This window comes from Streptomyces sp. NPDC050564 (assembly GCF_044457265.1).
Lineage (GTDB): Bacteria > Actinomycetota > Actinomycetes > Streptomycetales > Streptomycetaceae > Streptomyces.
This window is the reverse complement of sequence record NZ_JBITGS010000009.1, coordinates 111581-315130: the sequence shown is the minus strand read 5'-3', so window position 1 is coordinate 315130 and position 203550 is coordinate 111581. Positions and strand designations below refer to the sequence as shown.

Below are 203550 nucleotides of genomic sequence, written 5' to 3'. Positions count from 1 at the left end.
GTTGATAGGCCAGATCTGGAAGGCGGGTAACCGCTGGAGGTGACTGGTACTAATAGGCCGAGGGCTTGTCCTCAGTTGCTCGCGTCCACTGTGTTGGTTCTGAAACCACGAACAACCCCATGCCCCGGGGCCACCGGGCATGGTGCGGTTGACAGTTTCATAGTGTTTCGGTGGTCATAGCGTGAGGGAAACGCCCGGTTACATTCCGAACCCGGAAGCTAAGCCTTACAGCGCCGATGGTACTGCAGGGGGGACCCTGTGGGAGAGTAGGACGCCGCCGAACTAATTGTAGAGCTCCGGCTCTTGGGCATATTGCCCAAGGGCCGGAGCTTTTTTGTTTCCCGAGGAGTTGTCCGATGGCGTCTCCACGACCCCTCCGCTCCACCGCGTATGGGCTGCGGGTAAGGTCAGGGGGCATCGTTGGCTCGTTTCCCACAGGAGGCCCCCGGGTGGAGGTCCAGGAGACCCATGTCCAGACGGACCGGGTGCTCACCATCCCGAACATCCTCAGCATGGCGCGCCTTGTCGGCGTACCCATCTTCCTGTGGCTCATCCTCAGGCCGGAGTTCGGCGGTCCCAAGAGTGACGGTTGGGCGCTGCTTGTGCTCATGCTGAGCGGTATCAGCGACTATCTGGACGGGAAGCTCGCCCGCCGCTGGAACCAGATCAGTAGCCTCGGCCGGCTGCTCGACCCTGCGGCCGACCGGCTTTACATTCTTTCGACCCTGGTGGGGCTGACCTGGCGGGAGATTCTCCCGCTCTGGTTGACCGCTGTACTTTTGGCGCGCGAGCTGGTTCTGCTGGTGATGGTGGGCATCCTCAGGCGCCACGGCTATCCGCCGCCTCAGGTCAACTTCCTTGGCAAGGCTGCCACGTTCAACCTGATGTACGCCTTCCCGTTGCTACTGCTCAGTGACGGAAGTGGATGGATCGCGTCACTCGCTGCTATTTTCGGATGGGCGTTCGCCGGATGGGGTACAACGCTGTACTGGTGGGCAGGGATCCTCTACGTGGTTCAGGTCCGCCGTCTTGTCCGGGCGGACACCATGGCCGATTGAGCTCGCCGATAGCGGGCTGTAGTGGCTCGTTGGCCCGCGGACGAAAAGTGCGGGACAATCTGGACGGGTGAAGTCGGCTAGACCGTCGTCTCTTCAAGGAGGACGCTTCCGACATGAAGGCCGTCGTGATGGCCGGAGGCGAAGGCACACGCCTTCGTCCCATGACCTCAAGCATGCCCAAGCCGCTCCTGCCGGTGGTGAACCGCCCGATCATGGAGCACGTGCTCAGGCTGCTCAAAAGGCATGGGCTCAACGAGACCGTCGTTACTGTCCAGTTCTTGGCATCACTGGTCAAGAACTACTTCGGTGATGGCGAAGAGCTCGGTATGGAGCTCACCTATGCCAATGAGGAGAAGCCACTCGGTACCGCCGGGAGTGTCAAGAACGCCGAGGAGGCGCTGAAGGACGACGCCTTCCTCGTCATCTCCGGCGATGCTCTGACCGACTTCGATCTCACCGACCTCATTAATTTCCACAAGGAAAAGGGCGCGCTCGTCACCGTCTGTCTGACGCGTGTACCGAACCCCCTCGAATTCGGCATCACCATCGTGGACGAAGAGGGCAAGGTCGAGCGCTTCCTGGAGAAGCCGACCTGGGGTCAGGTCTTCTCGGACACCGTGAACACGGGTATCTACGTCATGGAGCCCGAGGTCTTCGACTATGTCGAGGCCGATGTCTCCGTCGACTGGTCCGGCGATGTCTTCCCTCAGCTGATGAAGGAAGGCAAGCCGATCTACGGCTATGTCGCCGAGGGCTACTGGGAGGACGTCGGTACGCACGAGAGCTATGTGAAGGCGCAGGCCGATGTCCTGGAGGGCAAGGTCGACGTCGAGATCGACGGCTTCGAGATCTCCCCGGGCGTATGGGTCGCCGAGGGCGCGGAAGTACACCCCGACGCGGTACTGCGCGGACCGCTCTACATCGGGGACTACGCCAAGGTCGAGGCGAACACCGAAATCCGAGAGCACACCGTTGTGGGCTCGAATGTCGTCGTCAAGAGCGGCGCATTCCTGCACAGGGCCGTTGTGCACGACAACGTGTACATCGGTCAGCACAGCAATCTGCGCGGCTGCGTCATCGGGAAGAACACCGACATCATGCGGGCCGCGCGGATCGAGGACGGAGCCGTCATCGGCGACGAATGCCTCGTCGGCGAAGAATCGATCATCCAGGGCAACGTACGCGTCTACCCGTTCAAGACCATCGAGGCCGGCGCCTTCGTCAACACCTCGGTGATCTGGGAGTCGCGAGGCCAGGCGCATCTCTTCGGCGCCCGAGGCGTGTCCGGCATCCTGAACGTGGAGATCACCCCGGAGCTGGCCGTGCGTCTCGCGGGAGCGTACGCGACGACCTTGAAGAAGGGCTCCACCGTCACCACGGCCCGTGACCACTCCCGAGGCGCCCGCGCGCTGAAGCGGGCGGTCATCTCGGCGCTGCAGGCCAGCGCCATCGACGTACGCGACCTGGAGAACGTACCGCTGCCGGTGGCCCGGCAGCAGACTGCCAGGGGCAGTGCGGGCGGGATCATGATCCGGACGACGCCCGGTGTTCCGGACTCCGTCGACATCATGTTCTTCGACGGAGCGGGAGCGGACCTGTCGCAGGCTGGGCAGCGGAAGCTGGACCGTGTCTTCGCGCGGCAGGAGTACCGGCGTGCGTTCCCCGGTGAGATCGGGGATCTGCACTTCCCGTCCAGCGTCTTCGACTCGTACACAGGGTCGCTGCTGAGGAATGTCGACACCAGCGGTATCGCGGAATCCGGGCTCAAGGTGGTCGTGGACGCCTCGAACGGCAGCGCCGGCCTCGTCCTGCCCAGCTTGCTGGGCAAGCTCGGGGTCGACTCGCTGACCATCAACCCGGGTCTCGACGAATCGCGGCCTACGGAGACGGCGGACACCCGGCGGGCCGGTCTGGTGCGGCTGGGCGAGATCGTGGCGTCCGCGCGGGCGGCGTTCGGGGTGCGCTTCGACCCGGTGGGTGAGCGGCTCTCGCTCGTCGACGAGAAGGGGCGGATCGTCGAGGACGACCGGGCCCTGCTCGTCATGCTCGACCTGGTGGCCGCGGAGCGGCGCAGTGGGCGGGTGGCGCTGCCGGTGACCACCACGCGGATCGCCGAGCAGGTGGCGGCGTACCACGGCACGCAGGTGGAGTGGACGACCACGTCTCCCGATGATCTGACGCGGGTCGGGCGCGAAGAGTCGACGATCTTCGGGGGCGACGGGCGCGGTGGCTTCATCATTCCGGAGTTCAGCGGCGTGTTCGACGGCGCGGCCGCCTTCGTACGACTCATCGGGCTGGTGGCGCGGACGCAGCTCACCCTCAGCCAGATCGACGCGCGGATTCCGCGGGCGCACGTCCTCAAGCGCGATCTCGCGACTCCCTGGGCCGTCAAGGGACTTGTGATGCGTCGGGTCGTGGAAGAGGCCGGAGACCGCTTCGTGGACACGACCGACGGTGTACGGGTCGTGGAGACGGACGGGCGCTGGGTGATGGTGCTCCCGGACCCCGCCGAGGCCGTCACGCATCTGTGGGCCGAAGGGCCCGACGACGAGTCCGCGGAGGCACTGCTCGACGAGTGGGCGGCCGTGGTGGACAGCGCCGGTCGCTGAAACACCCAGCACGCGCGCGTGCCGGACAAGTGCCCCCAAGGGGGCCTGTCCGGCACGCCGGTGGGGCCATTCGGAGGTAGCGCCCGCGACGTGCGACGATGTGCGGCATGCCGCAGCAGCCCCCCATTCGGAGCAGCGCTCCGCGCCCCTCGCGCCCGGACGCCTCCATGTCGCTGCTCACCAACGTCATGGACCACAGCCTCGACGACGGATATGCCGAGGTCGCTGCCCGTAAGAAGGCCGAGGGCGGCGGTGGGATGCCGAAGACGGTGCGGGCGAAGTTCGGTCTGGCCGCCGGTCTGGTGCTCGCGGCCCTTGTGGTGACGGTAGGGGCGGCGAACGCACGGATCGCGGCCCCGGTCGTCGCCAAGGAGCGCCAGGAGCTCATCGACCGCATCGAGCGTGAGACCACGGCCGCCGACAAGCTCGAGGGCAATGTCGACACTCTGCGTGCCGATGTGAACGCGCGGCAGCGCGAGGCGCTGAAGAAGAGCGGCGGTGGGCAGGTCGACCTGGTGAGCATTCTGTCGGGCGCCACCGATGTGCACGGCCCCGGCGTGAAGCTCGTCGTGAACGACGCCAAGGAAGCCAGCACGGGTGGCAACGGCAATCCGCGGGAGACCTCCGGGTTCTCCGACACGGGACGCGTGCGCGACCGTGACATGCAGCGCGTCGTCAACGGGCTCTGGGAGTCGGGCGCCGAGGCCATCGCGATCAACGGACAGCGGCTGACGGCCCTGTCGGCGATCAGGGCCGCGGGTGACGCGATACTGGTCGACAACAAGCCGCTGGTGCCCCCGTACACGGTGCTCGCGGTGGGGGACGGCGAGCGGCTCAGCACCAGGTTCCAGAACAGTGCCGACGGCCTGTATCTGCACGCCCTGCAAGAGAACTTCGGCATCCGGACCAGCATCTCCGTCGAGGACGACATCCGGTTGTCCGCCGCACCAAGTGTGATCGTACGTACAGCACAGCCGAGCACAGAGAAGGGCACATCGTGATCGCCGTACTGGGCCTCGTCGTGGGAGTCGTGGCTGGATTGTTGGTCCGGCCCGAGGTTCCGGCGGTCGTCGAGCCTTACCTTCCGATCGCCGTGGTGGCGGCGTTGGACGCCGTGTTCGGAGGCCTGCGCGCGATGCTCGACGGCATCTTCGACGACAAGGTCTTCGTGGTGTCGTTCCTGTCGAACGTGGTCGTGGCCGCGTTGATCGTCTTCCTGGGCGACAAGTTGGGCGTGGGCGCCCAGCTCTCCACGGGTGTCGTGGTCGTCCTCGGTATCCGGATCTTCTCCAATGCCGCGGCGATCCGCCGGCACGTCTTCCGGGCGTGAGGCCGATGAGCAATGAGGAAGAGAGCCCTCAGCCCTCGCAGACCCCCCGGCCGGCCGAGACGCCGGAGAACCGGCTGCGCAAGGAGTTGCCCGACGAGGTGCCCGCGGCGGCTCCCGAGAGTTCCGAGCAGGGCAATGGCGAAGAGGATGCCGCACCGTCGCTGACCGGCCGGCAGCGACTTGTGAAGGGTCTGTGGCCGCCGCGTGTGACACGCGCGCAACTCATCGTCGCCGTGCTGTTGTTCGGCCTCGGCTTCGGCCTGGCCGTCCAGGTCGCCTCCAACAGTGACAGCGGCAGTGCCCTGCGCGGTGCACGTCAGGAAGATCTCGTACGCATCCTCGATGAACTCGACAACCGAACTCAGCGTCTTGAGGACGAGAAGCAGGGTCTCGAAGATCAGCGTACCGAGCTGGAGAACAGCTCGGACCAGGCCGAGGAGGCTCGCAAGCAGACGGTCGAGAAGGAGAAGCAACTCGGCATTCTGGCGGGCACCGTGGCTGCGCAGGGACCCGGCATCACCCTGACGATCGACGACACGAAGGGGACGGTCAAGGCGGACATGCTGCTCGACGCGATCCAGGAGCTGCGCGCGGCCGGCGCGGAAGCGATCCAGGTGAACGGCGTACGCGTAGTCGCCAGCACATACCTGACGGACTCCGGAAGCGGAGTGAAGGTCGACGGGAACCAGATCACCCAGCCCTATCGTTTCAAGGTCATCGGCAAACCGCAGGATCTGGAACCGGCGCTGAACATCCCCGGAGGCGTGGTGCAGACAATGGAGAAGGAGCAGGCCACCGTTACGGTGGACCGCTCGACGAAGATCGTTGTAGACGCCTTGCGACCGGCGAAGCGGCCTGACTACGCTCGGTCGTCCTCCCAGTGAGCCGCGGTCGCATGGCGGGCGTCAGGCGAGGACATGAGGTTGCGGGGGGTCGGCGCACCGAATGGGTGGTGCGTGGTGGAAACTGTCTGGTGGATACGGACGTTGTGAGGATGTCCGGGTCGACCGGTGTGTTCAATCAGGGTTCGTCCTGCCCCACGGGCGGGTCTGTTTCGGTCAAGGGGAATCGCCCGTGAAGTTGTTTGCGAAGTTGTTCGGCAAGAGCGCGCGAGAGGGCAGCGGTGACAATGCGACTGCCCGCCACCGCGCACCGCGCCATGGAGACGTGGAGGGCCAGGGCGGCGACCGCCCGCTGTTCCGGGACCAGGTCGGTGACATTTCCGGTGGTCAGGGCGCGCCGTCTGTTGACCCTGCCCAGTCCGGCCGCATAGGTTTCGGGGATCCGTCGACCTCAAGTACGGGTAGAGGGTTTACCCCGGACCCGTACGCGTCCCATGCCCCTGGTGGGCAGCCGCGGCAGGAGGATCCGTCCATGTCGGCCCTGGTGTGTACGAGGTGCGGTAACCGCAACGCGGAGAACAGCCGCTTCTGCTCCAACTGCGGTGCGCCGCTGCGGGGCGGCGCGGAGCGTCCGTCCGAGACGACGTCCACGATCTCCATTTCGGGTCTTGAGGCCTATGACGCCGAGGTGACGGGCCAGACGCCCTCGCCGATGCTCTCCCCGGAGGCGCAGGCGGCCGTCGACGCGCTGCCGCTCGGCTCGGCGCTCCTGGTGGTGCGCCGTGGCCCGAATTCGGGCAGCCGCTTCCTGCTGGACGGCGAGCTGACCACGGCCGGGCGTCATCCGCAGAGCGACATCTTCCTGGACGACGTGACGGTGTCGCGCCGCCATGTGGAGTTCCGCCGCGTCGCGGACGGCTCGTTCACGGTGGCCGACGTCGGCAGCCTGAACGGCACGTATGTCAACCGCGAGCGGATCGACCAGGTCGCTCTGTCGAACGGTGACGAGGTGCAGATCGGCAAGTACCGGCTGGTCTTCTACGCGAGCCAGCGGGGCATCTGACCGTCCCCCGGGCTCCGTCCGGGGGGACCCCCAGGAAGGTCCATGCTTCAAAGACCGAGCGGCGGTGCCGGCAGCGGTACCGCCGCCGCGGACAGTGGGCTGATGAGCATCGGCGTGGTGCTGAATGTGCTGCGCGACGAGTTCCCCGAAGTCACCATCTCCAAGATCAGGTTCCTGGAGTCGGAGGGGCTCATCGAGCCGCAGCGAACCCCCTCGGGGTATCGCAAGTTCAGCGCGAACGACGTCGAGCGCCTCGGTCACGTCCTGAGGATGCAGCGGGACCACTACCTGCCGCTGAAGGTGATTCGCGAGCACCTGGACGCTTTGGAGCGGGGTGAGCCGGTCCGGCTGCCGTCGGTGGGGCGTCAGCGCGACTCCGGCGACGGTGAGTCGCTCGGTGACCTCTTCGGAGAGCCCGAGGTGCCCACGGCGGCGCGCGTGGGCCGTGCCGAGCTGCTGGCCGCCGCGGAGATCGGCGAGCAGGAACTCGAGGAGTGGGAGTCGTACGGGCTGATCGCACCGCTGTCGGACGGTGCGTACGACGCCGAGGCGGTGACCGTTGCCGCGCTCGTCGTCGAGCTGGGGAGGTTCGGGATCGAGCCGCGCCATCTGCGCGCGATGAAGGCCGCTGCCGACCGCGATGCGGGCCTTGTGGACCAGGTGGTGGCCCCGCTGCGCCGCCATCGCAATCCGCAGACCAGGGCGCACGCGGAGGCCCGTACGAAGGAGCTGGCGGGGCTCACGGTGAAACTGCACGCGGCGCTGGTGCAGACCGCGCTCGGAGTGCGACTTCCCTGATCCGGGGCGCGCGCCCAGGCTGTGGATCGTCCACCCGTTCTGTGCCCGACTACCCAAACGTCCCGGGCACGGCCTAGGGTTGCTGTGTGAACGAGCTCGATGTCGTAGGTGTCCGGGTCGAAATGCCCTCCAACCAACCGATCGTGCTTCTGCGTGAAGTGGGAGGCGACCGCTACCTCCCCATCTGGATCGGACCGGGGGAGGCGACGGCGATCGCCTTCGCCCAGCAGGGCATGGCCCCCGCGCGACCGCTGACCCACGACCTGTTCAAGGACGTGCTGGAGGCCGTCGGCCAGGAGCTCACCGAAGTGCGCATCACGGACCTGCGTGAGGGCGTCTTCTATGCGGAATTGGTGTTCGCCAGCGGGGTCGAGGTGAGCGCGCGGCCGTCGGACGCCATAGCGCTGGCGCTGCGCACCGGGACGCCGATCTACGGCAGCGACGGGGTGCTCGACGACGCCGGCATCGCAATCCCGGACGAGCAGGAGGACGAGGTGGAGAAGTTCCGCGAGTTCCTCGACCAGATCTCGCCCGAGGACTTCGGCACCAACAGCCAGTGACGACCTGAAGCGTCAGCGCGCTCCGGGCGGCATTTGCCTGCGGCCAGTGTGGTGCGCCGCGGTCCGCTCCGAGAGCATTCGGCTAGCCTTTCCCCGCGGTGGGGCACGGGAAACCACTCCTAGGGTGATTATCACTCGGCGTGCCGAGTGTGGCGATCGTTGACGCACCCCTGGTGACTGCCTACCGTCGAGAGGGTCAAGGACGGAGGTCGGCGTGAGTAGCAGCGGCGACGGTACGGCTGGGGGTGCCCCCGGACGCGGTCCGGGGGAGAGCGGCCCGTACCCGCTTCACGGCAGCGCGGCCGATCATGTTCCGCGGCGGCCGACGGCAGTGCCCGGCGAGGCAGGGGCGGTTCCCGAGGAAATCGGCTACCGCGGTCCCACGGCGTGCGCCGCCGCGGGCATCACCTACCGGCAGCTCGACTACTGGGCGCGGACCGGTCTGGTCGAGCCGAGTGTGCGGCCCGCCTACGGGTCCGGCACGCAGCGCCTCTACAGCTTCCGGGACGTGGTCGTCCTGAAGATCGTCAAGCGGTTCCTCGATACCGGGGTGTCGCTGCAGAACATTCGCACCACCGTCCAGCACCTCAGGGAGCGCGGCTTCCGGGACCTGGAGCGGATGACGCTGATGAGCGACGGCGCGACGGTCTACGAGTGCACGTCCCCCGATGACGTCCACGCCCTGCTCCAGGGTGGCCAGGGGGTCTTCGGTATCGCCGTGGGTGTGGTGTGGCGGGACGTCGAGAGCGCGCTCTCGCAGCTGCACGGAGAGCGCGTGGACACGGGTGAGACGCTCGTCGGACACCACCCCGCGGACGAGCTGGCGCGACGGCGCAACCGGGCCGTCTGAGGCCCGGGCGTGGCGGCAGGGGAGTCGTCCGGGGCCGGGAGAGGGGCACGGGGCGCGGGCCGACCGGGGGCATTGTCAGTGGCGTAGGGCAGCATCGGAGATGTGAGAACCGCGCCCACGATCCTGCATCTCGACATGGATGCCTTCTTCGCCTCGGCGGAGCAGGCATCCAAGCCGAGCCTGCGCGGGAAAGCGGTCGTCGTGGGCGGGCTCGGGCCGCGCGGAGTCGTCGCCACCGCCTCGTACGAGGCCCGCGTCTTCGGAGTGCACTCGGCGATGCCCATGGCCCAGGCGCGCCGGCTCGCGCCGAACGCCGCGTATCTGGTGCCGCGCTTCGGGCTCTACCGCGAGGTCAGCGAGCAGGTCATGGGACTGCTGCGGGGCCTTTCGCCGCTCGTGGAACCGCTGAGCCTGGACGAGGCCTTCGTGGACCTCGAAGCGGGGGGAACGGCCTGGGACGAAGGCTCGGCGCGGCTGGCAGGGGTCAAGCTGCGCGCGGACATCCGGGCCGTCACGGGGCTCACGGGATCTGTGGGGCTCGCCGCTTCCAAGATGCTCGCGAAGATCGCCTCGGAACAGGCCAAGCCCGACGGTCTGGTCGTGATAGAGCCGGGGACCGAGCGGGCGCTGCTGGGGCCGATGTCGGTGCGTACGCTGCCGGGCGTGGGGCCCGCGACCGGGGACCATCTGCGGCGTGCCGGGATCACCACCGTCGACGAGATCGCCGAGGCGGGCGAGGACGAGCTCGTACGGCTCCTGGGGAAGGCGCATGGGCACGCGCTGTACGCGATGGCGTTGGCCCACGACGAGCGGCCCGTGGTGGCCGAGCGGGAGACCAAGTCGGTGTCGGTCGAGGACACGTACGACGTGGACATCCATGACCGGGTGCGGGTCGGCCTGGAGGTGCAGCGGCTCGCCGACCGGTGTGTGCGGCGGCTCCGTGGGGCGGGGCTGTCGGGGCGGACCATCGTCCTGAAGGTGCGCAGGTACGACTTCTCGACGCTGACCCGGTCCGAGACGCTGCGGGGGCCCACGGACGATTCGACGGTCGTGCGGGAGGCCGCCGCGCGGCTTTTGGAGGCGGTGGACACGACCGGTGGCGTACGACTGCTGGGTGTGGGCGTGACCGGGCTCGCCGACTACACGCAGGAGGACCTGTTCGCGCAGGCGCATGCGCAGGCGCAGGCCGCCGTGGGGGAGCCGGCGGTCCAGGAGCATTCCGCGGAGGAGACGCCGCAGGAGTCCTCCGAGGAGCATGTGCCACCCGCCGAGCGGAGGTGGCCTGCGGGGCACGACGTGCGGCATGCCGAGTTCGGGCACGGATGGGTGCAGGGCAGCGGCCTCGGGCGGGTCACCGTGCGGTTCGAGACGCCGTACTCCGAGCCCGGGCGCGTACGGACGTTCCGGACCGACGATCCGGAGCTGGAGCCGGCGGAACCGCTGCCTCTGGTGGAACGAAGACCGGGGGATCCGGAGCCCCGGGTTGCGGACCCCGGACCTCAGGCGTCCTCCGTGCCCGCGAGTCGGCCGAAGTCGCGGTCCGGCGGGGGCGGAGCGGGCGCCACGTCGAGACCGTAGTGGTGGTAGAGCTGGAGTTCCTGCTCGGGAGAGAGGTGGCGTCCGACGCCGAAGTCGGGGGCGTCCTTGATCAGGGCTCGGTCGAAGGGGATGCGAAGGGCGCCCTCGACGAGTTCACTGGGCTCCAGGGGCACGAAGGCGTCCCTGCTGAACAGGCCTGTGCGTATGGCCGCCCACTCCGGGATCCCGGTCGCGTCGTCGAGGTAGACCTCGTCGATCGTGCCGATCTTGGTGCCATTGCGGTCGAACGCCTTGCGGCCGATCAGGTTGCGCGGATCGATGTCGGTCTGCACGGTCCCTCCTCTTGGTCGCAACTCATCCGTAAGCACTACAAAAGAGCACATTCAGGAAGGCGGCCACTCGAAGGTTCGGCTCTTGTCCTCGCTGGTAGGCTGGCAGGCGGCTGCTGACCCCGTGCGGGAGAGTCCTCCATGCTTCATCGGAGGCGCCGAAGGAGCAAATCCTCCCCGGAATCTCTCAGGCTCACGTACCGCACGGACGAGGTCACTCTGGAAAGCAGGGCGGGCGTCGATGGCCTCCGCTCTCACCGACGGTGAAAACCGGGTCGTCAGCGGACGGTCCGGTGAAACTCTCAGGTTGAGATGACAGAGGGGGAGGCCGTCGGGGTGCCCGTGCCGGGGTGCCCCTCGAAGGTCGCGTCAGACCAGGAGGCCTCCGCAATGACCGCCCATCGCATCCCGCTCTCCGAGCTCGAACAGGGAATCCCCTTCGAGCAGCGCCACATCGGGCCCGACTCCGAGGCACGGGCCAAGATGCTCGCGCACGTCGGGTACGGCTCGCTCGACGAGCTGACGGCCGCCGCGGTCCCGGACGTCATCAAGAACGCCGACGCCCTCGACCTGCCGGGCGCGCGCACCGAGGCCGAGGTGCTGGCCGAGCTGCGCTCCCTCGCGGACCGCAACCAGGTGCTCGACTCGATGGTCGGCCTCGGCTACTACGGCACGTTCACGCCGCCGGTGATCCTGCGCAACGTCATGGAGAACCCGGCCTGGTACACCGCGTACACGCCGTACCAGCCGGAGATCTCGCAGGGCCGTCTCGAGGCGCTGCTGAACTTCCAGACCGTGGTCGCCGAGCTGACCGGGCTGCCGACCTCCGGCGCCTCGCTGCTCGACGAGGGCACCGCCGCCGCCGAGGCGATGGCACTGTCCCGGCGCATGGGCAAGAACAAGAAGGGTCTGTTCCTGGTCGACGCGGACGCCCTGCCGCAGACCATCGCCGTCATCGAGACCCGCGCCGAGCCGACCGGCGTCGAGGTCGTCGTGGCGGACCTCAGCGAGGGCATCCCCGCCGAGATCGCCGAGCGCGAGATCAACGGCGTAATGATCCAGTACCCGGGCGCCTCCGGTGCCGTACGCGACCTCAAGCCGATCATCGAGCAGGCGCACGAGCTGGGCGCGGTCGTCACCGTCGCCGCCGACCTGCTCGCCCTGACCCTGCTCACCTCGCCCGGCGAGTTCGGCGCCGACATCGCGGTCGGTACGACACAGCGCTTCGGTGTGCCGATGGGCTTCGGCGGGCCGCACGCCGGATACATGGCGGTGCGCGAGACCTTCGCGCGCAGCCTTCCGGGGCGACTGGTCGGCGTGTCCGTCGACGCGGACGGGCACAAGGCGTACCGCCTGGCCCTGCAGACGCGTGAGCAGCACATCCGCCGCGAGAAGGCGACCAGCAACATCTGTACGGCTCAGGTGCTGCTCGCGGTGATGGCCGGTATGTACGCCGTCTACCACGGTCCTGAGGGCCTGACGACCATCGCGAAGCGTACGCACCGGTACGCCACGATCCTCGCCGCGGGTCTGACGGCGGGCGGGGTCGAGGTCGTGCACGGCGCGTACTTCGACACGCTGACCGTGCGGGTGCCGGGCAAGGCCGCCGACGCCGTCGCCGCCGCGCGCGAGGGCGGTGTCAACCTCCACCTCGTGGACGCCGACCACGTGTCGATCGCCTGCGACGAGACCACCACGCGCAAGCAACTGGCCGCCGTATGGACCGCGTTCGGCGTCGAGGGCGACATCGAGGCGCTGGACGTGACGGCGCAGGACACGCTGCCGGCCGAGCTGCTGCGCACCGACGGCTACCTCGCCCACCCGGTCTTCCACCAGCACCGCTCCGAGACCGCGATGCTGCGCTACCTGCGCAAGCTCTCCGACCGCGACTACGCGCTCGACCGCGGCATGATCCCGCTGGGCTCCTGCACGATGAAGCTCAACGCGACCACGGAGATGGAGCCGGTCACCTGGCCCGAGTTCGGCCAGATGCACCCCTTCGCGCCCGCCGAGCAGGCGCAGGGCTACCTCACGCTCATCCGTGAGCTGGAGGAGCGGCTCGCCGAGGTCACGGGCTACGACAAGGTCTCGCTCCAGCCCAACGCCGGCTCGCAGGGCGAGCTGGCCGGTCTGCTGGCCGTGCGTGGCTACCACCGCGCCAACGGCGACGCGCAGCGCACCGTCTGTCTCATCCCGTCCTCCGCGCACGGCACGAACGCCGCGAGCGCCGTGATGGCCGGCATGAAGGTCGTGGTCGTCAAGACCTCGGACGACGGCGAGATCGACGTCGAGGACCTGCGCGCCAAGATCGAGCAGTACCGCGACGAGCTGGCGGTGCTGATGATCACCTACCCCTCGACGCACGGTGTGTTCGAGGAGCATGTCGCCGACATCTGCGCGCAGGTGCACGAGGCCGGCGGTCAGGTCTACGTCGACGGCGCCAACCTCAACGCGCTGGTGGGCCTCGCCAAGCCGGGCCACTTCGGCGGTGACGTCTCGCACCTCAACCTGCACAAGACGTTCTGCATCCCGCACGGCGGCGGCGGTCCGGGCGTCGGCCCGGTCGGAGTGCGCGCGCACCTGGCGCCCTATCTGCCGAACCACCCGCTGCAGCCCGCGGCGGGTCCCGACACCGGTGTCGGCCCGATCTCGGCCGCTCCCTGGGGCTCCGCGGGCATCCTGCCGATCTCGTGGGCGTACGTCCGGCTCATGGGCGGCGAGGGCCTCAAGCGGGCCACGCAGGTGGCGGTGCTGTCCGCCAACTACATCGCCAAGCGCCTGGAGCCGCACTACCCGGTGCTCTACACCGGTCCGGGCGGGCTCGTCGCGCACGAGTGCATCATCGACCTGCGCCCGCTGACCAAAGCGACCGGCGTCACTGTCGACGACATCGCCAAGCGCCTGATCGACTACGGGTTCCACGCGCCGACGATGTCGTTCCCGGTGGCCGGCACGCTGATGATCGAGCCGACCGAGTCCGAGGACCTGGGCGAGCTCGACCGGTTCTGCGACGCGATGATCGCGATCCGCGCGGAGATCGAAAAGGTCGGCTCGGGCGAGTGGGCGGCGGAGGACAACCCGCTGCGGGGTGCGCCGCACACGGCCGCCGCGCTCGGCGGGGACTGGGAGCACGCTTACACGCGTGAGGAGGCCGTCTTCCCGGCCGGCGTCTCGGCCGCGGACAAGTACTGGCCGCCGGTGCGCCGCATCGACCAGGCATACGGCGACCGGAACCTTGTCTGCTCCTGCCCGCCGCTGGACGCCTACGAGGACTGATCAGCGCTCGGAACTTGGACGCCTACGGGGAGTAATCACCCTCGGACATGCGTCGGGGCCGGTTCGGAGAATTACGTCTCCGGGCCGGCCCCTCTTATGTCTGGGTGGCTTGCTGGTGAGGCCACCCGGTTGTGCGGCTCAGGCGGCCGTCATCACGTGTTCGCTGCCCATGGGGCGGTGCGGGGCGATGATCTGGCCGTCCGGCAGGAGCTCACCGGTGTCCTCGAAGAGCAGAACGCCGTTGCACAGCAGGCTCCATCCCTGCTCCGGGTGGTGCGCCACGAGACGGGCGGACTCCCGGTCGGCTGATTCGGCTGACGGACACGGTGGCTGGTGCTGGCACATGGATGGGATCTTTCGCTGGGTTGAGATGTGAGTGATGGCTGTGGTGTCTGTCCCGCGGCTTGATGTGTTCATGGCCGCCCCCCGTTGGTGTGTGGTCTGGGACCCAGTGTTGCCCTACGGGCGTCAATCCGCAGGGATTTCGCGGCACCGCTTCTCACAGGTTGATGACGCATCACCCGTGCGGTCGGTTCATTCCAACTGCACTGTCCCTTCGGGTGGTTCGAGGTGGCCGAATGGGGCTAGTCCGGTCGGGGTGAGCGGGCGTTTTCCCTCGTACGAGCGGGGTGCAGCGCTAACGAGCAACGTGCCCCGCGGCCGAATAGAACGGCGGCGGGGCACGGATGTTTCGCTGGTGCGGGGACTTATGCGGGGACCTCCGCGGGGGGGCCCAGCAGCGGGGCGCGCGTGACCCGGAGGGTGAGGACCGGCAGCAGTTCGGCGACGCGGTGCGGGCGGTGCGCGGCGATGCCGGGCGGGGCGGGTGCCAGCGGTACCAGGAGGTCGGTGGCGGCCGGATGGCCGGTGGCGCCGTCCGCGGCGCAGTCGCCGTGCAGCCAGAGCGTGAGCATGTAGAGCTCGGGCACCGACAACAGGCGCGCCTGGTATGGCTGCTGCATGGACTCGGCCTGGCGAAGGGCACGTTCGGTGGCGGTGATGTACGGGCCCTCGAAAAAGCGCGAGAAGGCCCAGCCGTCGGGGGTCAGCATGGTGTCGGCAGCGGCCACCGAGCGGTCCCCGCTGCGGATCAGGAAACGCCACCCCGCGAGCCGGGTGGCGGAGGCGCCCGCGGGAGTGATCCGGTCCAGGACGTGCACCGGCAGCGGGAGTTCGGGCGTGACGGGTCCCTGGGCCAGGCGCAGGGACGGAGTGCGCGCCTCGCGGACAGCGGTGGGGGAACCGAGTGCCGTGAGGACGGTGCGCAGGGCGGGCGCGGGAGCCGGGGGTACGTGCAGCGGCATGGTGGGTCGCCTCTCATTCGACAGGCACAGTGGCGCGAGGGCGGGGGCGGACGGCGCTGTCAGCTCTCGGGGTCAGAAGGGCGGGCAGGTCTGGATCTGCCAACAGGGTGTCGCCTGCCGTACGCCACCTTGACGACGGGACCTAGGACCGCGAGCGCCAACTCTCTGCCTCGTTTGCGGAGTTTATACGACACGTGTTCAGACGGTGTTTCGTCTAGCCGTCCCGAATATGAAGAGCAAGGCACTATTCAGTCGGCGAAACGCGAAGTTGATCCCGATTCTGTGGAGGCGTGCCGCGATGACCTCGGAATGCTTCGCCGAAGCGGTCGGCCGATTCTCGTCGGCGTTTTTCACGAGATCATGTCGGGCTGAAACATGCACATTGCATCATGCCCGGTGAATGTGCCGCGGGTTACCCGGGTACAGGGTAGCGGGCGGAGGGTGGGTCCAGGGCGTTATCGATCGCGTTGCCTGGGCATCATCCCCCGTGACCCGGGACGCCAGAGGGCCGGAGCATCGGCCTGCCCATCCGAGGAGGGACACTTCGATGGGGGAGAAGGTCGTGGCAGGGCCGTTCGACCTGTCCGATCGGCAGCGCTACCGCGGCAAGCTCCGGCAGTGTCTGACGGGGCTGGAGCGGCTGCTGGAGGAGAAGAGGTTCGATCGTCCACAGAATCTCATGGGCCTGGAGATCGAGCTGAATCTCGCGGGACCCGACGGCATGCCGAGAATGATGAATGCGCAAGTGCTCGAAAGGATTGCGAGCCGCGATTTCCAAACAGAACTCGCCATGTTCAACCTGGAAGTCAACATAGCCCCCCATCGATTGGGTGGGCGGGTATTCGACCGGCTCGCCGAGGAACTGCGCACCTCGCTCGGGTATGCCCATCGGAAAGCGAGCGAGGTCGACGCCGGAATCGTGATGATCGGCATCCTGCCGACCCTCGGTCAGAACGACCTGGTCTCCTCGAACCTGTCGGACGTGGACCGTTACACCCTGCTCAACGACCAGATCGTGGCCGCCCGAGGCGAGGATTTCGCCCTCGACATCGACGGTGTGGAGCGCCTCGTCTGTACGTCGAGGTCCATCGCGCCCGAAGCAGCCTGTACCTCCGTGCAGTTGCACCTCCAGGTCACCCCGGGCCGTTTCGCGGACGTGTGGAACGCGGCGCAGGCGGTGGCCGCCGCTCAGATCGCGGTGGGCGCCAACTCGCCGTTCCTGTTCGGTCGTGAGCTGTGGCGCGAATCGCGGCCCCCCTTGTTCCAGCAGTCCACCGACACCCGGCCGCCAGAGCTGCAGGCGCAGGGGGTCAGGCCGCGCACCTGGTTCGGCGAGCGGTGGATCTCGTCGGCGTACGACCTCTTCGCGGAGAACCTGCGCTTCTTCCCTCCCTTGCTGCCCATCTGCGACGACGAGGACCCACTCGCCGTCCTTGACGCGGGAGACATCCCCAAGCTCGCCGAACTCGTGCTGCACAACGGCACGGTGTACCGGTGGAACCGGCCGGTGTATGGCATCGCCGACGGCGTCCCGCATCTGCGCGTCGAGAACCGGGTGCTGCCCGCGGGCCCCACCGTCACTGACGTCATCGCGAACGCGGCCTTCTACTACGGGCTCGTCCGCGCGCTGGCCGAGGAGGCACGGCCCGTGTGGACGCGGCTGTCGTTCGAGTCCGCCGCCGCCAACTTCGACGCCGCCTGCCGCCATGGCATCGAGGCGCGGCTGGAGTGGCCGCGGCGCGGCCGGTACGGCGGGACCGGGCGGGTGGACGCCGTGAACCTGGTGCGCGACGAGCTGCTGCCGCTCGCCGCCGCCGGCCTGGACGCGTGGGGTGTCGAGGCCGCCGACCGGGACTTCTACCTGGGCGTCATCGAGGACCGGTGCCGATTGCGTGTGAATGGCGCGAGCTGGCAGGCGGCCACCTTCCACCGAGCCTTGGAGAAGGGGCTCGGGCGGGATGCCGCGCTGGCCGCGACGACCCGGCGGTACGGCGAGTTGATGCACCTCGGGGAGCCCGTGCACACCTGGCCGGTGGGGCTGCCGGAGCCGGTTCCGCTCGGGTGAGGGCGTCCGCACGGGCGTCGGCCCCGGTCCGCCTCCCCGCGGCGTCAGCTCTGACTGCCCGCCTCCACGATTGCCTTGAGGATCACCGAGTGGATCTGTGACGGGTCGTTGACCTGGTGGCCCGAGCCGCCGGTGGCCTTGGCGATCTGGTCCACCTCCTCCTTGTCGGCGTCCGGGCCCACCGCGATCGCGATCAGCGGCACCGGGCGCTGCGGGTCGGTGAGTTTCTGCAGCTGGGAGACGAGGCTGGAGCGCGAGATGCTGCCCGGGTCCTGGTTGACACCGTCGGTGAGGACGACCAGCGCGTTGAACTTCCCCTTCACAAAGGAGGAGATGGCCGCCTGGTACGCGGCCAGCGTGGTGTCGTACAGGCCCGTCGCCCCTCTCGGGACGGGCTCCAAGGAGCTGAAGGCCGCCGACAGTTTGTCCTTCTGGGTGCCGGTGCCCTTGCGGTCGCCGAGGCGTTCCGTCGGCACGAGCACGCGGTAGTCCTTGTCGCCGTCGAGCTTCGTGGAGAACTTCCACAGCCCTATCTCGTCCTCGGGCGTGAAGGTGGCCAGGGCCTGGAGCAGGGATGCCTTGGTGACGTCCATACGGGACTGGTCGGTTCCCGGTACCGGCTCGGACATGGACGCGGAGGCGTCGACGACCGTGGTGATCCGGGCGCTCTGCACCGTGATCGTCCACATGCCGAGGGCCTCCTGGAGAGCCTTCGCCGAAGCGGGTTCGGCCGAGCCCTGGGCGTACGGCTGCGGGGAGCGACCGCCTGCCTCCGTGACCAGCGCGTCCGAGGCGGTCGCGGCGTCCGTGCGGAAGCCGTGCTTCCGCAGGATCTTCTGCGGCTCCGACTCGCCCAGCAGCGTCATGAAGCGCAGGGCGGCGCGACTCTGGTCGGTACTCAGCCGTGGCTCGTCGACCAGCGTGAACGGGTAGTCGAGCTGGGGCGATCCGTCCTTGGGGTAGAAGAGGTCGAGCCCGTCGCCGCCGTCGGCCGAGGCATTGTGTGTGAACGCCGCCTGCTCGGAGAGGATCAGCGCCTGGTTGCGCTTCGGGTTGCCCTGCTCGGGGCCGGAGGAGTCGCGGGGGAGTGTGTCCAGGACCTGGCTGTCGCTGTCGGAGGTGCGCTGCGAGAGGGTCTTCGCCATGGCGGCCGCCTGGGTGTCACCGCCCTTGGTCCGCGCCGCCGCACTGCTGAGCTGCGTCAGCGCGAGCAGGCCGGTCGCGCTGCGCGTCGGATCGGCCGCCCCGAGCTTCAGCCGATCGCTCGTCATCGTCGCGCCGGCCAACTCGGTCCAGGTGTAAGTCTTCTCGGGCCACCCCAGGGACTTCGCGGCCGACGGGACCATGGCGACGCCGACCGGTGAGTACGCGACGTTGCCCGCGTTGGTCACCTCGATCGCCGTGCTGTCCGCGCTCACGCGCTGCACCCACAGGTCGGAGTCCGGCACCCACACCTGAACGTCCGACGACTTGCCCGACCGCAGCGCGTCGGTGAACTTGTACGACTCGCGCGCGGTCACGCTGACGTCGAGGCAACGGCCGTCGGAGGTGATGTTGTTCTTGCGGGCGTGATCGGCGGTGGTCCTGAGGGCGGGCGCCACGTCCGGCGACGCGGCGACCTCGAGGTGCACGGCGTCGTCCTGGCAGGAGCCGCCGAAGGAGAGCAGGCCACCGCGGACGGCGGCCGCCGTGCCCGCCGCGACCGTGAGCACGAGCACCGTCGCGATGGCCACGTTGCGGCGGCGCACCCGAGGTCGGGGGTCGACTACGCCCGCCCGGTACTCGTCGGGCAAGCTGTGACGTCCCATGACGGTAGTGCCCCTCCCTGTTGAGCCTTGAGCCGTAAGACAGCCGTAAGGCAGACAAAGGGGAGGTACGCCCCGTACGGCGCCCGTCCCCCCAACGGCCTGTCGCGCACGATCTTCGTAACTTCTTTCGAGACCCTAGCGGGGCGAAGATGGGGATGAGGCGGGATTACTCAACTGGAGGCGGGAGTGCAGGTGGAGGCGGGGTCGGTGGCCGATTCATTTCCGAAGGAGCGGCTGACACGACGGATTTTCCGGGACGAGACGCTGCTCGTCCTCGGTCTCTCGCTCGGTGCGAGCGGGGTGTCCGCGCTGATCAGCTTTGTCGGATCGGTCACCAAACCGGGGGGTCTGAAGGACCAGGCGGCCACCCTGAACGCCTCGGCCGCGCCGGGTCGACCTTGGCTTGATCTGGCCTGGCAGTTGTTCGGAATCGCGTCGGCTCTGGTGCCGGTCGCACTGGTCGCGCACTTCCTGCTGCGGGAGGGGCAGGGACTACGCGTGATCGGTTTCGACCGCACGCGGCCGTGGCCGGACCTCGGGCGCGGGGCGGTGATCGCGGCGGTCATCGGCAGCACCGGCATCGCCTTCTATCTGGCTGCCCGGGGCCTCGGCTTCAACCTCACCGTGGTGCCGGAGGCGCTGCCCGACGTGTGGTGGAAGTACCCGGTGCTGATCCTGTCGGCCGTGCAGAACGCCGTGCTGGAGGAGGTCATCGTCGTCGGCTATCTGCTGCGCCGGCTCGGGCAGTTGGGCTGGACGCCGGGCACCGCCCTGGTGGCGAGCTCGGTGCTGCGCGGCTCGTACCACCTCTACCAAGGCATCGGCGGCTTCGTCGGCAACATGGCGATGGGTGTGGTCTTCGTCTTCCTGTACCGGCGTTGGGGGCGGGTGGGACCGCTCGTGGTCGCGCACTCGCTGCTCGACATCGGGGCGTTCGTGGGCTACGCGCTGTTGGCCGGGAAGGTGGGGTGGCTGCCGACGGCGTGAGCGGTGTGAGCTGCGTGAGCAGGCCTCAGGGGGCGTACGACACTCTCGTACGCCCCCTGCTGTGTGCCGCGCCGCTCGTCGCGGGCGGCGCGGCGGACGCTATGCGAGCAGCTCTCCCTCGATGACCGTGACCGCGCGGCCGGTGAGCAGGGTGCGGTCGCCGCGCTGTTGCGTGCGGACGAGGCCGGAGCGCGGGGAGGCCTGCAGGCCGGTGAGATCGGGACGGCCGAGGCGCTCGGACCAGTAGGGGGCGAGGGCCGTGTGGGCGCTGCCGGTGACGGGGTCCTCGTCGATGCCGACGTTCGGGAAGAAACAGCGGGAGACGAAGTCGTAGCCCCGGGAGGGGTCTTCGGCGCGGGCGGTAGCGATGATGCCGCGCTCGGAGTAACGCGCGAGCGCCTTGTGGTCCGGGGTGAGGCCCAGGACCGTCTTCTCGTCGGCGACTTCGATCAGCAGGTCCCCGATGTTCGGGCCGGTGTCGAAGGCGCTGAGCGGTGCGGCGCCCAGCGCCTCGGCGACCCCGTCCGGGACCTCGACCGGGGTGAGCGGCGCGGTCGGGAAGTCCAGCGTGAGGGAACCGTCCTCGTGGGGCGTGGCGATGAGGACGCCGCTGAGTGTGGCGAACCGTACGGGTCCCTCGTGGGCGCCCGTGGCGTGCAGCACGTGCGCGGTGGCCAGCGTCGCGTGCCCGCACATCGCGACCTCGGTGGCAGGCGTGAACCAGCGCAGCGCCCAGTCGGCATCGCCGCCCTGGGGAAGGCGGTGGGCGAACGCCGTTTCGGCGTGGTTGACCTCTAGGGCCACGTTCTGGAGCCAGGCCTCCTCCGGGAACGAGTCGAGGAGGACGACACCGGCAGGGTTGCCGGAGAAGGGGCGGTCGGTGAAGGCGTCGACGATTCGAATCCGCATGGCGCGACGCTAGCCGCGGCGCAAAGCCGCTGGCCAAGGCCAATTCGGGGTGGCTGGCCCTGTTGTCGGCCCGCTCGGCCCGCCGAGTCGGATCCGGAGTCTCGGCGCTGCCCAGCCCTCGGGGGTTGTCACGCGAATGCTTCCGATATATCGTTGACGCATCGCGACTGATCAACGATGGAATGGAGTGATTGCGATGCGTTCCCGTGGAGAAGACTTCGGATACGAACACGGACATGGACACCACGGCGGACCCGGCCATCGAGGTCGGGGCGGTTTCGAGGGGCGGCGTGGGGCTTTCGGGCCTTTCGGGCCGGGCGGTCCCGGCTTCGGCGGTGGCCCTGGCTTCGGCCCGGGCCCCTGGGGTGGGCGCGGCGGCCGTGGCGGGCCCCGGGGGAGGGCGCGGCGCGGCGACGTGCGCGCATCGATCCTGGCCCTGCTCAAGGACCGGCCCATGCATGGTTACGAGATGATCCAGGAGATCGCCGAGCGCAGCGGCGGGGCGTGGAAGCCCAGCCCGGGTTCGGTCTACCCGACCCTCCAGCTGCTGGAGGACGAGGGCATGATCACCAGCGAGGCCGAGGGCGGCAAGAAGCTGTTCTCGCTCACCGAGTCGGGCCGCAGCGCGGCCGACGAGGGCCCCGAGGCGCCTTGGGAAGAGGCCGGACGCGGGGTCGACTGGGAGACGCTGCACGAGATCCGGCAGGCCGGCTTCGGCCTCATGGAGGCCTTCGGTCAGGTCTGGAAGACCGGCAGCAAGGACCAGCGCGACAAGGCGGTGGCGGTCATCAACGAAGCCCGCAAGAAGCTGTACCTGATCCTCGCCGACGAGGACTGACGGCGTGCTGTGGTACCTGACGGCGCCCCGCGGAAGCGTTTCCGTGGGGCGCCTTTCCGCGTACGGGACCGCGGGGTGCCGTTCCGGGTCGGGCGGCGGCGCGCGAGGCTCAGGTGACCAGTCCGGCCAGCTTGCGCAGCGACTCGTTGAGGGCGGCCGTCGCCGAGTCCTTGAGCTTGCCCGCCATCAGCGAGACGGCGGCGCCGGTGAACTCCCCGTCGATCCGGACGGACGTGGCGTCGCCGTCGGGGGTCAGGGTGTATCGCGTGGCGACGTTCACCGCCATCGGGCCCTTGCCCCGGATGGCCAGGGTGCGGGCGGTCTCCAGCTCCTCGATGGTCCAGTTGACCTCGGCCGGGAAGCCCATCAGCTTCATGTTCTCCTCGAAGGTGCCGCCGACCTCCAGTGACGCGGGGCCGCCCTTCGGGAAGCTGGTGTGGGTCGAGTTCCACTCGCCGTACGAGGAGAAGTCCGTGAGTTGCGCCCAGACCTTCTCGGCAGGCGCCTCTATGCGAGCTTCCGCGCTGACTTCGGCCATGCGACCACCTCTTCGTGTCGGGCTACGGTGTCGCGGAACGTAGCCCCAGGGCCCGGAACATTCAATACTGATGAACTGTCAGAAATTGTGCAGGTGACGGTGGGAGGGGGCGGTGCGGGGAGGCGGTGCCGGGCGAGGTGACGGTGGGAGGGGGCGGCGGGAGGTCGTGTCAACGGGGGGTCGGCCCCTCGTCCTATCACCGCCGCGTCGCACAGGTCCCACGTCCGTGGCTGGGCCCCTCCTCGTGGCAGTGCCACGCCTCCCCGAACAAGTCGGCGAGCAGCGCGTTCTCGGGGGCGTACACCCGATACACGTACTGCCTGCCGTGCGACCGCCGGCAGGGCCACCGGCCAGCACCTGCTCTCCATGCCCCGAGGGACGAACGCCGGAGCGGCGCGGTTGCTTGCGGGGCGCAGAGCAAGAGGGCGCGCGCCCCAGGGGGAAATCAGCGCGAAGTCATCCGTAAGGAGGAGAAGTCGCCCATGGATGCCCACCCTGTGTGGGACGTCAAAATGCTGCCAGCCGGGGATGACCCGGCTAGCAGAGACTGATGGGGTAGGGGTTGTGCCATCCCGTATTCCCCAGCAGCCGGCCGCCGAGAGCGGCCCGAACCGTACGGAAGTCATAGCCGGGCTCAGTGCCGAGCTGGCCGCGGTGGTCTCCGGTGCGCGCAGGAGGGCGCTGCGGGACGGGGACCGGCAGATCGACACGGCTCATCTGTTGCACTCACTGCTGGAGTCCGACCCCGAGGTGCGTGCCGTCTTCGACGGCGGGTCGCAGGTCGCCCGGCTGCTCGGCTACCTCGTGCAGCGCAGCATCGGCTACGGGCTGCGCTGGCAGAGCACGGTCGAGGACTCCGGTGCCCTGCCGGTGGTCGCCGAGGCGGGCTGGTCCCCGGTGGCGGCCGGTGCCATGGAGGGCGCGTACGAGCGCGCGGTACTGCGGGGCGACGAGCGGGCCCGCGGTCTCGATCTGCTCGCGGCAGTCGTCGCCGATCCCCAGTCGCGGGCGGTCGAGGTCCTCGGACGCGCGGGAGTCGACGCCCGCGCGCTGTTGGGGCGTATGGAGGCCGGGTTCGAGGAGTACGCCGCGCGGGGCGACGGCGGCTGCTGAATCCAGGGCGGGCAGCGGGCGGGGCTGAGTTCGGGGGAGCGCCAGGGGCTGGGCCCGGTGGAGAGCTGCTCGCTGAGTCCGGGAGAGCTGCTCGCTGAGTCCGGGAGAGTTGCCCGCTGATCCCGGTGAGAGCCACCCGCTGAGCCCGGATGAAGGCGGCAGACCTTCACGTCGAGTCGTCGCGTCCACGTCCAGTCGTTGAGACAGGTGTCATTGTGGGTGACGCTCATGTCATCGCCTGTCATCATGTGCCGGTGCATACGTCTCAGGGCAGTCAGGACAACCGCGGAAGGGGCGTCGGCCTGGGCCTCGCGCTCGCGTCGGCGGTCGCGTTCGGCGGATCGGGTGTCGCGGCCAAGCCGCTGATCGAGGCGGGTCTCGACCCGCTCCACGTGGTGTGGTTGCGCGTCGCGGGTGCCGCGCTGGTGATGCTGCCGCTGGCCGTACGCCACCGGGCGCTGGTGCGGCAGCGTCCCGCGCTGCTCGCCGGGTTCGGACTGCTCGGTGTGGCCGGCGTCCAGGCCTGCTACTTCGCCGCGATCTCCCGTATCCCCGTCGGCGTCGCACTGCTCGTCGAGTACCTCGCGCCCGCCCTCGTGCTCGGCTGGGTGCGCTTCGTGCAGCGCCGGCCCGTGACGCGCGCCGCCGCCCTCGGGGTCGTCCTTGCGGTCGGTGGGCTCGCCTGTGTGGTCGAGGTGTGGTCGGGGCTGAGCTTCGACGCCGTCGGCCTGGTCCTCGCGCTGGGTGCCGCCTGCTGTCAGGTCGGCTACTTCGTCCTGTCCGACCAGGGCAGCGAGGCGGGCGAGGCGGCGCCGGACCCGCTCGGCGTGATCGCGTACGGGCTGCTCGTCGGCGCGCTCGTGCTGACGGTCGTCGCCCGGCCCTGGACGATGGATTGGTCCGTGCTCGGGGGCAGCGCGGACATGAACGGGACGTCCGTCCTAGCCGCGCTGCTCCTCGGCTGGATCGTGCTGATCGCCACCGTCGTCGCGTACGGCACCGGAGTGCTCTCCGTGCGCAGGCTCTCTCCACAGGTCGCGGGTGTCGTGGCCTGCCTCGAAGCGGTGATCGCGACCGTTCTCGCCTGGGTGCTGCTCGGCGAGCATCTCTCGACACCGCAGATCGTCGGCGGATCGGTGGTGCTGCTCGGCGCGTTCATCGCGCAGTCGTCGGCGCCTGCGAAGCCGTCGGACGGTCCCGTCGCGCGCGGCGGGAGTGAGCTCGAACGGGAGTTGTCGGCTCACGGAACCGCACCGTAGGGTGCAGATCATGCCTTCCACGCTCGTTCTTCCGCCTCCGGCCGCCTGAGGCGGGCCGTCCGGAATCCCCGCCCGGCCATGAGCCGGGCGGAACGGTGCTGCCCGCAGAAGAAGTCCTAGGACCTTTCCGTACGCCCCTGCCCTTCGGCATGGGCTGCGACGTGGTCCCTTCCTGAACTTCTGCGTATCTGCGGAGAGAACACGTGTCGAACACTGCATCCGGCCTGCCCATTGGGCGAGGCCTCCTTTTTCTGATCGTCGCCGGTGCCGCATGGGGTACCGCGGGCGCCGCCGCGTCACTGGTCTACCGGGCCAGCGACATGGGGCCCATCGCCCTCTCCTTCTGGCGCTGCGCGGGCGGACTCGCGCTGCTCCTCGCCATGCGGCTGCGGCGCCGAGGACAGGTCACGCCCACCGTCCGTGAGCCGCTCGGTCGCAAGGCCCTGCGGATCGGCGGCACGGGTTTGGGGCTCGCCGTCTTCCAGACCGCCTACTTCGCGGCCGTCGGGGCGACCGGTCTCGCGGTGGCGACCGTCGTCACCCTGGGCGCCGGGCCCGTGCTCATCGCGCTCGGTGCGCGGCTGACGATGGGGGAGCGGCTGGGGCGCGGCGGGGGTGCTGCCGTGGCCGGGGCGCTCGCCGGGCTCGGAGTACTGGTGCTGGGCAGCGGGGGTGCGACCGTGCGCCCCTGGGGCGTCCTGCTCGCCGTCGTGTCCGCGGCCGGGTACTGCACGATGACGCTGCTCACCCGGTGGTGGGGGCGCGACGGCCGAGCCGACGGGTCCGGCACGACGGTGTGGGCGTTCGCCGTCACCACCGGGTGCCTGCTTCCCTTCGGCCTGGCCGAGGGACTGGTACCGCACGCCGCCCAACCGGTGCACGTCCTGGCCCTGTTGGTGTACATCGCCGCCATCCCCACGGCTCTGGCCTACGCCCTGTTCTTCGCGGGCGCGGCCGCCGTCCGTTCCGCGACCGTCTCCGTGATCATGCTCCTGGAGCCGGTGAGCGCGGCCGTGCTGGCCGTCGGTCTGCTCGGTGAACGCCTGACCGCGGCCACGTTCGCGGGCACCTTGCTGATGCTGGGCTCGGTCACGGGGCTCGCATTGGCGGAGGCACGGGGCGCGGGGGCCGACGGGCATACGGCACCCGAGAAGGAAGCGGCGCTCGTGTGACACGCGGGGCGCGGGTTCGCTCAGGCCTGCGCCCCTGGGCTCACTCAGGCAGGTGGTTTTCGCTCCCTGAATCGCGCTGACGCGCTCGCCCTCGAACGCCGGACGGGCTGAATGGCATCAGCCCGTCCGGCGTGAGAGGGGCACCGGATACCGGCATCACAGAATCGCCAGATAGTCGGGAAGCCCGACGCCGGGGGCCAGGTCGTCCGACGGGATCGGGGCGCCATACCCCTTGGCCAGCGGGAGCACTCCCGTCCAGTGGGGGAGCGAGAGGTCTTCGGGCTCGTCGTTCGGGCCGCCGGTGCGCAGCTTCGCGGAGACCTCGTTCAGGTCGAGGCGGATCACGGCGGTGGCGGCGAGTTCCTTGGCATTGGCGGGGCGCGAGTCGTGCGCGCGGCCGGGGACGACATGGTCGACCAGCGCGTCCAGGGCCTCGCGCTTCTCGTCCGGGTCCGTCACCTGGTGGGCGACGCCGTGCACCACCACAGAGCGGTAGTTGATCGAGTGGTGGAAGGCCGAGCGGGCCAGGACCAGGCCGTCGACGTGGGTCACGGTCAGGCAGACCGGCAGCCCGGGGTCGGCCTGGCCGGTCATCCGCAGCGGGCGCGAGCCCGTCGAGCCGTGCACGTAGAGGCGCTCGCCGACGCGTCCGTACAGCGTGGGCAGCACGACCGGCGCGCCGTCGCGGACGAAGCCGAGGTGGCAGACATATCCCTCGTCGAGTATCGCGTGCACCATCTCGTGGTCGTACGCGGCACGGTCCTTGGAGCGGGTGGGGACGGTGCGGTCGGTCGGGGCGTAGGCAGCGGGCTGCGTCGTCCCAGGCTGGGTGCTCGTCTCCGACATTGCTTTCTCCATTGCACTAGTGCATAATCTGCTTTGTGCTAGGAGAATATCGGATCGAAGGGCGTCGCGCAGTCGAGATTGCCGCGAGCGTCGAGCGCGCGGTGGGGTCGGGAGGCCTGGAGCCGGGTCAACTGCTGCCGCCGATGCGGGAGTTGGCCGAGCGGCTCGGCGTGAATCCGAATACGGTCGCCGCCGCCTATCGCACGCTGCGTGAGCGCGGGGTGATCGAGACCGCCGGCCGACGGGGCAGTCGGGTGCGCTCCAAGCCCGCCACCACGGGGCGCGAGTACATCCGGGTCGAGGTGCCGGAGGGGGCGCGGGACGTGGCCGACGGCAACCCCGATCGCGCGCTGCTGCCCGGTCTCGCCGAGGCATTCGCGGGGGCGGCAGCGTGGTCGGACGGCGAGCCCGTCATGTACGGGGAGGCAGCCGTCGAACCGGAGTTGGAACGGCTCGCGCGCGCCGACCTCGATGCGGACGGGGTACCCGACGGACCCGTCGTCGTCACCTCGGGATCGCTCGACGCCATTGAGCGCGTCCTCGCGGTCCATCTCAAACCCGGGGATGCCGTGGCCGTCGAGGACCCCGGCTGGGGCAGCCTGCTCGACCTCGCCCCGGCGCTCGGGCTGCGCACGGTGGGCGTCGGCGTCGACGACGAGGGCCCGCTCCCCGACGACGTACGCCGTGCGCTGGAGGCCGGGGCGCGGGCCCTGGTCGTCACCGACCGGGCGCAGAACCCGACCGGCGCCGCGGTGAGCGCCACGCGCGCGCGTGCCCTGCGGTCCGTGCTCGCGGCGTACCCGGAGACCCTGCTCATCGAGGACGACCACGGGCATCGGATCGTCGACCTGCCACTGCATCCTCTGGCCGGGGTCACGCACAGCTGGGCCCTCGTGCGCTCCGTCGCCAAGGCGTACGGCCCCGACCTGCGCCTCGCCGTCCTCACTGGGGACCCCGTCACGGTGGACCATGTGCACGGCCGGCAGCGGCTGGGGCCCGGCTGGGTGAGCCGTCTGCTCCAGCGGGCCGTCGTCCACCTGTGGACGTCGGGTGCCGTGGACGCCGAAGCGGTGGCGGCTGCGTACGGGCGGCGCCGCGAGGCGCTGATCGACGCACTGAAGGAGCGTGGCATCGAGGCGTACGGGCGCAGCGGGATGAACGTGTGGATCCCCGTCCCGGACGAGACGGGGGCGGTCGCACGGCTGCTGCACTCCGGCTGGGCGGTCGCGCCCGGAGCGCGCTTCCGGATGAGTGCGCCGCCGGCCGTCCGGATCACGGTCTCGACCCTCACCCCGCACGACATCGGGCCGCTGGCGGACGCCGTCGCCTCCGCCGTCGGCCCGGCGCCCGCACGTCGTTACATGTGAGTCAGCGGCGCGTCTTCGCCTGGGTGAGCGCCGCGCCCGCGAGGACGATCACCGCGCCGACCGGAGTCGACCAGGTGAGCGACTCGCCGAGGATCGCGACGCCCGCGGCGGTGGCTATCACCGGGATGAAGTACGTGACCATCTGGGCCGTCGTCGGGCCGACCTCGGCGACGATGCCGTACTGGACGAGCATGGCCAGGCCCGTGCCGAGGGCCCCCAGGGCGGCGATCGCGAGCAGCGGCACGACCGGGAAGCGGCCCGGCAGCGTGGTGAACAGCGGGGTCACGAACGCCAGTTGTGCGGTGGCCAGCAGCAGCTGAGCGCCGGTCATCGACAGGTGCGAGTGGCCGGTGCCGGCCAGGGTGCGACGGACGTAGATCCAGCCGATCGGGTAGCTCAGCGAGGCCAGCAGGGCCATTGCCGTGCCCGTGGCGTCCAGGCCGTGGAAGCCCTGCCAGACGCCGAGGACCGTGAGCACGCCCAGGAAGCCGATGCCGAGGCCGGCGACCCTGAGGCGGGTCGGCCGGTCCTCGGAGAGAGCGACCAGGGACAGGGCCATGCCCCACAGCGGCGAGGTCGCGTTGCAGATGCCCGCGAGCGTCGACGGGATGGTCAGCTCGGAGTAGGCGAAGAGCGAGAACGGCAGTGCGTTCAGCAGGAAGGCCGCGACCGCGAGATGCCCCCAGGTGCGCGCCCCGCGCGGCAGCCGCTCCCGCTTCACCACCATCGCCGCAGCGAGCACCGCGGTCCCGAACAGCAGCCGCCCGAACGTCACTTGGAACGGTGCGTAGCCCTCCGTGCCGACCTTGATGAGCAGAAAGCTGAAGCCCCAGATCAGGGAGAGGGCGCCGAAGCGGATCCGCCAGTCGAGGGCGGTGCGGCGGTGCGGAGTCGGGGTGGTGGCCGCGGGGGCGCGGCGGCTCGTGACGGTGCTCATGGACGTAACGATGAAGCCCAGGATCTCGTAGCACAAGCGAGATTTCTCGAGCGATATCTCGTAGCATTGCTTATATGTTGAATCTGGAGCGCCTACGTACCCTCGACGCCCTGGCCCGGCACGGTTCGGTGAGCGGCGCGGCCGAGGGCTTGCACGTGACGACGTCGGCCGTCTCCCAGCAGATGTCCAAGCTGGAGCGCGAGGTCGGGCAGCAGCTGCTCGCCAAGAACGGCAGGGGTGTGCGCCTCACCGACGCCGGACGGCTGCTCGCCGACCATGCCGCGCGGATCCTGTCCCAGGTCGAGCTCGCGCAGTCCGACCTGGAGGCGCAGCGCGGTCAGGTGGTGGGTGAGTTGCGGCTCTCGGCGTTCCCGACCGCCGCGCGCGGGCTCTTTCCCGCCGCGCTCGCCGCTCTGTGCGTCGATCACCCCGGGCTGCGGGTGCGCTCCTGCGAGCTGGAGCCGGAAGCCGGCGTAGCCGGGGTGGTACGTGGCGACCTCGACCTGGCGGTCGTGCTCGACTGGTACAACAAGCCGATGCCGCTGCCCGACGGCCTGGTGAAGGTGTCGATCCTCGACGACCCGGCCGATGTGGCGATGCCCGTCGGGCACCGGCTCGCGGACCGTGACGAGGTGGACCTCGGTGATTTCGCCGACGACGAGTGGATCACCTGGGGGGAGGGCGAGTTCTGCCATGAGTGGCTGATGTTCACGCTGCGCTCCAAGGGCGTCGAACCGCGCATCGGGCACCGCGCGGCGGAGACGCACACCCAACTCGGCCTGGTCGCCGCGGGGCTCGGGGTGTGCGTGGCTCCGCTGCTCGGGCGCCATCCGATGCCCGAGGGTGTCGTCACGGTGCCGGTGCGGCAGCGCGTGCGGCGCCATGTCTATGTCGTGTGGCGGGCCGACGCCGACCGTCGGCCCTCGATCAGGGCGGCGGTGGATGCTCTGCGTAGGGCCGGGGAAGGCGTCAAGTGAACTACAGCGTCAGCTGAGTTGACGGTTCTTCCGACTCGCGGGGCCAAATGCTCTACAGAGGAGGCAGTTTCCGGAAGTCCCACGAAGCGATCGCCTCCGGAGTCAGCCGCGCCCAGGCATGGCGGCCGTCGTGCGGCATCTCCTCCAGACCGAAGTTCTTGCGCGCGAACAGGGTCTCCGGGACGTCGAGTTCGGCGCACAGCTCCCCGATGCGCGGGACCTCCCCCACGAACTCCACGGTGCCGGACAGCTCGACGCCGCGCAGTTCCCCGTACTCCTCGCCCGAGTCGATCACCACGGCGACGCGCGGGTCGCGGCGCAGCTCCGCCCAGCGCTTGCTGCGCACCACGGAGTACAGCCACAACGAGGTCCCGTCCCAGGCGAACCAGAGGGCGCTCACGTGCGGTGCACCGTCCTTCGACACGGTCGCGACGCGGCAGGTGCGCTGGGTGGTGAGGAACTCGTCGAGTTCGCCGGGAGTCATCATGATCTTCCGGCCCCTGCGCTGAGTGACAGCCATGCGGTCCCCTCTTCTTCCGCGTCGGCCCTCGTCCGAGCCGACAGAGATCCTCTGACATCACGTCAGAAAAGCATGGGCCGTCTTCCGTCCCCACGCAATGGTCGTTACGCTCGCCCGCTCCGACCTCCGACGACAAGGGGAGCCATGCCGTCGTACGAACAGCTCAGTCAACTCCTCGACCCCGCCACCACGGTGCTGCTCACCGTGGAGTGCCAGCAGGGTGTCGTGGGCCAGGACAGCGCGCTGCCCGAACTCGCCAAGGAGGCACGGTCGTCGGGGGTGCTCGCCAACGTCGCCCGGCTGGTGGCCGCCGCGCACGAGAGCGGGGTGCAGGTCGTCCACGCGATCGCCGAGCGGCGCCCGGACGGCCGGGGCGCCAACCGCAACGCCCGGCTGTTCCGCGCGGCCGAGCGGCTGCCCGTGCAGCAGCTGACGGGGACCACGGCCGTGCGGATCGTGCCGCCCATCGAGGTCGCCGAGGAGGACTTCGTCGTACGCCGGCTGCACGGCCTCTCGCCGATCGCGGGCACCGACGTCGATCCGCTGCTGCGCAACCTGGGCTGCCGCACCCTCGTGGTGACCGGTGTCTCGGCCAACGTGGCCATCCCCAATACCGTGTTCGACGCCGTGAACCGTGGCTACACCGCCGTCGTGCCCGCGGACGCCATCGCGGGGGTGCCCTCCGACTACACCCCCGCGATGATCCGCAACACGCTCGCCCTGGTCGCCACCATCACCGCGACCGACGACGTGCTGACCTGCTTCAAGCGACCACGCCGCTGAAGTCCCCAGGGGCCACGCGAACTTGACCGCTGAAGTCTCCGGAAGCAGCGCGAGCTCGACTGCTGAAGTCCCCAGGGGCCGCGCGAGCCCGACCGCTGATGTCCCCAGCGATCACGCCAACGTGATCGAGTCGCCGTCGACGGTGATCTTGGCGGCGGCCAGCGCGCTCGTCGCGGGCCCCTTCTTCACGCTGCCGTCGGTGGCGGAGAACTGGCTGCCGTGGCAGGGGCAGTTGATGACGCCGTTCGAGATGTCCTTCACCGCACAGCCCTGGTGGGTGCACTTGGAGGAGAAGGCCTTGAACGTCCCCGCGGTCGGTTGGGTGACCACCACACCCTGGTCGGCGAAGACCTTGCCGCCGCCCTCGGGGATGTCGGTGGTCTTGGCGAGGACATTGGCTCCGGCGTTCCCGGCCGCGGCGTTGTCACCGCCTCCGGAGCCGCCCCCGCTCACCTCGGTGGAACCGGACGACTTCTTGTCGTCCGACCCGCACGCGGTCAGCGCGACGGCGAGCCCCGCCGCGCCGACGGCCGCCACAACGGTGCGGCGGGCCGGAGCCGAGACGGGCTGAAGCGATTCGCTGGTCATGCTGACTTTCCCTTCAACGAACGTGAGGCTGATCCGTAAAGGAGTACGGCCTGCCCGTGCACCCTGTTCAGGGGGTTGGAGACTTCTTGGCCAAATCGACAGCAGGTCGACAGCACGTTCGCCCCCCGCCGGATCCGGGCGCGGGGGGCGGCCACGGGCAGCGTCCGTCGGCCGTGGTCGCCCCAGTAGCCTGGGGCGATGCTCAAGGAAGTCATCGCGACCCGCTACATCACGCCCCTGCGTGAGGGCGGCTCGCTGCCGGGACTCGTCGAGGCCGACGATCTCGGGACGTACGTCATGAAGTTGTCTAACGGGCAGCACTGACCTGCGGTGATGGCGTCACTATGGCCTCTGACCTGCGCGGATTATTCTTTCGCGGCCTTTCAGGATCTTGCCGTGTTGCGCAGCCGATTCTCCCCACGCGCTCCCCAGCGCCGTCTAAACTCCCCAGATTCTCCCCAGCGGAGGCCCGCCTTGAGGGTGGGGCGACGCGTGGTATTCGGTCCGTCGTGCCAGCCGCAGGGGCTACGCCGAGTGACCGTTCAATCGTAGAAGTTGATCGTCTCGTCCAGCCAGCCAACTGCCTTCAAGTCGCGGACCAGCCAGCTGTATGCGAGGTTCGTGGCCTGGCGCTCAAGGCCGGTCGAGAGCTGATGCTGGTGCACGGCCGGGAGGCGGAAAACAGATGAGTGGACGGCACGGACCTGCTGCCAGATGTCGTTCGGAACGTCCGGATCTTCGGCGAGTCCCATGTCGACTGCCGGGGTATCGCGATCGCCGGAAGAGGCGTCGCGGTGCACGGCGAATACGACGGTGGCGGACCATGATTGGGTGTCGTCCGGCCGCGGCATGATGACGATACCTTTGCCCCGGACAGGGAAGATGCCGTATAGGCCGAGTGCCGCTCCGAACCGCGGAAAGTTGGTCTCGACCAGTTCGCGGTACCCAATGAGGGCGTCCCGCAGCACGTCGGCCGTGATGGACCGGGTCAGCTGGGGCGAGTAGGTCTGCCAGAAGTAGCGCGGATTGCCGTCGGTCAGGTCAGGTGCGGGGCGGGGGGCCTCCAGAAGGTCACCATGGACGTGCTGCAGTTGTGATTCGAGCCAGCGGACATCATCCGAGTCAAAGGGCTGACTTCCACCACGCTGCCACGTCGACCGGACGGTGTTCGCCGCGTGGGCTACGAGACGGTCCACTTCAGCGCGCAGGTCGTCCAATGGGATCTGCCGGGCGGGTCTGCTGCCGTGTCGGTTCTCCATGATCAGTCGTGCGAGGAACCAGACACGCTCGGTCGCGAGGGGCGAAGCGGGTGGGACGGGCAGCGTGCGTTGGCGTAGGCGGCGGGTCAGGGGGTCGCGGAGCCGGTCGCGGGTCCATTTCCACCGCGCGAGATCCTGACGGGGCCTGTCGAAGAGGCTGATGTCGTGAAAGTGCCGACGCCACTGCCCAGTGCCGAATTCGAGGTCGCCTCGTAGGAACACGTCTTCATCCAGTACGCCGTCACGGGCGTGCCCGATGATCAGTGCTTCCTCCGTCGCCAGCCGCACGCCCCAGGGGGCGAGCTGTCCGTGATGGTGTGGTGCGAGGTGCGGCCCCAATGTGCCGAGGCCGTGGAGCCAGGCGAGCATCGCCTCCCGGAGTCGGAGCCCGAGGACTACTGCCGGTTCCTGGTCGTCTCCGCTAGTCAGGTTGGTCCTGACGGCGGGCCGACGCGCTGGCGACTGCAGGTGCGCGCGCCGCGTCGTTTGGTCTTCCGCCTCTTCCAGTACCCATGACGCGGCTGCAGGGTTCGTGCGGGCCATGCGAAGTATCAGTTCCTCGACGACCTCGTACGTCGCGCCCTCGACGGCGAATGCGAGCGCGTAGCGCCAGCGAGGAAACTGATCCGGTCCGGCGGCGGATTCGATCGATGTGTGACCGTCCTGGAGCGCCTGCGCGGCGAAGTGCTGCTCGAACAGGGGGAGTGCGAATCTCAGGAGTCCCCTGTCGTGGACGACGAGACCAGTCTCCTCCAGTTCCCAGATGACATGGCGGCGGGCGAACGAATCGGCAGCGACTGCTCCATCAGCGTCCAGGACGCATGCGGCCAGGCGGGGCAGGCTCTCCCACACCTGTGGTGAAGCCCGCGGGCGTTCACGCTGCAGGATGGACGCTGCCAGCCCTGACAGCAGCTCATGCGTGGAAACGCGGCCGTCCCGGCCCGCGCGCAGCCACGTGGCCAGGGCGTGGACTTGCAGGGGACTGGTGAGCAACTGCTGTACCTCGTACACCTCCAGGGTCCGAAAGTGGTATTCGTCGGTCACCGCTCGCAAGAGATCCAGTCCTCTTTCAGGCGACCAGGGTTCCACGTCAATGCGTTCGCCCTCGTCCACCGTGCCCGCTCCTGGGCGGGTCGTCGCGAGCACGCTCACCAGCGGCCAGGTCAGTACCAGGCGGCGGGCCTCGTCAAGGAGCCGGTCGGCCTGCTGGGGGCTGACTGCGTCGAGGTTGTCCACGACGACCCGGCACTCACGCAGCGGGTCGCCGCCCATGGCGTTCTGAAGCGCGGAGGTCAGTGTCGCCGGGATGTCCCGTGCTTCCAGCCATACCGGAATTTCGACGTCGGCATCTCTCCACGCTGCCGTCAGACCTTCGCTCCACCACTGCTCGGCCTTCTCGCTCTTGCCGGCCCCCATGGGCGCGACGAGCACCCGCAACGCCCCCTGAGGCACTTCGACTTCCGGGGTGGCTTGCCGTGCCTTCCAGGCGAGCGCAGCCTCGACGCGGTCGGCCGGAGTGCTTCGCAGGCGGACCTTGCTGCGAGCCAGGCAGCCCTTGGACGCCAGCACCAAAGCTTCCGCGCGCGACCGTGAGCGGGCCGAGAACGGCAGCACGGCGGTGAGCCGCTCTATGAGGTCGTCGGAGGTGAAGGAAGCTTCGGCGACCTCTGCCGCCTCGGCATCGGTGAGAGCCAGATGCCGCGCCTTGGAGTGCGCCTCTACCTGAACTTGCTTCCACTCGCGCAGAACCTCTGCCGGATAGTGCTCGGGCGTGATGTCGATCTCGGAGGCGTGCCGCTCGCACAGAAGGATCAAGTTGTCGAAGGCTCGGTTGGCTTCCCTGCTCATGGCTGGTGCCCACCGAGGTCCGCCTTCGCTCCGTGCATGGATGTGAGCCACCCGGCTGTTGAGTACACGCTTGCCGGTGGACGTACTGTCCCGGTACAGCGGCTCACGGCAGTCCGGAATGCCACACGCCAAAGCCGTTGCGTACAGCTCCTTGATGGTCGCATCGGTCGGTACAGGGTGATGAACGGAAGGACGGGGGACTTCAGCACTCACGTGACCAGTTTGACGGGTTGCTCAGTCATAGAGGGCTGGGAAGGGGGAGTTCTTGGCTCGATGCGTTTCCGATGACGCATCATGTGGAGTGCGTCGCCATCCTCGAACCGGCCGCGAAGGGCTCCTGACCTGCGGTTTTGCCCGTGCGCATTATGTGCGATGTGGGCGTTACGGGCGATATCTTGACGCTGAAATGACGCTCGTGACGCTCATTTGACGCTCGTTCTGATGGGGTGTCAGGGGGTTCTGGAGGCAGGTCAGGGCACGTTCTGCGGAGACCGAGGACAGTGTTGGAGAACAGCAGCAGCGCGCGGGTGCCATCCTGGGAATGGACGGGCGAGCCCAATGACCTGCCGAGATGTGCGGCCGCGATCGTGCTGCTCTGGCCAGCATGGATGATCTTTCGGTTGTTTCACGCTCGTGCCCGTTGAGGGTGCCGGAAGTTCCAGAGGAGTCCCAGGAGACTCCTGAGTCAGGCGAGCGATCTTTCCTCTCTGTGCCGGTGCCGGTCCGTGTGGTCAGCCCGGGGTCGCACAGTTGGCCGTACACGGAGAAGGCTGCCGGAGCGGTGGGGCGAGCCGCGTGGCTACACCGGCGACGAGCTGGTGGGGTCCCATCTTCGTCTGCGAGGCAGCTGAAGCGCCGATTCTGCGGTGCTGCGCCCTGACACCGGTGCCGAGAGATGAACTTCGAACCGAATCGCCACGGCGCGAGGTCCCGAGCGACCAGGGTGACGACGTATATCACCGAACCGGGTCCCATTTCGGCCAGTCGCCCTTATGATCACGCAAACGCGCGGTCGGGGCCCATGCGGTACGTGGGTGGGAGGCGTCATGTGGTCGGACAGCGAGACGGATCTGGACCTGCTCGGTTTCGATTTCCTCGTGGACGAAATGGTCGTCGCACTCACCCAGCCACGGCTGCTACCGCTGACGATGGGGGTCACTGGTGGTTGGGGATCCGGCAAGAGCAGCCTGCTGAAGATCGTTGCAGCTGAGCTCGCGGGCCTTCCGGACGATGAGACCGGACACTTTGTCGTCGTCTCCTTCAGCCCGTGGCAATACGAAGGGTACGAGGACATCAAGGCCGCTCTGACGGAGGCGGTCCTGGCGCGACTTCAGCAGGAGGTCGAGGCCGATGGCCCGCAGGCCGAGCGGGTGGGACGCCTCAGACGCATGGCCACGAGCTTGCGCCGGCCGGTCCGGATGCTGGTCGGCACGGCTCTCCCCGCCGGTGCCGCAATAGCCGCCGGCGCTGTGGAGCCTGCCCTAGCGGATACAGCGTCCATGTTCGCTCAGGGCATGGTCGGCTCGATGGAATCGTCCCAGGACTCCGCCGGGGATAGTTCGGACGAGGAACCCCAGCCCGTAGCGGCGGGCGCGTTCCGGCAGCAGTTCGCTGAACTGATGGAGTCCCTGCACGAGGTCCGGGCCGTGATTGTGATGATCGACGACTTGGACCGGTGCCTGCCGCATACCGTCGTGGACACTTTCGAAGCTATCCGACTCTTCCTGAACGTCGACAAGAGTGCGTTCGTCATCGCTGCCCACGCCGAGGTCGTCCAGGCCGCCATCGACCAGCGCTACCCAGGGCTGAGGCGTTCCGGGACATCCGGACTTGGGGCGGAGTACCTGGAGAAGATGCTTCAGGTGGAGATCAACATTCCGGCGCTCTCCGCGCCGGAGGCCGAAACCTATATGCACCTGCTCCTGTCCGAACTGCATCTGTCGCAGGATCAGTTCACAGCAGTGAAGGCGGCGGTTGACCAGCGTCGGCGCGGCAGCGCGCTCGGAGTGGCCTTGAACGTCGGCATGGCAGCGGACAGTTTGGGGCCCGAGATGCCGCCCGAGCTGTATCAGGACATGATGTGGGCCGCAGCCGTCGCGCCGGTCCTCGGAAGTGGTTTGAGGGGTAACCCCCGCCAGATCAAGCGGTTCCTGAACACCTTGAAGTTGCGTCTGGCCGGCGCCGAGCGGCGCGGTACGACGTTGGATGCAGCGGTCCTCGCCAAGCTCATGGTGTTGGAGACGCAGTACCTGAGCGATTTCCAGAGGCTCTTCGACTGGCAGTCCGCCGGGCCGGTGAGTGGCAGAGGGGACTGGCTTGCCGCAGCCGAACAGCGCTCCCGAGGTACAGGGGTGGACGAGGCCGATCCCGCCCCGAACGAGGCGCCCGAGGCGCCTTCTGCTTCCGGGGCCCGTGATGGTGGGCGAGGCGCGGCCCGGCGCCCGTCGAGCCGGGAGATGGCCCCCGCAGGCGGTTTGGATGAGGAGGTGCGTACCTGGGCCGAGCAGCTTCACATCGACGCTTGGCTCAGGATGGAGCCCGCACTAGGTGGGAAGGATCTCGGTCCGTACTTCACTTTCGCACGGGCCAAACTGACGCTCGGCGCCAACACGGCCCTCCTGTCGGCCCACATCCAGGAATTGCTCGGGCGCCTTCAGTCTGACGTGGCTTCGCGGCGTCGCGCAGCGGTGAGGCAGGCGGCGGAGAGCGTCGCTTCGGCGGACCTTCCGACGCTCGTGGACCACCTTCTGCAGGCGGTCATGCACGATCCCGCCGGTGCGGCCACGGACGGGGTGGCGGAATTGTGCGAGCGCATCCCCGCCATTGCACCGGTTGTGTGTGAACGACTCAGAGTCATCCCGTTCGAGATCCTCCGGCCGAAGATCACCACTCTGGTCCGTCGGCTTCCGGAAGCCGACCCCACCGTCAGTGCCCTTTTGGACGGGTGGGAGGCCAACCCGTCTGGGGGTTTCGTCAGGGCGGCTCGTCAGCGAGGACGGCACTGAGTGGGAACTTCCACGGACCGTACGAGTGGCTCCGGCGGGGCTTGGACGCCGCTGAAACACGCCGCAACTGCCTACACACGTGACCTCAGCAGCGGGTCCGTGCCACGAAGCCGAGCCGCAGTGGTCCTCGCTCGTCATGTGCCGGTCTTGGGTGGGGCGGCTGCCGCCTCGGCCGGCGCCATGGCCGGCCGCACCACGGCACAGCGGCTGGGCGGTCTGCTGGCAGGGGTAGCCTCGGGGGGCCTGGGTGAGGCGCTGCGGCAAGCGTCCCTGGGTGATCTGATCGGACGTGACCGGTTCGAGGTCGTGGACGAACTGGTGACACAACTGGCCGGGGCTGGGGGCGACCTGGACGGCCAAGCGGCTCGGGACGCGGTATGCGATGTGCTGGACGAGCTGTTCGGAGACGCCGATTCCTGGGACGAGCTGGAGAACGAGGCAACCACGCGGAACGACGTGGTACGACTCCTCGAACTGTTCTTGACGCACTACATCTACAACAGGGTGCCAGTGGTGGCAGAACGATTGGGCACGATCGCCGACCCCGAGGCGGCTCGCCGCGCGGACCGGCAGATGCGCCAGGTCATCGAGGACTGTGTGGCCATCAGACTGCCTGAGAACGCGTTGAGTATGGACTGGTCGGGGCCGGATGGGCGCGCAGTCGTCGAGGGTGCGCTGGAGCTGGCCTACCAAGCATTGGAAGGACTGGCATGACACAGTTCACGGTGCGTACCGAGCAGTTTGAGGACCCGGGCCCGCCGAGTGGACTCCTACTCGACTTCATGCCCGGCCTGCCGGGTTCCACGGTGCAGGCCGGTCGAGGGTTCTTCCGGTCCTTCGTGCCCACCCGGCAGGCGGCAGACCTGATGGTCATGGCGTTCGGTGCCTATGTCGCGGACCGAGTGAGCGAGCGTAGTCGAACCGACGACGCGTGGACACGGGACCTCGCCCTCGGGTTTCCAGTACATAACGCTGCCAGCTGGCCAACCGAAACCGGACAGGACATGTTGCGCTTCCTAACCGGCGACCGATGGACCCTGCACCCGCGCACCCAACACGCTCCGCCGTTGGCACCGGACTCGGACGGTCAGGGCCAGATCACCGCAGACGGTGTGTGTCTGTTCTCGGGTGGCCTTGACTCCCTGTGCGGCGTGATCGACCTTTTGGAGGAAGCTCCTGAGAGGCGCCTGTGCCTGCTCTCGCACTACGAAGGCGGGCAGACCTCTGCGGCCCAGACCCGGCTATTCCGCCGGCTGCAGGCCCATTACGGGCAGCGCGTGATCTCTCTGCGCCTGTTCCTGCGGCCCGGACCCGCCCAACCGGTCCAGGCCAGACCTTTGCCCCCTGGCCGCGAGACCACCACACGGTCACGGTCCCTGATGTTCCTGTGCACCGCCCTCGCGGTCGCCTCCTCTATTGGCCCGCACGTCCCGGTCTATCTGCCTGAGAACGGTTACATCGGCGTCAACGTGCCCCTGACCCGTGCACGGTCCGGCAGCTTCAGTACCCGTACCACCCATCCGCACTACCTAGCACTCCTCGAGCAGGCCAAGCAGGCGATTGGTGTGCCCAACCCTCTCGTCAATCCCTACCGGCTGAGGACGAAGGGCGAGATGCTCACCGGTAACCGCAACCGGGCTCTCCTGAGCGAACTCGCGCCCAGGAGCATCTCCTGCTCCCACCCCGAGGTGGCCCGCTACGCCAAGCGGGCGCAAGGCAATTGCGGCTACTGCTTTCCGTGTTTGATCCGCCGGGCATCGATGGCGCAAGCCGGATGGGACCGGGCTGAGCAGTACGCCTGGGACGCGCTCACCGACCCCGAACTGCTCGATCCTGAGTCGGGACGCAGCTCCGATTTGCGTGCCGTGCTGGCCGGCACCCGTCCCGGCCGTCCCACCACCGACATCCTGCGCAACGGGCCCTTGCCCCGCGACGAGCGCCGCGCGTACATCGAAGTCTGGCGCCGGGGCAGTACCGAGGTCCGAACCTGGATCACAGCAGGTGCTCATGGGCAGCTCGCACAGCTACTGGAGCACACTTCGTGAACCGAATGCTAGACACCCACTGCCACTTGACGGGCTACAAAGACCCCGCCGAAGTCCTGCGCGAAGCCGCCGACGCCTCGGTCGACATCGTGGCCGTCACCGAGGACCCCGGAGAGTACCGGGTGATGCGGACCCGGCTCGGCCGACGGCCGGGTGTTCACACCGCGCTGGGCATGCACCCGCTCCGAGCCCACAGCTTCACGCCAGCCGACCTGGCCCGCTTCCTGCGCATGCTGCCCGAGGCTACTTGGATTGGCGAGATCGGCCTGGACTACTCACCCGCCGGACGCACCACGCGCCGCGCCCAACTGAGGATCCTCGAGGCCATCCTGGCAGATCCCCGCGCCCTGTCGGTGCCCATGACGGTCCACAGCCGCGGTGCCGAAGTGGACACCATCACCCGCCTCGCGCAAAGCGGCGCCACCGCTGCGATCCTGCACTGGTACACAGGCCCCGCAAACCTGGTGGACGACGCCCTGGCAGCCGGACTGTGGTTTTCCGTAAATCCCGCCATGTGCCACTCGGCCAAGGCCCGCCAGGTGATCGACGCGCTCCCCGTTGACCGCGTCATGTTGGAGACCGACGGCCCGTTTGCCAGACACCGAGGGCGGCCAGCCCGCCCCTCAGACCTGTCGGCCGTCATCGCCCACCTCGCTGCGCGATGGGCCCTCGCTCCCGAAGATGTCGTCTGCCGACTCCAGGCCAACCGGCTGCAGCTCCTGGAGAGGGGTGAAGACACGTAGGTTCAGGGTGTGAAGCGGAGAGCCGGCGTGGGCTTCCGCCCCCTTCCGACAGCCCCAGCCGAGCTTCCTGGCAGAGTCTGCCCTTCCGAGCGCGATCACTCGGTTTCCGCTGGTCAGATGCGGCGTCGGCCGAAAGCCAGGTTCGATCCTCCTCCCGGTGTCAGTCCCGCCCTCTAAGATTCCTTCTGCGGGGGCAGCCCCGTGTTCCTGATCGCGGCGGCAGGGTCACGGCAGGCATAAACGTGCGCAGCAGATACAGGCGGGGAGTCGCATGCTGGAAGGTCGGTGGACGACGGTCACCGAGTCCGAGCACGAGCATGAGCGCCGCGGCCTGGAAGCGATCCGCAGGCGTATGCCGGACGAGGAGCCGTGGCGCGCCTGGTCGAACTTCACGTTCACCGCGAACAGCGGTCATGTCCGCGAGATCGATCTTCTGGTGACCGCACCGGCCGGGGTGTTCCTCCTCGAGCTGAAGGACTGGCACGGTTCGGTACACGGCGGCGGCAACGACTGGGTGCAGACCACGCCCGGCGGGACCCAGCGGCGACACGGCAACCCCCTGCACCTGGCGAATCGGAAGGCCAAGGAACTGGCCGGCCTGATCAACGACGTCTCTGGTCGGCCCGGGGACCGGCCGAAGATCTGGGTGGGCGAGGCGGTCTGCTTCACCGATGACAAGCTCCGCGTGAACCTGCCGGCCGCCGATCTGAACGGCGTATTCACGGTCAAGCAGCTCGTGGAAATGCTGGCCGAACCGCCGGGTGACGCCCGGCGCCGGATAACGGCAGAGACGTCTCGCCGCGTCGGCGGGGCCCTGAAGAAGCTCGGCATCGCACCGATCCGCCGCCAGCATGAGGTGGGCTCCTATCTCCTGGACGCGAAGGCGTTCGACTCCGGGCCCACCTGGGCCGACTACCTGGGTCGTCACTCCCAGCTGCATGATCTGGCGCGAGTGCGCGTCTTCCTCAGCGAGCGCGGTGCTTCGGACGCCGAGCGGCGTTCGGTGGAGCAGGCCGCTGCCCGCGAGGCGCTGGTGCTCAGCCGGTTCCGGCACCCGGGTGCGGTACAGCTGAAGAGTTACCTGCCGTCGGGGCATCCGGCTGGGCCGACAATCCTGTTCGACTACCACCCGGAGACTCTGCGGCTGGATGACTTTCTGGTGCAGCACGGGAAGCAGCTGGACCTGCGGGGCCGCCTCGCCCTCGTACGGCAGCTCGCGGAGACGGTGCGCTCCGCGCACTCACGCCGTGTCCATCACCGCACGCTGTCGGCGCACGCGGTGCACATCATTCCGCGTGATCGCGGCCCGCGCGGGCGGGAGCTCAGCGAGGAGCAGCGCTGGCTGAGCCCTTGGCCGCAGATCGCGGACTGGCAGATCGCTACAGGCCAGAGCGCCAGCCGTGGCCGGCCCCTGACCCTGGCTCCTACAAACGTGTCCGGGTTCCACGTCTCGGAGCAGGCTGATCCGTATCTGGCGCCGGAGTTGAGGATTCCGAAGGCCGATCCGGTGCGCCTCGATGTGTACGGGCTCGGTGTCCTCACGTATCTACTGGTCACCGGGCAGGCACCAGGCGCAAGCCAGAGCGAGGTCATGGCCCGCCTGGAAGCCGGTGAGAGCCTGCGCCCGAGTGCCTTGGTCGACGGACTTAACCCGGACATCGACGACCTGGTGGAGGCATCCACCGCGTACGAACCGGGCCGGCGCCTGTCCACGGTCGACGACTTCCTGGAGATGCTGGAGTACGTCGAGCAGGCATTCACCGAAAAGGACTCCGTCGGCCCGGCCGCAGCCGCAGCCGCAGCCGCAGCCGCAGCCGCAGCCGCAGCCGCAGGCACGGGCGGGGACGGCGGGTCGGGATCGGAAACGGACGAGGACCGGGGCGAGCCGGAGAAGGACCCGCTGGAGGCCGTGGCCGGGGATGTACTGGCCGGGCGCTGGGAGGTTGTTCGTCGGCTCGGCACGGGCTCGACCTCTCGGGCGTTCCTGGTGAGGGATCTCGCGGGCGAGCCACGGCGTAGCGGCACCCTGCCGGTGGCTGTGCTGAAGGTCGCGCTGAGCGAGGCCAAGCACGCGGCCCTGGATCGGGAGGCCCAGATCTTGGGCCGTATCCACCGGGATTCCAGCATCATCGCGCTGTACGAGCGGGAGCCGATGACTCTCGCGGGTCGTCGGGTGCTCGCTCTCGAATACGTCGGCGACAGCCGAGAGTTGAAGGACCAGGACCGTGGTGACGGGAAGGGACCGAGGCGGCGTGAGGACACCGTCGCCCGTCAGCTGCGGGACAACGGTCGCCTGGGCATGGACCAGCTGGAGGCGTACGGGAAGTACCTGTTCGGTGCGGTGGAGCACTTGGAGGCGGAAGGAATCTGGCATCGGGACCTGAAGCCGGACAACATTGCAATCCGGATCCGTCCCAACGGCACTCGACAGTTGGTGCTGATCGACTTCTCGCTCGCCGGATACCCGGCGAAGGAGATCGATGCGGGCACCGAGGGCTACCTCGACCCGTTCTTGGGCATCATCACGCGCGGCTCGTACGACGGTCATGCCGAGCGGTACGCGCTCGCGGCGACATTGCACGAGATGGCGTCGAACGAGCTGCCCCGATGGGGTGACGGTGCCGTCACAGCCCGGCAGACCGATCCGAGGGAGTGGCCGTACCCGCAGCTCGCCGCCGACGCCTTCGAACCGGCGGTTCGCGACGGTCTGGTCGCCTTCTTCCGCAAGGCTCTGGCGCGGGACGTGAAGGACCGGTTCTCGGACCTGAAGCCGATGGAGCGTGCCTGGCAGGCACTCTTCCTGGATGCGCAGCGGACAACAGCACCGAGCTCCGGGCACGGTACGGCGGAAAGCGCAGGGACCACGCAGGAAGCCGGGCCCCAGATCGGACGCGAGGACGACGACGCCTCCGCCGAGCAGGTTCGTGACCAGCAGGCGGCCAGGGCCGACCGCACGACGCCTCTGTCCGTGGCAGGTCTGACGCTCTCCGCGCAGTCCCAGCTGTTCGCCATGGGACTGAACACCGTCGGGGACGTACTGGACTACTCGGCGAGGAAGTTCCTCACTGCGCCGGGCATGGGCTCGCGCACCCGGGAGGAGATCCAGCGCCGGCAGAAGGAGTGGAACCTCCGACTCGGCAAAGCGGCCCCCGCACCACTCAGCGCGGAAGCCCGCAAAGCAGCCGGCCAGGAAATCACCGAGCTGGAACAGGCGGTCGCCGAATCGGTCGCCGTCAGCGGCGGAAATGTCACTGACCCGCAGCTGCTGGGCGCGCTGAGCCTGGACGCGCTGGCCGCTCGCCTGGTCCCGAAGCCATCCAGCGGCAGCGCCCGCTCCAACGCCAAGGAACGCGAAGCGGTCCGGCTGCTACTGCGGCTGCCCAACGAGACCGGCAAGCTGCCCGAGGGCCTGGCATGGGTTCGGCAGCGGGACGTCGCCGACGCGGTGGGCCTGACCGCGGGCCGCATCCCGCAGATCGTGAAGAAGGCGCGCGAGCGTTGGCACCACGACACCGCGCTCGGGCTGCTGCGCGAGGACGTGGTGGAACTCCTTGCCGAGCGCGGTCGGGTGGCCCCGGTGATCGAGCTCGCCGACGCGCTGATCGCCCGGCGCGGCACCCAACACGTGGAACGGCGCGACCGGCGCGCGCTCGCCCTGTCGCTGCTGCGTGCGATGGTCGAGCGAGAGAGCTACAACAACGAGGCCCCGCCGCTCTTCCGCTACTTCCACGCCCGAATGCCCAAGGGCGCCGATCCGGTGCTCGGCCTCCTCGCACTTGACGTCCGGGAGGGCGTGGACGGCCCGGACACCCCGACGCTGCCCGCTCTGCAGGAATACGCGCTCAACCTGGGAGCGCGGGCCGACCGACTCGCGGACCTGGAATCTCTGCCGACGGCCAGCACCGTCCTCACCGAGCTGGACGCGGTGCGACGGCCGCCGGGAAACCTGGGCTGGGATGAGCGGCGTACCGCCGAGATCGCGGTGGCAGCCTCCACCCGAGCTGCCCTCACCCCCCGACTGGAGATCTACCCGCGCGACCTGGACCTGGTGCGCGCGCTGAGGATCACCCAGGCCGGTGTGGTAGCCGTGCAACCCGGCGTCGAGGAGGAGCGACTGCCGGGCCTCACGGTTGACGCCCTGCACAAGCGAGTCACGACCCGCTTCCCCGACCTGGGCACAGACCCGCTGGTGCCACGTGAGTTGCCCACGGGCAGCGCACTGGTCCGCTACCTGAAGCAGGCCGGCTTCGAGCTGAAGCTGGCGACGCGCTACGACAAGGTGCTCCGCCTCATCCCGGACCGTCCGGCCGGGGACGCCACCGCCGGCCTGACCTCGGCGAGCTGGGGAGCCTCGGCGGCCCGTCGATCCGCCCCCACCCAGTACGACGCGGACGCGGCCGTCGCCGCCGCGGTCAAGGCCGAACAGCGGCTCACGCACTCGGCGCGACAGGACGGCTTCCGGGTCCTGACCGTGCCCCACCGGGGCGCTGAGAACGCGGTGCGGCACCTGGCGGATGAGCCGTACGGTGTGCGGCCGGTGTCATTGACCGGGCTCTTCGTGAACGAACTGCGCAGTGTGATCGGCGAGGCGGCCAGACCGACCTGGGAGACCGTCCTCAAGGCCGACGCTGCCAAACCCGGAAGCCGGGCTCATCAGCAGCTGCGCATCCGTACAGACAAGGCGTGGGGGCGCATCGAGCCGCAGCTGCGAGAGCGACTGCGGCAGGGGCAGGGACCGCTGCTCCTTACCGACACTGCGGTGCTCGCCCGGTACGACGCGCTGGACCTGCTCGTAAGGCTCGCGGAAGAAGCGCGGCAAGGTGGCAGCCCGCTGTGGCTGCTCGTTGCCCAGTCCGACCCGGCGAAAGCACCGAGGCTGGCCGGGCAGAGCGTGCCGTACCAGGCAGGGTTCGACGAGTGGATCGTCGTGCCTGATGCCTGGGTCGCGCGCAAACACCTCGCGCCGGACGCCTGACCCTCTGCCCCTCCTGAGCCGGCCTTCTTCCGCCCACTCCGATTTCTCCACAGGAGCCGTTCCGTGATCGACCGCAAGAGCCTCCTCGCCGACCTGCAGAAGCAGGTCAAGGCGGCAGAGATCGACCTTGAACAGCAGGTCAAAGCTGTCCCCGAGGTAGGGACCCGGCTGCGCGGTGAGTATGAGCAGGCCCGGAAGCTGGGCCGTACGGCGGCGACGTGGAACGCCTGGCTCGGGGAGCGGATCACCCAGGTTGCGGTGGCCTGGGTGCTCGGCACCGTCTTCGTCCGCTTCAGCGAGGACAACCGGCTGATCGCTGAGCCGTACATCACCGCCCCGGATGTGGCTGGGCGCGAGACCGCGCAGGCGCGGTACGAGGAGTACCTGGAGAAGGACGCCGACCCGACGTACCGAGGCTGGCTGGAGACGGCGTTCGCAGAGTTGGGTGCCGGGCAGGCTGGGCGGCTGCTCTTCGACCGCAACCACAACCCGCTCTACCAGATCCCGCTTTCGCATGACGGGGCGGGCACGCTGCTCGCGTTCTGGCGGGAGCAGCGCGTTGGTGAGGGAGTGCTCGGCGGGGACGGCGACGGCGGTGTCGGTGGCCCTGTACTCGTACACGACTTCAGCGACCAGCTGAGCGAGGACGGCACCGAGGGCTGGGACACACGGTTCCTCGGCGACCTGTACCAGGATCTGAGCGAGGCGGCCCGCAAGACGTACGCACTGTTGCAAACTCCGGAGTTCGTGGAGGAGTTCATCCTCGACCGGACTATGACCCCGGCGGTACGGGAGTTCGGCTTCGAAGAACTGAAGATGATCGATCCGACCTGTGGGTCGGGTCACTTTGTGCTCGGGGCGTTCCGGCGGCTGGTGCGGATGTGGGCGTCGCAGCGACCCGAAGTCGGCCCGTACGAACGGGTGCGGGCGGCATTGGAGTCCGTGCATGGGGTGGACCTCAACCCGTTCGCCGTTGCGGTGGCCCGCTTCCGGCTGCTGGTCGCGGCGATGGCTTCGAGCGGCATGCGGACGTTCGCAGAGGCGCGGCAGTACGAGTGGCCGATTCAGCTCGCGGTGGGTGACTCGCTGCTGCCGACGGAGCACCGGCAGGAGGGACTCTTCGGCGACGAGCAGCTGAGCCTCGGCGACAGTGCGGAATCGGGCGACGCCGAAGACCCGTACTACGCGCTGAGCACGGAGGACGTGTTCGAGTACCCGCAGATCCTGAACCGGGGCCGCTACCACGTGGTCGTGGGGAATCCTCCGTACATCACAGTCAAGGACAAAACACTTAACGAGCTGTATCGCAAGGTGTACAGCGCGTGCGCGGGTACGTACGCGCTGTCGGTCCCATTCGCGCAGCGCTTCTTCGAGCTTGCGGTTCGAGGCGAGGAGAAGTCCGGGCTCGGCTACGGCATGGTCGGCCAGATCACGGCGAACTCGTTCATGAAGAGGGAGTTCGGGGCGAGGCTGATCGAGAGCTTCTTCCGGGATCAGGTCGAACTGACTGAGGTCATCGACACCTCGGGGGCGTACATCCCGGGGCATGGGACCCCGACGGTCATCCTTGTCGGCCGCCCGCTGGATTACACGGGCGCTCGCCGGGCCACCGTCCGCACCGTCCGGAGCGTCCAGGGGGAGCCAGCGGCTCCGGAGAAGGCGGAGGATGGACTCGTCTGGCGGGCTATCACTCAACAGGTCGACTCCCCGGGCTCCGAGACCGAATGGATCAGCGTTCGCGACACGCGACGTGACGACCTGTCAAGGCATCCATGGAGTCTGACAGGCGGTGCCGCACCAGACATCCTGAAGATCGTCGAAAGCACGGGAACGCGGCTGCGAACTGCGTCACAAGAACTCGGCCTGTCTATCGTTACTGGCGAAGACAACGCGTTCGGCTCGGTGAACACTGCTGCCGCCCGCCAGCGAGGTGCTAGGCCCACCGCTGTCGTCAATGGCGATGAGGTACGGGATTGGGGACTCGCTGGCGCGACCTGGCTCACGAGCCCGTACGACCAAGATATGAAGCTCCTCGAAGGTGCAGAGAATGAGGACTTGCTGCGCTTCATGTGGCCACTGCGTCACGTACTGGAACTTCGCAAGCGCTTCAGTATCACGATGCTCGACAGGGGAATTCCTTGGATTTCATGGCGTGAGGTTTACGACTCCCGTGTCAAGGCGCAAATGTTGATCGTTTACGCAAAAATTGCGACGCACAACCACTTCTATCTCCAGGCCGGCCAGCTCCCCGTGAAGGACTCGGCGCAGGTTATCAAGCTCCGTGAGGGTGCCACAGCGGAAGAGCATCTGATGCTGCTTGGATTGCTCAACAGCTCCACGGCCGGATTCTGGCTCAAGATGGTTAGCCATGCCAAGGGAGGAAGTGGCCTAGGGCGTGGAATCCAGAGCGAAGGGTGGGAGGAACGCTACGAGTTCACGGGAACTAAGCTGGAAGAATTCCCCCTCCCTGCCGAGTACCCCACTGCTCTCGCGACTGAGCTCGATTCCCTCGCCCAGCAGCTTTCTGAGGAAATCCCTGCGGCCCTCGCAGCAAGCGTCGTCCCCACCGCTGCCGCCCTTCGCGAAGCCCAGAATCGCTACGACGCGACGCGCGCTCGCATGATCGCCCTCCAAGAGGAACTCGACTGGCAGGTCTACTCCCTCTACAACCTGCACTCCGACGACCTACGTCTGCCCGACAGTTCCGCCGTCCCAGAACTCGCCCTGGGCCAGCGCGCCTTCGAGATCGTGCTCGCACGCCGCGTCGCCGCCGCAGCAGCTGGCGACGAGTGGTTCAAGCGGCACGGGTCCACCCCCATCACCGAGATCCCCACGCACTGGCCCGCCGACTACCAGGCGCTCGTGCAGAGGCGGATCGACGTCATCGAGTCGAACCGCGCTATCGGCATGGTGGAGCGCCCGGAGTACAAGCGGCGTTGGGCCACCGAGGGCTGGGATGCGATGCGGCAGAAGGCGCTGAAGTCCTGGCTGCTCGACCGAGTCGAGGACCGCGCACACTGGTTCGACGCCAGCGGCAATCCCACCGTCACTACCCTCGCCCGTCTCGCCGAAAGCCTGTCAGCCGACGAGGACTTCACGTCCGTAGCTGAGCTGTACGCGCCGCGGCAGGACCTCGCGAAGACCGTACGCGAGCTGCTGTCCGAGGAGCACGTGCCGTTCGTCTCCGCGCTGCGGTACAAGCCGACCGGGCTGAAGAAGCGCGCCGACTGGGAGTATGTGTGGGAGAAGCAGCGTGAGGTGGACGCCGCTCCTGACGAGCCCACCAAGCGGCAGATCCGCAAGGACACGCCCGTGCCGCCGAAGTACACCTCGGCGGATTTCCTGAAGCCGGGCTACTGGCGTGCGCGCGGCAAGCTCGATGTGCCCAAGGAGCGGTTTGTTTCGTACGGCACGGTCAACGCACAGTCTCCGGAGCTTTACGGGTGGGCCGGCTGGGACCACTTGGAGCAGGCTCTCGCCCTCGCCTCCCACATCCAGCAGGCCGGGCTCGGCGACGACGAGATCATGCCGTACCTGGCCGGGCTGCTTGAGCTGCAGCCCTGGCTGGAGCAGTGGTACGGCGAATACGACCCGGAGTTTGGTGCGTCGCCGGCTGCCGAGATCCTGGCGTTCAGGCAGCAGAAGCAGGGCGAACTCGGGCTGACCGACGACGCGCTGCGGGCCTGGCGCCCGGAGGCAGCTACCCGCGGAAGCGCGAAGAAGACAGCCGCGCCCAAGAAGCGAACGGGCGCGAGGGCCGCCGTCCAGATGTCCGTCACGGACAACGTCACCGATGCCGCCACCGGCGCAGAGTCCGACCGAGCAGGGCGAGGAGCTTAACCATGGCGTTCATGAGCAGGAACAACTCTCGCTCCGAGGACCAGCCGCTTCTGCGGGAGCTGATCGACATCCCGGAGTCGGTGTCCACCTCCGACTTCGTGCTGAAGCTGAACGAGGCGGTCACCCCCGAGGGGGTTGAGGCGGCCCTGAAGGACTATGTCGTCACCGACCGGCTGCTGAGTAACTTCGACGAGGCCCTGGACCTGATCAAGTCGGCGCTCGACAGTCACTCGTCGAAGGCGGCATATCTGCACGGTTCGTTTGGTTCCGGTAAGTCGCACTTCATGGCGGTGCTTTACGCGCTGCTCTCGCGTAACCAGGCGGCTCGGAACCGTAGCGAGCTCGATCCGGTGCGGGCCCGGCACTCCTGGCTGGATGCGGACGACCGCAAGTTCCTGCTGGTGCCGTACCACATGCTCGGCTCCAAGTCTTTGGAGCAGCGGGTGCTCGGCAAGTACGTGGAGCACGTACGCGAGCTGCATGAGGATTGCCCGCTGCCGCAGGTCTACCGGACCGACGGGATCTTCGAGGATTTTGCCGAGCAGCGCCGCCGCAACGGCGACGACTGGGTGATCGCGCAGCTCGCCGATGCCGGTGGCCAGGAGGACGAGTGGGGTGATTCTTTCACCTGGACCAGTAGCCTTCTCGACGAGGCCATGGACGCGGTGGAGGAGCACGAGAACACCAAGAGCCTCGATCTAGACAATCCCTCCACGCCGAGGGAATTGCGTGCCCGCCTCGTCCAGGACCTCACAAGAACGCTGTTCCCCGCCTTCGCGCGCAATGCTTCCGAGGATGCCAGCGGTTTCATCTCTCTCGACAGGGGCCTCAGCGTCATCGCGGCGCACGCCAAGGCGCTGGGCTACGACGGGCTCATCCTGTTCATGGATGAGCTGATCCTGTGGCTGGCCACTCTCATCCACGACCAGAAGGCGCTGGGCAGGGAATCCAGCAAGGTTACGAACTTCGTGGAGGGCGGTGACGAGCGGCGTGCCATTCCGGTGGTGTCGTTCATCGCCCGTCAGCGCGATCTGCGTGAGTTGGTCGGTGAGGAGATGTCGGGTGCCGCCGAGGCGGCAGTGCAGGACACCTTGAAGCTCAACGGCGGGCGTTACGACGAGATCGTCCTGGAGGACCGCAACCTTCCTCAGATCGCGCAGGCTCGCCTGCTCAAGCCCGTGCCGGGTGCCGAGGCGAAGGTGGACGCGGCGTTCGCCGAGGCCAAGAAGCTCGGCCCGGACGTGTGGGACACCCTGCTGGGTCACGACAAGTCCACCACCGGCGCGGACGAGGACGCTTTTAGGCGGACGTACCCGTTCCCGCCGGCGTTTATGGACACCCTGGTGCACATCTCTGCCGCGCTGCAGCGCTCCCGCACCGGCCTGAAGCTGATGAGCCAGCTGCTCGTCGACCACCGTGACGACTGGCGGCTCGGACAGCTCGTGCCGCTCGGCGACTTGTATCCGGCGATCGCGGGTGGCGGCGACAAGGCGTTCAGCGGGGAGACCAACGTCCACTTCGAGGCTGCCGACAAGCTGTACCGGGACAAGCTGCGCCCGTACCTGCTGAAGACCAACCAGGTCACCGAGGACCAGGTCGAGGCGTACCGACGCTCTCCCGAGAGCCTGGGCGACCCGCAGCTCGCGGCCCGTTGCCGCGACTTCACCGGGGACAACCGGCTCCTACAGACCCTGCTGCTGTCGGCGCTCGCGCCCAGTGTGCCCGCGCTTGCCGACCTCACGTTGGCGCGGCTGCACGCCCTCAACCACGGTTCTATTACCACCCGCATCGCGGGCACCGAGGTCGGCCGGCTTGCGCAGAAGGTGAAGGAGTGGGCGGCGGCCTTCCCGGAGATCAAGGTCGCCGGTACCGGGCCGGGGTCGGTGGTTCGTCTGGAGCTCACCGGCGTCGACCTGGACGCCGTCCTCGCCAACGCACAGGTTCACAACAACCTGGGCAACCGGCGTGCCAAGATGCGCAGGCTGCTCAAGGACGCGCTCGGGGTTGGCGACGGGCCCGGCGGCTTTGACGCATACGACGTGCTCGACCTTGTGTGGAAGGGCACGGAACGACAGATTGAGGTGGTCTTTGGCCACGTCGCCGACGTCGACTCGCTGTCCGAGGCGACCTTGCGGCCCAGCCAGGACGACGCCTGGCGGCTCGTCGTCGATTTCCCGTACGACGAGGGCGAGTTCGGTCCGATGGACGACCTGCAGCGGCTGCGTGCCCTGCGGGAGAAGGCGGGCGGCGACTCGCGCACCCTGGCCTGGCTGCCCACACACCTGACGGACGCCTCGCGCAGTGACTTCGAGCGTCTCGTCGTCATCGACAAGGCCCTCGCCGACGAGGCTCGCTTCGACTCCGAATTTGCGCGCAGTCTCAACGCTGACGACAAGGCGCGCGCGAAGAGCATGCTGCAGTCGCAGCGCAACATCCTCACCGAGCGGGTCACCCAGGCGCTGCGGCAGGCGTACGGGCTCGCGCAAAAGCAGGAAGGGGTCGTCGACCTCGGCTTCGACACCCACCTGGTAGCCCAGCAGGATGTGCCCGAGCTTCGGCTTCCGCTCGGTGCACCGCTGGACGCCGCCGCCCGCGACCTGGCTGGCAAGCTGCTTGCCCACCAGTACCCCGCCCACCCCGACCTGGACCCCGACGGCACCGGCAAGCCTGTGAAACCTGCCGAGATCAGGACCGTCTTCGAGTACGTGCGCAAGGCCGCCGAGGACCGCGACGGACAGGTTGAGGTCGATGGCAAGGACCGCAAGACCATGGCGCGGATCGCGGGCGGCCTCGGCCTCGGCACCATGCGGGAGGCGTACTACCGGCAGTCCACCACCTGGCCTGACCACTTCACCAGCCAGGCCCGCCGGGACGGAACCGCCGAGCCGACTCTGGTCAAGCTCTCCGACTGGAGCGACCTTCCCGAGCCGCGCGGACTGCCCGAGCCGCTTCGCCGGCTGCTCGCCGCCGCCTACGCGGAGATGACCGACCGGGTGTGGGTACGCGGCGGTGTCCCCGTCGAACCGGCGCCCGCACCGCACGAGCTGAAGCGGGACTACGCCCTGCGCGAGCAGGCTCTGCCCAGTGAGGAAGACTGGACCGAGGCGCGCAAGCGGTACGAGACCGTGCTCGGGGACTGCGCGCCGCAACTGCGTCGCGGGCGGATCGTCAACCAGTTCGCCGGACAGATCAAGCAAGCCGCCTCCGCGCTCGCCCAGGACGCAGGACGGCTCGTCGGGGAACTGGAGAAGCACCGTTCCTTCCTGCGCCTCGACGACGACTCGCCCCGCCTCGTCCTCGCCCGGCGGGCGCAGGAGCTGGTGAAGTCGGTGACGGAGGCCGGCATAGACGCCAAGACCGTCGTTGACCGGCTCGCACGCTTCGACCTCGGCGACTTCACCGCACACCGCTACGCCATGTCCCTCAAGGGCGCGGCGAAGGTCGCGGCCGCGCTGCAGAACACCAGCTGGGACCAGCTGGGCCTGGCCGACACCCTCGGTGTGGACGGCGCGGCCGTCCTGGAGCGGGTGCGAGATGCCGCCACCGGCGATCCGGGGGACTACCCCGACCTGCCGGGCGTGTTGCAGGCCAGTGGCCGGGAGGTGCTCTCCCTGCTGAGGTCCCGACAGACCACAGGCGAGCGGCCCCAAACCCCCACCACCCCGTCGCCGAGCTCGGACGACGTGGACCTGATCGGCGGCTCCGCCCACCCACAGGTGCTGCCGGAGCCGGTGGCGCAGCCGGGGCCCCGCACGCCGTCTCGGTCCGTGGCCCGCTCCGGCGGCGGGCGGACCACCGCCGCGCGGGCCGCCGCCGAGCTGCAGGCGGAGATCGCGGCGCTCGCGGCCGAGAACCCCAACGCCACCGTCGAGGTCGTCTGGAAGGTTGTCGACTGATGACCGACACCGTCACCACAGCGCCGGCGTCCGCCGGTCTCGCCCGGCTGCCGGCGGGAACCGTCCGCCAGTATCTCGCTGCCCGCAGCCGGCTCGGCGACGGCACGGTCCGCGTCCTGTTGCTGCGGGCCGATCCGGCCTGGGACGGGCCCGCCGTGCAACAGACAGCGGGCGGGCTGCGGGCTCGCGTGGCCGTGGGGCCCTCGGTATTGGCCGTACACGAGCAGATCCTGGGCCACCTCGACGCGGCAACTCCCCCCGACCCCAAGGTCCTGGTCGTCCTCACCGACTGCGAGGACACCGACCTCGACCCCGGGCTGCTCGCCCGTGTCTACGGCGGCGGGATCCGGTCCGTCGACAACTGGGAGGTCGTGCAGGAGGCGTTCGACGCACGCGGTCTCGACGGGCGACTGCGCAGCGAGACCTGGGCGGCCGAAGCGCTCCTGGACGCGGCAGCCACCCGCGGCTGGCCATCGTTGGGTAAGGGAGTGCTCTCCCGAGACGAGGCACTCACTCGGCTGGCCAGGCGCCGTCTCAGGATCGGGCGTCACGACACGGATGCGCTGGGCGGGCCGGCCGCACACGACGACGGAGACCGCATCGACCCCGTCGCATTGTTCCGATGGACTCTCACCCCTGGCGGCCCCGACCTCCTGCGCGATCTGCGCGGACCGGAACGGGCTGGCTTGGCCCATTTCCTCGCCGAACCCGAACAGGGCGGCTCCACCGGAAAGATCATCACCGCTCTGGTGAACGCCGAACACGGGGCAGATGCAGCTGCCTACGCGGTCGTCTGCGCCGCCTTGTGGGGGCACGCGGAGGCCGATCACGACTTGTACCGGGCGCGAGGGCGCGCCGAGCGGTGGCTCGGCGAACAGCCTCCCGCCCAGGGCGACGACCTCGACAGACTTCTGGCCTCCTTCGGATCCAGCGGCGAGGCGTTCGTCCGCGGTCTTGTCGACCGAGGCGAGCACCGGCTCGCTGACCCGGTCCTGACGCGGGCCGCACAGCTCGTGGCACAGTTCGGGGCACAGGCTGCCGCGACTGCCAGCCCGCTGCTCTCGGCCGGACTCGATGCCCGCTTCACTGCGGCTGGTCGTGCCCTCGCCGACGGCGACACCGACACGATCACTGCTGCCGTCACCGCGCTGGCCGACCATGCTCTGGCTGCCGACGGCGCCACCCGGGCGCGAATCGAGCGGGTGAGGATGGCGGCGCGGTTGCGGAGCTGGCTTGCCAGCTCGCCTGAGGCCGATATCGCCTCGGTCGCTGACGGCACCGCCCGCCAGATCTACGAACTCGGCTGGGTGGACCGAGCCTTGGAACACCTCGAAGCGGGCGGCGACCCGGACAACGTACTCGCCGACGCGTACAGCCGGATCGGCGCGCAGGCGCGGGACAAGCGCCGCGAGCTGGACCGTGCATTCTCCGAGCGGCTCGCAGTGTGGACCGCGGGTGGCACCGCTCCTGGCGCCATGCTCACCGTGGAGAGCTTGCTGGACCGCGTTGTCGCACCCGTCGTGGCCAGCCCCGGCCGACGGGTCCTGCTCCTGCTCGTGGATGGGATGAGCGCGGCGATAGCTGCGGAACTTGGCGAAGAACTCCGGGGACAATGGGCGGAGTTCGACCCGCTGCCCACTGCGGCCGGAGCACCTGTCCGGCGCGCCGTGGCTGCCGCGCTGCCCACCCTGACGGCCGTATCCCGGACCTCGTTGTTCGCGGGCACCCTGATGAAGGGCGACCAGAGCGACGAGAAGCGGCTCTTCCCTCAGCACTCCTGCTGGAACGGGGCTCCGGCGGTCGTATTCCACAAGGATGACCTGCGCGGCCCCGACACCGGCTCGCCGTTCTCCACCGCCCTCACCGAAGCCCTCGCCGACGAGCGCACCCATGTCGCGGTCGTACTCAACACGGTCGACGACCGCCTCGGCAAGGAGCAGAAACTCGGCGACGGGGCGTGGCAGGCCAAGGAGATCGGCGGTCTGGAACCGTTGCTGCGGGCTGCCCGTGCGCACGGCATGACCGTGCTGCTCACCTCCGACCACGGCCATGTAGTCGAGCGGCGCGGCACCAAGCTCGACGCAGCCGGCGGCACGATCGGCTCGGCCCGCCACCGCACTCCTGGTGGACCCGTCGCCCCGGCCGAGATCGAGCTGTCCGGACCTCGGGTGGTCTGGCCGGAGCCCGGATCGCGGATCGTCGCGCTACGGGACCACGACACCCGGTACACCGCGCTCAAGGCGGGCTATCACGGCGGGGTGACCCTCGCCGAGTTCACCATCCCGCTCCTCGCCCTCCTTCCCTTCGGCGCTGAGCCGCCGATCGGGTGGCGGGAGCTGGGCGACCCGACACCCTCCTGGTGGACGGAGGACGCCGAGGGCGGTGTCGTCGTCGAGGCCGGCGCCAAGAACGAAGCGGGCACAGGTGGCGTGTCCGATGCCGCCGTGGCGAGCCCGCGCCGCAAGCAGAACAGGAAGGCTGCCCCGCCCGCGCCCGAGGGCGTCATCAGCCTGTTCGGCGAAGAGGAGGTGGCTCCCCCCGTACCGCAGGAACCCGCCGAGTCGGCGGCCGAGCCCGAGACCGCACCCACCTCCAACCAGTCCGAAGACCCTGCTGTTGCCCTGGTCGAGCGGCTCATGGCCACCGAGCTGTACCAGGCACAGCTGGAACTGCTCGCACGCAAGTCACTGGCCAAAGCCGCCCCGCAAGCCTTGGCCGCGCTCGTCGAGGCCGGCACCCTGCCTATGACCGCCCTGGCCGAACGCGCCGGCCAACCCGCCACCCGGGCCCGCGGCTTCGCCACGACCCTGGCCCAGCTCCTCAACTACGACGGGGCCCAGATCCTGGAGATCCTTCCCGACAACCGCACCCTGCGCCTACACCGCGCCAAGCTCATCGAGCAGTTCGGGCTGTGAACCGGCACACTGCGGCCGCGACGGGCGGGCCGGACTTCCGGTCCGCCCGCTCTGCGCCTCCTCGCCAACGATGGCGTGCATGTCGGCTGCAACCTGACAAGGCGACATGATGTGGAGCCCGCGCTGACGCAGCACTGGGTGACCACCGAGTCCCCGCTCGCGGTGAGCGTCGCGCTCTCCCACGGAGCCCTCTGCCACCAGGGCCGCTTCTCAGAACGCGAACTGGCACTGTGCGCCTACTGGGACAAGCATCCAGCTGAAGCATGGACGCACGGCCTTCGCAACATCAGCATCTGACCAGGCGGGGCCGCCACCGTGACACAGGTGGCCGCCCCCGCCTCTTCATACTTAGGGAGTAAGCCGGTTGGGCCCGCGGAACAAGAAGGTGGCCTCTCGGATCGAGTCGAGGCCGAGCAACACCATCAGCACCCGCCCCAGGCCCATACCCAAACCGCCGTGCGGAGGACACCCGAACCGGAAGCAGTTCAGGTAGTCCTGCATCGGTTCAGTGTTCATGCCCTTCTCTGCGGCCTGCTTGAGCAGCACGTCGTAGCGGTGCTCGCGCTGAGCTCCGGTGGTGACCTCCAACCCCTTCCACAACAGGTCGAAGCTGAGCGTCACGCTCCAGTCGTCCGCAGGCCGCATGTGGTAGAAGGGCCGGATGCCTGTCGGATAGTGGGTGATGAACACCCACTCGTGCCCGCTCTGCTCCTTGATGTGAGCGGAGATCCGACGCTCGCCCTCCGGGTCCAGGTCCTCCTTGATGCGCTCCGGGTCCCAGCCCTTGGCGCGGAGAATCTCCTGGGCCTCGGCCATCGTGATTCGCGGGAACGGTGTCGTAGGAACCGTAACCTCGACACCGAACGTTTCCCGGATTGCTCCACCGTGGGCAGCGGCGACCTTCGTGATGGCATGGGTGAGCATCTGCTCCTCGAACGCCATCACGTCCTCGACGCTGTCGATCCATGCCAGCTCCACGTCCACACCGGTGAACTCGGTGGCGTGCCGGGAAGTGAACGACGGCTCGGCCCGGAACACGGGTCCGATCTCGAAGACCCTGTCGATGCCGGCCGCGATCGCCATCTGCTTGTAGAACTGCGGCGACTGCGCCAGATAGGCGGAGCGGTCGAAGTACCCGAGCTTGAACACCTCGGCGCCGGACTCCGAGGCGGTGCCCATCAGCTTCGGGGTGTGCATCTCGGTGCAGCCCTGCGCGTACGCGTACTCGCGCATCGCCTGCTCGAGGGTGGTCTGCACGGCGAACAGCAGCTGGGCGGTCGGGCGGCGGCGGACGTCGAGGAACCGCCAGTCGAGGCGCTGCTCGACTCCGGTGTGCTCGTCAATCGGCAGAGGCGTCTCTGCTCGGTTGAGGACCTCGATCGACTCCGGGACGATCTCCAGGCCGCCGAGCTTGACGACTGGGTTGTCAACCACGCGGCCGATGATACGGACGGCGGATTCGGTGGTCAGGTCCTCCAGCTGCTGTTCCAGCTCGCTGTCGTCGCGCTTGTGAGTCACCTGGGCGGTTCCGGTGTGGTCCCTCACGAGGACGAACTGCATCTTGCGCTGAAGGCGGAGCGTGTTCACCCAGCCTGAGACCGAAACGGTTTCGCCGACGTGTTCTCGCAGGCCAGAGACCAGTACGCGGCTAGTGGTGTGGATCATCGCAGCCCTCCCAGGGGCGTCGTCATGATCCCTTGGGAGCGTGGGCGAGAAGGGTACTCGCGGTGCCACCACGCCTTTGCCACCGCCGGACAGCGGCAGCCTCATTCATGCCCGATGACGGGGGCCGGCCGGCGGGGCATAGGACCACAGGGTCGTTCCTCCCCGCGCTCAGGAGGGTCTTCACCTCGGGGCACGAGACTGCCTTCACAGCTACCGGCAGCTCTCTCGGCTCGTGTGGTCCCGCGGCTACTCGTCTCCATCAACGCGTTGCAATAGAGGCTAGAGCGGCAGATGTGATCAAGGCAATCACATTGCCGCTTTAGGGGGTCACCCGAAGAATGGGGTCGGGTGTCGTACAGCCCGCACCGCTCGTTGAAGAACGGACGGTACGGGCTCGGGAGACACGGTCAGGCTTCCGGGGTGCCGCCGAAGCGCTCGCGGTAGGACTCCAGGTCCTCCTCCGTGATCTTCGCGAAGAGCACCGGCGGCACCGTGAAGGCGGTGCCGGCCGGGATGGTGTCCAGGGACTTGGCCTGCTCCGCCCTCAACCAGGTCGCGGTGTCGTTCTCCAGCGCGAAGGCCCCGCGCATGGCGGCCGACGAGGTCGGGATGAACGGCTCGGAGACGACCGCGTACAGGTGGATCAGGTTCATCGCGGTACGGAGCGTCAGCGCGGCGCCGTCGGCGTCGGTCTTGATCTCCAGCCACGGGGCCTTCTCCTCCAGGTAGGAGTTGCCCGCGGACCACAGCGCACGCAGGGCAGCGGCGGCCTTGCGGAACTGCAGGGCCTCCATCTGCTCCTCGTACTCGCCGAGCAGCCGTGCGATCTCCTCACCCAGCTTCGCCTCCGCCTCGCCGGCGGCGTGCCCGGCCGGGACCTCGTCGCCGAACCGCTTGCGGGAGAACGACAGCACGCGGTTGACGAAGTTGCCAAGGGTGTCCGCCAGGTCCTTGTTCACCGTGGCGGTGAAGTGCTCCCACGTGAAGGAGGAGTCGTCCGACTCGGGGGCGTTGGCGATCAGGAAGTAGCGCCAGTAGTCGCCGGGCAGGATCCCCAGGGCAGCGTCGGTGAAGACGCCGCGCTTCTGGGAGGTGGAGAACTTGCCGCCGTAGTACGTCAGCCAGTTGAAGCCCTTGACGACGTCGACCTTCTTCCAGGGCTCGCGCACGCCGAGCTCGGTGGCCGGGAACATCACCGTGTGGAAGGGGACGTTGTCCTTCGCCATGAACTGGGTGTAGCGGACGGTGTCGTCGGCCTCGTACCACCACGACTTCCAGTCGCGGGCCTCCCCGTCGGTGGAGGCGTCCGCCCACTCCTTCGTCGCGCCGATGTACTCGATCGGGGCGTCGAACCAGACGTAGAAGACCTTGCCCTCGGCCGCGAGCTCCGGCCAGGTGTCAGCCGGGACGGGCACACCCCAGTCCAGATCGCGGGTGATGGCCCGGTCGTTCAGGCCCTCGGTCAGCCACTTGCGGGCGATGGACGTGGACAGGTGCGGCCACTCGGCGCTGACGGTGGCGATCCACTCCTCGACCTCGTGCTGGAGCCTGGACTGCAGCAGGAAGAGGTGCTTGGTCTCGCGGACCTCCAGGTCCGTGGAACCGCTGATCGCCGAGCGCGGGTCGATCAGGTCGGTCGGGTCCAGGACGCGCGTGCAGTTCTCACACTGGTCGCCACGGGCCTTGTCGTAGCCGCAGTGCGGGCAGGCGCCCTCGACGTACCGGTCCGGCAGGAAGCGGCCGTCGACCGGCGAGTACACCTGGCGGATCGCCCGCTCTTCGATGAAGCCGTTCTCGTTCAGCTTCCGGGCGAAGTGCTGGGTGATCTCGACGTTCTGCTGCGAGGAGCTGCGCCCGAAGTAGTCGAAGGCGAGCTCGAAGCCGTCGTACACGGCCTTCTGCGCGTCGTGCGCCTGCGCGCAGAACTCGGCGACCGTCAGACCGGCCTCCTTGGCGGCCAGCTCGGCCGGCGTGCCGTGCTCGTCGGTGGCGCAGATGTAGAGGACGTCATGGCCGCGCTGGCGGAGGTACCGGGAGTACACATCCGCCGGAAGCATCGACCCGACCATGTTGCCCAGGTGCTTGATCCCGTTGATGTAGGGAAGCGCGCTGGTTACCAGGTGTCGAGCCATCCTCGGATGCTCCATTTCGTACGTACGGCGCCGGTGGCGCTGCCACGGCGGGCCCAGGTCGGGAGGCTTGCAAACGACGCGGACCACGCAGGTCGCGGGGGAGCGTCACACGCCGTGACGGATCGTGGTTGCAGGCCGCCGCCATCGTATCGAAGGCGCTGGAACCCTTCGCGGTGATTTGAGCGCCGGCCAGAACGGCCGAAAGTGCTCGGCCGTGCGGGGCAGGCGGCCAAGCGAGTCCCGTACGGCCGAGGCACCCCTCATTCTAGGGCCGGGGGCTGCCGTGGAGTCGCCGCCGAAGCCCGACGCAATGAGACCGGCATCATCGCCGAGATCACCGGCTTCCTCAGCGTCTACACCAACCCGAACCGCATCGTCGCCCTACACCGACGGCGAGATCCGCCCGCAGTACGAGAACACCTACATTGGCCGTCCCGTCGGCGCCGCAGCACCTGCGGTGATACTGCGGGCTGTGCACAAGCGGCGGTGGAATGAGGCGGGGCCAGCCCAGCCGTTCCAGCGAATACGACTTCGCTTGCTCCCCGGTGATCCACACTGTTGGTTCAGCGAGATGCCCCGTGTGAAGGCGTAGCTACAAGCGAAGTCGCAGACGCCGCGTAACGCTATGCCTCCGGTGTTCCGTCCGCCGAGATGCGGCGGAAGCCGAGGTACGGGAAGAGTGATTCGGGCAGGACGATAGAGCCGTCCTGCTGCTGGCACTGCTCAAGGAGAGCGGCCAGGGTGCGGCCGATGGGGAGGCCGGAGCCGTTGAGGGTGGCGACGAGCTTGGGCTTGCCGTCCTGGCCGCGGGTCCGGATGTTCGCCCGGCGGGCCTGGAAGGTTCCGAAGTTGGAGACCGAGGAGATCTCGCGGTACGTGTTCTGGCTCGGGATCCAGACCTCGAGGTCGTACGTGAGCTGGGCGGAGAAGCCGGTGTCGCCGGCGGGCAGCTTGATGACCCGGTAGGCGAGGCCGAGCTCCTTGAGGCACGCCTCGGCGTGGCCGACCATCTCCTCCAGCTCGGCGTCCGCCGTCTCCTGTTCGACGATCTTGACCATCTCGACCTTGGCGAACTGGTGCTGGCGGATCAGGCCGCGGGTGTCGCGGCCGTACGAGCCGGCCTCGGACCGGAAGCACGGAGTGTGCGCCGTGAACGCGAGCGGCAGCTCGGCGGGCGGGATGATCTCGTCCGCGTAGAGGTTGGTCAGCGGAACCTCGGCCGTCGGGATGAGGAAGAGCTCCCGGTCGACGACACCGGTCTTGAACAGTTCCTCCTCGAACTTCGGCAGCTGGCCGGTGCCGGTCATGGTCTTGCGGGTGACCAGGTAGGGGACCGCGTACTCGATGTACCCGTGTCGGCGGGTGTGGAGGTCGAGGAAGAGCGTGGCCAGGGCGCGCTCCAGGGCGGCGCCGGCGCCGCGGGAGACCGCGAAGCGCGGGCCGGACAGCTTCGTCGCGCGGCCGAAGTCGAGGATGCCGGTTGCCTCTCCGAGATCGACGTGGTCCTTCGGCTCGAACGAGAACGCGGGAGGCGTGCCGACGCGCCGGACCTCAATGGCGAACTCCTCGGAGTCGCCATCAGGCGCGGAGTCGTCCGGCAGGTTCGGGATGCTCAGGAGGAGTTCGCGGAGCTGTGCCTCGATCTCTTCCTGCCCGGCTTCGATGTCGCGGACCTGCTCCTTGATCTCGCGGGCGCGCTCCTTCAGCTTGCTGATGCCACCGCCCTGCTTGGCCGTCTGCTGGACCTCGCTCGCCACTCGCTTGGACTCGGCCCGCAGCTCGTCGGCCGAGCGGATGCTCTGGTTGCGCCGAGACTGGAGGAACTCCAGCTCGGACAGGTCCAGGGAGTAACCGCGACGAGCGAGCCGACGAACCGCTTCGGCACCCAAGGCAATCAGGGCGCGGGCATCATGCATCAGGAAGATCCTTCTGATCCAGCGAGTGATGGGCTACGGGATCGACGGTAGCAACTGCAGAAGTAGCGCCGATCTGAATTTCCGTCGACCACGTAGCACTGGGCAACCGAGTGCTCGTGGCCGCTCTTGTCTTCTCTACGAGGGCCGCGGAACCCCGAGAGCACTGGTGGTCACCACTCACGAGGCAGGTATCTCAGTGTCGAGGAACTGCTGCACCGGGTAGCGGCGGACCTTGCTTCATGCGTCCAGCCAATGAGCCATTCTGGCCGTCCCTCTCAGGTCTCCCGCGAGGCTGCAGCCCCGGCTGCTGGCGGCTCAGATGTGAAAGGCAGAATCGGATCATGGACGCTGGACTCGCCGCACTGCTCGGCGCTGCCGTAGGTTCGCTCGCCACCCTCGGCGCGGCGATCGTGAACGGGCGGGCGGCGGCACGCTCGCAGTTCGGCCAGTGGCGCAGGCAGCACCGCAGGGACGCCTACGCCAACTACCTCGGCGCTCTTCATGACCGTGACATCGCCATGGACGCCATCTTCGCTGCACTGCTGCCGGACATCCCTGACCTGCAGGATATCGACGAAAAGGTGCAACGCTTCGTCGTGCTGGCGCGGGAGGTCCATCGTGCCGTCGAGATCGTCGTCCTTGAAGGACCGTCTTCCGTGGTGAAAGCAGCCGAGCAGGTGACTCACACATCCGGCAAGCTCTCTGAGGTAATGCGGCGCATGGTGCAGAACGCCCACGCAGGCGACGCCTCACTCAAGGCAACGGACGGCGCTCTGGCCGCCGAGCGACAGCACCTGCTCTACCAGGCCGTGAAGAGCTTCCGCACGGCAGCCGGCGATGTCCTCGGCAGCGCAGACTGACCATCCCGTGACGACGGCGCCGCGCAGCCGGTCAGGGGTGATCAGGCGTATACGGCCGTGCCACGTGGGGCAGTTGGGGGCAGAGGAGATCCCCGCGAGGCTCTTACGCCTTGCCCTGTGGTCCCCACCCCGAGGTGCTCATCGGGTCCACCCCCTCGGTGGTCTGCGACAGCGGATCCCTAGTTGACGGACGCGGCCGGGGCCGCCTGCTCCTTGCGCGCCTGCTCAGCGGCCTCGAAGGTGGCCGTGAACTCGGCGAGTTCCTCCTCGGCCATGAGGTGCATGCCCAGCTCATCGGCCACGGCGCCGATGCGGGCGACGGCCTCGTTCCGTGCGGTGGAGCTCGCCTCGTCGTCGAGGAGCACCTCGAACTCGGCGTGGTGCCCCCAGGCATCGCTCCATTTCACGGCGATCTCGACACCGCGGAAGCGGAAGTTGTGGCGCTGGTTGAACGCCTGGTGCATGGCGTCCTCGAAGCCGAGGGCGTTGAAGAGCCGTACGGCGGCCGGAGCGTCCTCGCGGCCGATGGCGAACTAGGTCTCCGGGAAGGCGACGCCCTAGCCGATCTTGCTGGCCTTGAGCGTGATCTTTGCAGAGCCGGCCGCCATGTTGTCCGTGACCTTGAGCAGCTGGTCGGGCAGCACGTAGAAGAAGATGCTCTTGTCGTCGCAGCCGAGGTCCTCGGCCTCCTGCGTCAGACGCGCGAGGAGTTGCTCGTGCGCACCCTTGTCGAACCGGGCGCGCATCTCGATTTCGATGGCCACAGTGGCTCCCTTACAGAAGCGGGCATGGGTGATCCGCCCGAGCCAGGCATAGCGGGGCTGGCTCAGTTCAATGCGGTGTGTGATTGATCAAGCGTCCAGGCGGTGCGGTACGCGGGCGCGTGCCGCACCGCCGCAGGGGAGGAGCGTCAGGCGAGCTCGCCGAAGCGGTCACGCACGATGCCCTCGTGCACGTAATTCGGGAGCGGTACGCCGCCGACGGACACGCGCTTGGTGGCGACCTGTTCTTCGGTCTCGTCCGGGAAGCCCTACAGCTGGAGGCACTGCTTCACCCACTCGCGGAACTTCTCCCCGTCGCCTGTGTCGCGGCTGCGGACGGCGAGCGCGAAGGCGGTCTCCGTCGGGGCCTGGCCGCAGGCCACATGATGGGGCCGATTCACAGGACGCGGGTCCATCGCAGGCCGCAGTACAGCCAGCAGAAGCCGTCGACCCAGTGGTTGGCGTCATCGGGCGTTGCCGCGGCGGACAGGCCGTCGCGAGCGAAGCTGGCGATACGTGGGATCGCCCTGTGGGCGTGGCCAGGTCCAGAATCTGCCTTTGCCCTCAGGGTCAGTTGCTCTGGACGGTCGCGGGGGTGGGGCCGCTCTCGAATGCGCCGGCGTCGGCGAAGAGGAGGGTGGGTTCGGCGAGGATGTCGCGGCCGGCCTCGCTCTTGTAGATCTCGTCGACGCTGCCGAAGCGAGCTTCGGAGTAGTCGAGTTCGAGCAGGGCGGCCGCCTGCCGGACGGACGCCTCGTCGGGTCCTTCGATCTCCAGGAAGGTGGGGAGGTCGGGCCAGGTGTCGAAGTCGAAGGCGACCTCGCCCAGGCGCCACTCCTCGCGGTAGTTCTCCTGGTAGCGGACCTCGGTGAGGCCGAGGTGGCGGAGGATGTCGGCCATGGCGTGCAGGTCGGTGACCTCGGTCTCGATCTCGGTCGTGCCGTCGATCGTGGTGGCGTCGGTGACCTGCTTGAGCGTTAGCGTCGAGCGGGTGCCCTCGTCCCGCAGGCGGAGCCACGCACCGCCGTCGAGGGCGTCGTTCTCGAAGATCTTGCGGGTGAGGAGGGTGCGCGGGAACGCCTGGACGGCGCCGAGGGTGGTGAGCTTGGCCTGAAGGTCGGCGACATCGACGGCCAGGAACTTCGCCTCGTACTCGTGCTTCATGAGTCCTTCTTTCCGTATCAGTGGGGGAGGGTGGAGGTTCGGGCCGCGAGGAGGAGGCCCATGCGGTGGGTGTGGTCCTGGAGCTGGCCGATGTGCGCTCGCTCGGTGAACTCGTTCGTGCGCAGGGTCAGCAGCACGTCCCAGTCGCCGATGAAGTGTTGCCGCAGGCGTTCGGGGGAGGTGTAGTGCTCGACCAGGTGGTGGCGTTTCTCGACGGGCATCATGAACTCCGCGCCGAACAGCCCGCCCGGACGTACCAGACGCTGCATGCGATCGACGAACTCGGCGAGTGGACGGTGGTGGTTGGCACTGTAATGCCATGAACAGCTCGTCCAGACAGCGTCGCACGGGATGTTCAGGGGCTCGCCGTGAAGGAGGTCCTCCTCTACGACCCGTACGCGGTCGTTGAGTTCTTCGAGTTTGAGTCGGTCGATCAGGCCCATCGCGTGGGCGTGATTGTCACCCGGGAGGTGGACCTCGCCACCGTGCAGGGCACGCGCGTCGCGTTCGATGGCGATGACGCGGTATCCGGCGGCGGCGAGTGGCAGTACGAACTTGCCGTCGCTCGCGCCGACGACCGCGACGGTGGCGTCAGGGGCAACCCGCTCCCTCAGCGTGGCAAGGAACTGGGGGAAGAAGGTGAGGGTGTGCTCCCACAGGCTCTGTGTCTGCACGGGAGTGTGCTCCTTGCGTGTCGGTGGCGACGATCGCCTGGAGGACCTCGTCGGGGCTGAGGTCCGTGGTGTCCACGCGGTGCATTGGGAACGGGGCGTAGGCGTCGGTCACCCGGTCCGTGACGGTCTCGACGAGGGCGTCCCAGTGGGAGACCGGCTTGTCCCGTGCGGCGAGGCGGCGCCGGCGCTCGTCCTCGGCGCAGACAAGGTGGTAGGTGACGGGTTGGGGCAGGGCGGGCGGCAGTGTGATGCCGAGGCTGGCCCCGAGGGCGCGGTGGTTGGCGAGGCAGCGGGCGAAATAGCTCTCTACGACGACCGGGACGCCGGCCGCCAGGTGGCGCCGTATCTCGTCGGCCGCGGTGAACAGCGCGGAGAGGTAGAAGCACATCCGTGCCTCGACGTTCTTCCGTCTGTCCACCTCACGCCTCAAGGGCTGGAAGACGGGTGGCACGGTGGGGATGAGGATGGCCTGGCGGGCCTCGGCCAGCATGGGCGCGATGGTCGACTTGCCGGTGCCCCGTAAGCCTTCGAGGCTCTCGAACAGCGGGCGGTCAGGCACGGGCGTACACCACGTCCGGCACCGCGAGGGCGAGCTCGTCCGTGGCGGAGGGCCGGTGGACGATGTGGTTGGCGGACTTCTCGTACCAGAACGCGTGCGAGTCCTTGCCGACGGCCTTGCAGGACATGGTGAGCGCGCCGCGCGGGTCGGCCTCGATCCGTTCGATCTCACCCGGGCCGTCGGCCGGCGCGCAGATCTCCGGGGCGCCGTGCTCGGACAGGTCCTCGTCGACGATGACCTCGATGGCCAGTTCGGCCGTCTGGAGTTCCTCGCGGAGCCTGCCGTAGGCGGTCGGGTCGGTGACGAGCAGTTCCGGGTGGTCAGCGGCGTTGCCGACCGCCCGCAGGTGGTGCAGCTTCAGCTGACGCACCCCAAGGCGCGTGAGGGTACGTGCCAGGGGCAGCACTTCGTTGATGTTCTGGGAGGTGACCGTCATGGTCACCCCGGTGGGGACACCGAGCCGTCGGGCGAGGGCGAGGGCTTCGAGCGCGCTCTGGTAGCTGCCCGCCTTGCGGATACGGTCGTTGGTCGAGCCGATTCCTTCCAAGGAGACGCGCAGTAGGTCCAGGTGGGGAGCGATCTCGGTCAGGCGGCGCTCGATCCGGTACCCGTTGGTGCAGATCTCGACCTGCTGGCCCAGTTTCTCCTTGGCGTGTCGGACGACCTCGGCGAGGCCCTTGTAGACGAACGGTTCCCCGCCGAGCAGGGTGACGGCCTCGGTGCCGTACTGCTCGCGCATCAGCGTGATGATGTTGATGGCTTGCTCGGAGGTGAAGGCGTCGGCGTGCTGGAGTCTCTTGCCGTGGAAGCAGTGGTCGCACTCGAAGTTGCAGCGGTACAGCAGCTGGAGGTAGAGCATCCGGATCTTCCGGATCCCGGTGACTTCGCCGATCACGTGGGCTCCTTGGGCTGGTTGCCTGATGGGAGCCCTGATACTGGCCGAGCGTCCGGGGACCGCATCACCGCGTCTAGGGACAGCCCAAGGACGTCCTGGGACGTTTTCCGTGCGCTGCGAAGGTTTCCAGGAACCCGAGAAGCTCTGCGGTATCCGACAGATCCGGCAGCACCACGGACGCGCCGGCGGCGGCCAGCTCCTCGGCGCTGTGGATGCCCGAGGCGACCGCGATGATCCCGGAGTCCGTGGCGAGGGCGGCCTCGACGTCCCGCGGTGTGTCCCCCACCAGCACGATGGGCACGTCGGCTGCCACGTCGTGGACCCGCCGGGCGCGCTCGCGGGCGATTGCTACCAGGTCGGGCCGGAGTTCGGCGTCAGCGCCGTAGGCGCCGGCGGACAGGTCCAGGAGGGGATCGAGGTCGAAGGCGGACAGTTTCACACGGGCGTTAGTGGCGATGTTGCCGGTGAGGACCGAAGACACCCAGTCATCATGTGCCGAGGTCGCCTTGAGTGCCTCGCGTACACCTGGCAGAGCTGCCCCCCGTAGCCGGAGATCGCCGAGGCGCTCCTCACCAGCGTGGGCGAGGGCGGCTTCGACAGCGGGCCAATCCGGCTCGGGCAGACCGTCCCGAGCGAACATGTCGCGCATGATCAGGCGATCCGTACGTCCCTCCGTGCGTGCCGGCCCAGTTGGCCGACGTCCCGAGAGTGCCGAAAAGGCAGCCGCGTAGATCTCCTTGCTCACCCCCGCGTTCTCGATGAGGGTGTGGTCGATGTCCCACAGGACGATGAGCTCCATGCCGCCAGGGTAGGCACCTCACGCGACAGAGGTCCCACGAGAACGTCCCATAACGTCCTTGCGTGATCACGCCGGGCACCGCTTCCATAACTCTGTGAACGACCGACTGCACTCCGTACTCGCCCAGCGCGGCGTCTCACCCGAATCGCTCGCGGAAGTCTGCGAGGTGGACCCCAAGACGGTAAGCCGCTGGCTCGGCGGGCGCGTTCCCCACCCACGCCACCGCTTCCGGGTCGCGCGCCACCTGCGCGTGGAGGAGACGTTCATCTGGCCCGCCCCACCACGACAGGCCGCGCGGCGCGGTGGCGGGTTAGCCACCGAGCTTGTCGGCACCTACCAGAACCGGGCGAGTGTCCCGCGGGACATGTGGATCTCCCTGCTGCGGGAGGCTCGGGAGGAGATCGGCGTCCTCGTCTTCTCCGGCACCTTCTTCGCGCAGTCCAATCCGCATGTCGCCAAGATGCTCACTGAGCGCGCTTCCGGCGGTGTCCGAGTACGGCTGTGCTTCGGCGATCCGGAGGGGGAGGCGGTCGTCATCCGGGGCCGAGAAGAGGGCATCGGCGACACCTTGGCTGCCAAGATCCGCGCCTCCTTGACGTACTACCGTCCCCTGCTGGCCGAGGCCGGATGCGAAGTGCGGCTGCACGACACCACCCTCTACACGTCCCTGTTCCGCTACGACGACAACCTGCTGGTCAACCCGCACGTGTGGGGACAGCCGGCCAGTGCCAACCCTCTGCTCCACCTCAACAAGGTTGACGACACGGGGTGGTTCGCCAACTACGCTCAGAGCTTCGAAGCAGTCTGGGCCGGCGCACGGCCCTGGACACCCGACCAGGAGGGGACCGCCGCACATGGGCAGGACTGAGTACTACAACGACCCCACCGCGCCGAAAGCGAACACCCTCATCCCCGCCAGCAACCTGCTCGTCATCGACGAAAGCGGCGCCATCCTGCTCCAGCGCCGCCGCGACACCGGCCAGTGGGCCCTCCCGGGCGGCGCCCAGGACATCGGCGAGACCGCCGCTCAGTGCGCGGTGCGGGAGTGCCTGGAGGAGACCGGCATCGTCGCCGAGATCACCGGATTCCTCGGCGTCTACACCAACCCGAACCACATCGTCGCCTACACCGACGGCGAGATCCGCCAGCAGTACGAGAACACCTACATCGGCCGCCCCGTCGGCGGCGAGCCCACCATCAACGACGAGGCCGACGGCGTCCGCTTCGTCAAGCCCGCCGACCTCGACGAGTACGACATCCACCCCAGCATGCGCCAGCAGATCGGCGACTACCTCGCCGGCACCTACCCCTACCTCGGCTGAGCCGTCAGTTCTGCACTCACCCGCGCCACGGCGGCGAAGATCTCCGGCGCCGCCCGACGAATGAACCGCCCCACGATGCTCTCGGCCCCGTAGCGGCCGAGAATCTCCGCGACCCGTTCCTGCGCGGTGGTTCGGCGGCCGTCGGGCGTGGTCGTCATGTCGCAGTACACCAGCGCGTCGACCAGCAGTGGCTCCTCCAGCAGCGGGAACTCCGCCGCCAGCTCCTCCCGCAGCCCGCGCTCCTCGGCCTCCAGCAACGCGAACGAGTGGTTCGCCACCAACCGCACCAGCCGCTCATCAGCGCCGTGTGCCTCACGGAGGAACCGAGCGCCGTCGAGCGGATGGAACCCCGTCGCGGCCAAACGGGGCGCATACCCGACGTCATGCAGCACCGCGGCGGCGATCAACAGGTCTCCATCCTTCCCTAAGATCCGCCCGATCTCGGCCGCGCGGGATGCGACTCCCTGGCTATGCGTCCACCGCCGAGGGAGCGCATCACCGAGCTCAGCCTCTGCGATCTGCCTGGCCCAGTCCACCATCCCCTCGTCCATGGCCCACTACATGCCCGAAAGGAGTGGCTTCCAGTCGTACTGGCTCTTGTCCCTGGGGCATGCCATTCCCGAATGATGAGGGCCGAGCGATAGCAGACCGAGAAATCCCTCGCACAGAGGGATGGATTCCCTCACCCTTGCAGAATGCCGCACATCGTCACGCCGCGCCTGCAGTACGCCTCCACCGCCGCACGCCCGCGCTGGGGCGACCTTCCACAGGGCATCCGCCAGCTGATCTCACGGCACCTGGGCGGTGCAGTGGAGGCAGAAGCAAGCGCAGGTAGCGGCTTCACCAGTGGCTTCGCCGCGGTGGCCCACGGGACCAGCCGCACACAGTTCATCAAGGCGGTCAATGGCGAGACGAACCCCGTGATCGCCAACTGCTACCGGCGGGAAGCGTTGATCAACAGGGCGCTCCCGCCGGAGGTTCCAGCACCGCGCCTGCAGTGGTTCGAGGAACAGGACGACTGGGTTGTCCTCGGCTTCGATGCCGTCGACGGTGGCCGCATGCCCGCCGAACCTTGGGAGCCTAACGAGCTGGACGCCACCCTTAACGCCTACGCCACGACGGCCGAGGCGCTCGCCGCCCCCTCTCCGTCGATGCTGGAACTCGCTCTCAAGCCGGTCGACGCCGAGGGCGACTTCACCGACTGGCGTGACCTCCAAGCAGGCGGCACGAAGCCGGAAGATCTGCCGGCGTGGGTTCCGCTCCAGCTCACCCCACAGCTGGCCGAACTGGAAAGCAAATGGCGGACGGCCACAGCGGGCCACGCCGTCCTGCACCACGACCTGCGCCAGGACAACGTGCTCATCGACACCAGCGATGCTGCGTGGATCTGCGACTGGAACTGGCCCTGCCTTGGAGCAAGCTGGTTCGACCTCGTTCTGCTTCTCGCCACGGCATTTGCCGACGGCCACGACGCCACCACCCTGTTTGCGGCACATCCAACCACCCACGGAGTCGCTGACGAACAGCTCGACGCAGCCCTCGCAGCGCTCTCCGGCTTCTTCCTGGCTTCCGGCGCACAGCCATCGGCGGACTGGTCACCGCATCTCCGTCAACATCAGACATGGTGTGGCGAAGTCACTCTGCGGTGGTTGGCTGACAGGCGCAGATGGATCTTCTGAGCCCGAACGATCAGCCTATGCACGGCACAGGCGACGCGCGGACCAGATGCCGATCGCCGTGCCAGGCCCGTCCCGGAGGCGCACGGCGTCCTGCTGCGCTGATCTACTGCCCGTTGCTTCCTGCGACCGTTGAACGGCTTGAGGGCGGCCATGCGGTGGCCGGCAGACCGTGTCGATTCACTCGCCACGAGAGCCGAAAGATCACCCTGATGTCTTGCTTGCGCCGGACCATGCTTGGGTGAGGGCTTTGACCGAGGTGAATCGGTCGGCCGGATCAGCCGCGGTGGCATGTTCGATGACCGCGAGCTGTGAAGGCGAGCCACGCCACTCCTGCTCCTCGTCGCCGGCATCCAGCAACAGTCGCAGTACCCGGCCCAGCACATAGACGGTCGTGCGAATGTCGATGGTCGAGCCCTTGACGAACTCTTCAGGCGCCATGAAGCGCCGTGAGCCAGGCAACCGGTCGGCCTCCAGCACGAACGGCCCAGGCCGGTACTCGTCCAGATCGCACAACACCATGCGACGCGCTTCGAAGTCGTACAAGAAGCACCCGTCATACAGATCGACAGCAACAAGACCAGCCTGCTCGACTGCCAGGTGCGCGTCGAGGATCTCGTCCAGGGCCCGTAGGATCTCAGAAACAGGAAGCGCGCGGAACCGGGCCATCGGACTCACCAGAGCCGACCGCCCACCGCGGCGGGAGGCAGTCGGGTGATACAGGACCTCACCCTCGACCCACGGGTAGACCAGCGCCAGACCGCCTCGGACCCGGAAGTGGTGACGCAGGGGCACAACCGCCCCGTGCCGTACCGCGTCATGCACCTCTACGGCGCGGCGCAACGATGCCGTTGCTGACGGAGTGGTCGCACCCTTCACGAACCACGGCTTGTCGTCGACAGCGACCCCGAACGAGACACAGCCCGAGTCCTGATCCCGGAAGGCTCGGAATACGGTGCCCACTTCTTCCAGGTACGTCTCCAGAACGCCGACGGATTCGGCACTCAGCAGCGGGTGCGGTGACATGGCACACCATCCTGTCAGCTTGGCCGCAACCACGCCCGTGAACCGACGGGGTCCTACCGGCGGGGACGAGTGCGCAGGGGGATGACGGTGAGTCGCTCCGCGCTGGCTGAGTCCAAAACGTCGGGTGCCGCGACGCTGTCGAGCTGAGCGAGGTGACGTTCGATCGCGGCGACACTGGCCGAGTTGTCGATGGTGGCGACACAGTTGACGGTGACCTTGAGCGGGTCGGCGACCAGACCAGCGCGGCGAGTCTGCGGTCCGGCGTCGGCCTCGGTGTCCGGCCAGGCTGGCAGCCGAATGGGAGACTGTTCGGGTGAATGCGTTTGGATCTTCAGCATCCGGGGCTGCCACCCCGGTCGGCGCCGTGCGACGGCGCGCCGTGGTGGACGCGCTGCGGCGCGGCGCCGTCCCCGAGAGCGGCCTTGACCTGCTCGCCACCGGTCTCGGCCGCTTCGAGCAGGCAGTCGACGAGGAGCTGGACACTGTCGCCGCCGGCGGCTCGGTGTTCAAGGCCGTGCGCGGCGAGTACGGATCCGGCAAGACCTTCTTCACCCGCTGGCTCGGCGAACGCGCCAAACGACGCACCTTCGCCGTAGCCGAAGTACAGGTGTCGGAGACCGAGACCCCGCTGCACAAGCTGGAGACCGTCTACCGGCGACTCACCGAACGCCTGACCACCGCGAGCTTCCCACCCAGCGCCCTGCGGCCGGTCGCCGACGCCTGGTTCTACGCACTGGAAGAGGACGCGCTCGCCGACGGGGCGAGCGAGAACGAGCTGCCGCAGGCCGTGGATCGGCTGCTCACCGCCCGCCTCGCCGAGGTCTCCCGACACGCCCCCGCGTTCGCCACCGCCCTACGCGGATACAAGCAGTCCCTGGAGGCCGGAGACGAGGCCACCGCCGCCGCGGTCATGGCTTGGCTCGGCGGCCAGCCACACGTCGCCGCAGCCGCCCGGCGCAGCGCAGGCGTCCGCGGCGACCTCGACCACTTCGGCGCCTTCGGCTTCCTGCAGGGCCTGCTCACCGTGCTCCGGGACGCTGGGCACGCCGGACTCGTCCTCGTCCTGGACGAAGTAGAGACCCTGCAACGGGTCCGCTCCGACGCCCGCGACAAGGCCCTCAACGCGCTCCGGCAGCTCATCGACGAGGTCCACTCCGGTCGCTTCCCGGGCCTGTACCTCGTCATCACCGGCACCCCCGCCTTTTACGACGGACAGCAGGGCGTACAGCGACTAGCGCCGCTCGCCCAGCGCCTTGCCACCGACTTCACGACCGATCCCCGCTTCGACAACCCTCGGGCTGTCCAGATCCGGCTGCCCGGATTCACCGAGGAATCACTGACCAGTCTGGGTGCCACCATCCGTGACCTGTACGCGGAAGGCTCCCAGTCTCCTGACCGGATCAAGCAGCTCGCCGACGACACGTACCTCACGGACCTGGCGCGGGCAGTGGGTGGGGCTCTCGGCGGAAAGGTCGGAGTGGCACCACGGCTGTACCTGAAGAAGCTGGTCGGGGACGTGCTCGACCGGATCGACCAGTTCGCTGACTTCGACCCGCGCACGCACTACAAGCTGACAGTGGCCAGCGGCGATCTCACCGCCACCGAACGGAACTTCGCCGCGCCCGCGCCAGCCGCCTCTGCGGACGATCTCGACCTTGAGATCTGAAGTCCCATTCTCCGAAGACCCGACTCTGACGGATCAGTGCAGGAGTTACAGACGTGCAGGAGCAGACGCGCGGCACCGACCCAGTGGAACGCCTCGACCCGGTCGTCCTGCACCACATCGTCAACACGCTCGGGTGGCCAGATCTACGCCCCCTGCAAAAGGCCGCCGTGCATCCGCTGATGGACGGGCCGAGCTGCCCTCTGGCATGGCGACACCCCCGAGTCCGTACGCCGGCGCATCCGCACCGAGTCCCCTGACTTCCTGCTCACCACTCCCGAGTCCCTCGAAGCGATGCTCATCAGCGTCAAGACCGACCACTCGCACATGCTGGGTCGGGTGCGTGCCGTCGTTGTTGACGAGGTGCACGCCTTCGCCGGGGACGACCGCGGCTGGCACCTGCTCGCCGTACTCGAACGCCTGGAGCGACTGGCCGGCCACCGGATCCAGCGCATCGGCCTCTCCGCCACCGTCGGCAATCCCGACACCCTGCTCACCTGGCTCCAGGGCGCAAGCCCCGCCGACCGCCCCGGCCGAGTCGTCGCCCCCGGCGTCACCCTGCCAGCGGCCAGCGCTGCTGCAGCCGAAACCCAAGATCTCCCGCGCCCGGCAGGAGAGGTGGAACTTGACTACGTCGGATCTCTCGCCAACGCTGCCAAGGTGATCTCTGCCCTGCACCGGGGCGAGAAGCGGCTCGTCTTCTGTGACTCCCGCAAGCAGGTCGAGGAGCTCGGCGCGGCACTACGAGCCCGCGACGTCACCGTGTTTCTCTCCCACGCCTCCCTCTCCACCGACGAACGTGCCCGCTCCGAGCAGGCATTCGCCGAAGCACGCGACTGTGTCATCGTCTCCACCTCAACCCTCGAACTCGGCATCGACGTCGGCGACCTCGACCGCGTAATCCAGATCGACTCGCCCAGCACCGTGGCCTCTTTTCTGCAGCGCATCGGCCGCACGGGTCGCCGCACCGGAACCTCCCGCAACTGCCTGTTCCTCGCCACCCGGCCCGACGCCCTCCTCCAAGCCGCCGGCCTACTCACTCTGTGGACCCGCGGTTGGGTCGAACCCGTCACACCGCCCCCCGCGCCCCGCCACCTCGTTGCACAGCAACTCCTCGCCGTCACCTTGCAGGAACACCGCCTTGGCGATCGCTTGTGGCCCGAACAATGGAACGGCCTTGCTCCTTTTGACCGCTCCGCTGCCCCTCTCCTGTCCCACCTCGTCGAAGGCGGCTTCCTCGACAGCGACGGCGGCATGCTGTTTATCGGCGCCGAAGCCGAGAAGCACTTCGGCCGACGGCACTTCATGGAGCTGACCGCCTCCTTCACTGCACCGCCCGAGTTCACCGTGCTCGCCGGACGCACCGAGATCGGCACCACCGACCCCGCCGTCCTCACCGAGGAACGCCCAGGCCCGCGCCGCCTGCTTTTGGCCGGCCGCAGCTGGCAGGTCACCTTCATCGACTGGGCCCGACGCCGCGCATTTGTCGAACCCGTCGAAGACGGTGGCATCGCCAAATGGCAGGGAAGTGAAGCCCGCGGCCTCTCCTACGCCCTCACCCGGGCCATGCGCGATGTTCTCCTCGGTTCCGACCCGGACGTCCGCCTCACCCGCCGCGCAACCGCCGCCATCGCCGAACTTCGCATGGACCGCGCACCCCACGAAGTACACCCGGCAGGTACGCTCCTGGTCCGCGACGCGGACGCCACACGCTGGTGGACCTGGGCCGGCTACCGCGCCAATGCCACTCTTGCAGCCTCCCTCGGCAACTTCGCAGACCCCATTCAGCGCCCGACCGACACCCACGTCCGGCTGCGCCAAGACCTCGCGCCCGACGACTGGAAGGCCGCCCGCGTTGAACTCCCTGACTCCCTCACCCTGCCCACCGTCGACCCGCGTGCCGTTCGCGGCCTCAAGTTCTCGGCCGCCCTCCCTCTCCGACTGGCTACCACCACCCTCGCCGAACGACTCGCCGACCTAGAGGGGGCCCTCACCGCTGCCCGAGAACCCGTGCGCCTGGAATGGGGCGGCTGAACAACCCAGATCAGGGCCCGCCGCCCGCTGGCAGTGGTTCCGCTCGGGCAACTTGGCGAGCCTCCCGGTTCGCGCTCCTGCTTGAGGAACGACACGCACTGGACCCATCTACTTGATTTTCGCGCAGAGATGGGCGGGTTCTGCTATCGTCGGCGTGTGGAAATCACTCTGCAGCAGGCATTGAGTGATCTCCGGCAGTCGGGTGCGCTGGAGATCATTCGGGATGTCGCGTGCGAGGTGTACGCGACCAACGCCGACCGTCATGACCCCTCGCATGGGGATGACAACGGCACCTTTGCCCAACTGGTCTGGCGGAACATCGCCAACCTCTCCTTCCAGAGGCTCAACCAAGCAGGTATTCCGGTTCGCAAGGTCGCCGGCGGAGCGATCGAGGTCATCTCAGGGCCGTGGGTCCTGAGGATCTACAAGTTTCCGCTGACTGCACCTGGCAAGGTGCGGGACAAGCTGGAGCAACTGAGCTGGGGCGGTAGCGTTGCGCGTCTCAGGGGTGCGGTAGCGAACAGTGCGATGAAGGGTCAGCTGACCCTCGATCAAGACCCCGACTGGGCCGAGAGCTTCGCTGAGGCCGTTCGCCAGGGCCACGTGCGGGTCATGCACATGGGCGATCCCGAGACGGGCAACTGTGTCATCGAGGTCGGTCTCCCGCGGGACAACCGCGAGGGTGGGTCGCCTTGGCTTGATGGCACGGTCGAGATCCACAATGATCTCCAGGTCGGCCTTCCGGCTCCCCGCTCGGCCGAAGACGTCATGGTCGAGCGGGAAGGGTTGCCCCAAGAGGTCAGCGCGGGCGTGGACCGCAAGTTGCCGGAGCCGGGCATCGACGAGAGCCGTACTGCCAAGGAGGCTTCGAAGGCACCCGCCTATAGCGACCTGGACGAGCACGAGCTGCCGCTGCGGCGGCGTACTGAAGAACCGCGTGAAAAGCGCGAGAAGACAGACTGAGAGATCATGCCGACACCGCTGCGAGGATCGAGAGGCGCTGAGCTCGCCTCCCGCTCCTTCGAACCTGAAGCTCTGACGACGGCCCGCCAGCTTCGAGGACTCCGCAAGAACGAGCTCGCCAAGAAGGTCGCGCTCACGCCAGCGGCGGTTAGTCAGTACGAGTTGGGCCAGAGCCGTCCGTCGGCTGCGGTGGTTGCGCAGCTGGCCATGGCATTGGGGGTGCCGGCCACATTCTTCGCAGCGGGCCACCCGCACCCGACGGTGCCCAGCGCTGCCCACTTCCGGAGCCTTCGGGCAACGACTCAACTGCAACGGGACCAGGCTGTCGCTTTTGGCAAGATTGCATGGAGGTTGGTTACCACTATTGAGCACTATGTGGAGCTGCCTCCTGTTGCGCTGCCTCGCCTGGCATTGCCGTCCGAGCCTAGCCGGGCGGACATCGCAGCCGTGGCACGGGACGCCCGTGATGCGCTAGGGGTTCCTGCCGGACCCATTCCCCACATGACGCGGCTTCTCGAGGCTCATGGCGCAGTAGTTCTGGAGCTTCCAGCAATGTCCGAACGAGTGGACGCCTTTTCTCACTGGTACGGAAGCAGGCCCATGGTCTTCCGTAATCCTGCCAAGAACGACAGGGCTCGCTCTCGGTTCGATGCCGCACACGAGGCGGGGCACTTGGTCATGCATCTTGACGCAGAGCCCGGTAGCCGGATCATCGAGAACCAGGCGCATGACTTTGCGGCGGAGTTCTTGATGCCAAGTGCGGAGATCCTTGCGGAGCTACCGCAACGGCTCGATTGGGAGGTGCTATACGCGCTGAAGCGGCGTTGGGGAACGTCGTTGAAGGCAATCGTCTATCGCGCTCACGCTCTCGGCGCCTTCCGCGATGCAACGTATAAGCGCGCGATGATGATGCTCTCCCAGAACGGGGATCCGGAGCCTTGCGACCTGGGTCCTCGGGAAGCCCCTCTCCTGCTGGAGAGGGCAGTCCGGCTCTGCGAGGAGACGGGGGTGTCGTTCGATGAGCTCGTTGCTCGGTCGGGTCTTCCCTTTGAGCTCGCGAACGAGGTCTATGCGACGGCCACGATGACTCGTCCCCGCCTCGCTCTGAGTGTTGATGAGGGAGATGTGGCGACGGACGGGCCCGAGGTGCTTCAGCTCTTTCCCAGCTAACCGTCTAATGGCCGGCGTCGGAAATAGATCCGACGGCTCCCACTGTTGAATCCCGGCGGTACTGGTCTATGGGAGGGGTGGTGTCGAACCTGAAGCTCTACAGCACGAATGGCGGTGTGACCGAGGTCGCACCGCGTCTTGCCGAGTTCGAAGCAGATGTGCAGAGCCTTGTCGAGGCCAACATGGAAGCGCTGCTTGGGGTTCGCTTTCTGGCAAGCGAGTACAGCACGGGACCGGTCCACGGCGGTCGCATCGACTCGCTCGGTCTCGACGAGAACGGATCCCCCGTCATCGTCGAGTACAAGCGGGGCGTTGACTCGGGTGTTATCAACCAGGGTCTGTTCTACCTCAGCTGGCTCATGGATCACCGGGCGGAGTTCGAGCGCCTGGCCCGCGACCGGCTCGGGGCCACGGCCGCGGCCCAGGTGCTGTGGAGCGGACCGAGGCTGATCTGCGTCGCCGGCGACTTCACCCGCTACGACGTTCATGCCGTGCGCGAGCACCGGCGCAGCATCGACCTGGTCCGTTACCGGCTCTTCGGCAACGACCTGCTCGGCCTTGAGACCGTGGCCTCGGTCAGCGGCCGGTCGCCAGTCACCCGACGCGTTCGCCGGCAGGGGACCGGGCCTGGGGGCGGCGGCCACGGCATGGCCCTGGTTGAGCTGGCGCAAGCGGTCGACGAGTCGCTGCTGGGGCTGGGCGACGGCGTGAACTATGTCCAGCGCAAGATGTACCGGGCTTACCAGCGCCTGCGGAACTTCGCCTGCGTGTGCCCGCCCCAGAGGACCAAGCTCCTCGTCTATCTCAAGGTTGACCCGAGGCAGCTCGACCTCGTCTCTGGGTTCACCCGGGACGTGACGGGTCTCGGTCACCACGGCACGGGCGACCTGGAGGTGCAGCTGCGCACCCTCCGGGATGTGGAGCGCGCCCAGGACCTGTTCCGCATGAGCTACGCGGCGGCGTGAAGCGCTAACGGGTCCTAGCCGATCGCGTTTCCACGCGTCGATTCGATGGTCGTCTCGGTGATGCCTCTCGACGTACGGGCAGGTAGTGGCGGTGGACCATCAATCATCCGCAGGATCGCCGGTTTGGCTAACCGGGGATCCCGCGCTACGTTGCCCCGCTGACGGGGCTCCGATGTCCTGCCTTTCGCCGCCATGGTGAGCGCCGTGGTTGTCAGTCTCGCCCTGGCTCACACTCCCGGTCGATGAATCACACTCCTTCCGCCCAGCCCAGACCAGGCAGTCGTCCAGGCGGAATCCGGCCCTCGCTTCCTCCCCTGAGGAGGGGCAAGAGCGTCCTGCAGCACTGTCCGAATCCCGCCCTACTGCCATGCGGTGGCCGCGGGTTAACTCAGACGTTCGCCCAGAGCTGGGTTGGAGAACTGAGAGGAGAGCTCGATGGCAGACAGGGCATCCACACAGGTGGCGGGGACCAGCCCCGCGCTTCTGATCGCGGTGGAGGAGCTGGCGACTGCGCATGACCGCAGCGAGTCCGAGCGGTCCGACATCACCAGCTCGCAGAACAGCGCGGGAGATGACGGCGACAACCGCGACCTGAACCTCCCGAAGGAGTAAGGGGAACCCATGGAGCACCGGCTCGTCAGCCACATCGAGAAGGCTCTCGGCTGGGACGGGCCGGGTTCCGTGGGATCCGCGTTTGCGCGCGGCCGTCTCACGGACCCGGAGCTGCCCGCACGGCTGTTGACCCCGCTCAGACTGCTGGACCTGATCAAGCGCCGCCATCTGGCCAATCCGCAACTGCGCTGTTATGCCGAGGGCGAGGAAGTGCACCCGTCCACGTTCCTGTCCACCAACGTCAACCGGCGCAGGCAGGCCGTGAGCCAGGCGGACATGGCGGCCCTCGGACGAATCCTCAACGACGGCGGCACCGTGGTCCTGGATCACGTGGACTTCTTCGACTCGACGCTGGAAGTCGCCTGCCGGGCCCTGGGCTGGTGGTCCGGCGAACTCGCCTCTGCCAACGCCTACCTCGCGGTGGGTGACACCGACGGATTCCATCTGCACTGGGACGACCACGAGGTCATTGCCGTGCAGCTTTCTGGCGAGAAGTCGTGGGAAGTGCGCGGTCCCTCGCGGCCGGCGCCGATGTACCGCGACGCGGAACGCAACAGCACGCCCTCCGAGGAAGTGCGGTGGAAGGGCACGATGCGGGCCGGGGACGTCATGCACATCCCACGAGGCTTCTGGCACACCGCGACCCGCCTCGGCTCGGGGAGTGGTGGACACTCCCTGCACGTGACGTTTGGGTTCACCAAACGGACCGGTGTCACCTGGGCCAATTTCCTCTCTGACGCCGCCCGCGCCGACGACGCGTTCCGTCACGACCTGGAGGGCGTGCAGGGCACCGCACACCAGGTGCTGACGGACAAGCTCAGCGCCCTGGCCGCCACCTACAGCCCAGAGCGGTACCTGGACGAACTGCGGTCCAGCACCCCGCCCGCACGCCACATGCCGCACGTGGCCGCCTTCGGTCGGCCGGACGGAGTCGCGGCCGTTACCGAGTTCGCGCCCTCCATCGTCCGCTCCGGTGACACCGTCCAAGTGTGCGGTGGCGGTAAGCGGCTGACCTTCCACGAGCGCGCAGAACCGAGCCTGCGTGCGCTCCTGTCAGGTCACCCGGTCTACCTCGAGGGCGCCCCCGACGACATCATCACTTTGGCCGACTTGTTGATCACGGAGGGGCTGTGCGAACCGCTGACGGAATTATCGTCCTCGGGCTACACCGGTCTGGTCACGCCCGTGACCTACTCGAAGCAGCCGCCGACCTCGATGTAACACGCCTCGACACCGCGTCCAACTACCTCCGCCATCGCTCCCACGAGGTCCTCAAGACGACGGCCGGCGATCTTCTGCCGAAATTCTCGGTCTCCACCAAGGTCGGGTATTTCCCCGAGGGGCACAGCCTCGATCCCGCCCATCTCCTCGGAGCCGTCGAGCAAGCCATCAAGGATCTTGGGCGGGAGCCTGATCTGGTATTTCTCCACAACCCAGAGCACTCGGCACCCGACGCCGAGACGCTGGAACAGGCGTGCACGGTCCTGGCCGATGCAGCGCAGGCGGGACTCTGCCGTTCCTGGGGCGTATCGACCTGGGATCCGCGCTCGCTCATGGACTTCGACGTGCCAAGCCCTGATGTCCTTATGGCCCGAGTGGGGTTGCTGGTCGGGGTCGACGTCCTCGAAGCGGCCGAGGCCCTGGCGACGCGGTGGTGCCCGTCGCAGGTGTGGGGCATGAGCCCCTTCGGCGGAAGTACGTCCGAGGCGGTGTGGGAACGCTTCGATCCGAGGATCTTCCTGCGAGACTCCCCGTCCGCCACGAAGATCCAGGCTGCCTTCCGTTCCTCGTACGGCCTCCCTCGGGTCGACGCGGTCGCGGTCGGCACAGACGACGTCGACCATCTGCGGGAGCTGACCGAGGCCCTGACGTACGAGGTCGACGAGAACGTGGTCCGTGAGTACAGGCAGCTCCTCAAAGCCCGTCAGCGCGACTGAAGTTCCTGCAGCAGCTGCTCCGCCATCTTCCTCGCGGGGACCAGGCGGGGGTCTTCGGGATCGGCGTAAGGGCCGAGGATCTTCGCAGCGACGAACAGCGTCATCAGCATGCCGTCCCGGCTCTCCAGATCCTCACACCGCTCGCTGCGGACGCGGTCTGCCAGAGCTGGGACGGCGAGGGAAGCCCCCCACAGACTTGCCGCGTCCAGGCCGCGGGGGGCCATGCCCCAGTCCTCCCAGTCGAACACACAGAACACCGGCGCCGTGATATTCGCCCAGTTGAAATCCGCATGGGCCGGCCGCCATTCGGCTACGGCCGCATCGAGACCCGGGAAGACGCTGTGGATCGTTCCCCTGACCAGGTCCTGAGTGAGGGTCTCGGTATCCGGTGTCGCGATACGGTTTGTGTGCTGCGCGGCCAGGGCATCCAGCGAGGCGTTCAGCGCGTTCCACCACTCCTCGGGCAGCTGTGGTTCCTCCGCCACTACGGCGCTGCTCACTGGCGCCGCCGGCAGCATCTCCGTCTCGTCCGCTCGCCACATCACCGGCTCCGTGTCGTCCCGCCACGCGACGCCTGTGAGCCAGGCCGGTTTGGCGATCCCGCGAAGGGCCTCGGCGGACGCGGTGCCATCCCCTCCCTGGACCCCGATCCGATCGAGTCCGCGCCGCTCGATCCGCACCCACGTATTGCGGTCCGTACGCGCCCCCAGAGACCGGCGCTTGCGCACTACAGCCTCCCGGCTAAGGCGTACCCCAAGCGACCGTTCGACACGGTCCAGCACGGCTTCCACAGGCTCCTTGCGCAGGTCCACTGAACGCGGTGTCATGCGCCCGAACGTACCAAGTCCCAGCCACATCGCGAGGGAGATTTGGGGCGAGGGGTACAGGCGCAGCTGACGAGGAGATCGATCCCGTGCTGCCTCTCTAGGTGAGGACGCGCCCCGCACGGGGACAGATGCGATACCGGGCTCACGGGGCGCAGGGCTGCCGTCGGGCGGCAGCAGCGACATGAGCCGCTCGTGTCCGGTTCAGAGGCCGCGGCTGATCGTGTGCCCGGTCGCTGGCGGGGAGATAGCTGCCGGCGAGGGTCGGAGTCGGACGCTGCGGGGGCGCCTTGCGGTATTGGTGCGCCGGGTGCCGGTTCCGTGGGTGAGGGTCTCGGAGAGGTCGGCCAGCAACGAACTCGGTGTGTGCGGGGACGCGGTGAGGGCCCAGGTGGGTCGGTCGGGACCTGGACCGGCCCAGACGGTCCAGGTGGCGAGGTTCTGGCCCGGATGCTGGGCGGCGAAAGCGTCGAACTGGACGCCGGTGTCACCCGTGGGGGACGTCCACCGGATCCATCGCCCGTCCACAGTCCGCTTCCACCCGGCCTTACTCAGGGGCTGTGTGGCTGCGGCGACGGTCTTCTCGTCGACCTGTGCGCCGACGACCGTGTCCCAGCCGTCGCCGTCGGCGAGATGGTCCAGCAGCCCTTGGAGCACCGGGGCGGGGGTAGCGCCGGTTGCGGTGAGGACCCACGTGCGATCGGAAACGGGAGTCTCGTAGGCGGCCACGGTCCAGGCGGTGTCGCGAGTGTGGGCTTCGTGGACGCGCTCGACGCGCAGGGTCTGGGATTCGTGGATGGCGTGGGTTGTCTCGTCGGACCAGGTGCGCCACTTCTCCCAATCGCCGTGTGCATCCAGGAAGGCGTCGAGCAGGGCGTCGTGGTCGCCGGCATCGGCCAGGTAGGCCGGAACGGTCTCCGGCTCCGGGCGGGACGGTGCGGGCTTGGCTGCGGTGAGGCCGAAGGTGGCGCGGGCCTCGGCGGCGGCGCGTTCGGTGTCGGTCAGGGGCGCCGCGCCGGGGCGCATGTCGGCGGTGTGGACCTTCTCGAAGGCGAGCAGGGCCTGGGCGGGTGAGTCGAAGGTGTCGGCGACCTGGCGCAGGTGGTCCTCGCCGTGGAGGTAGACGGACTTGCCGTTGCGGCCGAGGTAGGTGCCGACCGCGACGGTGGTGTGGCCGTCGTGGGCGTGGGCGTGGATGAGGAGCTGGCCGTGGCGGATGTCGTCGTGGATCTTCTGGGCTTCGTTGGAGACCCTGCGGATTTCGCTGCGGGTGCACCAGGGCATCGGGTAGTTGGCCCAGGTCCATTCCTCGTCCATGGCCTCCCGGAGCCGAGGGGTGATCTCGACGGTTATACCTTCGGCGGACAGGTGCTTGGCTGCGTCCTCGGCCCAGTAGGGCTCCTCGTGGTCGATGCGGACCAGGACCAGGACGTTCTCGGCGACGACGGTCCAGTCGGCTGCCTCAAGACCCATGAGAGCGATGCGGGCCTGGGCGCCGGCCAGGACCGCGGTCACGGCGCTGGGGTGAGTGGGGTGGGTGTCGAGGCGGACGTGGGCGTCGATGGGGGGAGTCACGTGGGGGTGTCGTCTCTTCTGCCGGTGGCCGGACCTTCGGGTCCGGCCACCGGCGTATGCAGGGTGTTATCGGGTTGCTCGCGCAGCGCGGGCGGTGTGCGCGGCCGTGGTGGTCGGCGGGCCGGCGCGGATGGTAGGCGCCGGGCGCGGTCGCTGCGGCGGGACCGTTCCGGTGGCGTGCTGCCAACGGGTACGAACGGCGCCGATGTCGGCGAGGGATCGGCGGGCGCCGACGACGAGTTGGAACGGGGTGTTCGCCGGGTCGCCGGCGTACGCCTCGATGCGCCGGCCCGTGTGGTCGGCGGTGGCCAGGAGGGAACGCTGCAGGGCGCGCTCGCCCCAGTGCTCTACGGAACCAGCCGGTTCGGCCAGCAGGCGGAGCACTTCGCCCGGGTTGTTTCCGTCGTCCAACACACCGCGCTGCTGGGCCTCCCACAAGACGGTGACGGGGTCGACGGGCTCGCGGCGCCGGGCGAGGGTGGTCAGGCACTGCCACAGGCTGGCGTGCAGCGGCAGGGTGAGGTCGTCGGGGAGCAGCCACCGGATGGAGTCGATGTCGGCGGGGTGGGCGGTAGCGGTGGCGAGCAGCAGCTGCTCCTCCTCGACCGCATCGGTGCGGTCGGGCGCGATGGCTGGCGGCGGTTCCGGGGTGCGGGGCAGGACTCCGGCGCGCGGCGGGAAGCGGCTCGCGATGTCGTCCACGACCGCGGCGAGTGCGTCGGCCTCGGCGAGCACCGTCTGGATGGGGTGCGGGAGGGAGGCATCGTGGACGGTCTGGACGAGGCGTTCGGCGGCCGTCTGCAGCCGGCGGCGGGCGTGTTCGGCCTCGACCATCCGCGCGTAGGCCGGTGCGTGGCGGGGCCAGGGACAGACCTGGACGAGGGTGTGCAGGTACGAGGCGGTCAGTCCGCGCGCCTGCCCGCGTCCCTTGGCGAGCACGCGGTCGAGCCATTTGGTGTTCTTCGCGTGCTCCGCGGGGTTGGGCGGAGGCAGGGTGCTGATCGCGGCGAAGAGGGCGGCGTGCGCGGCGGTGGAGAAGGAGTCGGCGGCGATGCCGGTCACGTCGCCGAGACGGTGCGGGTCGAGGAGGAGGGCGCCGAGGAGGGCCTGCTCGACGTGGAACACCGGCTGCGGCGGTGCGATGGCGTCGAGGTCGTCTTCGTCGGGTTCCGGGGTGTGGGGCATCAGGCGGCGAGGGTGAAGTCGTCGGGGTCGAGGGTGACGCCGAGGTGTGGGGCGAGGAGGTGGCCGGCGAGCAATGGGGGTACGGCGTTGCCGATCTGCGAGAACTGCTGGCCCTTGTTGCCGGCCCAGGGGTAGTCGGCGGGGAAGGTCTGCAGGAGGCCAGCCTCGCGGGCGGTGATCCGGATCGGCTCCGGTACCGCCGGCGCGTCCGTGCCCTTCTCGTCCGTGTCCTTGGTCGGAGCCGAGGCCGGTTCGGCGACCCAGGTGCACTCGTTTGCCCGGTGCCCGAAGAACAGCGTGCCTGCCGGCTCGGACAGCGGACGGACGGTGGCGTTGGTCTGGTTGTTGCTGCGCAGGGACCAGGACCAGCGGTGCGCCTCGGCGGTGAACGTCGGAGCCGGAGCGTCGGCGGCCCGGTTCTCGCGTGTGCCGTGCCGGGCCTTCCAGCCAGCGCCTTCGCGGCGGGACTGCAGGACAACGCCGTCCGGCCGGGGCATCCATGTGCCGCGCTCTCGGGCGTCGGAGAGTGTCTTGCGGGAGCCCGACGGGAAGGGTTCGGGTCCGCCGCCGGGTCCGCCGCCGGCACAGACGGTGGGAACGGGCCGGTCGGTCGCACCCCACCCCAGTGCCTCGGCCATGCTGACCCAGCGGGCGCGGCCCGGCCCGAACAGCGATTCAGGCTCGGCGACTTGGGAGTGCGTGGGAGTGGGAGGCTGTGCCGTGCGGACCCGGGAGGCGAGGAGGATCGCCCGCCTCCTGGTCTGCGGAACGCCGAAGTCGGCGGCGTTGACGATCCCGTACCAGACGGAGAACCCCCAGCCGCGCAGGACGGCCGCGTACTGCTTCCACAGCGGCAGGACGTCCGGCACCTCCTCCATGGCCACCCAGTCGGGCTCGCCGACCGTGTTCAGAGCGTGCAGATAGCGCATGGGTTCGGCTGCGAGCAGGGAGCGCTCGTCGCGGCACGCGGCGAGGAGGCGTTCGCGGGTGTCCCGTCCGGCGGCCAGGTCCTCGACCGCCGTGTGCACCAGCGGCTGGTCGAGTAGGCCGAGGCGCTTGCCGGCCATGCTCCACGCCTGGCACGGAGGGGAGGCGATCAGCCCGCGCGTGCGGCCGATGAAGGGCCACGTCGGATACCGCGCCACGTCGGTACGAACCGTCAACTGCCCCGCAGCGACACGGGTTTTGCAGGCCCACTCGTCCCATTCCAGACCGACGTCGCGCACGCCGAGGACGCCCAGTGCCCTGCTCCAGCCGCCCGGCCCCGCGAAGAGGTCGAGTATCACGTGGCCAGCCCGAAGTCGTTCTGCGCCAGCGCATCCGCCTCCCCGCGGCACGCCCAGGGTGAGCAGCCGTCCGCGACGTCGTTCTCCAGCTCGTCGGCCTCGTCCGCGCTGGGCAGGGCGGCCCGTTCGGCGGCGGTGACGTGGTCGATCGGCGCCTGGCTCAGCGGGACGCGGGAGCGGTGCAGAAATGCCTCGCCGAGCAGTCGGCTACCCGCCGCGTTGGCGCGGGCATTGCCCTGCCGGATGGCCGCGTCGAATTCAACGACGTCCGCCCACTCGGACGGCGATGTATCCCTGATCTGCCGCCACTGGGCATTTCCGTGGAACGGGCATCCCAGGCAGCTTGATTTCGGTGTATCGGCAAGCCCGAGCGAGGTCAGGTAACGAATGCAGTCGGCCCTGCTCCAGGACAGATCAAGAAGAGGATGCCGGTTGCGCATGTACTTGACGTCGGCGTCCTTGGCGCGATGGAATTCATCCGTGGATATTCCCACCCACTGTTCGACGAACACTCCCTTGGGGATGCGCAAAGGATAGGGGTAGCCGAGCAGTTCGCGAACCTTCTGCTTTATCGGCTTTACCTTATATTCGCCGGTGCACTGCCTTCGGGTCATTCCAGGTCGCCCATCCCTATTGAGAATGTGGAGAGGCATGGATGCGAACCGGTGATCGGGGTTCAGTGCGTCGCTGCGAATGTTCCCGGACGATACGCGCCGCACTGGGATTCCGGCGGGTTTGGCTATCTCCTTCTCCATGCGGTCAAGGTGCGCGTAAACCGCTTCGGGTTCCCACCCGGTGTCGGCAAAAATGGCATAGTCGACCTTCGGCAGGATGCCCTCGGCTGACAGGGCGAGCAGGGTGCTGGATTGAACTCCCGCGCCAAGGGAAAGGGCACGGAATCGGGGCTCATCTGAAATGGTCTGTCCTGGGGTGTGAGGAATGGGGGCGCGCTTTCACGGCGGCCAAAGCGGGCTGGGCCGAATCAGCTGGTCGCGGGATATGGCTGCGAGAGGGCAGGGATGCGGTCGAGGAGGTCGACGGCCGACTCGATGAACTGCTGCGGTGACGGGCCGACCAGGACGACTCGTCCTGATTCGGCGCCGGCTTGGCGGCGCCGGTTCTCCACGGCGCGGGCAAGGGCTGCGGTCAGTTCGGCGCCCGCGTCCTGGGCGGCCCTGGCGATCTGCGCGACGCGGTCGAGGACCAGCAGATCCGCGGGCGAGGGCTGCGACGCGTGCTGGGCGAGGTCGAGGAACAGCCGCAGGGCGGTGCTGGCGAGTTGCTGAGCGTCGGTTATCCGCGCGGCCAGCACGTGCGCGTGGTCGACGGGGAGGGCGCGCAGATCCCGGCGCAGGGTGGATGCGTCGGCTGTGATCCGGTCAAGGGTCGGGGCTGAGGTGAAGCGGTCAGGCACGGGTCTCCGTGAAGGTGTGTGGGTTCAGGGCCTGGGCGAACGCGGCGGTCAGCGCTGGGGCCTGTCCGGGGTCGGTGGCCAGGCCGCGGACGACGGGGGTGCCGATGACGACGGCGTCCACCAGCGGAGCGACGCGTGCGGCGAGATCAGGGGTAGAGATCCCCACACCCGAGACCACCGGCAGCGGGCTCGCGGCGCGCAGGCGCCGGGTGAAAGCGGCGAGTGCTGGGATGTCGAGCGGGCCGCGGTAGCCGGTGGGAGCCGTGCTGGCGGGTGCGTAGAGCCATCCGGATGCGCCGGCGACTGCGGCCGGGATGCCGGTGTCGGGCGCGGTGCGAGGGACGAGGCGTGGGGTGCGAAGACCCACGTCCCGGGCGACGTCGTACCAGCGGGCCACCTGCTGAGCAGGAAGGTCGACGACCATCACGCCGACAGCACCGGCCTCGGCGAACAGGCGGGCCAGGCGCTCGGGGCCGTGGCGTCTGACGGGTTCCCAGTAGGTCATGACGACGGTCGGCCGCAGACGGGCGGCATGCTCGACAGCGCGGAGCATGCGGTCGAGGACGTTGCCGCGTCGCAGGGCGCGGTGGTAGGCAGCCTGAATGACGGGTCCGTCAAGGCGAGCGTCATGGTGGGCGAGGCCCACCTCGAACAGGTCGGCCCCTGCCCGCGCGATCTGGTCGAGGTGACGCCGCTCGGCGGTTGACGGGTGCAGGCCGGCGGGGACGAACACGCCCAGCGCGCACCGTGGTTGGGTGAGCAGAGTGTGCAGGGAGGCGGAGGTGGCCAGGGTGGTGCCTTTCCCGGCGGGTGGGTTGTCGCCGCCGGTCAGCGGCGGCGTCCGGCCGGTGGAGTCGGGGTGGTCGCGGGGGCAGCGGTACTCCGGCCGTGATCGCGGTGCGCGCCGGGCGCGGTATCCGCGGTGGGCCGGCTGCTGAAGGCGGGAGCCACGCGTTCGAGGGCCTGGGCGATCTGCTGAGCCTGCTCGTGGGTGTCATGGAGCTGCTTGGCGACGTCGTCGGGGAGCCGGTCCCACTGGGCCCGGTACTGGTAGCGCTGGATGATCTCGGCGGCATTGCGCAGTTGCTCGGCGACCTGCCGCAGGACTGCGGTCTTCTGCGCGGGGGCAGTCGCGGTGTGCCTGGCCTGCAAGAGCGCGTCCAGGGCGCGGGCAGCGTCTCGTTGTCCGTGGGAGGTCCGTAGAGAGTGGCGTGCAGTGCCTGGGCGTAGACCGTCACTGGCCCGCCCCGACCGCGGTCGCGGTACTCGACTGGGGCCTGTCGGCGGGCGCTGAAGTTCACGGTCACGTCACGGGGAGAGGCACCGGGGTGGAGCTGATCGGCGAGGGCGCGTGCGAGATCATGCGCGGTCGGGGTGTCGGAGGACGTGGTAACTCCAATCGGACGACGCTGATGACGTCTACGAAGGTGGTCAGCGAGTGCGGCGACGGGCCGATGGCGGCGCGGTCAGTGAGCCGGTGGCGGCAGTTGAGGGGCGGCGGGCTGCGGCGGGGATGTCGGCTGGCGTGGGGATGCCGAGGTCGACGCGGGCGCTGAGACCGTGGGCGTATGCGTGCGTCTCGGCAGCGGTGACAACGCCGAGCAGTCCGCGCTCGTCCAGCCCGCCCTGCGGGCGGTAGGACGAGCCGTCTGCCGTGGGGGTGAAGCCGTGCTGCTCCAGGAGGGAGCGGGCGGTGGTGCTCTCGGCGGTCACGGCAACGGTGCCCTCACCGACCCGGAAGTGAAGGTCCGGATCGCCTGCCGGATGGTCGGGGCTCCTGCGTGTCGTCCAGGAAAGGTCGATGAGGTCGTGGGTGTGGGCCAGGAGCCCGTACATCGCGATTCCGGCGCGTTCGTGCGCGTCCTGTGCGGTACCCGGTGGCAGCAGGTAGAGCCTGCGGCCGAGGTGTTCGCGGACGAGGAAGCCGGCCTCGGTCAGCAGCCGGTCGGCGTTGCGGATACGCCGGTTGAGGACGACGAAGGTGTGTCCGTCGTCGGTGGACGCGATGAACACATCGGGGATGTCCAGAAGAGACACGGTGGTCCAAGGGTTTCGGTGGGCGGCATGCCGGGCGGGGCGCCGACGCGAGACTGCGTCGGGCGCCGCTGGCGGGGACGGACTGGCCGGGTCCGCAGGGCGTGCGGCGGCGGGGGTGCGCAGCGCGGGGGGAGGAAGATGTGGATCAACGTGTCGCGGCACGTGTCGGCCTGCCAGATGGCGCGGTGAGACCAGAACGCGGTCCTGGGGCTCGAAGTGCGTCACCGGCGGGCTCCCTGCACCGCAGGAGCCTTGCATGCGGCTCTTGCGGGTGGCGCTGCCGTGGCTGCGGGGCGCGGACTGGCCAGGGCCTGCTGTCCTTGCTCGGTGACGGTGATCTTCTGCCCGTGGAACAGGGAGGTGCTGGTGTCCCAGTCGACGAGCCCGCGCTTGTTCAGGGCCCGGAAGGTGGCGATCGAGACGCGGGTGCCGTCGTCGGTGGCGACACGGGTCACCCCCAGCCCTCGCTGCGAACTCTCGTACAGCTTCCCTCCGCCGAGGGCGAGGGCCTTGAGGGCGTCGTACTGGGCGCTGGTCAGCGGAGGGCCCTCAGCCCGCCGCGCTGAAGGGGTTTCGTGACGTGTGGCGGCGAGGTCGCGGGTGATACCGGTGGCGACGTAGTGGCACGCGGTCGCGCTCAGGTCGAGCTGGTGGGCGGCGTCGGCGAGGTGGCCGGTCATCTTCGGGATGGCTTCGGCGTGGCGAGTGGTGCGCGTCGAGGCGTCGTCCGCCGCATAGCCGGGGAAGGGCGCCCCTTCGTAGGGGTTGGCGTACAGCGCGCTGGCGAGGTCGTTGCCGGCCAGGGAGGAGGCGACCACGACCGAGGACAGACACTCCAGGCTCGCGCGACTGCCGACGATGCTGGTGTACGCGCTGGAGTCGAGCGCGCCCAGGCGGACGAGGGCGGTGGCCGTCAGGTCCTGGGCCTTGAGCAGGAGCGGGCTGATCTGCCGCAGCGCGTCGGTACCTGGGGTGTAGGAGATGTCCCGAACGCGGGCGTACAGGGCTTCGAAGTCGCTTGCCAGGCAACGGAGTTGTTGTGCTTGTTCTGCAAGATTGAGCGGGGTCATGGGGTGGTGTGGCTCCGGAGGATCGGTCAGCGGCTTCGGGTGGCCGTCTTTGCGGCGGCGTGAGCGGGCGCGGGTGTCGTGCCGGGTGTCCTGGCGGTCGGCGGGCGGCTGATGGCGGCGGCCGGGGCGGTGGTGCCGGCGGCGGTGAGACGGACTCGGTCTTGGAGCGGTCCGCCCACGTAGGCGGAGGCCGCGGACTTCGGGACGCGCTCGGCGAGGCCGTTCGCCTCCAGCGACCGCAGTGTGCCGATCAGCACGCGCTCGTCGCGGTAGTGGACGTACTGCCGTCCCAGGGAGCTGGTGGCCACGACGTGCCCGCAGGCGATCTCCCATAGGGCGGTGTGCTGCGTGGCGGTCAGCTGGTGGTCTGGAGCGTCGGTGGTACTCCAGCGTCGGCGTCGGATCTCGCGGGCGACGCTGTCGGCGCAGCCCATGGCGGCCTCGGGAGCCAGGGCGGTCAGCGTGCAGGCCGTCGGGAGACGGTGTTCCGTGGAAGCGCCGCTCAGGAAGGCGAGCTGCTGGAGGCGCACCACTGCGGCCGACAACTCGTGACTTTCGTAGAGCCGCTCGTCGGTGACCGCCTTGAGGGCGGCGCGGGTCGCGGAGGCGAGTTGCTGTGCGGAGGCGACGTGGGCGTCGGGCTCGGACTGCGAACCGGCCCGCAGAAGGCGGTCGAGCGTGTCGTTGTGCTGCACGTACTGGTCTGCGAGCAGCATCAGCCGTTCAACCGGCGTCGGCGGGGCAGCCACGTCGAACAGGAGGCCGTCGGCGGGCGGTGTCGTCATGCTCGGCGCCGGACGGCCGGGGCATGCGACGGCACCGGGGCGGGTGCGCTCGCAGCAGCGGGGGGCCGCGGCGCCTCCAGCGCGGTGCGGGCTGCGGCCAGGGCCCGGCCGCCGTCGTCGAGATGGACCCGCAGGCGACTGTGATGGTCAAGCGAGTCGAACTGTTGCTGGAGCGTGTCCTGCGCTGTGGTGGTGAGGGCGATGAGCGGGGCGAGGGCCTGGGTGTAGTGGGCGACGGCTCGCCCGAGGTGCCCGGCGTTCGCGCCGAGCGTCTCGGCGGGCGGGAGGTCGGCGACGTTCGGGGCGAGCTGGTACTCGACGTCGGCGGCCATGCGGGCAGCGAGGTGGCACAGCAGGCCGATGTGCCGCGTGGCGTTGAACAGGCCGGTGCCGTCCACGGTGATGTAGTGGTCGCGGATGTCCGCCGTCACGGCATCAACGGCTTGGCGCGGGGACATGTCGTCGAGGTCGGTGGGTTCGTAGGTGTGCAGGTCGTCTCCAGGCATGCGGTTCAGGGGGCTTGCCACAGGAAGCGAGCGACGTGGTCGTTGCCGTGACCGGCCCGGGGGCGGGAAGGGGTGTGCCATCCGGCCCGGGGCGGACGGCTGGCGACCAGGTGCCAGCCCGCGCCGCGCAGAGATGCGCCGCTCTCGCCCTCCTGGGTAAAGGTGATCAAGCGCCGGTATCCGAGGGCTTTCGCCGCGCGCCACGACGCCCCGTACAGCAGGGAGTTGGCGTTGCGTGCGCCGTCGCTGGCGGTCCGGGTGACTTCGAGGGTGGCGCCGTCGTCGAGGTGGCGGGCCACGGGCCGGCCGACGATGGCCACGGCGCGCAGTGTGCCGGTCTCGTCGGCGGCTCCGACGGCGAAGATCTGTCCTACGGGCGGCGGGTGGTGGCGGTGCCAGGCGCGCACGAAGTCCTTCGCCTCGCGGGAGCGGACCGGTATCAGGTGCAGCCGGGCGTCGTTCACACGGCCTTCCCGAAGTCGGACTGTGTCGGCGCGTGCTTCGCCACGGCGCGGGCGGTGATCGCCTTCGAGGCGCGGGCGGACGCTGCGGCCAGCTCCTCCGCTCCGGGCTCCAAGTACCAGGGCCGGAGGTCGAGCATGGCGGCCCTCATGCCGGTGGCGAAGCAGAGTGCGGTGCCCTTGGGGAGGGCGCGGATCGCGTCGGCGGGCAGGATCCGCTCCTGCCGCATGCTGACCGAGGTCGACTTGCCGGACTCCGAGTGCGAAGTGGACGTGGTCTCCACGTCGTGGTCGCCGATCAGCCGGGACAGCTTGTCCGCGAAGTCGGGGTCGTCGATACCGGACCCGATCACCTTCACGGTGGAGGCCGACCACATGGCGTCCATGCCCGCGTCCCCCCAGACTTTCTGGCCCTGGCGGTAGCTCTGGAGGATCGTGATGGGGATGATGCCGCGGCTGCCGAGGTGGGAGTACAGGTCCGGCAAGTCGCTGATCTTGCACACGTTGGCGGCCTCGTCGAGGATCGCCAGCATCGGCGGATCGAGGCGTCCCCCGGCACGCTCGGCCTGGGCGGTGGCGGCGCGCATCACCGAGTCCGCGCACGCCGCGATCAGCGCCGAGGCCCCGCCACCACCGTCCTTGCTCAGCAGGAACAACGTGTCGGTGGAGGTGACGAAGTCGGCAGGCCGGAACTCGGCGACGTCCTTCTGCGGCGTCACCCACGCGGCGATCTCGGCGTTGAGCAGGGTGGCGGCGTACTGGCGGGCGGTCTCGTAGATGCCGTCGCGCGTCTCCGGGGGGCCCTCGATGGTTCCCTTGAGCTGGGCGGCGACAGCGGCGAAGTCATGGTCGCGGAGGATGTCGAGCGGAGTGCGGTCGGCGGGGAAGGCCAGCCACTGCATGATGTCGGTGATCGGCCGCTCGTCGAGCGCCGCGGCCAGCAGCAACTGGGACAGGATGTTGCTGCCGGCCTTCGACCAGAAGTCGCCCTGCTGGGAGGCATCCACCGAGGCTGCGAGGAAATGCCCGGCGAGCCGGTTCGCCCCGTCCAGGGTTCTCGCGCTGGCGAGAGGGTTCCACCACATCTCGCGTGCGGCATGGGCGACCTGCTGCGGGTCCATGGTCCACACCGCCCCCGCCTCCGCCCGGGCCTCGTAGGCAGTGGTGAAGGCGTCTCCCGCGGCCTTGTTCGAGGTCAGTAGGACCGGGCCGGGCGCGCTGAGCATGGAGGGGATGGCGAGCGAGGTCGTCTTGCCGGACCGGGGCGCCATGATCGCGACGGCGACGTCCTCGAACCCCATCCGTACCTCGTGGCGGCTGCCCTGCAGGTTGCCGAGGAGGATGCCGGTGTCCTTCGCGTCGATGCGCTTGCTGTCCTTCAGGCTTGGGCGCAAGGAGCGGGCTTTGTCGGTGATCGCCTTGGCCATCAGCGGCTCGATGTCCCGGGCCTTGGCCATGTCGGTGATCTTCTTCCGGCCGCCGCTTCGGTTCTTGTGCCGGGCCCACAGGGCGCCCGCCCCCACACCGAGGGTGAGGAGTAGAACAACGGGGACGATGCGGGCACCGATCAGCAGGGACGTTTCTCCCGCGTCGGGCCAGACCTGCTCGGGATGGAGCAGGGCTTCGGTCGGCTGGTAGGGGGCCCAGGCGGTGCCGGTGAGGTAGGCGGTGATGTTGCCGGACAGCCAGGCGAGGTGGGACAGGGGGACGACGATGGCGAGTACGCCGAGGAGGAGGCGCAGGACGAGGTCGTACCCGTCGGTGTTGCTGTTGGAGGCGGAAGGGGGCAAGGGCTACGTGCTTCCGGGCGGGGGCGGGGGCGGGGGTCAGCGGCTGCGGTTGTTCTTGGCCGGCGGCTGTCGCGTCGGGATCGGGCTCGTCGGCGGGGCGGCGCGCCGGGCCGCCAGGGAGTGGACGCGTTCTTCCAGCGCACCGGCGACGTACACAGCGAGCACGTCCGTGGTCCTACGGGTGACGACGCTCGGGTCGCGGGTCGGGAGACTGCGCCCGCTGTCGATGCGCGGCACGGGCTTCGGATCGGCGAGTGCAGCGGCGAACGCGGCGACCAGGCGGGCGGGAGTGTGCGCGTCGAAGCGGGCCTGCCACACCGGCCGGTCCAGACCGAGCGTGGCGGTGACGAACCAGGCGCCCGCTTCTTCCGCGCTGCCCAGTCGCTGGAGGTACGCGATGCCGTCGGGTGACACGAGGCCGTTGTCCGCGGAGACGGGCGTCCAGCCGATCTGTTGGAGCGGCTCGTACGGATCGGAGGGCGCGCCCGCCGGCGGGGCCGGGTCGGTGAGGGCGTCGGTGACGGCCGCGATGAGTTCGACCGGCGTGCGGCACCGAAGCTCGCGTACCAGGCGGCGTGGTCCGGCCCCGCCGCGTGGCTCAACGTCCACCACTGTCCATCGGGGTCGGGCTCCAGGCGCAGGAGGGCCTTCTGGTCGGGGCTGGAGAGCAGGACGCGCGGCATCAGGGGGTCGTCGCCGTAGCTCCAGCCGCAGCCACGGTGGAGGGGGACGGTGATCCAGGCGGGGTAACCGCCGCCCGCGAGGTGGCGCGGGGCGATGAAGTCGACCTCGACGGTCTCGGGAGTCGGGGACATGCTCACTTCCGTGCCGCAGATCGCTGGACGCGTGCGGGGGCCGGTATAGGGGCCAGAGGCGAACGGGCCTTGCGGGCAGCGGAGTTGATCTCCCTGAGCGCCTTGCCGTGGGTGGCCCAGTCGTCGAGGTAGCTCCACGATTCGGCGTGATGCTCGGCGAGGGCGTCGTCGAAGTCGGCGGTGCCGGGCTTGGCGGTGGCGGGGAGAGCGTCTCGGGTCTGGAGCCACCGGTCGTGCAGTTCGTCGAGCCGGTCGAGGGCGGCGTGCAGAACGCCCAACTGGTAGACCCAGCGGCTCTGCACCGTGTACTCCGGCAGCTGCGCCAGCTGTGTCTCGGCGGTGGCCAGCAGGTGACGGGCGCCGTAGCGGAGCGGCTCGAACGCCGTGAGGGTGTCGGCGTCGCGCTGGCTCGCGCGCATGCCGTAGGCGTGGTCGTCGTAGGGCCAGCCGTCGAGGTCGGTGTGCTCCTCGGAGTAGGCGTCCCAGCCGTCGAGGATCTTCTTGCTGTCGCTCAGATAGTCGTCGAGGTGACGGAGGAAGTCGCGGTGTGCGTGGTGGTCGGTGGAGATGAGGTGGAGTCCTGTCGGTTCAGCGGCGAGCGGCCGGCTGCGTGGTGCCGGCGTTCGCCGGGGTCGTCGCGGGTTTCGTCTGCTGCCGGCGGTCGGAGCGTGCGTGCGCGCGGAGGGACTTGAGGCGCGTGGCGTGGGCGTCGACCACCTGCTGTGGGCGCAGTGGGCTGGGCTCCTGCACAGCGCTGTAGTGGCCGGTGCGGTCGTACATGCCGCGCTGGAGGGGGCTATGGTCGGCCAGTGCAGTGAGGAACGATCCGACCAGGTGGGCGGGGGTGTGCTCGTCGAAGTAGGCGTGCCAGATGCGCGGGCCGTGGAATTCTCCGTGGCCGGGCTCACGGGTCTCGACGTGCCAGGACGGCCGGTCGCGGAATTCGCTCAGCGGGCCCAGTTCGATGTGACACATGGAGTCTGGCGAGCGCGCTGTGCCGTCTGAAGCGCGGTGCCACCCCGCCGAGGTCACCGGCTGCCACGGGTCTGGCTGCTGTGGCGGCGGGACGACGAGGGCGTCGGTGAAGCCGGCGAGGACCTCGGCGGGCACGAGTTCGCCGAACTCGGCGTACCAGCCGGGCTCGGTGTCGGTGGGCTCCGCCCGCAGCCGCCACCACGCGGAGGTGGCGGACTGCGGGTCGAACTGGAGGCGGTGGCGAAGGTCTGAGCTGCGCAAGACGATCTCGGAACTCAGGGGGTCGGAGACGGGGCTCCATCCGGCGGCGGACAGACCGTGGGTGACGTGGCGGGCGTCTCCGGGGCCGGCGAGGTGGCGGGGGCTGGTGTCGAACGGGATGCGCCAGGCGTGCTTGTCGGCGAACGCGGCGAGCTGCCGTTCGCTCAGCGGCACCGGCAGCCCCCCGGCTCGCTCGTGCCGGCGCTGCCGTACATGCCGCGGAGGTCGTCCAGGACGTAGTGGAGGGTGTGCTGGTCGGTCTGCTCCCACGCGGCCGTGCGCAACTCGGTGATCAGAAGGTCGACCTGCGCGGTGCGCGGGACGTCCGGGTGCTCCTGCAGGGCACGGGCGAGGGCGCGCAGCGTGTCGGCGAGTTGGACGGGCAGGCCCGTGTACTCGTCGAGGAGAGGCTCGACGAGTGCGAGGGCCTGCACGAGGTCGGGGTTCTCGCGCAGGTAGTCGGTGAGGTCCGACAGCGTTTCGGTCAGTGTGTGGATGGTGTCCGGGGTGAGTGCGGGCATCGGGCTCCTTGGGACGGGGCGGCGGGTCAGCGGCGGGTCCGGGCGCCGCCGGCCGGGGCGTAGGGACGGGCGCTGGTGCGCGGCCGGGTACTTCGGGCGCTGTTGCGGGCCCAGGTCGCGGCGCGGGCGGCCGTGATCCGGGCCTGCTGCCACGCACTGAGCTGGGAGGGCTTGACGGAGACCGACCAGGTACGGATCTGCGCGCTGTGCGGAACGCGTCCGCGCGGGCGCATCACGGGATCGGGGCCGGCGAGTTCGGTCGAGAAGGCTTGCACCAGGTGCATCGGCGTGTTCGGCGTGAAGTTGGCCGTCCAGCCGTTGCCCTGCTTGTCCTTCGCTCCGGTCCACCACATCGCCATGCCGTCGGCGCCCTGGTGGTACTGCATCCACGCGGTGCCGTCGGGGCTGGTCGCCATGTAGTGCTCGCCCTCGAAACGCGTGTGCCAGTTCTGCTCCTGCAACGGCGCCCAGACGTTGGGAGCGTGGGCGGAGCAAGGACGGGTGAGGGCGTCAGTCAGACCGGCGACGATCTCCACCGGGGTCTGCCGGCCCAGGTGCGCCGACCACTCGCCGCTGGGGCCGTCCGCTCTGCCGTGGATGGTCCACCCGCCGGGAAGGATGTAGGGGTCGTAGGCGACACGGACGGTGCGGTCCGGGCTCTCCATGAACAACGGGCCGCCCGACTTGGACTTGTCCCGCCATCCCGAGGCGCGCAGGAACTCCGAGACGTGCCGGACGTCGCCGCCGCCGGCCAGGGCACGGGGCTGGACGAGGTAGTGCTGCTCGGCCTGCTCGCCTGGCCCCCAGCCCTGCCACTGCTTCTTCTTCACCGGCGCCGCCGGACGACGAGCGGTGCGGGTACCGGGGGCTTCGCCGCAGTGGTGGCGGGCTGGGTGCCGACGTGCTGCAGGGTGTCCTTGTGTTCGTCCAGGTCGAGGGTGATGTCGTGCAGTTCGTTCGAGGCGCGGCCCAGCGCGAGCCACACCTCTGCGGGGAGGACGCCTCGCTCTGCCTGGTCCTTGGCGAGCACGCTGCCGGTGGCGACGAGGTGGGTGATGCCGCCGAGGACTCCGGCGTCTGCGTCGAGGACGCGGGCGATGACCTGCGCGGCCTGGGGCGGGGGGAGCTGCGAGAGGTGGTCGGCGAGCTGGCCGAGCTGGCGGGTGATCTCGCTGGCCAGTCGCACCGGGTAGGGGGTGGGGTGGGACATGCTCCTCCGGGTCGGTGGACGGTCAGTGGTGGTGACGGTTGCCGACGCGCTGCGTCTCGGCGAGGACGGCCTCCGGGCGGGCGCCGGCCAGCGGGGAGGCGCGGTCGGGGCCGGTCGGGATGCAGGCGCGCAGGTAGCGGCGGAACAGAGCCGTCGCGAGTCGGGGTTTGAGCCGGTTGCTGATCGGTGGGGGTGTGCGGGGTGCTACGGGTTTCTCCGGGGATCGAGCGGTGCGATGGGCGGCACCGGCGCGGTGCCGGGGCCGCCCGGGCGTCTTACGGGGCGCGGCGGGCCGGTGCGGGGCGCGACGGGGAACGGGCCGGTGCCGGATGCTGCCCGGCAGGCCGGGCCGCACGGGTGCGGATGTCGTGCACGGCCTGCCGGTAGGTGGCCTCGTCGAAGACGTCGGGCGTGCAGTTGACCTCGTACCCGGCCACGAGCAGCGCGGGGATGGCGCGGGTCGCCAGGCGCTTCTGCTCGTCGGCACTGAGGTGTTCGGGCACGGTGTGCCAGATGTAGAGCGGCCCGCCCGTGGGGTATTCGTGACGTTCCAGGCCGAGCTGTTCCAGCAGGTCGTGGAGGTGTGCGGGGGCGCCGGTCGGGGTGTCGGCGTGGATGGTCGTCGTCAGGGCCTTGATGTAGATCTCGACGTCCGTGCCGTACTCGTCGGCCAAATTGGCCATGGGCCTCTCTTCGGGGTCAACGGTGTTGGGGGCCTTGGCGATGGTGTGACGTACTCCAGCACCCAGATATCGGGCTCCGTCTGCTTCATCGAGCCCTGGTGCCCGGCGTGCGGGTGCCGGCCGGGGCCGGCGGCATGGAAGCTGGGGTGGAGGTGGGTGCGGTCCGGCCTGCGGGGTGCTGCAGGGCGGTGCCGATGCCGAGCCGGTCGAGCCGCGGGCCGATCTCGCGCAGGGCGCGCGCCTGCGCCTTGGTGTCGTCGCCGTTGAGGCGGTAGATGCCGCTCTGCGGGTCCTGGACGAAGCCGTTGGCCACGAGGACGGCGCCGGCGCGGTCGTCGACGGGGGCGGTGGCGACGCTGCCGTCCGGCTGCCAGGTCAGGACGACCCGGTCCGGCTGGGAGGGCTGGATGCCGCCCAGGGCGTTGTGCCGGGCCTGGGCGAGGGCGCTGTCGTAGCGGGCGAGCAGGTCGCCGGCGACCTGCTCGGCGCTCAGGAACGGGTCGTCCGCCAGGGCGATGCCGTTGGGCTCGGGGACGGCGCGGTACGCCTCGTCGGGCAGGGCGCGGGGGGCGACGGCGGCGATGAGGAATCCGTCGCGCTCGTCATGCCGGTGAAGGACGACGAGCTGGGCGCCGTCCGGGCGGCTCAGGACGGCGGCCTGCTGGAGCGGGTGCTCGGCGAGGGAGGCGGCGACCAGGTCCAGATCCCAGATGCGGTCGGAGAGTTCGGCGAGATCGTCCTTGGCGTCGGCCGGCAGGTGGGAGCTGGACCAGCTGTCGGGGAGTTCGCCGGCGAGGACGTCGGCGTACGAGGCAAGGCGCTCGGAGGTGTCGTGGTCGTGCATGGTGTCCTTGGGCGAGGTGGGAGTCAGCGACGCAGTCCGGCGGCCACCGGGGGCGGCGGAGCCGGGAGCGTGCGCGGCGAGGGCGGGCAGGCGCACACGGCGGAGCGCTCGCGTTCGGTGGCGGGGACCTCCCCGCTGCAGTTGCTGCGGCCGGGGTGGGGTGCGTGCCGGTCGGCGAGCGTGTTGCGGGTGTCGGCGAGGTCGGTGCGGATGACGCGAAGGTGCTCGTCGGCGAGGTAGCGCAACCGCCGTGCGATGTAAGGGTCGGCTGCCTGGCCGAGCCCGTCGTGGAAGTCGGCGGTGGCGGTGAGCACTTCGTCCAGCGCGGCGAGGATGCCGTCGTGGGCGGCAGTCAGCTCGATCAGGGCGTCGGCCGCCTCATCCGTGGTGGTGGCCTCGCGGATCCGCTCGGCGATATGGGCGACGGAGGAGCCCAGCGGCAGGTAACTGGCCGGACGGGAGCCAGTGTCGAAGTCCTCTTCGCAGTCGACGTGATACCCGGCGACCCGGAGGCGGGCGACTGCGTCGGTGGCGAGACGGGACTCGTCTTCCTTGGTGAGGCCGGTGGGGGCGCGGTGGTAGGTCTCGTGGACGCGGACGACAGCGATGAAACCCGCGCGCTGCAGGACGCTGTGCGCCTCGGAGTCCCCGCCGCGGGCGAGGAGTTCCTCGGAGTGCGGATCGCGGCGGATGTCCAGGAAGCGGTCGGTACGGGGCAACGAGACGTTTCTCCTACGGCGATCGGTGGGCGGTGTGCCGGGCGGCGGGCGGTACAGCGGCGACCCGCGTCTGGACCAGGCGCGCGGCGGTGTTGTCCAGGTCCTGCTGGATGGCGTGGAGGCGACGGGCAATCAGCTCCAGGCGGTGCGCCGCATCGGTGCTGGCGGCTCCCGGTTGACGGGCGATCCGGTGCGCGGTGTGCTCGACGAGTCCGCGGACCGTGGCCAGCGGACCGACCTGCTCGTCGGCGAGCTGCGTAAGGACGCTCGCGAGCTGGGCCGACGCCGTGGGCGCCGGGCGGATGGCGGGTCGCGCCGTGGGGCCGGTGCGTACGGGGATCAGGTGGAGGTCCTGCTCGATGCGGCGCGCCTCGTCCGCCAGGCGCCGCAGGATGTCCGCGGGCGGAGCGTGCCACGCGCCGTCGAGGTGGATCAGGTTGGCGATCAAATCGAGGCGTCCGGGCTGTGCCTGAACGGCGATCCAGCGGCAGCCGTGCTCCTTGCCGGGAATCTCGATGCCGGCGGCCCGCGCGAGCCGGTGGGCGGCTTCGGCCCACTCAGGGCCGGTCAGCTCCCGGTCGTCCGGGTGAAGCCGGACGTCGAGGTGGAGGATCGCCCGCCGGTCATCATCCGGGCTGGCGGCGAACGGATGCTCCAGATAGGGGTCTTCGAGGTGCTCGGCCCACTGGCGGGACGTCCAGAGCTTCTGCTCGTCGTCCAGGGTGAAGTAATCCAAGCCCGGCCAGTGGGCGACGACCGTGTACTCCGTCAGGCCCTCGTTCGGCGAGACCGGCCGCCCCAGCGCTTCGGCGAGCGGGTCGTGCGCGGTGTGGGTCCGCTCATGGAGGCGGGGAATCATCGGCCGCCCCGGATGTCGGCTATGTGCACGAGCTGGTTGAGGGCGGTGGTGGTGTACCAGCCGCAGTCGATCAGCTCGTTGCGACCGGCGTAGCGCGGCAGGAGTGCGTCCTCCATGGCGCGCAGGTAGATCAGGCAGTCCGGGCAGCGGCGCGAGAGGTGCACGAGGTAGCGGGGATGGCCGGTGACGTAGGACTGGGCTCCGCCGGTCGCATCCCGCAGCCGCCATCCGTCCTCGTCGGTCGGGGTGTGCCAGGACGGGGCGACGACGCGCATCGCGTCTCCCCACAGTTCACCGCCGGCCACCCCCTTGAGGACGACGACAGTGTCACCGGCCTGGAAGTGCTGGTGCGTGATGTCCCGGTCGGGGGTGAGCGGGTCCGGTGTCGGCGCGAAGGCCGAGGTGGGCGGGGGCTGGGACATGCGGTTCGGTTCCTTCCACGCAATCGGTGGCGGGGTGGGAGGAACAATGGTCCGGAGGAACGCCGGTTTGGCTAACCGGCGTTTCCCGGCTATGTTCCGCCGCGATCAGCGGAACGGGTTCTCCGTTCCGCGGTCCGCCTCGGTGGCTGCGTCGAGGAGTTCGAGCAGGTCAGTGCCCTCTGCGTCGCGCTGGTCGATCCACCACCCGGCGCGGGTGATGGCGCGGGCCTTCTCTTCCAGCTCCGCCCAGTCCGCCTCGTCCCAGGCCCCCTCCACGACCAGCGCGGTGTGCGCGGCCGTCATCAGCTGGTGGCGGGAGCGCTCGCCCCAGTCCAGGGCCTTGGCCGGGCCTTCCAACTGCGGCATGTCGAACTGCTTCGCCCACGCGACGGCCGCCTCCTGTTCGGCGGCGCGCTTGGCCGCGAGCCACTCCTCCTTGGACTCGGTATCGGCGTCGCGTGCCGCCTTCCAGCAGTCGGTGCAGTCCCGGCCTGCGAGCCAGCGGGCAAATCCGGCCCGCTTGTCGGCAGGACGGTTGGACAGGTCATGAACCACCTGGTGGGAGCAGGCGTGCTCTACGGTCCACTGCGTACGGACGGCCATAAATGGATCTCCTCAAAAGGGTTGGAAAGTAGGAGGGTTGCGCCCTGATCAGGGCGTCTTGTGCCGGCATCGGAGCGGGCGGCGATGCCGGCCACGCTGCATGTGTCCGGTGGGGCCGAGACGTCGGCGCGCGGTGAGAAGGACGGTGAGAGCGAAGGCCGCGCCGGCGGCGGGGAGCGCAGCGCTGGCGAGAGGTTGCTCGGCGAGGCGTCCGGCGAGGGCGGTGCCGGCGGACTGCCCGGCGCCGATCGCGAGGATCAGCCACGCGTACGCCTCGCTGGTGCGGCCCGCCGGAGTGAGGGCGTCGGTGGTGACGTAGGCGCAGGCGACGACGATGGTTAGGAACGCACCGGGCACGGTGACCGCGGCGATGGCCGCATACGGGCCCGGAAGGGCAAGGAGCGGGAGCCACCCGGCCAGGAACGCGGCTGTGGCGATGATCAGGCGCCTGGTGGTGGTGCCCGACCAGGTGCGGCTTCCGTAGATGAGGCCGCCGAGGAAGCTGCCGGTGGAGAACGCGGCAGGGATGATGCCCGAGAGCATGTTCTGGTGGTGGTGCTCGGCCATGGCGATGGACCACACGTTCATGGCTCCGATCGCGAACCCGATGCCGGTGAGGGAGACGAACAGCAGCAACACGGCGGGAGAGGCCAACTGCTGTGAATGGGCAGCGTCCTGGCCCTCGAACCGTTCGGGCCGCCAGCGCCGCGATGGCGGCGCGAGGGCGACCGCGGCGGTGCCGGCCAGGCCGAGGGCGGCGGTGACGGCGAGCGCGACGGCGGGGTTGTACGCGGAGGCGAGCGCGGCCACGAGCAGGGGGCCGACGATGTACAGAAGGCCCTGCGTGCCGGTGTCGAGCGCGAGCGCGGCGTGCCGCAGCCGGGGGTCGGGCAGCACGCTCGGCCACAGCGCCCGCAGCCCGGCCTCCAGCGGAGGCGTGGTCAGACCGCCGGCGACGACGATGGCCGTGGCGAGGCCCGGTCCGCCGTACGGTCCGGACAGTGGCAGGGCCACCAGGAGGGCCGAGTTGAGTAGGGCGGCCGGAAGGTGCACCGCGCTCTGGCCGTGGCGGTCCATGAGGCGTCCCTTGACCGGCTGGGCCAGCGCGGACGACAGCCCGTACAGGGCGCTGAGCAGCCCGCCGAAGGCGATACTGCTGCCGCTCGCGGTGGCCCATAGCAGGATGGCGACGGGCGCCATGCCATTGGGGAGTCGGCCGGTGAGGGTGCCGCCGAGGAGGCGGGCGACGTACGGGCTGCCCAGCACCGCGCCGTAGGTGATGCGCGGTGCCGGGGCCGGGGGTGCGGTCAGGGACAACGGGTGCTTTCTCGGTGCTTAGCGGTGGCGGGCGTGCTGGCGCGGGGCGGCGGTGTGGGTGGTGTGGTGTCCACGGCAGGGCGCGGGCGGACGCGCAGCACGGGGGTGCGGTGCGGCGGCAGGACGGCGACGGTCGCGCCGAGGACCTCGGCCGCTTCTTCGACTTCGCGGGTGAGGAACTCAATCTGCCGGCCGAGCGCCGAGAGGCGGGCGGCGATCTGGCGGCCCTGCACGGTCTCCAGCGCTCTGGCGAACTGGCTGCTCGTTTCCAGGAGTTCTTGGAGACGGACCATCGACCCTGCGTCGTATCCGCGCTGGGTTGCACTGAGGAGCGCGTTGGACGCGTCACAGGCGTGCTGGGCCTCGACGACGTCGCGGGTGAGTTCCTGCAGCGAGATCTCGGGGGCTGGCTCGGGCCGGTTGAACCCTGAGACATCGGCGCGCAGCACGCCGGGCGGGACCGGGGCGGGTAGTGACTGCCCTGCCTCGTATTCGTGGGCGTAGTGCCCGATCACCTGCCAGCCCGGTGCGTCCGGGTCTCCTCGCAGCGCGACCAGCGCCGAGTCGTCGTCTTCGACCAGGTGGGCGAGGGTGATCGGCTGCCCGTTGGCGGCGTACCACGACTCGGTCAGCTCCAGCTCGCCTCGCCTCTGCGCAGCCTGAGCTCGCTCGGTCCACATCCGCTGTTCCTCTTCGGTCAGCGGAGCCTTGTGGTGCTGGCCATCGCTCTGGTCGGCGAGGTTGCTGGCGATGAAGCTGTGATCCGCCCATGGGGTGAGGTGCGGCCACAGGGCCGAGTGCTGCGCGCGTTCGGCCTGGGAGCCGGGGGCGGCCGGCCGGTCGAGGGCCCGGCGGATCTCGGTGGCGGAGGCGGCTAGGCCGTCCAGCACGGCCCGCCACCCGGCCAGGTGCCGGGCAGGCGGCAGCTCGTCGAGCGCACTGCGGGCGGCATCGAGCAGAGCGTCGGCGTGCGGGGCGAGGTGCGTGGTGTACGCCTCCACCGCTGCCTTGTCGCGCTGGGCTCGAGCCGCTGCCGCGGCGCTTGCGTGGACGATGCGGCCGTAGCGGTCGCGTGTCATGTCGAGCGCGGTCTCGGTCTCGCGGTCGATGAGCCATCCGCAGCCGGAAATCGCGTGCAGCGTTGGCGAGTTGGGTGCCACCGGCAGAGGGCCGTCGGGGTCCGGGTTGCTTGCGGGCGTCATCGGGACCGCCCGCCGCCCGAGGCCGTCAGGTGGACGGTCGGTGCGTAGGCGGGCTTCGGTGGGATCGGCCGGGCCGACGGCAGGGAGGTGGTGGGCGGTGTGGCACGACGCTGAGTCGTTCGGCCGGCGGCGGCCTCGGCGAGACGGCTGCGGCGCTCCCGGAGTCCGTTCGCCCGGACCGGGCGTGGTGGGCTGGCGGAAATAGCCGGGTCGAGGCGAATGTCGGCCTGCACAGTGAAGCCCTGGCGGCGAAGATCGTGGACGGCCTGACGGGTCCGGCGGGGACCGTCCCGCTCGGGCTCGCTGAGCCGGTACAGCCCGGGTTGATCGGGGACGGGCTCGAACTGCTCGCGCTCCAGGTACCAGTGGGCGAGGTGCGCGGGCAGGGAGGAGGTGAAGGAGGCGACGAAGCCGTGTTCCTCGTGGTCGCCGAAGGCGAAGTGGGTGCCGGGTTGCAAGGGGGCGAGGTTCTCCTCACGTTGTCGGGGTGGAGCGGTTAGTGGCTGCGGTGCATGGGACGGGCTGCGGTAAGGGGGCGTGCTGGCGCGGAGACGGGGAGGGCGGGGCGGCGGTGGGATGCGCTCACGCGGGCCTGGCGAAGGAAGATCTCGCCGTCGGTGAGCCAGGTCTCGATGGCCGGCCACGCGCGGGCGTTGCGTTCCTGCGACGGCATAGGACCGCCGTGGACCACCTCGTGGAGCAGGGTCTCGGTATCGGTGATGGCGTCGGCCAGGCGGGAGAGCGTCGCGGCGTCGTCGGGCCACGGGCTGCTGGCGGGACGGCACCGGTCGATCAGCGTCGGGGCGTGGTCGACGACGGTGAGGAAGCGGCGCCAGGAGTGGTCGAGGAATTCCTCGGTCGCGGCGCCGAGGGCGGCGGCGCTCAGCGGGGTGGCGTCGCTGTAGCGGCCGGAGGCGACCATGGCCTGCCAGGTGTCGTGTTCGGAGCGGATGCCCCCGAGTACGGCGGCGATGGCCGAGGTCCGGCGGGCGTGGACGGCCTGCTCAATAGGAGGGGAGGTACCGGTCGGCGACGGCCTGGGCCGCCCGTCCGGCGAACGGCGGCAGGGCGATGCTGCGCGGTGCGTGCGGATCGCCGTAGCCCTCTTCGAGCCCTTCGGGGGCGAAGGCGCCGACTAGTGCCGCGTCAGGCAACGTTTGCGACGTTGGTCGTTGACCCTGAGCCGGCGGTAGGTGACGCGGCACCGATGAGAAATGGCGCCGGCAGTCGTCTGAATACGGTCCGGTGAAAACGCGCTGCGCGCATCAAGGGAGAGCAACGAGATGAGACCACTTCGATACTCGATCAACGTCACGCTCGACGGCTGCTGCCATCACGAGGCAGGGCTCCCCCCGGACGAGGAGTCGATGCGCTACTGGACCGCTGAGATGGAGCGAGCCGGTGCCCTGCTATTCGGCCGGGTGACCTACGAGATGATGGAGTCGGCGTGGCGGAAGCCGGCGACGGGCACGTGGCCTGACTGGATGGGTGAGTGGCAGATCCCGTTCGCCGAGACCATCGACCGGGCGAAGAAGTACGTCGTGTCGAGCACGCTGAGCGGGGTCGATTGGAATGCCGACCTGGTGCGAGGCGACTTGGGGCAAGCGGTTCAGCGGCTCAAGCAGGAGTCAGGCGAGGGCCTGTGGGTGGGTGGCGTGACGCTCCCCCTGGCGTTGGCAGATCTGGGACTGATCGACGAGTACGAGTTCCTTGTTCAGCCGGTCCTTGCCGGACACGGGCCGACGTTGCTCGCCGGTCTGCGCGAGCGCATCCAGCTCGAGCTCGTGGACTGCCATGAGTTCCGGTCGGGGGCGGTAGCCCTGCGATACCGGCCCACGCGAGTTACAGCTTGACGTGTTTTGTCCTGGCGCGTTGGCCGCTGCCTCGCGACGGAACGACGGCTCGGGGTCGCGTTGCCCCGCGCTGGCCGTGCCCCCGAACGGCGGACATATCGACGGGGAACATCGCCCCGAGGTGCCGGGAGCGGACAGGGCAAACGTTGCCTGACGTGGCACTAGATAGTCGAGTTGGCGGCCGGGGCGTTCGACGAACAGCAGCGTGGTGCCGTTCACCGTGTCGGTGAGCGTGGCGGCGTAGGGGATCCGCTAGCTCTGGAGGGCGCGGCCGAGTTCGCCGCTGTCCCAGATCCAGGGCACGAGGTCTTCCTGCCAGGCGGGGTGGGAGTAGATCTCGACCGACGTGTTCCACTGGCCGGGCAGTTGGCGCGCGAGGTCGCGGGCGGCGTCGCCGATGAAGCGCCGGCTGCTTGTGTGCACGCTGGTGCGGTGCCGTTTCGCGCACTTGACCAGGTCGACCACGGTGGTCTGGTTGCCGTCCGCGGGCAGGTGGTAGACGCCGTCGTCGTCCCGCCGAAAGCCGCTCTCCGCGAGGGCGGTGTGCGCCCACGGGTACTGCTCGCCCGTGGCGATGGCGACGATGCCCGAATCCCGGCTGTGCGACAGGATGATCTGCGCCTCAGCCATGGACCAGGTCCTCGCTGCGGCGCAGGACGGCGCGCAGGCTGCGGCCGTACTGCCAGGCATGCTCCCGGGCTGCCGCCTCCAGCTGGTCGTATCCGACCTGGGCTGTCATCTGCCCGCCCCATTTGCGGTATCTGTACACGGGGACCGGCAGCAGGATTCCGGGCGCGAGAGTGGTCACGCCGAGGGCCGCGCAGTAGTCCTCGCCCTGGACGAGGCCGCCCATCGGTGCGGCGCGTACGAGGTCGGTGCGGGCGAGGATCGTGGTCGGCCCGATGGGGATGGTGTCCGCCGGGGACTTCCAGTAGGTCCACACGGCGCCGGCCTCGTGGCGGCCGGGCGGGGTGGGGCAGCGCCACAAGGTGGTCGAGCCGTCGGGGTACTGGTCCTCGCTCCATCCCGCACACCAGCCGACCCCGGTCGATTCCAGGGTGTTCAGCCGTACGGACATGGCGTCGTCGGTGAACTCGTCATCGTCGTCCGCCCAGTTCGTATACCGGGTTCGAACGTGGGCGAGGGCCAGATTCCTGGCGCAGGCGGCGCCGACCGGGCGGGGCAGCGCAAGGGTGCGGACGCGGGGGTCCTGCGCGAGCGGGGCAGGCAGACGATCGGGTGAAGCACCGTCGAGCGCGATTATGGCCTCCCAACCCACGGACTGCCGGGTGAGGCTGGCGTGCATGGCGGTCAGGTAGTCGAGCCGGTCTTCGCGCAGGCGGCTGGCGATGACGACGGTGATCAGGGGCGTGGTGTGCGGGGGCAGGGAAGGCTCCGGGAAGACGAGGGGAAACTAGCGGCGCGTGGCGGGGCGCGGGGCGCCGGCCTTCGCCGGGGATGCGGCGGGAGCGCTCGGGAGCGGCGTGCTGCGCGATGCCCGGATGGCCGGCGCGGGGTCGAGGGAGGACCACGCTGCCGGGTGGTCGTTGAAGGCGGTGCGCGGGTCGATGTCCCAGTCGACAAGCGGGCCGATGTCCTCGTGCAGGAGGCTGATCACCTCGATGCCCTGCTGGTGCAGGACGTAGCCCCACTGGATGTCCTGCGCGTCGGCGGTCTCGGCGGTGACTGTCATACGTACCGGCGGGGAGCCGTCCGGGGTGATCAGGTGGTCGAGCGTGCGGCTGGGCCAGTGCTTGCCGCCGGTCAGCTCGGCCACGAGCGTGGGCGGGGCGCCGTCGAGGAGGTCGGTGCCCAACTCGTCCCAGCCGACGGCGACGTCGTCGATGAGGTGACGGGACATGGCCTCCACGTCGCGTCCGAACTTGTGCTGGTAGGCGGCCAGGAGCAGGGGCAGGTGGTGGCTGGGCACGCCGTCGAGCTGGACGTGGATGCCGCTGTACCCCGTGCCGGTGGGGCGGGCGATGAAGGAACGTGTGGACAGGGACTTCTCCGCATCGGGTAAGGGGCTGGGGACTTCGGCGGCCATCAAGCTGGTGTGTGCCGCGTGGGAGGGGACGCGTCTACGCGCGGTCCGACCAGGAGGCGACCGGGGGGCCGGAGGCGTCGGTGCGGGCGCAGGTGTAGCCGATCAGTCGGGACGGCTCGGCCTTCGCGGGGACGGTGGCGGCGTCGTTGCATACGAACGTGTACGTGATGGAGGTGCGGGGCACGTCGTGGAGCCACGCTCGGTCGTCCTTGCCGGGGTTGATCTGCAGGCCGGAGTGCGCGACGGCGTCGGTCTGGGTGTGCGTGTGGGAGAAGAGGATCAACGCGCCACCGTCGGTGGTCTTGAGGGCGTAGGCGTCCTTGTAGCGGTTGGCGGCGCCGGCGAAGACGGTGGTGCCCTGGTTCCCGTAGCGGGTGCCGGTCTTGTCGTGGACCTCGATCTGCTGCTTGCTCGCCTTGGTCGGCGCGAAGACCTTCGTCCCGCTGTTCGCGCCTCCGGTGGCGAAGTTGTCGAGCACGCCTGTGCGCAGCAGGTCGGCGCCGACTGCCAGCTGCTTGTTGCCGTCGGCGGCGACGGCCGTCGCGTACCCGTCCCGGTCGAGGGCGATGTCGGGCAGTTGCTGGCCGTCGAGGTCGACGACGGACACCAGCTCCCAGCGCTTGTGCTGGGGCTGTTCGGCGAACACGCCCAGACGCGAGGGGGCCTTGCCCTTCTGGTCCGAGAGCGCAGCGGCGAACCAGCGGTCCTGCCCGGCGACCAGGCGCGGGATGTACAGCTTGGCGTTCGCGGAGTCGTAGGACCACGGCTTGTACGGGTTGCGGTCCGCCGCGGGAAGTCCTTCGGTCTCGGTGTAGTCCGAGACGGACATCGCGTACAGCGGGCCGTCCTCGACCGTGTCGAGCAGGCGCCGGTTACGGTCGGCGTTGGCCTCGTTGTTGATCTTCGAGTAGTGGGTGATGACATCGCGGGCCTGGGCGGCGCTGAGGGCGGCCGTCGGCTTCGGGGCGGTGCTGGCGCCGGGAGCCGGCTTGGCGTCGGAGGTGCCGTGGTCGGTGGTGCAGCCGGTGAGTGCCAGGGTGAGGCAGGCTGCGCTGGCGAACAGCGGCAGGGTGCGTCGGGCGATGCGGATGGAGGCTCCAAGGATCTGCAGGCGGGGAGTGGGTCAGCGCGTACGGCCGGCCGAGGGTGTGGCCTTCGGTGACGCTGGCGGAAGGGCGGCGCTGGTGGTGGGCGCCGAGTGGCGCAGGTTCACGCCGATGCCCTTGGCTGTGAGCTGTTGAACCACGCTGTGGACGCGCAGGGCGCGACCGCTGTCCCCGTAGGCGGTGGGCAGGAGGAACGCTGCTTGGTGCGGGTGGTACTGGAATCCGTGGGCGTACAGCGTCATGCGGGCATCGACCGGCACGCTCTCGTACGGCGCGCCGAGGGCTCCGTCGCTGTACAGGGTCAGGGTGAGGACCTGGTCGACCTGTGGCGGGCCGGGCCGGTGCGGGGGGTCGGGCTGGGCCGCCGCGTTGTCGAGGACCTCTTGCAGGGCCTGTTCGTAGTGGGGCAGCACCCGTCGGGTGACTTGTGCCGCCGCCCGCGCGGGGTCCTTGGGAACGGCGATGCCGTTGGGTTCCTCGACTGCGGCGAAGTGGTGGGGCTTGATGTGCGGGCCGTTGGGGGCGAGCGGGGCGACGACGAACTGGTGCGGGTAGCGGGGCCGGTCGGTGACGTACAGCCGCTGGTCGGCGGGCCCGTGGAGCACGGCGTCGTGGGTGAGGACGTACTGGCTGACGATGTAGTCGACGTGGCCGGTGTCCCAGAGTTTGTCGGTGCGGGGGAACTGGTCCGCGTACTGCGCGTGGCGCTGGTACTCGCTGGTCCAGGTGCCGGGCAGACGGGCGGCCAGACCGGTAGCGAAGGCGGACAGGTCGGTGCGGGGTGAGGTCATGTGTTCCTGGAAGGAGGCGGTGGTCCGGCGTCAGCGCGTGGGCCGCGGCTGTGCCGCCGGGAGGGCTCGCGGGGGAAGGGACGGCGGACGCCCGGGGGTGGACGTGAGCCGCGGGGCTGGCATGAGCGGGGTCAGTGCCCGCATCCGGTCCTCTGCCACGTGCAGCACCTCGCCGAGGTTGCGGATCTCGGCGGCGGCGTCGGCGAGGTCGTAGGACAAGTCGAAGCCGTCGTCCTCCTCGGCTTCCTTGGCCTTCTCCCCGGCCGCTTCGAAGAACTCCCCGAGCTGTGCCAGCAGGCCGTCGCTGGGCTCCAGGATCTGGTGCAGGAAGGCGGCGGCCGCCGCATGCGACTCGGCTCCGTTGAGCCGGTCAGTCAGAGCGCGGAGCGCGTCGCCGTAGACGTAGACGGAGGCGCGGCCGGCAGAGTCGGGGACGTCCGGGACTTCGGGCGCGTGGAGCGTCGGCGTAGCTGGGAGCGCGCTCCGGTCTCCGGCCGATGCGACGGGATTCGGCAGCAGCCCGAGCTGGGCAAGGCGATGGTCGATCGTCTCGATCAGGGTCTGGACGTTGCCGCCGTGGCGAGCCTCGGGCCGTTGGAGGGCGCCAGGGTCGGCGGCTGGAGCCGAGTCGTAGACGACCTCGAACAGCGCCTGGTCGTCTGGGTGTTCACGGGTCGCGATCCAGCCGTCCGGATGTCCCAGTGGACGGTCGGAGGGGGGCTCCTGCGGCGGACTGATGATCAAGTAGCTGTCGTCGGGGAGCGATACGCGCACGATGTACGCGCTGAGGCCGAACTCGATGTCGCACTCCAGCCCACGCTGCCGCAGTAGCGTGGTGATGTGCGCGTGGCGGCGCCACAGCTCCTGCCACCACGAGGTGGCCACATTGCGATGGTCGGGAAGCGGCGCGAGCGGGCCCGTGCGGTCGCCGGCACGGGTGTTTTCGTCGTCAGCGCCCACGGCTCCTCCTGTGGGAGACGGGCGTGCGGTGCGGCGGTGGTGTCCGGTGGGCGGGGCTGGGCTCCGGGGCCGGGCTGAAGTCGAATTCGTACTCGTCGTAGGAGGCGATCAGGTCGTGTTCCATCTGGGCTTCGCGTTCGGCGACCTGCGCCATGAGGTCATCGTGCTCGGCCTGGCACTGCTGGTACTCGGCCCAGTCGGCGTCGCTGAAATGAGCGGGGCGGTTCAGGGGACTCCTTGAGGTGGTGATGCCGGTTCTTCGAGGCGGGCTAGCGGTGGCGACCGCTCGGCCTGGGAGGTGGAAGCGCAGGGCTTTCCCGAGGGGTGAGCGTCGAGAGGAATCGGTGGAAGCCGAGGTGGTCGTCGAGTTCCTTGGCCGCGTCGCGGAGAGATTCCGACGTGCGCCGCAGGAACGCTCGCGCCGAGGCGTGATCGATGACCATGCGGTTCTTGAGGTAGTGCCGGTCGGTCGGGTTGGAGGACCGTGGCAGGGACAGGGCGCCCTCCGCGGTCTCGGTGAAGTGCGGTGCTGCGTGGCTCGACATGGTGGCCGCCGTGGCGAGATGGGCGAGGACGGCACTGCCGGCGCGGGTCGTGCTGTGCGGGCTCCGGGCGAAGTCAGCAGTCAGCCGGAGGACGTCGCGGGAGAGGTCCTGCGCGTCGGCGGCATGCTGGAGCAGCGCGGTGTAGGAGGGGGCGGCCGGGACGTGCCCGCTCTCGTCCAGCAGCTCCCACTGCTGGGCGGCATCGAGTAGTTTGTCCTTCGTCGCGTTGAGCGCGCCGATAAGGTGGACAGTGTCGTCGCGCGGTATCAGTTCGCGTTGGATGTCGGGTTTCACGGGCCTCTTGCTTTTTCAGTGCATGCGGGCGTCGGTGTCGAAGAGCGCCAGTTCGTGGCTGTGCAGGAGGTGCTGCACGATGAAAGATCGTCCGGCGACTTTCCACAGGCCACGCCCTCGGTTGAGGTGCGCGATGGCGTCCATCTCCACGGAGGTCAGGCCGAGCAGGGAGGCCGCGGCTTGGAGTTGGTCGGTCTCCTGGCGATAGATGATTCGGGTGCTGCAGTCGGCGAGGAGGCCCTCGGCCAGAGCGCGGCCCTGTGATCCGGCGTCGCCGGCGGTGAGCAAGTCGCTGAGCCGGTGGATCACCATCAGGTTGGCGATGCCGAGACCGCGGGAGAGCTTCCACTGGGCTTGCATGCGCTGCAGTAGGCCGACGTGCCGCATCAACCGCCACGCCTCGTCGTACACGATCCAGCGCCGGCCGCCGGACGGATCGGAGAGGGCGGATTCCATCCAGGCAGAGGCGCAGGTCATCGCCAGGACGAGGGCGGTGTCGTCGCCGGAGCCGCCGAGCCGGGAGAGGTCGATGGTGAGCATCGGCGCGGTCGGGTCGAAGGCGACGGTGGAGGGGGCGTCGAACATGCCGGCCAGGTCACCGTGGACGAGGCGGCGCATCGCGTGGGCCAGGTCGCGTGCGGCGTCGCCGAGCTGGCCCGACATCATCCCGGCGGCCTCGTCGAGCGCACTCGGGCTGTTGAGGGTGGCGGCGACATCGCCGAGCAGCGGGGTGCGGCCGGTGTCGACGGCGCGGGTGACGACGGCGTCCAGGGCGACGTCCAGGGCGGTGTGCTCCATGGGCATCAGGTCCCGGCCCAGGACTGTCCGGGCCAGGGAGCCGAGCAGGAGCAGGCGCCGTTTGCGGATCTCGCCGACCCAGTCGGCCTCGGAGACGCCCTCCGGACGCGGGGCCGCGTCCAGGGGGTTCAGCCGTCCGGGCAGTCCGGGGCCGAGAGCGACGGACCGGCCGCCGAGGGCTTCCGCCACCGGCGTCCACTCGCCCTTCGGGTCACACGGCACGTAGACGCGGTATCCGAAGGCCACCGAACGCAGCGCGAAGCTCTTGGCGAGCGCGCTCTTGCCCTGGCCGATCACCCCGGCGAGCAAGAGGTTCGGGTTGGTGAATCCCTCGACCTTGCCGTACAGGGCGAACGGATCGAAGACGAAGGACGCTTCCGCGTGGACGTCGCGCCCGATGTAGATGCCCTCGGCGCCGAGTCCGCCTTCGGCCAGGAAGGGGTATGCGCCGGCGGCGACGGCCGTCGTCATGCGGTGGGCGGGCAGCTTCAGCCGGTTGTTACGCGCGGAGGCGGGTCCGGGACGTCCGCTCGGTGGGTAGAGCGCGGTGGGCATCTCGTGCTCGGCGGATGTGCTCTCGGGCTGGTGGGCGCTGGCTTCCGTGCGGGCTTTTGCGGTGGCCTCGGCGAGCTGGCGACGGGCGGCCTTGCGGCTGGCGCGGTCGGTGCCGTGAGGGGTGAAGAGCGGGCTGGCGGACGCGCGGCGTGCGCGACGGGCGGGCCGGTGGCTCATCGGTGGCCCTCGTTTCTGCGGGTGGTGCTCATCGCACGCAGGCCGTGGTGTGCGGGCGGAGGTCGGTGGGGGTGGTCTTGCGGCGGATGACGTGTCCGGCGGCGAGGTGGCGCTGACAGATCGTGAGCACGGGCGGTCCCTCGGGCAGCCGCTCTGGATGGCATGCGCTCGACTCGGCTTCTGCTGCTGTGTTGTTGGGTAGCAGGTGGAAGGCGGAGTGGACCTCGCTGGTGGCCTGCCAGAGGCGGGTGTGCGCGGTGGCGAGGTGGCGGCCGGCGGCGGGGTGCGGAGGCCGAGTGCTTTCGGCGAGCCGGTCCAAGAGCTGGTGCAGGGCGGTGAGGTGGGCGTGCAGCACGTCAAGGTGCAGCCGGTCCGCCGGCCGGGGCGGGTTCGCGGCCGACGGCGATAGGGCCCGGGTGTGGTGGCGGACTCCGGCGCTCGCGGCGCGGAGGTAGGGGTGCCCGTCGTCCGGACGCGTGGGAGAGGTCAAAGGTGGTGGTCCTTCCTGCCGGGAGGCAGGGGTGGTGACGGATGGTCGAAGAGCAGCGGGCGCCACGGTGCTGACCGGCGGGGACGGGCCCGGCTCACAGGGCGGTCCGGGCGAGCGGGAGCGCGGTGAGGGCGAAGGCGTCTGGCTGCTGGTAGTTGAGCCGTCGGAGATCGACGCCGGAAGTGACGGCGTGGGTCTCGATCTGTGCGCAGGCGGCGTCCAGGAGGGCGTCGGTCTCGGCGGTGACGGTGACCAGGCCGGTGAGGGCCACGTCCGCGTGCCCGGCGATGAGCTGGCGCTCACGCTGCTTGACGTCGGCGTACTCGACGGAGTCTTCCTCGCTGTCGACCTGCCCCCGGCGGGCCCGTTCGTTGGCGTCGGCGATGATCGCCGCCTTCTTCCTCTGGACGTCCCGCAGCGCGGACTCGAGCCCCTGCGGCACGTATATAAGGGAGAGGCTGCGCCGCACTCCCGCCGTGAACATGATCCCGTGCAGGAACCCGGCTCCCATTTCGGTGCGCGGCCAGTTCTCCACCCAGTACGTCGCGTGCCGTGCGCTGTCGGTGGCGAGGCGGTCGTACTCCTCGAACTGGACGACGGGCCCGGCGGCTGTGGGGTCGGCCTCGGCGCGGCCGGTCTCGGACCACTGCTGGAGGGCCGCGAGGGCCTTGGGGTCGTAGGCGGTGCGGATGACAGCGGCGATCTCCCGCGAGGTCAGCCACCCGGTGACCTGGAGTCCGGCGTTGCGGGCGGCCTGGGCGATGGAGGCGGTGGTCTGCTCCATGACGGTGAACGCCCCGGGCAAGCCTCCGCCGGCCTGGCTGATCAGGCGCCGGGCGGCTTTGAGGTCGAGGGAGATGGCGAGGTAGGTCTCGTGCGGGGCTGCGGCGGGGCCGGCCGAGGAGACCAGTTCGGAGTAGATCTGTCCGGCGACGGGGGTCTGGGGCTGCCCGTTCTGGGTCCAGTGGCGGGTGAGGGTGTCGCCGCTGTCGGGGACGGTGCGCTCCAGCACCTGCACGGTGGCCATATGACCGGTACGGGCGATGCCTGCGAGCGCGCGTCCCCAACTGCTCACGTTGTGGTTCTGGGTGGCGGGGTCGAGGAGGGCGAAGGCGCGGCTGCTGACGCGGGCGATGGCGGTCAGGGTCTGCTGGTGCGGGTCGTGGACGGCCGCAGCCTGGTTGGCGGAGTCGCCGGGGGTGACCACCTTGAGGGAGGCGGTGGTGCCGGGCAGGTGGAGGACGCCGTCCTGCCGGGGCCGGGTGACGGGCCGGGCGAGCCAGAGGGTCTGGCCTGTACGGCGGCGGTGTGCGTAGCGGGTGACGATCGGTGCCCAGTCGATGAGGGAGCGGCCGTGTCGGCGGATCGCGACGAGGGCACCGGAAGCTGCCCACAGCGGCGCCAGGGCGACGGCGCCGAGCAGTCCGGTGGAGACCACCGTCATCAGAAGCACCGCCAACGTGCAGGAAACAAGGATGAGTTGGGGTAGGGAGAGGCCGAGGAGGATGCCGCGGCGGGACCGGTGCGGGAACTTCACCGTGACCGGGGCGACGGAGAGATCAGTCAAGGGGCGGGTCCTGGAGGCGCGGGTGGAACCCGGGGGCGGGATGTGGCGTGCACGTCCCGCCCCCGGTAGGCGGGCAGGGGATCAGAGGCTGGTCGGAGGCGGCGGCGGTGAGGCCGACCCGCTTGACGTGGCGTTCTGTGAGCCGGAGGACGGGGGTGCGCCCTGCGGCGGCGGAGTCGTGGTCGGCGGAGCGGACTGCCATCCGCCGCCCTGGCCGGATGCGGCATTCGCGCCGGATCCTCCCGGCCCCGGGCTGCCGCCCACCTGGCTGCTGGTGTCGTCGGACACGCTCGTCGGCGCGGGCTGGACGGCCTTCTCCAGACCGGACTTGACGGCATCGCCACCGGGCGAGACGCCCGTTCCGCCGCTTTGCGAACCTTCGTTGCCCTCTCCGCCGCCGGTCGGGTTGGCGGCGACGTCGCCGGGGAAGCCGCCCCCGCTGGCGTCGGGGCCCTGCGGTGCGGCGCCTGCTCCGGCGGCAGCGCCACCGGTTCCGGCGGTGGCTGCAGCTGCGGCGGCCTTGCGGGCGGCCTTCTCGGCATGCGCCTTGGCGATCTGTGCTCCGGCGCCGCCGGCGCGGTGGATGGACTCGCCATCGGTGCCGTCGGCTGCCCAGTGGACGAACTTGAAGACGGCGTACGGGCAGAGCAATACCAAGACCATGATCACGATGCCGGACATGACGTCGGCCAGAGCGGCGATGCCGTCCTTGGCCTCGGTTTTGCCCATGGCGGCGATACCGAGCACGAAGATCACGGTCATCAGCAGCTTGGAGACCACGAGGGTGGCGGTGGCTTCGATCCAGCCCTTGCGCCAGCGCCGGGCGACCTCCCAGCCGCCGCCGGCGGATGCGAAGACGGCCAGCGTGACCATGACGAGGATGCCGACCTTGCGGACCATCATCACGCACCAGTAGAGGAAGGCACCGATGGCTGCGCCGAGGCCGGCGACGACTGGCACGAGCCAGCCCAAGCCGGACAGGCCGCCGATCTGGTTGACCTTCACGATGCGGCGCACGGCCGACTCGATGTTCAGGTGTGCGGTCTTGAACAGGCCGTCGCTGACGGCGTCGACCACTTCCACGGCGACCGTGGTGAAGGCGATGGCACAGAAGGCGAACAGGACCCCGCTCATGGTGCCGGTGAACGCCTGTGTCAGCGCTTGTCCGTCGCGCCGGATGGCTGCCCGAACCAACTGGGCGCAGAACGTCGCGACCAGCAGGACCAGGCCCAGTGGCAGCAACATCTCGTAGTTGTCGACGAACCATCCGGCGTTCAGGTCCACCTTCGTGGTGGTGTTGACGGCCTCGGCCGCCAAATCGGCTGCGGCGGCTGCCAGTTCACCGGCGGACTTCGCCATCCAGTCACCGATGGCCTTGCCGGGGTCCGAGGCGAAATCCACCGCGTCGCCGACGGCGCACAGCTTGTCTGCCAAGGGGAAATCACAGAAACCCACGAGGAGTTGCTCCTCCTTTCTTGTCTCAGGCGCGGGTCACTGCGTGACGCTCGGTGCGATGGCGGCCAGGGTGCAGTCGTGGTTCGGGCGGCACTGCACGGCGAGGGTTACGGCCCGTTCCTCGGTTCCGCCGCCGCCCTTCTTCCAGCTGAGCGTCTGCTTGCCGTTGACGGTGACGACATAGATGTACGCCTCGGTGATCGCGGACGGGTCGTCGGCCAGGGCCGCCTTGAACGCGAAGGGGTAGTGGCCCTCGGTGACGCTGGCGGTGGCGTGCTGGTCCTGGTCGGCCATCCGTGACCACAGCAGCGGATCGGGGACCTGGCCGGAGACCGAGGCCCAGTCGGCGTACTTGGTCTCGGTGGTCATCCAGGCACGCATGCCAGCCAGTTGCTGGTCGCGGTTCGTGTCGCGGGTGTCGTAGAACCACAGCATCTGGGCCGCCGCCTTGGCGTAGGCGACCGGTTCGGCGATCTGCGGGGGTTTGGGCACCGAACCGGATCCGGAGGCAGGCTTGGGGGCGGCCTCGGAGGAGGACGGGCTGCCAGTCGGGGCGGGCGCGGCGGTGTCCGGGGCCTGGTGGCCGTTGCCGCCGCCGGTCAGCAGAGCGACGATCCCGGCGATGGCGAGCAGGACGGCGACGGCGGAGGCGACGATCGCGATGCGCCGGTTGGCCGACCAGCCCGTTCCGTACGAGGACAGCGAAAAGGAGGGGAATCGGTTCCGCATCAATGGACCTGAGACCCCAGGCCGGAGAAGAACGCGACGATGCCGTTCGCGGCACCCAGACCGAGGGCGGCGCCTGCGGCTACGACCGCGCCCTTCTTTCCGTTGGCCTCGGCCTGGTGGCCACCGGTGTGGTGGCCCCAGGCCCATACGCCGAGCGAGACGGCGAGGGCGCCGACGACGGCGATGATCCCGAACATGTTGATGCTGTTGACGACGTTCTTCAGCACGCTCAGGCCGGGCAGGCCACCGCCCTTGGGCGAGATTCCTGGGTCGTAGGCGAGCTGGATGACGCGGTCTGCGAGAGGGACAGACATAGGTGTGGCGGGGCTCCTTGCATACGCGGGCCAGGCGAGGGCCGGCGGGAAAGGGGAAGCGGAGGGGGAGGTGCACTCGGGGCGCGGAAGGGGCCGCGGCGGCGGCCCGCCTGGAGCGGTGCCGGGCGGGAGGCGGCGTCAGAGGACGCGGCGGGCGGCGAGAATCGTCCAGTCCTTGATCGGGGTGATCCGGACTGGCTTGGTGGTGCGCGGCGCCTCGATGACGAGGCCCTCGCCCATGTACATGCCGACGTGCTCAGGCCGTGCGGCGCTGCCGCGGCTGAAGATCAGGTCACCGGGCTGTAGTTGGGCGGGCGATACCGCCTTACCCTCGTTGACCTGCGTGTACGTGGTGCGGGTGAGCGTGACGCCGACATGCGCGTACGCCTGCTGCATCAGCGAGCTGCAGTCGCAGCGACCCATGGGGTCGGGGCCGTGCGAGTTCGTGCAGGAGCCGCCCCACTGGTAGAGCGTGCCGAGCTGGTGCATCGCCCACTCGATGGCCTTGCGCGCCTTCGGATCGGCGTCCTTGGGAATCGCGTAGCCCTTCGGGACGCTTCCCTCGGGGATGCGGCCGAAGCCGGAGCCGTCCTGGCCCGGCGCGCAGCCGGTCGTACCGGTCGACGGCTTCTTGCTCTGGTCCGCGTCCTTGCCGTCCGCGTCGTTGCCGCCGCCCGGGAAGGTCTTGGCGATGGCGTCCTGCAGTGCGGTGGCCAGGTTCTCCCACTGCGCGTACGCGTCCGGCAGGCCGGACTTCTGCACGGCTTGGGCGGCCTGGGTGACGGTCATCTGCTGCCAGCCGCTCACCTTGAGCAAGTGCTTGTAGAACTGCTCGGAGGCGTAGACCGGGTCGCGGATCTGCTGGGCGCTGCCCCAGCCCTGCGAGGGACGCTGCTGGAACAGGCCGAGTGAATCCCTGTCGCCGTAGTTGAGGTTGCGCAGCCGGCTCTCCTGCATCGCCGTGGCGAGCGCGACGATCTGTCCCTTCTTGGGGACGTCGAGCGAGAGGCCGGCGGCCACGATCGTCTGGGCGTTGGGGACCTGCTCGGCGGGCAGATCAAGGCCCTTGATGTGGACGTTCTTGCCGGACGCCCCGTCGAGGATCTTGGTGACCTGCTCGGCGACCTTGTCCGTGTCGATGTCGGTCAGGCAGCTGCTGAAGGAGCCGCTGCTCTGCACGGCGTCGGCGGAGGAGGCCATCATCATGCCGGTGCCGGCGATCAGGATCGGAGAAAGGAAGACGACGCCGATGCCGGCGGCGAGCGCCTTCAACCGGAGCGGATCGCTCGCCGGTCAGCGGTTTCGGGCATGGGTGGGTAGCGGGATGTCATGAGCGTGTCCTTCGGGGTGCGGTGTCCGGCGTGCCGCGTGCGCGAGGCGTGATGGAAGGGCGCGGCGGCCGGGGTGGGCGATCGGGACGGGCCGGCGCGGGCGAGTTGCCGCTCGCTCCGCGTGGCCGGGCCGTGAGCTAGGTGTGCCGGGGCAAGGGGGTACCTCCGTGAGATGTGGCGGAAAGGCAGCCAGTGGCGGTGTGCGCCGGGCGGTTCAAAAACAGTAGGCGCGGATCGGCGGTTGACCAAAAAATGGGCGTGAGGTACCGGAATCCGGCACCTCAGCAACGCACTTCTTGGTCGTCGGCGGATTCGCCTCTACAGTTTTTGGACTCCCCTCGCCCTCCTCGGTCTGCGGCCCTGGGCTTCTGCATGCCCACTTCCGGCCCGCGAGGACTCCTGTGCGAGACGGGTAGTTCCTTCCGCGACTCCGCACCCGATTAGGGGTTCCTCTTTGCCTTTCTCCCTGCACCAGGGCGACGCCCTCAGTGTTCTCGCCGGCCTTCCGGACGGCTGCGTCGACTCTGTCATTACCGATCCGCCGTACAACTCCGGCGGTCGGACCGCGAAGGAGCGCACCACCCGCTCCGCGAAGCAGAAGTACACCTCTGCCGATTCCAAGAACGACCTCGCCGACTTCACCGGCGAGAACATGGACCAGAGGTCCTACTCGTTCTGGCTGACGCAGATCATGACCGAAGCCCACCGTCTCACGAAGACCGGCGGGACCGCGCTGCTGTTCACTGACTGGCGCCAACTGCCCACCACGACGGACGCGATCCAGGCGGCCGGATGGCTGTGGCGCGGCGTGCTGGCCTGGCACAAGCCGCAGGCCAGGCCGCAGAAGGGTCGGTTCACCCAGAACTGTGAATTCATTGTCTGGGCCAGCAAGGGGGCGATCGACGGCTCCCGGAACCCGGTCTATCTGCCCGGCTTGTACTCGGCCTCGCAGCCCTCGGGGGCGAAGCGTCAGCACATCACGCAGAAGCCCGTCGAGGTGATGCGCGAGCTGGTCAAGATCAGCCCCGAGGGCGGCACGGTGCTCGACTTCTGTGCCGGCTCCGGCTCCACGGGGGTGGCAGCTCTGCTGGAAGGCAGGGACTTCATCGGCGTGGAGAAGACCGAGCACTACGCGTCGATCGCGGCCGACCGGCTCACCGAAACGATCCGCGCGACCCTCACGCAAGACGACGTGATTCTCACCGTCTGAGCCGCGAGCGCGCTTCCCGTCAAGGCGACCGGCGCCCTAGTCGGCAATCCGACGAAGCGGAGTTGTAACTCGCTGGCGCTCCGCGCATCGCCGCTTTCGCCCTCTCTCATTCCGCGTCTCGTAGGAGGCCCAACTTTTTCATGCCCGAATCCATAGAACCGTCTGACGATGGGAAGTTGGAGCCGGTACGCATTCCCGATCCGCAGCTGGAGGGAATCGAGGCGAGCGTTCGACGGCTCATGGAGCAGTCGGCGCAACAGGCGCAGCAACTCGACCACCTCGCGTCCGCCCCGGAGCCGAACGGATCGCCGTTCGCCGCGTTCGGCATGCCGGGGCTCGGCGGGCCGCCTGCCGCCGCTCCGCCGGAGCCCCGCCCGATCCTGGAACTCGACGGGGAGGAAAGGGAGGACGAACTCGACGCTTTGTCGGACTGGGTCGATGACTTCTTCCTCCCGGTGTACGGGTCGGAAGTCACCACCGCGGCGCCTTGGTGCCTGCAGTGGCAGGAGCACGACGATGTCGTGGCCTGGCTCCACGCCCTGTGGCTCGCCTACCAGCAGCACAAGGACCCCGAAGCCGGACTCTCCGGCCTGTTCGTGTGGCACCGGGACTTCCTCACCCACGCCGTTGCGGCGATCCGCGCACCGGGCGGGCCGCTGTCGGCCTGCATGACCTCTCCCGACCGGCCCGCGCACCGCCTTCTGCCCGGCCCGCCGCCGTCCGTGCGAGCGGAGACGGCGGCCACGGCGGAAGCCGGGCCCGCGGACCCGGACGAGCCGACGTCATGACCGCGCGACGGGGACAGCCCGCCTTCGGCCTGAGCTTCGACCCCCGCGCGCTGACCGACCTCCTCCAGGCCCCCAGCGATATCCGCGACCTCACCCTCGCCTACCTGCAGGAAGTCGTGAACGTGCAGCGCTTCGGGCTACGCCTCGACGGTGACCTGGAGGGCTACCGCAAGCTGTTCGTGGACTCGCGCAAGGACTGGCGCGTCGTCTACGGCGTCCGAATGGCGCCCGCGGAGTCCGCGCACCAGAAGGAGATCCACGTCGTCGCGGTCCGGCCGCGTGCGGGCAACGACGTCTACGACGAGGTTGGCCGCCGCCTGGGGATGACCCGCCGGCCGCTGAGCGCACGCACCCACGCAGCACGCTCCCGTTCCCCGCAGCTGACCACCCGCACTCCCGCGCCCCGGCCCGGTCCACCGCCCACCGCACTGCCGGGCCTGCCCCGTCCCGCACAGAACCCCGCGCACCACACCCGCTGAACGCACGGAGTGTCGCCTATGCCCCCTGAACCCGCGCCGACACCAGCCCGGCGTGCGGTCTCCCCGCTCGACCATCGCATCGAAGCCGTCACCGGCCGCGACATCGACACCCTGTGGGCCTACCGCGACCGCGGTGTCCTCGACGAGCCACATGCCCACCTGGTCGACCGACACCGCGAGTTGGCCAAGTCCCAGACCGGCGTCGCCTTCTACCTCAGACTCCTCAATCGCCTTTCCAGCGGCGAGTTGGACGTCGATGACGCCCTGTTAACGCGTATCGACCGCACCGTGGACCAGCTGGAGGAGGCCACCGACGCACGGGACGCCGCTGCCCGGAAGGTGTTCGCCGCCCTGGAGCCCATCGAGGCCGCCGCGGCGGCCTCCGCGCCCGACGCGAAGCCGCTCTCGACGGACGACCAGGCGGCGCTGCTCGCCATCGCCGGCGGCGCCAAGCTCTACGCGCACCTGCTGACTGGCCGGATGTCGGTCACAGCCGCCTCCGGCACCCGCATCCCTCACGCCAAGCTGCAGCGGCTGGAGGGCGCGGGCCTGGTCGTCCGGGATACCGGCCACCCCGTGCACGCCGGCCAGCCGGTCTCCCTCACCGACGCCGGACGCGCCGCACTGTTTGCCGCCCGACGGACGCCCACGCCCCAGGCGCCGAAGCTCCCGGCTCGACCCGGCACATCGCCTTCCACCTCAGCACAGCGGCGCTGAACCTCACCGAAAGGCCCTTGTTGTCTCCCACTGAACCGGCGCCGGCTCGGAAGTCCATCCCTCAAGTCGACTTCGAGCTCGACGACTTCGATGCCGACGAGGAGAAGTACCTCGACTTCTATCGCCAGGTCGCCGTCCGCGAGGACATGCTCGTCCCCCTCGCCGAACACCACACCCCCAACGGCGCGCACAGCTACTACGTCCTCTTCGACCGCACCGCCACCTTCGGGCACCCGGGCATGCCGCAATACGTCGCCGTGCACCTGAAGCGGGACCGGGAGAAGGAAACGTTCGACTTCGAGCAGGAGCTGCTGCCGCTGCCCGCGATGGCGCAGTCCTGGCTCATCCACCGCGGCTGCCCGCCCGACGCCATCGGCCTCGACCCCGAGCTGGGGCCACCGCCGGCGGACGAGGCGACTCGTGCGCTGGAGCGACGCCTCGCGGGCGACGGCGACCACTACGCCATGGGCTACTCCTACACCGCCGACGATCCGGACGACATGGTCACCGTCGTGGCACTGCGCGCCCTGGACGAGCGAGCCCCCGCCCCGTTCCGCGTCGTGGTCGAGGAAGTCGACACCGACGCCTGGACGCACACCCTGCGCGAGGGCGGCTTCGCCACGGTGGGCGAGGCCCTGCAGTGGTGCGACGACCGGCTCACCGGCGAGGCCGGTCCTCTCCCGCCGGTACGCCCGGCAGCCGCAGCCAGCCGCCCGACCGGTGTGCCGAAGGCCCCTGCTCCCCGCCCGCCCGGCCGCTCGCGCTAACCGCCAGAGCCGACTGGCGCGGCGAAACATAGCCGACGATCGCCGGTTAGCCAAACCGGCGATTCTCCGGACTCTTATACAGCCGCCGGGACAACTCCCGCGGCGCCATTCCACACAATCCCTATGCCTTCACGGAGGTTTCTTCCGCATGCGCTCCACCCGAATTGCCATATCCGCGGCGATGCTCGGCGCACTCGCGCTGCCGGTGCTGTCCGCCACCACCGCCAGTGCCGCCCCCGCCGCCGTCACCGCAGCCCCCGCGAGCGGCTGCTACGACCTGCCGCCGCTGCCGTACGCGGTGCACGCCAAGGCCGTCACCATCCGGTCCAAGGCCAGCTCGAAGTCCACCGCGCTCGGCGTGCTCTACAAGAGCCACAAGTTCACCGTGCACAAGAAGAGCGGCAACTGGCTCTACATCACGGACAAGACGACCGGAGTCAAGGGCTGGGTGTCCGGCACGTACGTCTACCGCGACGTCCGCATGTGCCTGGACTGACAGGAATTCAGCACATACCCGTAAGCGGCTGAGCTGCCGGGTACGGCCGCCCCTCACATTCCCCCAGGCATCGGCCTTTCCAGAACAGGAGTCTCCCTTTTGTCCGACGGCATATCCGATGACGCTGAGGATGTCGTGGGCGTCCTCACCGAACGGATCGAAGCGCGCTTCGCCATGGACATGGACCAGTTGAAGGCCGCGGTCGGCGTCGCGCCGACCGCGAATCCTGACGCCACCGACGTCGTCAAGTGGCACGGCCTTCTCGTTCAGGCCCAGTCCGTGCTCGACCGCGCGGAGGACGACCTCCTCGCCGCGCTGGAAACCCAGCCCGGCGAGGTCGACGACCCGACGATGGGCCTCGCCCACCGCGTGAACGCGGCCGTCACCGCACGCGACGGCCGGGCCATGGTCGTGCGGTGGCTCCTCGACCCGGACGCTCCGGGCAAGAAGGACCTCGCCGCCGAACGGCTCGCCCGCCTTCGCCCCCGAACCGGGGCGGCGGTGCAGACCAGCGCTCCCCAACGACCCCCGGGGACACCTGCGCCGGCATCGGCGTGGCGGGCAAGGCCCGTCCGTTGAGCCGGGGCAAGGCCAGCACCATGGACGGCGACTTGGAGAAGGTCTTCGGGAACCCGGTCCCGGAGCTGTACGAGGCGGCTGTCGGCCACGATGCCTCTCCCGCCCTCGCCCGTGCCCTGGAACTGCGCTCATTCCTGGCTCTGACCGAGGAGCAGGTCACCTGCGTCCGCGACCGCGTGCACGCGGACATGGACCCGGATCGCGACATGGGCGAGCTGTCGGCGGACAAGCTCCGCTTCGATGCGCAGTGGCTGGAGGCGGCGTTGGACGCCCGCGACGGCTACCGCGCCGCCCTCGGCGAGCTGCTGCGCACCATGCCTCCGCTCGACCAGCGGGCTCGTCCTGTCCGCATGGCACAACTCAGGGCCACCGCAACCCTGCCCCCGTCCGCCGCCCCGGCACCCCAACGTGCCGGGGCGGCCCGGGCCCGCCGACCGTGAAAGCCCCCGCTTGTCCCACCTGACGTCCACCGAGATAGCCGGACGGATCGAGGACCTGTACGGCGCGCCGCTCGCCGACCTCGAAGCCCACGCCCAGGGCCAGCCGCCCGGCATGCTCTCCGCCCTGCTCGGCATGCACGACGACCTCGCCCTCGCCGAGCGCAGGATCGACTTCCACCGCGACCACCTCGCCCGGCTCATCCACCCCGAGCGGCAGATCGGCCGGCACGAGGTCTCCCATCTCCTCGACGGCTCCCGCCGGCTCGCTGAGGCGGTCGCAGTCCGCGACGTCCAGGCCAAGTCTGTCGCCGCCGTTCTGCAGAGCCTGTCCCGCGTCCCGGCCCCAGCGCCGTCCCCGCCGGCACCTTCGCCGCCCGTTCCGGCTCCGCCCCTTCCGGCCCAGAGCACGGCCCCCAGCCGCTGATCCGCAGGCGATTTCCCTTACTCACCCAGGAGTTTCTCCCTTGGCCATCACCGCTCTGCCTCCCGACACCGACGCCGACATCGCCCGGGTCAGCGAGGCCCTCGCCATGATCACCCCGCGCTGGAACGTCCGGATCCTGCTGGCACTCTCCGGCCCGCCGCTGCGTTACAGCGAGCTGGCGGCCAAGGTGTCCTGGCTGCAGAACGGCCAGCTCCACCCCAAGCTCAAGGCGCTGTGCGACGCGGGCCTTGTCGAGCGCACCGAACACACCGCACGCCATGTGACCTACGGGCACACCGAGCGTGGTGTCGCCCTGCTGCCGGTGCTGCCGATGATCGTCACCTGGGCCGAGGAGCATCTGGAGACCGCGGACCGACCGCTGCCCGCGATCGAGCAGATCGAGGACAGCCTCACCCTGCTCACCCGGCGGCACGCCGCCGCCATCCTGTGGGTGCTCAAGTCCCGTGGCGAGGTCAGCGGGCGGGCCCTGGCCCGGATCGTGATGCCCAGCAGCGACTGGACCAACGTGTACCCGCCGCTGCGGCAGCTCGTCGCCGACGGCCTGGTCGACACCGAGGGCATCGGCCGGCCCTACCGGCTCTCCGCGGCGGGCGACGGCCTGAGCCCCGTTCTCGGCGCTCTGTCCGCGTGGTCCGCCGGGCAGCCCCTCAACCAGGCGGGCCAACACCCAGTCTGGGGGCACCCGCAGGCGAAGGCCGCGCCGCGGCCGTGGGTCAGCAGCCAGTCCCGGCCGGCCCCCGCAGCCCTCCCGCAGGCCCGGACGGGTGAGCCCTCTCCGGCGTGGCACAACCGCGATCTCTTCTCGCACGCCACGCCCACCCGCCCGAAGGCGGTCATCCAGGCGGGAGGTCCGCGCCGATGACCACCCCCTTCACCACGGCCGAAGTACGCAACGCGGTCGAGCTGCTGGCGTCGCGCTCCTTGATCCGACTGGTCACCGAGATCGACGACAACGGAGCGATACCGCCACGCCGACTGGCCGCCACCCTCCCCGGCCTCTCCTCGCATCACCTGCGCCGCGCTGCCGAAGCGGCCCGTGCCCACGGTCTCGTCCGGACCGCACCCGGCGCCGGCCTGGAACTCACCGCTTGTGGAGCGGAGTTGGCCGACCTGTACGACGCGGCTGCGCGCTGGGCCCGACGCCACGCCTACCCGGCACCGGTCTGCGAGTTCAGCAGTCGCATCCGCCACGTGCTCGAGCTCCTGGCGCCCTCGCTCGCGGCCGAGCCCGCCAACGGCCTGTCGCGGCCGTCCGCCGCGCGACGGCCCAGTGACGAGGCCGAGGCGGACCTTGCCCGCCCCCGCGCTCTCCTGATCCAGTGGCTGGCCGGCAACCCCCAGGTCACCCGGGTATCCGAGCCCGAGCCGGTCGCGTGAGCGCAGCAGTTACACCCCGGCATGCACGCCACACCGCCGGGCTGATGCGCAGCATCTACCTGCCGCGCACGGCGGACGCCCTCGCGTTCGCCATGTCCACCTACGGCATCCCACTGCTGGTCCTGGCCACCACGCGCTCCGCCGCGCTGACAGGCGCAGCGTTCGCCCTGGAATGGATCCCGCGGCTGGCAGCCTTCGGGTGGGCAGGATCGATCGTCGACCGGCGCGGGGCGGCCGTCGTCTTCCACCTCGCCTCCCTGGGACGCGCGCTGGCCCTCGCCACCGGCGCAGTCCTGCTCCACCTCCACCCGACCGGCACCGTCGCGACCGCGACCGTGATGGTCCTCGCGGCGACCACCGGCGTGCTCACCGAGTTCAGCTACATCGCGGCCGAGACCGCGGGCGCCGCCGCCGGCCGCCGAGCGGGCGCGCAGGCCCACCGCGTCCAGGCCGTCCTGCTCGGCATCGACCAGACCGCGACCCTGGCCGGCCCGGCGCTCGCCGGGGTACTCCTGCTCGCCGGGCCGCCGCCGATGCTCGCGGTGATCACCGTGCTCTCGCTCCTCGCCGCGCTGCTCGCCCTGCGCACACCCCCCTCGCCCGTCGCCCCGGCCCGCGCGCCGAAGGGGAGGTCCAGCGCCGGACTCCTCACCGGGTGGCGCACCATCCGCTCTCTTCCCGCGCTCGGCTGGCTCGTGACCGGGCTGACCCTGTCCAACCTGGCCATCGGGCTGCTCCAAGCGGCCGGTCCCGTGATGGTCGTCCAGCACTTCGGGCAGTCCACCACTGCCGTCGGCCTGGTCTGGTCCGCAGCCGCCGGAGCGACGCTCCTCAGCGTCACGCTCTGCCGGTTCGCGATCGACCGCCTGGGCCTTTGGCCGGTCGGCGCCGCCTGCGCCGCCCTCGCCTCGCTCGCCTGTCTCGCCGCAGCCCAGGCCCCCGACTACCTGTCCTACCTGGTCCTTGTCGCGGTCCTCATGGCGGCCGAGGGCGGCCTGACGGTCGTCCTGCGCACCCTGCGCTCCCGCCTCATCCCCCCGGAGAAGTTCGGCAGCACCCTGTCGGCGACCATCCTCATCCTCCTGCTGCCCTTCCCCGTCGCCGGCGTGCTCACCGCGCTCACCCCGCCCGACGCCCTGGGCCACGTCATCACCGCGTGCGCCGCCCTGCAGGCCCTCGGCCTGTTCTGCGCCTTCGCCCGCCTGCGCACCGATCCCGCCCTGCACACCTGACCCTGCTGCGCCCCCAGCCTGTGGAGAACCTCATGCCCACCGCCGTCCTCAAGACGAACCGCGCGAGCGGTCGCACCATCACCGAACAGTTCCACGCCTTCGACGTGCACAACCCGCACGTCTACCGCGCTCTGGAACGCATGGCCGCCCGCCGCCTGGCCGCCGGCGCCACACGGGTCAGCCTCAAGGACCTCTTCGAAGACCTGCGCCGCCAACTCCCGTACGGCGTCGCCGGGCTGAACAACAACTTCACCGCCCTCTACGCCCGCCGCCTGATCGACGACCACCCCCACTGGGCCAGCGTGTTCGAGCTGCGCCGCCGCCGTGCCGCCTGAGACACCCCTCTCTCTTCTCCCGTCCTGCCGTCCACCGATACGGAGAACCCCTTCTTGTCCGCACGTCCCCTCGTGCTCGTCGTTTCTCCCGGCGACGAGACCTATCGCGGCTACCTCCTTGAGCAAGTGGCCGCCGCGTACGACGTCGTCCTGCTCACCGGCGCCGAGCCGTCGTGGGAGAAGCCGTTCATCGTCGACCACTCCGTAGTCGACCTGACCGACCCCACCGCACTGCTCGCCGCCGGCCGGGCCCTGGCCGAGCGCCACGACCTCGCCGGCGTGGTCACCTGGGACGAGTGGAACCTCGTCCCCACAGCCCGCCTCTCTCGCGCGCTCGGTCTGTCCTCGACGTCCGTCGAGGTGATGCGGGCCTGCCGCAACAAGGCCACCGCCCGGACCCTCTTCGCCCGCCACGGAGTGCCGTCGGCCGCCTCGATGAAGGCGCGGACCCTGCTGGAGGCCGGCCTTGCGACGATGACCCTGGGCTACCCCGCCGTCATCAAACCCGCCGCGTCCGCCGGCAGCATCGGCGTGATCCGAGTCGACCAGCCCGAAGAACTGCCCGGAGCCTTCGAGTTCGCCTCCGCAGGTGCGAGCCGCAGCCGCGAGGACACCGGCGTCCTGGTCGAGGAGTACCTCGACGGGCCGGAAGTCTCCGTCGAGTGCGTCACCCATCGCGGTGCGACCACAGCGGTCGCCGTGACCCGCAAGCACCTGGGCCCCGCACCGTACTTCGACGAGACCGGCCACACCGTCGATGCCACCGACCCGCTCCTGGCCCAGGTCGCCCCGGCAGCCGCTGCTGCGGTCAAGGCCCTGGGGATCACCGACGGCGTGCAGCACGTCGAGATGCGCCTCGTGGACGGCAGGCCCCGGCTGATCGAGGTCAACGCCAGGATCGGCGGCGACATGATCGGCCACCTCGTCCGCCTCGCCACCGGCATCGACCTGCCCAAGGCCGCCGCCGACCTCGCCTGCGGCACGCCGCCGGACCTTACCCCCACCCGCAGCGGGGCCGCGGGCATCCGCATGCTCTACCCGGCCGCCTCCGGCACCCTCACCGCACGGCACATCAACCAGCCGTTCGCGGCCCACACCCCCTGGCTGCGGCAGATCCAATGGATCCGCGAGATCGGCGAGCAGCTTCTCCTGCCGCCCGACGGCGACCTGTTCACCGCCCGGGCCGGGTTCTACATCGTCACCGGCCGCAACACCGCCGAGGTCACCGAACGCCTCGACACCGCCGCCGACGAGATCACCGTCGCCACGAGGGCGGACCGATGAGCCACCAGCCCGATCCGCTGCGCGACATCGACGGCGACGTCTACGTCTCACCGCGCCATCTCGCGTCCACCACCGGGACCGGTGACCCCGCTCTCGCCCCGCTGCTCGCCCTCGGCTGGGACCTCCGGTACGACGAGGACTCCAACGTGTACCTGAGCGCTCCCGACCGGCGCGTGCGCCTGGGCTACCTGCCCGAAGGCGAAGACGACGGGCTCTGGCGCATCAACGCCTACAAGGACTCGTTCGGCCCGCCGGCGTGGGGCGTCTGTTTCAACGACCGCGTCCCCACCGAGTTCGTCCAGGCGTTCACCACCGTCCTCGCCACGGCGTACGAGCAGGGGCCGGACTCCTACCTCGCCCGGCCGGTCTCCGGGATCGACGAGCACGACCCCTTTCTCGCCGTCGTCCCGCTCCTGAAACAGGGTTGGGAGATCGACCGCCCGCGCTGGGGCGTCTTCGCGGTCCAGGCCCCGGACGGGCTCGCTGGCATGGAGTTCACCACCGGCGACCTCGATCCGGAAGCGGAACTGACGACGCGTGACGCCCGCTGGCAGCTGTGGGCGGGCAAGTCCATCGACCGGCCCGTCTGGTATGCCACGGCCAGTACCGATACCCCCGTCGCCCTGCTCACCGCCGTCACCGAGTGCGTCGCAGACCCGGCTCCGCTGCCCCGGTGGCGCGAGGAGACCTTCAGCTACATCAAGGGCATGGCCCAGCTCACCCCGATCCTTCCGCCCGGACCGCCGGCCCCCACCCCGCTCGACGTGCAGCGGGCCGTCGCGTCCCGCCGCCCGGCCGCGCTCCCCGCGGCCAGTGTCCCGCGCTGGAGCACCACCAGCCGACCGGCCCTGCCCGGCCCACGCCGGTAGGACCAGCCCGACCCCGACCGGAGACCCTCTTGTCCCTGCAGGCCCCCGAGTTCTTCGCCGAGCTGTGCCTCCCCTTCCACGACCACGCCGTCGTGGGCAACACCTACTTCGCCGCCCCCGTCCCCGGCGCACCGTTGCGGCTGCGGATCGATTTCGCCGGCACCATCCACGCGGACACCTACGGCGGGCTGCGTGTGGCGGTCGTCCACCCGGACCGCGGCGAGATCGATGCGGTGGCGCTCAGCTTCGTGGACCACGGGACCTTCCACCGCCGCGACGAAGCGACCAACACCCGGCCAAACACCAAGCAGTACGGCACCTTCGACAAGTACCACCGCCCCGGCCGACCCCCGTGGGACGGGGCCGTCACCACCGGGCTGCGCGACGCCATCGAGCAGTACACCGCCGTCTGGTTCCCCGGCGCCTGGGCCGCGTCCGCGCCCAGGCGTACGGCTGGCCGTACACCGCGCAGCACTCCCGTCCCGCCGGCCGCCCCCGCCGGGGCCCGCACCCGCTGAGTCCTCGTACCGATCCTCGCGCAGCTCAGTTCCGCGCAGCCTTCCCGGCAGGAGCCTCGCCTCGTGTTGCCCGAACCGCTCACCGACCCCTTCAAGGACCTCGACCCTGCCCAGACCATGAGGGTTCGCCCGGGTCACCTCGCCGGTCCCGGCCATATCGGTGGCGCACGCTGCCCAGGCCCTCCGGTGGGAGGAAGGTCTGCCTGATCTCCACCAAGCCCCTGCACCGGGCGTCAAAGAGGTCCCCTTCCACACCCGCCGTCACCTCTTCGTCGCCGCACCAGCTGCGGCCAGGCAGTCGCCCAGCTATCCGACGCCCGCTCTGCCGCCACCGACGCACGCCGTTGGCCGCACTCGCTGACCTTCCCCCTACTGACCAAGGAGTCCTCTTCTTCGTGCACGCACGTCTCGTCCGATCCGCCGCCGCCGTCGCTGTCGCGGTGACCGCCACCCTCACCTGGGCGCCAGCCGCGAGCGCCCAGCCCTCCGAACCAACCCCCTCGGCCTCTGCCGCCCCCGCCGAGACACCAGCCCCGGACGCGGGCAGCGTCGAGATCACCGCGAAGGACACGGCCGGGGACGTCCTCCCCGGCGCCACGTTCCTGCTGCTCGACTCCACCGGCCAGGAAGCCGGACGCGGGAAGACCGACGCACTGGGGAAGCTGACCTTCCCCGGCCTTGAGCCGGGTGTCTACCGGCTCAAGGAGACGGCTTCCGGCAGCCCGCTCCACGAGGTCGTCGCCGACCAGGACGTCATCGTCACCCCGGGCGCGACCACACGGCTGTCGATCACCGACCCGTTCAAGGCCGCCAAGGTCCTCCTGCAGGCCAAGGACGACAAGTCCGGCAAGCTCCTACCGGGCGCGACCGTGAACATCGGAACCGGCGACTCGACGCTGCTCACTCTGACCACCGGCTCCAAGGGCACCGCCTCTGGAGAGCTGCCGGTGTCGAGCCGGAAGACCCAGTTCTGGGTCAAGGAGATCAAGGCTCCCGCCGGCTACGACCTCTACGAGCCGTCCAAGACGTTCCGCGCGGGTCCCGGCGTCCCCGTGACCGTGACCGTCACCAACGCCCAGACCGCGACCACCCCGCCGCCCACGCAGAAGCCGACCGACAGGCCGAGTGACAAGCCCTCCCCGAGCAAGCCCGGCAAGGACGAGGACGTCTCGGTGCCATCCGCCTCGGGTACCCCGACCGCCGACAAGACCGCGTCGAGCACCGCGGCGCCCGCCCCTGCGGGCTCGCTCGCGCACACAGGCGCCGACGCCGCCCCGTGGCTGATCGGCAGTGCCGGAGTTCTGATCGCTGCTGGCGGAGGCGCCCTCATTGCGGCTCGCCGCCGACGCACGGACAACTCCACCGACGACGGCTCCAGCGAGAGCTGACCCTACTCACGGCATGACGCAGAGCCCCCGGAATCATTCGATTCCGGGGGCTCTGTCGTGGATGCGTATCCGATGCGAGCGGAGGCGGTGTGCGATGCGGTCGATTCACCCGCCGCCAATTCGTGGCTCTTGCGTATCGCCGAACCGTGAAGACTCGTACGCGCGTTCACCGCCAGGGGTGGAGTTGCCGCCTCTTTGGTGTCGGGCAATACCGAACGCCAGCGCGAGCGTGCAGAGGTGCGGCAAGCTGCCGCGGGAAAACAGAGTTCTCGCACCAGAGGAGCCACCCATGGCCGAGTCGATCGTCGTCCCCGACCTATGGACGGGGCACTGCCAGTGTGGCGACCACGCGTACGAGGTGTCCGGTATTCCGAACGACCCCCACTTGTGCTCGTGCGAGCACTGCACGCGCCTCTCCGGTGCGCCGGCGATGGCGTGGGTCGGATTCCACAGGAACGCTCTGAAGTGGACGGGCCCGGTAGGTGAGCCGACGTACTTCTCCACCTGGCCGACGCTTCATCGAGGGTCCTGCCAGCGCTGCCGCACGCAGCTCACCTCCGTCGCGGACGGCTCGGACATGATCATGGTCGCGATCTTCAGTCTTTCCCGCAGCGCTGAACTGGCCCCGGTCGGACACAGCTACCGCGAGGAGGCGGCACCTTGGATGGCCATCACGCTCGCGCCCGACCCGCAGCGCCGGACATGATGGTCTGCGCTGAGCCCCGGTTACGAGATCGGCGCGCCCCCGCGGGCATTCACGGCGAATTCGGGCGATCCTGTGCTCGGACCGCGCGGCGCAGCTCCACACTCCATTGCTCCAGCATGTCGGCCTGCGGCGTGTCCCAGGTGATCAGAGTGAGGATCAGCTCGGCGACGGCTTCCCTAACCATCTCCATCAGAAACTCGCTGATTCTCTTCGCTGCCCGTCGGCCTCCCGCGGCGTTCCCCCATCCTCGTGCCACGTAGCCCGCCCGGGACCCGATATGGAGGACCGGGACGGGGGAATGGTTGCGGGCCCGTGGCCCAACGTCGAGGAGATCCGTACGCTCAACGGGCCAACGGCGTCTTGTGGCGCTTGGTGACCTCATACGTCGCCGTCCGAGCTGGCGGTGGGTGCGTTACAGCTCGCGAGTATGCGACGACCAAGGCCCGGCACGTCGTCCAAGGCGGGGTCCAGAGCCGTGACCTCCTCCTGGAACGTGCTCAGCCGTCGCGGCGAGGTGCACACGTCCAGGAGAAGGCCAGTGAAGCCTTTCCAGGCCCGATCCCCGGGACGGCGGCTGATGGCCTCAGCCCGCCTCAGGTATTCGTCCGTGCGCCGGTTTGATGCCCGAATTGCCTCAATGTGCAGTACGTCCGGATCGTCGATCCCTGCTTGCCGGGCCAAGGCCAGCGCAGGGGAGGCTTCTACGAGAAGGGCCAGCGCGTCGCGGACCGTGCAGATCACCGGATACTCGACCCGCTCCATCCTCTGGACCCGGTCTTCGAGTGAGGGCCAGCGAGGTCGGCGGGAAAATGGTCTCTCGCTGACGCCCTCTGCCTTTCGGACGGCCATACTCCATTGGGCGAACAACTGGTTGCCGTACTCGTCAGCGAGTTCCGGCAGTGACTTGCTGACTGCCTCCACGATGGCGTCGGCGCCGTAGTTCTCGAAGCCGAGCACTGTGGCCACGGCGAAGGTGGCGAGACCGTCGGCGTCGGCAAGATTATTGGGCGCCGTCCTTCCCGGTGGGTGCCTTCTTTGTGTCGCCTGCCGGTACAGCTTGGAGAAATAGCGGTGAGCCGACTCCAGGGCGGCGTCCATGGCCTTGTCGGGGCAGCTGCCTGCGGACCGGGCGGCCTTCTCGATGGCGGCAAGTGGATGAGAGTCGTCCCGGGCCATGTACCAGGCCAAAGCGCGTCGAACCGCACGTTCGGGCAGCGGTACCGACGTGGCCGCAAGGCCCTGATCGAACCGAGGGTGCGTGGTGAACACGTGGAGTACCGCCTGCTCCAGGGGTCTCTTCTTGATGGTGGCCAAAGCCAGGGCCTCAGCGACCACGAAAGTCTCCGGCAGGAGCTCCGAGGTGGACCCAGACCCACGCCCCAGGCCGTGCTGTTTCCTCCAGGGGAGCGCGCCGAACTCCCGCCATCGGCGGATCTTCGCCCAGCTCACTGATAGCCCGTCCGCCGCAAGCCGCTCACGCAGTCGCCGTTCGGCGTCACTGGGCTCTTTCCACGCCACGGGGCCAGTCTAGTTAGAACCCCGCGATCCACAGAGGCCCTCACCGTGGGACGGGTTGGCCTACTGGGCCTACGCGTGCCGCGCGTTGTGCGCACGGCAACCAGGCCAGATGGGAAGATCAAATGACAAGCCGATTCCGCAAGGGGCCTCGACACATGCTTCGGGTTGCCGGGTTCGCCATGATCCGAGGTGCTGCGTACGCGGTCGGCAGCGCTGCCGTGACTGGCGGGATCTGGTGGTTCCAGTCCCGGTAGTTCGTGCCGGCTTGCGCTCCCTGCGCAGTGAAGTGAGGCGCGAGGTGTGGCCAACTGTGGTGCTCAGACTGGCCAACCTGGGCGCTCAGTCACATCTCCTGTGACCGAGCGTTTCAGTTGACGGTTGAGCACTTCAGTTGGTGTGATCTGCAGACCTGGCCCCGATCTCAGGACTCCTTGAGCCCGTGCTCGGCCGCCTGCTCGGGTGTGTAGAGGTAGAGGCTCTCGCGAAGCGCGTCAGCGAATGCCTCGAAGGCTTCCCCGTTCCGTGGCTGGACGGGTGGAGGGAAAGGTAGGTCGGTGGAGCGACGGGGCCATATCCGGGCGACGGAGAGGTGGAACTCATGCGCGTGCTGGATGACGACGTCCACGGCCGGGAAATAGACGTAGATGCACAGATGCCCGATCTTCATGGGGCAGAAGAACCCGACCGGCTGGGGGTTGCCAGCAGTGGATACACCTGTGAGGTCGATCCTCACGGTGTGACTGGTGACGGTGGGGTTGCGTTCGGGGCAAGACCCCAGCCAGACGCGCGTTCCACCAGGAATCGCTCGGTGAGTACGCATTCTCCGGAGCTGATGGGACGGCAGGAGGGGCTCCTGCTGAACCTGGTCGGCCATCATTGCTGTCTTTGTGGACCAGAGCGCGATCTGGCGTTGCTGCTGGAGGGAGATGAGATCAAGGTTTTGCCGGGTGATCAGTGGTTCGAGGGCTTCCTTGGAGGATGTTTCAAGCTTCGACATCCAGCCGTTGTTGCACGGGGCACACACCTTCTTGACCGTGAAGTCCAGGCCCAAGCTCTCTCTGGTGACCTCGTAGGCGCCCGCCCCATAGCGGGCCTGTTCAGTCTGCTGTCGCCCTGGCGGAAGATACTGGTTCAGCCACTGAGGGAAGACATGCTCTCTGGTAACGGGAGAACTACCGCAGAAGACGCAGGACATCAGCAGATAGTAGCTAAGGGGGTCCGGTGGGGCCCCGCACCGCCGAGGGCCGCTACACCGCGGTGCCCATCTGGTCCCGCCTGAAGTGCTCAACCTGCCAACTAGGGTGCTCAGTCACAGCTCACCCGAGCCGTCGACGCTGCCCGCGCAAGTCGCCAACTCGCACGCTCACTCGCCAACTGAAGCGCTCAGTCAAATTTTCGTGGCCTGGCACTCACCCCGGACGCCGCCCGGGCCGGACTAGGCGCGTGTGGGAGGCAGGTCGTAGCGGCTGACGGCCAGGTACGTTTCCGGCGTGGCCGCTTCGAGGAGACCCTCGTCGCCCTCCAGGTCGAGCTTCGGCTCCTGGGGACGGCGCAGCAGGTCGCCCCAGTCGCTCGTCGCTCCCCGCTCGTAGGCGTCGCGGAGCAAGGGGCGCAGCCGTGGGCGGGCTTCCTCCTGCTGCTCACGGAAAATCCGTCGCTGGGTGAGCCGTTGTGCTTCCTGGGCTTCGTCGCTGAGCTCCTGGGCGAGGGCCGGCTGATCCTCGGCGCGCAGTCCCGGGGTGCGCTGGGCGATGGCCAGATCTTCTTCGTGGAGGCGTGCGCAGGCGGCGAACAGCTTTCTGGACATGCCGAGGTGGACCTCGGTTCCAGGGATGCGGCAGGTGAGGAAGTCGTCGAGCCCCCGGGAGCGGATCTCGGCGCGCAGGGTGTGCGACTCGATGTGGAGCGCCGCTCCGCGGGCGTCCGCCCGCATGGCGAGGGTGAGGTCGTCGTTTTCCAAGGGGGTGGTCAGCCCGGAACGCCGGTGGCGGGAAGTGCGGTCGGCCGGCACCGGCACTGTGCGCAACTGAGAGGCGGGAGCAGAGCGCAGCGCCAGGTAAGCGAGCATCTGGGCACGGGCCGCGCCGATGAGCGCGTCGTCGCTGTCCCCGAGGTGGTCTTCGAGGTTGCCGGGGCCGACCGCTGCATCGTCAGCGCCGGATCCGGCCGGGGGGAGGGGCGGCTCGCCGGAGTGCAGGTCATGGTCGATCGTGAGGAAGAGGTCGTCTCCGGGCCGCACGGACGCTCCGACCAGGACGATGCGGTGCTTGTATGAGCCGAGGATCTTGCTGCCGGCCTCCAGTTGTGCCCACCCTTTGCGGAGCGTGCCGACGCCGACGCTGCCGCCCTTGGCCTCGATCAGCCAGTACATCTCTTCCGCCTCGTGCCGTCCCCACAGGTCGGGCAGCGTCCTCTTCGGGTCCTTGAACGTGTTGCTCAGGGCGGGGATGGGGCCGCCGAGTTCGAGGTGGTGGGTCTGTCCGAGGCTCAGCAGGGAGCGGCAGGCCCACTCGGTCATCGTCATGCCCAGCCGGTAGGCGGCGGCGTTCTGTGCGGTGCGCTCGGTGCCGTGCTCGTACACCGGGTTCAGGGTCAGGCGGTGGCCCTTTGCGCCCGGTACGGGGTGCCGGGGCGTGACGGGGTGGGCGCCGAGGTAGGCGTACAGCGGGGAGACCCGGGCGACGAGTTCCCCGTGCGCGTACCGGGGCTGGTTCTGCAGGTGCGGGGTGACGTCGCGGCCGACCTCGGTGGCGGCCTTGATGATCTCCCGCCACGTGGTGGTCGGGGCGTACCAGCCGTCGGTTGCCGGGAACCCGTCCGACGCGCTCCACGCCTCATGCTTCGCCGTGCGCCACTGCCTCTTGGGCTTGTTCGCGGGCCCGTTACGGAACAGGACCGGTACGTCGAAGCTGTCAGCGTAGGTGAGCGGCGGCTCGTCGACGATGTGTGCGGGGATCATGAGGATCACTCTGGCACGGGTCTGGCTCCTTCCGGACGCCGGGCAGCGGGCCGCCGATCTGCTTGACTCCCGTCGTCATGGCGCAGTCGCGGCCATGTCCGATGGCGACCGGTGTTGTTGGCCTGCCACCCGCCTCCTCGCGTTGCACTGCTCACGGTCGGTCGGGCCAGAAGGTCGACAAAGGGAGCCGGACGGAGGGCAGCTGTACCGCCTGGATCGGTCCGAGAGCGGCTGCTGCAGCGCGAAGGGCTTCGTCGTAGGAGCCGAAGCCAAGGACCTCAGCAGAACAGGCAGAACAGTCACCGGGGCGGCGGGCATGACCGGCGCTGCGATCCCCGGAGCCTCGGACGTGCGCGAAGGCGTCGTCGGGAAAGTCGGCCCGCACGGCATGCCAGACCCCGACGCGTTCGTCGTCGGGCAGCCCAGCCGCTACCGCCGGCCGCATCGGCGGCAGCAGGCGTTCGTGGTCCTGGACGAGGAACACCCGGTCGGTGAAGTCGACGCTGTCCCCCTCGGGGCGCTCCTGCTCCAGCCACGCCCGGGCATCCTCTCGGATGCCCGGCCCCCACAGGTAATCCGTCGGGAACCGTGTGGTCTCGTAGCGGGTGTCGAACTCCGCCCAGTGAGCGTCATCCCAGCGACTGCCCGGTACGAACGGGATGGCCCGCACCACGACGTGCTGGTACTCATCGCCCTCCTGATCTTCCATGGGGTCGGGGACGGTGAGCGCGTCGGCGGGCTCCATCCGCGCCCGCCCGGAACCGTTCCAGCTCAGCACGGCGATCTCCCGGCGCAGAGGGGCTGGGTACAGGCGACCATTGGGAGTGGGCTGCCCCCACAGCTGGTTGATCAGCTCCGCCAGATCCCGCACCGTTCGGGCCGCCCCGACGGGGGTGTCCACATGGTGGCCGGAGGGATGGGCAACGTAGTTACGCAGCTTGGCGAGGGCGTCCTCGACCGCGCGGCTGCGCCGCCCGTGGAGCAGTCCCGCCGCACGCGCCCACAGGCGAAGCCCGTGCAGCATCCCGTTGAAGTCGATGGCGTGGGTGGCTACGACCAGCTTCGCGCGTTGTCGCGTCATCCTGTCCGCGCGCTTCTTGACGTCGTCGTACGACGTGACGGTGTAGGAGACGTCCGGGGCCTGGGGGCGCCGGAAGGTGATGGTGCCGGCGCACCACTCCATGAAGCGGTCGCGCAACGCCTGCTCGTAGATGAGGAGCGCCTGGTCGCCGACCATGGTGTACACGTCGTAGCACAGCACGCCGTAGGCGAAGACGGTGCGCAGCCGCTCGAAGGAGTCGCGTGTTCCAGCCGCGACACTCTTCGCCAGGTCGCAGTCGGCGATCTGCCGCTGCTGGAACTCCGCAGCGTCCTCGGGCTTCATACGGCCGCCGAGCCCATAGGGGTTGAACGCCAGCGATAGATCGTCCGCGGCGCGCAAATCCTCAAGCGGCCGGATCTCCATGTACTTCTCCTCACGATGGGAAACGGGCCAGCATGCACCTATAGGCCCCCGGTCGGCCACCCGTTTCCCGTCGGGTGACTTCGTGAGTTCGACGCGAAGTGACTTGGAATAGCAGTTCGCCGGGGGCAGACAGGAAAGATCGCGGAAAGACTGGCCAACGCGGGCGAGGGCATGTCAAGGTAGACGACCTTGCAAGAAACCCCAGGTCAGAGAGGTGATTGCCCGTGACCGTAGCGCCCGTGGGCCCCGGTTTCTCCACCACCGTCGAAGCCCTGCGGCTGCGTGAGTGGCAGCTCGGCCCCGGCCAGCCCACGCTCGTCATGGACCAGTTTTCCGCGGAGGACTTCCACCTGATTGTGGACGACCGCGCGGACGTGCACGTCAGCTCGAAGGATGGCCGTTTCTACCTCGGCTGGTTCCCGCTCGGTCGCCCCGGCACCGACGGTGAGGGATGGACGATCGCAGTCACCGGCACGGCCAAGGTGCCCGGCTATCACCTGTCGTTCGACACCGAGACGCCGGCCGACATTGTCGCCGCCGCCGTGGCGCGCGTGCTGGAGACGTCGCGTCGCGTATGACCGTGCAGAGCCCACCGGAAGGAGTCACTCGGAGGGCTGGCTAAGCCGGCCGCCGGCCCGTTCCTTCGCTCCCCCGTTTCCCCTCACCCCAGGAGGCTGTTCGTGACGTCCCCGGAGATGACCGTCGGTGATCTCATCGACCTGCTGTCCGCTTGCGACCGGAGTGCTCCGGTCCGCCAGGCCATGAACCCCTTCTTTCCGATGGCACACCGCCTGGCGCAGGTCGTGCAGTCGGTGGACGAAACCGGCCGGACCGTCGTCTACCTCGCCGAAGGGCGGGACGAGGACGCACAACTCGGCCATCTGCCGCCCGAGGTCGCCGTCGCCCTGACCTGGCAGGGCCCCGTCCAGGCACCTCCGCGCCGCCCCCGCCGCCGTGCCGGCGGCAACTAGACCCGAACCGAGCCCTTGGAGGCGCCCCTGTACCCCGACTTCCCGCTCGACCCGTCCACCCCGAGCGGCGACCAGCCCGCGTTCTGGGTCGGTCCCCGGCATCTGGCCGGTGACGATGGGCGCCTCTACGACGCCATCGCCGACACGCTGTCCGGCCTTGGCTGGACGAGCCTGACGATCGTCCGCGGACGGCACGAGCCGGACGAGGCACCGGAGGACCGTCAGGTCCTGCGCAGCACCGTCCTGCACATCAGCCCCGACGCCCTCCGATGGGCGCAGTGGAGTCTGGCGGACGAGCCGTTCCACCTGGGAGAACTGCCGATCGCCTGGCAGATCTCCGCCCGCGCGGACACGAGCAGCCCGCTCGCTCAGTGGTCGGCCTACTTCACCACCGACGTCCCCGGCGAGGCTGTGGCCGACTTCCTCGTCGCGCTCGACGCCCGCGACCAGCCCGCCGTGCCGCTCGCCGGCCCCGAGCTGGTCCTCGACGCAGTCGCCGCCCACGGTTGGCTCCGCGACATCGACCAGCCCCAGGCGGCAGCAACGGACCCGACGTTCACCTCGCACATCTGCCTCGGGGAGGTGCCGCCCCTCATCCAGGAGGCCGACCCGCGCGCCCTGACGACCGAGGCCGACGAGGCGGGACCGGCCGGATGGCAGGCATGGGCCGAGCCCGCGCTCGGCGCACCCTGCCTGTGGGCAGCCTCCTTCGGGGCCAGCGTCCCGCACGACCTCGTGGCAGCTTTCGCCGCCTCCCTCAGCTCGACCGCGCCGGTCCTGCGCCGGGTGCTGCCCGAGGCCACCCAGGAGCGCCTCCTACGCGCGCCAGCCATCTAACATCCCGCGCTCGGTTCCCGACGCACGCAGCCCGGCCCCTCCCAGTTTGGAGGGGCCGGGCTTTTTGCTTCCAGAGCCGTAAACGCCGGTGTGCACTACGGCAGTCGGGAGGACCGGCCCGGCGTGAGGCGCTGTCGCCGGGCGGCCGGCCTTCGGTGTTCCCGCGGGGTTTGCCACCCTGTGACGGCACGATGCAGGATGCGGCAGTGCACCCCAGCCCTGGCGTCCTTGTCGCCATCGCTCTCGTCGTCGCCGTGACGGTCGCGCTGTCGGTCCGTTCACGTCGCAAGCGCACGGCCGCCCTCGCGGCTCAGTGGCAGGCATTCCAACAGCACCGGAGTTCCGGGCAAGGGCAACTTCTCCAGGTCATGCGGGTCTATCAGCACGGACGCCGTGGCTCGAAGGCCGTCGTGACCTGGTGCGATACCGGTCGGCAACAGGATGCCTGGTTCTGGAACTGGCACGTTCCCGCAGGCGCGTATTCGTCAATGCTTCCAGCGGCTATGGGCCTCACAACCACAAGCCGAACGTGCTCTACGTACAGCCCGGACAGGTTCGAGCCTGGGTGTCAGGCCAAGCTGCTCGCGCCGCTCAGCGGGTCGGCCAGTAACGCGCTGCTGCCCCCGACCACCGTGGTCGGGGGCAACAGCATGGCGGGCGGGCAGGTCAGCTCGTCGCCGTGGCCTTGTCGAGGGCCTTGCCGAGGTGGCGGTCGACGAGGGCCGGGGAGCCGGAAACGATCAGCAGCAGGCTGCCGTCGCGGATCGCGGTCTGCTTGACCACGGTGCTGCGTCCTCCGGTGGAGAACGTCAAGAGCTGGCTCCACTGCTCGTCACCGAGCCCGCGGGGTGCGGGCAGCTTTTGCGAGGCCATGTCGATCGGGGTGCCGCCCGCTACGACCTGATAGGTCGGGCAGCCGGTCATGGCGTCGAAGATCCGGTCGATGCCGCCGGACAGTTTCTCCACGCTGTCGCTGTACAGCTCCTCGGAGACCTCCGAGGAGCTGCCGCCATAGGTGAAGGACGCCTTCGCCTTGTGCGGGAAGGTGAGGGTGCCGCCGGTCGCCGCGTCGCCGCCCAGCTCGCTCAGGGCCGGGCAGCCGATGACGGTGACGTCGTCGTTCTGGGTGGGGCGCTCCGGCTTGCGCAGGTAGCCGTTGCCGAGGTCGCTCTGGTCGAGCAGGCGCGTCTCCAGCGCGGCCGACGCGAGCGGAGCAGCCTGCTGGGCTGCGTCGGCCGGCTTCCCGGTACGTGCGGAGGGAGCGGTGTCGGGCTTGGTGCCGGTGGTGTCGGTGGAGCAGGCGGGCACGGCGAGGAGGGCGGCGGTGATGCCGAGGGCGGTGGTGGCGACGCGAACGCGCATGACGGAACTGACCCCTTGGTGCTAGGCGACGGGTGGTCAGTGCGGGCCCGCGGGCCCGGTTGCGTCGTAGGAGTGGGGGTCAGTGCCCGAGGTGGCGCAGGCAGTCCTCGAACGTGGCGTGCGTCGCGTCTGCCGGCCCGAAGTTCCGGTTGAACCAGGCGGTGTCGAGTCTGGTCTCCTGCTGCTGGTGGCCGACCCGGCAGCGCAGCCAGATCTGGTCGCGCGTGGAGAGGATGAGCCAGTCCCGATACGCGCCGCACTCGACGCAGGCGACCATCTCACCATCGAGGACGAACGGCTGCTTCCACGGCATCATCTTGCCGTCGACCTGGTCGTGGCTGGGCACTCGCAGCTCCGGCGGAAGGAAGTCGTCCACCACGGTGGTCGGCTCGGTGCGCTCCGGCTCGACCGGCGACACCCCGAACCCGGGCGGGACCTGGTTCTGCAGCCGCGCATGCAGCTCGGCGATCTGGCGCTGCGCCTCGCTGGGCTCCTTGGCCCGGCGGCGTATTCGGTGAAACACCCTGGCGTCCTCCTTTGCCTCGTCCTGCTCGCTTCATGATCGTGCACTACGCCTCTGGCGGTTTCAATTCACAAAGTCCACAGTCACCTTCGGGCAGGTCATCGGGCAGTTCCTCGCCTCCCGAGGCCGGAGGATGACGAGTTGGCCACGGCGCGTGTCTCCGAGCAGAAGAGTGACGTTGCCACGGTGTGCCCGAACACATCTCGTCCTCTCCCACCGCCCAACTGCGCGGCGCCTACTGGCTCGACTCGCCGCACCTGCGCCATTCCCTTCCCTCCTGCGCGTGCTCCGGCGCCCGCACCCCACAGCTCGGGCCTGCACTCCGTCGGGGGCCGGTGTGGCGTATGGCCATGCTGTGGGTCGCGTGCGGGGCGGTGGCGGTGTCCCTGGTCTCGGTGGTGCGCTGATACCGCCCCGGCACTCGGCAGGGCTCACCGGGTCTTGCTCGATGTCTCCTCTCCGCTGCGGCGACGTCCGGGTGCGAAGGGCCTGGTCGTCGTCCTGCGTGTTGCGGTCTGGACCCCAGCGGTGCTGGTCTCGGGCAGGCTTGAGGCGTCGACGGGCAGATCGGCTGTCCGTCGCATCCGCCACACCAGTACATCGCTCACCGAGTCCGCGGTGTCGAGTTCGCGACGCTCTACCGCGTCGGACAGAAGAGCGGCCGGATCGTGGCCGGCGGCTTCGGCTTCCGCGATGGTCGCGGCCAGTGCGTACCAGCCGGGCTCGGCAAGGATCTGCTCGGCCAGCCCTGGCAGCGCCTCGCGCAGCAGCACCGTCTGCCGCTGGAGTACCGGTCGGCTCAAACGTCGGCCTCGCCGGTAGAGCACGCCGAGGGGCTGGGCGGCGGCGGCCTGGTAGGCGGTGCGCAGGTGCTCGGCGGCATGGGCGGCGGCTTCGGCCTGCTGGGCGTGGCCCTTTCTCGCGTGCCAGTGGGCAGCGGCGGTGATGAGGAAGAACAGCATGTCGATCGCCATCGCGGTGGTGGCACCGTCCTCACCGCGGCCGAGGGCGGGCCCGCCGTGGACGAGGTCGCGGGCGGCCTGCCGCAGCGCGCGGTCGTGCCCCCGTACGGCGCGTACGTGGGAGCGGGAGGCCCGCTCGAACGCTGTTGCGGCGTCTCGCAGATCGCGGCGGGTGTGTGCGGCGGAGGTCTTCGCGAGCGCGTCCAGGACCTCGCCGGCGGCGGCGATGTGGGCGGCGGCGACCGCGTCGTCGCCGTGCTCGACGATGAGCACGGCCTGCCACGCGGCCGATGCCGTCCTGCGGCGGGCGGAGGCCGGGGTGCCGGGCCCCGTATGGACCGTATCCTCCTGCGGTGGAGTCGGATCGGGCCCGGTGTCGCCGGACCAGCGCTCCCGGATGCGGGGCAGCGACAGGTCAGGGGCCAGGCGCGCGCCGGGGTAGAACACCGGCTCGCCGTCCTTGTTCAGGTCGTCGGGCAGAGCGACCTTGTATCCGAGGAGGTCTCCGGAGGGCGCGGCGCGCTTACGGATCAGGAGGCCGGCGGCGGCGAGCCGGTCGAAGAACTCCTCGTCACTCCTCGCACCGGACACCGCGCGCCGTACCGTCTCGCGCAGCTCCTCGCGGGCGGTGCGCTCGCGACCCTGGCGTTCGGCCTTGTGCCGTTCGGCACTGGTGGGCCGCTGTGCGGCGGTGCCGTCGCCGAGGGCGACCTGCCGGAGCCCGAGTTCCTTCTCGATGAGACGGGCTTCGGCCTGCGCCCGTTTACCGGATCGGTGGTGGTCGGGGCGTCGGCCGTCTTCGCGCACGAGGGTGGCAACGATGTGGATGTGGTCGTCAGCGTGCCGCACGGCGGCCCAGCGGCAGCCCGCGCCGTCGCGCGGGTCGATCCCTGTGGCGGCGACGATGCGACGCGCGATGTCCGCCCACTGGTCGTCGGTCAGGATCGGGTCGTCGGGCGCAGCACGCACCGAGCAGTGCCACACGTGCTTGTCGGGGCGTTGATCCGCGGCAAGGAGATGGAGGGGCTGGTCGAGCAGCTGCCCGAGATCCTTCTTGGTAGCTGTCGCATCGCGTCCGGGGTCAGGCGACATCCCGTCGAAGGAGGCGACGAGATGTGGATCGACGTGTTCCTCGTGGGTTCCCTTGCCGTAGAGGTAGTACAGCAGGCCCATGGTGTGGCTGCCCTGCTTGTGGATCTGTGGAATCAAGGCGCCTCGTCTGCCTGCCGGTTGGCTACCTTGTCGGCAGCCATCCTCACCGCGTCGGCCGCTCGGTGGACGTCGGCCATCACCTGGGTCAGCTGGGGAACGTCACCGCCGGAGTTGAGGATCTTGGCGGCTTGATTGAGGTTGCTGCCGGCCCAGCCGAGCTGCCGCCTCATCGCGAACAGTTCGGTGAGCACGTCGCGTTCGGTGGCGATGGCGACGGCGGTACGGGACTGGTCGCGGGCCATGGCTAGCCCGGCGTAGGCGAGGAACCCCGCCACGCTCATACCGGCGGCGTCTGCTCCGGCCTGGATGAGAGCGAGTTCGGACGGGTTGAGGCGGACGCTGTGTGCGCGACGCTGCTTCTTGTCGCGCGGACGCGCTCGCCCCTTCGGCCGCCCCTTGTGGGCGGCTTTTGGCTGCGATCCGCCCTCGGTCGCAGTCTTCCCGACTGGCGCCCCCTGGTGCCAGTCGGGCCCCGCCACCCCAGGGGCGGGGACGGGTTCGGACACTGCCCCCTCGGGGGAGTGTCCGAACCTCCATCTTGCTCGCCCCGAGACCGAGTTGGAGTCCGGATCAGGTACCGGGGTGTTGCCGTTCTGGGTGGGGTTCGTCATCGGGATTCGGACCTCGTGGAGCGGGTGTGGTGCTGGATCGTCGCGGCCAGCGCGAGGACGTCGGCCGGTCCCGTGAGGACGCGGACGGGCTCGTCGGGGTGGTCCTGGACGAGCCACTGGCCGGTCGGCGTGAGGACGGCGGCGTGCAGGAGTCGCCGGCGGACCAGGACGTCTGCCCAGGCGCTGGCCTCGGCGGCGGTGGGCTCGGATGAACGAGGGGGACGCGGAATCACGGCGTACCTCCTTAAGCGGGACGGTGGCCCGGCACGGATCCGGGCCACCTGTTGCGGATAGGGGCGTTGAGCTGGGGCTTTGGCGCGGTTCAGCCGCACTCGGGGCAGCGCCCGACGTGGCTGTTGAGGGCCCGGGCCATCCGCTGCTTCGTCGAGGCAGCCTGCTTTGCGCTGGACTTCGCCGCCGGCCTGCCCTCGTGCCGCTTGGAGTGGGCGAGCATGAAGCCGATCTCCCGCTCGTACTCCGCGCGGACGGTGTCGAACTGGTGGCAGGTCTTCATCGGGCGGTGCTCCTTGTCTTGGTGGTGTCGTCGCTCCGCAGTTCCTGGAGGACGAGGCTCAGCCGGTCGTTCCGGCCGCCCTTCAGGCCCTCGCGGCGGAGGATCTCCCGCAGCTGGACTCGGGTGACGGACTCGTTTCCGTCCCGTTCGAGCAGGGCGGGGACGTGGGGGCGGACCTGCTGGACGAGCTGGTCCACCGACTGCTCCGGCTCGCGTGGCGGGCGCTGTGTCTGCGGGGTGCGGGACCGGCCGCGCTTCCCCTTGTTCTTCGTCCTCGTCTTCGTGGTCGTCTTCCGCCGGAGGGGGACGTTGTGTCCCCGGTCCCCGGTGGGCTCGGTCCCCGTGTTGGTGTCGGTCGGTCCCCGGCCCCCGGTGGGCTCGGTCCCCGTGTTGGTGTCGGTCGGTCCCCGGTCCCCGGTGGGCTCGGTCCCCGACTCGGTGTCGGTCGGTCCCCGATGCGAATCGGCGCCCTGAGCAGGTACTTCTCGCGCAGGAAGGTCGGTCCCCACGCTTCCGGCGTCCCCCGCCGAGGCTTCCGAATCGGCGGGACCGGTCCCCGGGACCGCGTCCCTTTCTGGGGCCTCGGTCCCCACGCCGGTCCCCGCGTCCTCGCCTTCGGTCCCCGCCCTTGACGACTCCGTCGAGTCCGCGATTTCGGGGACCGGTCCCCTCGGCTTGCACGGTCCCCGGTCCCCGCCCGACTCGTCGGGACCGGCTACGGGGACCGGCGCTTTCGAGGCCGGCTGCGAGGGGACCGTGGCTGCCGTGGCGGTGCTGTGCACCGGGGACCAGGGAGAGGGCAGCGGGACCGTAGCGAGCGCGAGGGCGTGCCGGCGGGCGGCGAGCTGGTCGAGCAGCTGCGCGCGCTGGCGGGCGTCGGTCCCGACCGATGCCCTGCCGACCGCCTTCGACAAGCGCCGCGTGAGCCGACGGCCGCTCCGACTCCGCTGCTGCTCGGGCGTGCGCTCGGCGAGACGGGCGGCCAGGGCGACCGCGCGGGCGGTGGCCCGGTCCCGGGTGATCTGCGCGGCGTCGCGGTCTCGCGCGGCGATACCGAGGCGGGACAGCAGCCGCTCGCGTGCCTCCCGGCCCAGGACGGCGATCAGTCCGTGGGAGGCGGCGCCCGGGGTGCGCAGACGCAGCTCGATTCCCATGGCGAGGTGCCACAGCATCGCAGCCATGACCGGCCCGACGAAGGCCCGGACCGTGCCGCCGACAGGGCCGCTCTCGGCGTAGGCGGGGATCACCTGCACTCCTGTGATCACCCAGACCAGCGTGCCCGGCAGGCCGGGGGCGCCCTGAGCGGCCAGGTTCTGCCGTGCCATCAACGCGGTCGCGAAGAGCGCCAGCTCGGCCGCGGCGAACATCCCGGCTCGCTCTGCGGTGCCGGCCATGTCGAGGTAGTCGGCGGCGAAACGCCAGCTCGTGTCTGCGCTGTAGGCGGTGCAGCCGAGGGCGGCAAGGGCGGCGACCTTGACCGCTGGGCCGCCGAGACGTTTCTGCGGGCGGGTTCCTCGGCGCCGGAACGCCCAGGCGGTCAGCACCAGCACGAGGGCGGCGGGCACGCCGACGGCGAGGAGGAGAGGGAGATCCGGAGCGGCGCTCAGGGCCAGGACGGGGTGGGTCATGCGGCCTTTCCGAGAGGGGCGTGCGCCGGAGTCGACGCTGCCGGGCGGGATACCGGCTGCTGTGTGCCGGGTGCGGCGGGCGCGGGGCTCCCTGCTGCCGGAGTGGTCTTCTTCCGCTTCTTCTTGGGCCGCGGCACGCCGTAGGTGCGGTCGCGGTCGAACACCTTGTTGGCAGCCTGCCGGAGCAGGTCACGGGCGTGCTTGTGGCTGATCTGCAGGGCAGTGGCGAGCCGGTCGGGCCGCCAGCCGCGTACGTAGGCGTGGTGGATGACAACCTGCCGCTCGGCCTCGGTCAGGTGCACGTCGCGTCCCTGGAAGAAGGCCGTCACGCGCCGGTAGTCGAGGCGCTGGGGCAGTCCGTCGTGCAAGGGGCGCCGCTCGGCTTCGGTGAGGCCGCCCCAGATGCCCTCCTTGAGGACGTTCTCCAGGGCGAAGTCGAGGCAGTCGCGGCGTACCGGGCACCAGCCGCACAGTTCCTTCGCCTCGGCGATGTCCTCGTGGTCCCGGGGCCCGGGGAAGAAGACGGCGTCGGCGTCCTCGACGTCCATGCCGTGGCACGCTCCGCGGGTGTGCCAGCTGGTGTCTCCGATGCCGCGCAGGCCGGTGGCCGGCGCGTCGTGGGTGGTGATGTGGCGCAAGGGGGTCTCCGATGTGCTGCCGCGTCGGCCGGCTGGGGCGGTGCTGGGCGGATGCGGCGTCGGGTGCCGGCTGCGGCGCGAGGGCGTGCGCCGCAGCCGGGGCGGGACGGTGGTGTTGGGTGGCGGTGCACCGGACGGGGCGCACGTGCCGGATGCGCCGGTCAGGCCATGGCGGGCTGCTGGACCTGCTCGCTCGGCTGGGCCTGCTGGGCGGCGGCGAGGTCGAGGCGGCCGGGGTGCGGGGTGGCGCGCGGGGCGGTTCCGCGCGCTCCGCCGTCGGGGCCGATCCGGCGCCGGCGGCACGGCTCGCCGGGCTGGGCCAGGCACCACTCGCAGCGGACGCTGAGGGCGTCGGGCTGTCCCTGGGCGACAGCCGCTTCGCGTGCTGCTCGGGCGGGCCGGTAGGGAGCGAGAGCGGCTCGGGCGGCGGGCGGTATGCACGAGCCGATCTCCCGCAGCCGCGCCTCCAGCTTCGGGTCGATCCCGTCGCGACCGCTGGTGATCGCCGGGGCCTGCGCGGGCTGCGCGGTGCCGGCGGCGACGGCGCGGCGGGCGCCGACCAGCTCGGCGGTCCAGGCGGCCTGGTCGTCCGGGTCGACGGACGGCGTGGGGTCGGAGTGCCGGGCCAAGCGGTCGCGCCGGTAGCTCTCCCAGGGACGGGCCACGTCCGCGGGCAGGATCTGGTACGGCGAGACGCGGATGTGTTGGCGGGCGGCGACGCGGGCGTCCCAGCCGTTCGGGGTGGCCATCGGCACGTCGCCGAGCAGCTCGTGCCACTGGGCGAGCTGGTCGCGGGCCTCGCCCTGGTCGGTGCGGATGGTGCGGGGGTCGAGTCGGCCGATGTAGGCCAGCAGGGCGGCGGTTTCGCGGCGGTCCACGGTCAGCCCTCCGTTCCGGTCGGCTCGTCGAGGGCGGCGAGGAGAGCGGCGGTGTGGGCCTCGGCCCGGGTCATGCCGCCGGGTGCAGCCGGACCCTTGCCGGGCACGGCATAGAGGTTCGGGCGACTGGGGGCGTGCTCTCGGGCGACCCAGGAGCGCCAGTCGGCAGCCCAGGCATCCGCCGGCCTCGGCTTGAAGTCGGCGCGGTGGGCACGCCACTTCGCGTCGGCCGCCTGCAGACCCTCCTCGCCGAGGCGATCGAGGTGTCCCTGCTGGCGGGCCCAGGCGTGGGTGGCTGGGTCGACCTGCCACTCGGCAGCCGAGGTGACAGCCGCACCACCACTGCTGTACCTCCGGTTCAAATCAGGTTCACTACGGTTCTGTGTGCCGGTTTCCGGTACATCGCTGTGCCGGTTTCCGGTACGTCGAGGTGCCGGTTTCCGTCGGGACCTGCCGGTTTCCGGTACTGCCGGTTTCCGGACCCTCGCGGGGGAATCCGGCACCTCACGCGGACGGATTCCGAATCGGCGCAGAGCTGAGAGCCGGAGTTTCAGAGGGACAGCGGGCTCGTCTGACGCTGCCGTGTCGCTGTCCCCCACCTCGCCCTGCTGCTGCGCTCGCAGAGCCTGTGCGACCGCTACGGCGGCGAGAGGCAGGCGGTAGACCGTGCTGCGCTGAGGGCCGACGAGGTCGTCGAGCTGCTCCAGCTCACCGGCGTCGACCAGGCGGTCGATGGCCTCGCGCACCGTGGACACGGAAGCGCGCGTGCGCTTGGCCAGGCTGGACAGCGAGGCCCAGGAGACGCACTGCTCGTCGGCCACACGGTCGGCAATCGAGAGCAGGACCAGGCGCGCCGCTCCCCGGCTGGAGCTGTGCTCCCACACCCACTCGCGGGCCTCGCTGCTCATCGGCCGCTCCCGATGAGCGGGCGGTGCCGGCGGTTCGCCGGGGCCGGGAGGGTGTGGTCCGGCTCGGCGCGCTGAGGCGCCGAGACGGAGGTGGCTGCCGCGCAGGCCAGGCGGAAGGGCCTTTCGCGCAGGGCAGGAGACATGCGATACTCCCCTTTGCAGTGTTGCCACGCTGGTGCGCCCCTGGAAGGACTCAGCGTGGTGATGGTGGGCAATCTCCGCCCTTGCCGGGGCGGACGTGCCACTTAGCGTTCGGCGTCCGGGAGTTAACGCTCTCGGGCGCCGTCGCTGTTTTGCGGGACCTACTCGGTCCGGTCCGTGCTCTCGGGCTCCTCACGTCCGTCGTCGCAGGCGGGCTGCCCGGGGACGACGAACATACGCACGGACCCGTGTCAAGATCCAGACTTGGTTCTTAAACTCTGTACTGGTTGCAGAGAGTCACCGCATGATCTGCCGCCGGAGCCCCCTGTGGGGCTCGGCGCGGGCCGCCCTCCGGCGTCGAGGAGCACCGTTGCCGCGGTTGCCCCGACTGTCGAGATCGTGCCAATGTGTCCGAATTGGAACGAGTGTCTAATGTCCTCCGCAGCGGAAATGCGATGTGGATGAGGTGTTTCCACCGTCGCCTCCGCGCTTTCTGGTCGAGGATCAAAGTTTTGCGGGCCAGACGTGACGTATGTCGCTGGGTGAACGTGGCTTGCGCCACGTCCTCCGGCGTACTCCTGCCGGTAGAAACGGACAGGTCGACCTGAAACAGGCGGTGCGTGCCACACGGAAACGTGCTGGTGAGGAAGAACTTTCCATATGGGGGATCAACCCGTCAACTGGCGTTTATGGCGGGGTAGGGTGGTTGAAGTTGCTACGAAGCCCACCCAGGAAAGGATCATGAAAGAGTCCATCGAAGGTCAGGTGAACCCCAAGGGGCTCATGGACCGCCTAAACCGCCTGTTCGACACGGTGCACCCGCCCGATCGCGGCCCCTTCAGCAATGCTGAAGTGGCCGAGCTGATGGAGAAGCGGGGCCTGGGCAAACTGTCGGCCCAGTACCTGTGGCTCCTTCGGACGGGGCAGCGCGATAACCCGACGAAGCGTCATCTCGAAGCGCTCGCAGGGTTTTTCGGGGTGGATCCCGCTTATTGGTTCGACGATGCCGTCGCTGAAAAGACCGTGCAGGAGCTTGAGTTGCTCGCGCTGCTTCGGGACGCGAAGATCAAAAACGTTCTTCTTCGCCTATCCGACGTCTCTGCGGACGGAAAAGACGCCGTCCTGGGGATTGTCGAGAGCGTGCGAAAATCCGAGGGGTTGCCGCCCTCAACTGGCGCGTAAAACGGCCTTAGTTCAGTAAGTGATCAAGGAAAAGCAATGTGGTCTGCACGTAGGCTGCGCCGGCCTGACCTTCTGGCCGAGCTGAAGCTCCCGCACGTCACCAATATCCGCGATCTCAGCGACGAGGTCTCCCGCCGTACCGGACGGAAGGTGGTCCTAGAGCCCCGGGAGCAGGCGCCCTCGGTGTGCGGGGCATGCGCCGTCACGGAGAGTGCCGTCCACGTCTTCTACGACCCGCGGACCAGCTCCCTGCACCAGGACCACATCATCGCCCACGAATTCAGCCACCTCCTGCTCGGTCACCATGAGAACCGGCCGGTGTCCGCGCTGGCTCCGTCCTTCATCACCAGTGTGGATCCGGCCACCGTGCAGATGATGCTGGGGCGTACCAAGTACGAGGAGGACGAGGAGCGGGACACCGAACTCCTCGCTTCGCTGCTCCAGCGCCGGATCATCGACCGGTGGCTGCGCAGCGACGAGTCCTCCGGAGACGAGGTGCAGGACCGGGTCACGCACACGCTGCTGCGCCGACGGGAGGCCCGGACGTGAAGGACCTGCTCCATCCGATCAGCCTCGTCGTCGCCACGCTCGGCTTCCTCTGCCTCCTGCGGGACGTACCGACCCGCCGCCGAGACCCGGCCTCCACCGCGCTGGCCGCCGTCTTCCTGCTGTCAGGACTGTCGTTCCTGTTCTCCATCACGCCGATGTGGAACTACCTCGACCGAGTCCTCGGCACCGTCAACCTCTCCGTGCCCCTCGCGCAAGGCTGCGTGGTCGCGCTCCTGGCCTGTCAGCAGGTGGTCCTCACGTACTGGGGATCCCCGCCCGATGTCGCCCGCCGGCGGAGTCGCCGGTGGCTCGGGGCCGGCTTCGCGGTGATCGCCGGACTGTTGGTGCTGTTCGCCCTGCTGACGCCCAGTGCGCCGCATCCGATCGACTTCACGCTGTACTACGCGCACGACGACTGGTATGCCGCGTACCTCACCCTGTACGTCACGGCCTACACCATCGGCGAGCTGTTCCTGGCCCGCGCCTGCTGGCGCCTGGCCCGCCGCAGCATCCGCGGGTCCGTCCGCTACGGCCTGCGCATCGTCGCCCTCGGGGCCACCGTCACCCTCGGATACAGCGCGGTCCGCATCGGCAACGTGATCGCTGGCGCCTTCGACACCTCCCTCGCAGGCTGGGAGGGCTTCGCCTGGACCTGCGGCGATGTCGGCGCCATGCTCACGCTCATCGGCTGGCTCGTGCCCACCATCAGCGACCAGGCCCAGAGCGTCCAGTACCGGATCAAGGTGTACCGCAGCTACTACGGCCTGCGCCCCCTGTGGCTGGCGTTCTACAGCGAAGCGCCCGAGATCGAGCTGCCGATCGACCGCGTCGACCCGGCCCAGAGGCGTCGCTTCCGCCGCATCTCGATCCGGCTCTACCGCCGAGCAGTCGAGATCCGGGACGGCCGGTTCGTGATCCGCCAATACCTCGACGGCGCTGTCCGCGAGGCCAGCGAAGCCCACCACCGGGCCCGAGGACTCCACGGCCAGGAGCTGTCTGCCGCCGTCACGGCCGACCAGATCCTCGCCGGAATCGCCGCGAGGGCCGAAGGCGCCCGCCCAGCGCCCGACCAGCTCACCGAATTCGCCGACTCCGAACGCCAGACCAGCCGGCCCATGGACGACATCGACGCCCTCCTCGACGTCGCTCGCCACCTGCCCCGCCAGCCCGCACGAGCCCCCCACCTTGAGCGAGTCTCCGCATGACGACCGACCTCACCCACCAGCCCGCCCACGTCCAGCTCCAGGCCCTGGACCGTCGCGAGATCTCCAGCCGCGAGCTGCTCGACCTCCATCTCGACCGCATCGATGCCAGCCACGTCAACGCCGTCGTCACCCGCGACGACGACGCGGCCCGGACCGCCGCGCGAGCAGCGGACGAACGTCGCGCCCGCAACGAAAGCAGGGGAACCTTCGACGGCCTTCCCCTCACGATCAAGGACAGCTTCGAGACGGCCGGCCTGCGCACCACCAGCGGCGCCGAGGACCTGGCGGGTCACGTACCCGCACGGGACGCCGATGCGGTCGCCCGTCTTCGCCATCAAGGCGCCGTGATCATGGGCAAGACGAATACGCCGGCGTACTGCCAGGACCTGCACACTGACAACAGCCTGTTCGGCCCCACGCTCAACCCCCATGATCCTGAGCGCACTGCCGGTGGCTCCTCCGGCGGCCCCGCCGCCGCAGTCGCCGCCCACCTGACTCCCGCCGACCTCGGCAGCGACCTCGCTGGCTCACTGAGGCTTCCGGCGCACTACTGCGGCGTCTACGGCCTGCGCCCTACGCATGGACTCGTCCCGGCTCGCGGCCACATCCCCCGCCCGCCGGGATGGATCACCAGCAGCGATATGGTCACGCCCGGCCCCCTGGCCCGCCACCCCCGCGACCTCGGCCTGCTCCTCGACGCGCTGACGACACCGTCACCCGCCGAGAACAGCCCCTGGCTCGTGAAGCTGTCTTCGGCGCGCCGCGCAGTTGGCCAGCTCCGGGTAGCGGTGTGGGCCGAGGACGCGAGCTGCCCCGTCGACCGTGAAACTGCAGCTGCTCTCGCCGCCGTCGAGCAGGCACTGGCCTCCGCGGGCGCGAACGTCATCCGCACCGCGGGACCGGTCGGCTTCGCCGACTCTCTCCGTCTTTTCGAGCAGCTCCTCCACGCCACCGCGACGGCCGCCACCGACCACGAAGCCGGCGCGGCCGAACTCGAGGCGGCGCGTGACCTGCAAGAGGATGACGCGAGCCCGCGGGCCACCTTCCTCCGCCACCGAACGCAGACACACCGCGCCTGGCTCCGCGCCAACGAGGAGCGTCTCCGGCTTCGGGAGACGTGGCACCGGTTCTTCGCCGACGCCGAGCACGATGTCCTCATCACCCCCGCCGCTCCCACCGCAGCGATCCCGGCCGGCACCCGCGCTCTCACGGTCGACGGCGTCGAGCGGAGCTTCTACGACCAGACCGGCTGGGCCAACCTCACCAGCCACGTTGGTCTGCCCAGCCTGGTCATGCCCGTCGCGCGAAACGCGGACGGCCTCCCGATCGGCGTACAGCTCGTGGGACCGACCTATTCGGACCGGACCTTGCTCGCAATGGCGGAAGACTTGGCGTCGCTCCTCGGAGGGATGGCCGAGGGAATCAGTCTTTGACGCCGGTGGCAAGAAGTAGCCGAGGTCGTCGTTCCAGATCGCTTGGAGGAGCAAGACCCGATCGTTGTGGAGGACGACTGCTTTGGCCGAATTGCGGATGGCGAGGGGCATCAGGGAGGACTCCGTTGCGCGACAGAGGAGGGATGTTCAGCAGGGCGCGGCTGATCTTGACGTGGGTGGATCGATACGGTCGAGGACCTGCCTCCTTCGCGGGACCGGATCCGTCATCGTGCGGGTTCGGCGATGGGACGCAGGGATCGCAAGGGTGTCAGCGCGAGCCGGACCGGAGGCAGGACAAGCAGGCACGCGCCGATCGTCAAGATGGTGTGCAGGCTGATGCGCGTGCTGGCGGCTCCGGCGAGGATGGTGGAGAAGGGGCGTAGCCCGAAGGCAGTCCATTGGCCGGTGGCCTGCATGCGGCCCTGCATCTGTGGCTCGCAGGCGCTTTGGCGCACGGTGCGCTGTGTCAGTCCGTGTGTGACGGCCCCAAAGAGCTGAACGAAGAGGCCACAGCCGACGGCAAGTTGGCCGCCGAGGCCGGGCTTTGCCAGCAGTAGGGGGAGCTGGCTTGCCGGGGCCAGGGCGAGGGCGCTGATCATGACCGGGCCGGCCCCGAATCGATCGGTCAGCCGCTCGGCGGTGAGGGAGGCGAGGAAGCCGCCGCTCGCGCCGATCGCCATCACGTAGCCGAATGTCTGCGGGGGCCAGTGGAGTTCGCGGACGAGGTAGACGATCCAGATCGCGTTGGTGCCGGCGAGGACGGTAGAGGTGATCGCGTTCGTGGTGACGAGCGGACCGATCACCGGGTGTTTCCAGGTGTAGGCGAGCCCTTCGCGGATCTCTCGAAGCAGGGAGCGTTCGGCCGTTCTCGGCTGTGGTGGTGGTTCGGGGGTGCGGATACGGAGGGCGCACCAGGCGCTGACGAGGTAGGAGACGGCGTCGAGGGTGACCGCGCGGGCTGCGCCGACGAGGCCGATCAGCACGCCGCCGAGGGCCGGGCCGCAGATGTCCGCCAGGGTGTTGGCGCTGGCCAGCTTCGAGTTGGCCTGGAGCAGCTGGTCGGAAGGCACCAGATGCGGGATGTACGACAGGCTCGCCGCCATGCCGACGACCTGGCAGGAGCCGATGGTGAAGGCCACCAGCCACAACTGCGGGAGTGTGAGTCGGCCGAGGGACGCTGCGAGCGGGATGGTGGCCATCGCGATGGCGCAGCCGAGGTTCGTGGCGATCATCAGCGGCCGTTTCCGGAGCCGGTCGGCCCAGGCGCCGGCGGGGAGCGAGAACAGCAGCGGCGGGGTCTTCTGCGCGGCGGCGAGGACCGCGGCCTGCCAGGCGCTCGCGTGCAGGGTGACGACCGCGACCAGGGGGATGGCGACGGAGCTGAGCGAGGAGCCCAGGACGTCGATGGCCTGCCCGGTCCAGTAGAGGCGGAAGTCGCGGTGCCGCCACAGGGTCGTACGCGGGGGCGAGTTCATGCACCTGCGCTTTCTGGAGCGGATGACGGTGCCGTTCGGCTGTCGTAGGGAGTGAAGTGGGCCGGGGGGTGGTCGATGGGCAGGTCGGGGCGCCAGGCGGTGAGGATCTGTGCGCTGCACTCGAAGAGACCGTCGGGCAGCTCGTCGAGCGGCCACCAGGCCCAGTCGCCGACGCTCTCGTCTGGCTGGGTGGTGGGTTCGCCCTGCCAGGTGGTGACGAGGGCGCCCACGGTGACGCGTACGACGTCGCCGACGTGATCGACGAGGGTGCCCAGGAGGGTGACGTCTTCGGGGCGCGCGGACAGGCCGGTCTCCTCGGCCAGCTCGCGCACGACCGTCTTCTCCAGGGGTTCGCCGATCTCAAGAGATCCGCCGGGGAGTTCGAGAGTGCCGCGGCGGTGGCGGCCCAGGAGCAGACCGCGGTCGCCGAGGACGATGGCGCCCACGCCGATCGCGGCGTGCGGGACGGGCGGGCGTCGGCTGCGGGGGCGGCTGGTGATCCGCGCAGGTAGGACGGTCCTGCGCCGGGCCTGGATGAGCTGGCAGGTGACGGGGTTGTCCGGGTCGGGTGCGTGGAGCTGGGTGATGGCCTCCACCGTGAATCCGTAGTCCGTCAGGAGGTCTTCCCACACCTGGGCGGTGAGCACCCAGGTCTGCAGCGGCAGCGGGTCCATGCCCTTGAGCCCGACCGTCTCCGCGCGTGGAGCCACGGTGTCGGAGGGGCCATGGCCGTGCCAGTTGGTGTGCAGAACGGAGAAGACGAGCGGGGCTCCGGGGAGTAGTCCGTCGCGCAGCGCGGGCAGTGAGATGTGGGGGTCGATTCCGGCGAGTGTGCAGATGCCGTACGCCGCGTCGTACGGCTGAGCCTGCTTAAGGTGCTCGATCACGTCCGCGTGCAGGAACCGGACGCCGGGTACGTCGCCGAAGTGTCCGGTGGCGCGCCGGTGTTGGGTGGGCGAGAGTTCGACTGCGTCGACGAGTGCGCCGTGGGCTTGTGCGATGTGGACGGCGTAGTGGCCGGCGCCGGAGCCGATATCCAGGACCCGTTTTCCGGCCAGGGGGCCGAGGACGTCGTCGCCGGGGCCGACACCGTCCCAGAAGCCCCATCGCAGCTGTTCAGGTGCGGGCGGCATGTAGGACCGGTCGAGCTGAAACTGGCCATAGGCAGTCCAGGTCTCGGGGTTGGGGGACGCCTCGACGGACATGAGAACTCCAAAGGGGAGGGCCGGGTTAGGTGTGATCGGTGACGAGGTACTGCGGGCCGTGGCCGGTGCGGGCCCGTTCGATGGCCTCCAGGCGGGCGAACGCTCCCTCGGCCAGCAGAGGTCGCCACTCGTCGAGGCCGTGGATCGCCCACATGTCGTGCTCTGCCGGGTCGACGCGAATCTGCCGCAGCTGTTCAGGGCTGAGGCTGCCGCCGTCGAAGATGAAACCGATCTTGCCCATGGGCCAGCGGGGCCCGGGGTGCAGGTAGTGCGTGAGCAGCAGACGGGGTTGGCCCTGGCCGAGCTCGAGCCCGGTTTCCTCGGCCGTTTCGCGGCGCGCGGTCTGCAGGGGATCCTCGCCGGCGTCACTGTTCCCGCCTGGAAACTGCCAGGGTCGACCGCCGTACACCGAACGCAGCATGACGGGCCGATCGCGGTCGTCGCGTACGTAGAAGCAGCTGTACACCGTGTGGTGCGGAACGGTCTGTACGTATGCCTCGGGGGACACGGGCATCGGCTGCCCCGCAAGTGCCGGCCGGTGGTCGAACTCGATCGCGAGCGGTCCCAGGGCCTCCTTCTCTGGTGGGTAGATGCGGCGCAGGTTGGCGAGCTGCTCGGCCTCTGTGGCGTCAGGGTCGATCCGGGAGGTGTCTTCCGCGGCGAGCAGCTCGGCGAACGAGGCGTGCGGCGTGATCCGCGCGACCCTTACGTCGAGTTCGCGGCCGGAGTCCTCGCCGTGGAATACGAGCACGTCGCCGACCGCGACGTCCGTCATCCGGGGTGTGCGCACCCGGACTTCGATGGTCTTGCGGCCGGATTCCACCTGGGCGTAGTAGCGCTCGTACAGGCCCAGCCCGTGCTGTGGCTCGACCTGGTCGGGTGCCGGTTCAGTCATGGGCGCTCACCTTCTCTGGCTGCGCGGCCGGGGCGTCGGCGGTGTCGGAGCGCCACGTCCACACGAGCCGGTTGTGGGTCTTGTCCAGCACGTGGCCTGCGGGTAGTTCGGTGTCAGGGGTTCCGGCGGGATGAACCTCCAACTGGGGGTAGCCCTAGGCTCGTTCGTGGACGTCCCAGCGACGCACGGCGAAGGTGAGCTGTTCGGCCAGAGCAGGCCCGGATGGCCCGAAGCCGTGAGCCAGAAACTCCGAGCGGCGCTGTTCGGCCGTGGGGCCGTCCTGGACCAGGACGTGGGTCAGGTAGGCGAGGGAGCCGGCCGCTGTGATCGCGGCGGCGTTCGAGCCCTTGGGCAGCGCGGTGATGCCACTGCTCTGATCACGGTTGCGGGCGAGGCGGCAGAAGCCGGGCAGCGTGGTGGCGAGGAAGAGCTGCAGGGTCTCGAACGACTCGTTGCCTGCCACGGTCACGCCGGTGGCCACTTCGTGGCGAGGGCCAGCGAGGGCATCGTCCAGACCGGTGGTCTCGGCGGGGACGCCGTCGGGGAAACGGAGCTGCAGTTCGCCGTCGGCGAGGTCGACGGCGGGGACGGCGCGGGCCGCGGGTCCGCGGTCGCGGATGAACCCACAGAACGTGAAGTCCGTAGCACGCAGCACCGGGCCGTGCTTTTGAAAGGCGATGGCGCGGGTGTAGTCATGGACTTCCAGTGGGAGGACGAGATAGCGGCCGTCGGCGAGCTGGTCACGCCAAGCGGGAGCGATATCCCAGCAGTTGTAAGTAATCACCGCAGCATCGAAACCCCCGCGGGGCATGTGCTCGACGGCGCCGTCGCTGGCAGAGCCGAGCACCGCTGTGACGCGACCGCTGCCGGCCTCGGCGGTCAGCCGCCGCGTGCGGCGCACGACATACGGCGCGAGGTCGACGGTGATCACGCGGCCGGTCGGCCCGACGACGTGTGCGATCAGTTCGGCGTTGTAGCCGCCCGAGCCTCCCTCGAATACCGTCATCCCCTCGGCCAGATGCAGGTGCTCGGCCATGTCGGCCTGGAGCCAGGCCGCAGACACGGAACTGGTCGCCTGAGCAAGGTCGTTGTGCTCGGTGACCACGGCCAGGAGGCTGTGGTACGCGGTCCGCAGAGGGCTCTCGGGGGTGAAGCGGTGCCGCGGGACCGAGCGGAGCGCTTGCTGGATCGGCGGGGAGGGGGCCCAGCCGCCGGCAATGACCCGGTCAGCCATTTGCTCGCGTCGCTCGATCGCCTCTGGCGGCTCGCCGGGCACCGTCGGGCAGCTGTTGTCGACCGGATAGGCGTGCGCGGACGGCACGTACGGAAGGACTCCCGGCCAGACCAAGTCCAGCGCCCGCGCTGAGGTGGCTGGCAGCCGGTCCAGACGGTGCAGGGTGTGCAGCGGTCGCCAGTCCACGTGCCCGAACCGGTTCGGCTTCAGCGGCTGGGCCTGCCCGGTGTGAGACGTGACGCGGACCACCACGCTCGTACGCAAGAGGCCGTCCGGGGCATCGAGGTGCAGTCCGAGGACGTGCGCGTCGGCGGGATCGGCCATCACGCCGGTCTGCTCGGCCAGGGCGCGCACCGCAGTCTGCTCGAGTCCTTCCCCGGGCTCGGCCATGGCGCCGGGCAGCTCCCACTCCTGTTGTTGCGAGCGCCCCAGCAGAACGCGCCCCAGGGCGTCGGTGCCCACGACGTGCACCGCGGTCACCGAACTCGACTGCGGGAGAGTGGTGTTCGTGATCTGCACGGCGGGCTTCTTCAGCCCGCGCAGGACCAGGACGGCCATCCCGTTCGCGTCGAAGCGCTGTGCCTGCTCCCACATGCTCATCAGGTGCGCGACCTCGTCCTCGTCGAGGGCGATGCCCCGCCGCTCGGCGGGGGTGGTCGCGGCGAGCGGTGTGATGACGACGAGGGCACCGTGCTTGCGTAGCCGCCGGCCCAGCGTGCGGGTCAGGCGCGTGCGGTCGCGCAGGAACGCGAACACCATCCGCAGGACGATCAGGTCGTAGCCGTCTGCGTGCAGTTTCGAGAGGTTGGCGCGCTCGATGTCCAGGTGCAGCCAGCGAACGGCTCCGCGCGAGGGGTCTTCCGGGTGCGCGTCGGTGCTGGGGAAGGCGGCGTCGGCCCAGTCCACGGCGTCGACGGCGTAGCCCATGGAGGCCAGGTGCAGGGCGAGTTCGCCGGTCCCGCACCCCACGTCGAGTGCTCGGCCTCCATCGGAAGCGGGCACGTGCTGGGTGAGCAACGTGCGCTCGTCCTTGCCGAGAGGCCGGTAGCGGCGTCCCTCGGCATAACCGCTGTTCCATTCATCCTGCGAGGTGAACAACGAGTGGCACATCCTTACTTTGAGGGGTGGCTGGAGAGGCGTCGGCCAGAGCCAGCAGGGTCGGAACGGCGGGGCCGTTGAGGGATGGGTCAGCTCCACCCCATCGCCGTGTACGGCTCGTCGCGGGCGATGGCTCGCAGCGCGACGCGGGTGTACTCCACGAGGGACTCGGGCAGGGCGTCGAGCGGCCACCACCGCCACTGGGTGCACCGCTCGGGTTCGAGCACGCGCGGCTCGCCGCTCCAACGGGAGGCGGTGAAGAACAGCTGGATACGCGACGTGGAGCTGCCGGGATCGAGGAGATCCAGGGTGTGGGCCAGGCGGAGATCTTCAGCGGCGATGGTGAGCCCGGCCTCCTCGGCCGTTTCGCGGACCATGCAGGCCAGGGCAGACTCGCCGGCCTCTCGGTGTCCGGCCGGCAGATGCCAGGCGCCGGGAGCGAAGGCGCTGTCGGGGTGGCGTTGACCGAGCAGCACCGCGCCGTCGCGTACAAGGACGAGATGCGCTCCGACGATGCTGCGATCTCGGTGCTCGTCCGGCTCCGTCACCTTCACGATCGCGGGCATGCCCGAGCCGTCGAGGAGGGGCTGTGGAAGGCGTCGATGTTCGTCGAGGGTCGCCATGGTGGCGGGGTCCATCGTCATCTCGGCCGTCTCGTCGATGCGCGTCCACCGCAACTGGATGCCTTCGCGTAGTTCGATCTCGTGGACGGCCCGGTTGAGCGTGCCGAGGTAGACATGCACACGGTTGGTCAGGACACCGTTGGCATCGACGGTGTCCCGGGTCCGGAACGGGACGAGGTCCTCTACGACAAGACCGATCTCCTCCTGTAGTTCACGCCTGATGCAGTCGTCGTTGCTCTCTCCAGCGTCGAGGCGGCCTCCGAGCAGACACCAGTGGCCGGCGCGCCAGATTGGCTTGTTAGCCGCGCGCAGGTGCAGCAGGTACTCACCGCTGTCGTTGACGAGCAGCGCGGCGGTGCCATTTCCACGGAGTAGTTCCGCGTGGCCGGGGCTGTGCACGGTGTCGGTGGACTGAAAGGACACGATGCTCCTTCGGAGGGCTGGTCAGGCGGACTCGGAGGCGGCCGTGGGCCGGGCGGGGCGGGGCAGGACGGGGGCGTACTGGGCGGCCTGGGCGCGGAACATGGATGCGTATTGCTTGTTCGCTTCGATCAGCTCGTCGTGGGTGCCGTGCTCGGCGACGTGCCCGTTGTTCAGGACGTAGATCTGATCGGCCCACCGCACGCCGGACATGCGGTGTGTCACCAGCACCACGGCCCGGTGGGGCGCGGCCAGCTCTCGGATGCGGTCGAAGGTACGGATCTCGGCCTCGGGGTCCAGGGCGGAGGTGGGCTCATCGACGATGAGGAGGCTGTCCGCGGTGGAGGTCTCGGTGCGCCAATGCGACCGCGCCAGGCCGACCTTCTGCCACTCTCCGCCGGACAGTTCGGTCGCACCTCGGAACATGCGGGCCAGCAGCGTATTGAGCCCCTCCGGGAGTTTGTCGAGCAGCGACACTGCACCCGCGAAGCGCACCGATGAATTCAACTCCTCATCGGTGGAGGGGCGGTGGGGACGGCCGATCCGAATGTTCATCGAGGCGGTCATCGGCCACCGCTGGAAGTCCTGTGTCAGTTGCCCAATCCGCTCGAAGAGCTTGAAGCGGTTGAGCTGGGTGACCGGGGATCCGCCCCAGGAGACCGAACCGGTGGTCGGGACCAGGAGGCCGCTAATGATCTTCACTAGCGTGGACTTGCCCGCGCCGTTGTCGCCGACCACGGCAGTCACGCTGCCCATGGGAAGGGTCAACGACACCTTGTCCAGGGCCGGTTCATCCCGGTCTGGATAGCGGTAGCCGACCTGCTCCAGCACGATCGCGTCGACCCGCTCCGGCAGGTCATCCCCGCCGTCCGGAATGGTGCGCCGGGCTGCCTCGACGAGGAAGCGCTCGTGATCCTGCACGTACAACGACTCCTCGTGCAGGTCGTTGACGTTCATCACGAGGGCGCCGAGGCTGGCCGAGCCGGAGCGGATGGCGAACACCGCAGTGCCGGCGACGGCCAGGCTCATCTGCCCGCCCGTGACCAGCCAGAACATCACCGCATAGGTCGCCGCCGTCGCGACGCCAGACATCGCCTGCGCCAGCAGCTCGGTCGCCGCCTTCCCGTTGGCCAGCCGCTGCTGTTCTTCCTCCGCGTTCTCGGCCATGTCCCGGTAGCGCGCCAGCAGATAAGGGCCCACACCGTGCAGACGCACTTCCTGGGCGGCGCTGCGCTCGGTCAGCAGGTTGCCGATGAGACGACTGGCCCGCAGGTGCTCGACCCAGTTCAGCACCGACACGTAGCGCCGCTGCGCCACCCTCATGGCGCCCCAGCCGCGTGGGGCCACGATCAGCAGCAGCATCGGGATGAGAGCCCAGTGCAGCACGAGCAGGATGCCGGCCGTGGAGATGAGCCCGATCATGCTGTTCAGGCCGGCGACGCAGGTGGAGATCATGCGGCGCGCGTACGTGGGGCCGTAGTAGGCCACGTCGAGCAGCCGGCGAAAGGCCGGGTCCTCGATCGCCTCCAGCTCGACGGCCTGCGCCGCGTCCAGGTACTCCGTCGTGGCGATCCGTTCGACGAGTGGCTCCAGACGGCCGGCGCGCGATGTTGACCAACTGGCCAGACCTGAATTGACCACGGCCGCGCCTGCCCCGACGAGCATCGCCGGCAGCGCCGCGTCGAGGCGGTCCGCCGGGCTGCCCGCGCCGAGCAGTGCATGCATCACTGCGTTGAGGACGAGGAGGTTCACCGCGGCGACGATGCCCTGGCCGATCTCGCAGGCGCCGACGCTCAGCAGAGCGCCCCGGTCGGCCCGCCAGGCTCGCCGCAGTGTGCCCCACACCTGCCGGGGCATGGAACGAAGTGCGCTCCATAGCGTCAACTCGAGCCGAGCGTGCTCGTGTTCGGTCCACCCCATGTCATAGCGAAGCGGTCCTCCGAACAGCTCCTGTTCGGAACGGGAGACCTTGGGCTCCTCCACTCGGGGACGGCGCAGAAGCTTCATGCGGCGTCACCCGCAGTGGTGGGGTCGGCTTTGATAACGGCGTACAGGGTCCCTTCGACGAAGTGGCGGAGCACGCCCTGGGTGTAGGGGTGACAGTCCTGGGGCGGGTCGCCGGGTTCGGCCCACAGGAGCTCCGAGTGCTTGTCGGGCTCGCTATTCGTCGGGGTTCCTTCCCAGGAGCGCGTTACCCAGGCCGTCCCGAGCCGCCGAGAACCGTCTGCCGCGACGAACTGGAATAGCCCGCAGAACTCGGCGTCGTGGGGGCTGATCCGGATCCCCAGCTCCTCCTCGGCCTCCCGGATCGCCCCTTCCAGAGGGGACTCGCCCTCCTCCAAGTGACCTCCCACCACTGTGAGTTGTCCGGGCGCGTACTGATCTTGTGCACGCCGTAGAAGCGGCATCCGTCCGTCCTGGCGGTACGGGAGCATGAGCACGTCGACGATGCTGGTGTAGCGGTCCCTCACGCGAACGCCTCCTCGGATGCTGCTCCGAGGCGCTCCGTAGCGCCGACGGGCGCACAGGGATGAGGGGGACAGGCTCCAGGCGGAGGTCCGAGGCGCACGGGCACATGGAATTCGAGCGTGGTGTGCGCGCCAATGGCGATCATCTGGCGGGGCATACGGCCTCCTCGGTGTGCGTGCTCTCGGACAGGTGCTCGGAATAACGGCCCGCTGGGCCAGTCGTTCGGGGCACAGAAGGGGTATTTCTTGGAACGCATGTGCTGTTCTGGGGGTTTGGGCAGGTGCCTCCGCGTCCTCCGGGAGGCGGGCCTCAAGTTCGTCACGCGTGTGGGGGGCGACGCGGCTTCGCCGCCGTGTCGGAGGTTGCGGCGGTTAGAGGTGATGGCCGTCAGGCGGGTCGCGAGGGCGCTGCGGCCGTGGCGAGCCGAGGTGACGTAGGTGACCGAAATCGTGGGTGTGCTGCGGTGCGGCGGGCGAGCATCGCGGCGGCGCGTGCAAGATCCTCCGGGGTGTCGACCGCGATGCCGCTGTCGGACACGGGCAGCATCTGCACTCGGTGGCCGTGCTCGATGAACCGCAGCATCTCGACGCCCTCGGCCTGTTCGAGAGGGCCCTGCGGGAGCTGCCGGAAGCGTTCGAGAGCCTCGCGTGTGAAGCCGTAAAGGCCGAGCTGTCGCAGGAAGGAAGGCCGGCTGCTGCGGGGGTAAGGGATGGGCTGCCGCGAGAACATCAGCGCCTGGCTGTCGGTTCCGACGACAACCTTGACGACGTTGTGGTCGAGTACGGCCGCGGTGTCGCTCAGCTCGGCGTACGCGTTAACGGCCAGGGCCTTGCCGTCCAGGCTGGCGAGCGCGTCGGATAAAGCATCGATGGCTGACGGCTCAATGAAGGGCTCGTCGCCCTGGACGTTGATGTACGCGTCCGCGCGGAGACGCTCGGCGCACTCTGCGACGCGGTCGGTGCCGGTGGCGTGCTCGCCGGTCCGTACGCAGTCGATGCCCAGCTCGTGGCACGCTGCCTCGATGCGCTCGTCGTCCGTCGCCACTACGGCGCTGTCCAGAGACGTGGCTTCCAGACAGCGCTGGTGAACGTGCCAGAGCAGCGGCTTGTCGCCCAGACGGGCCAGGGGTTTGCCGGGGAAACGCGAAGCCCCCCACCGGCAGGGGATGACGGCTATGTGTCGGCGTCCAGGTGTTTTCGGTGGTGAGGCTGTGGTGGCGGCCACGGGATCTCCTAGCGGTCGGCTGGGTGTCGGAGGTCAGAGAAGGGCGAGTTTGGCGCGGACCGTGGGCGCGGCGGCCTCGGTGAAGGGACGCCACTCGTAGCCGCCCACTTCCGCGGCCTGCAATGTCACTTCGTGCTCCGAACGGAGGCGGAAGATCCAGCGGAAATCGATGTGCTGGTGATCGGGCTCGCCCTTGGAGGGATTTGCGTCGATCGCGTGCACGTCGATGTCGAAAGGGATGTCTGCGAATCCGGGAAGAGCGACAACGGCGCTTGGCGGGATGCCTGCCTCTTCGTGGAGTTCACGCAGTGCCGCAGTGGGGAGGTCGGGGTCCTCTGCCTCGTTGTGGCCCCCGGGCGCGAGAACCTTTCCGGAAGCCTTGTGGTGGATATGGAGGATCCTCTGGTCGCGGTCGAGGAGGATGGCGCTGCAGGTCACGTGGGCCGGGAACGTCTTGCGGCTCGTGGGGTCGTCGCCGCCGGCGAGTGCGGTGAAAAGCGGCGCCAGCCCGTCGCGTTCGTGTGGGTAACGGGAGAGGTACGTCTCGGTGACGGCGCGGATGTGCTGTGCGGAAGGGGGCACGGAATCACCTTTCGAAGTGGTCGAGCCAGGTCCTGGCGATGGCGTGACGGTCGGATGCCGCCATCTCGTGCATGCCGGGCTCGAACTGGTCGCGGCTAAGAGCTGCTGTGGCGGCGAGTATTTCGGCCTGGACGAGATGGATGTACGAGCCGACAGCGGCGCCGTGCACGAAGTTGACCGCGCCGCCGTCGGCGAGCACGAAGAAGTAGTGGCCGGTGATTTCGTACCGAGTCAACTCCGGGCTGATAGACGTGCGTTGGTAGAGACTGTGGAGGCTTCCAAGCTCAAGTTCGTCCTCCGAGGAGGTGACCGACCCGAGATACGCACCGTTGCGCAGGGCAGCGAAGTCGCTCTGTTGCAGGGCGAGGTTGCCGGTCGCACACAAGACGAGTTCCGCCTCGCGGACCGCGTCCGCGGCGGACGCGCAGGTACGGAAGCCCAGCGAGTGCGCCTGCACCTGCCTGACCGGGTCCTTGTCGTACACGGTGACGCGCAGGTCCAGCGCCCGCAGCGTCTGAGCGATAGCGCGCCCGACTTTCCCGAAGCCGATGACGCAGGCGTTGCGGCCGGTCAGAATATCTCCGCGCCCGCGCACAAGAGCCTCGGTGGAGAAGACGATCGAGCGACCCACGAGGTGGTCCTCGCAGTCCTTGAGCGGGGAGCGGGCCACGGAGACGACCGGGCACGGCAGGGAGTCGAGCGCCGCGTATCGCTGGTGTCCGTTCTCGGTGTCCTCGACGACGCCGAGGACGCGGCCGGAGAACTTGCTCACGAAGGTGTCGAGGCTCGCCGCGAAGTAGCCGCCGATGTCCACCAGGACGACGTCCCGGCCGCCGGCCGTGTCCTCCAGGTAGTCCAGAGCCTGGGTCTCGTCGGTGAACCGTTCTCGGGTGAGGTCGTGGACTGGGAGGGTGCGGCGGACGTCGTCGAGGGTCGGCTGGTGGATCGACCGGGGCTTGGGGAGTACGGCGCCGACCGTGGACACCTCGGTCATGGCGCGCAGGAACGCCGGCCGCTCGGGGAGCAGATGCGTGATGACCAGCGTCGTGATCGCCTCGCCCGCGGGGAATTGCGCGGTGATCTGCCGGAAGAAGGCGTCCAGCCGGGCTCGCTCGGGACTTTCCATTGCGTCTCCTCTCGGGCTCCGGGTCGCGGAACTATGCGGCTCGGCTGTAGTTGGGGACCTGTGCGGCCAGAGCCTGCATGTGAGCGCGCAGCCCGTTGTGGAGGTCGACTCGCGGCTGCCAGCCGAGGATCTCTCGGGCACGGCTGGGGTCGGCGCGAGTGAGGAGGACGTCACCGCTGCGCGCGTGGTTCTGCTCGATCTGGATGTCGCGGCCGATGAGGCTGGTCGCGATGTTGATCACTTCCAGCAGCGACGCGTTCGACCCGCCGCCCACGTTGATCGCGCCCTGCGCGGTCGGCACGACGGCGGCGGCGATCGTGGCGGCGACTACGTCGTCGATGTAGGTGAAGTCGCGTCGCTGGTGGCCGTCTCCGTACAGGCACAGCGGCTGTCCGGTCAGAGCTGCCTGCAGGGCGCGGTGGGTGAACATGTCCGCGCGCTGGCGGGGGCCGTAGACGGTGAAGTACCGCAGGGCGACGACGCTGGGACCGTTGGGGCGCGTGGCGTAGGCGAGGCAGAGCTGTTCCTCGGCCAGTTTGGTCACCGCGTACGGGGACGCCGGTTGCGGGCGGTCGGCTTCGACGCTCGCGCCGCCGTCGGTCGGCCCGTAGACGCTGGAGGAGGAGGCGACGATCAGCCGCGGAACGCCGATGCGCGTGCAGGCTTCCAGGACCCGGTGGGTGGCCAGCACGTTGGACGCGAGGTAGTCGCCGAACTGCGGACCCCAGGAAGGCCGTACGCCGGGAATTCCGGCGAGGTGGAAGACCGCGTCCGCGTCGATCAGGAGAGGGTCGATCGCGCAGTGGAGGAGGTCGGCAGTGACGTGGTGGTAACCCGGGAGGCCCCGCAGGGCGGCGAGGTTGGCGCCGGCCGTGTGGTCGGTGGACGGGTCGCGGCGGTCGACGCCGATCACGGTGGTGCCGGCCTGGACGAGGGCGTGGGCGAGGTGGGAACCGATGAATCCGGCGGAGCCGGTCACCACGGCTCGGCGGGGGGCAGCGGCGGTCGGGTGCTGCTCGTGCTGCGGCACGGGAATCTCCAGAGAGGTGTGGTCGAAGGGAGGAAGGTCAGGTGAGGCGGGACAGGACGGTTCGGCCGTGCGCGCTCAGAGTGAGGTCGTTTTCCTTGTGGCCCTTGACCAGGGCGGTGGCCGCCTCGATGGCGCCGAAGGACTCCAGGAGGCGCCGTTCGGCGTCGGTCAGCGGACGCCCGTAGCCGTCGAGGAATGCCGTTCGGAGGTGGGGTGCGGCTTGCCACCGTCGGAACTCGAGCCGCGCGAAGTCGCGGACGCGGGCGTCGCGTCGCATGTGCTCGAAGTCGCAGACACCGAAGTCGTCTCCGACCAGCCAGTTCCGCGGCTGGTAGTCGAGGTGGCAGACCGCGCCGTCCATGAGGCTGTTGCCCAGGATGGCCGCATGGTGCTTCAGCAGGTTTCGCTCGGCCGTGTCGATCAGGTCGGCGTGAACGGCCCGGTCGATCCAGCTCTGGAGGCGCTCGGCGAGTGCTGCGCCGACGGCGCCGCCCTGGGGCATGGAGGTGGCCCGGTGGAGCTTGCCGAGGACGTGGCCGGCCTCGTGATGGGCCAGTTCCTCCTCGGGTGAGCCCGGGGCTGCCGTGTCCGCCCGAGCGCCTGCGAGCGCGGTCAGCAGAAGGGTGCGGGTGGCGTCGTCACGGCCGACTAGCTTCGGCGCGTGGCCGGTCAGCTGGGTGCCCCAGGTCCGGTAGGCGTGGAGTTCGCCTGCGTACCGGTCGTGCTCGGCATGCTGCTTGGCGACGAAGTGACGCCCGTCGCCGGCCACCACGCGCACGACCCGGGGAGGGAGCAAGGGGTCCGGCGCGATCTCGACTGCGCCGAGGAGGCAGTGCGCCAGTTGCATCCGGGGATCGTCCGATGCCGCGATCACGGGGTCGGCTCCGGCGTGAGGAGACTGAGGTGCTCGGTGTCGTTGTGCCGATCGAGCATCCAGCGGGTCTGGCCCAGGCGGTTGCGGTGGTGCTGCCAGCGGGTGATGGAGGCGTGGTTGTGCGTGAAGCCCGCCGGCGAGCCGATCGGGATGTCGAGGAGCAGGGTGTGCGCGGTGATCACCGTCTCTCCGTGGGCGGCGAACACGATGCGCTTCCCCTCGTTCTCCTCGATGAGCTGACTCAGGTTCTTGCTGGCCCGCTTCAGGTACCCGTTCCAGGTGTCTGAGCCAGCGGCCCAGGGAGTGTCGGGGTGCGCATGCGGGCCGCCGTTGGCGGCCGTCTTCACCGCATCCCAGGGTTTGCCATCGGCATCGCCGTGGACGGGGCCGTCGAGCCGGTCGTCGACGTGCAGCGGGATCTGGAGCGTCTGGGCGATAATCTCGCCGGTCTGGACGAGGCGAATCCGCGGACCTGCGTAGACCATGTCGAAGGGCTTCTTCAGGTGCTCGGTGGACAGGCGGCGCGCGGCCTGTTCGGCCTGGGCATACCCCAGGTTGGTCAGTCCCGTGCAGGTGCGAGGACCTCCGACGAGTCCGTCGGCATTGCACTGGGCCTCACCGTGCCGCACGAAGACGAGTTCGGTGGTGATCACGATGCTCCTTGAAGGCGGAGACGGATGTGGGCGGGCCAGATGTGGCAGTAGCCGTTCCGGCCGAGGTAGGGCGCGGTGAGTACGGCGTGCAGCGCCAAGCCGTCGTCCAGGCGTTCTCGGCCCATGGGGTCCAGCTGTGGGGCGTGCTGGCGGAGCGCCTGGCTGTAGATGTCGCAGGCGCCGTCGATCGCTTCGCTCGCGAGGGGGCCGTAGGTGAGGAGAAGCGTGGCGACCAGCTTCGCGAGGTCGTAGCCCATGGGCGCGAGACTGAGATCGTCGGTGTCGACCGTGACGATGTCCCCGGCGGCAGTGATGATGAAGTTCCGCGGGTTGCTGTCCTTGTAGAAGGCACAGGGCCCCTGCGCCGTCTCCTCCAGCAGGCGGAGCATCGCGTGCAAGGACACCTTGTTCGGCAGGTAGCCCTGTTCGTGGCGCCGTCGGAGCGCGACCTTGCGCGGGCCGAGGTAGTCATCGAACGTCGTGCCGTCTTGGAAACGATGCGGAGTGTTCAACGACGCGGCCTGCAGGTCACTGCGCCAGGCGGCACCGTGAGCGTGGCCCAGCAGTTCCGCTGTGCGCGGGAGATCCTCGGGGCGTACGGAGCGCCCCTCGACCCGCTCGAAAGTCAGGCTGGCAGGGCCGATGACTTTGAGGGCCGGCTGCCGCAGCGGCTTCGCGTGCTCGTTGATCCACCGGTAGTGGCGGACGGCCGCCGCCGCGCGCTCCGGAGTCTCGTAGTGCTTGGTGAACGGCGGAAGGGTCATGCCTGCCCCTTCTTCGGATGGGCGACGACGAAGGTGATGAGGGACCGAGTGGTCAGCGGCTGGTCCGGAAGGAATTCGTGCAAGGCCGCCGCCATAGCCCCGGGGTTGCCGTACAGGCCGGGCGCGAGGTGGTACTTGGGGTTCGTGGCCAGGTATTGCGCCGTGTGGTCGTGGCCGTCGAAGGTGAAGGCGTGCTCCTCGTCCAGGACGGCGATCACGTCGAGCGAGGAGGCGGTCAGGTCGGCGAGGTTGCCGCTGTGCGCTGCGGTGTAGAGGCTCTCGTGCTTATCGCCCCGCGCGTCGAGGCCGGCCGAAGCGACCAGCTGGTCCATCTCGCGGTAGCTGTCGAGTGCCTTGGTGACGAGCACGGCCAGGCCCCCAGGGGAGAGGACCCTGGCGATCTGCGCGATGACGTCCTTGGGCTGCGGCGAGTGGTAGAGGCAGAACGCGGCGACGGCGACGTCGCACGACCCGGCGGGCAACGGGAGGTCGTGGAAGTCGCCTTCGACGAAGTCCACCGTGATGTCGGGTAGCTCCTTGGCGCGCTCGCGGGCCTGGGCGAGCAGGGAGGGGGCGGCGTCCAGGCCGACGATGCGCTGCGGCCGGAGCTGCTCGGCGATGCCCAGGCTGCTCGTGCCGCGACCGCAGCCGATGTCGAGCACCACGCCGAGCCGGTCCGGCTGCGCGTGGTGGGTCTGCACCAGACTGACGATCGTCTCGGGCACGGGGTTGCCGGAGGTCTTCGCGCGCATCAGGGCGCTGGTCCGCCCGGACAGCCGGGAGGGGTTCCCGTACAGCTCCTGTTGCCGGGCGGGGTCCAGGAAGGCGTTGGGCTCGTTCATGCCGCACCCCCTGCCCGGGGGCGCGGGTCGTTCAGGACTGCTCGGCGGCCACCTTCCGCAGCCAGCGGCGCGTCTGGCGCCGGTCGGCCAGCAGCACCACGTCGGCTTTCGCGCCGAACTCCTCGATCTTCGCCATCACGCGGGGCCGCATCTTGCGGCGGTACGTGGCGACGTACTTGATCACGCCCCAGTGGATGCGGTTGTGCACCCCGTTGCCCTTGTGTCCCGCGCCGTGCCGGATCTGCCGGGCGAAGATCCCGTACAGCGCCGCCACGGTCGACACGTCCATCAGGACCACCGTGTCGCAGGCTTCGAGCCGCACCTGCAGCGTCGAGTTGTAGTTGCCGTCGATCACCCACCGCGGCTGCGCGACCAGCTCGCGCTGCACGGCGGTGAACTTGTCCATGGGGAGCGCGTTCCACTCGTCGTCGTAGAACGCGGCGTCCAGGTGCGTCACCGGGGCGTCGAGGATCTTGCCCAGTTCGCGGGCCACGTGGGATTTGCCGCTGCCTCCGCAGCCGACGATGGCGACCTTCTTCATGGTGCTCCAGCGTAGAGAGGTTCGGGTGTCCGGCGGAGCCATCCTCCAGGACACGTTTTGATGATCCAGGCGCCATGGCCTGTAGAGCGGTCGGCATCAGGCAGCTCCCCGCTCGGTCGTGCCCGGCCTCACGAGACCGTGCAGAAGGGATTCCAGGGTGTCGACCTGCTTGCTCAGGCCGAACAGGCGCAGACGGTCCACGCACGCGGCGATCAGGTCGGCGTGCCGCTGGGTGCCGGCGATCTCGCGGAGGTGGGAGAGGCGTTCGATCACGTCCCGGCCGGAGCGCACGACCAGCTCGTCCGGGACGAACCGGTTGACGTAGCGGATGTCCGCCGGGGCCAGGGGCAGGCACCCGGCGAGCACGGCCTCGAAGATGCGCTGGGTCATCTGCCCGACCGCGGCGTACCGCTCGGGCAGCATGAGCACCGTGGCCAGGGACCTGCCGTATACGCCGGCGGCGGCCTCGAACGGGATCCGGCCCAGGAAGTGGACGTGCGGCCAGCGGTCGGTCTCCGTCCACTTCCCGGCGACCAGGTGCGCGACGCGGGCGGCGGCTGGGGCGAAGAAGCGGTCGAAGGGCTCGTCGCGGTCGTACTGGTTGCCCACGTAGCCGAGCACGAGGTCCCGCCGCTGTGCCGCGAGGGCCACAGGGTCTGCCTGGGTGAGGAGGATCTCGGCGACGGGGAAGAGCAGCGAGTGCGCTCCGTGGGTCGGGGCGAGGGCGGCCTCGCAGACGCGGGTGTGCGACGTGGTGCGCCACACGCTCTCGGCTCGCAGGGTGCGGTCCTTGTCCCAGATCACAGTGGGTGTCTGGTGCCGCACGGTGTAGTGGTTGATGAGCTGGGCCTGGCGGTGCAGGTCGCAGGTATGGCCCTCCGTGCCGCACGCGGTCGTGTTGCGGCCGGGGATCGCCCAGCGCCACTCCAGGAACAGGACGTCGATGTTGGGGAATCCGCCATCGAAGATGTAATTGCTGCCGAGGTCGTCGCCGGCTGCGAGGCGATCCCGGTCGGCTTGCAGGAACACGATGTCGTGCCCGCGGTCGAGGAGCGCATCAATGAAGGGGCGACGATGGCTGCGTCCCCCGTCCGGGGTGTCGGTGACCCCGTTGCCGAGGAAGCCCCAGAAGCTGTATCCGATCTTCACTTGGTGATCCACCGCCCTTCGAGGAGCAGGGCGTCGAGCCCGGAGTTGGCCAGGCAGTCCAGGGCCATTTCCGGTGTTCCGCAGATCGGCTTGCCCTTGACGTTGAGGGAGGTGTTGATCAGCACGGGCACCCCGGTCCGACGGCCGAAGGCGGTCAGGACCGCGTGCATGAACGGGTTCTGCGCCTTGGTGACGGTCTGCAGGCGGGAGGTGCCGTTGGCGTGCACGATGGCCGGCACGCGCTCGCGCGTTTTGTCGGTCACGCCGGAGGCCATGGACATGTACGGCGCCTGCTGGCCGAGGGTGAAGAACTCGCGGGCGCGCTCGGCCAGGACCATGGGGGCGAAGGGCCGGAACGGCTCGCGGAACTTCACGGTGGCGTTCAGCCGCTCGACGACGCCGGGCTCCAGCGGAGAGGCGAGGATCGAACGGTTGCCCAGGGCTCGCGGCCCGGCTTCGACGGCCCCCTGGAACAGGCCGACGATCGTGCCGTGGGCCAGCTGGTCGGCGAGGAACTCTGCGGTTTCGATGCCCAGGGTCTTCTGGTGAAGGGCGGGCCAGGGCGTGAGGTCGAGGGCCTGGTCCTCGTAGGACGGGCCGAGGTAGCAGGTGCGGGCGACGCCGGTCACCGGTCGCGGGCTGCGTCCGCCGACATGCGCGGCGAGGGCGGCGCCGATCGCGGTACCGGCGTCACCGGGCGCAGGAGGCACGAAGACCTCGTCGAAGATGCGGGCCTCGATGATCCGGCCGATGCTCACGCAGTTCGTGGCGACACCGCCCCCCACGCACAGGCGCCGGGAGCCGGTGAGCACGCGAGCGCGGCGGGCCAGGTGCACCATGACCTGCTCGGTCCGCTCCTGAAGAGCCGCCGCCAGGTCCCGGTGGACGTCGGCCAGGGACTCGCCCGGGTGCCGTTCGGGGCAGGTCTCGGTGACGAAGCGGCGGGACGTCCGCTCGTATCCCGACGTGAGGGTGCGCGTGGGGAAGTAGGCGGGGTTGATGCGGAAGCCGGTTGCGGTCGTGTGGACGGCGTGGGTGAAGAGGGAGCGGAAGCGGGCGGGGTCGCCGAGGGCGGCCAGCGCCATCACGGTGCCCTCCTCGTCGCCCCGGCGCCAGCCCAGGTGCTCGGTGACGGCGCCGTACACGTACCCCAGGGAGGCTGGGTCGTTGATCGCCTCCAGGGTCTGCGCGCGGGGACGGAGCGTGTCGTGGCAGCGGGCGATGGTGGTGGTCTGCCGCTCTCCGAGGCTGTCGACCACGAGCACGGCGGCTTCGTCCCAGCCCGAGGCGGCGAAGGCCGTGAGCTGGTGGGCGCGGTGATGCAGCACCGGGGTAACACGGGCGGCGGGGAACTGCCTGCCGATCAGCCGCAGGCGCCGCTGGGTGCGCACGGCCACCTTGGCGAACCCGTGCGCTCGGGCGAACGCCCGGTCACGAGTTGTCGGGGAGAGCGCCATGCGCAGGGCGGCGGGCGACTCGGCGAGGTAGCGGGCGGGCTGGAAGTTGTAGGCGACGGTGTCCACGTCGGCTGAGGTGAGCTTGGTCCGGCCGAGCAGCCAGTCCACAGCGTGAGCGGGGTAGAGCTTGGTGTGCTTCTGCTCGGAGAGGCGCTCCTCCTCGACGAAGCCGATGAGTTCGCCGTCGACCAGGAGAGCTGCCGACGAGTCGTGGGTGTAGGAGCACAAGCCGAGGATGACCGAGGGAGCGCGCTTCATGGCGGCCGTCACCTCGCCCCGGCCGTCGTCGCAGCCGCGGGCTGGCGGGAGCGTCGTTTCAGCTCGCCGTACCAGGCGGTGAGGGCCTGGCCGAGGGGGCCGTCGATGCCGTCGGCCACGCGCCACGCCTGCTGGTGCTGTCCGTCCTTCCACAGCCGGTAGCTGCGCAGCGTCCCGGCCATCGCGTCCCAGCCGGGGTGGCCGGTCACGTCCCGGGCCGCGACCTGATCGAGCAGACAGGCGAAGCCGTTCCACCGTGTCCGCAGGTCGGGCATGACGGGGCTCGCCGTGAGCGAGGCCAGCTGCTCGGACTGGTCGAGGTGCTCCTCGTAGATGTGCAGCGACCCCACGTGCAGGTGGAACTCGCCCAGCTCCGCGTCGAGCCATCCGGCGACCAGCTCGTGCAGGACGGTGTAGAAGAAGACGTCGTACGGCATGCCGATCCACACGTCCTGGCCCCGCATCATGGTCGCCATGTGCAGTCGGCCAGCACGCAGATGGAAGCGGAAGCCGAGGGTGCAGGGCACGTCCTTGTGCCCGGCGGCGTCCTGAACCGGGTCGTAGAGCTGGATCAGGGCGCGGCGGGAGTCGGGGTCCTCCTTGAGGATCTCCACGACACGGCTGAGCTGATCGACCTTGCCGGCCCAGTTCCGCATCCTGGGGCCGTACGCGCCGAGCAACACCCCGTCATCGGCGTACTGCCGGAGCCGCGCGTTGTAGTCGAAGATCCACGGATCGTCCGAGCCGGACAGGTGCCAGACGCTCTCGGCCACGGCGAACGCCGGGTTCAGGATCCTGGCCGGCGGCGCGTACAGCAGGCGGGCCCGCGGCTGCGTGAGCAGCAAGTGGACGTCGCGGACTTCCCGCGTGGGCATGCCGCGCGGGCTGACCTTATCGCCGGACTTCGTCAGCGTGACGGCTCCGGAGAACAACTCGGCGATGTTGTCGGCGGTCAGATGGGTCATGAGGCTGGGGCTCCTTCGCCCTGCTCAGGCACGGGCGGCGTGCTGCGGGCATCGTCGTGAAGGGGGTCAAAGGGCAGCTCGGGGTGCGTGGCGCGGTGGTCGATGAGGCGGGCGACCTGGGCGGCGCTGTCGCCGCGCCACCGGCACACCGAATCGGCGGCTCCGGCCGGCGGGCGAGAGCGGGGCAGCTCCGCGAGCGCGATGCCGACTTCGTCCGCGTCACGGCACCGCTGCGCAATGCCGTGGCCAGCCAGGCCGAGGGTCCGTTCGCCCGGCGCGGCAAGTTCAAGGACGGGCACGCCCAGCAGCGCGGCCTCGATGCCGCATGTCGAGTAGGCGCTCGCGACCACATCCGCGCCGGCCAGACACCCGCGTGCTCCGACCCGAGTGTCGGCGACGGCCACCGGAAGACCGGTCGCCTGCTCAAGAAGCGGGGCGAACACGCTGTCGCGCTGAGCCGGATGCGGAGCGATGACCAGTCCCCAGTCCGGGCCGGCCGACCGCAGCCCGCCGAGGAGGAGTTCGGCCTGGCGGGCGAGATGCTCGGGCCGGAAGGGCTGGCAGGCCCACACGGCGATCTTCGACGGGGCACGTCGTGTGCCGACCGACAACAGCTTTTCCAGGTACCGGCGCTGTGCCCCACGGCCCAAAGCGGCCAGGGCATCGAAGCGGGGCTGCCCCAGGACGTGCACTTCACTCTTCGGGTGCTTGGCCCAGGCGAGGGCGAGCGGATGGTCGCGCTCGCCCATCACGACCACGTCCCGGCTGTGGAGGGCGGGCCACGCGACGGACTCTTCCGTCCAGGCGCCGTGCTGGACGTACACCGTGTTGGAGTCGTGCCGATCAGCAAGGTGAACCGCCAACACCCCAAGCGGACTTGTGTCGTTGCTGAGGACGACGGAGTGCGGACGAACGGCTCTCAGAACGCGGCCCAGCCAGTTCTCCGCCTGGACCAGAGCAGGCCAGGATGGCTGCGTGCAGCCGCCGCTCATCGCCAGCAGCGTGGACAACAACCGGACGAGGCGGGACAGGCGGATCGCGTGCGGACCGACCTCGACGGTCCGGTCGTCATCCGCGGGACGCAGTCCGTCCGCCTCGCCTGACAGCCGGAAGAGCCCAACCGGTGCAGGACACACCCGCACGCTCTCGCTGCCCTCGGCCAAGCAGCGCTGACCGGGATCAGTTGCGAGGTCGATGAGCACGCTGTCGTGCCCCTTGCGCGCCAACTCCCGAAGAACCGGCATCAGGGTCTCGGCGTGGCGGGACGACCAAGAAAGGGCCACGACTCCGCCCCGGTGCAGGCCCGTGGGGAGCGGGTGCGGCTCGGTGATAGCCACGTCGGCGGGTGAGAGCGTGCTCAACTCGGCAGTGTGCGGCGGATTGTGTGCCGCTGTGCCGCCGAGCAGATAGGCAATGCCCGACCAGGTGACCGTGTAGGTGCGGTACTCCTGAGAGCTGCTCGGCCGCACACCGACGAGACCTTCGTACGGCACCGGGGTGATGGGTCCGGGTGCGGTGACGAATGGCTCCCAGAGGCTCAATGCCAGCAGTTTCCGCAGGACCTGCGTGACCAGTCGGCGGACCGGTACGTGCTGGACATGGAGCCAGTCAGCTCCGCCGGGCGTGTGGGCTCGGCCGCCGCCGTACTCGTGCAGGGCGGCCATGACGCGTTCGGTCAACGAGTGGAGGTCCTGCTGATTCAGCGGCAGCGCCTCCAGATCCCCCGTTCTGATGCGGAGGGAGTCGTCGACGTCAAAGCGGCCGGCGCCGAGTAGGACCCAGGCGGGCCGGTGGCCGTCTTCTCTTCGGACAAGGCCCAAGTCTCCGAATGCCGAGGTGGTCACGCCAGGCTCCCTTCGACAATGGGAGTGCATGCCGTGGCCTGGTGGAGGAGGTCGAGCAGGTCGGTTGGGGACTGGGCGACCGCCACAGCAGGAGAGCCGGGCGCGCCGTACCCCCAGGCGGCATGAATGTAGGGGACGCCGGCACGAGTTGCTGCCTCCCGGTCCACCGGCATGTCCCCGATGTACACGGCCGACGCAGGGTCGACTCCGAGGTCCACCAACGCGAGGAGGAGAGGGTCCGGCGCCGGCTTCGACCGCCCGGAACCCGCGGGTGTCCGCACGGTGCCGAAGGGGCAACCAAGCTGCGCCAGGAGGGGCGCGGCCCGATCGACGTGCTTGGATGTCACGACTCCAAGCCGCCAGCCAGCTGCCACGAAGGCGTGCAGGACGTCCGTGATCCCTATGAACTCCTGGGCCAAATGCGCTGCGGCTGTCGAGCCGGCTCCGTAGGTCCGGTGGACGCCGTCAGCGTCGACGACACCGAGCCGCTCCATGATGTCGCTGAACTCCCGTCCCAGGTGGGCTTCGTACGCGGCGAACGGGATAGCGAGGCCGTGGTCTTCCTGGACCTTCCTCCACGCCTCGCGCATCACCGGCCGCGTGTCCAGTAGGACACCGTCCAGGTCAAGAAGGAGTGCCCGTTCAGCATCGGGAGGCTGGAGTGCCGACGGTTTCGGGCGATGGTGCAGGGGCGCGGAGGACTGCTCGGAAGCCGTGGGAACGGGTGACGTGGTCACTTGCTCGCTCCGCTCCGCACCGTGCTGGTCTGCTGGGCGGTCAGCAGGTTCCAGCCGTGGGCCCGGGCGACCAGGCGGGTGGTGTCCGGTGCCCCGGTATCAGCGAGCAACTGGAGGAGCGCCGCGCAGAGGTCCGCCGGTGCCATGTTGGCGCCGCGCGCGATGTCGAGCGGCTTGGTGTGCTCGGCGACGGCCTTCAGCAGGTTCGTTTGCTCGGTGCTCAAGTCGGGGGCTGGCGTGTCCGGTGCCGGTGCCGTGGCCTCGTTTGCGCTGAGCAGACGGTGGGTGACTACGGCAAGGGAGCAGCGTTCGGGGCAGTGCAGCTTCCTGCGCAGGGAGACCATGTGCGCGCGGACCGTGTGGTGCGACAGGGTCTCGGTGTCGGCGATCTGGCCTGTTGGTAGGCCGTTCACCACATGCTGGGCGATGCGCCGTTCGGCCGGGGTGAGCGGTGTGGTCGGGGCTGGGGCGGTCATGGTGGTCTTCCTCGTCGGTATCGGTCAGCGGCTCGACGTCGGGCGCAGGCGCACAGGGACGGAGGTGTGTCCGTTGCTGATCAGGCTCGGCAGCCTCTTCAGATCGGGCCTGTCCGTGGCGAGTTGGGCGTCGGGGAAGCGTTCGAAGAGCAGGCGCAGGGCGGTGGCGACTTCGAGTCGGGCAAGTGGGGCGCCGAGGCAGAAGTGGACGCCGTGTCCGAAGGCGAGGTGTTCCTTGCTGGGGCGGGTGGCGTCGAAGCGGTCGGCGTCCTCGTGCCAGTCGGGGTGCCGGTTGGCGGCGGCGTAGGAGGCGAGGATCGCCTCGCCGGTCTTGATCGTCTGCCCGTCCGGGAGGGCGATGTCGGTGCGGGCATAGCGCAGGGGAAGGTGCTTGACCGCGGGCTGGTGGCGCAGGGTCTCCTCGACTACGCCCTCCCAGGTGCAGCGGCCGTCCCGGACGTGGGCCAGCTGCTCTGGCTCGGAGAGCAGGGTGGTGATGGCCTGGTCGATGACGTTGACGGTGGTCTCGTACCCGGCGCTGATCATCAGCAGGAGCGTGTCGCGCAACTCGGCGTCGCTGAGGGCGGAGCCGTCGCCCTCCTCGTCGCGGGCGGCGATCAGCAGCGAGGTCATGTCCTCGCCGGGCTCGGTGCGCTTGATCTCGATCAGGGCGTCCAGCAGGCCGTACAGGGTGGCGGTGTTCGCGGCTTGTTCCTCGGCGGAGAGGTGGGTGGCGAATACGTTGTCCACCACGGTGCGGAACTCGGTGCGCCGGCCGGCGGGGACGCCCATGAGCTTGCCGATGACGGCGATCGGGAGCGGGTAGGCGAGGTGCTCGCGCAGGTCGGCTACCTCATCGGCAGGGAGGGCGTCGAGGTCGTCGAGGATGCCGTTCACGAGGATCTCGATGTCCGCCTGGAGGGCGGCGGTACGGCGGGCCGAGAGGGCGGGGGCGACCATGCGCCGCAGGCGGCTGTGGTTGCCGCCGTAGGCGGTGAACATGTTCTCCACCGCCACCCACAGGGCCAGCGGCCAGGTGGGGACCGTCTCGGCGAAGGCCGGCCAGTGGGCGCGGCCGTCCTTGGAGACGTCCTTGCTGGTCAGAAGCTGCTTAAGGAGGGCCGGGTCGGAGACGGACCAGGCGCGCACGCCGAGGATGTCCACGAGAGTGGCGGAGCCGCGCTCGCGCAGGGCCTGGTGTTCGGCGTCCGGGTCGGATCCGGTGGGGTCGAGGACGAGTATCTGCCGTTCGGACACGTTGGGGCCTCTTTCAGCTTGAGGGGAAGGTGACGGGGAGGGAGACCAGCGAGCGGTGGAAGGGGCCGGGGCGCCAGACGAGGTCGTCGCGGTGGCCGTCGAGGTCCATCTCGGGCAGGGCGTCGAGGACGTGGAGGATGGCGGTTTCGGCGATGAGGTAGGCGTGCGTGCTGGCCGGGCAGCCGTGCGGGCCGGCGCCCCAGGCGAGGTGGGCCCGGTTGCCCAGTGGCCGGTGGGTTCCCAGGGCGGGGTCGTTGTTGCAGGCGGCATAGCTGATGACCACCGGCTGGTCGGCGGGCAGCAGGTACCCGCCGATGTCGGCCGGGCGGGGCGGGTAGGACATCGCGAAGTTCGCGAGCGGCGGGTCGCGATAGAGGACGCTGTCCAGGGCCTCGCGGACGGAGGCGTCGCCGGCGTGCAGGTCACCGGAGAACTCGCTGTTGGTGAGCATCTCCAGGAGGGTGTTCGTGATCAGGTTGGTCAGGGGTTCGATGCCCGCCCCGTACAGGGTGATTAGCTGCTGGCCCATCTCGGTGTCGTCCAGCCGGGCGACATGGACGAGGAGCCTGCTGGTCACGTCGTCACCGGGCTCTCGGCGGCGCAGGGCGACGAGGTCCGCCACGGCATGAGCCATGATCTGGTTGCCGATGGAGGCGTTGACCCCGTCGAAGATCTTCGCCATTCCGTCCGCGATCCTGTGGCCGACCTCGTCGGGGCAGCCGAGCAGGTGGCTGAGCGTCTGGAACGCGAGAGGCCAGGCGTACTGGGACAGCAGGTCCGCCTTGCCGCTGCCCCTGAAGGCGTTGATGGTCTGCTCGGCAACCAGTTCGACGTGGGCTCGCAGCGCGTGCTGGTCGACAGCCCCGAGGGCGGCGGTGTTCGCGGCCCGGTAGCGGGCGTGCTCGGCGCCGACCGAGCGCAGGGCGTTGGGGCGCCACTCCATCATCGGCCGGATGGGGCAGGTGTCAGGGACCGAGGTCTGCCACTGGCGCGGGTCGGCGGGGAAGCGTTGCGGGTCGCCGAGGATGCGGCGGGCCTCCTCATAGCCGACGACCAGCGTGGCGGGCACGCCGGGGGCCAGGTCCACGGGCACCAGAGGGCCGAACTGCTCGCGCATGCGCTGGTAGGCGGCGTGCGGATTCTGGGCGAAGTCCGGTTCGTACAGGGGGATGCGGTGGGTCGCGGTGCTCACGGTCGGGGCTCCAGACGGTGCGCGAGACGGGCGAGGTATTCGGTGAGCTGGATCAGGGCCTGCATGCAGGACGCTCGCTCGCGGGCATCGCACACGGTCAGCGGCGTGTGTCCCTCCAGGGCGAGGGCCTCGTGGACTTCTTCGAGCGGGTGGCGGGGCGCGCCGTCGAACTGGTTGACCGCGACCGCGTAGGGGACGCCGTTCTCTTCGAGGAGGCCGAGGATTTCGTGGGAGGCGTCCAGGTCGCGGGGGTCGACGAGGACCAGGGCGCCGAGGGCGCCGATGATCAACTCCTGCCACAGGAAGCTGAATCGGGCCTGGCCGGGGGTACCGAACAGGTAGAGCACGAGGTCGTCGCTGAGGTGCTTGCGTCCGAAGTCCACGCCGACGGTGGTGGTGGACTTGGCAGGCGTGCGGGCCAGGTCGTCGACCAGGGCGCTCGCCCGGGTGATGGTTTCCTCCATGTGGACCGGAGGCACCTCGGAGACGCTGCCGACGAAGGTGGTCTTGCCCACGCCGAAGGCTCCGGCGACCACGATCTTCGCGGTAGCCGTCACCGTGCGCGCGACGAACCGGTCAGGCGTGAGCGCGGAGTCCATGAAGAACCCTTTCGATGAGTGAGGCCCGGGGCCGGTCGTCGTCCTGGCCCTGGGCGAGGGTCATCAGTCCATGTCCGATGAGGTCGGCGACGAGAATCCGGGTGGTCGAGGGCGGGAGGGCGAGTGCGGAGGCGATCTCGGCGACGGCCAGCCCTCCGCCTTGCGCGGGTGCGAACAGGGCGAGGACGCGCCGTGCGTCCGGGTTGAGGCCGGGACGGGTGCCGGTCGCGGCGAAGACCAGGCTCTCCAGGCGCACGTCCTTGCTGGGGCGGGTGCGTCCGCCCGTGCGGACGTAGGGCCTGACCAGATCCGGGTCCTGCCGCGGCCTGCTCATGCCAGCGGTGCTTCCGTGCCGCCGGCGATGCGTGTCTGGACACCCAGCTGTTCGCCCACGCTCGCGGCCAAGCGCAGGGCGGCCTCGCTGATCACCCCGATGTCCGCGTGAGGGCTGTCGGTGCGGACGGCGAGCATGGTGTTCTCGCCAGCCGGGATGAGCAGGGAGATGTGGTCGACCGACTCCATGACGAACTGGCGGACGCCCCCGCCGTTCGTCTCCCGGTCGTAGGCCCGCGATGCTCCCCACAGCGTGGAGGCGATGGCCGAGATCTTCTCGGCGCGCTCGCGCGGCAGCCGATCGGTGTAGGCCGGGCTCATGCCGTCCGCGGCGACCAGCACGGCGTATTCCACGCCGGCGGTCTCCTCCAGGCTTTCGAGGAGCCAGCCGATGTTCTTGTCGGTCATGCGTCGTGTCCTTGGTCGTTGTCGGCAGTGGGGACGTGGGTGCCCTGCTCGGCGCGGGCCCGCTGAGTGCCACGGGCCCAGGCGGCGATCACGCTCGCTCGCCCCGGCTCGGCGTTGGCAGGGCGGGGAACGGGAGCGGAGGCGGGTGCGGCGCGGCGGCTGCGCACCGTCAGTCCGCTGGCGGTCGTGCGGGCAGTGGAACGCTCATGGTCGGATTCCCCGGCTGTCGGCGGGACGGGGGTGAGCGCGGGTTGTGTGGCTACCGGAACCGGGGCGAGAGCAGGGAGCCGGCCGGACGCGGCAGAGGCGAGAGCAGCTGGCGGATCCTTCTGCACCGGCTGCGAGGATGCCGGCGGCGCCTGGGGCGCCGTGGTGAGGAGATCCTGGGGAAGGGTGAGGAGCGCGCGGGTACCCAGAAGGGAGTTGGGCGCCTGGACATCGACCCGGAATCCGTAGGCGCGCGCGAGGGCGGCGGCGACTCGGAACCCGGTCTGCGGGCGGGCGCCGAGCTGCGTGATGTCGTCCGTGCGCTGCCCGGTGAGGATGTCCCGGGCGCTGTCGAGCTGCTCCGGCGTCATCTGCAGGCCGCTGTCGTCCACGAAGACGGTGACTCCGTGGTGGCCCTGTTCGAAGGACACGTGCACTCTCGACTGTGGTGGCGAGAAGCGCAGCGCGTTGTCCAGCAGGAGCGCGAGGGCGTGCACCACGGGCCCGACCACGCGGGTCTTCACCGCGACGGTGAGTTCCTGGGGCTGTACGCGCTGGTAGTCCTCGACGTAGCCCATCGCGGCCCGCACCACATCGGTCAGCGTCGTCGTGGGCCAGTGCCGGGTCAGCTTGCCGCCGGCCAGGATGGTCCAGCCCTGAGCGACCAGCAGCATCTGCTGCACGGTGTGGTCGATATCGGTCAGCGTCTCGAACGCGGCGTCGTCCTCGTGCTCGCGAACGCCCTCGCTGACCTTGCGGCTGGTCTTGGCGGCCATGCCCACGAGCGCCGACGACACACTGCGCACTGCGGCCTCGGTCGACCGCACAGCAGTGGCACTTACCCGAGCGATCTCTTCCTGGGCGGCAGTGTGCGAACGCCGCAACTCCTCCGCCCCGAGCGTCTTCGCCTGCTCGATCTCCTGGTGCGCCGCGTACTGGATGTCGCGGATCACGGCCTGGACGACGCCGGCGGTGGCCTTGACCACGTTGGTCAGGTGCGCACCGACTGCGGTGCCGGCCAGTTCCGGTGCGGGGGCCGGCACCGTGATCCGACCGCCCGACCGGTGGATCTGGGGCAGCGTCTCGTGGACCAGCTTCTGCAGGGCACCCTCGGTGGCCTGTTGTTCGCGGGCCAGGAGGTGTGCCCGCCGCCGCGTCATCTGCCATCGGCGGTGGCTAACCCAGGCCGCTGCCACCGCGACGATGGCCGCGGCGGCAAGCACGATGACCATGGTGGTGGCGGTCGTGTTCATCAGACACCCACCGCCAAGAGCACGTCGGCCTCGGCTGCGGGCGCCCCCGAGTCGAGCTGCTGCAGCAGGAGCGCGGACCCAATCACCCCGATGTGGCTGTACGCCTGCGGGAAGTTGCCCAGTTGTCGCCCGGTGGCGGGGTCGTACTCCTCGGCGAGCAGACCGAGGTCAGTGCGCAGGGCCAGCAGCCGGTCGAAGAGAGCGTGGGCTTCGTCCGGGCGGCCAGTCAGGGCGAGCGCATCGACCATCCAGAACGAGCAGAGCAGGAAGGTCCCCTCGTCACCGTTCAGGCCGTCGAGCCCGATACGGTCGCCGGCGGTCGGGTAGCGCCGTACGAGGCCCTCCGGGGTGGACAGTTGCTGACGTACTGCCTCCACCGTCCCGAGCACTCGGGGATCGTCGGGAGGCAGGAATCCCACCCGGGGGATCAGCAGGAGTGCGGCGTCGACCTCCTGTGATCCGTAGGACTGGGTGAAGGTGTTGCGGACCGGATCGAATCCGCGCGTGCATACCTCCTGGTGGATGGCCTCGCGCAGTTCAATCAGGGCGAACAGGTCGGCGTCCAGGACGGCGGCCTCGACCAGGCGGATGGTCCGGTCGATCGCGGCCCAGGCCATGACCTTGGAGTGCACGAAGTGGCGGCGCTCACCTCGGATCTCCCAGATTCCCTCGTCGGGCGTCTGCCACCGCTCGGCGAGGTGCTCGACCAGCCTCTGGTGCAGGACCGCGGTGTCGCCGCAGCGGGCCACCCCGCTTTGGTGGGCGAGGTACAGGGTCTCGATCACGTAGCCGTACACGTCGAGCTGCAACTGGTCTACAGCCCCGTTGCCGATCCGGACCGGGCCGGAGTTCTCGTAGCCGGGCAGCCACCGCAGCTCCCGCTCCTGGAGATCCCGCTCTCCGGTGATCCCGTACATGATCTGCAGGTTCTCCGGATCGCCGGCCACGGCCCTCAGCAGCCACCGCCGCCATGCCTCGGCCTCCTGCCAGTACCCCGAACCGAGCAGGGCGCCCAGGGTGGTGGAGGCGTCGCGCAGCCAGGTGTAGCGGTAGTCCCAGTTCCGGCGACCACCGATCTCTTCTGGCAGCGACGTGGTCGGCGCTGCGACGATGCCGCCGCTGGGGGCGTACGTCATCGCCTTCAGGGTGATCAGCGACCGGACGACTGCTTCCCGGTGCGGGCCGTCGTAGGTGCATTGGCTCGTCCAGTCTTCCCAGAAGGCGAGGGTCGCCGCGAGCGCCGCGTCGGGATCCGGGATCTCCGGCGCGACACCGTGGGAGGGCCCCCAGCTCAGTACGAAGGCGATGCTCTCGCCGGCGGTGACCGTGAAGGAGCTGACGATCGCGCCGTCCTTCTCAACCTGCCCGGTGGACGTGTCCAGCCACAGGGCGTCCCCGCCGCCCTCAGCGATCATGCGTCCGCCCAGCTCATGGATCCACGGGCTGACCCGGCCGTAGCCGGGGCGGGCGCGCAGCGTGGAAGCCATGGCGATCTGGCCAGCCGTTCCCTCCACGATCCGGATCACCTGCGGTGCCCCGTCGCGCGGCGGCATGAAGTCGGTGACCTTCGCGCTGCCGGAGGACGTCGTCCAGACTGTCTCCAGCACGAGGGACTCGCCGACATAGCGCCGCTCGGCAGTCGCACCGGCTCCCTCTTCGTGCGCAGCGGCCGGGGCTATGCGCCACGCTCCGTGCTTCTGCGTGCCAAGCAGCGCAGCGAAGGGGGCCGGCGAGTCGAAGCGGGGCAGGCACAGCCAGTCGATCGAGCCGTCGTCGCAGACGTGGGCACTGGTCTGCATGTCGCCGATCAGGCCGTAGTGCTCGATACGCGGAAGGCGTTTCATCGTGTAGATCTCCGTTAGGCCCCGCGAGTCCGGGGAGGGCTTTAGGGCCGTCGAAACGGCCGGCGAACTGTCGGTGAGGCGAGAGTCCGGGGGTCACCGGTGAGGCGGCGACTCGCTCCGCGCCGGTGCGGGTTCCTCGTCCGCTGACGGGGAACTGGTTGGCGGATCACCGCGGAGAACCAGCCATGTCGTGGGACCAAGGATCAGGACGATCAGAACCGCCCCGGTGGCGGTCATGTCCGGGGCACCGACGCGGCCAGGACGAGACAGGCGAAGGCGATCGCGAAGACTGTGCCGCGCAGCAGGTTGATCGGCGGTGTCCGCCAACGCCGTCCCCGCTGCCGCATCGCACGGCCGGTGCCGTGGGCCTCCACGGTCGCCACGAGCTCCTGGGCCGCCTCGGCCAGTTGGACCAGATGCGCCCTGCTGGGCATGTAGCCGTCGGGGACCCCCGCCGAGCCGAGCTGCTGCGCGCGGCGCAGCGCCGGCTCCTCCTTGGGCACCAAGATGCCGAGTCGATTGATGTGACCGCGCAGACGCCTCGCGAGGTCTTCAACATCGGCGGTGGTCTCCGGCAGCGGCGAGTCCTCGTCCAGCACGAGCGCCACTGTCTCGGCCGCGGCCACCGCTTGATTGCGCGGTGAAACCGGCTCGACAGCCATGCGGCCCTTCCTGTTGGACGCGACGTGTTGACAGGCGTCCTGGCGGGGAGCCAGCGAGAGGCGCATGACACAACTCCTGTTCGGATCAGGCCAAGTTGATTGGGGTTCGCCGTGCGGGGCCGGCGGTCGTCGTGCAAAGTGACTGATCCGGTCGCTACGTTGAGCGAACCGTGAATCCCCGCTGGGGGGTATGCCTGCGCGACCGCCGAGGCCGTCAAAGGCGTCAAAGATCATTTCGGAACCGAGGGGCAGCCCATGGCCCGTGTGCGAAACGTCGCCCTCGCCGCACTTCTGCGCGAAGCGGGCTGGTCTCAGCCGCAAGCAGCCGGAGCGGTCGCCCGGGTAGCCGCGGAGAGCGGGGTGCGTGAGCTGGAGGCCATCTCCCGCTCGCACATCGCCATGTGGGTGCAGGGCACGCAGCCGAGCGGTCGGGCACCTCATATCCTTCGCGAGACGCTGTCCCGCAGGCTCGGCCGCCGCCTCACCCTGGCCGACCTCGGGCTGGAAGGTGAAGCGACAGGCAAGACCGACAGCGGTTCCGACTGGAGCGTCGATCCTCTGACCGTGCTGGCCGAGCTGGGAAGCGACGACCTCGATATGCACCGACGTAAGCTGCTGGCGACCGCCGCGTACTCGGCCGCCGGCCTGGCCTTGCCCACTGCCTCGTGGTGGGCAGCCGCTCCTGCCGCAGCGGCGAAGCGCCCAGCAGTCTGCCCTCGACTGGTGACGCAGGCCGACATCGACGACGTCCGCGATCTGACGACCTTCTACTCCGCGCGTGACCAGCAGCGAGGCGGCGCCTCTGGCCGATCGGCCCTCGCCGGCCATCTTCGCGACGAAGCGGTGCCCCTGCTCGGCAGCAGGTTCGGCACGGAGCAGCTTCGTCGCGACACCTACTCGGCCGTGGCGGAGATGGCCTATTTGTCGGGGTGGATGGCTTTCGACGCCTCCGAGCACCGCACCGCCCAGCGCTACCTCACTCTCGCCGCCCGCATAGCGGCCGAAGCGGGCGACGGGCCGCTCGGCGGCCACATCCTGCGCGCCCTCGCGCACCAAGCCGTGGACCTTGGGCACCCCCGCCGCGCCCTCGTCCTGGCCGACGCCTCCATGAACCGCGACCGCTACGGCCAAGCTAGCCACCGTGAGAAGGCCCTGCTCGCGATCGTTCACGCACGCGCCCTCGCGGCCGACGGCGACCGCGCCGGGACTCTCGCGGCCATCAGCCGCGCGGAGCGGGATCTCTCGCGCGCCGACAACAGCGAGACTCCGAGCCGCGTGAGCTTCTTCCAGGAAGCCTCCCTGGCCCACGAGACAGCCTGCGCCCTGCGCGACATGGGCCAGCCATTGGACGCGGAGATCCACTTCAAGCGCAGCGTGGCCACCCGCCGCCGCCAGCAGTACGCCCGCACGCACAGCGTGACCCTCGGCTACCTCGGCGCGGTCCAGGTCCAGCAAGGCCGCCTCGACGAGGCATGCGCCACCTGGAACCAAGCACTCGACGCCATGGCCGGCGTCCAGTCCGGCCGTGCCCGCGACGTCATCGTCCGCATCCAGAGCGACCTCTCGCCCGTCCGGCAACGCGGAGGCCGACATGTCACCGAACTGGACCACCGAGCACGGGGCATGCTGCGCACCATAGGCTGACCACAGAGCGGGTTCGCGGCGCTGGCCGGGGCCCGCCGTGCATGCTACGCCGAGGGAGAGGAACGAGCGCCGATGGCGACGTACGAGGTCGAGTCGATCGCAACAGTCGTCGGGGGCCACACCCGCGTTCAGGACGACTACCAGGGCGGGGTCGAATCGATCATTCGGCTCGACGACGCGTACCCCCTCGAAACGCTGCAGGGAATCGGAGAGTTCTCCCACCTGACGGTGACGTGGCGCTTCCACCTGGCGCGACCCGAAGACGTCGAGCTCCACGCACGCAGCCCACGGGGAAACCAGAACTGGCCGCCGACAGGTACGTTCGTCCACCGCAACCACCGGCGCCCCAACCAACTGGCGATCAGCTACCCGCGGTTGCTCAAGGTCGAAGGCCGGGACCTCCTGGTCACCGATCTCGACGCCGTTGACGGAACGCCCGTGATCGACCTGGCACCGTACTTCGAACAGATGGGACCTCGGGGCCCGATCCATCAGCCCGCATGGCCTGGCGAGATGCTCGAACCGAATTACTGGGCGAAGGCAAGCGAACGGCCCTCGGAGCGCCCTGCGTAACGGGAGTGACTGAGCTGTGCTGCTCGTCGTTTGGCTGGTCGGGGACCAGCTGGAGGTCTGACTCAAGCCGCAGCCCTCGCGTACCGGAACTCACACCACGTCTCCTCGCCGCTGCTCTCCCACGCGTCTGAGATCGCATGGACAAGCCGGATCCCGCGACCGGATTCACCGTCAGGTCCGGCTTCCTTGAGTACAGCGGGGGCCGGATTGCGGTCGGTTACCGAGACCCGCACCACGTCGACGGTCACCGTGATCCGGAGCACGACTTCGCCCTCACCGTGAACCACGGCGTTGGTGACCAGCTCCGAAACGGCCAGCACGACGAACCCCGCCACCGGCTGCGGAACACGGCACCGTCGCAGGAACGCCCTGGTTGTCTGCCGCATCTCCCCAGCTTTCGTGGGATCCGGGAGAAAGGCCGCCTGACAGGCATGGGGTGCCGCCGTTATGTCGGCCCATGCCGATGTGCTGCGTCGGTCCTCCTGGGCCGGCTTCACACACGACGTGCCTGCTGTGGCCGCAGAACTACGGATGCCCCCGCCGGGCGGGGTCGCCTCTTGGAGCCTGGTCATGGGGGCTATCGCACCGCGCGGCGACGCCGTCGACCAGGGGAATCCAGAGGGGGAAAAATCTGTCAAGGGGGGAAACCAGAGGGGGAATTGAGGCCATGATTGGATTCCGCCCACCAACAGAGGTCACACTCATGCCAGATCCGTTCGCCGACCTGCTCCTCCGGCTTCGGCAGGATGCGGGCCGGACGCAGGAGGAGCAGGCAGACGCGATCAACGCTGTCTCCGGCCGGGACACCATGACCCGCCGAGAGATCAGCCGCTATGAGAACTTTGAGAACATTCCTACCAATCACACAATCGGCCATATCGCGGCGGCCTGCGGTGTCCCCTTCGAGGAACTACAGCGGGAGGCTAAGGCTGCCCGCGCTCGGAAGAGAGAGGGGCATGCCAATGCAGGGGAGGATCAGGACGCCGTGAAGCGTCGCACGCTGCTGGGTGGTGCCGCCATCGGCGTGAGCGCGGCTGCCGAGCCCTGGGGGCGCCTGGCCTTCGCCCTCAGCAAGGGGTCCAAGATCGATTCGCCCTCCGCCGTCGCGCTCATCGACCGGGCCGCTGAACTGCACGTCCAGGAACTCAATCTCAGTGCCCGGCGACTACAAAGCACGGTCGAGTCACATCTTGACGCGATCACCGCGGCCCTGCCCCGTGCCGGCGAACACGAACGGGCTCTCACTATCGCCGCCGGAGAAACTGCCGCTCTGGCTGGTTGGGTGGCCTGGGACCTGGGCGAGCACGACAAAGCCGACGCCTACTACAAGGTCACGTCGCAGTGCGCGGCGACCGCCGGGCACCCTCCACTCCGAGCCCTGGCCCTGACCTACACCAGCTACGGCGCCTCGACGCCGAAGGCGAAGTTGGAGATCCTTTCTCAAGCGGCCAGCGACGTGCGAGGCCACGGCAACGCTACTGCCGCCGCCTGGGTCCTCGGCAGGCACGCGGAGGAAGCTGCAGCGGCCGGCGACGAGACGGGGGCACTCCGGGCCTTGGAGCGAGCGCGCTTCGCCTACGACTTCGCGGATCACACCAGCGAGCAGGCGTGGGTCCGGTTCGTGACCCCGTACCGCATGGACTCGTTGGCCCTCTCCGTCTACGGCCAGTTGGGGCGTCCCGAACTAACGTCCACAGCAGATACCGCAGTCGACCGTCTAGGGGACGAACTACCGGACGGGGGCGTGGTGGTTCTCGGCGATCTCGCTTCGGCCCTACTGCGTGGAGGCGACGTCGACCAAGGCGTCTACGTGTCACGCCAATTCGCTACGGCGGCACAGGCCAAGCCCAACACGATGGGCAAGGAGCGCGCAGAGACTATCGCAGCGTCGCTCCCCGACAGAGAGCGAGAACTCGCCGTCTATCTGCGGCAGTTCGCATCCTGAGCCCCCTCCGGCGGTACGCGGCAAACCCGGGACGCGAATGCTGTCGTACGTCCGGCCCGGCGCTCCTCAGTCCTGTGCCGTCTCCTCGACGACCCAGGACAGGTACGCCTCCGACCCGCCGGTCACGGGCAGTGTGATCCATTGGGGGACGTCGTACGGGTGCCTCTCGTGGAGCCACGCTTCCAGCGCCGGTAGACGGTCCGTCGTAGTCATGTACGAGATCCGCCACTCCTGCGCCGCCTCGACCTTCCCCTTCCACCAGTAGAAGGCGGTGATCGGCGCATCGATGTGAACGCCCGCTGCCAGCTTGCTCTCGACCGCGCCCTGGGCCAGTGCCTTCGCCTGATCCTCGTCGTCGCTGGTCGTCTGCGCAATCACAATATCGTTGGCCATGCAACTACCTCTCCAGCTCGGGTACCGCGACCCTACCCAGCCGTCCAGGGCACACCGAAAGCCGGTCGCCGGCCGTGAAGGTGAGTGGGGCTCGACCACGACGTGGATCAGTCAGACGGCAGCGGGTCATTCGGGGTTGCGCGTCGCTTCGGCACTGCGGGTGGCAGGTCCTCCCATCAATGAGGTTGTGCGGTTGCATGATGCAGGCGCCAGCGCATTTCTTGTACCTGCATAAGTCCACGGCAGGAGGACTTCATGCAGCCTGTGGGCGGGCATTCGCTCACGGCAGACGAGAAATGGGACGACAGGACTGGATACCTCCGCCGGGACCATGTCAACGTACAACGTCCCGGAAAACACCAGGCCAGGATGCGCAGATACTCCACTGTGGTCAGGGTTGCGAAATATCTCGGAATCCTGCACCGCGTGTGACTGCCTTGCTGGCATGGCCCCTACTTGGGAGGTTCGCCTGTCTGGCCCCGCTATTCGATCCGCTCGCTTCACTTCACCCGCCCTCTTTGCCCTCGGCGCACTGAACGCCTGGTACGGCCAGGCGGCGGGCGACTATGGCGCCGTCTCCACCGGGCTGTGCGTACGCACTGCCGGCCTCTTCGGCGAGGACTTGCTGCAATGCGGCTACCGCCGCGATAGGGCCGTCCTCGCACATGCTGCGGTGCACCCGGAGCTGCAACTCGGCATGTGGCCCCGTGCCATCGGGGTTCCTGAGCGTTTCGTGGTGCGGAAACTCGGGGGCGTGACTGGCAGCGCGGGACAAGCCTCTTGCGGAGCGCGAGCGCAACATAGGCCACGATCGCCGGTTAGCCAAACCGTTGATCGTGGTGACCATTACTTCCATGCCTGCACGATCGCTGCTCCTTCCATCTGCCGCACCCGCTCCTGCTGGCGCCGCACGCGCCGCATTCCTCAACGTCAAGGATGCCGCCGAGTATCTCGGCCTTTCACCGCACACGCTCTACGTCTGGCGGCACCGGCGGCAGGGGCCGCCGAGCTTCCGCATGGGTCCTCGCGGTCGCGTCATGTACCGCCGAGAAGCCGTCGACGCCTGGATCCGTGAACAGGAGCAGGCCGACTCCCGCTCCAACGCCGTCCTGAGCCCGCTGAGCGCCACTCCTCAGCAACGGCCCAGCCGAATCCCCAACGCCTGACGCTCCCACGCCTCAGAGCGCCGTTTCCCCCTCGACAAGGAGTATCACCTGGCCGGCTACATCGAAGATCGTTGGATCAAGAAGAAGAAGGACCCGATAACCGGGCAGAGGGAAAGAACCGCTCGCTACGGCAAGGGGAAGCGGTACAAGGTCGCCGGTATCCCCGGAGTCCGGGATCGCTCCTTCGACACGTTGGAGGACGCCAAGGCGTGGCTTCGTCGAGCAGCCACGGACGAAGAGCGGGGCGAGTTTGTGGACCCGCGCGACGGATCCATCACACTTGCCGACTACATTGCGATGCACTGGGCGCCGGGCAGGGGCGGAGTTCCGAAGACCCAAGACAACCAGGAGCGGAGAGCGCGCCTTCACATCATTCCGCACCTGGGTCAACTCCCCCTCAGGAACATCACGGCGGCGGATCTGCGCGCGTACATAGCCAAGTTGGAGTCAACCGTCTCCTCGGTCGACTACCAGCGCGGCATTCTGTCCGAGCTCTCCTCCATTCTGGAAGCGGCTGTCGACGACAAGCGGCTCGCCAGGAACCCCATGCATGCGAAGTCCGTGCGGTGGCCAAAGGCGCCGCAAGAGCGACGCGACGCGTGGCGGTTGGAGACGGCGCTGCGAGTCCGCGACGTCATCAGCCCACGAAACCGGATAGCCGTCGTAGTCGGCCTGGGATGCGGGCTCCGTCAGGGCGAGGTGTTTGGGCTGAGCCCGGAGGACATCGACTACGCGCGAGGCGTCCTCCACGTCCGCCGCCAAATACAGGCGATCCGTGGAAGGTTGTACTTCGCCCTGCCGAAGGGGAAGAAGACCCGTACCGTCGACATGCCCTCCTCGGTGGCCGAGGAGCTGAAGCGCCACGTCGAAGCGTTCCCACCGGTGGAGGTGGAGCTTCCGTGGGGGAAGCCGGAGGGGCAGGGCAGGAAGTTCTCCCTGCTGCTCACCACACGACTCGGCAACGCCGTCGCGGTGAACACGTGGAACACCTACACCTGGAAGCCCGCGCTGGCCGAGGCCGACATCATCCCGCCGCGCGCCGAGGGAGCGAAACCCTGGCAGTGGGCGGCGGCCCCGAAGGACGGCTTCCACGTGCTGCGGCACACCTATGCCTCGATCATGCTGGAGGCCGGAGAGTCTGTCGTGACCTTGGCGCGGTGGCTCGGGCACTCCTCGCCCGCGATCACCCTCGGTTACTATGCTCACTTCATGCCGGAGGCCGGAAGCAAGGGGCGCACCGCCATCGACGGACTGCTCGGGGAGCGGGGAGATCGGCAGGCCAGCCAAAACTCCCCAGATTCTCCCCAGGCCCGTTAACGGGTGGTTCCCGCTGCTACGCCCCTCCAAAGTTGGCCGTGGATTGCAAGGTCCAAGAGATGGGTGGCCTGGGAAAATGCTGAAAGAGGTCACTGCGACCCGCTATGTCACACCCTTGCGTGAGGGGGGCTCGCTCCCGGGCATCGTCGAGGCCGACGATCTCGGCACGTACGTCATGAAGTTCACCGGAGCCGGACAGGGGCGCAAGACGCTCGTTGCGGAGGTCGTCTGCGGTGAACTCGCCCGTCGGCTCGGCCTGCGCGTACCCGGTCTGGTGACGATCGACCTGGATCCGGTCATGGGCCTTGGCGAGCCGGACCAGGAGGTCCAGGAGCTGCTGAAGTCGAGCGGGGGGCTGAATCTCGGGATGGACTTCCTCTCCCGCGCGATCGGCTTCGACTCACTCGCCTTCGATGTGAGCCCCGAGGAGGCCGGCCGGATCGTCTGGTTCGACGCGCTCGTCAACAATGTCGACCGCTCCTGGCGCAACCCCAACATGCTCGTCCGAAGCGGCGACCTGTGGCTCATCGACCACGGCGCCACGATGATCTGGCACCACCACTGGCCCGGCGCGGGGGCCTCCGCAGCCAAGCCGTACGACGTCTCCGACCACGCGCTCGCGCCCTTCGGGCCGGACATCGCCTCGGCCGCCGCCGAGCTGGCGCCGCTGGTCACGGAGGAACTGCTCGCCGAGGTGACCGCCGAGATCCCCGAGGTGTGGCTGGCCGACGAGCCCGGCTTCGACTCGACCGACGCGCTGCGCCGCGCCTACGCGCAGCCGCTCCTGGCGCGCGCCGCCGTCATCCACGAACGCATCAAGGGCATCGAGGGGGACAAGTGAGCGAGCGGGACGTCTTCGAGTACGCGCTGCTGCGCGTGGTGCCGCGCGTCGAGCGCGGCGAGTGCTTCAACGCGGGCGTGCTGGTGTACTGCCGCGCCAAGTCCTTCGTCGCGGCGCGGACACATCTGGACGAAACCAAGCTGCGGGCGCTGGACCCGGAGGCGGACATGGCGGGCGTACGGGCCGCGCTGCGCGCCGTCGAAGGGGTCTGCACCGGAGGAGAAGCGGCTGGTCAGGCGGCCCGCGATGACGCAGGGCGGCGTTTTCGCTGGCTGATCGCGCCGCGCTCGACGGTCGTCCAGCCGGGGCCCGTGCACACCGGACTCACCGCCGATCCGGCGGCCGAGGTCGGACGGTTGCTCGACCTGCTGGTCAGGTAATGGATCACACCCACGCGGTGTGCCGTTGACACCGGGTGCCAGGGCTTCTAGCGTCACGTCTGCTGAAGGTACTAAGCGGTCGCTCACCGAAGTGGCGTACCGTGAGCCGCAGGCTTTTCAGGACCGCCGAGGCGTCCGCGAGGGTGCCAAGGTTGCCGAGACGGGCCTTCCCACAGGCTTTCCGACAGGCTTTTCCAAGGGCGAGGAGAACCAGCAATGTCCACCACTGAGCAGCGCGTCGCCGTAGTCACCGGTGCCGCGCGCGGCATCGGCGCCGCGACCGCCGTACGTCTGGCCGCCGAGGGCCGCGCCGTCGCGGTGATCGACCTCGACGAGGCCGCGTGCAAGGACACCGTGGAGAAGATCACCGCCGCCGGTGGCAAGGCCATCGCGGTCGGCTGCGACGTCTCCGACGAGGCCCAGGTCGAGGCTGCCATCACGCGGATCGCCGAGGAGCTCGGTGCGCCGACGATCCTGGTGAACAACGCGGGCGTGCTCCGCGACAACCTGCTGTTCAAGATGAGCGCGTCCGACTGGGACACGGTCATGAGCGTGCACCTGCGCGGCTCCTTCCTGATGACGCGAGCCGTCCAGAAGTACATGGTGGACGCCAAGTTCGGCCGGATCGTGAACCTGTCCTCGTCCTCGGCGCTCGGCAACCGCGGCCAGGTGAACTACTCCGCCGCCAAGGCCGGTCTGCAGGGCTTCACCAAGACGCTCGCGTTCGAGCTCGGCAAGTTCGGCGTCACCGCGAACGCCGTCGCGCCCGGCTTCATCGTCACCGACATGACCGCCGCCACCGCGGCCCGCGTCGGCATGGGCTTCGAGGAGTTCCAGGCCGCCGCAGCCACGCAGATCCCCGTGCAGCGCGTCGGCAACCCCGACGACATCGCCAACGCGATCGCCTTCTTCACCGGCGAGGCCGCAGGCTTCGTCTCCGGCCAGGTGCTGTACGTGGCCGGCGGGCCGCTCAACTAAGGCCGGGGGACACGGACATGACCACACTTCCCGAACTCTCGGGCAAGGTCGCGCTCATCACGGGCGCGAGCCGCGGCATCGGCTACGGCATCGCGGAGGCCCTGGTCGCCCGCGGCGATCGGGTCTGCATCACCGGCCGCAACGAGGACGCCCTGAAGGAGGCCGTCGAGGCGCTCGGCTCCGACCGTGTCATCGGCGTCGCCGGCAAGGCCCACGACGAGGCCCACCAGGCCATCGCCGTCGAGCGCACCATGGAGGCCTTCGGGCGCGTCGACTACCTGGTCAACAACGCCGGTACGAACCCGGTGTTCGGGCCGATCGCCGAGCTGGACCTCAATGTGGCGCGCAAGGTCTTCGAGACCAATGTCGTCTCGGCGCTCGGCTTCGCCCAGCAGACCTGGAAGGCCTGGCAGAGCGAGAACGGCGGCGCGATCGTCAATATCGCCTCCGTCGCGGGCCTCGCTCCCTCGCCGTTCATCGGCGCGTACGGCATCAGCAAGGCCGCCATGATCAACCTGACCGTGCAGCTGGCGCACGAGTTCGCGCCCAAGGTGCGGGTCAACGCCATCGCGCCCGCCGTGGTGAAGACCAAGTTCGCCGCGGCCCTGTACGAGGGCCGCGAGGCGGAGGCGGCCGCGGGCTACCCGCTCGGCCGGCTCGGCGTGCCCTCCGACATCGGGGGCGCCGCCGCGTTCCTCACCTCGCAGCAGGCGGACTGGGTCACCGGCCAGACGCTCGTGGTCGACGGCGGCAAGTTCCTGAACGCCGGAGTCGAGTAACCCGCGCGTTGTGGAAAGTTGACAAAAACTACGACGGTGTCGACCGAGGTCGACTTCGACGAAGACTTCGGCAACGGGTTCACAGAGGTCTGACAACGTAGTCACATCCGTGCTGATCAAGTGCCCTGCCGGGAAGGTGGTTCCACCGGCAGGGCACTGCGGTATGGTCTGCCGACCCTTGGTACGGCAGATCGAGGAGCGTGCGCGTGTTCAACCGGAACCGATGTCTGCGGCAACTGGCGGCGGCCACGTCCATAACCCTGGTGGCCGGGTGTGGCGTGTTCTCCTCGGGATCGTCCGGCGACAAGGGGCCGATCGTCGTGGGCACCACCAGTGCGCCGAGCACGCTGGACCCGGCCGCCTCCTGGGACGGCTCCTGGGAGCTGTTCCGCAACATCTACCAGACGCTGCTGAGCTACCCCAACGGCGCGGTCACGCCTCAGCCGGACGCGGCCAAGAACTGCGAGTTCACGGACCGATCCAATCGCACGTACCGCTGCGTGCTCCGCCCGGACATGAAGTTCTCCGACGGAGACACGCTCGATGCCCGGGCCGTCAAGCACTCCATCGACCGGATCAAGAAGATCGGGGTACGCGGCGGTCCGGCGGGCCTGCTCGGCAGCCTCGACCGGGTCCAGGTACTGGGTGACCGCGAGGTCGTCTTCCACCTCAACAAGCCGGACGCCACCTTCCCATTTGTCCTGGCCACCCCCGCCATGTCGATCGTCGACCCCGACGACTACCCCGCCGACGCCCTGCGCACGGACGACAAGGTCTTCGGATCCGGGCCGTACACCCTCCAGTCCTACGAGGAGGGCAAGAAGGCCGAACTGGTCAGGAACGACCACTACGACGGCTTCGCCCAACGCAAGAACGACGCGGTCACCATCCGCTACTTCCCGGACTCGGCCCAGATGGTCGAAGCCCTCAGGGAAAAGAAGATCGACGTCACCTACCGCGGGCTCGCAGCATCCGACATCGTCGAGCTCCAGGGGCGCGACTCCCAGAAGGGCATCCAGCTCCTCGAAGGCGCCGGCACCGAAATCAGTTACCTGGTGTTCAATCCGAAGGACCCGTGGGCCGGGAAGCTCGCGGTCCGCAAGGCGATCGCCCAGCTCGTCGACCGGCCGGCCATCGTGCACAAGGTCTACAAGGACACCGTCGACCCGCTGTACTCCATGGTCCCCGCGGGCCTGATCGGGCACAGCGCCGGGTTTTTCGACGACTACGGGGACCCCAGTTCGTCCAAGGCTCGCAAGATCCTCCTGGAGGCGGGTATCAAGGAGCCCGTCCCGCTCACGCTCTGGTACACGACCGACCGCTACGGTTCCGAGACCGCCCCGGAGTTCCGGGAGCTCAAGAGCCAGCTCGAGGGCTCCGGCCTGTTCCGCGTCACGCTGAAGAGCCGTCCCTGGAAGACGTACGAGGCGGGCTACCGCAAGGGCGAGTACCCGGTGTTCGGGCGCGGCTGGTTCCCCGACTTCCCGGACGCCGAGAACTTCATCGCGCCTTTCGTGGGCGATCAGAACGCCCTCGGTACGCCCTATCCGGCCCCGCGGATCACGAACAGCCTGCTGCCGGAGTCGCGTCGTCAGAGCAACCGCGGCGCCGTGGTCAAGGAGTTCGAGGAGGCCCAGCAGATCCTCGTCGACGACGCCCGGCTGCTGCCGCTGTGGCAGGGCAAGCAGTACGTGGCCGCGAGCGAGGAGATCTCGGGCGGCGAGCGGGCCCTGGACCCGTCGACGATCATGGCCATGTGGGAGCTGCACCGCAAAACCAGCTGGTAGCGCACGGCTGGACCGGCTGGACCAGCCGTGCGGGAGCGGGCCGGAGCCGATTGTCAGTGGGCGACGGTAGGTTCTGTGGTCTGGAAGTGACCGCACATCGGAGGAAGTTGACGTGACCGATATCGCCATGCTGCCCGAGTCCTGGCGCGGCGTCCTGGGCGAGGAGCTGCAGCAGCCCTACTTCAAGGAACTCACCGAGTTCGTCGAGGAGGAGCGCGCGAAGGGTCCCGTCTACCCTCCGCGGGAGGAGGTCTTCGCCGCGCTCGACGCGACGCCGTACGAGCGGGTGAAGGTGCTCATCCTCGGCCAGGACCCCTACCACGGTGAGGGTCAGGGGCATGGCCTGTGCTTCTCGGTCCGCCCGGGGGTGAAGACCCCGCCTTCGCTCCGCAACATCTACAAGGAGATGAAGGAGGAGCTGGACACCTCGATCCCGGACAACGGCTATCTGATGCCGTGGGCCGAGCAGGGCGTGCTGCTGCTGAACGCGGTGCTGACCGTGCGCTCCGGCGAGGCCAACTCGCACAAGGGCAAGGGCTGGGAGAAGTTCACGGACGCGGTGATCCGCGCGGTGGCCGACCGGCCCGACCCGGCCGTCTTCGTACTGTGGGGCAACTACGCGCAGAAGAAGCTCCCGCTGATCGACGAAGAGCGGCACGTGGTGGTGAAGGGGGCGCACCCCTCGCCGCTGTCCGCGAAGAAGTTCTTCGGATCGCGTCCGTTCACGCAGATCAACGAGGCGGTGGCCCGGCAGGGCCACGAGCCCATCGATTGGCAGATCCCGGACCTGGGCTGACGCCACAGCCGCTGGGCCGGACCGTCACCAGCCTGGCCCAGCGGTGCACGGGGGCGCCTGAGCGTGATTGTCACTGCCTCGGGCTAGCGTCGTGAGGGACAGCGACGAGCCTGGAGGACGCGGTGGCGGAGCAACAGGAGCAGGCGGCGCCGGACGCCATCATGACCCGGATCGGCCAGGTCGTCATGCTGCACCACGGCGGTGACCGCGAGGAGGCTCGGGGCCGCTTCCTGGACCTGTGGGCGGAGATCGGCGAGGACGGCGACCCCCTGCACCGCTGCACGCTGGCGCACTACATGGCCGACACACAGGACGATCCTGCGGACGAACTCGCCTGGGACCTACGGGCGTTGTCGGCGGCAGAGGAGCTCAGCGACGGGCGGGTCGCCGAGCACCACCAGTCGCTCGCGGTGCGCGCTTTCTACCCGTCACTGCACCTGAACCTGGCCGCCGACTATCTGAAGCTGGGCCGCTCCGAGGCCGCCCGCAGCCATCTGCGCCGGGCCCGCGGGGCCGTCGGCGCCCTCGGGGACGACAGCTACGGGGATGGCGTGCGGGCGGCGATCGGCCGTCTCGAGCTGCGGCTCGACGGTGCCGGGGCATCGGGGGAGGCCTGCGGACCCGACAGCCTCGGCGGGCCCGGAGGCGAGACACTGGGGCCGCCGAGACAGCGGCCCTAGCGTGCGTGCCGGCCGGCTGCCTCGTATCCATGGAGGAACCGGCCGCACGCCGGCACCCGTGGCGCGCGCCTCGCGGCCGCGCACCCGCACCCGCTTGCGGCGGGTGCCGACTCCGTCAATGTCCGTATGCCCCCCGGCAGATGGTCGACTCCGGACTGTTCGCCTGCCAGCCCCCGTACTTCTTGCCGAGGGCACACACGTCCGCGTTCTGCGACAAGTCGGGGGCTGCGGGCGGGACGGCGACGTGGGGCTCGGGGCGTCGTGGCTCGGGATGCGGGGCGGGACGGGGGCGGCGCGGAGGGATGGCCGGTACCGCGGCGGGCGGTGGGGGAGCCGCACGGCGCGGTGTCGCCGCACTCGGTGAGGGCTTCCGGGACGGCCCGATGAGCTCCAGCGCCTCCCGCGCCGGTGCCTGCACGATCTGCGGCTCGGCCTTGCCGTCCGGACGCCGCGCGTCGTGCCGGGACGGCGCCGGCGGCGTGCCGGAGGCGGGCGATCGCTGGACGGTCACGCAGCCGGAGAGGGCGGTGACAGTCACGGTGACCAGGAGCGTTGCGGTCGTTGTCGTTCGATGCACCCGCTCAACTCTGCTGGGTCGGGCCTGTCTTGGGGAGCGGACAAGCGAAGGTTGCTCCACACGGGTGACCTTCCGGTCCTCCGATGGGTGTCGGCATCAGCAGCGTGCCCCGGCGCCGGGTGACTCGACCTCCGGAGGCGCCGTGGTGCGTGCCGCACCCGCCGGCGCTGTGTTCGCTGTTCTCAGTGGCCCGGTGGCGCTGTCGATTCGCTCCCGGATCGGATGCGCGTGACCGATGTGGCGCGCGTACTCCTCGATCATGTGGGTGGACCGCTCATCCCGTGTTCGTGGCGGGTTCGGTCCGCGCCGCTCCGCCCTCATGGCGTCAGCATCCCCCTCAACAGCTCTCGGAAGCTCTCCCGCAGTTCGTCGACGTTCGGGACGGAGTCGTGGAACGAACCGGCCACGCACGAGAACATCAGCCCATCGCACCACGCGACCAGCGACAGCACATGGCGAGCGGGATCGCGTGACCCCGCCGCCGAGACCAGCGCGTTCAGCGGATCCCGGAAGCGCTGCCCCGCCGCGTCGAAGAACTCCCGCAGTTCCGGTCGCCGGGTGGCTTCCAGGGCCAGCTCGTAGCGGGCGACGAGCAGTTCGCGATGGCGCGTCAGATACCGGTGCAGGGCGAGCGCGAGACCGTCGGCGAGCGTGTCCGGCCCACCCCTCGGATCCGGCATCTCGTCGGGCGTCAGCACCTGAGCCTCGCGCTCCGCGAGCCTGCGTACGGCGGCCTCCAGCAGGGCGAGCCGGGTGCGCGCCTGGTTCGACGTCGAGCCCTGGGGGAGCCCTGCCGCCTCGTCGACCGCGCGGTGGGTGAGACCGCGCATTCCGCGCTCGGCGAGCAGGTCGAGGGCGGTGTCGGCGATGAGTTCGGCGCGGGACGCACCGGTGCTGCGTACGGGCATGGGGTCAACCTACCGGTAGCACTACATCCGTAGTACGGTCGAGACGGCCGGTTACTACAGATGTAGTGACCTAGGTGGGTTCGGACATGTGCGGCAGCCGGAGTGGGTCCGGTCATCGCATACCCACGGTGCCCCCTCGGGGGACGAGGAGGAGTCATGGCACAACAGGCAGAAGCAGAAGCAGAAGCAGAAGCAGAAGCAGAAGCAGAAGCAGAAGCAGAAGCACAGGCGAAGTCGAAGTCGAAGTCGCACGCCCCGGCACCCCGTGCCGTCGTCGTGGGAGGCGGCATCGGAGGTCTCACCGCGGCGGTGGCGCTGCTCCGGCACGGCTGGCGGGTCACTGTCCTGGAACGCTCCCCCACGCTCGCCCCGGTCGGCGCCGGCATCTCCCTCGCCCCCAATGCCCTGCGCGCTCTCGACGTGATCGGCGTGGGTGACGAGATCCGGGAACTCGCCGCCTGGCAGGGCGACGGCGGGATGCGCACCCCGGACGGCCGCTGGGTGTCCCGCACCAGTGCCGCTGCCCTCGCCGACCGGTTCGGCGACCCGCTTGTGGTTCTGCACCGGGCGGCCCTCATCGACCGGCTGGCCGCGCGGCTCCCCGAGGGCACCGTGCGTACGGCGGCACCCGCGACCCTGGTCGACCCCGGCAATGGCACACGCCCCGCCCTGGTCCGTACCCCGGACGGCCATCTGGAGGCCGAACTGGTCGTCGGCGCCGACGGCATCCACTCCGGCGTGCGGCAGGCGCTCTTCCCGCGGCACCCCGGGCCCGTCCACTCCGGCTTCACGACGTGGCGCTTCGTCATCCCGGCGCCGGAGCTGCGCTTCGCCGCGCACGAGACCTGGGGCAGGGGCCGGATCTGGGGGACGCAGCCGCTCCAGGACGGCGGGATCTACGCCTACGGCGCCGCCGTGGCTCCCCCCGGGGAGCGAGCGGACGACGAGAAGCAGGAGCTCCTGCGCCGGTTCGGCGACTGGCACGATCCGATCCCTGCCCTGATCGACGCGGTCGGCCCGCTGGATGTGCTGCGCCACGACGTCCAGCACATCGCCGAGCCGCTGCCCGCCTTCCACGGCGGACGGGTCGCCCTGCTCGGCGACGCCGCGCACGCCATGCCGCCGACCCTCGGGCAGGGCGGCAACCAGGCCATCGAGGACGCGATCGTGCTCGCCCACCACGCGCGCCCGGAGGGGAGCGAGCCGGCCGCTTACACGGCGGACCGCAAGCCCCGTACGACCGCCATCGCGCGGAAGGCCGTCCAGGTGGCCCGGCTGAACCTGATGAGCAACCGCGCAGGCATCGCCGTACGCAACGCCGCGATCGCCGCGCTGTCAAAGGCCGGGCCCGCGTTGTTCCTGCGGAGCTTCGACGGCATCGCCGACTGGCGGCCGCCCGGGCAGCCGTATGCTTCCCCCGAGGTCAGGAACCCGCAACGCACCCTTTGAGGAGACCCCTGTGCTGTGCCTTCCCGGGGGACAATCCCCGGCCTCCCGGCAGAAGAGCAGGTCGGCCTCGGTCACCATCGCATCATCGAGAGGCGGACTGTTGTGAAAGTCGGCTGCATCGGACTCGGCGACATCGCGCAGAAGGCCTATCTGCCGGTGCTCGGCGTCCAGCCGGGGGTGGAGCTGCATCTGCAGACGCGGACGCCCGCGACGCTCGGCCAGGTCGCCGACAGCCTCCACCTTCCGGAGGCGCAGCGACACACCGACCTGGCGGAACTCCTGGCGCAGGACCTCGACGCGGCGTTCGTGCACGCCGCCACCGTCGCGCATCCCGAGATCGTCACACGCCTGCTCGAGGCGGGGGTACCGACGTACGTCGACAAGCCGCTCGCGTACGAACTGGCCGACTCCGAGCGGCTCGTGCGGCTCGCGGAGGAGCGCAGCGTCGGTCTCGCCGTCGGCTTCAACCGGCGGTACGCGCCTGCTTACGCGCAGTGCGCCGATCACCCGCGTGAGCTGATCCTGATGCAGAAGAACCGCATAGGACTGCCCGAG

Annotated in this window: 199 protein-coding genes, 1 rRNA gene, 8 pseudogenes and 1 riboswitch (1 of these 209 running past the window's edge); of the genes and pseudogenes, 86 read left to right on the top strand and 122 right to left on the bottom strand. The window is 69.4% G+C overall.

The window, feature by feature from the left end:
* The first annotated feature begins 166 nt into the window (after positions 1-166).
* From rrf to ACIBK0_RS17310, 11 genes are all read left to right on the top strand, one after another.
* Positions 167-283, top strand: a 5S ribosomal RNA gene (gene rrf, locus ACIBK0_RS17360).
* Positions 284-449: 166 nt separating this feature from the next.
* On the top strand, positions 450-1058 hold the full coding sequence (locus ACIBK0_RS17355; RefSeq protein ID WP_399080414.1) for a CDP-alcohol phosphatidyltransferase family protein: 609 nt from the start codon (positions 450-452) through the stop codon (positions 1056-1058).
* A 113-nt stretch (positions 1059-1171) separates the two neighbouring features.
* Positions 1172-3667, top strand: coding sequence for a sugar phosphate nucleotidyltransferase (locus ACIBK0_RS17350; protein ID WP_399080412.1), 2496 nt, complete (start codon positions 1172-1174; stop codon positions 3665-3667).
* 98 nt (positions 3668-3765) lie between these two features.
* Entirely contained in the window at positions 3766-4668 is a 903-nt protein-coding gene (locus ACIBK0_RS17345; protein WP_399080409.1) for a DUF881 domain-containing protein, read from the top strand.
* Positions 4665-4997, top strand: a complete 333-nt coding sequence (locus ACIBK0_RS17340) for a small basic family protein (RefSeq protein WP_003988855.1) — start codon at positions 4665-4667, stop codon at positions 4995-4997. Before ACIBK0_RS17345 ends, ACIBK0_RS17340 begins: the two co-directional genes overlap by 4 nt.
* A 5-nt stretch (positions 4998-5002) precedes the next feature.
* Positions 5003-5881, top strand: coding sequence for a DUF881 domain-containing protein (locus ACIBK0_RS17335; protein WP_399080407.1), 879 nt, complete (start codon positions 5003-5005; stop codon positions 5879-5881).
* Between the two features lie 61 nt (positions 5882-5942).
* Positions 5943-6902 carry an FHA domain-containing protein gene (locus ACIBK0_RS17330; RefSeq protein WP_399080405.1) on the top strand — a complete coding sequence of 320 codons (960 nt, stop codon included), beginning with the start codon at positions 5943-5945 and terminating at the stop codon, positions 6900-6902.
* A gap of 42 nt (positions 6903-6944) precedes the next feature.
* The gene (locus tag ACIBK0_RS17325) at positions 6945-7700 is read left to right on the top strand and encodes a MerR family transcriptional regulator (RefSeq protein WP_399080403.1); all 756 of its coding nucleotides are present in this window, start codon (positions 6945-6947) and stop codon (positions 7698-7700) included.
* A gap of 86 nt (positions 7701-7786) precedes the next feature.
* Positions 7787-8260 carry a bifunctional nuclease family protein gene (locus ACIBK0_RS17320; RefSeq protein ID WP_006123076.1) on the top strand — a complete coding sequence of 158 codons (474 nt, stop codon included), beginning with the start codon at positions 7787-7789 and terminating at the stop codon, positions 8258-8260.
* A 214-nt stretch (positions 8261-8474) separates the two neighbouring features.
* Entirely contained in the window at positions 8475-9110 is a 636-nt protein-coding gene (locus ACIBK0_RS17315; protein WP_399080401.1) for a MerR family transcriptional regulator, read from the top strand.
* 102 nt (positions 9111-9212) lie between these two features.
* Positions 9213-10688: a DNA polymerase IV gene (locus ACIBK0_RS17310; protein WP_399080399.1), complete on the top strand. Its 1476-nt coding sequence runs from the start codon at positions 9213-9215 to the stop codon at positions 10686-10688.
* On the opposite strand, the gene ACIBK0_RS17305 is transcribed toward ACIBK0_RS17310, so the two are convergent.
* On the bottom strand, positions 10610-10981 hold the full coding sequence (locus ACIBK0_RS17305; protein WP_399080397.1) for a PRC-barrel domain-containing protein: 372 nt from the start codon (positions 10979-10981) through the stop codon (positions 10610-10612). The genes ACIBK0_RS17310 and ACIBK0_RS17305 overlap by 79 nt on opposite strands.
* Before the next feature lie 114 nt (positions 10982-11095).
* Positions 11096-11191: riboswitch (glycine riboswitch) on the top strand.
* A gap of 177 nt (positions 11192-11368) precedes the next feature.
* Here ACIBK0_RS17305 and gcvP point away from each other — a divergent pair.
* Entirely contained in the window at positions 11369-14254 is a 2886-nt protein-coding gene (gene gcvP / locus ACIBK0_RS17300) for an aminomethyl-transferring glycine dehydrogenase (protein WP_399080395.1), read from the top strand.
* Positions 14255-14392: 138 nt separating this feature from the next.
* Here the strand turns inward: gcvP and ACIBK0_RS17295 are convergent, their stop codons facing one another.
* Positions 14393-14599 carry a DUF5999 family protein gene (locus ACIBK0_RS17295; protein ID WP_189184557.1) on the bottom strand — a complete coding sequence of 69 codons (207 nt, stop codon included), beginning with the start codon at positions 14597-14599 and terminating at the stop codon, positions 14393-14395.
* A gap of 362 nt (positions 14600-14961) precedes the next feature.
* Entirely contained in the window at positions 14962-15558 is a 597-nt protein-coding gene (locus tag ACIBK0_RS17290; protein WP_399080392.1) for a hypothetical protein, read from the bottom strand.
* Positions 15559-16105: 547 nt separating this feature from the next.
* Here ACIBK0_RS17290 and ACIBK0_RS17285 point away from each other — a divergent pair.
* Positions 16106-17623 (top strand): glutamate--cysteine ligase, encoded by a 1518-nt coding sequence (locus tag ACIBK0_RS17285; protein WP_399080390.1) that lies wholly within the window; start codon positions 16106-16108, stop codon positions 17621-17623.
* A 44-nt stretch (positions 17624-17667) separates the two neighbouring features.
* On the opposite strand, the gene ACIBK0_RS17280 is transcribed toward ACIBK0_RS17285, so the two are convergent.
* Complete coding sequence (locus ACIBK0_RS17280) at positions 17668-19431, bottom strand: substrate-binding and VWA domain-containing protein (protein ID WP_399080387.1); 1764 nt, start codon at positions 19429-19431, stop codon at positions 17668-17670.
* Between the two features lie 186 nt (positions 19432-19617).
* Here ACIBK0_RS17280 and ACIBK0_RS17275 point away from each other — a divergent pair, with 186 nt between their 5' ends.
* Positions 19618-20418: a CPBP family intramembrane glutamic endopeptidase gene (locus ACIBK0_RS17275; RefSeq protein WP_189184553.1), complete on the top strand. Its 801-nt coding sequence runs from the start codon at positions 19618-19620 to the stop codon at positions 20416-20418.
* Positions 20419-20517: 99 nt separating this feature from the next.
* Here ACIBK0_RS17275 and ACIBK0_RS17270 read toward each other — a convergent pair whose 3' ends face one another.
* Positions 20518-21327 (bottom strand): PhzF family phenazine biosynthesis protein, encoded by an 810-nt coding sequence (locus ACIBK0_RS17270; RefSeq protein WP_399080385.1) that lies wholly within the window; start codon positions 21325-21327, stop codon positions 20518-20520.
* A gap of 196 nt (positions 21328-21523) precedes the next feature.
* Between ACIBK0_RS17270 and ACIBK0_RS17265 the strand changes: the two genes are divergently transcribed.
* On the top strand, positions 21524-22165 hold the full coding sequence (locus tag ACIBK0_RS17265; RefSeq protein WP_399080383.1) for a PadR family transcriptional regulator: 642 nt from the start codon (positions 21524-21526) through the stop codon (positions 22163-22165).
* Positions 22166-22274: 109 nt separating this feature from the next.
* Here ACIBK0_RS17265 and ACIBK0_RS17260 read toward each other — a convergent pair whose 3' ends face one another.
* Both ACIBK0_RS17260 and ACIBK0_RS17255 read right to left on the bottom strand, forming a co-directional pair.
* Complete coding sequence (locus ACIBK0_RS17260) at positions 22275-22703, bottom strand: SRPBCC family protein (RefSeq protein WP_399080381.1); 429 nt, start codon at positions 22701-22703, stop codon at positions 22275-22277.
* Positions 22704-22891: 188 nt separating this feature from the next.
* A pseudogene (locus ACIBK0_RS17255) lies at positions 22892-23071 on the bottom strand (hypothetical protein); the annotation flags it as partial.
* Between the two features lie 160 nt (positions 23072-23231).
* On the opposite strand from ACIBK0_RS17255, the gene ACIBK0_RS17250 reads away from it, so the two are divergent.
* From ACIBK0_RS17250 to ACIBK0_RS17240, 3 genes are all read left to right on the top strand, one after another.
* Positions 23232-23816, top strand: coding sequence for a Clp protease N-terminal domain-containing protein (locus ACIBK0_RS17250; protein WP_399080379.1), 585 nt, complete (start codon positions 23232-23234; stop codon positions 23814-23816).
* A 248-nt stretch (positions 23817-24064) separates the two neighbouring features.
* Positions 24065-25075, top strand: a complete 1011-nt coding sequence (locus ACIBK0_RS17245; RefSeq protein WP_399080444.1) for an EamA family transporter — start codon at positions 24065-24067, stop codon at positions 25073-25075.
* A gap of 203 nt (positions 25076-25278) precedes the next feature.
* Complete coding sequence (locus tag ACIBK0_RS17240) at positions 25279-26247, top strand: DMT family transporter (RefSeq protein WP_399080377.1); 969 nt, start codon at positions 25279-25281, stop codon at positions 26245-26247.
* A gap of 156 nt (positions 26248-26403) precedes the next feature.
* Here the strand turns inward: ACIBK0_RS17240 and ACIBK0_RS17235 are convergent, their stop codons facing one another.
* Positions 26404-27093 (bottom strand): pyridoxamine 5'-phosphate oxidase family protein, encoded by a 690-nt coding sequence (locus tag ACIBK0_RS17235; protein WP_399080375.1) that lies wholly within the window; start codon positions 27091-27093, stop codon positions 26404-26406.
* Positions 27094-27128: 35 nt separating this feature from the next.
* Between ACIBK0_RS17235 and ACIBK0_RS17230 the strand changes: the two genes are divergently transcribed.
* Complete coding sequence (locus ACIBK0_RS17230) at positions 27129-28460, top strand: aminotransferase class I/II-fold pyridoxal phosphate-dependent enzyme (protein ID WP_399080373.1); 1332 nt, start codon at positions 27129-27131, stop codon at positions 28458-28460.
* Position 28461: 1 nt separating this feature from the next.
* Here ACIBK0_RS17230 and ACIBK0_RS17225 read toward each other — a convergent pair whose 3' ends face one another.
* Entirely contained in the window at positions 28462-29397 is a 936-nt protein-coding gene (locus ACIBK0_RS17225; RefSeq protein ID WP_399080371.1) for a DMT family transporter, read from the bottom strand.
* A 74-nt stretch (positions 29398-29471) separates the two neighbouring features.
* Between ACIBK0_RS17225 and ACIBK0_RS17220 the strand changes: the two genes are divergently transcribed.
* Positions 29472-30374, top strand: coding sequence for a LysR family transcriptional regulator (locus ACIBK0_RS17220; protein ID WP_399080369.1), 903 nt, complete (start codon positions 29472-29474; stop codon positions 30372-30374).
* Positions 30375-30426: 52 nt separating this feature from the next.
* On the opposite strand, the gene ACIBK0_RS17215 is transcribed toward ACIBK0_RS17220, so the two are convergent.
* Positions 30427-30894 carry a pyridoxamine 5'-phosphate oxidase family protein gene (locus tag ACIBK0_RS17215; RefSeq protein ID WP_399080367.1) on the bottom strand — a complete coding sequence of 156 codons (468 nt, stop codon included), beginning with the start codon at positions 30892-30894 and terminating at the stop codon, positions 30427-30429.
* Positions 30895-31038: 144 nt separating this feature from the next.
* Here ACIBK0_RS17215 and ACIBK0_RS17210 point away from each other — a divergent pair, with 144 nt between their 5' ends.
* A complete protein-coding gene (locus ACIBK0_RS17210; RefSeq protein ID WP_399080365.1) occupies positions 31039-31677 on the top strand; it encodes a cysteine hydrolase in 639 nt (212 codons plus the stop codon).
* Positions 31678-31788: 111 nt separating this feature from the next.
* Here the strand turns inward: ACIBK0_RS17210 and ACIBK0_RS17205 are convergent, their stop codons facing one another.
* Positions 31789-32265 carry a Rieske (2Fe-2S) protein gene (locus ACIBK0_RS17205; protein ID WP_399080362.1) on the bottom strand — a complete coding sequence of 159 codons (477 nt, stop codon included), beginning with the start codon at positions 32263-32265 and terminating at the stop codon, positions 31789-31791.
* 198 nt (positions 32266-32463) lie between these two features.
* Here ACIBK0_RS17205 and ACIBK0_RS17200 point away from each other — a divergent pair, with 198 nt between their 5' ends.
* Complete coding sequence (locus tag ACIBK0_RS17200) at positions 32464-32589, top strand: hypothetical protein (RefSeq protein ID WP_399080449.1); 126 nt, start codon at positions 32464-32466, stop codon at positions 32587-32589.
* A 218-nt stretch (positions 32590-32807) separates the two neighbouring features.
* On the opposite strand, the gene ACIBK0_RS17195 is transcribed toward ACIBK0_RS17200, so the two are convergent.
* A complete protein-coding gene (locus ACIBK0_RS17195) occupies positions 32808-35372 on the bottom strand; it encodes a hypothetical protein (protein ID WP_399080360.1) in 2565 nt (854 codons plus the stop codon).
* Between the two features lie 1046 nt (positions 35373-36418).
* On the opposite strand from ACIBK0_RS17195, the gene ACIBK0_RS17190 reads away from it, so the two are divergent.
* The 9 genes from ACIBK0_RS17190 (at position 36419) to ACIBK0_RS17150 (ending at position 57088) form a co-directional block, all read left to right on the top strand.
* On the top strand, positions 36419-38377 hold the full coding sequence (locus ACIBK0_RS17190) for a P-loop NTPase fold protein (protein ID WP_399080358.1): 1959 nt from the start codon (positions 36419-36421) through the stop codon (positions 38375-38377).
* A gap of 180 nt (positions 38378-38557) precedes the next feature.
* Positions 38558-39091, top strand: a complete 534-nt coding sequence (locus ACIBK0_RS17185; RefSeq protein WP_399080356.1) for a hypothetical protein — start codon at positions 38558-38560, stop codon at positions 39089-39091.
* Entirely contained in the window at positions 39088-40422 is a 1335-nt protein-coding gene (qatC, locus tag ACIBK0_RS17180) for a Qat anti-phage system QueC-like protein QatC (RefSeq protein ID WP_356047317.1), read from the top strand. Before ACIBK0_RS17185 ends, qatC begins: the two co-directional genes overlap by 4 nt.
* A 5-nt stretch (positions 40423-40427) precedes the next feature.
* Positions 40428-41165: a TatD family hydrolase gene (locus tag ACIBK0_RS17175; protein ID WP_399080442.1), complete on the top strand. Its 738-nt coding sequence runs from the start codon at positions 40428-40430 to the stop codon at positions 41163-41165.
* 271 nt (positions 41166-41436) lie between these two features.
* The gene (pglW, locus tag ACIBK0_RS17170; protein WP_399080353.1) at positions 41437-46140 is read left to right on the top strand and encodes a BREX system serine/threonine kinase PglW; all 4704 of its coding nucleotides are present in this window, start codon (positions 41437-41439) and stop codon (positions 46138-46140) included.
* 63 nt (positions 46141-46203) lie between these two features.
* Positions 46204-49980 (top strand): BREX-2 system adenine-specific DNA-methyltransferase PglX, encoded by a 3777-nt coding sequence (pglX, locus tag ACIBK0_RS17165; RefSeq protein ID WP_399080350.1) that lies wholly within the window; start codon positions 46204-46206, stop codon positions 49978-49980.
* A 2-nt stretch (positions 49981-49982) separates the two neighbouring features.
* Positions 49983-53876, top strand: a complete 3894-nt coding sequence (locus ACIBK0_RS17160) for a phage resistance protein (protein WP_399080349.1) — start codon at positions 49983-49985, stop codon at positions 53874-53876.
* Positions 53876-56791, top strand: a complete 2916-nt coding sequence (pglZ, locus tag ACIBK0_RS17155) for a BREX-2 system phosphatase PglZ (protein ID WP_399080347.1) — start codon at positions 53876-53878, stop codon at positions 56789-56791. Before ACIBK0_RS17160 ends, pglZ begins: the two co-directional genes overlap by 1 nt.
* A gap of 111 nt (positions 56792-56902) precedes the next feature.
* Positions 56903-57088, top strand: a complete 186-nt coding sequence (locus ACIBK0_RS17150; RefSeq protein ID WP_399080345.1) for a hypothetical protein — start codon at positions 56903-56905, stop codon at positions 57086-57088.
* 51 nt (positions 57089-57139) lie between these two features.
* Here the strand turns inward: ACIBK0_RS17150 and aspS are convergent, their stop codons facing one another.
* Positions 57140-58456, bottom strand: a complete 1317-nt coding sequence (aspS, locus tag ACIBK0_RS17145) for an aspartate--tRNA(Asn) ligase (RefSeq protein ID WP_399080343.1) — start codon at positions 58454-58456, stop codon at positions 57140-57142.
* A gap of 407 nt (positions 58457-58863) precedes the next feature.
* Entirely contained in the window at positions 58864-60588 is a 1725-nt protein-coding gene (metG, locus tag ACIBK0_RS17140) for a methionine--tRNA ligase (RefSeq protein ID WP_399080341.1), read from the bottom strand.
* A gap of 312 nt (positions 60589-60900) precedes the next feature.
* On the opposite strand from metG, the pseudogene ACIBK0_RS17135 reads away from it, so the two are divergent.
* Positions 60901-61030, top strand: a pseudogene (locus ACIBK0_RS17135) (NUDIX hydrolase); the annotation flags it as partial.
* Positions 61031-61211: 181 nt separating this feature from the next.
* Here the strand turns inward: ACIBK0_RS17135 and serS are convergent.
* On the bottom strand, positions 61212-62504 hold the full coding sequence (gene serS, locus ACIBK0_RS17130) for a serine--tRNA ligase (protein ID WP_399080339.1): 1293 nt from the start codon (positions 62502-62504) through the stop codon (positions 61212-61214).
* A 341-nt stretch (positions 62505-62845) separates the two neighbouring features.
* On the opposite strand from serS, the gene ACIBK0_RS17125 reads away from it, so the two are divergent.
* Positions 62846-63364 (top strand): proline dehydrogenase, encoded by a 519-nt coding sequence (locus tag ACIBK0_RS17125; protein ID WP_399080337.1) that lies wholly within the window; start codon positions 62846-62848, stop codon positions 63362-63364.
* A 179-nt stretch (positions 63365-63543) separates the two neighbouring features.
* Here ACIBK0_RS17125 and ACIBK0_RS17120 read toward each other — a convergent pair.
* The 7 genes and pseudogenes from ACIBK0_RS17120 to ACIBK0_RS17090 form a co-directional block, all read right to left on the bottom strand.
* A pseudogene (locus ACIBK0_RS17120) lies at positions 63544-64128 on the bottom strand (hypothetical protein).
* Between the two features lie 146 nt (positions 64129-64274).
* A pseudogene (locus ACIBK0_RS17115) lies at positions 64275-64493 on the bottom strand (hypothetical protein); the annotation flags it as partial.
* A gap of 202 nt (positions 64494-64695) precedes the next feature.
* The gene (locus ACIBK0_RS17110) at positions 64696-65289 is read right to left on the bottom strand and encodes a class IV adenylate cyclase (RefSeq protein ID WP_356047299.1); all 594 of its coding nucleotides are present in this window, start codon (positions 65287-65289) and stop codon (positions 64696-64698) included.
* Between the two features lie 17 nt (positions 65290-65306).
* Positions 65307-65963, bottom strand: a complete 657-nt coding sequence (locus ACIBK0_RS17105; RefSeq protein WP_356047297.1) for a class I SAM-dependent methyltransferase — start codon at positions 65961-65963, stop codon at positions 65307-65309.
* Positions 65881-66522: a hypothetical protein gene (locus ACIBK0_RS17100; RefSeq protein WP_399080334.1), complete on the bottom strand. Its 642-nt coding sequence runs from the start codon at positions 66520-66522 to the stop codon at positions 65881-65883. Before ACIBK0_RS17100 ends, ACIBK0_RS17105 begins: the two co-directional genes overlap by 83 nt.
* Positions 66515-67417, bottom strand: a complete 903-nt coding sequence (locus tag ACIBK0_RS17095) for a radical SAM protein (RefSeq protein ID WP_356047293.1) — start codon at positions 67415-67417, stop codon at positions 66515-66517. The genes ACIBK0_RS17100 and ACIBK0_RS17095 overlap by 8 nt, the downstream gene beginning before the upstream one ends.
* Before the next feature lie 73 nt (positions 67418-67490).
* Positions 67491-68216 carry an HAD family hydrolase gene (locus tag ACIBK0_RS17090; RefSeq protein ID WP_399080332.1) on the bottom strand — a complete coding sequence of 242 codons (726 nt, stop codon included), beginning with the start codon at positions 68214-68216 and terminating at the stop codon, positions 67491-67493.
* A gap of 94 nt (positions 68217-68310) precedes the next feature.
* Here ACIBK0_RS17090 and ACIBK0_RS17085 point away from each other — a divergent pair, with 94 nt between their 5' ends.
* Positions 68311-69084 carry an XRE family transcriptional regulator gene (locus ACIBK0_RS17085; RefSeq protein WP_399080329.1) on the top strand — a complete coding sequence of 258 codons (774 nt, stop codon included), beginning with the start codon at positions 68311-68313 and terminating at the stop codon, positions 69082-69084.
* Positions 69071-69538 (top strand): NUDIX hydrolase, encoded by a 468-nt coding sequence (locus tag ACIBK0_RS17080; RefSeq protein ID WP_399080325.1) that lies wholly within the window; start codon positions 69071-69073, stop codon positions 69536-69538. The genes ACIBK0_RS17085 and ACIBK0_RS17080 overlap by 14 nt, the downstream gene beginning before the upstream one ends.
* Here the strand turns inward: ACIBK0_RS17080 and ACIBK0_RS17075 are convergent.
* Positions 69526-70089 carry an HD domain-containing protein gene (locus tag ACIBK0_RS17075; RefSeq protein ID WP_356047285.1) on the bottom strand — a complete coding sequence of 188 codons (564 nt, stop codon included), beginning with the start codon at positions 70087-70089 and terminating at the stop codon, positions 69526-69528. The genes ACIBK0_RS17080 and ACIBK0_RS17075 overlap by 13 nt on opposite strands.
* 144 nt (positions 70090-70233) lie before the next feature.
* On the opposite strand from ACIBK0_RS17075, the gene ACIBK0_RS17070 reads away from it, so the two are divergent.
* Complete coding sequence (locus ACIBK0_RS17070) at positions 70234-71217, top strand: phosphotransferase family protein (protein ID WP_399080323.1); 984 nt, start codon at positions 70234-70236, stop codon at positions 71215-71217.
* Positions 71218-71418: 201 nt separating this feature from the next.
* Here ACIBK0_RS17070 and ACIBK0_RS17065 read toward each other — a convergent pair whose 3' ends face one another.
* Together ACIBK0_RS17065 and ACIBK0_RS17060 are read right to left on the bottom strand one after the other, a co-directional pair.
* Entirely contained in the window at positions 71419-72240 is an 822-nt protein-coding gene (locus tag ACIBK0_RS17065; RefSeq protein ID WP_399080321.1) for a serine/threonine protein kinase, read from the bottom strand.
* 53 nt (positions 72241-72293) lie between these two features.
* Entirely contained in the window at positions 72294-72578 is a 285-nt protein-coding gene (locus ACIBK0_RS17060) for a hypothetical protein (protein ID WP_399080319.1), read from the bottom strand.
* On the opposite strand from ACIBK0_RS17060, the gene brxD reads away from it, so the two are divergent.
* From brxD to ACIBK0_RS17015, 9 genes and pseudogenes are all read left to right on the top strand, one after another.
* On the top strand, positions 72554-73906 hold the full coding sequence (gene brxD / locus ACIBK0_RS17055) for a BREX system ATP-binding protein BrxD (protein ID WP_356047279.1): 1353 nt from the start codon (positions 72554-72556) through the stop codon (positions 73904-73906). The genes ACIBK0_RS17060 and brxD overlap by 25 nt on opposite strands.
* Positions 73907-73959: 53 nt before the next feature.
* Positions 73960-75937 (top strand): annotated as a pseudogene (locus tag ACIBK0_RS17050) (helicase-related protein).
* Positions 75938-76093: 156 nt separating this feature from the next.
* The gene (locus tag ACIBK0_RS17045) at positions 76094-76900 is read left to right on the top strand and encodes a hypothetical protein (RefSeq protein ID WP_399080317.1); all 807 of its coding nucleotides are present in this window, start codon (positions 76094-76096) and stop codon (positions 76898-76900) included.
* 6 nt (positions 76901-76906) lie between these two features.
* Positions 76907-78070, top strand: coding sequence for a helix-turn-helix domain-containing protein (locus tag ACIBK0_RS17040; protein WP_399080315.1), 1164 nt, complete (start codon positions 76907-76909; stop codon positions 78068-78070).
* A gap of 80 nt (positions 78071-78150) precedes the next feature.
* Positions 78151-79035: a DUF5655 domain-containing protein gene (locus ACIBK0_RS17035; protein WP_399080312.1), complete on the top strand. Its 885-nt coding sequence runs from the start codon at positions 78151-78153 to the stop codon at positions 79033-79035.
* A gap of 435 nt (positions 79036-79470) precedes the next feature.
* A complete protein-coding gene (locus tag ACIBK0_RS17030; protein WP_185923492.1) occupies positions 79471-79647 on the top strand; it encodes a hypothetical protein in 177 nt (58 codons plus the stop codon).
* 9 nt (positions 79648-79656) lie between these two features.
* Positions 79657-80868, top strand: a complete 1212-nt coding sequence (locus ACIBK0_RS17025) for a JmjC domain-containing protein (RefSeq protein WP_399080309.1) — start codon at positions 79657-79659, stop codon at positions 80866-80868.
* A pseudogene (locus ACIBK0_RS17020) lies at positions 80778-81146 on the top strand (aldo/keto reductase); the annotation flags it as partial. The gene ACIBK0_RS17025 and the pseudogene ACIBK0_RS17020, both read left to right, overlap by 91 nt.
* Before the next feature lie 66 nt (positions 81147-81212).
* Complete coding sequence (locus tag ACIBK0_RS17015) at positions 81213-81584, top strand: hypothetical protein (protein ID WP_399080446.1); 372 nt, start codon at positions 81213-81215, stop codon at positions 81582-81584.
* Here ACIBK0_RS17015 and ACIBK0_RS17010 read toward each other — a convergent pair.
* The 32 genes and pseudogenes from ACIBK0_RS17010 to ACIBK0_RS16855 all read right to left on the bottom strand — a co-directional run bounded on the left by ACIBK0_RS17010 (position 81572) and on the right by ACIBK0_RS16855 (position 106102).
* On the bottom strand, positions 81572-82411 hold the full coding sequence (locus ACIBK0_RS17010) for a hypothetical protein (RefSeq protein ID WP_399080307.1): 840 nt from the start codon (positions 82409-82411) through the stop codon (positions 81572-81574). The genes ACIBK0_RS17015 and ACIBK0_RS17010 overlap by 13 nt on opposite strands.
* Before the next feature lie 201 nt (positions 82412-82612).
* Complete coding sequence (locus ACIBK0_RS17005) at positions 82613-83983, bottom strand: DUF317 domain-containing protein (protein WP_399080305.1); 1371 nt, start codon at positions 83981-83983, stop codon at positions 82613-82615.
* 66 nt (positions 83984-84049) lie between these two features.
* Entirely contained in the window at positions 84050-85168 is a 1119-nt protein-coding gene (locus ACIBK0_RS17000; RefSeq protein ID WP_399080303.1) for a DnaB-like helicase N-terminal domain-containing protein, read from the bottom strand.
* Positions 85168-86454: a DNA cytosine methyltransferase gene (locus tag ACIBK0_RS16995; protein ID WP_399080302.1), complete on the bottom strand. Its 1287-nt coding sequence runs from the start codon at positions 86452-86454 to the stop codon at positions 85168-85170. The genes ACIBK0_RS17000 and ACIBK0_RS16995 overlap by 1 nt, the downstream gene beginning before the upstream one ends.
* Entirely contained in the window at positions 86451-87311 is an 861-nt protein-coding gene (locus ACIBK0_RS16990) for a hypothetical protein (protein ID WP_399080440.1), read from the bottom strand. The genes ACIBK0_RS16995 and ACIBK0_RS16990 overlap by 4 nt, the downstream gene beginning before the upstream one ends.
* 125 nt (positions 87312-87436) lie before the next feature.
* Positions 87437-87868 (bottom strand): hypothetical protein, encoded by a 432-nt coding sequence (locus tag ACIBK0_RS16985; RefSeq protein WP_399080300.1) that lies wholly within the window; start codon positions 87866-87868, stop codon positions 87437-87439.
* On the bottom strand, positions 87861-88631 hold the full coding sequence (trpA, locus tag ACIBK0_RS16980) for a tryptophan synthase subunit alpha (RefSeq protein ID WP_399080437.1): 771 nt from the start codon (positions 88629-88631) through the stop codon (positions 87861-87863). Before trpA ends, ACIBK0_RS16985 begins: the two co-directional genes overlap by 8 nt.
* Before the next feature lie 65 nt (positions 88632-88696).
* Positions 88697-89020 (bottom strand): hypothetical protein, encoded by a 324-nt coding sequence (locus ACIBK0_RS16975; protein ID WP_399080298.1) that lies wholly within the window; start codon positions 89018-89020, stop codon positions 88697-88699.
* A gap of 279 nt (positions 89021-89299) precedes the next feature.
* Positions 89300-89905, bottom strand: a complete 606-nt coding sequence (locus tag ACIBK0_RS16970; RefSeq protein ID WP_399080296.1) for a hypothetical protein — start codon at positions 89903-89905, stop codon at positions 89300-89302.
* Between the two features lie 221 nt (positions 89906-90126).
* Positions 90127-90975, bottom strand: coding sequence for a hypothetical protein (locus ACIBK0_RS16965; protein ID WP_399080294.1), 849 nt, complete (start codon positions 90973-90975; stop codon positions 90127-90129).
* A 26-nt stretch (positions 90976-91001) separates the two neighbouring features.
* Complete coding sequence (locus ACIBK0_RS16960; RefSeq protein WP_399080292.1) at positions 91002-91760, bottom strand: hypothetical protein; 759 nt, start codon at positions 91758-91760, stop codon at positions 91002-91004.
* The gene (locus ACIBK0_RS16955; RefSeq protein WP_399080290.1) at positions 91757-92266 is read right to left on the bottom strand and encodes a hypothetical protein; all 510 of its coding nucleotides are present in this window, start codon (positions 92264-92266) and stop codon (positions 91757-91759) included. Before ACIBK0_RS16955 ends, ACIBK0_RS16960 begins: the two co-directional genes overlap by 4 nt.
* Positions 92267-92271: 5 nt before the next feature.
* A complete protein-coding gene (locus ACIBK0_RS16950; protein WP_399080289.1) occupies positions 92272-92730 on the bottom strand; it encodes an XF1762 family protein in 459 nt (152 codons plus the stop codon).
* Positions 92727-94517, bottom strand: coding sequence for a type IV secretory system conjugative DNA transfer family protein (locus tag ACIBK0_RS16945; protein WP_399080286.1), 1791 nt, complete (start codon positions 94515-94517; stop codon positions 92727-92729). Before ACIBK0_RS16945 ends, ACIBK0_RS16950 begins: the two co-directional genes overlap by 4 nt.
* A 36-nt stretch (positions 94518-94553) precedes the next feature.
* Positions 94554-94931, bottom strand: a complete 378-nt coding sequence (locus ACIBK0_RS16940; protein WP_399080435.1) for a DUF317 domain-containing protein — start codon at positions 94929-94931, stop codon at positions 94554-94556.
* Positions 94932-95119: 188 nt separating this feature from the next.
* Positions 95120-95200 (bottom strand): annotated as a pseudogene (locus tag ACIBK0_RS16935) (hypothetical protein); the annotation flags it as partial.
* 134 nt (positions 95201-95334) lie between these two features.
* A complete protein-coding gene (locus tag ACIBK0_RS16930) occupies positions 95335-95751 on the bottom strand; it encodes a hypothetical protein (RefSeq protein WP_399080284.1) in 417 nt (138 codons plus the stop codon).
* 169 nt (positions 95752-95920) lie between these two features.
* On the bottom strand, positions 95921-96742 hold the full coding sequence (locus ACIBK0_RS16925; protein WP_399080282.1) for a DUF317 domain-containing protein: 822 nt from the start codon (positions 96740-96742) through the stop codon (positions 95921-95923).
* Positions 96733-97089: a hypothetical protein gene (locus tag ACIBK0_RS16920; protein ID WP_399080280.1), complete on the bottom strand. Its 357-nt coding sequence runs from the start codon at positions 97087-97089 to the stop codon at positions 96733-96735. The genes ACIBK0_RS16925 and ACIBK0_RS16920 overlap by 10 nt, the downstream gene beginning before the upstream one ends.
* Before the next feature lie 26 nt (positions 97090-97115).
* Positions 97116-97919 (bottom strand): DUF317 domain-containing protein, encoded by an 804-nt coding sequence (locus tag ACIBK0_RS16915; RefSeq protein WP_399080278.1) that lies wholly within the window; start codon positions 97917-97919, stop codon positions 97116-97118.
* Entirely contained in the window at positions 97916-98299 is a 384-nt protein-coding gene (locus ACIBK0_RS16910) for a hypothetical protein (protein WP_399080276.1), read from the bottom strand. The genes ACIBK0_RS16915 and ACIBK0_RS16910 overlap by 4 nt, the downstream gene beginning before the upstream one ends.
* 275 nt (positions 98300-98574) lie before the next feature.
* Positions 98575-98982 (bottom strand): hypothetical protein, encoded by a 408-nt coding sequence (locus ACIBK0_RS16905; RefSeq protein WP_399080274.1) that lies wholly within the window; start codon positions 98980-98982, stop codon positions 98575-98577.
* 85 nt (positions 98983-99067) lie between these two features.
* Entirely contained in the window at positions 99068-99826 is a 759-nt protein-coding gene (locus ACIBK0_RS16900; RefSeq protein ID WP_399080272.1) for a hypothetical protein, read from the bottom strand.
* A gap of 23 nt (positions 99827-99849) precedes the next feature.
* A complete protein-coding gene (locus ACIBK0_RS16895; protein WP_399080270.1) occupies positions 99850-100545 on the bottom strand; it encodes a hypothetical protein in 696 nt (231 codons plus the stop codon).
* A gap of 13 nt (positions 100546-100558) precedes the next feature.
* Complete coding sequence (locus tag ACIBK0_RS16890) at positions 100559-101404, bottom strand: relaxase/mobilization nuclease (RefSeq protein WP_399080268.1); 846 nt, start codon at positions 101402-101404, stop codon at positions 100559-100561.
* Positions 101401-101826 carry a hypothetical protein gene (locus ACIBK0_RS16885; RefSeq protein WP_356700447.1) on the bottom strand — a complete coding sequence of 142 codons (426 nt, stop codon included), beginning with the start codon at positions 101824-101826 and terminating at the stop codon, positions 101401-101403. The genes ACIBK0_RS16890 and ACIBK0_RS16885 overlap by 4 nt, the downstream gene beginning before the upstream one ends.
* A gap of 105 nt (positions 101827-101931) precedes the next feature.
* On the bottom strand, positions 101932-102429 hold the full coding sequence (locus tag ACIBK0_RS16880) for a hypothetical protein (RefSeq protein WP_399080266.1): 498 nt from the start codon (positions 102427-102429) through the stop codon (positions 101932-101934).
* Positions 102430-102477: 48 nt separating this feature from the next.
* Entirely contained in the window at positions 102478-103746 is a 1269-nt protein-coding gene (locus tag ACIBK0_RS16875; protein ID WP_399080264.1) for an MFS transporter, read from the bottom strand.
* Positions 103737-104948, bottom strand: coding sequence for a hypothetical protein (locus tag ACIBK0_RS16870; RefSeq protein WP_399080262.1), 1212 nt, complete (start codon positions 104946-104948; stop codon positions 103737-103739). The genes ACIBK0_RS16875 and ACIBK0_RS16870 overlap by 10 nt, the downstream gene beginning before the upstream one ends.
* Positions 104945-105406, bottom strand: coding sequence for a hypothetical protein (locus ACIBK0_RS16865; RefSeq protein ID WP_399080260.1), 462 nt, complete (start codon positions 105404-105406; stop codon positions 104945-104947). Before ACIBK0_RS16865 ends, ACIBK0_RS16870 begins: the two co-directional genes overlap by 4 nt.
* A gap of 38 nt (positions 105407-105444) precedes the next feature.
* The gene (locus ACIBK0_RS16860) at positions 105445-105870 is read right to left on the bottom strand and encodes a hypothetical protein (protein WP_399080258.1); all 426 of its coding nucleotides are present in this window, start codon (positions 105868-105870) and stop codon (positions 105445-105447) included.
* Between the two features lie 82 nt (positions 105871-105952).
* Positions 105953-106102 (bottom strand): hypothetical protein, encoded by a 150-nt coding sequence (locus ACIBK0_RS16855; RefSeq protein ID WP_399080256.1) that lies wholly within the window; start codon positions 106100-106102, stop codon positions 105953-105955.
* A 129-nt stretch (positions 106103-106231) separates the two neighbouring features.
* Between ACIBK0_RS16855 and ACIBK0_RS16850 the strand changes: the two genes are divergently transcribed.
* Positions 106232-106801, top strand: a complete 570-nt coding sequence (locus tag ACIBK0_RS16850) for a dihydrofolate reductase family protein (protein WP_103542595.1) — start codon at positions 106232-106234, stop codon at positions 106799-106801.
* 252 nt (positions 106802-107053) lie between these two features.
* Here ACIBK0_RS16850 and ACIBK0_RS16845 read toward each other — a convergent pair whose 3' ends face one another.
* The 15 genes from ACIBK0_RS16845 to ACIBK0_RS16775 form a co-directional block, all read right to left on the bottom strand.
* Entirely contained in the window at positions 107054-107431 is a 378-nt protein-coding gene (locus tag ACIBK0_RS16845; RefSeq protein WP_399080253.1) for a hypothetical protein, read from the bottom strand.
* Positions 107424-108167: a glycosyltransferase family 2 protein gene (locus ACIBK0_RS16840; protein WP_399080433.1), complete on the bottom strand. Its 744-nt coding sequence runs from the start codon at positions 108165-108167 to the stop codon at positions 107424-107426. Before ACIBK0_RS16840 ends, ACIBK0_RS16845 begins: the two co-directional genes overlap by 8 nt.
* Positions 108168-108215: 48 nt before the next feature.
* Entirely contained in the window at positions 108216-108731 is a 516-nt protein-coding gene (locus ACIBK0_RS16835) for a hypothetical protein (protein WP_399080431.1), read from the bottom strand.
* 151 nt (positions 108732-108882) lie between these two features.
* Entirely contained in the window at positions 108883-109677 is a 795-nt protein-coding gene (locus tag ACIBK0_RS16830) for a hypothetical protein (RefSeq protein WP_399080251.1), read from the bottom strand.
* 294 nt (positions 109678-109971) lie between these two features.
* Entirely contained in the window at positions 109972-110745 is a 774-nt protein-coding gene (locus ACIBK0_RS16825) for a hypothetical protein (protein WP_399080249.1), read from the bottom strand.
* Positions 110746-110775: 30 nt separating this feature from the next.
* Entirely contained in the window at positions 110776-111705 is a 930-nt protein-coding gene (locus tag ACIBK0_RS16820) for a hypothetical protein (RefSeq protein ID WP_399080248.1), read from the bottom strand.
* Positions 111695-111859: a hypothetical protein gene (locus ACIBK0_RS16815; protein ID WP_399080246.1), complete on the bottom strand. Its 165-nt coding sequence runs from the start codon at positions 111857-111859 to the stop codon at positions 111695-111697. The genes ACIBK0_RS16820 and ACIBK0_RS16815 overlap by 11 nt, the downstream gene beginning before the upstream one ends.
* 115 nt (positions 111860-111974) lie before the next feature.
* Positions 111975-112544 carry a hypothetical protein gene (locus ACIBK0_RS16810; protein ID WP_356700423.1) on the bottom strand — a complete coding sequence of 190 codons (570 nt, stop codon included), beginning with the start codon at positions 112542-112544 and terminating at the stop codon, positions 111975-111977.
* A gap of 15 nt (positions 112545-112559) precedes the next feature.
* Complete coding sequence (locus ACIBK0_RS16805) at positions 112560-114074, bottom strand: VirB4 family type IV secretion system protein (protein WP_399080242.1); 1515 nt, start codon at positions 114072-114074, stop codon at positions 112560-112562.
* A 28-nt stretch (positions 114075-114102) separates the two neighbouring features.
* Entirely contained in the window at positions 114103-114564 is a 462-nt protein-coding gene (locus ACIBK0_RS16800) for a DUF6238 family protein (RefSeq protein WP_329159910.1), read from the bottom strand.
* A gap of 94 nt (positions 114565-114658) precedes the next feature.
* Positions 114659-116131, bottom strand: coding sequence for an SCO6880 family protein (locus ACIBK0_RS16795; protein WP_399080240.1), 1473 nt, complete (start codon positions 116129-116131; stop codon positions 114659-114661).
* Positions 116132-116212: 81 nt separating this feature from the next.
* On the bottom strand, positions 116213-117586 hold the full coding sequence (locus tag ACIBK0_RS16790) for an ATP-binding protein (protein ID WP_399080238.1): 1374 nt from the start codon (positions 117584-117586) through the stop codon (positions 116213-116215).
* 36 nt (positions 117587-117622) lie between these two features.
* Complete coding sequence (locus tag ACIBK0_RS16785; RefSeq protein WP_399080236.1) at positions 117623-118315, bottom strand: hypothetical protein; 693 nt, start codon at positions 118313-118315, stop codon at positions 117623-117625.
* Positions 118315-118629: a DUF6112 family protein gene (locus tag ACIBK0_RS16780; RefSeq protein ID WP_011031268.1), complete on the bottom strand. Its 315-nt coding sequence runs from the start codon at positions 118627-118629 to the stop codon at positions 118315-118317. The genes ACIBK0_RS16785 and ACIBK0_RS16780 overlap by 1 nt, the downstream gene beginning before the upstream one ends.
* A 138-nt stretch (positions 118630-118767) precedes the next feature.
* Complete coding sequence (locus ACIBK0_RS16775) at positions 118768-119901, bottom strand: C40 family peptidase (RefSeq protein ID WP_399080234.1); 1134 nt, start codon at positions 119899-119901, stop codon at positions 118768-118770.
* A gap of 513 nt (positions 119902-120414) precedes the next feature.
* Here ACIBK0_RS16775 and ACIBK0_RS16770 point away from each other — a divergent pair.
* The 18 genes from ACIBK0_RS16770 (at position 120415) to ACIBK0_RS16685 (ending at position 133590) form a co-directional block, all read left to right on the top strand.
* Complete coding sequence (locus ACIBK0_RS16770) at positions 120415-121170, top strand: site-specific DNA-methyltransferase (protein WP_356700410.1); 756 nt, start codon at positions 120415-120417, stop codon at positions 121168-121170.
* Positions 121171-121409: 239 nt separating this feature from the next.
* Complete coding sequence (locus tag ACIBK0_RS16765) at positions 121410-121958, top strand: DUF4913 domain-containing protein (RefSeq protein WP_399080429.1); 549 nt, start codon at positions 121410-121412, stop codon at positions 121956-121958.
* Positions 121955-122437, top strand: a complete 483-nt coding sequence (locus ACIBK0_RS16760) for a hypothetical protein (RefSeq protein ID WP_399080232.1) — start codon at positions 121955-121957, stop codon at positions 122435-122437. The genes ACIBK0_RS16765 and ACIBK0_RS16760 overlap by 4 nt, the downstream gene beginning before the upstream one ends.
* 18 nt (positions 122438-122455) lie before the next feature.
* Positions 122456-123154, top strand: coding sequence for a hypothetical protein (locus ACIBK0_RS16755; protein ID WP_399080230.1), 699 nt, complete (start codon positions 122456-122458; stop codon positions 123152-123154).
* A 17-nt stretch (positions 123155-123171) separates the two neighbouring features.
* Positions 123172-123921 carry a hypothetical protein gene (locus ACIBK0_RS16750; RefSeq protein WP_399080227.1) on the top strand — a complete coding sequence of 250 codons (750 nt, stop codon included), beginning with the start codon at positions 123172-123174 and terminating at the stop codon, positions 123919-123921.
* A gap of 181 nt (positions 123922-124102) precedes the next feature.
* Positions 124103-124417, top strand: a complete 315-nt coding sequence (locus ACIBK0_RS16745; RefSeq protein WP_356700794.1) for an SH3 domain-containing protein — start codon at positions 124103-124105, stop codon at positions 124415-124417.
* A 99-nt stretch (positions 124418-124516) separates the two neighbouring features.
* A complete protein-coding gene (locus ACIBK0_RS16740) occupies positions 124517-124996 on the top strand; it encodes a hypothetical protein (protein ID WP_399080225.1) in 480 nt (159 codons plus the stop codon).
* The gene (locus tag ACIBK0_RS16735) at positions 124993-125436 is read left to right on the top strand and encodes a hypothetical protein (protein WP_399080223.1); all 444 of its coding nucleotides are present in this window, start codon (positions 124993-124995) and stop codon (positions 125434-125436) included. Before ACIBK0_RS16740 ends, ACIBK0_RS16735 begins: the two co-directional genes overlap by 4 nt.
* A gap of 10 nt (positions 125437-125446) precedes the next feature.
* Positions 125447-125860 carry a hypothetical protein gene (locus ACIBK0_RS16730; RefSeq protein ID WP_399080221.1) on the top strand — a complete coding sequence of 138 codons (414 nt, stop codon included), beginning with the start codon at positions 125447-125449 and terminating at the stop codon, positions 125858-125860.
* 40 nt (positions 125861-125900) lie between these two features.
* On the top strand, positions 125901-126743 hold the full coding sequence (locus ACIBK0_RS16725; RefSeq protein WP_399080219.1) for a winged helix-turn-helix transcriptional regulator: 843 nt from the start codon (positions 125901-125903) through the stop codon (positions 126741-126743).
* Positions 126740-127258, top strand: coding sequence for a regulator (locus ACIBK0_RS16720; protein WP_399080217.1), 519 nt, complete (start codon positions 126740-126742; stop codon positions 127256-127258). Before ACIBK0_RS16725 ends, ACIBK0_RS16720 begins: the two co-directional genes overlap by 4 nt.
* A complete protein-coding gene (locus ACIBK0_RS16715) occupies positions 127255-128490 on the top strand; it encodes an MFS transporter (RefSeq protein WP_399080215.1) in 1236 nt (411 codons plus the stop codon). Before ACIBK0_RS16720 ends, ACIBK0_RS16715 begins: the two co-directional genes overlap by 4 nt.
* A 32-nt stretch (positions 128491-128522) precedes the next feature.
* Positions 128523-128825: a hypothetical protein gene (locus ACIBK0_RS16710; protein WP_399080213.1), complete on the top strand. Its 303-nt coding sequence runs from the start codon at positions 128523-128525 to the stop codon at positions 128823-128825.
* 54 nt (positions 128826-128879) lie between these two features.
* Positions 128880-130109, top strand: coding sequence for an ATP-grasp domain-containing protein (locus tag ACIBK0_RS16705; protein ID WP_399080211.1), 1230 nt, complete (start codon positions 128880-128882; stop codon positions 130107-130109).
* Positions 130106-130978 (top strand): DUF317 domain-containing protein, encoded by an 873-nt coding sequence (locus ACIBK0_RS16700; RefSeq protein WP_399080209.1) that lies wholly within the window; start codon positions 130106-130108, stop codon positions 130976-130978. The genes ACIBK0_RS16705 and ACIBK0_RS16700 overlap by 4 nt, the downstream gene beginning before the upstream one ends.
* A gap of 29 nt (positions 130979-131007) precedes the next feature.
* Positions 131008-131496, top strand: a complete 489-nt coding sequence (locus ACIBK0_RS16695) for a hypothetical protein (protein WP_383385075.1) — start codon at positions 131008-131010, stop codon at positions 131494-131496.
* A gap of 395 nt (positions 131497-131891) precedes the next feature.
* On the top strand, positions 131892-132884 hold the full coding sequence (locus ACIBK0_RS16690) for a collagen binding domain-containing protein (RefSeq protein ID WP_399080207.1): 993 nt from the start codon (positions 131892-131894) through the stop codon (positions 132882-132884).
* A gap of 289 nt (positions 132885-133173) precedes the next feature.
* Entirely contained in the window at positions 133174-133590 is a 417-nt protein-coding gene (locus ACIBK0_RS16685) for a GFA family protein (RefSeq protein ID WP_399080205.1), read from the top strand.
* Between the two features lie 49 nt (positions 133591-133639).
* Here the strand turns inward: ACIBK0_RS16685 and ACIBK0_RS16680 are convergent, their stop codons facing one another.
* The 5 genes from ACIBK0_RS16680 to ACIBK0_RS16660 form a co-directional block, all read right to left on the bottom strand.
* Positions 133640-133780, bottom strand: coding sequence for a hypothetical protein (locus ACIBK0_RS16680; RefSeq protein WP_356050268.1), 141 nt, complete (start codon positions 133778-133780; stop codon positions 133640-133642).
* Positions 133781-133968: 188 nt separating this feature from the next.
* Complete coding sequence (locus tag ACIBK0_RS16675) at positions 133969-135108, bottom strand: hypothetical protein (protein ID WP_399080202.1); 1140 nt, start codon at positions 135106-135108, stop codon at positions 133969-133971.
* A 421-nt stretch (positions 135109-135529) separates the two neighbouring features.
* Entirely contained in the window at positions 135530-136303 is a 774-nt protein-coding gene (locus ACIBK0_RS16670) for a hypothetical protein (protein ID WP_399080200.1), read from the bottom strand.
* Between the two features lie 240 nt (positions 136304-136543).
* Complete coding sequence (locus ACIBK0_RS16665; protein WP_399080198.1) at positions 136544-138067, bottom strand: gamma-glutamyltransferase; 1524 nt, start codon at positions 138065-138067, stop codon at positions 136544-136546.
* Between the two features lie 151 nt (positions 138068-138218).
* Positions 138219-139532 (bottom strand): hypothetical protein, encoded by a 1314-nt coding sequence (locus ACIBK0_RS16660; RefSeq protein ID WP_399080196.1) that lies wholly within the window; start codon positions 139530-139532, stop codon positions 138219-138221.
* A gap of 224 nt (positions 139533-139756) precedes the next feature.
* Here ACIBK0_RS16660 and ACIBK0_RS16655 point away from each other — a divergent pair, with 224 nt between their 5' ends.
* The 3 genes from ACIBK0_RS16655 to ACIBK0_RS16645 all read left to right on the top strand — a co-directional run bounded on the left by ACIBK0_RS16655 (position 139757) and on the right by ACIBK0_RS16645 (position 141340).
* Positions 139757-140110, top strand: coding sequence for a DUF317 domain-containing protein (locus tag ACIBK0_RS16655; RefSeq protein ID WP_399080194.1), 354 nt, complete (start codon positions 139757-139759; stop codon positions 140108-140110).
* A 102-nt stretch (positions 140111-140212) separates the two neighbouring features.
* On the top strand, positions 140213-140503 hold the full coding sequence (locus ACIBK0_RS16650; RefSeq protein ID WP_237511529.1) for a hypothetical protein: 291 nt from the start codon (positions 140213-140215) through the stop codon (positions 140501-140503).
* 15 nt (positions 140504-140518) lie between these two features.
* Positions 140519-141340, top strand: coding sequence for a DUF317 domain-containing protein (locus ACIBK0_RS16645; RefSeq protein ID WP_399080190.1), 822 nt, complete (start codon positions 140519-140521; stop codon positions 141338-141340).
* A 666-nt stretch (positions 141341-142006) separates the two neighbouring features.
* Here ACIBK0_RS16645 and ACIBK0_RS16640 read toward each other — a convergent pair.
* Together ACIBK0_RS16640 and ACIBK0_RS16635 are read right to left on the bottom strand one after the other, a co-directional pair.
* Positions 142007-142702, bottom strand: coding sequence for a hypothetical protein (locus ACIBK0_RS16640; RefSeq protein ID WP_326746058.1), 696 nt, complete (start codon positions 142700-142702; stop codon positions 142007-142009).
* A 79-nt stretch (positions 142703-142781) separates the two neighbouring features.
* The gene (locus ACIBK0_RS16635) at positions 142782-143225 is read right to left on the bottom strand and encodes a hypothetical protein (protein ID WP_399080188.1); all 444 of its coding nucleotides are present in this window, start codon (positions 143223-143225) and stop codon (positions 142782-142784) included.
* Positions 143226-143413: 188 nt separating this feature from the next.
* Between ACIBK0_RS16635 and ACIBK0_RS16630 the strand changes: the two genes are divergently transcribed.
* Positions 143414-143632, top strand: coding sequence for a hypothetical protein (locus ACIBK0_RS16630; protein ID WP_329159859.1), 219 nt, complete (start codon positions 143414-143416; stop codon positions 143630-143632).
* Positions 143633-143656: 24 nt separating this feature from the next.
* On the opposite strand, the gene ACIBK0_RS16625 is transcribed toward ACIBK0_RS16630, so the two are convergent.
* The 8 genes from ACIBK0_RS16625 to ACIBK0_RS16590 all read right to left on the bottom strand — a co-directional run bounded on the left by ACIBK0_RS16625 (position 143657) and on the right by ACIBK0_RS16590 (position 150576).
* On the bottom strand, positions 143657-145396 hold the full coding sequence (locus tag ACIBK0_RS16625; RefSeq protein ID WP_399080185.1) for a relaxase/mobilization nuclease domain-containing protein: 1740 nt from the start codon (positions 145394-145396) through the stop codon (positions 143657-143659).
* A complete protein-coding gene (locus tag ACIBK0_RS16620; RefSeq protein WP_329159857.1) occupies positions 145393-146010 on the bottom strand; it encodes a plasmid mobilization protein in 618 nt (205 codons plus the stop codon). The genes ACIBK0_RS16625 and ACIBK0_RS16620 overlap by 4 nt, the downstream gene beginning before the upstream one ends.
* A complete protein-coding gene (locus ACIBK0_RS16615) occupies positions 146007-146243 on the bottom strand; it encodes a hypothetical protein (protein ID WP_329159855.1) in 237 nt (78 codons plus the stop codon). The genes ACIBK0_RS16620 and ACIBK0_RS16615 overlap by 4 nt, the downstream gene beginning before the upstream one ends.
* A gap of 89 nt (positions 146244-146332) precedes the next feature.
* A complete protein-coding gene (locus ACIBK0_RS16610; protein ID WP_055493674.1) occupies positions 146333-146524 on the bottom strand; it encodes a hypothetical protein in 192 nt (63 codons plus the stop codon).
* Complete coding sequence (locus tag ACIBK0_RS16605) at positions 146521-148152, bottom strand: hypothetical protein (protein ID WP_399080182.1); 1632 nt, start codon at positions 148150-148152, stop codon at positions 146521-146523. The genes ACIBK0_RS16610 and ACIBK0_RS16605 overlap by 4 nt, the downstream gene beginning before the upstream one ends.
* On the bottom strand, positions 148149-148790 hold the full coding sequence (locus ACIBK0_RS16600) for a WhiB family transcriptional regulator (RefSeq protein WP_399080180.1): 642 nt from the start codon (positions 148788-148790) through the stop codon (positions 148149-148151). The genes ACIBK0_RS16605 and ACIBK0_RS16600 overlap by 4 nt, the downstream gene beginning before the upstream one ends.
* 161 nt (positions 148791-148951) lie before the next feature.
* A complete protein-coding gene (locus ACIBK0_RS16595) occupies positions 148952-149668 on the bottom strand; it encodes a hypothetical protein (protein ID WP_399080178.1) in 717 nt (238 codons plus the stop codon).
* A gap of 2 nt (positions 149669-149670) precedes the next feature.
* Positions 149671-150576 carry a helix-turn-helix domain-containing protein gene (locus ACIBK0_RS16590; protein WP_329159848.1) on the bottom strand — a complete coding sequence of 302 codons (906 nt, stop codon included), beginning with the start codon at positions 150574-150576 and terminating at the stop codon, positions 149671-149673.
* A gap of 882 nt (positions 150577-151458) precedes the next feature.
* Between ACIBK0_RS16590 and ACIBK0_RS16585 the strand changes: the two genes are divergently transcribed.
* Genes ACIBK0_RS16585 through ACIBK0_RS16570 form a run of 4 tightly spaced genes read left to right on the top strand, consistent with a single transcriptional unit; the run spans position 151459 to position 155086 of the window.
* Positions 151459-151899 (top strand): XRE family transcriptional regulator, encoded by a 441-nt coding sequence (locus ACIBK0_RS16585; RefSeq protein WP_326746067.1) that lies wholly within the window; start codon positions 151459-151461, stop codon positions 151897-151899.
* A 36-nt stretch (positions 151900-151935) separates the two neighbouring features.
* The gene (locus ACIBK0_RS16580; RefSeq protein ID WP_329159845.1) at positions 151936-152448 is read left to right on the top strand and encodes a hypothetical protein; all 513 of its coding nucleotides are present in this window, start codon (positions 151936-151938) and stop codon (positions 152446-152448) included.
* Entirely contained in the window at positions 152445-153653 is a 1209-nt protein-coding gene (locus tag ACIBK0_RS16575; RefSeq protein WP_399080175.1) for an MAB_1171c family putative transporter, read from the top strand. The genes ACIBK0_RS16580 and ACIBK0_RS16575 overlap by 4 nt, the downstream gene beginning before the upstream one ends.
* Positions 153650-155086: an amidase family protein gene (locus ACIBK0_RS16570; protein WP_399080173.1), complete on the top strand. Its 1437-nt coding sequence runs from the start codon at positions 153650-153652 to the stop codon at positions 155084-155086. Before ACIBK0_RS16575 ends, ACIBK0_RS16570 begins: the two co-directional genes overlap by 4 nt.
* Positions 155087-155310: 224 nt before the next feature.
* On the opposite strand, the gene ACIBK0_RS16565 is transcribed toward ACIBK0_RS16570, so the two are convergent.
* The 30 genes from ACIBK0_RS16565 to ACIBK0_RS16420 form a co-directional block, all read right to left on the bottom strand.
* Positions 155311-156561, bottom strand: coding sequence for an MFS transporter (locus ACIBK0_RS16565; RefSeq protein ID WP_399080171.1), 1251 nt, complete (start codon positions 156559-156561; stop codon positions 155311-155313).
* Positions 156558-157766, bottom strand: a complete 1209-nt coding sequence (locus ACIBK0_RS16560) for a bifunctional class I SAM-dependent methyltransferase/NUDIX hydrolase (RefSeq protein WP_399080169.1) — start codon at positions 157764-157766, stop codon at positions 156558-156560. The genes ACIBK0_RS16565 and ACIBK0_RS16560 overlap by 4 nt, the downstream gene beginning before the upstream one ends.
* A 25-nt stretch (positions 157767-157791) precedes the next feature.
* Positions 157792-158661: an NUDIX domain-containing protein gene (locus ACIBK0_RS16555; protein WP_399080167.1), complete on the bottom strand. Its 870-nt coding sequence runs from the start codon at positions 158659-158661 to the stop codon at positions 157792-157794.
* Between the two features lie 154 nt (positions 158662-158815).
* Positions 158816-160993, bottom strand: coding sequence for a methyltransferase domain-containing protein (locus ACIBK0_RS16550; RefSeq protein WP_399080165.1), 2178 nt, complete (start codon positions 160991-160993; stop codon positions 158816-158818).
* An 89-nt stretch (positions 160994-161082) separates the two neighbouring features.
* A complete protein-coding gene (locus ACIBK0_RS16545) occupies positions 161083-162039 on the bottom strand; it encodes an NUDIX domain-containing protein (RefSeq protein ID WP_399080163.1) in 957 nt (318 codons plus the stop codon).
* A gap of 21 nt (positions 162040-162060) precedes the next feature.
* Positions 162061-164043 (bottom strand): ABC transporter ATP-binding protein, encoded by a 1983-nt coding sequence (locus ACIBK0_RS16540; RefSeq protein WP_399080161.1) that lies wholly within the window; start codon positions 164041-164043, stop codon positions 162061-162063.
* A complete protein-coding gene (locus ACIBK0_RS16535) occupies positions 164040-164507 on the bottom strand; it encodes an NUDIX domain-containing protein (protein WP_329159823.1) in 468 nt (155 codons plus the stop codon). Before ACIBK0_RS16535 ends, ACIBK0_RS16540 begins: the two co-directional genes overlap by 4 nt.
* A gap of 385 nt (positions 164508-164892) precedes the next feature.
* Positions 164893-165729, bottom strand: coding sequence for a 3-deoxy-manno-octulosonate cytidylyltransferase (locus ACIBK0_RS16530; RefSeq protein ID WP_399080158.1), 837 nt, complete (start codon positions 165727-165729; stop codon positions 164893-164895).
* 33 nt (positions 165730-165762) lie between these two features.
* Positions 165763-166311: an NUDIX domain-containing protein gene (locus tag ACIBK0_RS16525; RefSeq protein WP_356050378.1), complete on the bottom strand. Its 549-nt coding sequence runs from the start codon at positions 166309-166311 to the stop codon at positions 165763-165765.
* A gap of 4 nt (positions 166312-166315) precedes the next feature.
* Positions 166316-167437: an adenosylhomocysteinase gene (locus ACIBK0_RS16520; protein WP_399080156.1), complete on the bottom strand. Its 1122-nt coding sequence runs from the start codon at positions 167435-167437 to the stop codon at positions 166316-166318.
* Between the two features lie 31 nt (positions 167438-167468).
* Positions 167469-168467: an NAD-dependent epimerase/dehydratase family protein gene (locus ACIBK0_RS16515; RefSeq protein WP_399080153.1), complete on the bottom strand. Its 999-nt coding sequence runs from the start codon at positions 168465-168467 to the stop codon at positions 167469-167471.
* A gap of 37 nt (positions 168468-168504) precedes the next feature.
* The gene (locus ACIBK0_RS16510) at positions 168505-169341 is read right to left on the bottom strand and encodes an aminoglycoside phosphotransferase (protein ID WP_399080151.1); all 837 of its coding nucleotides are present in this window, start codon (positions 169339-169341) and stop codon (positions 168505-168507) included.
* A complete protein-coding gene (locus tag ACIBK0_RS16505; RefSeq protein ID WP_399080149.1) occupies positions 169338-169994 on the bottom strand; it encodes a histidine phosphatase family protein in 657 nt (218 codons plus the stop codon). Before ACIBK0_RS16505 ends, ACIBK0_RS16510 begins: the two co-directional genes overlap by 4 nt.
* Entirely contained in the window at positions 169991-170758 is a 768-nt protein-coding gene (locus ACIBK0_RS16500; RefSeq protein ID WP_399080147.1) for a phosphotransferase, read from the bottom strand. The genes ACIBK0_RS16505 and ACIBK0_RS16500 overlap by 4 nt, the downstream gene beginning before the upstream one ends.
* The gene (locus tag ACIBK0_RS16495) at positions 170755-171600 is read right to left on the bottom strand and encodes a methyltransferase domain-containing protein (protein WP_399080145.1); all 846 of its coding nucleotides are present in this window, start codon (positions 171598-171600) and stop codon (positions 170755-170757) included. The genes ACIBK0_RS16500 and ACIBK0_RS16495 overlap by 4 nt, the downstream gene beginning before the upstream one ends.
* A gap of 31 nt (positions 171601-171631) precedes the next feature.
* Positions 171632-172141 (bottom strand): topology modulation protein, encoded by a 510-nt coding sequence (locus ACIBK0_RS16490; RefSeq protein WP_399080143.1) that lies wholly within the window; start codon positions 172139-172141, stop codon positions 171632-171634.
* A gap of 96 nt (positions 172142-172237) precedes the next feature.
* The gene (locus ACIBK0_RS16485; RefSeq protein ID WP_399080141.1) at positions 172238-173290 is read right to left on the bottom strand and encodes a hypothetical protein; all 1053 of its coding nucleotides are present in this window, start codon (positions 173288-173290) and stop codon (positions 172238-172240) included.
* Entirely contained in the window at positions 173287-175005 is a 1719-nt protein-coding gene (locus ACIBK0_RS16480; protein WP_399080139.1) for a carbamoyltransferase, read from the bottom strand. The genes ACIBK0_RS16485 and ACIBK0_RS16480 overlap by 4 nt, the downstream gene beginning before the upstream one ends.
* 8 nt (positions 175006-175013) lie before the next feature.
* Positions 175014-175970, bottom strand: a complete 957-nt coding sequence (locus tag ACIBK0_RS16475; protein WP_399080137.1) for a thymidylate synthase — start codon at positions 175968-175970, stop codon at positions 175014-175016.
* Positions 175967-177814, bottom strand: coding sequence for a hypothetical protein (locus tag ACIBK0_RS16470; protein WP_399080135.1), 1848 nt, complete (start codon positions 177812-177814; stop codon positions 175967-175969). The genes ACIBK0_RS16475 and ACIBK0_RS16470 overlap by 4 nt, the downstream gene beginning before the upstream one ends.
* Complete coding sequence (locus ACIBK0_RS16465; protein ID WP_399080133.1) at positions 177811-178551, bottom strand: HAD family hydrolase; 741 nt, start codon at positions 178549-178551, stop codon at positions 177811-177813. The genes ACIBK0_RS16470 and ACIBK0_RS16465 overlap by 4 nt, the downstream gene beginning before the upstream one ends.
* Complete coding sequence (locus ACIBK0_RS16460) at positions 178548-179027, bottom strand: LuxR C-terminal-related transcriptional regulator (RefSeq protein WP_399080131.1); 480 nt, start codon at positions 179025-179027, stop codon at positions 178548-178550. Before ACIBK0_RS16460 ends, ACIBK0_RS16465 begins: the two co-directional genes overlap by 4 nt.
* Before the next feature lie 24 nt (positions 179028-179051).
* Positions 179052-180284: a cytochrome P450 gene (locus ACIBK0_RS16455; protein WP_399080128.1), complete on the bottom strand. Its 1233-nt coding sequence runs from the start codon at positions 180282-180284 to the stop codon at positions 179052-179054.
* Between the two features lie 13 nt (positions 180285-180297).
* Positions 180298-181476, bottom strand: a complete 1179-nt coding sequence (locus ACIBK0_RS16450) for a cytochrome P450 (RefSeq protein WP_399080126.1) — start codon at positions 181474-181476, stop codon at positions 180298-180300.
* Positions 181473-182075 (bottom strand): ATP/GTP-binding protein, encoded by a 603-nt coding sequence (locus tag ACIBK0_RS16445; protein WP_175309475.1) that lies wholly within the window; start codon positions 182073-182075, stop codon positions 181473-181475. The genes ACIBK0_RS16450 and ACIBK0_RS16445 overlap by 4 nt, the downstream gene beginning before the upstream one ends.
* Positions 182053-182409: a DUF742 domain-containing protein gene (locus ACIBK0_RS16440; RefSeq protein ID WP_399080124.1), complete on the bottom strand. Its 357-nt coding sequence runs from the start codon at positions 182407-182409 to the stop codon at positions 182053-182055. The genes ACIBK0_RS16445 and ACIBK0_RS16440 overlap by 23 nt, the downstream gene beginning before the upstream one ends.
* Entirely contained in the window at positions 182406-182816 is a 411-nt protein-coding gene (locus tag ACIBK0_RS16435) for a roadblock/LC7 domain-containing protein (protein WP_329159790.1), read from the bottom strand. The genes ACIBK0_RS16440 and ACIBK0_RS16435 overlap by 4 nt, the downstream gene beginning before the upstream one ends.
* Positions 182813-184276 carry an ATP-binding protein gene (locus ACIBK0_RS16430; protein ID WP_399080122.1) on the bottom strand — a complete coding sequence of 488 codons (1464 nt, stop codon included), beginning with the start codon at positions 184274-184276 and terminating at the stop codon, positions 182813-182815. Before ACIBK0_RS16430 ends, ACIBK0_RS16435 begins: the two co-directional genes overlap by 4 nt.
* On the bottom strand, positions 184276-186120 hold the full coding sequence (locus ACIBK0_RS16425) for a glycoside hydrolase family 15 protein (RefSeq protein ID WP_399080120.1): 1845 nt from the start codon (positions 186118-186120) through the stop codon (positions 184276-184278). Before ACIBK0_RS16425 ends, ACIBK0_RS16430 begins: the two co-directional genes overlap by 1 nt.
* 233 nt (positions 186121-186353) lie before the next feature.
* A complete protein-coding gene (locus ACIBK0_RS16420; protein ID WP_399080118.1) occupies positions 186354-186782 on the bottom strand; it encodes a DUF6415 family natural product biosynthesis protein in 429 nt (142 codons plus the stop codon).
* 255 nt (positions 186783-187037) lie between these two features.
* On the opposite strand from ACIBK0_RS16420, the gene ACIBK0_RS16415 reads away from it, so the two are divergent.
* Complete coding sequence (locus tag ACIBK0_RS16415) at positions 187038-188426, top strand: Tat pathway signal protein (RefSeq protein WP_399080116.1); 1389 nt, start codon at positions 187038-187040, stop codon at positions 188424-188426.
* A gap of 72 nt (positions 188427-188498) precedes the next feature.
* Complete coding sequence (locus ACIBK0_RS16410) at positions 188499-188999, top strand: SAM-dependent methyltransferase (RefSeq protein ID WP_329159780.1); 501 nt, start codon at positions 188499-188501, stop codon at positions 188997-188999.
* Positions 189000-189061: 62 nt separating this feature from the next.
* Here ACIBK0_RS16410 and ACIBK0_RS16405 read toward each other — a convergent pair whose 3' ends face one another.
* Positions 189062-189448 carry an ATP-binding protein gene (locus tag ACIBK0_RS16405; protein ID WP_399080426.1) on the bottom strand — a complete coding sequence of 129 codons (387 nt, stop codon included), beginning with the start codon at positions 189446-189448 and terminating at the stop codon, positions 189062-189064.
* Positions 189449-189702: 254 nt separating this feature from the next.
* Here ACIBK0_RS16405 and ACIBK0_RS16400 point away from each other — a divergent pair, with 254 nt between their 5' ends.
* Complete coding sequence (locus tag ACIBK0_RS16400; RefSeq protein ID WP_399080424.1) at positions 189703-190944, top strand: helix-turn-helix transcriptional regulator; 1242 nt, start codon at positions 189703-189705, stop codon at positions 190942-190944.
* A gap of 66 nt (positions 190945-191010) precedes the next feature.
* Here ACIBK0_RS16400 and cutA read toward each other — a convergent pair whose 3' ends face one another.
* On the bottom strand, positions 191011-191337 hold the full coding sequence (cutA, locus tag ACIBK0_RS16395; RefSeq protein WP_399080113.1) for a divalent-cation tolerance protein CutA: 327 nt from the start codon (positions 191335-191337) through the stop codon (positions 191011-191013).
* 854 nt (positions 191338-192191) lie between these two features.
* On the opposite strand from cutA, the gene ACIBK0_RS16390 reads away from it, so the two are divergent.
* The 9 genes from ACIBK0_RS16390 to ACIBK0_RS16350 all read left to right on the top strand — a co-directional run bounded on the left by ACIBK0_RS16390 (position 192192) and on the right by ACIBK0_RS16350 (position 200061).
* Complete coding sequence (locus ACIBK0_RS16390) at positions 192192-192503, top strand: helix-turn-helix transcriptional regulator (RefSeq protein WP_399080111.1); 312 nt, start codon at positions 192192-192194, stop codon at positions 192501-192503.
* Between the two features lie 297 nt (positions 192504-192800).
* A complete protein-coding gene (locus ACIBK0_RS16385; protein ID WP_399080109.1) occupies positions 192801-193820 on the top strand; it encodes a tyrosine-type recombinase/integrase in 1020 nt (339 codons plus the stop codon).
* 76 nt (positions 193821-193896) lie between these two features.
* Complete coding sequence (locus tag ACIBK0_RS16380) at positions 193897-194661, top strand: HipA family kinase (RefSeq protein ID WP_399080106.1); 765 nt, start codon at positions 193897-193899, stop codon at positions 194659-194661.
* Complete coding sequence (locus ACIBK0_RS16375) at positions 194658-195041, top strand: DUF3037 domain-containing protein (RefSeq protein WP_399080104.1); 384 nt, start codon at positions 194658-194660, stop codon at positions 195039-195041. The genes ACIBK0_RS16380 and ACIBK0_RS16375 overlap by 4 nt, the downstream gene beginning before the upstream one ends.
* 216 nt (positions 195042-195257) lie before the next feature.
* A complete protein-coding gene (gene fabG / locus ACIBK0_RS16370) occupies positions 195258-196019 on the top strand; it encodes a 3-oxoacyl-ACP reductase FabG (RefSeq protein WP_399080102.1) in 762 nt (253 codons plus the stop codon).
* 17 nt (positions 196020-196036) lie between these two features.
* Positions 196037-196798: an SDR family oxidoreductase gene (locus ACIBK0_RS16365; RefSeq protein WP_399080100.1), complete on the top strand. Its 762-nt coding sequence runs from the start codon at positions 196037-196039 to the stop codon at positions 196796-196798.
* A gap of 206 nt (positions 196799-197004) precedes the next feature.
* Positions 197005-198585 carry an ABC transporter substrate-binding protein gene (locus ACIBK0_RS16360; protein ID WP_399080098.1) on the top strand — a complete coding sequence of 527 codons (1581 nt, stop codon included), beginning with the start codon at positions 197005-197007 and terminating at the stop codon, positions 198583-198585.
* 112 nt (positions 198586-198697) lie between these two features.
* The gene (locus ACIBK0_RS16355; protein WP_399080096.1) at positions 198698-199381 is read left to right on the top strand and encodes a uracil-DNA glycosylase; all 684 of its coding nucleotides are present in this window, start codon (positions 198698-198700) and stop codon (positions 199379-199381) included.
* Between the two features lie 122 nt (positions 199382-199503).
* Positions 199504-200061, top strand: coding sequence for a hypothetical protein (locus ACIBK0_RS16350; RefSeq protein WP_399080094.1), 558 nt, complete (start codon positions 199504-199506; stop codon positions 200059-200061).
* Between the two features lie 115 nt (positions 200062-200176).
* Here ACIBK0_RS16350 and ACIBK0_RS16345 read toward each other — a convergent pair whose 3' ends face one another.
* From ACIBK0_RS16345 to ACIBK0_RS16335, 3 genes and pseudogenes are all read right to left on the bottom strand, one after another.
* Complete coding sequence (locus ACIBK0_RS16345; protein WP_399080092.1) at positions 200177-200638, bottom strand: hypothetical protein; 462 nt, start codon at positions 200636-200638, stop codon at positions 200177-200179.
* Positions 200639-200827: 189 nt separating this feature from the next.
* A pseudogene (locus ACIBK0_RS16340) lies at positions 200828-200959 on the bottom strand (DUF664 domain-containing protein); the annotation flags it as partial.
* Positions 200956-201546 carry a TetR/AcrR family transcriptional regulator gene (locus ACIBK0_RS16335; RefSeq protein WP_399080090.1) on the bottom strand — a complete coding sequence of 197 codons (591 nt, stop codon included), beginning with the start codon at positions 201544-201546 and terminating at the stop codon, positions 200956-200958. The gene ACIBK0_RS16335 and the pseudogene ACIBK0_RS16340, both read right to left, overlap by 4 nt.
* A gap of 156 nt (positions 201547-201702) precedes the next feature.
* Here ACIBK0_RS16335 and ACIBK0_RS16330 point away from each other — a divergent pair, with 156 nt between their 5' ends.
* Positions 201703-202995: an FAD-dependent monooxygenase gene (locus tag ACIBK0_RS16330; protein WP_399080088.1), complete on the top strand. Its 1293-nt coding sequence runs from the start codon at positions 201703-201705 to the stop codon at positions 202993-202995.
* Between the two features lie 102 nt (positions 202996-203097).
* A protein-coding gene (locus ACIBK0_RS16325; protein WP_399080086.1) for a Gfo/Idh/MocA family protein crosses the window boundary here: on the top strand, positions 203098-203550 show its 5' portion. It continues 459 nt past the right edge of the window; 453 of the gene's 912 nt are visible here — the first part of the coding sequence; its start codon is at positions 203098-203100; its stop codon lies off the right edge, out of view.

Bases quoted from the DNA above. Each gene is read 5' to 3' on its own strand.
- ACIBK0_RS17350 (WP_399080412.1), top strand. From the start codon at position 1,172: ATGAAGGCCGTCGTGATGGCCGGAGGCGAAGGCACACGCCTTCGTCCC.
- ACIBK0_RS17345 (WP_399080409.1), top strand. From the start codon at position 3,766: ATGTGCGGCATGCCGCAGCAGCCCCCCATTCGGAGCAGCGCTCCGCGC.
- ACIBK0_RS17335 (WP_399080407.1), top strand. From the start codon at position 5,003: ATGAGCAATGAGGAAGAGAGCCCTCAGCCCTCGCAGACCCCCCGGCCG.
- ACIBK0_RS17330 (WP_399080405.1), top strand. From the start codon at position 5,943: ATGGGTGGTGCGTGGTGGAAACTGTCTGGTGGATACGGACGTTGTGAG.
- ACIBK0_RS17325 (WP_399080403.1), top strand. From the start codon at position 6,945: ATGCTTCAAAGACCGAGCGGCGGTGCCGGCAGCGGTACCGCCGCCGCG.
- gcvP (WP_399080395.1), top strand. From the start codon at position 11,369: ATGACCGCCCATCGCATCCCGCTCTCCGAGCTCGAACAGGGAATCCCC.
- ACIBK0_RS17295 (WP_189184557.1), bottom strand. From the start codon at position 14,599: ATGTGCCAGCACCAGCCACCGTGTCCGTCAGCCGAATCAGCCGACCGG.
- ACIBK0_RS17290 (WP_399080392.1), bottom strand. From the start codon at position 15,558: ATGCCGCTGCACGTACCCCCGGCTCCCGCGCCCGCCCTGCGCACCGTC.
- ACIBK0_RS17285 (WP_399080390.1), top strand. From the start codon at position 16,106: ATGGGGGAGAAGGTCGTGGCAGGGCCGTTCGACCTGTCCGATCGGCAG.
- ACIBK0_RS17280 (WP_399080387.1), bottom strand. From the start codon at position 19,431: ATGGGACGTCACAGCTTGCCCGACGAGTACCGGGCGGGCGTAGTCGAC.
- ACIBK0_RS17270 (WP_399080385.1), bottom strand. From the start codon at position 21,327: ATGCGGATTCGAATCGTCGACGCCTTCACCGACCGCCCCTTCTCCGGC.
- ACIBK0_RS17265 (WP_399080383.1), top strand. From the start codon at position 21,524: ATGCGTTCCCGTGGAGAAGACTTCGGATACGAACACGGACATGGACAC.
- ACIBK0_RS17260 (WP_399080381.1), bottom strand. From the start codon at position 22,703: ATGGCCGAAGTCAGCGCGGAAGCTCGCATAGAGGCGCCTGCCGAGAAG.
- ACIBK0_RS17250 (WP_399080379.1), top strand. From the start codon at position 23,232: ATGACCCGGCTAGCAGAGACTGATGGGGTAGGGGTTGTGCCATCCCGT.
- ACIBK0_RS17235 (WP_399080375.1), bottom strand. From the start codon at position 27,093: ATGTCGGAGACGAGCACCCAGCCTGGGACGACGCAGCCCGCTGCCTAC.
- ACIBK0_RS17225 (WP_399080371.1), bottom strand. From the start codon at position 29,397: ATGAGCACCGTCACGAGCCGCCGCGCCCCCGCGGCCACCACCCCGACT.
- ACIBK0_RS17220 (WP_399080369.1), top strand. From the start codon at position 29,472: ATGTTGAATCTGGAGCGCCTACGTACCCTCGACGCCCTGGCCCGGCAC.
- ACIBK0_RS17215 (WP_399080367.1), bottom strand. From the start codon at position 30,894: ATGGCTGTCACTCAGCGCAGGGGCCGGAAGATCATGATGACTCCCGGC.
- ACIBK0_RS17210 (WP_399080365.1), top strand. From the start codon at position 31,039: ATGCCGTCGTACGAACAGCTCAGTCAACTCCTCGACCCCGCCACCACG.
- ACIBK0_RS17205 (WP_399080362.1), bottom strand. From the start codon at position 32,265: ATGACCAGCGAATCGCTTCAGCCCGTCTCGGCTCCGGCCCGCCGCACC.
- ACIBK0_RS17200 (WP_399080449.1), top strand. From the start codon at position 32,464: ATGCTCAAGGAAGTCATCGCGACCCGCTACATCACGCCCCTGCGTGAG.
- ACIBK0_RS17195 (WP_399080360.1), bottom strand. From the start codon at position 35,372: ATGAGCAGGGAAGCCAACCGAGCCTTCGACAACTTGATCCTTCTGTGC.
- ACIBK0_RS17190 (WP_399080358.1), top strand. From the start codon at position 36,419: ATGTGGTCGGACAGCGAGACGGATCTGGACCTGCTCGGTTTCGATTTC.
- ACIBK0_RS17185 (WP_399080356.1), top strand. From the start codon at position 38,558: ATGGCCGGCCGCACCACGGCACAGCGGCTGGGCGGTCTGCTGGCAGGG.
- qatC (WP_356047317.1), top strand. From the start codon at position 39,088: ATGACACAGTTCACGGTGCGTACCGAGCAGTTTGAGGACCCGGGCCCG.
- ACIBK0_RS17175 (WP_399080442.1), top strand. From the start codon at position 40,428: ATGCTAGACACCCACTGCCACTTGACGGGCTACAAAGACCCCGCCGAA.
- pglW (WP_399080353.1), top strand. From the start codon at position 41,437: ATGCTGGAAGGTCGGTGGACGACGGTCACCGAGTCCGAGCACGAGCAT.
- ACIBK0_RS17160 (WP_399080349.1), top strand. From the start codon at position 49,983: ATGGCGTTCATGAGCAGGAACAACTCTCGCTCCGAGGACCAGCCGCTT.
- pglZ (WP_399080347.1), top strand. From the start codon at position 53,876: ATGACCGACACCGTCACCACAGCGCCGGCGTCCGCCGGTCTCGCCCGG.
- aspS (WP_399080343.1), bottom strand. From the start codon at position 58,456: ATGATCCACACCACTAGCCGCGTACTGGTCTCTGGCCTGCGAGAACAC.
- metG (WP_399080341.1), bottom strand. From the start codon at position 60,588: ATGGCTCGACACCTGGTAACCAGCGCGCTTCCCTACATCAACGGGATC.
- serS (WP_399080339.1), bottom strand. From the start codon at position 62,504: ATGCATGATGCCCGCGCCCTGATTGCCTTGGGTGCCGAAGCGGTTCGT.
- ACIBK0_RS17125 (WP_399080337.1), top strand. From the start codon at position 62,846: ATGGACGCTGGACTCGCCGCACTGCTCGGCGCTGCCGTAGGTTCGCTC.
- ACIBK0_RS17110 (WP_356047299.1), bottom strand. From the start codon at position 65,289: ATGAAGCACGAGTACGAGGCGAAGTTCCTGGCCGTCGATGTCGCCGAC.
- ACIBK0_RS17090 (WP_399080332.1), bottom strand. From the start codon at position 68,216: ATGGAGCTCATCGTCCTGTGGGACATCGACCACACCCTCATCGAGAAC.
- ACIBK0_RS17080 (WP_399080325.1), top strand. From the start codon at position 69,071: ATGGGCAGGACTGAGTACTACAACGACCCCACCGCGCCGAAAGCGAAC.
- ACIBK0_RS17075 (WP_356047285.1), bottom strand. From the start codon at position 70,089: ATGGACGAGGGGATGGTGGACTGGGCCAGGCAGATCGCAGAGGCTGAG.
- ACIBK0_RS17070 (WP_399080323.1), top strand. From the start codon at position 70,234: ATGCCGCACATCGTCACGCCGCGCCTGCAGTACGCCTCCACCGCCGCA.
- ACIBK0_RS17065 (WP_399080321.1), bottom strand. From the start codon at position 72,240: ATGTCACCGCACCCGCTGCTGAGTGCCGAATCCGTCGGCGTTCTGGAG.
- ACIBK0_RS17060 (WP_399080319.1), bottom strand. From the start codon at position 72,578: ATGCTGAAGATCCAAACGCATTCACCCGAACAGTCTCCCATTCGGCTG.
- ACIBK0_RS17040 (WP_399080315.1), top strand. From the start codon at position 76,907: ATGCCGACACCGCTGCGAGGATCGAGAGGCGCTGAGCTCGCCTCCCGC.
- ACIBK0_RS17030 (WP_185923492.1), top strand. From the start codon at position 79,471: ATGGCAGACAGGGCATCCACACAGGTGGCGGGGACCAGCCCCGCGCTT.
- ACIBK0_RS17025 (WP_399080309.1), top strand. From the start codon at position 79,657: ATGGAGCACCGGCTCGTCAGCCACATCGAGAAGGCTCTCGGCTGGGAC.
- ACIBK0_RS17010 (WP_399080307.1), bottom strand. From the start codon at position 82,411: ATGACACCGCGTTCAGTGGACCTGCGCAAGGAGCCTGTGGAAGCCGTG.
- ACIBK0_RS17000 (WP_399080303.1), bottom strand. From the start codon at position 85,168: ATGCCCCACACCCCGGAACCCGACGAAGACGACCTCGACGCCATCGCA.
- ACIBK0_RS16965 (WP_399080294.1), bottom strand. From the start codon at position 90,975: ATGACCCCGCTCAATCTTGCAGAACAAGCACAACAACTCCGTTGCCTG.
- ACIBK0_RS16960 (WP_399080292.1), bottom strand. From the start codon at position 91,760: ATGACGACACCGCCCGCCGACGGCCTCCTGTTCGACGTGGCTGCCCCG.
- ACIBK0_RS16955 (WP_399080290.1), bottom strand. From the start codon at position 92,266: ATGCCTGGAGACGACCTGCACACCTACGAACCCACCGACCTCGACGAC.
- ACIBK0_RS16930 (WP_399080284.1), bottom strand. From the start codon at position 95,751: ATGCGCGCGAGCCAGCGCGACGCCGACACCCTCACGGCGTTCGAGCCG.
- ACIBK0_RS16920 (WP_399080280.1), bottom strand. From the start codon at position 97,089: ATGCCCGCACTCACCCCGGACACCATCCACACACTGACCGAAACGCTG.
- ACIBK0_RS16910 (WP_399080276.1), bottom strand. From the start codon at position 98,299: ATGTCCCACCCCACCCCCTACCCGGTGCGACTGGCCAGCGAGATCACC.
- ACIBK0_RS16905 (WP_399080274.1), bottom strand. From the start codon at position 98,982: ATGGCCAATTTGGCCGACGAGTACGGCACGGACGTCGAGATCTACATC.
- ACIBK0_RS16900 (WP_399080272.1), bottom strand. From the start codon at position 99,826: ATGCACGACCACGACACCTCCGAGCGCCTTGCCTCGTACGCCGACGTC.
- ACIBK0_RS16890 (WP_399080268.1), bottom strand. From the start codon at position 101,404: ATGATTCCCCGCCTCCATGAGCGGACCCACACCGCGCACGACCCGCTC.
- ACIBK0_RS16885 (WP_356700447.1), bottom strand. From the start codon at position 101,826: ATGTCCCAGCCCCCGCCCACCTCGGCCTTCGCGCCGACACCGGACCCG.
- ACIBK0_RS16880 (WP_399080266.1), bottom strand. From the start codon at position 102,429: ATGGCCGTCCGTACGCAGTGGACCGTAGAGCACGCCTGCTCCCACCAG.
- ACIBK0_RS16870 (WP_399080262.1), bottom strand. From the start codon at position 104,948: ATGACGCCCGCAAGCAACCCGGACCCCGACGGCCCTCTGCCGGTGGCA.
- ACIBK0_RS16860 (WP_399080258.1), bottom strand. From the start codon at position 105,870: ATGGTCGCCTCCGGCCGCTACAGCGACGCCACCCCGCTGAGCGCCGCC.
- ACIBK0_RS16850 (WP_103542595.1), top strand. From the start codon at position 106,232: ATGAGACCACTTCGATACTCGATCAACGTCACGCTCGACGGCTGCTGC.
- ACIBK0_RS16845 (WP_399080253.1), bottom strand. From the start codon at position 107,431: ATGGCTGAGGCGCAGATCATCCTGTCGCACAGCCGGGATTCGGGCATC.
- ACIBK0_RS16830 (WP_399080251.1), bottom strand. From the start codon at position 109,677: ATGTCCGTCTCGGACTACACCGAGACCGAAGGACTTCCCGCGGCGGAC.
- ACIBK0_RS16825 (WP_399080249.1), bottom strand. From the start codon at position 110,745: ATGACCTCACCCCGCACCGACCTGTCCGCCTTCGCTACCGGTCTGGCC.
- ACIBK0_RS16815 (WP_399080246.1), bottom strand. From the start codon at position 111,859: ATGGCGCAGGTCGCCGAACGCGAAGCCCAGATGGAACACGACCTGATC.
- ACIBK0_RS16805 (WP_399080242.1), bottom strand. From the start codon at position 114,074: ATGAGCCACCGGCCCGCCCGTCGCGCACGCCGCGCGTCCGCCAGCCCG.
- ACIBK0_RS16785 (WP_399080236.1), bottom strand. From the start codon at position 118,315: ATGCGGAACCGATTCCCCTCCTTTTCGCTGTCCTCGTACGGAACGGGC.
- ACIBK0_RS16780 (WP_011031268.1), bottom strand. From the start codon at position 118,629: ATGTCTGTCCCTCTCGCAGACCGCGTCATCCAGCTCGCCTACGACCCA.
- ACIBK0_RS16765 (WP_399080429.1), top strand. From the start codon at position 121,410: ATGGAGCAGTCGGCGCAACAGGCGCAGCAACTCGACCACCTCGCGTCC.
- ACIBK0_RS16760 (WP_399080232.1), top strand. From the start codon at position 121,955: ATGACCGCGCGACGGGGACAGCCCGCCTTCGGCCTGAGCTTCGACCCC.
- ACIBK0_RS16755 (WP_399080230.1), top strand. From the start codon at position 122,456: ATGCCCCCTGAACCCGCGCCGACACCAGCCCGGCGTGCGGTCTCCCCG.
- ACIBK0_RS16745 (WP_356700794.1), top strand. From the start codon at position 124,103: ATGCTCGGCGCACTCGCGCTGCCGGTGCTGTCCGCCACCACCGCCAGT.
- ACIBK0_RS16720 (WP_399080217.1), top strand. From the start codon at position 126,740: ATGACCACCCCCTTCACCACGGCCGAAGTACGCAACGCGGTCGAGCTG.
- ACIBK0_RS16710 (WP_399080213.1), top strand. From the start codon at position 128,523: ATGCCCACCGCCGTCCTCAAGACGAACCGCGCGAGCGGTCGCACCATC.
- ACIBK0_RS16700 (WP_399080209.1), top strand. From the start codon at position 130,106: ATGAGCCACCAGCCCGATCCGCTGCGCGACATCGACGGCGACGTCTAC.
- ACIBK0_RS16685 (WP_399080205.1), top strand. From the start codon at position 133,174: ATGGCCGAGTCGATCGTCGTCCCCGACCTATGGACGGGGCACTGCCAG.
- ACIBK0_RS16680 (WP_356050268.1), bottom strand. From the start codon at position 133,780: ATGGAGATGGTTAGGGAAGCCGTCGCCGAGCTGATCCTCACTCTGATC.
- ACIBK0_RS16670 (WP_399080200.1), bottom strand. From the start codon at position 136,303: ATGTCCTGCGTCTTCTGCGGTAGTTCTCCCGTTACCAGAGAGCATGTC.
- ACIBK0_RS16665 (WP_399080198.1), bottom strand. From the start codon at position 138,067: ATGATCCCCGCACACATCGTCGACGAGCCGCCGCTCACCTACGCTGAC.
- ACIBK0_RS16660 (WP_399080196.1), bottom strand. From the start codon at position 139,532: ATGGAGATCCGGCCGCTTGAGGATTTGCGCGCCGCGGACGATCTATCG.
- ACIBK0_RS16640 (WP_326746058.1), bottom strand. From the start codon at position 142,702: ATGCGCGTTCGCGTCGCCACCACCGCCCTCGGCATCACCGCCGCCCTC.
- ACIBK0_RS16620 (WP_329159857.1), bottom strand. From the start codon at position 146,010: ATGACGAACCCCACCCAGAACGGCAACACCCCGGTACCTGATCCGGAC.
- ACIBK0_RS16610 (WP_055493674.1), bottom strand. From the start codon at position 146,524: ATGAAGACCTGCCACCAGTTCGACACCGTCCGCGCGGAGTACGAGCGG.
- ACIBK0_RS16605 (WP_399080182.1), bottom strand. From the start codon at position 148,152: ATGACCCACCCCGTCCTGGCCCTGAGCGCCGCTCCGGATCTCCCTCTC.
- ACIBK0_RS16590 (WP_329159848.1), bottom strand. From the start codon at position 150,576: ATGAGCAGCGAGGCCCGCGAGTGGGTGTGGGAGCACAGCTCCAGCCGG.
- ACIBK0_RS16585 (WP_326746067.1), top strand. From the start codon at position 151,459: ATGAAAGAGTCCATCGAAGGTCAGGTGAACCCCAAGGGGCTCATGGAC.
- ACIBK0_RS16580 (WP_329159845.1), top strand. From the start codon at position 151,936: ATGTGGTCTGCACGTAGGCTGCGCCGGCCTGACCTTCTGGCCGAGCTG.
- ACIBK0_RS16570 (WP_399080173.1), top strand. From the start codon at position 153,650: ATGACGACCGACCTCACCCACCAGCCCGCCCACGTCCAGCTCCAGGCC.
- ACIBK0_RS16565 (WP_399080171.1), bottom strand. From the start codon at position 156,561: ATGAACTCGCCCCCGCGTACGACCCTGTGGCGGCACCGCGACTTCCGC.
- ACIBK0_RS16560 (WP_399080169.1), bottom strand. From the start codon at position 157,766: ATGTCCGTCGAGGCGTCCCCCAACCCCGAGACCTGGACTGCCTATGGC.
- ACIBK0_RS16555 (WP_399080167.1), bottom strand. From the start codon at position 158,661: ATGACTGAACCGGCACCCGACCAGGTCGAGCCACAGCACGGGCTGGGC.
- ACIBK0_RS16540 (WP_399080161.1), bottom strand. From the start codon at position 164,043: ATGAAGCTTCTGCGCCGTCCCCGAGTGGAGGAGCCCAAGGTCTCCCGT.
- ACIBK0_RS16520 (WP_399080156.1), bottom strand. From the start codon at position 167,437: ATGGAAAGTCCCGAGCGAGCCCGGCTGGACGCCTTCTTCCGGCAGATC.
- ACIBK0_RS16500 (WP_399080147.1), bottom strand. From the start codon at position 170,758: ATGACCCTTCCGCCGTTCACCAAGCACTACGAGACTCCGGAGCGCGCG.
- ACIBK0_RS16495 (WP_399080145.1), bottom strand. From the start codon at position 171,600: ATGAACGAGCCCAACGCCTTCCTGGACCCCGCCCGGCAACAGGAGCTG.
- ACIBK0_RS16490 (WP_399080143.1), bottom strand. From the start codon at position 172,141: ATGAAGAAGGTCGCCATCGTCGGCTGCGGAGGCAGCGGCAAATCCCAC.
- ACIBK0_RS16480 (WP_399080139.1), bottom strand. From the start codon at position 175,005: ATGAAGCGCGCTCCCTCGGTCATCCTCGGCTTGTGCTCCTACACCCAC.
- ACIBK0_RS16475 (WP_399080137.1), bottom strand. From the start codon at position 175,970: ATGACCCATCTGACCGCCGACAACATCGCCGAGTTGTTCTCCGGAGCC.
- ACIBK0_RS16460 (WP_399080131.1), bottom strand. From the start codon at position 179,027: ATGACCGCCCCAGCCCCGACCACACCGCTCACCCCGGCCGAACGGCGC.
- ACIBK0_RS16445 (WP_175309475.1), bottom strand. From the start codon at position 182,075: ATGGACTCCGCGCTCACGCCTGACCGGTTCGTCGCGCGCACGGTGACG.
- ACIBK0_RS16440 (WP_399080124.1), bottom strand. From the start codon at position 182,409: ATGAGCAGGCCGCGGCAGGACCCGGATCTGGTCAGGCCCTACGTCCGC.
- ACIBK0_RS16435 (WP_329159790.1), bottom strand. From the start codon at position 182,816: ATGACCGACAAGAACATCGGCTGGCTCCTCGAAAGCCTGGAGGAGACC.
- ACIBK0_RS16430 (WP_399080122.1), bottom strand. From the start codon at position 184,276: ATGAACACGACCGCCACCACCATGGTCATCGTGCTTGCCGCCGCGGCC.
- ACIBK0_RS16425 (WP_399080120.1), bottom strand. From the start codon at position 186,120: ATGAAACGCCTTCCGCGTATCGAGCACTACGGCCTGATCGGCGACATG.
- ACIBK0_RS16420 (WP_399080118.1), bottom strand. From the start codon at position 186,782: ATGGCTGTCGAGCCGGTTTCACCGCGCAATCAAGCGGTGGCCGCGGCC.
- ACIBK0_RS16415 (WP_399080116.1), top strand. From the start codon at position 187,038: ATGGCCCGTGTGCGAAACGTCGCCCTCGCCGCACTTCTGCGCGAAGCG.
- ACIBK0_RS16410 (WP_329159780.1), top strand. From the start codon at position 188,499: ATGGCGACGTACGAGGTCGAGTCGATCGCAACAGTCGTCGGGGGCCAC.
- ACIBK0_RS16400 (WP_399080424.1), top strand. From the start codon at position 189,703: ATGCCAGATCCGTTCGCCGACCTGCTCCTCCGGCTTCGGCAGGATGCG.
- cutA (WP_399080113.1), bottom strand. From the start codon at position 191,337: ATGGCCAACGATATTGTGATTGCGCAGACGACCAGCGACGACGAGGAT.
- ACIBK0_RS16390 (WP_399080111.1), top strand. From the start codon at position 192,192: ATGCCTGCACGATCGCTGCTCCTTCCATCTGCCGCACCCGCTCCTGCT.
- ACIBK0_RS16385 (WP_399080109.1), top strand. From the start codon at position 192,801: ATGCACTGGGCGCCGGGCAGGGGCGGAGTTCCGAAGACCCAAGACAAC.
- ACIBK0_RS16380 (WP_399080106.1), top strand. From the start codon at position 193,897: ATGCTGAAAGAGGTCACTGCGACCCGCTATGTCACACCCTTGCGTGAG.
- fabG (WP_399080102.1), top strand. From the start codon at position 195,258: ATGTCCACCACTGAGCAGCGCGTCGCCGTAGTCACCGGTGCCGCGCGC.
- ACIBK0_RS16365 (WP_399080100.1), top strand. From the start codon at position 196,037: ATGACCACACTTCCCGAACTCTCGGGCAAGGTCGCGCTCATCACGGGC.
- ACIBK0_RS16335 (WP_399080090.1), bottom strand. From the start codon at position 201,546: ATGCCCGTACGCAGCACCGGTGCGTCCCGCGCCGAACTCATCGCCGAC.
- ACIBK0_RS16330 (WP_399080088.1), top strand. From the start codon at position 201,703: ATGGCACAACAGGCAGAAGCAGAAGCAGAAGCAGAAGCAGAAGCAGAA.